Annotated in this window: 206 protein-coding genes, 5 pseudogenes and 1 riboswitch (2 of these 212 running past the window's edge); of the genes and pseudogenes, 97 read left to right on the forward strand and 114 right to left on the reverse strand. The window is 59.7% G+C overall.

Annotated elements, in window-relative coordinates:
• On the forward strand, nt 1–150 hold the 3' end of the coding sequence (locus RTCIAT899_RS28935; RefSeq protein WP_015343395.1) for an ornithine cyclodeaminase. 900 nt of this gene lie to the left of the window's left edge; the window shows 150 of its 1,050 coding nt (coding positions 901–1,050); its start codon lies beyond the left edge, outside the window; the stop codon is at nt 148–150.
• 320 nt (nt 151–470) lie between these two features.
• On the forward strand, nt 471–2,267 hold the full coding sequence (locus tag RTCIAT899_RS28940) for a PAS domain-containing sensor histidine kinase (RefSeq protein WP_041678242.1): 1,797 nt from the start codon (nt 471–473) through the stop codon (nt 2,265–2,267).
• Between the two features lie 29 nt (nt 2,268–2,296).
• On the opposite strand, the gene RTCIAT899_RS28945 is transcribed toward RTCIAT899_RS28940, so the two are convergent.
• On the reverse strand, nt 2,297–2,761 hold the full coding sequence (locus RTCIAT899_RS28945) for an Lrp/AsnC family transcriptional regulator (protein ID WP_015343397.1): 465 nt from the start codon (nt 2,759–2,761) through the stop codon (nt 2,297–2,299).
• A gap of 125 nt (nt 2,762–2,886) precedes the next feature.
• On the opposite strand from RTCIAT899_RS28945, the gene alr reads away from it, so the two are divergent.
• Nucleotides 2,887–4,020: an alanine racemase gene (gene alr / locus RTCIAT899_RS28950; RefSeq protein ID WP_041678243.1), complete on the forward strand. Its 1,134-nt coding sequence runs from the start codon at nt 2,887–2,889 to the stop codon at nt 4,018–4,020.
• Nucleotides 4,021–4,051: 31 nt separating this feature from the next.
• Entirely contained in the window at nt 4,052–5,302 is a 1,251-nt protein-coding gene (locus tag RTCIAT899_RS28955) for a D-amino acid dehydrogenase (RefSeq protein WP_015343399.1), read from the forward strand.
• A 60-nt stretch (nt 5,303–5,362) separates the two neighbouring features.
• Here RTCIAT899_RS28955 and RTCIAT899_RS28960 read toward each other — a convergent pair whose 3' ends face one another.
• Nucleotides 5,363–6,559 (reverse strand): MFS transporter, encoded by a 1,197-nt coding sequence (locus tag RTCIAT899_RS28960; RefSeq protein ID WP_015343400.1) that lies wholly within the window; start codon nt 6,557–6,559, stop codon nt 5,363–5,365.
• Between the two features lie 119 nt (nt 6,560–6,678).
• Here RTCIAT899_RS28960 and RTCIAT899_RS28965 point away from each other — a divergent pair, with 119 nt between their 5' ends.
• The 6 genes from RTCIAT899_RS28965 to RTCIAT899_RS28990 all read left to right on the forward strand — a co-directional run bounded on the left by RTCIAT899_RS28965 (nt 6,679) and on the right by RTCIAT899_RS28990 (nt 11,971).
• A complete protein-coding gene (locus RTCIAT899_RS28965; RefSeq protein WP_015343401.1) occupies nt 6,679–7,515 on the forward strand; it encodes an AraC family transcriptional regulator in 837 nt (278 codons plus the stop codon).
• A 63-nt stretch (nt 7,516–7,578) separates the two neighbouring features.
• Nucleotides 7,579–8,355, forward strand: coding sequence for a precorrin-6A synthase (deacetylating) (cobF, locus tag RTCIAT899_RS28970; RefSeq protein ID WP_041678462.1), 777 nt, complete (start codon nt 7,579–7,581; stop codon nt 8,353–8,355).
• Between the two features lie 58 nt (nt 8,356–8,413).
• Nucleotides 8,414–9,841, forward strand: coding sequence for a precorrin-3B synthase (gene cobG / locus RTCIAT899_RS28975; RefSeq protein ID WP_135488215.1), 1,428 nt, complete (start codon nt 8,414–8,416; stop codon nt 9,839–9,841).
• 2 nt (nt 9,842–9,843) lie between these two features.
• Entirely contained in the window at nt 9,844–10,476 is a 633-nt protein-coding gene (locus RTCIAT899_RS28980; RefSeq protein ID WP_015343404.1) for a precorrin-8X methylmutase, read from the forward strand.
• Nucleotides 10,473–11,210: a precorrin-2 C(20)-methyltransferase gene (locus RTCIAT899_RS28985; RefSeq protein WP_015343405.1), complete on the forward strand. Its 738-nt coding sequence runs from the start codon at nt 10,473–10,475 to the stop codon at nt 11,208–11,210. Before RTCIAT899_RS28980 ends, RTCIAT899_RS28985 begins: the two co-directional genes overlap by 4 nt.
• Complete coding sequence (locus tag RTCIAT899_RS28990) at nt 11,207–11,971, forward strand: precorrin-3B C(17)-methyltransferase (protein ID WP_015343406.1); 765 nt, start codon at nt 11,207–11,209, stop codon at nt 11,969–11,971. Before RTCIAT899_RS28985 ends, RTCIAT899_RS28990 begins: the two co-directional genes overlap by 4 nt.
• Here RTCIAT899_RS28990 and RTCIAT899_RS28995 read toward each other — a convergent pair.
• The gene (locus RTCIAT899_RS28995) at nt 11,935–12,705 is read right to left on the reverse strand and encodes a cobalt-precorrin-6A reductase (protein WP_015343407.1); all 771 of its coding nucleotides are present in this window, start codon (nt 12,703–12,705) and stop codon (nt 11,935–11,937) included. The two genes, RTCIAT899_RS28990 and RTCIAT899_RS28995, sit on opposite strands and share 37 nt — an antisense overlap.
• Between RTCIAT899_RS28995 and RTCIAT899_RS29000 the strand changes: the two genes are divergently transcribed.
• The 3 genes from RTCIAT899_RS29000 to nikR all read left to right on the forward strand — a co-directional run bounded on the left by RTCIAT899_RS29000 (nt 12,689) and on the right by nikR (nt 15,223).
• Nucleotides 12,689–13,930, forward strand: coding sequence for a bifunctional cobalt-precorrin-7 (C(5))-methyltransferase/cobalt-precorrin-6B (C(15))-methyltransferase (locus RTCIAT899_RS29000; RefSeq protein ID WP_041678244.1), 1,242 nt, complete (start codon nt 12,689–12,691; stop codon nt 13,928–13,930). The two genes, RTCIAT899_RS28995 and RTCIAT899_RS29000, sit on opposite strands and share 17 nt — an antisense overlap.
• 19 nt (nt 13,931–13,949) lie before the next feature.
• Nucleotides 13,950–14,708: a precorrin-4 C(11)-methyltransferase gene (cobM, locus tag RTCIAT899_RS29005; protein WP_015343409.1), complete on the forward strand. Its 759-nt coding sequence runs from the start codon at nt 13,950–13,952 to the stop codon at nt 14,706–14,708.
• 77 nt (nt 14,709–14,785) lie between these two features.
• Nucleotides 14,786–15,223 carry a nickel-responsive transcriptional regulator NikR gene (gene nikR / locus RTCIAT899_RS29010; protein ID WP_015343410.1) on the forward strand — a complete coding sequence of 146 codons (438 nt, stop codon included), beginning with the start codon at nt 14,786–14,788 and terminating at the stop codon, nt 15,221–15,223.
• A 45-nt stretch (nt 15,224–15,268) separates the two neighbouring features.
• Here nikR and RTCIAT899_RS29015 read toward each other — a convergent pair whose 3' ends face one another.
• Both RTCIAT899_RS29015 and RTCIAT899_RS29020 read right to left on the reverse strand, forming a co-directional pair.
• Nucleotides 15,269–16,081 (reverse strand): TIM barrel protein, encoded by an 813-nt coding sequence (locus tag RTCIAT899_RS29015; RefSeq protein WP_015343411.1) that lies wholly within the window; start codon nt 16,079–16,081, stop codon nt 15,269–15,271.
• A gap of 160 nt (nt 16,082–16,241) precedes the next feature.
• Nucleotides 16,242–17,051, reverse strand: coding sequence for a substrate-binding domain-containing protein (locus RTCIAT899_RS29020; protein WP_041678464.1), 810 nt, complete (start codon nt 17,049–17,051; stop codon nt 16,242–16,244).
• Between the two features lie 102 nt (nt 17,052–17,153).
• Here RTCIAT899_RS29020 and istA point away from each other — a divergent pair.
• Nucleotides 17,154–18,722, forward strand: a pseudogene (gene istA, locus RTCIAT899_RS29025) (IS21 family transposase).
• Complete coding sequence (gene istB, locus RTCIAT899_RS29030; RefSeq protein WP_015341886.1) at nt 18,655–19,389, forward strand: IS21-like element helper ATPase IstB; 735 nt, start codon at nt 18,655–18,657, stop codon at nt 19,387–19,389. Before istA ends, istB begins: the two are co-directional and overlap by 68 nt.
• A 133-nt stretch (nt 19,390–19,522) precedes the next feature.
• Here the strand turns inward: istB and RTCIAT899_RS29035 are convergent.
• Nucleotides 19,523–19,771: pseudogene (locus RTCIAT899_RS29035) on the reverse strand (LacI family DNA-binding transcriptional regulator); the annotation flags it as partial.
• Nucleotides 19,772–19,921: 150 nt separating this feature from the next.
• On the opposite strand from RTCIAT899_RS29035, the gene RTCIAT899_RS29040 reads away from it, so the two are divergent.
• The 5 genes from RTCIAT899_RS29040 (at nt 19,922) to RTCIAT899_RS29060 (ending at nt 24,242) form a co-directional block, all read left to right on the forward strand.
• Nucleotides 19,922–21,010, forward strand: a complete 1,089-nt coding sequence (locus tag RTCIAT899_RS29040; RefSeq protein WP_015343412.1) for a fatty acid desaturase family protein — start codon at nt 19,922–19,924, stop codon at nt 21,008–21,010.
• 25 nt (nt 21,011–21,035) lie between these two features.
• Nucleotides 21,036–21,347, forward strand: a complete 312-nt coding sequence (locus tag RTCIAT899_RS29045) for a MocE family 2Fe-2S type ferredoxin (protein WP_015343413.1) — start codon at nt 21,036–21,038, stop codon at nt 21,345–21,347.
• Nucleotides 21,348–21,357: 10 nt separating this feature from the next.
• On the forward strand, nt 21,358–22,584 hold the full coding sequence (locus tag RTCIAT899_RS29050; protein ID WP_015343414.1) for an NAD(P)/FAD-dependent oxidoreductase: 1,227 nt from the start codon (nt 21,358–21,360) through the stop codon (nt 22,582–22,584).
• Between the two features lie 71 nt (nt 22,585–22,655).
• The gene (locus RTCIAT899_RS29055; protein WP_015343415.1) at nt 22,656–23,216 is read left to right on the forward strand and encodes an NADPH-dependent FMN reductase; all 561 of its coding nucleotides are present in this window, start codon (nt 22,656–22,658) and stop codon (nt 23,214–23,216) included.
• Nucleotides 23,217–23,345: 129 nt separating this feature from the next.
• A complete protein-coding gene (locus RTCIAT899_RS29060; protein ID WP_015343416.1) occupies nt 23,346–24,242 on the forward strand; it encodes a DMT family transporter in 897 nt (298 codons plus the stop codon).
• On the opposite strand, the gene RTCIAT899_RS29065 is transcribed toward RTCIAT899_RS29060, so the two are convergent.
• From RTCIAT899_RS29065 to exoK, 7 genes are all read right to left on the reverse strand, one after another.
• Nucleotides 24,239–26,581: a polysaccharide biosynthesis tyrosine autokinase gene (locus RTCIAT899_RS29065; RefSeq protein WP_041678465.1), complete on the reverse strand. Its 2,343-nt coding sequence runs from the start codon at nt 26,579–26,581 to the stop codon at nt 24,239–24,241. The two genes, RTCIAT899_RS29060 and RTCIAT899_RS29065, sit on opposite strands and share 4 nt — an antisense overlap.
• An 83-nt stretch (nt 26,582–26,664) precedes the next feature.
• Nucleotides 26,665–27,570 carry a UTP--glucose-1-phosphate uridylyltransferase GalU gene (gene galU / locus RTCIAT899_RS29070; RefSeq protein WP_015343418.1) on the reverse strand — a complete coding sequence of 302 codons (906 nt, stop codon included), beginning with the start codon at nt 27,568–27,570 and terminating at the stop codon, nt 26,665–26,667.
• A 4-nt stretch (nt 27,571–27,574) separates the two neighbouring features.
• A complete protein-coding gene (locus RTCIAT899_RS29075; protein WP_015343419.1) occupies nt 27,575–28,597 on the reverse strand; it encodes a glycosyltransferase family 2 protein in 1,023 nt (340 codons plus the stop codon).
• On the reverse strand, nt 28,594–29,532 hold the full coding sequence (locus RTCIAT899_RS29080; RefSeq protein WP_015343420.1) for a glycosyltransferase family 2 protein: 939 nt from the start codon (nt 29,530–29,532) through the stop codon (nt 28,594–28,596). Before RTCIAT899_RS29080 ends, RTCIAT899_RS29075 begins: the two co-directional genes overlap by 4 nt.
• Entirely contained in the window at nt 29,529–30,503 is a 975-nt protein-coding gene (locus RTCIAT899_RS29085) for a glycosyltransferase family 2 protein (RefSeq protein WP_015343421.1), read from the reverse strand. Before RTCIAT899_RS29085 ends, RTCIAT899_RS29080 begins: the two co-directional genes overlap by 4 nt.
• Before the next feature lie 20 nt (nt 30,504–30,523).
• Nucleotides 30,524–31,732, reverse strand: coding sequence for a hypothetical protein (locus RTCIAT899_RS29090; RefSeq protein WP_015343422.1), 1,209 nt, complete (start codon nt 31,730–31,732; stop codon nt 30,524–30,526).
• A 104-nt stretch (nt 31,733–31,836) separates the two neighbouring features.
• Nucleotides 31,837–32,640, reverse strand: a complete 804-nt coding sequence (exoK, locus tag RTCIAT899_RS29095; RefSeq protein WP_015343423.1) for an endo-1,3-1,4-beta-glycanase ExoK — start codon at nt 32,638–32,640, stop codon at nt 31,837–31,839.
• 874 nt (nt 32,641–33,514) lie between these two features.
• On the opposite strand from exoK, the gene RTCIAT899_RS29100 reads away from it, so the two are divergent.
• Both RTCIAT899_RS29100 and RTCIAT899_RS29105 read left to right on the forward strand, forming a co-directional pair.
• Complete coding sequence (locus tag RTCIAT899_RS29100) at nt 33,515–34,474, forward strand: glycosyltransferase family 2 protein (RefSeq protein WP_015343425.1); 960 nt, start codon at nt 33,515–33,517, stop codon at nt 34,472–34,474.
• Between the two features lie 86 nt (nt 34,475–34,560).
• A complete protein-coding gene (locus tag RTCIAT899_RS29105) occupies nt 34,561–35,505 on the forward strand; it encodes a polysaccharide pyruvyl transferase family protein (RefSeq protein WP_015343426.1) in 945 nt (314 codons plus the stop codon).
• Between the two features lie 12 nt (nt 35,506–35,517).
• Here RTCIAT899_RS29105 and RTCIAT899_RS29110 read toward each other — a convergent pair whose 3' ends face one another.
• Together RTCIAT899_RS29110 and RTCIAT899_RS29115 are read right to left on the reverse strand one after the other, a co-directional pair.
• Entirely contained in the window at nt 35,518–36,528 is a 1,011-nt protein-coding gene (locus RTCIAT899_RS29110; protein WP_015343427.1) for a glycosyltransferase family 2 protein, read from the reverse strand.
• Between the two features lie 91 nt (nt 36,529–36,619).
• On the reverse strand, nt 36,620–36,910 hold the full coding sequence (locus RTCIAT899_RS29115; protein WP_015343428.1) for an exopolysaccharide production repressor protein: 291 nt from the start codon (nt 36,908–36,910) through the stop codon (nt 36,620–36,622).
• Nucleotides 36,911–37,640: 730 nt separating this feature from the next.
• On the opposite strand from RTCIAT899_RS29115, the gene RTCIAT899_RS29120 reads away from it, so the two are divergent.
• The 4 genes from RTCIAT899_RS29120 to RTCIAT899_RS29135 all read left to right on the forward strand — a co-directional run bounded on the left by RTCIAT899_RS29120 (nt 37,641) and on the right by RTCIAT899_RS29135 (nt 41,977).
• Nucleotides 37,641–38,321: a sugar transferase gene (locus RTCIAT899_RS29120; RefSeq protein WP_041678247.1), complete on the forward strand. Its 681-nt coding sequence runs from the start codon at nt 37,641–37,643 to the stop codon at nt 38,319–38,321.
• An 82-nt stretch (nt 38,322–38,403) separates the two neighbouring features.
• A complete protein-coding gene (locus RTCIAT899_RS29125) occupies nt 38,404–39,678 on the forward strand; it encodes a polysaccharide biosynthesis/export family protein (protein ID WP_015343430.1) in 1,275 nt (424 codons plus the stop codon).
• A gap of 8 nt (nt 39,679–39,686) precedes the next feature.
• Nucleotides 39,687–40,979 carry an O-antigen ligase family protein gene (locus RTCIAT899_RS29130; RefSeq protein ID WP_015343431.1) on the forward strand — a complete coding sequence of 431 codons (1,293 nt, stop codon included), beginning with the start codon at nt 39,687–39,689 and terminating at the stop codon, nt 40,977–40,979.
• Nucleotides 40,976–41,977: an acyltransferase family protein gene (locus RTCIAT899_RS29135; RefSeq protein ID WP_015343432.1), complete on the forward strand. Its 1,002-nt coding sequence runs from the start codon at nt 40,976–40,978 to the stop codon at nt 41,975–41,977. Before RTCIAT899_RS29130 ends, RTCIAT899_RS29135 begins: the two co-directional genes overlap by 4 nt.
• Nucleotides 41,978–42,186: 209 nt before the next feature.
• Here RTCIAT899_RS29135 and RTCIAT899_RS29140 read toward each other — a convergent pair whose 3' ends face one another.
• The 4 genes from RTCIAT899_RS29140 to RTCIAT899_RS29155 form a co-directional block, all read right to left on the reverse strand.
• Nucleotides 42,187–43,158, reverse strand: a complete 972-nt coding sequence (locus RTCIAT899_RS29140) for an ABC transporter permease (RefSeq protein ID WP_015343433.1) — start codon at nt 43,156–43,158, stop codon at nt 42,187–42,189.
• Nucleotides 43,159–43,189: 31 nt separating this feature from the next.
• Entirely contained in the window at nt 43,190–44,740 is a 1,551-nt protein-coding gene (locus tag RTCIAT899_RS29145) for a sugar ABC transporter ATP-binding protein (RefSeq protein ID WP_015343434.1), read from the reverse strand.
• Between the two features lie 94 nt (nt 44,741–44,834).
• Nucleotides 44,835–45,824, reverse strand: coding sequence for an ABC transporter substrate-binding protein (locus tag RTCIAT899_RS29150; RefSeq protein ID WP_015343435.1), 990 nt, complete (start codon nt 45,822–45,824; stop codon nt 44,835–44,837).
• Between the two features lie 178 nt (nt 45,825–46,002).
• Nucleotides 46,003–47,022: an aldo/keto reductase gene (locus tag RTCIAT899_RS29155; protein ID WP_015343436.1), complete on the reverse strand. Its 1,020-nt coding sequence runs from the start codon at nt 47,020–47,022 to the stop codon at nt 46,003–46,005.
• A 246-nt stretch (nt 47,023–47,268) separates the two neighbouring features.
• On the opposite strand from RTCIAT899_RS29155, the gene RTCIAT899_RS29160 reads away from it, so the two are divergent.
• Nucleotides 47,269–48,180, forward strand: a complete 912-nt coding sequence (locus RTCIAT899_RS29160) for a GntR family transcriptional regulator (protein ID WP_015343437.1) — start codon at nt 47,269–47,271, stop codon at nt 48,178–48,180.
• Between the two features lie 21 nt (nt 48,181–48,201).
• On the opposite strand, the gene RTCIAT899_RS29165 is transcribed toward RTCIAT899_RS29160, so the two are convergent.
• Both RTCIAT899_RS29165 and RTCIAT899_RS29170 read right to left on the reverse strand, forming a co-directional pair.
• On the reverse strand, nt 48,202–50,445 hold the full coding sequence (locus tag RTCIAT899_RS29165; RefSeq protein WP_015343438.1) for a glycoside hydrolase family 2 protein: 2,244 nt from the start codon (nt 50,443–50,445) through the stop codon (nt 48,202–48,204).
• Nucleotides 50,446–50,642: 197 nt separating this feature from the next.
• The gene (locus RTCIAT899_RS29170) at nt 50,643–51,545 is read right to left on the reverse strand and encodes a helix-turn-helix transcriptional regulator (RefSeq protein WP_015343439.1); all 903 of its coding nucleotides are present in this window, start codon (nt 51,543–51,545) and stop codon (nt 50,643–50,645) included.
• Nucleotides 51,546–51,755: 210 nt separating this feature from the next.
• Here RTCIAT899_RS29170 and melA (RTCIAT899_RS29175) point away from each other — a divergent pair, with 210 nt between their 5' ends.
• The 7 genes from melA (RTCIAT899_RS29175) to RTCIAT899_RS29205 all read left to right on the forward strand — a co-directional run bounded on the left by melA (RTCIAT899_RS29175) (nt 51,756) and on the right by RTCIAT899_RS29205 (nt 62,130).
• Nucleotides 51,756–53,222, forward strand: coding sequence for an alpha-glucosidase/alpha-galactosidase (gene melA, locus RTCIAT899_RS29175; RefSeq protein ID WP_041678466.1), 1,467 nt, complete (start codon nt 51,756–51,758; stop codon nt 53,220–53,222).
• A gap of 133 nt (nt 53,223–53,355) precedes the next feature.
• Nucleotides 53,356–55,443, forward strand: a complete 2,088-nt coding sequence (locus RTCIAT899_RS29180) for an ABC transporter substrate-binding protein (RefSeq protein WP_015343441.1) — start codon at nt 53,356–53,358, stop codon at nt 55,441–55,443.
• Nucleotides 55,444–55,601: 158 nt separating this feature from the next.
• The gene (locus RTCIAT899_RS29185) at nt 55,602–56,612 is read left to right on the forward strand and encodes an ABC transporter permease (RefSeq protein ID WP_015343442.1); all 1,011 of its coding nucleotides are present in this window, start codon (nt 55,602–55,604) and stop codon (nt 56,610–56,612) included.
• A complete protein-coding gene (locus RTCIAT899_RS29190) occupies nt 56,612–57,739 on the forward strand; it encodes an ABC transporter permease (RefSeq protein WP_015343443.1) in 1,128 nt (375 codons plus the stop codon). Before RTCIAT899_RS29185 ends, RTCIAT899_RS29190 begins: the two co-directional genes overlap by 1 nt.
• A gap of 11 nt (nt 57,740–57,750) precedes the next feature.
• Entirely contained in the window at nt 57,751–59,421 is a 1,671-nt protein-coding gene (locus RTCIAT899_RS29195) for an ABC transporter ATP-binding protein (protein WP_015343444.1), read from the forward strand.
• 18 nt (nt 59,422–59,439) lie between these two features.
• A complete protein-coding gene (melA, locus tag RTCIAT899_RS29200) occupies nt 59,440–60,810 on the forward strand; it encodes an alpha-glucosidase/alpha-galactosidase (protein ID WP_015343445.1) in 1,371 nt (456 codons plus the stop codon).
• Between the two features lie 177 nt (nt 60,811–60,987).
• Nucleotides 60,988–62,130: a fumarylacetoacetate hydrolase family protein gene (locus tag RTCIAT899_RS29205; protein WP_015343446.1), complete on the forward strand. Its 1,143-nt coding sequence runs from the start codon at nt 60,988–60,990 to the stop codon at nt 62,128–62,130.
• Nucleotides 62,131–62,253: 123 nt separating this feature from the next.
• Here RTCIAT899_RS29205 and RTCIAT899_RS29210 read toward each other — a convergent pair whose 3' ends face one another.
• The 11 genes from RTCIAT899_RS29210 to RTCIAT899_RS29260 form a co-directional block, all read right to left on the reverse strand.
• Nucleotides 62,254–62,730, reverse strand: coding sequence for a cyclic nucleotide-binding domain-containing protein (locus RTCIAT899_RS29210; protein ID WP_015343447.1), 477 nt, complete (start codon nt 62,728–62,730; stop codon nt 62,254–62,256).
• Nucleotides 62,731–62,783: 53 nt separating this feature from the next.
• Entirely contained in the window at nt 62,784–65,498 is a 2,715-nt protein-coding gene (locus RTCIAT899_RS29215) for an ABC transporter ATP-binding protein (RefSeq protein ID WP_015343448.1), read from the reverse strand.
• Nucleotides 65,499–65,735: 237 nt separating this feature from the next.
• Nucleotides 65,736–66,896: a glycosyltransferase family protein gene (locus tag RTCIAT899_RS29220; protein ID WP_051043354.1), complete on the reverse strand. Its 1,161-nt coding sequence runs from the start codon at nt 66,894–66,896 to the stop codon at nt 65,736–65,738.
• Nucleotides 66,878–68,143: a glycosyltransferase family 4 protein gene (locus tag RTCIAT899_RS29225; protein WP_184462074.1), complete on the reverse strand. Its 1,266-nt coding sequence runs from the start codon at nt 68,141–68,143 to the stop codon at nt 66,878–66,880. Before RTCIAT899_RS29225 ends, RTCIAT899_RS29220 begins: the two co-directional genes overlap by 19 nt.
• Nucleotides 68,144–68,154: 11 nt before the next feature.
• The gene (locus tag RTCIAT899_RS29230) at nt 68,155–69,369 is read right to left on the reverse strand and encodes a glycosyltransferase family protein (protein WP_041678249.1); all 1,215 of its coding nucleotides are present in this window, start codon (nt 69,367–69,369) and stop codon (nt 68,155–68,157) included.
• Nucleotides 69,370–69,469: 100 nt separating this feature from the next.
• Nucleotides 69,470–70,645: an ABC transporter permease gene (locus tag RTCIAT899_RS29235; RefSeq protein WP_015343452.1), complete on the reverse strand. Its 1,176-nt coding sequence runs from the start codon at nt 70,643–70,645 to the stop codon at nt 69,470–69,472.
• On the reverse strand, nt 70,642–71,640 hold the full coding sequence (locus tag RTCIAT899_RS29240) for an ABC transporter permease (protein ID WP_015343453.1): 999 nt from the start codon (nt 71,638–71,640) through the stop codon (nt 70,642–70,644). Before RTCIAT899_RS29240 ends, RTCIAT899_RS29235 begins: the two co-directional genes overlap by 4 nt.
• Nucleotides 71,633–73,555 (reverse strand): ABC transporter substrate-binding protein, encoded by a 1,923-nt coding sequence (locus RTCIAT899_RS29245; protein WP_015343454.1) that lies wholly within the window; start codon nt 73,553–73,555, stop codon nt 71,633–71,635. Before RTCIAT899_RS29245 ends, RTCIAT899_RS29240 begins: the two co-directional genes overlap by 8 nt.
• A complete protein-coding gene (locus tag RTCIAT899_RS29250) occupies nt 73,552–75,459 on the reverse strand; it encodes an ABC transporter ATP-binding protein (RefSeq protein WP_015343455.1) in 1,908 nt (635 codons plus the stop codon). Before RTCIAT899_RS29250 ends, RTCIAT899_RS29245 begins: the two co-directional genes overlap by 4 nt.
• Nucleotides 75,460–75,619: 160 nt before the next feature.
• Nucleotides 75,620–76,957, reverse strand: a complete 1,338-nt coding sequence (locus RTCIAT899_RS29255; protein ID WP_015343456.1) for an adenylate/guanylate cyclase domain-containing protein — start codon at nt 76,955–76,957, stop codon at nt 75,620–75,622.
• 351 nt (nt 76,958–77,308) lie between these two features.
• Nucleotides 77,309–78,484, reverse strand: coding sequence for a DUF3095 domain-containing protein (locus tag RTCIAT899_RS29260; protein ID WP_015343457.1), 1,176 nt, complete (start codon nt 78,482–78,484; stop codon nt 77,309–77,311).
• Between the two features lie 142 nt (nt 78,485–78,626).
• On the opposite strand from RTCIAT899_RS29260, the gene RTCIAT899_RS29265 reads away from it, so the two are divergent.
• On the forward strand, nt 78,627–79,106 hold the full coding sequence (locus tag RTCIAT899_RS29265; RefSeq protein ID WP_015343458.1) for a class I SAM-dependent methyltransferase: 480 nt from the start codon (nt 78,627–78,629) through the stop codon (nt 79,104–79,106).
• Nucleotides 79,107–79,108: 2 nt separating this feature from the next.
• Here RTCIAT899_RS29265 and RTCIAT899_RS29270 read toward each other — a convergent pair whose 3' ends face one another.
• The gene (locus RTCIAT899_RS29270) at nt 79,109–79,987 is read right to left on the reverse strand and encodes an FkbM family methyltransferase (protein ID WP_041678467.1); all 879 of its coding nucleotides are present in this window, start codon (nt 79,985–79,987) and stop codon (nt 79,109–79,111) included.
• 72 nt (nt 79,988–80,059) lie between these two features.
• A complete protein-coding gene (locus RTCIAT899_RS29275; RefSeq protein ID WP_041678250.1) occupies nt 80,060–81,784 on the reverse strand; it encodes an adenylate/guanylate cyclase domain-containing protein in 1,725 nt (574 codons plus the stop codon).
• Nucleotides 81,785–82,088: 304 nt separating this feature from the next.
• On the opposite strand from RTCIAT899_RS29275, the gene RTCIAT899_RS29280 reads away from it, so the two are divergent.
• Nucleotides 82,089–83,186 (forward strand): glycosyltransferase family 4 protein, encoded by a 1,098-nt coding sequence (locus RTCIAT899_RS29280; RefSeq protein WP_015343461.1) that lies wholly within the window; start codon nt 82,089–82,091, stop codon nt 83,184–83,186.
• Nucleotides 83,176–83,922: a polysaccharide deacetylase family protein gene (locus RTCIAT899_RS29285; RefSeq protein ID WP_015343462.1), complete on the forward strand. Its 747-nt coding sequence runs from the start codon at nt 83,176–83,178 to the stop codon at nt 83,920–83,922. The genes RTCIAT899_RS29280 and RTCIAT899_RS29285 overlap by 11 nt, the downstream gene beginning before the upstream one ends.
• A 14-nt stretch (nt 83,923–83,936) precedes the next feature.
• On the opposite strand, the gene RTCIAT899_RS29290 is transcribed toward RTCIAT899_RS29285, so the two are convergent.
• The 15 genes from RTCIAT899_RS29290 to pcaD all read right to left on the reverse strand — a co-directional run bounded on the left by RTCIAT899_RS29290 (nt 83,937) and on the right by pcaD (nt 98,871).
• Nucleotides 83,937–84,374 (reverse strand): VOC family protein, encoded by a 438-nt coding sequence (locus RTCIAT899_RS29290; RefSeq protein ID WP_015343463.1) that lies wholly within the window; start codon nt 84,372–84,374, stop codon nt 83,937–83,939.
• Between the two features lie 79 nt (nt 84,375–84,453).
• Nucleotides 84,454–85,284: an MBL fold metallo-hydrolase gene (locus tag RTCIAT899_RS29295; RefSeq protein ID WP_015343464.1), complete on the reverse strand. Its 831-nt coding sequence runs from the start codon at nt 85,282–85,284 to the stop codon at nt 84,454–84,456.
• 302 nt (nt 85,285–85,586) lie between these two features.
• Complete coding sequence (locus tag RTCIAT899_RS29300) at nt 85,587–86,114, reverse strand: winged helix DNA-binding protein (RefSeq protein ID WP_015343465.1); 528 nt, start codon at nt 86,112–86,114, stop codon at nt 85,587–85,589.
• A gap of 84 nt (nt 86,115–86,198) precedes the next feature.
• The gene (locus RTCIAT899_RS29305) at nt 86,199–89,825 is read right to left on the reverse strand and encodes a hydantoinase B/oxoprolinase family protein (protein WP_051043408.1); all 3,627 of its coding nucleotides are present in this window, start codon (nt 89,823–89,825) and stop codon (nt 86,199–86,201) included.
• Nucleotides 89,826–89,962: 137 nt separating this feature from the next.
• Complete coding sequence (locus RTCIAT899_RS29310) at nt 89,963–90,355, reverse strand: GFA family protein (protein WP_015343467.1); 393 nt, start codon at nt 90,353–90,355, stop codon at nt 89,963–89,965.
• A 137-nt stretch (nt 90,356–90,492) separates the two neighbouring features.
• Nucleotides 90,493–91,209: an ABC transporter ATP-binding protein gene (locus tag RTCIAT899_RS29315; RefSeq protein ID WP_015343468.1), complete on the reverse strand. Its 717-nt coding sequence runs from the start codon at nt 91,207–91,209 to the stop codon at nt 90,493–90,495.
• Nucleotides 91,190–91,954, reverse strand: coding sequence for an ABC transporter ATP-binding protein (locus RTCIAT899_RS29320; protein WP_015343469.1), 765 nt, complete (start codon nt 91,952–91,954; stop codon nt 91,190–91,192). Before RTCIAT899_RS29320 ends, RTCIAT899_RS29315 begins: the two co-directional genes overlap by 20 nt.
• Nucleotides 91,951–92,955 (reverse strand): branched-chain amino acid ABC transporter permease, encoded by a 1,005-nt coding sequence (locus tag RTCIAT899_RS29325; RefSeq protein WP_015343470.1) that lies wholly within the window; start codon nt 92,953–92,955, stop codon nt 91,951–91,953. Before RTCIAT899_RS29325 ends, RTCIAT899_RS29320 begins: the two co-directional genes overlap by 4 nt.
• 1 nt (nt 92,956) lies before the next feature.
• On the reverse strand, nt 92,957–93,820 hold the full coding sequence (locus tag RTCIAT899_RS29330) for a branched-chain amino acid ABC transporter permease (RefSeq protein WP_015343471.1): 864 nt from the start codon (nt 93,818–93,820) through the stop codon (nt 92,957–92,959).
• A 91-nt stretch (nt 93,821–93,911) separates the two neighbouring features.
• A complete protein-coding gene (locus tag RTCIAT899_RS29335; protein WP_015343472.1) occupies nt 93,912–95,084 on the reverse strand; it encodes an ABC transporter substrate-binding protein in 1,173 nt (390 codons plus the stop codon).
• 144 nt (nt 95,085–95,228) lie between these two features.
• A complete protein-coding gene (locus RTCIAT899_RS29340) occupies nt 95,229–96,281 on the reverse strand; it encodes a 3-carboxy-cis,cis-muconate cycloisomerase (RefSeq protein WP_015343473.1) in 1,053 nt (350 codons plus the stop codon).
• Between the two features lie 3 nt (nt 96,282–96,284).
• On the reverse strand, nt 96,285–96,899 hold the full coding sequence (pcaG, locus tag RTCIAT899_RS29345; protein WP_015343474.1) for a protocatechuate 3,4-dioxygenase subunit alpha: 615 nt from the start codon (nt 96,897–96,899) through the stop codon (nt 96,285–96,287).
• On the reverse strand, nt 96,899–97,648 hold the full coding sequence (gene pcaH, locus RTCIAT899_RS29350) for a protocatechuate 3,4-dioxygenase subunit beta (RefSeq protein ID WP_015343475.1): 750 nt from the start codon (nt 97,646–97,648) through the stop codon (nt 96,899–96,901). Before pcaH ends, pcaG begins: the two co-directional genes overlap by 1 nt.
• Nucleotides 97,649–97,660: 12 nt before the next feature.
• Complete coding sequence (pcaC, locus tag RTCIAT899_RS29355; protein WP_015343476.1) at nt 97,661–98,065, reverse strand: 4-carboxymuconolactone decarboxylase; 405 nt, start codon at nt 98,063–98,065, stop codon at nt 97,661–97,663.
• Entirely contained in the window at nt 98,065–98,871 is an 807-nt protein-coding gene (pcaD, locus tag RTCIAT899_RS29360) for a 3-oxoadipate enol-lactonase (RefSeq protein WP_015343477.1), read from the reverse strand. Before pcaD ends, pcaC begins: the two co-directional genes overlap by 1 nt.
• Before the next feature lie 94 nt (nt 98,872–98,965).
• On the opposite strand from pcaD, the gene pcaQ reads away from it, so the two are divergent.
• Complete coding sequence (pcaQ, locus tag RTCIAT899_RS29365) at nt 98,966–99,892, forward strand: pca operon transcription factor PcaQ (RefSeq protein ID WP_015343478.1); 927 nt, start codon at nt 98,966–98,968, stop codon at nt 99,890–99,892.
• 250 nt (nt 99,893–100,142) lie between these two features.
• On the opposite strand, the gene RTCIAT899_RS29370 is transcribed toward pcaQ, so the two are convergent.
• Nucleotides 100,143–100,862 (reverse strand): transcriptional regulator, encoded by a 720-nt coding sequence (locus RTCIAT899_RS29370; RefSeq protein WP_015343479.1) that lies wholly within the window; start codon nt 100,860–100,862, stop codon nt 100,143–100,145.
• A gap of 90 nt (nt 100,863–100,952) precedes the next feature.
• On the opposite strand from RTCIAT899_RS29370, the gene RTCIAT899_RS29375 reads away from it, so the two are divergent.
• A complete protein-coding gene (locus RTCIAT899_RS29375; protein WP_015343480.1) occupies nt 100,953–102,029 on the forward strand; it encodes an alpha/beta hydrolase family protein in 1,077 nt (358 codons plus the stop codon).
• 9 nt (nt 102,030–102,038) lie between these two features.
• Here the strand turns inward: RTCIAT899_RS29375 and pobA are convergent, their stop codons facing one another.
• Entirely contained in the window at nt 102,039–103,211 is a 1,173-nt protein-coding gene (pobA, locus tag RTCIAT899_RS29380; protein ID WP_015343481.1) for a 4-hydroxybenzoate 3-monooxygenase, read from the reverse strand.
• Between the two features lie 113 nt (nt 103,212–103,324).
• On the opposite strand from pobA, the gene RTCIAT899_RS29385 reads away from it, so the two are divergent.
• Nucleotides 103,325–104,212, forward strand: coding sequence for a helix-turn-helix domain-containing protein (locus RTCIAT899_RS29385; RefSeq protein WP_015343482.1), 888 nt, complete (start codon nt 103,325–103,327; stop codon nt 104,210–104,212).
• A gap of 3 nt (nt 104,213–104,215) precedes the next feature.
• Here RTCIAT899_RS29385 and RTCIAT899_RS29390 read toward each other — a convergent pair whose 3' ends face one another.
• Nucleotides 104,216–104,971 (reverse strand): IclR family transcriptional regulator, encoded by a 756-nt coding sequence (locus tag RTCIAT899_RS29390; protein ID WP_015343483.1) that lies wholly within the window; start codon nt 104,969–104,971, stop codon nt 104,216–104,218.
• A gap of 145 nt (nt 104,972–105,116) precedes the next feature.
• On the opposite strand from RTCIAT899_RS29390, the gene RTCIAT899_RS29395 reads away from it, so the two are divergent.
• The 5 genes from RTCIAT899_RS29395 to RTCIAT899_RS29415 all read left to right on the forward strand — a co-directional run bounded on the left by RTCIAT899_RS29395 (nt 105,117) and on the right by RTCIAT899_RS29415 (nt 111,611).
• Entirely contained in the window at nt 105,117–105,824 is a 708-nt protein-coding gene (locus tag RTCIAT899_RS29395) for a 3-oxoacid CoA-transferase subunit A (protein WP_015343484.1), read from the forward strand.
• The gene (locus RTCIAT899_RS29400; RefSeq protein ID WP_015343485.1) at nt 105,821–106,510 is read left to right on the forward strand and encodes a CoA transferase subunit B; all 690 of its coding nucleotides are present in this window, start codon (nt 105,821–105,823) and stop codon (nt 106,508–106,510) included. Before RTCIAT899_RS29395 ends, RTCIAT899_RS29400 begins: the two co-directional genes overlap by 4 nt.
• A 93-nt stretch (nt 106,511–106,603) precedes the next feature.
• Nucleotides 106,604–107,809, forward strand: a complete 1,206-nt coding sequence (gene pcaF, locus RTCIAT899_RS29405; protein ID WP_015343486.1) for a 3-oxoadipyl-CoA thiolase — start codon at nt 106,604–106,606, stop codon at nt 107,807–107,809.
• 151 nt (nt 107,810–107,960) lie between these two features.
• Nucleotides 107,961–110,291 (forward strand): cation:proton antiporter domain-containing protein, encoded by a 2,331-nt coding sequence (locus RTCIAT899_RS29410; RefSeq protein WP_015343487.1) that lies wholly within the window; start codon nt 107,961–107,963, stop codon nt 110,289–110,291.
• Between the two features lie 120 nt (nt 110,292–110,411).
• Nucleotides 110,412–111,611 (forward strand): MFS transporter, encoded by a 1,200-nt coding sequence (locus tag RTCIAT899_RS29415; protein ID WP_015343488.1) that lies wholly within the window; start codon nt 110,412–110,414, stop codon nt 111,609–111,611.
• Between the two features lie 21 nt (nt 111,612–111,632).
• Here RTCIAT899_RS29415 and RTCIAT899_RS29420 read toward each other — a convergent pair whose 3' ends face one another.
• Nucleotides 111,633–112,019, reverse strand: coding sequence for an ester cyclase (locus RTCIAT899_RS29420; RefSeq protein ID WP_015343489.1), 387 nt, complete (start codon nt 112,017–112,019; stop codon nt 111,633–111,635).
• 34 nt (nt 112,020–112,053) lie between these two features.
• Nucleotides 112,054–114,054 carry a putative bifunctional diguanylate cyclase/phosphodiesterase gene (locus RTCIAT899_RS29425; protein WP_015343490.1) on the reverse strand — a complete coding sequence of 667 codons (2,001 nt, stop codon included), beginning with the start codon at nt 114,052–114,054 and terminating at the stop codon, nt 112,054–112,056.
• A gap of 196 nt (nt 114,055–114,250) precedes the next feature.
• Between RTCIAT899_RS29425 and RTCIAT899_RS29430 the strand changes: the two genes are divergently transcribed.
• Nucleotides 114,251–115,282, forward strand: coding sequence for a class I SAM-dependent methyltransferase (locus RTCIAT899_RS29430; RefSeq protein WP_015343491.1), 1,032 nt, complete (start codon nt 114,251–114,253; stop codon nt 115,280–115,282).
• A gap of 23 nt (nt 115,283–115,305) precedes the next feature.
• Here the strand turns inward: RTCIAT899_RS29430 and RTCIAT899_RS29435 are convergent, their stop codons facing one another.
• From RTCIAT899_RS29435 to RTCIAT899_RS29460, 6 genes are all read right to left on the reverse strand, one after another.
• Nucleotides 115,306–115,926: a DedA family protein gene (locus RTCIAT899_RS29435; protein WP_015343492.1), complete on the reverse strand. Its 621-nt coding sequence runs from the start codon at nt 115,924–115,926 to the stop codon at nt 115,306–115,308.
• A complete protein-coding gene (locus tag RTCIAT899_RS29440) occupies nt 115,923–116,513 on the reverse strand; it encodes a class I SAM-dependent methyltransferase (RefSeq protein WP_041678251.1) in 591 nt (196 codons plus the stop codon). The genes RTCIAT899_RS29435 and RTCIAT899_RS29440 overlap by 4 nt, the downstream gene beginning before the upstream one ends.
• A 96-nt stretch (nt 116,514–116,609) precedes the next feature.
• Complete coding sequence (locus RTCIAT899_RS29445; protein ID WP_015343494.1) at nt 116,610–117,965, reverse strand: sensor histidine kinase; 1,356 nt, start codon at nt 117,963–117,965, stop codon at nt 116,610–116,612.
• Nucleotides 117,962–118,636, reverse strand: a complete 675-nt coding sequence (locus tag RTCIAT899_RS29450) for a response regulator transcription factor (RefSeq protein WP_041678252.1) — start codon at nt 118,634–118,636, stop codon at nt 117,962–117,964. The genes RTCIAT899_RS29445 and RTCIAT899_RS29450 overlap by 4 nt, the downstream gene beginning before the upstream one ends.
• 355 nt (nt 118,637–118,991) lie before the next feature.
• Nucleotides 118,992–119,234 (reverse strand): hypothetical protein, encoded by a 243-nt coding sequence (locus tag RTCIAT899_RS29455; protein WP_015343496.1) that lies wholly within the window; start codon nt 119,232–119,234, stop codon nt 118,992–118,994.
• A gap of 431 nt (nt 119,235–119,665) precedes the next feature.
• Nucleotides 119,666–121,225: a B12-binding domain-containing radical SAM protein gene (locus RTCIAT899_RS29460; protein WP_015343497.1), complete on the reverse strand. Its 1,560-nt coding sequence runs from the start codon at nt 121,223–121,225 to the stop codon at nt 119,666–119,668.
• A 355-nt stretch (nt 121,226–121,580) separates the two neighbouring features.
• On the opposite strand from RTCIAT899_RS29460, the gene RTCIAT899_RS29470 reads away from it, so the two are divergent.
• On the forward strand, nt 121,581–122,780 hold the full coding sequence (locus RTCIAT899_RS29470; protein WP_041678471.1) for an MFS transporter: 1,200 nt from the start codon (nt 121,581–121,583) through the stop codon (nt 122,778–122,780).
• A 370-nt stretch (nt 122,781–123,150) separates the two neighbouring features.
• A complete protein-coding gene (locus RTCIAT899_RS29475; protein WP_015343499.1) occupies nt 123,151–125,034 on the forward strand; it encodes an MFS transporter in 1,884 nt (627 codons plus the stop codon).
• Nucleotides 125,035–125,114: 80 nt separating this feature from the next.
• Here RTCIAT899_RS29475 and RTCIAT899_RS33605 read toward each other — a convergent pair whose 3' ends face one another.
• On the reverse strand, nt 125,115–125,264 hold the full coding sequence (locus RTCIAT899_RS33605) for a hypothetical protein (protein ID WP_154660813.1): 150 nt from the start codon (nt 125,262–125,264) through the stop codon (nt 125,115–125,117).
• A 335-nt stretch (nt 125,265–125,599) separates the two neighbouring features.
• On the opposite strand from RTCIAT899_RS33605, the gene RTCIAT899_RS29480 reads away from it, so the two are divergent.
• From RTCIAT899_RS29480 to RTCIAT899_RS29495, 4 genes are all read left to right on the forward strand, one after another.
• Nucleotides 125,600–127,075, forward strand: coding sequence for a sugar ABC transporter ATP-binding protein (locus RTCIAT899_RS29480; protein WP_015343500.1), 1,476 nt, complete (start codon nt 125,600–125,602; stop codon nt 127,073–127,075).
• Nucleotides 127,075–128,109 carry an ABC transporter permease gene (locus tag RTCIAT899_RS29485; RefSeq protein WP_015343501.1) on the forward strand — a complete coding sequence of 345 codons (1,035 nt, stop codon included), beginning with the start codon at nt 127,075–127,077 and terminating at the stop codon, nt 128,107–128,109. Before RTCIAT899_RS29480 ends, RTCIAT899_RS29485 begins: the two co-directional genes overlap by 1 nt.
• Nucleotides 128,110–128,149: 40 nt before the next feature.
• Nucleotides 128,150–129,193, forward strand: coding sequence for a substrate-binding domain-containing protein (locus tag RTCIAT899_RS29490; RefSeq protein ID WP_015343502.1), 1,044 nt, complete (start codon nt 128,150–128,152; stop codon nt 129,191–129,193).
• Between the two features lie 74 nt (nt 129,194–129,267).
• Complete coding sequence (locus RTCIAT899_RS29495; RefSeq protein WP_015343503.1) at nt 129,268–130,521, forward strand: LVIVD repeat-containing protein; 1,254 nt, start codon at nt 129,268–129,270, stop codon at nt 130,519–130,521.
• Nucleotides 130,522–130,584: 63 nt separating this feature from the next.
• On the opposite strand, the gene mgrA is transcribed toward RTCIAT899_RS29495, so the two are convergent.
• The 4 genes from mgrA to RTCIAT899_RS29515 all read right to left on the reverse strand — a co-directional run bounded on the left by mgrA (nt 130,585) and on the right by RTCIAT899_RS29515 (nt 135,664).
• Nucleotides 130,585–131,628: an L-glyceraldehyde 3-phosphate reductase gene (gene mgrA / locus RTCIAT899_RS29500; RefSeq protein WP_015343504.1), complete on the reverse strand. Its 1,044-nt coding sequence runs from the start codon at nt 131,626–131,628 to the stop codon at nt 130,585–130,587.
• Nucleotides 131,629–131,922: 294 nt separating this feature from the next.
• Nucleotides 131,923–134,211: a xanthine dehydrogenase family protein molybdopterin-binding subunit gene (locus RTCIAT899_RS29505; RefSeq protein ID WP_015343505.1), complete on the reverse strand. Its 2,289-nt coding sequence runs from the start codon at nt 134,209–134,211 to the stop codon at nt 131,923–131,925.
• Entirely contained in the window at nt 134,208–135,191 is a 984-nt protein-coding gene (locus RTCIAT899_RS29510) for an FAD binding domain-containing protein (RefSeq protein ID WP_041678472.1), read from the reverse strand. The genes RTCIAT899_RS29505 and RTCIAT899_RS29510 overlap by 4 nt, the downstream gene beginning before the upstream one ends.
• A complete protein-coding gene (locus tag RTCIAT899_RS29515) occupies nt 135,191–135,664 on the reverse strand; it encodes a (2Fe-2S)-binding protein (RefSeq protein ID WP_015343507.1) in 474 nt (157 codons plus the stop codon). Before RTCIAT899_RS29515 ends, RTCIAT899_RS29510 begins: the two co-directional genes overlap by 1 nt.
• Before the next feature lie 533 nt (nt 135,665–136,197).
• Here RTCIAT899_RS29515 and RTCIAT899_RS29520 point away from each other — a divergent pair.
• Nucleotides 136,198–136,545: an NIPSNAP family protein gene (locus RTCIAT899_RS29520; RefSeq protein WP_015343508.1), complete on the forward strand. Its 348-nt coding sequence runs from the start codon at nt 136,198–136,200 to the stop codon at nt 136,543–136,545.
• Nucleotides 136,546–136,635: 90 nt separating this feature from the next.
• On the opposite strand, the gene RTCIAT899_RS29525 is transcribed toward RTCIAT899_RS29520, so the two are convergent.
• A complete protein-coding gene (locus tag RTCIAT899_RS29525) occupies nt 136,636–136,839 on the reverse strand; it encodes a hypothetical protein (RefSeq protein WP_041678473.1) in 204 nt (67 codons plus the stop codon).
• Nucleotides 136,840–137,172: 333 nt separating this feature from the next.
• On the opposite strand from RTCIAT899_RS29525, the gene RTCIAT899_RS29530 reads away from it, so the two are divergent.
• The 4 genes from RTCIAT899_RS29530 to RTCIAT899_RS29545 all read left to right on the forward strand — a co-directional run bounded on the left by RTCIAT899_RS29530 (nt 137,173) and on the right by RTCIAT899_RS29545 (nt 142,367).
• Nucleotides 137,173–137,892 carry a CDP-diacylglycerol diphosphatase gene (locus tag RTCIAT899_RS29530; protein WP_015343510.1) on the forward strand — a complete coding sequence of 240 codons (720 nt, stop codon included), beginning with the start codon at nt 137,173–137,175 and terminating at the stop codon, nt 137,890–137,892.
• 277 nt (nt 137,893–138,169) lie between these two features.
• Nucleotides 138,170–138,631: a (2Fe-2S)-binding protein gene (locus RTCIAT899_RS29535; protein ID WP_015343511.1), complete on the forward strand. Its 462-nt coding sequence runs from the start codon at nt 138,170–138,172 to the stop codon at nt 138,629–138,631.
• Nucleotides 138,628–140,892 carry a xanthine dehydrogenase family protein molybdopterin-binding subunit gene (locus RTCIAT899_RS29540; protein ID WP_015343512.1) on the forward strand — a complete coding sequence of 755 codons (2,265 nt, stop codon included), beginning with the start codon at nt 138,628–138,630 and terminating at the stop codon, nt 140,890–140,892. The genes RTCIAT899_RS29535 and RTCIAT899_RS29540 overlap by 4 nt, the downstream gene beginning before the upstream one ends.
• A gap of 125 nt (nt 140,893–141,017) precedes the next feature.
• Nucleotides 141,018–142,367, forward strand: coding sequence for a c-type cytochrome (locus RTCIAT899_RS29545; RefSeq protein ID WP_015343513.1), 1,350 nt, complete (start codon nt 141,018–141,020; stop codon nt 142,365–142,367).
• 103 nt (nt 142,368–142,470) lie between these two features.
• Here RTCIAT899_RS29545 and RTCIAT899_RS29550 read toward each other — a convergent pair whose 3' ends face one another.
• The 4 genes from RTCIAT899_RS29550 to RTCIAT899_RS29565 all read right to left on the reverse strand — a co-directional run bounded on the left by RTCIAT899_RS29550 (nt 142,471) and on the right by RTCIAT899_RS29565 (nt 145,777).
• The gene (locus tag RTCIAT899_RS29550; RefSeq protein ID WP_015343514.1) at nt 142,471–143,658 is read right to left on the reverse strand and encodes an arabinose transporter; all 1,188 of its coding nucleotides are present in this window, start codon (nt 143,656–143,658) and stop codon (nt 142,471–142,473) included.
• Nucleotides 143,659–143,871: 213 nt separating this feature from the next.
• Entirely contained in the window at nt 143,872–144,501 is a 630-nt protein-coding gene (locus RTCIAT899_RS29555) for a ParB-like protein (RefSeq protein WP_015343515.1), read from the reverse strand.
• Nucleotides 144,502–144,652: 151 nt separating this feature from the next.
• Nucleotides 144,653–144,898 (reverse strand): hypothetical protein, encoded by a 246-nt coding sequence (locus tag RTCIAT899_RS29560; protein ID WP_041678254.1) that lies wholly within the window; start codon nt 144,896–144,898, stop codon nt 144,653–144,655.
• A 117-nt stretch (nt 144,899–145,015) separates the two neighbouring features.
• Nucleotides 145,016–145,777: a phosphatase PAP2 family protein gene (locus tag RTCIAT899_RS29565; protein WP_015343516.1), complete on the reverse strand. Its 762-nt coding sequence runs from the start codon at nt 145,775–145,777 to the stop codon at nt 145,016–145,018.
• 203 nt (nt 145,778–145,980) lie between these two features.
• On the opposite strand from RTCIAT899_RS29565, the gene RTCIAT899_RS29570 reads away from it, so the two are divergent.
• Together RTCIAT899_RS29570 and RTCIAT899_RS29575 are read left to right on the forward strand one after the other, a co-directional pair.
• Nucleotides 145,981–146,673 (forward strand): response regulator, encoded by a 693-nt coding sequence (locus tag RTCIAT899_RS29570; protein ID WP_015343517.1) that lies wholly within the window; start codon nt 145,981–145,983, stop codon nt 146,671–146,673.
• The gene (locus tag RTCIAT899_RS29575) at nt 146,670–147,899 is read left to right on the forward strand and encodes an ATP-binding protein (protein ID WP_015343518.1); all 1,230 of its coding nucleotides are present in this window, start codon (nt 146,670–146,672) and stop codon (nt 147,897–147,899) included. The genes RTCIAT899_RS29570 and RTCIAT899_RS29575 overlap by 4 nt, the downstream gene beginning before the upstream one ends.
• A 91-nt stretch (nt 147,900–147,990) precedes the next feature.
• Here RTCIAT899_RS29575 and RTCIAT899_RS29580 read toward each other — a convergent pair.
• The 3 genes from RTCIAT899_RS29580 to RTCIAT899_RS29595 all read right to left on the reverse strand — a co-directional run bounded on the left by RTCIAT899_RS29580 (nt 147,991) and on the right by RTCIAT899_RS29595 (nt 150,889).
• Nucleotides 147,991–148,751 (reverse strand): IS5 family transposase gene (locus RTCIAT899_RS29580; RefSeq protein WP_085999169.1). Its coding sequence is split into 2 segments (ribosomal slippage): nt 147,991–148,424 and nt 148,424–148,751, totalling 762 coding nucleotides; the frame shifts between segments, so codons are not numbered across the junction.
• A 197-nt stretch (nt 148,752–148,948) separates the two neighbouring features.
• Nucleotides 148,949–150,106 (reverse strand): patatin-like phospholipase family protein, encoded by a 1,158-nt coding sequence (locus RTCIAT899_RS29590; protein WP_015343519.1) that lies wholly within the window; start codon nt 150,104–150,106, stop codon nt 148,949–148,951.
• 36 nt (nt 150,107–150,142) lie between these two features.
• Nucleotides 150,143–150,889, reverse strand: coding sequence for an acetoacetate decarboxylase (locus RTCIAT899_RS29595; protein WP_015343520.1), 747 nt, complete (start codon nt 150,887–150,889; stop codon nt 150,143–150,145).
• Between the two features lie 203 nt (nt 150,890–151,092).
• Here RTCIAT899_RS29595 and RTCIAT899_RS29600 point away from each other — a divergent pair, with 203 nt between their 5' ends.
• Both RTCIAT899_RS29600 and ppk2 read left to right on the forward strand, forming a co-directional pair.
• Nucleotides 151,093–151,881, forward strand: a complete 789-nt coding sequence (locus RTCIAT899_RS29600) for a 3-hydroxybutyrate dehydrogenase (protein ID WP_015343521.1) — start codon at nt 151,093–151,095, stop codon at nt 151,879–151,881.
• A 96-nt stretch (nt 151,882–151,977) separates the two neighbouring features.
• Entirely contained in the window at nt 151,978–152,892 is a 915-nt protein-coding gene (gene ppk2 / locus RTCIAT899_RS29605; protein ID WP_015343522.1) for a polyphosphate kinase 2, read from the forward strand.
• Between the two features lie 102 nt (nt 152,893–152,994).
• Here the strand turns inward: ppk2 and RTCIAT899_RS29610 are convergent, their stop codons facing one another.
• Both RTCIAT899_RS29610 and RTCIAT899_RS32935 read right to left on the reverse strand, forming a co-directional pair.
• The gene (locus RTCIAT899_RS29610; RefSeq protein WP_015343523.1) at nt 152,995–153,774 is read right to left on the reverse strand and encodes a class I SAM-dependent methyltransferase; all 780 of its coding nucleotides are present in this window, start codon (nt 153,772–153,774) and stop codon (nt 152,995–152,997) included.
• Nucleotides 153,775–154,018: 244 nt separating this feature from the next.
• Nucleotides 154,019–155,388, reverse strand: a protein-coding gene (locus tag RTCIAT899_RS32935) for an IS3 family transposase (RefSeq protein WP_376766910.1) whose coding sequence is annotated in 2 segments (ribosomal slippage) — nt 154,019–154,911 and nt 154,911–155,388 — 1,371 coding nt in all. Because the reading frame shifts where the segments join, the coding sequence is not laid out codon by codon here.
• A 167-nt stretch (nt 155,389–155,555) separates the two neighbouring features.
• On the opposite strand from RTCIAT899_RS32935, the gene RTCIAT899_RS29625 reads away from it, so the two are divergent.
• On the forward strand, nt 155,556–156,839 hold the full coding sequence (locus RTCIAT899_RS29625; RefSeq protein ID WP_015343524.1) for a cystathionine gamma-synthase family protein: 1,284 nt from the start codon (nt 155,556–155,558) through the stop codon (nt 156,837–156,839).
• 88 nt (nt 156,840–156,927) lie between these two features.
• Here the strand turns inward: RTCIAT899_RS29625 and RTCIAT899_RS29630 are convergent, their stop codons facing one another.
• From RTCIAT899_RS29630 to RTCIAT899_RS29650, 5 genes are all read right to left on the reverse strand, one after another.
• Complete coding sequence (locus RTCIAT899_RS29630) at nt 156,928–159,132, reverse strand: DUF1217 domain-containing protein (RefSeq protein ID WP_015343525.1); 2,205 nt, start codon at nt 159,130–159,132, stop codon at nt 156,928–156,930.
• A 146-nt stretch (nt 159,133–159,278) separates the two neighbouring features.
• Nucleotides 159,279–160,556 carry an ABC transporter permease gene (locus tag RTCIAT899_RS29635; protein WP_015343526.1) on the reverse strand — a complete coding sequence of 426 codons (1,278 nt, stop codon included), beginning with the start codon at nt 160,554–160,556 and terminating at the stop codon, nt 159,279–159,281.
• Nucleotides 160,553–161,239, reverse strand: a complete 687-nt coding sequence (locus tag RTCIAT899_RS29640; protein WP_015343527.1) for an ABC transporter ATP-binding protein — start codon at nt 161,237–161,239, stop codon at nt 160,553–160,555. The genes RTCIAT899_RS29635 and RTCIAT899_RS29640 overlap by 4 nt, the downstream gene beginning before the upstream one ends.
• A gap of 5 nt (nt 161,240–161,244) precedes the next feature.
• Nucleotides 161,245–161,709 carry a hypothetical protein gene (locus RTCIAT899_RS29645; RefSeq protein WP_015343528.1) on the reverse strand — a complete coding sequence of 155 codons (465 nt, stop codon included), beginning with the start codon at nt 161,707–161,709 and terminating at the stop codon, nt 161,245–161,247.
• Between the two features lie 73 nt (nt 161,710–161,782).
• Nucleotides 161,783–163,537 carry an alkaline phosphatase gene (locus RTCIAT899_RS29650; RefSeq protein WP_041678255.1) on the reverse strand — a complete coding sequence of 585 codons (1,755 nt, stop codon included), beginning with the start codon at nt 163,535–163,537 and terminating at the stop codon, nt 161,783–161,785.
• Nucleotides 163,538–163,837: 300 nt separating this feature from the next.
• On the opposite strand from RTCIAT899_RS29650, the gene RTCIAT899_RS29655 reads away from it, so the two are divergent.
• From RTCIAT899_RS29655 to RTCIAT899_RS34545, 10 genes and pseudogenes are all read left to right on the forward strand, one after another.
• Nucleotides 163,838–164,317: an Lrp/AsnC family transcriptional regulator gene (locus RTCIAT899_RS29655; protein ID WP_015343530.1), complete on the forward strand. Its 480-nt coding sequence runs from the start codon at nt 163,838–163,840 to the stop codon at nt 164,315–164,317.
• Between the two features lie 139 nt (nt 164,318–164,456).
• Complete coding sequence (locus RTCIAT899_RS29660; RefSeq protein WP_015343531.1) at nt 164,457–165,182, forward strand: SAM-dependent methyltransferase; 726 nt, start codon at nt 164,457–164,459, stop codon at nt 165,180–165,182.
• A 162-nt stretch (nt 165,183–165,344) separates the two neighbouring features.
• Nucleotides 165,345–166,328, forward strand: coding sequence for a TerC family protein (locus RTCIAT899_RS29665; RefSeq protein WP_041678256.1), 984 nt, complete (start codon nt 165,345–165,347; stop codon nt 166,326–166,328).
• A gap of 70 nt (nt 166,329–166,398) precedes the next feature.
• Nucleotides 166,399–166,710, forward strand: a complete 312-nt coding sequence (locus tag RTCIAT899_RS29670; RefSeq protein WP_015343533.1) for a hypothetical protein — start codon at nt 166,399–166,401, stop codon at nt 166,708–166,710.
• A gap of 36 nt (nt 166,711–166,746) precedes the next feature.
• Nucleotides 166,747–167,376, forward strand: coding sequence for an exopolysaccharide biosynthesis protein (locus RTCIAT899_RS29675; RefSeq protein ID WP_015343534.1), 630 nt, complete (start codon nt 166,747–166,749; stop codon nt 167,374–167,376).
• Nucleotides 167,377–167,484: 108 nt separating this feature from the next.
• Nucleotides 167,485–168,201 carry a hypothetical protein gene (locus tag RTCIAT899_RS29680; protein ID WP_015343535.1) on the forward strand — a complete coding sequence of 239 codons (717 nt, stop codon included), beginning with the start codon at nt 167,485–167,487 and terminating at the stop codon, nt 168,199–168,201.
• Between the two features lie 161 nt (nt 168,202–168,362).
• Nucleotides 168,363–169,661: a flagellar hook protein FlgE gene (locus RTCIAT899_RS29685; protein ID WP_015343536.1), complete on the forward strand. Its 1,299-nt coding sequence runs from the start codon at nt 168,363–168,365 to the stop codon at nt 169,659–169,661.
• 382 nt (nt 169,662–170,043) lie between these two features.
• Nucleotides 170,044–171,051, forward strand: a complete 1,008-nt coding sequence (locus RTCIAT899_RS29690; protein WP_015343537.1) for a hypothetical protein — start codon at nt 170,044–170,046, stop codon at nt 171,049–171,051.
• Nucleotides 171,052–171,178: 127 nt separating this feature from the next.
• The gene (locus tag RTCIAT899_RS29695) at nt 171,179–172,126 is read left to right on the forward strand and encodes a magnesium transporter CorA family protein (RefSeq protein WP_161624416.1); all 948 of its coding nucleotides are present in this window, start codon (nt 171,179–171,181) and stop codon (nt 172,124–172,126) included.
• A gap of 2 nt (nt 172,127–172,128) precedes the next feature.
• Nucleotides 172,129–172,257, forward strand: a pseudogene (locus RTCIAT899_RS34545) (histidine/lysine/arginine/ornithine ABC transporter ATP-binding protein); the annotation flags it as partial.
• Between the two features lie 169 nt (nt 172,258–172,426).
• Here RTCIAT899_RS34545 and RTCIAT899_RS29700 read toward each other — a convergent pair.
• The 4 genes from RTCIAT899_RS29700 to RTCIAT899_RS29715 form a co-directional block, all read right to left on the reverse strand.
• Nucleotides 172,427–172,840, reverse strand: a complete 414-nt coding sequence (locus RTCIAT899_RS29700; protein WP_015343539.1) for a hypothetical protein — start codon at nt 172,838–172,840, stop codon at nt 172,427–172,429.
• A gap of 172 nt (nt 172,841–173,012) precedes the next feature.
• Nucleotides 173,013–173,411, reverse strand: a complete 399-nt coding sequence (gene csgH, locus RTCIAT899_RS29705) for a curli-like amyloid fiber formation chaperone CsgH (protein WP_015343540.1) — start codon at nt 173,409–173,411, stop codon at nt 173,013–173,015.
• A gap of 69 nt (nt 173,412–173,480) precedes the next feature.
• The gene (locus RTCIAT899_RS29710; protein WP_015343541.1) at nt 173,481–173,918 is read right to left on the reverse strand and encodes a curlin associated; all 438 of its coding nucleotides are present in this window, start codon (nt 173,916–173,918) and stop codon (nt 173,481–173,483) included.
• A gap of 262 nt (nt 173,919–174,180) precedes the next feature.
• On the reverse strand, nt 174,181–174,933 hold the full coding sequence (locus RTCIAT899_RS29715) for an SDR family NAD(P)-dependent oxidoreductase (RefSeq protein WP_015343542.1): 753 nt from the start codon (nt 174,931–174,933) through the stop codon (nt 174,181–174,183).
• Between the two features lie 110 nt (nt 174,934–175,043).
• Between RTCIAT899_RS29715 and RTCIAT899_RS29720 the strand changes: the two genes are divergently transcribed.
• The 8 genes from RTCIAT899_RS29720 (at nt 175,044) to atzF (ending at nt 185,890) form a co-directional block, all read left to right on the forward strand.
• Entirely contained in the window at nt 175,044–175,943 is a 900-nt protein-coding gene (locus RTCIAT899_RS29720) for a LysR substrate-binding domain-containing protein (protein WP_015343543.1), read from the forward strand.
• A 159-nt stretch (nt 175,944–176,102) separates the two neighbouring features.
• Nucleotides 176,103–176,216, forward strand: a riboswitch (guanidine-I (ykkC/yxkD leader).
• 74 nt (nt 176,217–176,290) lie between these two features.
• Complete coding sequence (locus RTCIAT899_RS29725) at nt 176,291–177,364, forward strand: putative urea ABC transporter substrate-binding protein (RefSeq protein WP_015343544.1); 1,074 nt, start codon at nt 176,291–176,293, stop codon at nt 177,362–177,364.
• A 53-nt stretch (nt 177,365–177,417) separates the two neighbouring features.
• Complete coding sequence (locus tag RTCIAT899_RS29730) at nt 177,418–178,236, forward strand: ABC transporter permease (RefSeq protein WP_015343545.1); 819 nt, start codon at nt 177,418–177,420, stop codon at nt 178,234–178,236.
• Nucleotides 178,233–179,054 carry an ABC transporter ATP-binding protein gene (locus RTCIAT899_RS29735; RefSeq protein ID WP_015343546.1) on the forward strand — a complete coding sequence of 274 codons (822 nt, stop codon included), beginning with the start codon at nt 178,233–178,235 and terminating at the stop codon, nt 179,052–179,054. Before RTCIAT899_RS29730 ends, RTCIAT899_RS29735 begins: the two co-directional genes overlap by 4 nt.
• Nucleotides 179,055–179,056: 2 nt before the next feature.
• Nucleotides 179,057–179,875, forward strand: coding sequence for an urea amidolyase associated protein UAAP1 (locus RTCIAT899_RS29740; protein WP_015343547.1), 819 nt, complete (start codon nt 179,057–179,059; stop codon nt 179,873–179,875).
• Nucleotides 179,876–179,890: 15 nt separating this feature from the next.
• A complete protein-coding gene (locus tag RTCIAT899_RS29745; protein ID WP_015343548.1) occupies nt 179,891–180,541 on the forward strand; it encodes an urea amidolyase associated protein UAAP2 in 651 nt (216 codons plus the stop codon).
• 1 nt (nt 180,542) lies between these two features.
• A complete protein-coding gene (uca, locus tag RTCIAT899_RS29750) occupies nt 180,543–184,079 on the forward strand; it encodes an urea carboxylase (RefSeq protein WP_015343549.1) in 3,537 nt (1,178 codons plus the stop codon).
• Complete coding sequence (gene atzF, locus RTCIAT899_RS29755) at nt 184,079–185,890, forward strand: allophanate hydrolase (protein WP_015343550.1); 1,812 nt, start codon at nt 184,079–184,081, stop codon at nt 185,888–185,890. The genes uca and atzF overlap by 1 nt, the downstream gene beginning before the upstream one ends.
• 222 nt (nt 185,891–186,112) lie before the next feature.
• Here the strand turns inward: atzF and RTCIAT899_RS29760 are convergent, their stop codons facing one another.
• The 4 genes from RTCIAT899_RS29760 to RTCIAT899_RS29775 form a co-directional block, all read right to left on the reverse strand.
• Nucleotides 186,113–186,904, reverse strand: a complete 792-nt coding sequence (locus tag RTCIAT899_RS29760) for an amino acid ABC transporter ATP-binding protein (protein ID WP_015343551.1) — start codon at nt 186,902–186,904, stop codon at nt 186,113–186,115.
• Nucleotides 186,901–187,569: an amino acid ABC transporter permease gene (locus RTCIAT899_RS29765; RefSeq protein ID WP_015343552.1), complete on the reverse strand. Its 669-nt coding sequence runs from the start codon at nt 187,567–187,569 to the stop codon at nt 186,901–186,903. The genes RTCIAT899_RS29760 and RTCIAT899_RS29765 overlap by 4 nt, the downstream gene beginning before the upstream one ends.
• Nucleotides 187,566–188,207, reverse strand: a complete 642-nt coding sequence (locus tag RTCIAT899_RS29770) for an amino acid ABC transporter permease (protein WP_015343553.1) — start codon at nt 188,205–188,207, stop codon at nt 187,566–187,568. The genes RTCIAT899_RS29765 and RTCIAT899_RS29770 overlap by 4 nt, the downstream gene beginning before the upstream one ends.
• A gap of 97 nt (nt 188,208–188,304) precedes the next feature.
• Nucleotides 188,305–189,132: a transporter substrate-binding domain-containing protein gene (locus RTCIAT899_RS29775; RefSeq protein ID WP_015343554.1), complete on the reverse strand. Its 828-nt coding sequence runs from the start codon at nt 189,130–189,132 to the stop codon at nt 188,305–188,307.
• Nucleotides 189,133–189,362: 230 nt separating this feature from the next.
• Here RTCIAT899_RS29775 and RTCIAT899_RS29780 point away from each other — a divergent pair, with 230 nt between their 5' ends.
• The 4 genes from RTCIAT899_RS29780 to RTCIAT899_RS29795 all read left to right on the forward strand — a co-directional run bounded on the left by RTCIAT899_RS29780 (nt 189,363) and on the right by RTCIAT899_RS29795 (nt 193,033).
• Nucleotides 189,363–190,106: a UTRA domain-containing protein gene (locus RTCIAT899_RS29780; RefSeq protein WP_041678475.1), complete on the forward strand. Its 744-nt coding sequence runs from the start codon at nt 189,363–189,365 to the stop codon at nt 190,104–190,106.
• Entirely contained in the window at nt 190,103–191,044 is a 942-nt protein-coding gene (locus RTCIAT899_RS29785) for a LysR family transcriptional regulator (protein ID WP_015343556.1), read from the forward strand. Before RTCIAT899_RS29780 ends, RTCIAT899_RS29785 begins: the two co-directional genes overlap by 4 nt.
• Nucleotides 191,045–191,156: 112 nt before the next feature.
• Nucleotides 191,157–192,497 carry an LLM class flavin-dependent oxidoreductase gene (locus RTCIAT899_RS29790; protein WP_015343557.1) on the forward strand — a complete coding sequence of 447 codons (1,341 nt, stop codon included), beginning with the start codon at nt 191,157–191,159 and terminating at the stop codon, nt 192,495–192,497.
• An 11-nt stretch (nt 192,498–192,508) separates the two neighbouring features.
• A complete protein-coding gene (locus RTCIAT899_RS29795; RefSeq protein ID WP_015343558.1) occupies nt 192,509–193,033 on the forward strand; it encodes a flavin reductase family protein in 525 nt (174 codons plus the stop codon).
• On the opposite strand, the gene RTCIAT899_RS29800 is transcribed toward RTCIAT899_RS29795, so the two are convergent.
• Nucleotides 193,025–194,188, reverse strand: coding sequence for an aminotransferase (locus RTCIAT899_RS29800; protein ID WP_015343559.1), 1,164 nt, complete (start codon nt 194,186–194,188; stop codon nt 193,025–193,027). The two genes, RTCIAT899_RS29795 and RTCIAT899_RS29800, sit on opposite strands and share 9 nt — an antisense overlap.
• Nucleotides 194,189–194,284: 96 nt before the next feature.
• Here RTCIAT899_RS29800 and speB point away from each other — a divergent pair, with 96 nt between their 5' ends.
• Together speB and RTCIAT899_RS29810 are read left to right on the forward strand one after the other, a co-directional pair.
• A complete protein-coding gene (speB, locus tag RTCIAT899_RS29805) occupies nt 194,285–195,340 on the forward strand; it encodes an agmatinase (protein WP_015343560.1) in 1,056 nt (351 codons plus the stop codon).
• 153 nt (nt 195,341–195,493) lie between these two features.
• Nucleotides 195,494–195,790, forward strand: a complete 297-nt coding sequence (locus RTCIAT899_RS29810; RefSeq protein WP_015343561.1) for a hypothetical protein — start codon at nt 195,494–195,496, stop codon at nt 195,788–195,790.
• 32 nt (nt 195,791–195,822) lie between these two features.
• Here the strand turns inward: RTCIAT899_RS29810 and RTCIAT899_RS29815 are convergent, their stop codons facing one another.
• Nucleotides 195,823–196,197 (reverse strand): VOC family protein, encoded by a 375-nt coding sequence (locus RTCIAT899_RS29815; RefSeq protein ID WP_015343562.1) that lies wholly within the window; start codon nt 196,195–196,197, stop codon nt 195,823–195,825.
• A 107-nt stretch (nt 196,198–196,304) separates the two neighbouring features.
• Nucleotides 196,305–197,225: a LysR family transcriptional regulator gene (locus RTCIAT899_RS29820; protein WP_015343563.1), complete on the reverse strand. Its 921-nt coding sequence runs from the start codon at nt 197,223–197,225 to the stop codon at nt 196,305–196,307.
• A 154-nt stretch (nt 197,226–197,379) separates the two neighbouring features.
• Here RTCIAT899_RS29820 and RTCIAT899_RS29825 point away from each other — a divergent pair, with 154 nt between their 5' ends.
• Both RTCIAT899_RS29825 and RTCIAT899_RS29830 read left to right on the forward strand, forming a co-directional pair.
• The gene (locus tag RTCIAT899_RS29825) at nt 197,380–198,228 is read left to right on the forward strand and encodes an alpha/beta fold hydrolase (RefSeq protein ID WP_015343564.1); all 849 of its coding nucleotides are present in this window, start codon (nt 197,380–197,382) and stop codon (nt 198,226–198,228) included.
• 209 nt (nt 198,229–198,437) lie between these two features.
• On the forward strand, nt 198,438–199,547 hold the full coding sequence (locus RTCIAT899_RS29830) for an acyltransferase family protein (RefSeq protein WP_015343565.1): 1,110 nt from the start codon (nt 198,438–198,440) through the stop codon (nt 199,545–199,547).
• Nucleotides 199,548–199,672: 125 nt separating this feature from the next.
• Here the strand turns inward: RTCIAT899_RS29830 and RTCIAT899_RS29835 are convergent, their stop codons facing one another.
• Both RTCIAT899_RS29835 and RTCIAT899_RS29840 read right to left on the reverse strand, forming a co-directional pair.
• Nucleotides 199,673–200,047 carry a response regulator gene (locus RTCIAT899_RS29835; protein ID WP_015343566.1) on the reverse strand — a complete coding sequence of 125 codons (375 nt, stop codon included), beginning with the start codon at nt 200,045–200,047 and terminating at the stop codon, nt 199,673–199,675.
• Nucleotides 200,044–201,030: a sensor histidine kinase gene (locus RTCIAT899_RS29840; RefSeq protein WP_015343567.1), complete on the reverse strand. Its 987-nt coding sequence runs from the start codon at nt 201,028–201,030 to the stop codon at nt 200,044–200,046. Before RTCIAT899_RS29840 ends, RTCIAT899_RS29835 begins: the two co-directional genes overlap by 4 nt.
• Nucleotides 201,031–201,358: 328 nt before the next feature.
• On the opposite strand from RTCIAT899_RS29840, the pseudogene RTCIAT899_RS34690 reads away from it, so the two are divergent.
• Nucleotides 201,359–201,673: pseudogene (locus tag RTCIAT899_RS34690) on the forward strand (4Fe-4S dicluster domain-containing protein); the annotation flags it as partial.
• Here the strand turns inward: RTCIAT899_RS34690 and RTCIAT899_RS29845 are convergent.
• The 7 genes from RTCIAT899_RS29845 to RTCIAT899_RS29875 form a co-directional block, all read right to left on the reverse strand.
• On the reverse strand, nt 201,554–202,549 hold the full coding sequence (locus RTCIAT899_RS29845; protein ID WP_015343569.1) for an aldo/keto reductase: 996 nt from the start codon (nt 202,547–202,549) through the stop codon (nt 201,554–201,556). The pseudogene RTCIAT899_RS34690 and the gene RTCIAT899_RS29845 sit on opposite strands and share 120 nt — an antisense overlap.
• A gap of 180 nt (nt 202,550–202,729) precedes the next feature.
• Nucleotides 202,730–203,629, reverse strand: coding sequence for a carbohydrate ABC transporter permease (locus RTCIAT899_RS29850; RefSeq protein ID WP_015343570.1), 900 nt, complete (start codon nt 203,627–203,629; stop codon nt 202,730–202,732).
• 15 nt (nt 203,630–203,644) lie between these two features.
• Nucleotides 203,645–204,580 (reverse strand): carbohydrate ABC transporter permease, encoded by a 936-nt coding sequence (locus tag RTCIAT899_RS29855; protein ID WP_041678257.1) that lies wholly within the window; start codon nt 204,578–204,580, stop codon nt 203,645–203,647.
• Nucleotides 204,581–204,646: 66 nt separating this feature from the next.
• Complete coding sequence (locus RTCIAT899_RS29860) at nt 204,647–205,960, reverse strand: ABC transporter substrate-binding protein (RefSeq protein ID WP_015343572.1); 1,314 nt, start codon at nt 205,958–205,960, stop codon at nt 204,647–204,649.
• A 153-nt stretch (nt 205,961–206,113) separates the two neighbouring features.
• The gene (locus tag RTCIAT899_RS29865; RefSeq protein ID WP_015343573.1) at nt 206,114–207,181 is read right to left on the reverse strand and encodes an ABC transporter ATP-binding protein; all 1,068 of its coding nucleotides are present in this window, start codon (nt 207,179–207,181) and stop codon (nt 206,114–206,116) included.
• 168 nt (nt 207,182–207,349) lie between these two features.
• Entirely contained in the window at nt 207,350–208,093 is a 744-nt protein-coding gene (locus tag RTCIAT899_RS29870; protein WP_015343574.1) for a FadR/GntR family transcriptional regulator, read from the reverse strand.
• A gap of 161 nt (nt 208,094–208,254) precedes the next feature.
• The gene (locus RTCIAT899_RS29875; RefSeq protein WP_015343575.1) at nt 208,255–209,418 is read right to left on the reverse strand and encodes a GGDEF domain-containing protein; all 1,164 of its coding nucleotides are present in this window, start codon (nt 209,416–209,418) and stop codon (nt 208,255–208,257) included.
• A gap of 187 nt (nt 209,419–209,605) precedes the next feature.
• Here RTCIAT899_RS29875 and RTCIAT899_RS33410 point away from each other — a divergent pair.
• Nucleotides 209,606–209,730 (forward strand): annotated as a pseudogene (locus RTCIAT899_RS33410) (transporter substrate-binding domain-containing protein); the annotation flags it as partial.
• A gap of 75 nt (nt 209,731–209,805) precedes the next feature.
• On the opposite strand, the gene RTCIAT899_RS29880 reads toward RTCIAT899_RS33410, so the two are convergent.
• From RTCIAT899_RS29880 to RTCIAT899_RS29925, 10 genes are read right to left on the reverse strand one after another with little or no spacing between them, the layout of a single operon-like run.
• Complete coding sequence (locus RTCIAT899_RS29880) at nt 209,806–210,840, reverse strand: Gfo/Idh/MocA family protein (RefSeq protein WP_015343577.1); 1,035 nt, start codon at nt 210,838–210,840, stop codon at nt 209,806–209,808.
• 5 nt (nt 210,841–210,845) lie between these two features.
• Nucleotides 210,846–211,295: a type II 3-dehydroquinate dehydratase gene (gene aroQ, locus RTCIAT899_RS29885; RefSeq protein WP_015343578.1), complete on the reverse strand. Its 450-nt coding sequence runs from the start codon at nt 211,293–211,295 to the stop codon at nt 210,846–210,848.
• A 30-nt stretch (nt 211,296–211,325) separates the two neighbouring features.
• Nucleotides 211,326–211,694: a 5-carboxymethyl-2-hydroxymuconate Delta-isomerase gene (locus RTCIAT899_RS29890; protein ID WP_015343579.1), complete on the reverse strand. Its 369-nt coding sequence runs from the start codon at nt 211,692–211,694 to the stop codon at nt 211,326–211,328.
• 15 nt (nt 211,695–211,709) lie between these two features.
• Nucleotides 211,710–212,570: a shikimate dehydrogenase gene (locus tag RTCIAT899_RS29895; protein ID WP_015343580.1), complete on the reverse strand. Its 861-nt coding sequence runs from the start codon at nt 212,568–212,570 to the stop codon at nt 211,710–211,712.
• Between the two features lie 12 nt (nt 212,571–212,582).
• Nucleotides 212,583–213,356, reverse strand: coding sequence for an amino acid ABC transporter ATP-binding protein (locus RTCIAT899_RS29900; RefSeq protein WP_051043356.1), 774 nt, complete (start codon nt 213,354–213,356; stop codon nt 212,583–212,585).
• Between the two features lie 7 nt (nt 213,357–213,363).
• On the reverse strand, nt 213,364–214,188 hold the full coding sequence (locus tag RTCIAT899_RS29905) for a transporter substrate-binding domain-containing protein (RefSeq protein WP_015343582.1): 825 nt from the start codon (nt 214,186–214,188) through the stop codon (nt 213,364–213,366).
• A gap of 44 nt (nt 214,189–214,232) precedes the next feature.
• Entirely contained in the window at nt 214,233–214,883 is a 651-nt protein-coding gene (locus RTCIAT899_RS29910; protein WP_015343583.1) for an amino acid ABC transporter permease, read from the reverse strand.
• Between the two features lie 9 nt (nt 214,884–214,892).
• A complete protein-coding gene (locus RTCIAT899_RS29915; protein WP_015343584.1) occupies nt 214,893–215,561 on the reverse strand; it encodes an amino acid ABC transporter permease in 669 nt (222 codons plus the stop codon).
• Between the two features lie 49 nt (nt 215,562–215,610).
• Entirely contained in the window at nt 215,611–216,432 is an 822-nt protein-coding gene (locus RTCIAT899_RS29920; RefSeq protein WP_015343585.1) for a sugar phosphate isomerase/epimerase family protein, read from the reverse strand.
• Complete coding sequence (locus tag RTCIAT899_RS29925; protein WP_015343586.1) at nt 216,432–217,169, reverse strand: GntR family transcriptional regulator; 738 nt, start codon at nt 217,167–217,169, stop codon at nt 216,432–216,434. The genes RTCIAT899_RS29920 and RTCIAT899_RS29925 overlap by 1 nt, the downstream gene beginning before the upstream one ends.
• 252 nt (nt 217,170–217,421) lie before the next feature.
• Between RTCIAT899_RS29925 and RTCIAT899_RS29930 the strand changes: the two genes are divergently transcribed.
• From RTCIAT899_RS29930 to RTCIAT899_RS29945, 4 genes are all read left to right on the forward strand, one after another.
• Complete coding sequence (locus RTCIAT899_RS29930) at nt 217,422–218,315, forward strand: dioxygenase family protein (RefSeq protein WP_015343587.1); 894 nt, start codon at nt 217,422–217,424, stop codon at nt 218,313–218,315.
• Between the two features lie 20 nt (nt 218,316–218,335).
• Nucleotides 218,336–219,118 carry a 2-oxo-hept-4-ene-1,7-dioate hydratase gene (hpaH, locus tag RTCIAT899_RS29935; RefSeq protein WP_015343588.1) on the forward strand — a complete coding sequence of 261 codons (783 nt, stop codon included), beginning with the start codon at nt 218,336–218,338 and terminating at the stop codon, nt 219,116–219,118.
• 7 nt (nt 219,119–219,125) lie between these two features.
• A complete protein-coding gene (hpaI, locus tag RTCIAT899_RS29940; RefSeq protein ID WP_015343589.1) occupies nt 219,126–219,890 on the forward strand; it encodes a 4-hydroxy-2-oxoheptanedioate aldolase in 765 nt (254 codons plus the stop codon).
• A 61-nt stretch (nt 219,891–219,951) separates the two neighbouring features.
• Nucleotides 219,952–220,650 (forward strand): transporter substrate-binding domain-containing protein, encoded by a 699-nt coding sequence (locus RTCIAT899_RS29945; RefSeq protein ID WP_015343590.1) that lies wholly within the window; start codon nt 219,952–219,954, stop codon nt 220,648–220,650.
• 42 nt (nt 220,651–220,692) lie between these two features.
• Here RTCIAT899_RS29945 and RTCIAT899_RS29950 read toward each other — a convergent pair whose 3' ends face one another.
• A complete protein-coding gene (locus tag RTCIAT899_RS29950; RefSeq protein ID WP_015343591.1) occupies nt 220,693–221,718 on the reverse strand; it encodes a questin oxidase family protein in 1,026 nt (341 codons plus the stop codon).
• Nucleotides 221,715–223,193: a SidA/IucD/PvdA family monooxygenase gene (locus tag RTCIAT899_RS29955; RefSeq protein WP_015343592.1), complete on the reverse strand. Its 1,479-nt coding sequence runs from the start codon at nt 223,191–223,193 to the stop codon at nt 221,715–221,717. Before RTCIAT899_RS29955 ends, RTCIAT899_RS29950 begins: the two co-directional genes overlap by 4 nt.
• A gap of 235 nt (nt 223,194–223,428) precedes the next feature.
• On the opposite strand from RTCIAT899_RS29955, the gene RTCIAT899_RS29960 reads away from it, so the two are divergent.
• The 3 genes from RTCIAT899_RS29960 (at nt 223,429) to RTCIAT899_RS29970 (ending at nt 226,636) form a co-directional block, all read left to right on the forward strand.
• Nucleotides 223,429–224,703, forward strand: coding sequence for an ABC transporter substrate-binding protein (locus tag RTCIAT899_RS29960; RefSeq protein WP_376766868.1), 1,275 nt, complete (start codon nt 223,429–223,431; stop codon nt 224,701–224,703).
• A gap of 170 nt (nt 224,704–224,873) precedes the next feature.
• A complete protein-coding gene (locus tag RTCIAT899_RS29965) occupies nt 224,874–225,818 on the forward strand; it encodes a carbohydrate ABC transporter permease (RefSeq protein ID WP_015343594.1) in 945 nt (314 codons plus the stop codon).
• Nucleotides 225,819–225,829: 11 nt separating this feature from the next.
• A complete protein-coding gene (locus RTCIAT899_RS29970) occupies nt 225,830–226,636 on the forward strand; it encodes a carbohydrate ABC transporter permease (RefSeq protein ID WP_015343595.1) in 807 nt (268 codons plus the stop codon).
• A gap of 120 nt (nt 226,637–226,756) precedes the next feature.
• Here RTCIAT899_RS29970 and RTCIAT899_RS29975 read toward each other — a convergent pair whose 3' ends face one another.
• Together RTCIAT899_RS29975 and RTCIAT899_RS29980 are read right to left on the reverse strand one after the other, a co-directional pair.
• A complete protein-coding gene (locus RTCIAT899_RS29975) occupies nt 226,757–227,371 on the reverse strand; it encodes an HAD family hydrolase (protein ID WP_015343596.1) in 615 nt (204 codons plus the stop codon).
• Nucleotides 227,368–228,640 carry the 3' portion of an FGGY-family carbohydrate kinase gene (locus tag RTCIAT899_RS29980; protein ID WP_015343597.1) on the reverse strand. 215 nt of this gene lie beyond the right edge of the window, so the window shows 1,273 of its 1,488 coding nt (coding positions 216–1,488); its start codon lies off the right edge, out of view — the gene reads right to left on this strand; its stop codon occupies nt 227,368–227,370. The genes RTCIAT899_RS29975 and RTCIAT899_RS29980 overlap by 4 nt, the downstream gene beginning before the upstream one ends.

The following is a 228,640-nucleotide window of genomic DNA, read 5'->3' on the forward strand; positions in this document are numbered from 1 at the left end:
GACAGCGTCGGCTTCGCGATCGAGGATTTTTCCGCTCTGCGCTATGTCCGCGAAAAGCTGGCCGGCACGGACTATTTCCAAAAGCTCGACATCATCGCCGATCCAGACGATCCGCGCGACCTCTTCGGCATGCTGCTGCGGGCAGCCTGAGACAACTCACGGAAAGAGCGCGAAAATGATCTGATCTCCCTCCGCGATGCGAGGGGGAATCTCATCATGGGATATCGGATCAATACAATCCGCTCTCATCGTCAACTGCTTAAAGTTGGCGGAAGAGCTGGCAAGCGGACAATCACTTATGTGACTTGAAATACATCGAAATCAGCGGTTTTCTTTCTGCACTTCGTAGCGGAGTATATGCTATGAATTCGCAAGCATCGGGGAGACCCGGCAATTCTTGCGAACTCCAGTCGCTAACGAGAGGATGCATTCTGAACATCGTGCCCGAACTGGTAAGACAAACGAACGAGATGGCTGATCTTATCTCCGGCTTCGATTGGGCAGCCACTAGTCTTGGGCCTAGGTCGGAATGGCCCGCATGCCTTACAGCTGCCGTCGATATCATGCTCCCCGCCCAAGCTCAGATCGTTATGTTCTGGGGCGAGGACTTCATTGCACTTTACAACGACGCCTATGCGCCGACGATAGGTGACAAGCATCCTCGCGCACTCGGCCGGCCTGCGCGAGAAAACTGGGCCGAACTCTGGAGCGACCTCGAACCGCTCCTTCGCTCCGTCCTTCATGATGGCAACGCGATCGTTGCCAAGGACCGGCCTTTCTACATCGAGCGCTACGGCTATCCCGAAACGGTTTACTTCGACATTTCCTATTCGCCCGTCCGTGATGCGGACGGCAGCGCACTGGGTGTCTTCTGCATCGTCAACGAAACCACGGAACGGGTTCGAACGGAGCGGGCGTTGCGTGAAAGCGAAGAGCTGTTTCGCGCCGTCATCTCGCAATCGGCGACAGGGTTTGCCCAATGCGAACTCGATGGCCGTTTCGTCCTGGTGAACGAGCGCTTCTGCGAGATTGTCGGCTATTCGGAACGCGAACTCCTCGGCATGCGGACCTATGACATTACCTATCCGGACGATCTGCATGAGAATACCCGCCTGTTCGAAATGATGATGACGACGGGAGAAAGCTTCGAGATCGAAAAGCGCTTTATTCGCAAGGATGGCAGCCTCGTCTGGGTTGCAAACTCCGTTTCCGGTTTGAAAGACAGCTCGGGACGCATCCAGCGGACCGCCGCGATCGTCACCGATATCAGTGAACGCAAGCGTGCACAGGAGGTAGAGCGGCAATTGGCGGCGATTGTCGCCTCATCGGACGACGCCATCCTCAGCATCGATCTCAACATGATCATCACAAGCTGGAATAGCGGCGCGGAAAGGCTTTATGGACAATCGGCCGAAGAGGCCATCGGCCGGTCCGTGATGATGCTCGTTCCGGAGGACCGCAGTGACGAGGAGCCGGCGATTCTGGCGCGGATCCGTTCGGGCCAAAAGGTAGAGCCTTACGAAACCAAGCGGCGCAACAAGAACGGCGAGCTTGTCGATGTTCTCCTTAGCGTTTCGCCGATCTATGACGTCTATGGCCGGATCGTGGGGGCATCGAAGACCGCCCATGACATCAGCGCCAAGAAGGAGGCCGAGCGCCTGCAGACCGTGCTGGTCGGCGAGCTCAATCACCGTGTCAAGAATGTGCTCGCAACCGTCATGGCCATTGCACGCCAGACATTGGGAAGAGATGACGTCGACAAGACATCCGTCGAGACCTTCGAGGCAAGGCTCTCCTCAATGGCGCGTGCTCACGATTTGCTGATCCATGGCAAATGGGAGCAAGCCGAATTGACTGAAATCATAGCCCAGGCATTGTCGCCCTATCCGAAAGACCGGTTCGAAATCTCCGGCCCTGCCATCAAGCTTGCGCCGCGGGCCGTTGTCTCCATATCGCTCGCGCTGCATGAGCTTGCAACGAATGCGGCCAAATATGGCGCGCTTTCAGTGCCTGATGGACGCATTGCCATTACTTGGTCGCTGGAAAGCGGCGGGGCCGAACGCCTCAAGTTGCGGTGGCAGGAAGCAGGAGGACCAACCGTAACACCTCCGACCCGCAGGGGTTTCGGCTCCCGCCTGATAGAAAGTCTGCTGGCGGCAGAATTGAACGGCAAGGTCCAAATCAGCTACGAACCAAGCGGCTTGATCTGCGAAGTGGATGCTGCAGCCGGCATCGGCTGGGATCAGGATCGCGGAACGGCGGAATAAGGTCTTTCCCGCACCGAGCCGACATCGGCTCAACGCAGCCCCTTCGGCCGCGTCGCAAGCACGTTGCGGATCGAGAAGCTCGAATGGATTCGCAGCACTCCCGGCATGGTCGACAGGATATCCTTATGGATACGTTCGAAGTCGCCGGGATTGGCGACTTCGACACGCAGCAGATAGTCGGAGCCGCCCGTCATCAAAAAGCATTCCTTGATCTCGGGATGTTTGCGCACCGCCGCCTCGAAACGATCGAGATGCTCTTCCGTCTGCCGCTCGAGCGTGATGTTGATGATGACGGCGATCGATGCCTCCGCCTGCGATGTGTCCACCAGCGCCGTGTAACCGCGGATTACCCCGGCCTGCTCCATCAATTTGATGCGCCGCAGGCAGGCCGATGGCGATAGTCCCACTTCGCTTGCCAGCTTCGCGTTGCTGACACGGGCATCAAGTCGAAGCAGGCGGAGAATATTGCGGTCGATGGCATCGAGAGCGGCCATGTGGAATCTTTCAAAAATTCGCAGATCATTTCAATATCTTTGCAATTACACAATAATCAATCACTGTTTGGCGAGCAATTTCACGATCCTTTCAATAATCTGCCGTTGAAGAAGCGAGGGCGGACATGGACGGCGGTATTGTGGATTCTCGGGCGCCAAAGTTGGCGATGGATAGTGGAGCATGTGGCTATCTGACGGTCGATCTGGCCGCACTATCCCGGAATTACGATAAGTTATCCGCCATCGTTGCGCCGGCAAAAACAGCTGCCGTCGTCAAGGCCGATTCCTATGGGCTCGGTGCCAATCAAGTCTCGAAAACGCTCTACGGGCGCGGGTGCCGGCATTTTTTCGTCGCCCATTTCATCGAGGCACTGCGGCTGCGGCCGCAACTCGCTGGCGATGCGGCGATTTTTGTCCTGAACGGCCTGTTGCCCGGCAACGAGGCTACCTGCGCCGATGGCGGCATCGTGCCTGTCATCAATTCGCTCGATCAGTTGCAGCAATGGTCGCAGACGGCACGCTCTCTTCAGCGCAGGCTGCCGGCGGTTCTGCAATTCGATACCGGCATGTCGCGCCTTGGCATTCCACCGGAAGATCGTGGCGTGGTTGCAACTCACCTGCAGACATCCGACGACATCGATATCCTGTTCATCATGAGCCACCTTGCCTCCGCAGATGAGGTCGGCAACGAACAAAACGCCGACCAGCTTGCCGAAATGCGCCGTGTCGCAGCGGAGTTTCCGCAGTACGATGTTTCGTTCGCAAACTCCGGCGGTATCTTTCTTGGCGGAGATTTCCATGGCGTACTGGCGCGCCCCGGGATTGCCCTCTATGGCGGCGCTCCGACCGGTGGCGTTGCCAACCCCATGGAGGCCGTCGTTCGGCTCGATGTCGCAGTCGTACAGACACGAACCGTTTTGGAAGGCGCTCGGGTCGGCTATGGCGGCGTGCATGTGACGAAGGGCCGGACCCGACTCGCGACGATCGCCGCCGGCTATGCCGATGGCCTGCCGCGCAGCCTCAGCGATCGCGGCGCGGTCTATTACAACGGCGTTCGCCTGCCGATCGTCGGCCGCGTCTCGATGGACAGCGCGACAATCGATATCAGCGCCTTACCTGAAGGCGCGCTCTCTTTCGGTAGCATGGTGGAAGTTCTTGGAGATCATCAGACCGTGGATGATCTTGCGCGCGACGCCGGCTTGATTTCCTACGAAATCCTGACCAGTCTCGGCCATCGCTTCCACCGTCAATATCGCTGACCTTCCCATCTCTCAAGTCTCTGAGGACATCATGAAAGTCGTCGTTCTGGGTGCCGGCATCATCGGCGTGACGTCAGCCTATCAGCTTGCCAAGGCGGGCCACGAAGTCACGGTCATCGACCGGCAGCAGGGACCGGCGCTGGAGACGAGCTTTGCCAATGCCGGCGAAGTCTCTTTCGGCTACTGCTCGCCCTGGGCGGCCCCCGGCATTCCGATGAAGGCGATCAAGTGGCTGTTCATGCACCATGCGCCCCTCATCCTGCGCCCGAAGGTCGATGGCGCCATGCTCTCGTGGCTCGTCAAGATGCTGTCGAACTGCACGTCGGAACGCTACGCGATCAACAAGAGCCGCATGCTGCGCCTTGCCGATTATAGCCGCATTTCGCTCGCTGAGCTTCGTGAAGAGACGGGTATTGCCTATGACGAACGCATGCAGGGCACGCTGCAGCTTTTCCGCACGCAAGCGCAGCTCGATGCATCGGCCAAGGACGTCAAGGCCCTGGCAGCCGACGGCATTCCGTATGAGGTGCTCGATCCCGATGGCTGTATTCGCGTCGAACCAGCGCTCCGGCATGTCCGCGGCAAGATCGTCGGTGGCCTGCTGACGCCGAAGGACGAGACCGGCGACTGCTTTAAATTCACCAATGCACTTGCGGCAAAGGCGATCGAACTCGGCGTCCGGTTCCTGTACGGCACGACGATCAGAGGGCTCGACGTCCCGGGCGGGCAGGTGCATGCCGTCATGACCGATCATGGCCGCGTGGACGCGGATGCGATCGTCGTCGCGCTCGGCAGCTATTCGCCGCTTTTGCTGAAGCCGCTCGGCATCAGCCTGTCCGTCTATCCGGTCAAGGGTTACTCGCTGACGATCCCGATCACCGATGCCTCGCGCGCACCGGAATCGACCGTCATGGACGAAACCTACAAGATCGCCATCACCCGGCTTGGCGATCGCATCCGAGTCGGCGGAATGGCCGAGATTTCCGGCTATACCAACGATCTCGGCCTTGCCCGGCGCCAGACGCTCGAGCATTCCGTGACCGATCTCTTCCCCGGCGGCGATGTTGCAAAGGCATCCTTCTGGTCGGGCCTGCGGCCGATGACGCCGGATGGCACACCAGTCATCGGACCGACGAAGATCAAGGGGCTTTACCTCAATACCGGACACGGCACGCTCGGATGGACCATGAGTTCAGGCTCGGCGCGCGTCATCAGCGATCTCGTCAGTGGCCGCAAGCCTGATATCGACGCTACCGATCTCGCCATCAGCCGCTACGCCTGACAAGCGGCTTGCGCATAAGTGCTTCAGAAAAGAGGCGGACTGCTTGCCCGCCGATTTCGATCAATGCCGTGAAATTCGTGGCAGGAAGATCGTGAATAATCCCAACAACGGCAGATACGAGCAGAGCGTATAAACGAAGGGGATGCCATGCGTGTCGGCAAAATCTCCGAGCGCCGCAGCCCCGAGTCCACCCGCACCGAAGGCGAAGCCGAAGAAGATGCCGCCGATCAGCCCGACGCGGCCGGGGATGAGTTCTTGCGCAAAGACCACGATCGCCGGAAAGGCAGAGGCAAGCACAAGACCGATGACGACGGTCAGGACACAGGTCCAGAACAGGTTCGCATAGGGCATCAACAGCGCAAAGGGGATGACGCCGAGGATCGAGAACCAGATCACGAAACGCGCACCCAAACGATCGCCCACCGGCCCGCCCATGATCGTGCCGACGGCGACCGAACCGAGGAAGAGGAACAGCATCAGCTGCGCATCGCGGACATCGAGATGAAACTTGTCGATGACGTAGAAGGTGAAATAGCTGGATATGCTCGCCATGTAGACATTCTTTGTCGCGGTCAGCAGGATGAGGATGGCAAGCGCCCACATCGCCTTGCTGCGTGCGATTGGCAAGGCCCGGCTCGGTGCAGGACGGGCCGACTGCTGGCGGCGATGGTTGATGAACCAGTTGCCGACCCAGCTCAGAACGATGAACCCGATCACCGCGAGCACCGAAAGCCAGGCCACGCTCTTTTGGCCGTTCTGCAGGACGAAGAAAGCGGCAATCAGCGGCCCGATTGCCGAACCGGCATTGCCGCCGAGCTGGAATAGCGACTGCGCCAGACCATGGCGTCCCCCCGACGCCAGCCGGGCGACGCGCGAAGCCTCCGGATGGAAGACGGCCGAACCGAAGCCGATCAAGCTTGCAGCGATCAGGAGAACGCCGAAACTGCCGGCATAGCCAAGCAGCAGTAAGCCTGCAAAGGTGCTTACCATGCCCACAGGCAGCGAATAGGGCATCGGCCATTTGTCAGTGACGATACCGACCACCGGCTGCAGCAGCGATGCGGTGATCTGGAACATCATCGTCAGCAGGCCGATCTGCACGAAATCGAGCGCATAATTCTCTCTGAACATCGGGTAGAGCGATGTCAAAAGCGACTGCATCGTGTCGTTCAGCAGATGGCACGTGCTGACGGCCATGACGACCGACATCGTCGTCTTTTGATATCGGGCCTGCGTGCCCAAGACTTCCGCAACCATCGGGGTAATCCTTCCTGTGCCGGCAGATTTGCCAAGCATATGACTTGATCCGCCTTTAGCACGGCTTGCGTGTGTCCTTCTTTCGTGTTCTGGTCCAATAGTTTCTCGATTGGGCCAAAATGGAAAAGCTTTCGAAACAGTTGCTGGCAACCCTCGCCGACGATCATGTGCAGAACATGCGCTGGATGGAGGATTCGCCCGCGGATATCCTCGTCCATAGCGCCGAGCCGCCGCAGGGCTATACCGTTCCGTGGCACCGCCACCGCCGCACGCAACTGCTGTGCATCTTCGCCGGCGTCGCGCTCATCATGACGGCGCGCGGCCGCTGGATGGTGCCGCCCGGTCATGCCCTTTTCATTCCCGTCGGGCTGGAACATTCGATCGAGATCCTGAGCGACGTCAGCATGAAATCCGTTTACGTGACGCCGCGCAGCCAGCCGCCGAAGGATGAGGCCCCGCGCGTCGTCGAAGTGACGGAGCTCGCCCGCAGCTTGCTATTGGAGGCCATTCGGCTGCGGGAGGCGCCGGTCACTCATCGAAAGGCAAGGCTGGTCCTGTCTCTTCTCGTCGAGGAGATCGCGACGCTGCCGGAACGGCCCCTCGGCCTTCCCTTCCCGTCCGACCGTCGGATGGCCGCGCTCTGCCGCGACTATCTGTCCACTCCATCGCCCAACGCCAGATTGGACGATTGGGCCGAGAAGCTTTCAGTAAGCCGTCGCACCTTCACCCGACAGTTCCGCAAGGAAACCGGCATCAGCTTCACCACATGGCGGCAGCAGGCGAGCGTCTTTGCCTGCCTGCCGCAGCTCGCCGAGGGTCAGCCCGTCACCAATGTCGCGCTCGAAGCGGGCTACGAGAGCGTGGCCGCCTTCACTACGATGTTCCGCCGCATGCTCGGCACCTCGCCGCGCAGCTATATGGCCAGCCGCTGGACGTTTGAGCGGCAATCGGCTTGAACGTCTGCTCTTGAAATGGCCGAGCGCTTCCGGCAAACAGCGCTGAAGAGCGAGGGCAAGCATATGCGGCATATTCACATCGTCGGTATCGGCACGGGAAATCCCGAACATCTGACCGTGCAGGCGATCAATGCGCTGAACGCGGCCAATATCATCCTCATTCCCAGCAAAGGCGCGGCCAAGACGGAACTTGCCGATGTCAGGCGCGAGATCTGCGAGCGCTATGTCACCAATCCGGCCACGCGTTTCGTTGGTTATGACGTGCCCTCGCGCCAGACAGCAGACCGCAGCTATGTACAGAGCGTCGACGAGTGGCATGACGCGATTTCCGCGACCTATGAACGACTGTTTCTGGAACACCTGACGGAAAGAGAGAGTGCAGCCTTTCTCGTCTGGGGCGATCCGGGCCTTTACGACAGCACGCTGCGTATCCTCCAGCGTGTCGTCGCTCGCGGTAAGATCGCTCTCGACTACAGCGTTGTTCCCGGCATTACCAGCATCCAGGCGCTGACAGCAAGCCATCGCATCCCACTTAACCTCGTCGGCAAGCCGGTGCAGATCACGACGGGCCGGCGGCTGGCCGAGAGCTTTCCGGGCATTGCCGAAACGGCGGTCGTCATGCTCGACGGCGAGCAGGCCTTCAGCAAGATCGACGACCCCGATGCCTATATCTATTGGGGAGCCTATCTCGGCAGCAAGGATGAGATCACGATCGCCGGCAGGCTGGCCGACGTTTCCGAGCGCATTCTCGCGACCCGCGCCGAAGCCCGCGCCAGGCACGGATGGATCATGGATATCTACCTCATGCGCAAGGGGCAGGATTTCGACGATCTCGAATAAAGTGCCGAATACCAAATCGTTTGCCCGCCGATCCGGTTTGTGCAAGGAAATGTCCCTTATGAAGGGCAGTTTTATGGTTGCGGCCGACACGCAGACAATAGAGGACCAGGCGTGCTTCTCTGAGAGGGGAGCCGCCGAGGATGGCGTTGCGTCGCCCCAGCCCTCCATGGTTCGCGGTGCCTGCCCCTCGCTGAGCGCGCCGATGCAGACGGGCGACGGCTTGCTCGTACGCCTGAGGCCATCAACGCCGGGCCTCACCGTCGCTCAAGTGCGCGCGCTGGCCGAGGCTGCTCAAAGGCATGGGAACGGTCTGATCGAGATCACGGCACGGGGCAATCTTCAGCTGCGCGGCATGACGCCGCAAAGCATGCCGGGATTGGCCGCCGATATCGACCGCGCCGGCATCGTGCCGGAGAGCGGCGTTGCGATCGAAGTCCCGCCGCTCAGCGATGTCGATCCGTCGGAGATCGCCGATGCGCGTGGGCTCACTCAACGGCTACGAAACGCCATCCATTCCCTAAATCCCAAGCCAGCGCTCGCTGCCAAGCTCGCCATCATCGTCGACGGCGGCGGCCGGGTGATCCTCGATGAAATTTCCGCGGATATCCGTTTGAAGGCGATCAACGCTGTAGATGGCAGTCAACTGTGGGAGCTTGCGATCGCCGGAACGGCGGTGACGGCCACGCCGCTTGCCGTTTTGCCGGACGAACAGGCGATTGCCGGTGTCATCACGCTGCTGAAAACCTTGGCCGCAATCGGCCCCCGCGCCCGTGGCCGCGATCTGGACGCCGCCGTACTGCAAGCACAATTTCCCGCCTCTCCCAACCTCCCCCTCCGTGGAACCATCCAGCCTGCCCCTCCTGTGGGCGTCATCCCGCTCGATGACGAACATTCCGCGCTCGGGTTGCGCCCTGCCTTCGGTCAAATCCACGCCCAGGATCTCATCCGCTTTCTTGGACTGGCCGAGGCGGCGGGCGTTCGTGAAATCCGGACGGGACCGGAACACAGCCTGTTGCTGCTCGGCCTTCCGCGTTATCGGGTCGAAAGCATGCAGCCTGCAGCAGCTGATTGCGGCTTTCAGACGCGCGCTGACGATCCGGCCAACTATGCAATCCCGTGCTCCGGCGCCGGCGCATGCGCCTCCGCGCACTATTCAACAAGGCAAGCAGCCGCCGATCTCATCAACTTAGGCCCCGAACTGCTTGACGGCTCGCTCAAAGTACATCTGTCCGGCTGCACGAAAGGTTGCGCCCATCCGTCTCCGGCAATGCTCACCATTGTCGGGGCTGCAACGGGCTATGCTATTGTCGTAAATGGGTCATCATCAGCGGAGCCCGTGGCCTACATCCACAAGGAAGGCCTGAAATCGGCGCTGGCTGCGCTCGGCAAACTGGTACGGAACAACAAAGCTGCTGGCGAATCGGCACAGCAGTGTCTTAAACGGCTCGGCCGGGACGCAATCGCGACGGCTTTACGACAGGGATAGAAATGCCTGACTATGACTATATCCGCGAGGGAGATGCGATCTATGAACGCTCCTTCGCGATCATCCGCAGCGAAGCCGATCTCCAGCGTTTTCCCGAAGCCGAGGCCGATGTCGCCGTCCGCATGATCCATGCCTGCGGACTGGTGGAAGCCGCAGAGCATTTTCTCTTCTCTCCCGATTTCGTCGCATCCGCCCGCAAGGCGCTGACTGACGGCGCGCCGATTTTCTGCGACGCGGAGATGGTCGCCCGCGGCGTGACCCGCGCCCGCCTGCCCGCCGCCAACGAAGTGATCTGCACCTTGCAGGATCCGCGCACGGCTGAGATCGCCAAGACCATCGGCAATACGCGCTCGGCTGCCGCCATGCATCTATGGGCCGAGCGGCTTGCCGGCTCGGTCGTCGCCATCGGCAATGCGCCGACCGCCCTCTTCCACCTTCTGGAAATGCTGCGCGATGGTGCGCCGAAGCCAGCGGCCATCATCGGCATGCCCGTCGGCTTCGTCGGCGCGGCAGAATCGAAGGATGCGCTGGCCGAGAATTCCTACGGCGTTCCCTTTGCCATCGTGCGCGGCCGGCTTGGCGGCAGTGCCATGACGGCAGCCGCCCTTAACGCTTTGGCGAGGCCGGGCCTATGAGCGCGCCTTCAATCGGAAGCCTGATTGGCGTCGGCACTGGCCCCGGCGATCCGGAACTGCTGACTGTCAAGGCCGTCAAAGCCTTGGAGCGTGCCGATGTCGTCGCATACTTTGCCAAACAGGGCAGAGGTGGCAACGGAAAGGCCATTGTCCGCGACCTGCTGAAAGCGGATGTGACGCTGCTGCCGCTCTACTATCCCGTCACGACGGAGATCGATAAGGACAAACCGGACTATATCGATCAGATCACCGCTTTCTATGACGTTTCTGCCGAGATGGTGGCGGCACATCTGCGGGAAGGAAAGACGGTTGCCGTGCTCAGCGAAGGCGACCCGCTGTTTTACGGTTCCTACATGCACCTGCATGTGCGCCTTGCCGATCGCTTCCCCACAGAGGTCATTCCGGGCGTGACGGCCATGTCCGGCTGCTGGTCGCTCGCCGGCTTGCCGATGGTGCAGGGAGACGACGTTCTCTCCGTGCTGCCGGGAACGATGGCGGAGGCTGAGCTCACTCGCCGCCTGGGCGATACGCAGGCCGCCGTCATCATGAAGGTCGGCCGCAATCTGCCAAAAATCCGCCGCGCGCTCGATGCCGCCGGCCGGCTGGAGGAGGCGATCTATGTCGAGCGCGGCACGATGACGAACGGCGCCATGACGCCGCTCGCCAGCCGCGACGATGCCGAGGCGCCCTATTTCTCCCTCGTGCTGGTTCCTGGCTGGGAAAGCAGACCATGAGCGGGCGTCTCTATGTCATCGGTACCGGCCCCGGCAAGCCTGAGCAGACGACGCCGGAGGCGCTGGCTGCGGTCGCGGACGCTCATGAATTTTACGGTTACGGTCCTTATCTCGACCGCCTCACCCTGCGCGACGACCAGATCCGTCAGGCATCAGACAATCGCGAGGAATTGGATCGCGCCAAGGTGGCGCTGCAGCGTACGTCAGCCGGCATCAATGTCTGCGTCGTCTCTGGCGGCGATCCCGGCGTCTTTGCCATGGCGGCTGCCGTTTGCGAGGCGATCGATGACGGTCCGGCAGAATGGCGGACAGTAGAGCTTATCGTCGTGCCCGGCATCACCGCCATGCTTGCAGTCGCTGCGCGCATTGGCGCCCCTCTCGGGCACGATTTTTGCGCCATCTCGCTATCGGACAATCTGAAACCCTGGCCGCTGATCGAGAGTCGTCTCCGCGCCGTCGCCGAGGCGGGCTTCGTGATCGCACTCTACAATCCGATCAGCAAGGCTCGCCCCTGGCAACTCGGCAAGGCCTTCGAGATCCTGCGCGCTGTACTGCCCGATGCAACACCTGTTATCTTCGGCCGGGCAGCCGGCCGCCCCGACGAGCGCATGATGGTGGCTCGGCTCGCAGATGCGGAGGCGTCACAAGCTGACATGGCGACCTGCGTCATCATCGGCTCGGCCGAAACGCGCATCATCGCCCGCGAAGGCCGTCCGGATCTGGTCTATACGCCGCGTTTCATCAAAGAAGAGGCGAAATGATCGATCCAACCGAGCGCAGCCTCCACCGTTTCGACCACCGGCAGACCGGCGGCCTCAGCGCGCTCGACCATGATCACCTTGATGCCAAGCTGCCTTGCGGCCTCGATCTTCCCATAGGTCGCGTCACCACCACTGTTTTTGGCGACGACCACCTCGATCTGGTGCTGTCGCAGCATCTGCAGCTCGTCCTCCAGGCGAAACGGACCCCGGCTATGAATGTAGCTGACGTGCGGAACCGTCAGCGGCGGTTCGACGGGATCGACGCTGCGGACCCAATAATGGTGCTGCGGCGCGGCGTTCGCCTGATGCGCCTCCTGCCGGCCGGTCGCGAGGAAAACGCGCAAGGGCGCCTCGCCGAGGGCGGCGATAGCCTGCGAGACGCTGTGCACGGAAAGCCAATCATCGCCTTCGACCGGCACCCACGCCGGACGGCGCAGCGCGAGAGCGGACACATGGCATTGAGCAGCAGCCGCTGCGGCATTGGCCGAGATGCGGGCTGCGAAGGGGTGTGTGGCATCGATCAACAGGTCGATCTTTTCGTCGCGGATATAGCGGGCAAGCCCCTCGGCGCCGCCGAAACCGCCGCTGCGTACCGGAACGGGCTGCGGTGCCGGATCGGTGGTTCGGCCGGCAAGCGACAGGACGAGCTCGAGATCCGCTCGGGAGGCAAGGGCCGTTGCCAGCGCACGGGCCTCCGTCGTACCGCCGAGGATCAGAATGCGGGCCTTGCCCATGGCTGAGACACCTTCAATTCAACGCTGGCTCACTCTTATCGGCATCGGCGAAGACGGTCCAGCCGGTCTCGGCGACGAAGCCAAGCGGCTGATCGCCTCATCGCCGGTCGTCTTCGGCGGGACGCGCCATATCGAGTTGATGAGCTCGCTGATATCAGGCGAAACGCAAGCATGGCTTTCGCCATTCGAAAAATCCGTCGAGGCGGTGCTTGCCCGGCGCGGCAAGCCGACGGTGGTTCTCGCGTCAGGCGATCCCTTCTTCTACGGTGTCGGCGCGACACTTTCGCGGAGCATTCCGGCCGCTGAAATGACCGTCATTCCGGCGCCCTCCTCCTTCAGCCTTGCCGCTTCGCGCCTCGGCTGGCCTTTGCAGGAGACGACGGTTCTCTCGCTGCACGGACGGCCGCTCGATCTGATCCGACCGCATCTGCATGCCGGCCGCAAGATCCTGGCGCTGACATCCGACGACAAAGGCCCTGCCGATTTGGCGGCCCTGCTGCAAAGTTCCGGCTTCGGCCCATCCGAGCTTACGGTTCTGGAAGCGCTAGGCGGCCCGCATGAAAAGATCTCTCGGCAGAGCGCGGCCGATTTTTCCCTATCCGGCATCAGCGATCTGAATATCTGCGCAGTCGAGGTCAAGGCGGAAGCCGGCGCGCGGATTTTGCCGCTGAGTACGGGCCTCCCCGACGAGCTTTTCGAACATGACGGCCAGATCACCAAGCGGGAGATCCGTGCGATAACGCTATCGGCGCTGGCGCCACGTTCTGGTGAGCTGCTCTGGGATATCGGCGCCGGCTCCGGTTCGATCGGCATCGAATGGATGCTGGCCGATCCCTCACTGCGCGCCATTGCCATCGAGGCATCGCCCGAGCGTACGGCGCGCATCCGTCGCAATGCTGGCAATTTCGGCGTGCCGGGCCTGGTGATTGTCGAAGGCATGGCACCGGCTGCGCTTGCTGGCCTCGCCGCACCCGATGCGATCTTCATTGGCGGCGGCGGCAGCGATGCCGGCGTGCTGGAGGCCGCCATCGACCGATTGAAAAGCGGCGGCAGGCTGGTCGCCAATGCCGTCACGACGGAAATGGAAGCGCTTCTGCTGGCCGAGCAGGCACGCCGCGGCGGCTCCCTGATCCGCATCGATATTGCGCGCGCCGCACCTGTCGGCCGCATGACCGGCTGGCGGCCGGCCATGCCGGTGACGCAATGGTCGTGGACCAAGTCATAATGATGAATGAGGTAGAGCGATGACAGTGCATTTCATTGGCGCAGGCCCCGGAGCCGCCGACCTGATCACGGTGCGCGGCCGGGATCTGATCGGCAAATGCCCGGTCTGCCTCTATGCCGGCTCGATCGTTTCGCCGGAACTGCTGCAATATTGCCCGCCCGGCGCCCGCATCATCGACACCGCGCCGATGTCGCTTGACGAGATCGAGGCGGAATATCTGAAAGCGGGCAAAGCGGGCGAGGATGTCGCGCGCCTGCATTCCGGCGATCTCTCGGTCTGGAGCGCTGTCGCCGAGCAGATCCGCAGGCTCGAGCAGCATGGCATCGACTACACGCTGACCCCAGGCGTTCCCGCTTTCGCAGCCGCCGCTTCTGCGCTCGGACGCGAGCTGACCATCCCGGCGGTAGCTCAAAGTCTCGTCCTGACCCGCGTGTCCGGCCGCGCCTCACCCATGCCGAACAATGAGACGCTGGCGAAATTCGGCGCGACCGGCGCCACGCTCGCGATCCATCTGGCAATCCATGCGCTCCAAGAAGTCGTCGAAGATCTGACGCCGCTATACGGGCCCGATTGCCCGGTTGCGATCGTCGTCAAGGCTTCCTGGCCCGATGAACGGATCATTCGGGGTACGCTTGCCACGATTGAAGCGAAAGTGGCCGCCGATCCGATCGAGCGCACCGCCCTGATCTTCGTCGGTCCGTCACTTGGCGCCAGCGATTTCCGCGAAAGCTCGCTCTACGACCCGACCTATCAGCGCCGTTTTCGCGGCCGGCAATAGCGCGGCACCGTTGCAAATCCGCTCGAAATTTCCTCTAGTCGATCGCGGCAAGCCACGGGGCAAAAGAGGATCGGAATATGCAGCGGATTACCATTACCATCGACGACGATCTTCTGGAGACGATTGACCAGATCAGCGCACAGCGCGGCTATGCTAGCCGCTCGGAAACCTTGCGCGATCTCGTTCGCGACGCCGTTACGCGCGCGCAGCCGACCGTGGATGGCGAAGCCAGATGCTACGCCGCCCTCGCCTATGTCTATGAACATGAAACCCGCGACCTATCGCGCCGGCTGACGACGGCGCAACACCATCACCACGATCTCTCAGTCTCGACGCTTCACGTTCACATCGATGGGCACGATTGCCTCGAAGTCTCCGTGCTGAAGGGCAAGACGGACGACATCAGGGCATTTGCCGACAGCGTGGTGACGCAGCGCGGCGTGCGCTTCGGAAACCTGCACATCATCCCATCGGACGACGGCGCGAAGCACTCCGAAACGCATTCGCATGACTGAGGGGGCGCATGATTGAACGGGCACACGAGTTGCCGGGCTACTCGGTCAAAGCCGACCGGCGATATAAGCCATGCTTTCCTTGAGAGCCGTAACTGGTTCCTTCAGAGCATGCACCGCCGGGGCAAAAGGTTCGAAAGACACCGGTCCGGCATAACCAGCAGACAGCAATGCCCGGAGCTGACCGACATTATCGAGACGATCCCTCGCATCGACAAGAAGACGATGCGGATCGCGCATGTCCCCAACGGAAACATCGGGATCGCTGACGCCGGAAATATGCACGAGACCCGTCAGTTCGGGGAAGATTGCGGTCTCACCGGCGAGGTAATGATGGAAAGTATCGTGCACGAGGAGGAAGGTGGATCTCGCGCCGAGTTCCTCGATCGCGGCGGCCGCCTCGCTCTTCAGCTGCAGCGAGCAGATCTCGAAGCCGAGCGGCTCTACCAGGCCGATAACGCCGGCCGCTTCCAGCATCGGCTTCAGGGCTGACAGCGCCTTGCGGAGATTGGCATGCCGTGCCTCCGGCTCGCGGCCGCTGCCGTCGTTGACCGGAACGAGGACGAGCGCCCTGGCGCCGCAATCGCGCGCGTAATCGATCAGCGCCGCCGCTTCCCGGGCACGCTCGTCGTTCCACTCATTGAAACGCTGCAGAGCGTTGATCGAGATGATCGTCAGCCCATGCCGCGCCGCGAGCTCCTTGACGGCCGCTGCCGGCGTACCATCCAGGATCGCGTTCCCGGCAAGGTCATTGCGGATTTCGACGCTGTCGATGCCGAGCTCTTTTGCGGCGGCAAAGAACGATTCAAGCCTCAATGACGGCGCGCACATATGATTGAGCGCAAAACGAATGGAACTCATGATAGGCACTCCTCCTCAAGGCGTCCGGCAGCAAGAGACATTCCAGATCCGCTGCGCCTGCTTTGCGAAGAACTAGCGACATTCCTGTCCTTCTTCCATCGGCGTCAGCCATCATTCCTGATAGAATTCTTGAGATAATGCTAGAATTACATCATTCTTGTCAGATGTTTTCCGAGAGGAAGATTTCAAATGGCAGGAAGCTTTGGCCCGGAACGGCAACGTCATCGCTCTCGACGGACTTGATCATCAGGCTCATCAGTTCCTTGCAAAGTGCCGGCAGCGGTGTGCCGATCGCCATGGCTACGACATCATCGGCAAGCGCTGCCCTCGATTCCGGCGTCAACTCGTTGACGACGGCGATCAGCTTGCCGGATAAACGCTCCTCCCGAATGGCGGAAATTGCTCCCTCCATGCCGCCACCACAGACATAGAAGCCGATGAGATCGGGATGCTTCTGCAGGAGATCGAGCGTCGCCTCGTGGGTAATCTCGGGCGTGTCGAGATTGATGAGCGTATCCAGCACCTCGAATTCCGGGGCATTTTCGCGAAAATAAGAGCGAAAGCCGATTTCGCGCAGCTCATGGCCGAGGAAGCGGTGGCTGCCGACAAAACAGGCGACCTTCCCCGGACGCCGTGCGGAGCGTGCAATGATCCAGGCGGCCGTGCGTCCGACCTTGCGGTTATCGACACCGATATAGCCCTGGCGCGCCGTGGTGGAGAAATCTGACAGGAGCGAAAAGACCGGAATGCCTTTTTCCTTCAACTCCTCGATTGCGGCGGTGACCGCCGGATAATCCGGTGCGACGAGGGCGACGGCCTGACTGCGTGACGCCACCGTCTTCAGTTTCTCGACGATCGCCGTCGGGGTCGAGGCGGTTACGAAGTCGACCTGTGCGTTAATGCGCGCGGTCGTGACTGCCTGCGCCGCCGCCGCAATCTCCCTGGCAAAAGCCTGATTGTGATTAGGCATGGAATAAGGACCCCGCATTTGGGGTGATCGGCATCCAAACGGGACCCCCATTTGCGATGGGGTTACAACAGCCTCCGGTTTAATCGGAGGCTTTTTATTTGGATGCTTGTTGTGGAGACAATTCTGAAGATACGGCGACTTTCCCGCGTGCAGGGCAAGTCGATTAAGGCGATCTGCCGGGAGCTTGGTATATCGCGCAAGGTGGTGCGGAAGGTTCTGCGCAGCGATGAGACGGAGTTCAAATACGAGCGGGCCCGCCAACCTCAGCCGAAGCTCGGTCCTTGGCGCAATCAGCTCGATGGAATGCTGTTTGCCAATGAGGCCAAATCCTCTCGGGAACGGCTGACGCTGATCCGGCTGTTCGAGGATTTGCGCGAACTCGGCTACCAGGGCGGTTACGACACCGTCCGGCGCTATGCCCGAACCTGGGCGAAGGAGCGCGGCTCGGTGACGGCGGAAGCCTATGTGCCGCTCTATTATGCGCCGGGCGAGGCTTACCAGTTTGACTGGAGCCACGAGATCGTCGTGCTGAATGGCGTGACGACGACGGTGAAGGTGGCGCATGTCCGGCTCTGCCATAGCCGGATGATGTATGTGAGAGCCTATCCGCGCGAGACGCAGGAGATGGTCTTCGATGCCCATGACCGGGCGTTCGCGTTCTTCGGCGGGGCCTGCACGCGCGGCATTTATGATAATATGAAGACCGCGGTGGAAACGGTCTTCGTCGGCAAGCAACGGCAATACAATCGCCGCTTCCTGCAGATGTGCAGCCACTACCTGATCGAGCCGGTGGCCTGCACTCCGGCGTCAGGATGGGAGAAAGGCCAGGTCGAGAACCAGGTCAATCTGGTGCGGGAACGCTTCTTCACCCCCCGACTGCGCTTCAAATCCTACGACGAGCTGAATGGCTGGCTGCTGGACAAATGCATCAGCTACGCCCGCGCCCATAAGCATGTCGACCAGACAGAGCGCACGATCTGGGAGGTGTTCGAAACGGAGAAGCCGCATCTAGTCAGTTATCCCGGTCCGTTCGATGGCTTCCATGCTGTGCAGGCCTCGATCGGCAAGACCTGCCTCGTGCGCTTCGATAACAACAAATATTCTGTGCTGTCGACCTCGGTCGGTCGCCCGGCCGAGATACATGCCTATGCCGACCGCATCATCATCCGTCAGGACGGCGTCGAGATAGGCCGGCACGACCGCAGCTACGGCCGCGGCGAGACGGTCTATAATCCATGGCATTATGTGCCGGTCCTGACTCGAAAGCCGGGAGCATTGCGCAATGGTGCGCCGTTCCACGATTGGGTTTTGCCTGCCGCCATGGAGAAAGTGCGACGCCGGCTGAAGGGCATGCATGACGGCGACCGGCAGATGGTGTCGATCCTCGAATGTGTCGGTCTGGACGGGCTCCCTGCCGTCGAGGCGGCCTGCCAGGAGGCGCTCGATCAGGGCGTGTTCTCGGCCGCCGTCATCATCAACATTCTGGCCCGCAAGCGTGACCCGCAGCCGGCTGCCATCCTTTCCATTCCCGATGCGCTTCGCCTGACTCATGAGCCTCTGGCCGATTGCGCCCGTTACGACAGCCTCAGGAGGGCAAGCTGATATGGAACGACCCCAAATCCTCGACATGATGGGCACGCTGAAGCTGTTCGGCATGCGCAGCGCCTATGACGAGATCATGGCCTCCGGCATAAAGCGCCAGCACGAACCGCCGCGCATCGTGGGCGACCTACTGCAGTCAGAGATCGCCGAGAAGCAGTCTCGCTCCATCAAATACCAGATCGCTGTTGCCAAGCTGCCGCTGGCCAAAGACATCGACGACTTCGACTTTACCGACACACCGGTCAATGAAGGGCTGGTGCGCCAGCTCGCGACCGGAGCCTTCCTTGCCGAGCAGCACAACATCGTTCTGGTCGGCGGGACCGGCACAGGAAAGTCCCACCTGTCCATCGCGCTTGCTCGTGCTCTGATCCGCAACGGAGCACGCGGGCGCTTCTTCAATGTCGTTGACCTTGTCAATCGGCTTGAGACAGAGGCACGTGGCGGAAAGCAAGGGCGGCTGGCCGACTTCATCACCAGGCTCGACTTCGTCATCATGGACGAGCTCGGCTACCTCCCATTCGCCCAGGCCGGCGGGCAGCTCCTCTTCCATCTGATCAGCAGGCTCTACGAGCGGACCTCAATCATCGTCACGACGAACCTGGCGTTCGGCGAGTGGCCGGCCGTGTTCGGCGACGCCAAGATGACCGCCGCTCTGCTCGACAGACTCACTCATCATTGCGAGATCGTTGAGACCGGAAATGAATCCTGGCGCTTCAAAAACCGCTCTCAAAGCTAAAGCCGAAAAGACAAACAATCCGCGCCCGCAGGCCCCTGCGCTAAATGGAATGCTCCGGGCCTACGCGCGCTGACCCTATGCAACCAGAGGCAGGGGTCCCTTTTGGGAGCCGATAAGGGGTCCCGTTACAACGCCGATTGACAGCCTGATAGAAGGCCTGAACCGGCTTCTGCAGGACGAAGCCCAACCGATATTGCGGCAAGTCCTCGAAGACGCGCTGACGCAGGAGGCCCACGGCGTGATAGCCGATTTCCTGGGCCGCCTCATAGACGCGGCGTGCCGTTTCCTCCCGTACGCGATGGCGCCCATTCAGCACACGATCGATCGTCGCGACACTGACGCCGGACGCTTTGGCAAGATCCGCTATGGTGGGGCGACGCATGGCTACTCCTGAGATATGTCATCATTCATGACGTCAGATTTTGATATGTTTTGATAGATTCCATCATTCATGCATTGAGGCAAGCGAAAAGTCGATCTATCGTTTTCGGCATCGAGGGCGGTGCGCTGTTGCACATCGCGGGAGGCAGGAATGACGACGATAATCAGGCGTGACTATGATCTGCTCGGCGAAAGCGGCAGGCTGGCCGTAGAAACGGGGCTTGCGGCCGCCGAATGGTATCATACAGATGTGCCGCGCAAGGACATGAAAGCGCTGATGCAGCGCTCGGATGCGCCTGCGATCCGCGACACCATCATCTGGCTCGGCAGCATGGCCGTCTTCGCAGCACTTGGTGTCTACTTCTGGGGCTCCTGGATCTGTGTCCCCTTCTTTCTGGCCTATGGCGTGCTCTACGGCTCTGCCTCCGACAGCCGCTGGCATGAATGCGGTCATGGCACGGCGTTCAAGACACGCTGGATGAACGACGCGGTCTATCAGATCGCCTGCTTCATGATCATGCGCAATCCGGTCACCTGGCGCTGGAGCCATGCACGCCACCACACCGATACCGTCATTGTCGGCCGCGATCCGGAAATCGCCGTCATGCGGCCGCCGGATCTTCTTCGCCTCGTCCTCAATTTTTTCGGCATCCTCGATGCCTGGTACGCGATGGTCGACATGCTGCGCAATGCGGCCGGCTTCGTCAGCGCTGCGGAAAAGAGCTTCATTCCAGAGATGGAACAGCCGAAGGCGATCCGCATCGCCCGCATCTGGCTGGCCATCTATATCGCTACCGTTGCGAGCGCGATCGCCATGGGCTCGATCCTGCCGCTGATGCTGATCGGCCTTCCCCGGCTCTATGGCGCCTGGCATCACGTCCTGACCGGCCTGCTGCAGCATGGCGGCCTTGCCGACAATGTCGTCGACCACCGGCTGAACAGCCGTACCGTCATGATGAATCCGATCAGCCGCTTCATCTACTGGAACATGAACTACCATGTCGAACACCACATGTTCCCGATGGTGCCGTACCACGCGCTGCCGAAGCTGCACGCGATGATCAAGCACGATCTGCCGGCACCGAACCCATCCATATGGTCCGGCTATCGCGAGATGATCCCGGCATTCCTGCGGCAATTGCGCAACGAGGATTATTTCCTGAAGCGCGAGCTGCCGCCGACGGCACGGCCCTATCGCGGGGAGTTCCATGGCGAACTTCCGGCTGCGGCTGCCCAATAAACCGGACATGGAAAGGGAGGAAAACATGAGCAACTGGATCGAAGTCTGCGCCGCCGATGCGATCGACGAAGAGGATGTCATCCGCTTCGACCATGACGGACGAACCTTCGCCGTCTATCGCAGCCCCGAGGACGATTATTTCGCCACCGACGGCCTGTGCACCCATGAGAAGATCCATCTCGCCGACGGGCTGGTCATGGACAACATCATCGAATGTCCGAAGCATAATGGCCGCTTCGACTACCGCACTGGCGAAGCCAAGGGCGCGCCGGTCTGCGTCAACTTGCAGACCTATCCGGTTAAGGTCGAAAACGGCATCGTCTTCATCGGGCTCTGAGGAGGCAAGCGTGGCTCATTTCGTCATTATCGGAGCCGGAGAATGTGGTGCCCGCGCCGCCTTCGCGCTCCGGGAAAAGGGATTTGGCGGCGATATCACCCTCATCGGCACCGAGCCGCTAGCGCCGTACGAACGCCCGCCACTGTCAAAAGCAGGGACGGATCAAGCGCCGGAGCCGAAATTCATCGCCACATTGGAGCGTTACCCGGAGCAATCGATCGATCTGAAGCTCGGCACCACGGTGATCGCGCTCGATCCCGCGACGAAGACCGTCAAGCTCTCGGATGAACAGACGCTCACGTATGACAAGCTTCTGCTTGCAACCGGAGCCGCGGCGCGAGGGTTTCCAGGCGTTGACAGCACATCGCTGCGCATCCGCGTGCTGCGCACCCATGCCGATGCGGTGGCTTTGCATGCAGCCCTTCATCCCGGACGGCACATTGCCGTCGTCGGTGGCGGTTTCATCGGCCTTGAGCTGGCGGCAACGGCGCGTATCCGCGGTGCCGACGTCACCGTCATCGAAGGCCTGCCGCGCGTCCTGAAGCGCGGCGTGCCCGAAGAGATCGCTGAAGCGATTACCGAACGCCATCGCCAGGAAGGCGTGGATATTCGTTGCGGCCAGACCATCGAAGCCTTGCAGGAAGAAACCGATAAGGTGGTTGTTCGTCTGGCAGGCGGCGAAGTCATCTCCGCGGACCTGCTGCTCGTCGGCATCGGCGCGCTGCCGAATGTCGCGCTGGCCGCAGAAGCGGGGCTCGCGATCGACAATGGTATTGCCGTCAACGAGCGGCTGGAGACCTCCCATACAGATATCTTTGCGGCAGGCGATTGCTGCTCGTTTCCGCTGTCACTTTATGGCGGAAGACGCGTTCGCCTCGAATCCTGGCGCAATGCACAGGAGCAGGCCAATCTGGCCGCCGCCAACATGCTGGGCGAAAGTGCGGAAATGTCCGCCGTCCCATGGTTCTGGTCCGATCAATATGATTTTACGCTGCAGATCGCAGGGCTGGCGGATGACGCGGTCACTCATGTGCGGCGCGACCTCGATGACGAGGCGTTCATTCTCTTCCATCTCGGCGCGGACGGAAGGCTGCTTGCCGCCAGCGGCATCGGGCGCGGCAATGCCATCGCGCGCGACATCCGTCTTGCCGAAATGCTGATCGCGACCCGCGCGCATCCGGATCACGCCGCCCTGGCGGCAAGCTCCGTCAAGCTGAAGTCGCTGCTTGCCGCATAATATCGCCGTTGGGCCTTGACGCAGCAGGCCGAAGCATAAATGTCTTCCCCCCACGGCAAATGGAGGAAGCAATGAAAATACTCGGCATATCAGGCAGCCTGCGCAAAGGCTCCTTCAACACGGCTCTGCTCCATGCCGCCGTCGAACTTGCACCAAACGGTGTCGAACTGATCGCGCGCACCATCCATGGCGTGCCGCTCTATGACGCCGATCTCGAAGCCGCGGACGGCATTCCGGAAAAGGTGCGGGAGCTCAAGGAGCTGGCCATCTCGGCCGACGGGCTGATCCTGTTCACACCGGAATACAACAATTCGCTTCCTGGCGTTTTCAAGAACGCCATCGACTGGATGAGTCGCCCCTCCACTGACATCGCGCAGGTCTTCGGCGGCAAACCGATCGCGGTTCTAGGCGCGTCGCCGGGCAATTTCGGCACCATTCTCAGCCAGAATGCCTGGTTGACGGTCTTGCGTACGCTCGGCGCCGAAGCATGGTTTGGCGGCCGGTTGATGGTGTCGCGCGCCGGCAGCGTCTTCGATGCAGACGGGGCGATCGTCGATGAGAAGGTGAAACACAATCTCTCGGCTTTCCTCGAAGGCTTCACCGCTTTCGTCGCAGATCGTGGCAAAGGCTGATCAACGGCTTTCCGGTTGAACCGAAGGCAAACCGGAAGTCTATGATTGGGCCTAGGAATAGCCTAATGTGAATCGAGGCGCCGAACCCGGCGTCTCCGGGGCCTTGCACATTCTCTTCCTTCGATAATCATGAAATCCAATAGTACCGGTTACGTCTTCACGCTGTTGGCAATCAGCATATTCGCCATACAGGACGGCATTTCCAAGCACCTTGTCAGCGCCTACCCGCCGCTTCTGGTGGCGATGATCCGCTATTGGGCTTTCATGCTCTTCGCCGTCGCCATGGCCTCGCGCGCGCCAGGCGGATTGCAGCGGAACGTCAGGACCAAGCAGCCTGTCCTGCAGATTGCCCGCGGCCTGCTGCTTGCCGCACAGATCGTCGTCGCGATCTCGTCCTTCGTCATCGTCGGTCTTGCCCATACGCAAGCGATCTTTTCATCCGGACCGCTGATGGTGGCCCTGCTGTCCATACCGATCCTTGGCGAGAAGGTCGGCTGGCGGCGATGGCTGGCAATTTGCTTTGGCTTCGTCGGCGTGCTGCTGATCCTGAAGCCGGAGAGCGGCGTCTTCGATGCGCGTTTCCTGGTGCCGCTTTTCGGTGCGCTGCTCTTTTCGCTCTATGTCGTGCTGACGCGCTATGTCAGCCGCGAGGATGGCGCCATGACCAGCTTTTTCTATACGGGTGTGGTGGGTGCCGTCGCCATGACCTGCATCGGGCCGTTCTTTTGGACGCCGCTTGCGCCGCATGACTGGGTCTTCATGGGCATTCTCTGCCTGACAGGCGTGTCGAGCCATTATTTCCTCATCCGCGCCTACGATATGCTCGACGCGGTGGTGATTCAGCCCCTGACCTATCTGCAGCTCGTCTTTTCCGCCCTTATAGGTGTCATGATATTCGGCGAAAAGCTGAGCGCGCCCATGATTGTGGGCGCGCTCATCGTCGTTGCGGCGGGCATATTCACCATCTGGCGGGAACATGCGCTGGCGAGAGCCCGGCTCAAGACCGCCAAGGCATCGGTAGGCTAGGCATCCACCTCGGCACGCGGCTGCGCCTCGGTGTAATAGCTCACATATTTCTGCCGGTAACGCTCGGTTCCGCCGAAATCGCTGTAGCGCGGCAGTTCCGACATGTCGGTCTTGTTGAGAATGACGCCCAGAATGCGCGAGTTGATCTGCGGCTCCTGTTCCAGCACATGGCGCACCAGATTGGTCGGGGTCGCACCCCATTCGGTCACCAGCAGGAAGGCATCGACCTGCGGCGCAAAGGCCTTCGCGTCGATGACGGGACCGAGCGGAGCAAGGTCGACGATGATATAGTCGAACATCTTGCGCGCATTCTCCATCAGATGCTGCATGCCCTGAGAGGATAGAAGCTCGCTGGTGTGCAGCAATTGATCGCGCACCACGACCGGCAGGATCGCAAGTTTGGTGCGCGGGTCAACCTTCACGGCATTCGTCCAGGGCACTTCGCCAAGCACGGCTTCGATCAGGCCCGCATGCGGCTGCGACTTCAGCGTCCGGCTGAGGCCCGGATTGCGCAAGTCGGCGTCGATCAACAGCGTACGTTTGCCGCTGCTGGCAAGCAGCGCTGCGAAATTGGCTGCGGTCGTCGACTTGCCCTCACCGGGGAGTGCCGAGACGACGCCGATGACGCGGTCGGCGCGCCCCTGCAGCATCACGTCGCTTGCGAGTTTCGCGTTTCTCAGGGTCTCGGCAAAGATCGAGCGCGGCGCTTCAACGGATATGCGCATCATGCGCTCGAAAGCGACGCCGTTTTCTCCCTCTTCCGCCGTCGCCGGCTCCGGTCCTGCACCGGCCCTGCGTGACTTCTTCTTGTTCTTGCCCTGCTGGCCGAGCAGCGGCAGATAGCCGAGGAACTTCAATCCGAGAGCAGCCCGCACATCGGCTTCGACGCGGAAGAAGCGATCGCGGAACTCCTGGAATGCGGCGACACCGCAGCCGACCATCAGGCCGAGAATGATCGAGAGCGCCATGACGAGCGTCTTCTTCGGACTGGACGGCGCAGTCGGCACGCCGGCGAGTGATATGACGCGGGCCTTGGCGATGGGGAACGAGCGCTGTTGGGTGGCCTGTTCGAAGCGGCCAAGATAGGATTCATAGAGCGTCTTCAGCGCCGATGCCTTCTGGTTCAGCTCATTCAGATGAACCAGCGACTTGTTGGCTTCGGAATTCTTGCCGACGACCTTGTCGATGCTTTCGCGCAGCGATTCCGCCCGCGACTGCGCGACATCAAGCTCGTTCTTGTAGCTGGCAGTGAGCTGCTGAAGGACCTGATAAATCTGCCGGGTGATGTCCTGCCGCTCGGCCTTGAGCGCTACGGCCTGCGGATGGGTGGCACCGAAGTTCTGCGTGACGTCCTGCTCGCGCTTTTCGACGGCGAGGTAGCGCGTCTTCAGATCCTGCAGCACCGAATTATCCGTCGTGTTTGACGAGATGGTCGCATTCTTGACGGCGTTGTCGGGGCCCTGGTCGATGATCGATTTATATTGATTGTAGCGAGCGGCGGCGCTGGCCGTATCGGCTTGCGCGATGATCAACTGCTTGTTCAGGTCGGAAATCTGCTGTTCCGACATCAGTTCGCCGCCGGTCGAGGTCAGGCCATTATCGGCCTTGTATTTCTCGACTTCGAGCGAAGCCTCCTGCGCGCGCTGGCGCAGATCGTTCAAGCGCTCCTGCAACCAGACGGAGGCACGTTCCGTCGCGTCGAAATTGGCGTTCAGCTGGTCGGTCAGATAAGCGTCGGCATAGGCACGCGTGATCTTGGCAGCCAGAAGCTTGTCCGTCGAGCTGAAGGAGACGGCAACGACCGAGCTTCGTGTGACGCGCTCGACCTTCAGATTGTCCTGCAGAACGGCAGCAACCTTCTGACGCTGGGCCTCGCGCTGCTGCTCAGGTGTCATCGGCGGCCGGCCGGGCGTGAAGACGCTGACGATCAGGCCGATGCCGGATTTGAGCAACGCCGCCGGAGACGCGGGTGGGTTGAGCAATGTGTTATTGTCCGCAAGGCCGGCAGTATCGACCACGCGCAGCGCCATCTCATTTGATTTGAGGATTTCGACCGCACTGGCAATCTCCATGTCCGCCTGCTGGCTGCTTGCCGCCGGCGGCTGATCCTCGGCATATTTCGTCATGCTTTCGTCGAGCAATATCTGCGTCATCGAGGTATAGCTCGCAGTGGCCGTCAACAAATAGACGACGGCCAGGATGACAAAGGCGGCCATGGCGAAAATGATGGTGCGGATGCGCCGGACCACGACGGCCATCAGCCGATCGAGATCGATAAAGCTATCCTGCGACTCCGCTTGCGGGAGAGCGCTGTGGAAAGTGAAGTTCTTCTGATGCATGGCGACCACCTTGTCGGAGAAGCCCGAATGAACAATTGCCATGGCCTGCGGCCTTCCCGGCCGCAGGCCACAATGTGACAGGCTTAAGCGGCGGTCATCTGCGCTTCGTGCGAGACGACCAGGTTGCGGATCGAGTCATAGACCAAACCGCCGATATCGGCGCGAGCGAGCGCGAAGGCAACGTTCGCTTCGATGAAGCCGTGCTTCGACCCGCAATCGAACGTACGCCCATTATAGACCTGGGCATGGAAGTATTGCGTCTCGGACAGGCGCAGCATGCCGTCGGTCAGCTGGATCTCGTTACCGGCACCGCGCTCCTGGCGGGCCAGAATATCGAAGATTTCGGGCTGCAGAATATAACGGCCATTGAGGTAAAAGTTTGAAGGCGCCTCGGACGGATGAGGCTTCTCGACCATTTTGGTCACGGCAAAGCCATGGCGCACGGACTCGCCCTTGCCGATAATGCCGTATTTCGACGTCTCTTCCGGGGCGCATTCCTCGACGGCGACGATGTTGCCGCCGGTCTCGTTGTAGAGATCCATCAGGCCGGCCATGCAGCCACGCATACCGTAGCAGAGCATATCAGGCAAAAGCAGCGCAAAAGGCTCGTCGCCGATCAGGTCACGAGCACACCAGACGGCGTGGCCGAGGCCAAGCGGCGCCTGCTGCCGGGTGAAGCTTACCGAGCCCGGACGCGGCAGAAGACGTTCCAACTCGCTGACCTGCTGGCTCTTGCCGGCCCGCTGCAGCGAGGAGATCAGCTCCGGCGTATCATCGAAATGATCTTCGATCGCCGACTTGTTGCGGCTGGTGACGAAGACGATGTGCTCGATGCCGGCCTCGATGGCTTCGTCAACGGCATATTGGACGACGGGACGATCAACGATCGTCAGCATTTCCTTCGGCATCGCCTTGGTGGCGGGCAGGAAGCGCGTTCCGTTGCCGGCAACCGGGATCACTGCTTTTCTCACACGACGTTTGGGGTCCATGGCTCTATCCTTTGTTAGAGTGAGGGCCTGCGCCCATATTGGGCAGAGGGGAGGAAAGTTGAGAGGGCGTCGGCTGGCGGCTGCTCCGCAGCGACGCGGCCAACCGACGAAAACGGGCAAAGACCGGCATGCTGAGATGACGTACGGCCCTCGGGTTGAGGCATGCGATCTTGAGCAACTCCTGCAGTTCGCGCTGCTTGATGCTGTCGACCAATTTAAGAAAAGCGATGACTTCCTTCAGATTGCGCGTGCGCCGCCGTTGTGCGGCAAGGGCAGCGGCGCCGAAGTGATGTTCGGCGAAGAACTTGGCGTCGGCGGCAAGCATGGCCTCGACATGGTCCTGCCGGAGAACACGCGAGATCGACCCCTCGCGGATGTAATAGAGATAACCCACGCTCGGCTCGACGACGCAGACGCCGCCGCGAGCGAGAGCCGAAGCGAGGAAAATATAATCCTCGCCGATCCGCAGGGTCTCCTCGAAGCGCAGGCGATGTTTCTCGATGAAGACACGCTCGAAGACCGGCTTCATATAGCCGAAATTGTGCTCCGACTGGAAAATCATGTTCGAGGCGATGAACTTAGCCAACGTCAGTATCGGCATGCGCGCGAGCATCGGCTCGGGAAACATCGGCAGTATCGTGCCGACGTCTTCGCGGATCACGTCGAGATTGTCGACCGCGATCTGTGCCTCGGCTTTTTCCGCTCTGGCGATCAGACGGGCCATCCGATCCGGACGTAGGGCATCATCGGAATCGAGCACGGCCACCCAGCGGCCTCGGGCCGCGTCGAGCCCGGCATTGCGGGCAGCGCCCGGACCGCCATTGCGGGCCATGGCAACTAGACGCACACGCGGATCGGGATGGTTGCCGGCAATCTCACGCGTATTGTCCGTCGAGCAATCGTCGACCACGATCACTTCCATACTGACGGCGCCTTGCGCCAGCGCGCTGTCGATGGCTCGCTCGAGCGTTTCCTCGGCGTTATAGGCAGCAATGACGAAGCTGACATCGGGGATGAAATCCGTCATTGCGGTGCCTTCTCCAGATTTCCGTATTGTTCGATTTCGCGGACTCCGAAGAGGCCGCTGACCACGCCGGCATGCATGATGCCGCGCAGACCGTAGCGATGCCGCTTGATGGGCGATGCAAAGAGCAGCGCTGCGGCAACAAAGCAATAAGCGGATTTCGAGGCCGCCAGTGCAATCGCTCGCCAGCGCCCGAGGCCGCCTGCGGTCTCCAGCAGCATGCGGCCATGGGTCTGGCCCATGCGATACCGGCGCTTCGAGAGCCAGGAGACCGTCGCCCTCCCTTCCGGGACGGGTTCATAGACCAGCGCATCCGCCGCATAGGCGATCCTGCCGCCGGCCTTATGCATATGAGCGAAGAATTCGGTGTCCTCGCCGCCGCTGCGTCCGAGCGCGATATTGAAGCGCCGGCCTGCAAGCGAAGGCGCGCCGCGGCGCAGCAATACATTGCAGGTGTAGCCGGTCAGGATTTCCCCGGCGACCCAGACGGGCAAAGTCGAATGAAAATCGCCGCGCCGCATCCACCCTGGAGCTATATTCCCGTAGAGAGCCTGAACGGGGCCAAGAACGGCGTCGGCGCCGGTCGTGTCGGCCATGATGAGCAATTCGCTCAGCCAGTCTTCCGAGGCGGTCTCGTCGTCATCGATGAAGGCGAGAAAATCGCCGCTTGCGTGATCCAGGCAGGCGTTGCGGGCAATCGAGATGTTTGATGCGGGGCAATGGACATAGACGATCTCGAACGGAACGGCCGAACGCATGACGTCGACGCGGTCCCGCGCACTCGGCGTCACATCGTTGTCGGCAACGATGATCCGGACGACGGCGCCTGTGGGGATGCTCAGGACGGCAAGCGACAGCAGCGTCTGATCGAGCTCTGGCCGCCTATAGGTGCAGACCGCAATGTCGATCTTTATCGGGCGCCGATGAGCCTGTGTCATGACGCCACCCTGCGATTGCGGAAGCTCAGGACTTCCATCCAGAACCCCATCGACCAGGCGAAATGCATGACCATCGCGGAAATGGCCGCCAGCGGCCCATAGGGGTTCTTATGTCCGAGAGCGATCCAGAAGCCATAGGCGATACAGGCGACAGCCCAGAGGCCGACCGGGATAACCGCGATCCAGTTGAGGACGGCAAGGAAAGCGCCGATGAAGATCGGCACGACCGCAAGCGGCAGCATCTGGCGCAGGCTCGGCATGCTGCGATGCTTGAGTATATTGCGCGCCCGGCCACGACCGTAACCCAGATATTGCCTGAAGAGCGTCGGAATGCTGGCGCGCGGATAGTAGGTCATGGCGGTCTTGTCGGTTAGCCAGATCCGATACCCTGCCTTGTTCAGCCGATAATCCAGCTCCGCATCCTCGTTATGGCTGAAGCTTTCGTCATAACCGCCGACGGCGCGGAAGGCGGCAACGCGCATCAGCGCATGATGCCCGTGCTCCGCCCAATCACCCTTGGCACCTTCGCGATGTTTGGAGCCGCCATTGCCGAGCTTGGAGTTCTGGGCGACGGCTGTTGCCTTCTGGAAGGCACTGAAGCCCATGGTGCGCATGGCGACGACAACGGAATCGGCACCCGTCGCGCCAGCCTCCTGAACCAGTGTCTGGCAGTAATCATCCGGATAGTCGCCATGGGCGTCGATGCGGATGAAATACTCATGATCGTCACCGAAAGTCTCGATGGCGAGATTGATCGCCGCGCTCTGCAGCCGCTTTGGATTGTCGAGCAGAAGAACGCGCGGATCTTTCTCGGCTATATGGCGCACGATCTCGCGCGTGCGATCGGTGCTGCCGCCATCAGCCACCACGATCTTCGCATCGAGTTCGTCGAGAGCCCGCCCGAGCTTGTCGATCAGCGGCTCGATATGCCTTTCCTCGTTGAGGCAAGGAATAACGATTACGCAACGCATATCCCCTGAACTTCCGGTCATCATTGCAATCCACCTCTATTGCGATGCAGTTGTGGGAGGGCCTGTATCTCGGCCATCTGCTCATTGGCGCGCGTCAGCGATGCCAGCCGCTGCACCAGCAGCTGACAGTCGGCGCGATCCATCATCCATTGCTTATGATCCTGGGATGCCACGGCCTCGAAAGCGGCGAGATAGCGTTTTACGTCCATCTCACCCAAAAGCGCCGTCAGATGTTCGGCGTCGGCCCGGTCAAGCGCGAGCCCGATCTTTCGGCTGGCAAGAAATCTTGCCGTCTCCGTATCCTTGATCGAGATCGGCACGGCACCGTAAAGACCGCCTTCATAGAGGCGGTTCGGCAGCAGCCAGCTGGAATTCAATCCCTCTTCGAAAAAGTCGATCGCCCAGGAAAACTGGACCTCGCCGTAGATCGCCGCGAGATCCTCAGGGTTCTTGTAGGCGCCGGCAAAATGCATGAAGGGTGCATCGCGGACGGTGCGGTCGAAGTCGTCGAATTCGGAATGGGCCGGACGCCCCCGCAGAACGATCTCGAAACGGCCTTCCATCCGGCGCGAGAATTGGTCGAGCAGCGCCAAGGATTTGCGGCAGCGAAGGGCGCCGAACCAGCCAATCTTCCAAGGCTTGCCCGCAGCCGGCGGCCTTGCGGCCGATGCGATGACGCGCGCCGCGGGCTCAAGCGCCAGCACCTTGTTTTCAAGCAGCATGACCGGCACTTGCAGCCCGGAGCGGGGACGGAAATAGCGCTCGATGAAGGCGGGCGAACTGGTCACCAGCAACGATGCCTGCGAGCCGAAATGACGCTCGGCACTGCGGAGCGCGCTGCCCACCACATCATCGCGCAACAGCAGCCTATGAATATCGAGGCATTCGTAGACAATCGGTACATCGCCGCCGAAGACGGATTTGGCGCGGTTGGCGAGCGCCAGCATTTCGAGATTGCGGCCGATGATGATGTCCGGTCTTGCGATGGAGCGCAGCGCGCTGCGCAGTCTCGCCGCCGATCTGGCCACTGCCGCGATCCGCTGGGCAAACTGGGCATCCCGCGTCTTGCCGAGCTCGATCGGCTCGACGCCGCTAATGGCAGCCAGCGCATTGTCATCGCGCCGGAAACCCGCAAGCGTTACGAGCGCCCCGCCGGCCTGCAGCATCAGCACCCGCCTGCGCACAGCCGGATCGGCAAGGTCATGTACGAAGTACAGTATATGCAGCATCAAAATTTCCGCTTTTGCGCCCGGCCGGAACCGGGCACTTGGTGTGGTTGGTGTTGCATGGCGGCGTTGCCACTGGCCGCGCGCGATGGCGCGGCCAGCCGTGTTCAATCGAGCTTGCAGGTGATCGATTCCGGAAAGAGGCACTTCTCTCCTGGAACGGTGAAGGCGACGCGCTTGATCTCCATGGTCGCCGGCTCGCCGCTATAGGCGAACTTGCCCATCCAGCCACTGAGCGTATCGGTGCCCCAGAGGCTGAAGAAGATCTTCTGCGGGTTCGTCGGTATTTTCGAAGGATCGGTAACTTCCTGGACGAGCTTGCCGTTCACATAGTAGCGCAGGCGATCCTTTTCCCAGACAAAGGCATAATCGTTGAAACCCTTGTCGGCACCGCCTGGAACCGGCGCCAGCTTTTCGTTGCCGCCCTTGGCGGAAATATACTGATTGACCTGAACCTGACCGGAATTCTTGCCGAGCACCTCGAAATCGATCTCGTCATGCGGCTTCTTGTCGGTCGGGCCGATATAGGTGAAGAAGGCAGAGTTCAGACCAGGCCCGGTAGCGGTGCGGTAGCGCGCCTCGTAGGTGCCGTAGCCATAGCGTTTCGTCGTCTGGATTTCGCCGCAGGCATAGTTGCGCTCACCGGTCTTGGACTGGACGAACTGCAGTTGCAGCGCTCCATCCTTGATGCCCACCTGCTTGCGCGCCCAGGTGCAATTCTGATGTGGCCCGTTGTTCCAGCCATCGGAAACATACCAACGACTGGTGTCCAAATGCTCGAAATTGTCGACGAAGGAACCGCCCGTTGGCTGATCATCCTGCGCGGATGCGGCCTGCGGCATCAGGAAGGCGCTCATGAGAGCGATTGAAACAAGACCAAGCCTGTACATGCAGCTTTTCGATGTCGTCATCGTATCACCCTTGCTTACGCAGGACACACCTACAGGGAACAAAGTGTCGCGCAGCAGTCCCCGCAAACAATCGAAAAAACCATAGGCCCGGTTGAACGGCCAGGTATGGGGCTCGAATGATATGGGGGCAGAAACTGTGCCCGGGAGCAATATGCTACGCATGAGGTTTATCCGCGAAGACACGTTGGCAGTCACATTCACGATGTCTGTCACCCCTTCTTCGGGCTGCATCCCCCCTCGCAGCCATTTCCAACACAGCAGAACTCGCAAGGATAACCTAGGGCACTCTTCGGAAAGGGAATATGGCAGCGCAGCAAAAATGAGCAAAAAACGATATGTCGCCTCGCACAGAAAACATGGTTTTGTCCTGCGTAAAGGGGTGAAAAATCGATTTAGATGCAAGAAAACGCAGTTACGAAAGGCACTTAACCGCTCACCCGAGGCCTCGCTTTGCGCTCCGATCGAGCGTTCCCGACCTTTCCATATTTTCCGCTGAAGGTGAAGATTTTTTGCAGCGCAGCATGAGCTGGCATGCAAAGCGTGACCAAAATGCGACAAAGCTTCAATCAGAATGAGAAAACCGATTCATATCACTCTGCCAATGGCTGCATTAGCGTAGGATCCTGGCGCGCCATGTGTTATAATGGCTCATCGGCGGATAGCCTTGGCCGTTAGCGTGCTGGGATGAAAGTTTCAGAAAATCTCGCCTCTCATCATTGCTCGACATCGATTGGACGCTACCTGTTGGCGTCACAACGACTTCCGCTATGGCTCATCTGCCGGAAAATTGCGGCGAATGTCGTTGGAAAAGCCAATAATCATGCCCTAAGACATGAACCGCAAGCCCTTGAACTAAAACCGTAAAGGCGGGAAAATGGCGTCTATCACGATTGTTATTCCGTTCTATCAGAAGCAAGCCGGCGTTCTGCAGCGCGCTTTGAAATCGATCTCCCGACAGACATTTCAGGATTTCGATATCATCGTCGTCGACGATCAATCGCCGCTTTCGGCGGAAAGCGAGCTACAATCGCTGAGCAACGAGGAAAGAAAACGCATCCGTGTCATCCGTCAGGCCAATGCCGGTCCTGGCGGGGCGCGCAACACCGGCCTTAACAGCGTGCCGGCCGAGAGCCGGTTTGTAGCCTTTTTGGACTCCGATGACGAATGGGCGCCCGAACATCTTAGCAATGCCTTCGGAACGCTGACCCATTACAACGCCGACTGCTACTGGGACTCCATCGATGGGGGCAAGGAGTTCTATTACCATTTCAGCATCGCCGAGCTTGGGAAATCGACCGATACGGTGCGCTTGTCGGATAGGCCAGCCGTCGTCGAAATCCCCAATATCGCCAGTGTCATGCTGCAGGACTGGAGTTTCCTGCACATGTCCTGCATGGTGATCGGGCGGCCGCTTTTCGAAAAGATCCGCTTCGAGCCGTCCCTGCGACTGGCGGCAGAGGACGTTTTGTTTTTCTGCGACTGCGTTCTCGCCGCCAAGCGGGTCCTGCTTTGCGAGAATGCCGGAGCGCTGCGCGGCGAAGGCGTTAACATCTTTCACAGCATCGACAATGATTCCCCGCAATTCCTGCGCCAGCAATTCAACACATGGACGGCGCTCAACACGCTGGAGCAGAGATTTTCGCGCCGGCCGCAGGATGTCGAATCCATCCGTCTCTATAAGAACCGCGCCCGCCAGCAGGCGCTCTGGAGCCAGGCGCGGCAGGTGCGGCGGCGGCGCCTGCCGCAATTTGGACTGCTGGCAAAATGGGCCTTGCGCGATCCTGGAATTTTACAAAGCGCCATGCAGCTTGCCGTGGGCAAACTAGCGCCCTAGATTTTGCGGTGCAGCATGGGCTGCGCATGCCGCATCGAAGAGCCACGGCATGACCCGCTATAGTCTGGATCAGCAAGGAGTCCTGCATGAAGCCGTTCCACTGGGAATCCACCCATGGCAATTTCGGTGACGATCTCAATCTCTGGCTCTGGGATTTCCTACTTCCCGGCCTGCGCGATGTTCGAGAGGAAACATTGCTGGTCGGCGTAGGAACTGTCCTCAACACGGAGATCCTGCCTGACAAGGGGCACAAGCTCGTTATCGGCAGTGGTTTCGGCTACGGTTCTCTTCCGGACATGCGCGATACCTCGCAATGGGATGTCCGCAGCGTGCGTGGGCCACTGACGGCGCAAAAGGCTGGTCTGCCCACCGAAATGGGCATCGTCGATCCTGCCGTGCTGGTGACGGAAATGCCGGAATTCCAGGCAATTTCGAAAAACGGCAAGCGCACCTTCATTCCGCATTGGGAATCGGCTGCCGCAGGCCTCTGGCCTGAAATCTGCAAGACTGTCGGTCTTTCCTATCTCGATCCGCGCGGCGAGGCGAAGGCCGTCATCCGCGAGATTGCCGCCTCCGAGTTGATCGTGGCGGAATCGATGCATGGCGCCATCCTTGCCGATGCCTTCCGTGTTCCGTGGATTGCCGTCAGCTCCTCGCGTTCCATCAACAGTTTCAAATGGAACGACTGGGCTCTCTCACTCGGCGTCACCTACCAGCCGAAACATATCCCCGTTTCCACCCGCGCCGAGGCGATCGCCAAAGGGGCCAAATTCTGGGGTGTCGGCTTCGAGCGCAACAAGCAGGCGGCAGCCGAGCTCGAAAAGCAACGCTATGGGGAAAACGTCATGCTTGCCGATCCCGAGCAGACCACTCTGCGCGTCATGGCAAAGCAGGCGCTGGCCGTACCTTCGGCTCTGGCTCTGTGGCAGGCGAGCAAGGCAAAGCCGCAGCTGAGCAAGGATAGCGCGCTGGCAGCCTGCAAGGAGCGCCTCCTCAACGTAATCGAAGGCGTGCGTCGCGATTATCTCTAAGCCGCGATACCGCTATTCCGGAGCGGCCTGCAGCAGATAGCGCAGGCCGTTTGCACCGGGATGGGCAATGGTGGTGGTGTTCCGCCTGCGGAAACGCTCGGTCTTATCCGCCAGAATGCCGCCGGCAATAGCCGGGACGGCGAAGGGATGCGATAACGCATAGGCGGCCGCCGACAACAGCCCGGACTGTGCTTTGATATCGAGGAAATGCCGCAACTCGTAACGATCGCGAATATGCTGTTCGTGACGACGGATCACGGCTGCGTCCGCTGAAGAAAGCCCACCCTTGGCAAGAATGGTCCGGTCAGCCTCATAAAGACGGCGCAAATCCTCGGTCCTGTGCCGGCCGCTCAGGGAATCGCTGCGCACGACCGCGCCATACCCGCAGCTATGGATGATCTTGTAACGGGCCTGCTTGGCCAGCGCGCGGACATAGAGATCGTAATCTTCCCCGAGACGCAGAGCCTCGTTGTAGCGCAGGCCATGCGCATCCAGAAAGGAACGTCGCATCAAGGGCTTCAGGAAGCCGATCTCGCCGCGACGCACGCCGCGCTTGGAAATATTGCCCTCGACGAAAGCAGCAAGATCGAGAAAACGCGGTTTCGCGTCGAAATGATCGAGCCTTGCATGCGCATCAGGCACGGTATCGGCACTGACGAAAGCGATGTTGTCGGCAACGAAATCCCAGTCGTCAGCGGCAAGGAGCGCTGCGAAGCGACCTGGAAAGAAAAAATCATCGGCATCGAGGATACCGATCAACGGCGCCCTGGATATCTCGATTGCGTGATTTCGCGCTGCGGCAGGGCCGCGGTTTTTTTCGAATTCCCGGATAGTCAGTCGGCCGCTGCCGTCATCGGCTTTGGCGGCGGCGATAGCCGTTCCATCCGTCGAGCCGTCATCGATGACGACGACTTCGGCGACCTCGGCCTCCCGGAGAGCTGAGGCAACGGCAAGCCCAATGGTTTCGCTGGCATTCTTCGCGGCAATGATTACGCAGACGCTTTTTTCTGCAGGGTCGGTCACATCGGCCTCCAAGGGTTCAGACGGAGACTTAGGACATGGCCACGATCCGGCAACCGCCGAGCTTCAAAAGATCTGATCGTTTCCCCGAAGTTCAGGGGTTGAAGGGCTCGGACCGCTTTAAACTGGATGCGGACAGACCGGCGACCTTGCTGTCTTCCTGAATCGATGCAGGGCCCTTGTCTTCGTTCAACAGGGCCTCATGCGCTTTGCGCTCTTTCCAGACGAGGTAAAGCACGCCCAGGAAATAGCCGATCTGCAGAAGGACGGCACAGATAGCCGTTTCGATCAGCGTGGTCGAAAGCGAGTTCGTCAGGAAATATGTTGCGATGGCAAATACGATCAGCGTGCCTAGCATGCTGATGAAAACGCGGGGCGCGTACATAATCTTACCCCGCCCGTTCGGCCGTTAAATAAAAAGCGATCAAGGTCTTTCCTCCCTTATCAGACCTAAGACTTAAATATATTTTATGATTCATTGAGATTCAACCAAGTTACCAAGATCCGTTGCGATTTGAGACGATCCTAGCGCCGAGCCTGTTAAAACTAAGCCTCGATTATAATTACAATTGAATTTGTTCATCTTTCTCTTTGCAATTATATGGCGACGCATCTGCGCAATACAATTTCCGAGAAGCTTGCGGCTGCTCATGCCCGAGAGGTTTTGTCGGCAATTCAATCAACTTTTATTACAAAGTCCTGAGGAATGCACCGTCAGTATGTGCATTGCAAAATATTGCTGCACCGCAATATATCTATGGAAGAAAGCTGTACGGCCTAAAGCTGAAAGGAAACCGAGCAGAGGCTATCGAAGTCAAAGATAATGAACAGCTTAGCGTTCCTTGGCTATAATATCCTTAGAAAGGGTCGACTAAGAGACGACAGAGCTGTCGAGAGCGGCATTATACGCAAGATGATACAGTACAATTCATCTACTACTGATCACTGAACAAAACCAATCCACCATGGGTGCGGTAAATTTATACCACCATGCCATATCGCTACAAAAGTTTGGCTTAAAAAGTCTCAGTCCCAACCTACACTCCGGCCATCGCGGCTCTAGTTACGCGTCCGAGAATTTCCGACCAATCGTCAACATGAATGGAGTTTTCTCTATGAAATCTGCGACGAGATCGGCCACATCGGCTTTTTTCAGCGCTGCGGAAAGCGACGTCTTTCCGCCCACTGGTGGAGTACTGAAACGCATTTTCGACGTTTCTACCGCTATGACCGCCTTGGTTCTCATCAGCCCGCTCTTTCTGCTGCTGATGCTGCTGGTAAAACTTTCAGACCCCGGTCCCGTCTTCTACGGCCACCGCCGTATCGGCCATAATGGCAAGACCTTCCGTTGCCTGAAGTTCCGTACCATGGTCGTCAATGGCGACAAGGTGCTGCATTCTTACCTGCAGGCCAATCCGAAAGCGTTGGAGGAGTGGCGTGCAACGCGCAAGCTGCAGAACGATCCTCGCGTCACCACCGTTGGCTCTGTCCTGCGCAAGCTCAGCCTTGACGAGCTGCCGCAGTTGATCAACATCATCCGCGGCGAGATGAGCGTCGTCGGGCCGCGCCCGGTGGTGGAAGACGAGCTCGAGCGCTACGAGACCGCGGCGATCTATTATCTGCAGTCCCGTCCGGGCTTGACCGGTCTTTGGCAGGTGAGCGGCCGCAACGACGTTTCCTACGAAAGCCGCGTCGCCTTCGACACGCATTATGTAAAGAACTGGTCGCTCAGCAGCGACATGGTGATCATCGCCAAAACCATTCCTGCAGTCTGCCTTTCGCGCGGCAGCTATTGATGACGACTGGCATACCGCGGGATCGTCCTGCGGTTTTCCCGCGTCCTGCGGGATTGTCTACAGGTAACAGGGAAGATCCTGCATGATTGAATTCCGGCCTTCGACGAGGCTTCTACGTGTCAATTCATCGCTGCGCTGCGCAGCTATCATTGCTCTCAGCCTTGGCGCAGCTACCGCTCCGGCGCTAGCCGAAAACCTTGCCGGATATCATCTAGGCGTCATGGACAAGCTGCATGTGCGCGTTGCCGAGTGGCAGACGGCCGAAGGCACCATTCGCGACTGGTCGATGGTTTCGGGCGACTACACCGTCGGCCCTTCGGGCTCGATCTCGGTTCCCTTCATCGGGGATATGCCGGCCATCGGCAAGACGACGGATCAGATCGCCGAGGCTATCGGTCTCGGCCTGCAGAAGCAATTTGGCCTGCGTGACCGTCCTTCCGCTTCGGTCGAAATGTCACAGTTCCGGCCGATCTACCTTTCCGGAGAGGTCCAGAATCCCGGTGAATATCCGTTCGCGCCCAACCTGACCGTGCTCAAGGCTACAAGCCTCGGCGGCGGCATGCGCCGATCCGATGCCGGACAGCGCTTTGCGCGCGATTTCATCAATGCCAAGGGTGACGCGGTCGTCTATATGGCGGAGCGTAGCCGCCTGTTGATGCGCAAGGCGCGCCTGATGGCCGAATTGGCCGGCAAGGACGATATCGACGTCCCCACCGAGCTCAAGCAGCTGCCGCACATGGCGGATCTGCTCGCGAGCGAGAAGGCGCTGATGGATACGCGTGCCAAGCGCATGACGACGCAGCTGCAGTCCCTGGAAGATCTGAAGACGCTTCTGCAAAACGAAGTCGAGGCGCTTTCGAAGAAGAACGACACGCAGAGCCGTCAGCTTGATCTGGCCAAGGCCGACCGCGACAAGGTCGAAAGTCTGGCCGAACGCGGGCTGGAGCTTGCCTCCCGCCGAATCTCCGCCGAACAACGCGCCTCCGATCTGGAAGCCACACTCCTCGATACGGAAACCGCCGCGCTGAAAGCCAAGCAGGATATCAACAAGGCCAATCAGGACGAAATTACCCTGCGCAACGACTGGCAGAGTTCGCTGGCCCGGGACATGCAGGATACCGACACGCAGCTGGAAACGCTGCAGCTCAAACTGTCGACCAGCCAGTCCCTCATGCAGGAAGCCGTCGCTCAATCGGCCGATGCCGGCAATCTCGACCCAAGCGGCCCCGGGGTGAGCATCTCCTACACCATCATTCGTGACGACAACGGGCAATCGAAGGAAATACAGGCCCAGGAAAACACGCAGGTATTGCCCGGCGATCTGATCAAGGTCAGCACCGGGCTTGCCATTCGATAGGAAAATCGATGCGGATAGCCAAATCGATCTTTGTCCGTCCGGGCAGCAACGCCACCTACGGCACGGTGGCGATTACCCTGTCCTTGTTCGTTTTTGCCTACTCCTCCCGCTTCGGTCAGCCCTCGATCCTGCTCTACTACGCGCTATGGTTTCCGCTTGTCATGATGGACTACCGGAACGTACTTGGCAGCTATCACAGGCAGCTCTGGCTTTTTGCCTTTGGCTTCTTCACCTTTCTGTCGATCTTCTGGTCGGTCGTCCCCCCGACGACGGCAAGGGCGTCCATCCAGTATATGACGCATATCTTCTGCGCTCTGGTCGCCATGCGCACGCTCGATATCCGCACGCTGACACGCGGCGCGATCGCCGGCACCGGCATCGTGCTCATCTATTCCATGTTGTTCGGCTACTATGCCTATGATCCCATAGACGGAACCTACAGTTTCGTCGGCGCCTTCGATTCCAAGAACCAGCTCGGCTTCTATGCTTCACTCGGCATCTATTTCGCCTTTGCCGCCGTCTTCGTTCTGGGTGAGCGGCGGATCTGGATGATCGGTGCTGGAATTGCCGGCCTGTTATCGGCCTATTGCCTGCATGCTTCGGCATCGGCAACATCGGTTCTGACGACGATGTTGGTCGTGCTCTTGTGCATGAGCCTGCGTATTATCCTATATTTGTCACCCAAACAGCGCAAAAGGCTGTTTGTGACGGTAGCCGTGGCCGGGGTCATCCTTGCGGTCGCGGGCGTCTACCTCGGTGCGGTCGATCTCATCCTCGGCGTCTTCGGCAAGGATTCCACGCTCACCGGGCGCACATACCTCTGGCAACAGGGCATCGCGACGGCGCAGCAGAATCTCTTCTTCGGCGTCGGCTACCAGGCGTACTGGGTCCAGGGCTTTTCTGAGCCCGAACGGCTGTGGGAGGAATTTTTCATTGCATCGCGCGCGGGCTTCCATTTCCACAACACCTATATCGAGACGATGGTCGAGACCGGGCTCATTGGTGTGTTCCTGCTCGCCTCGATCCTGCTGACGGCTGTGATCGGCCATATCAGCCGCTTTCTGAGCGACGTCAGAAACGACGAATCCTATTTGCTTCTGGGTGTTGCGACGCTTTTGCTGATCCGGTCTTTCGTGGAGATCGATATTCTGAATCCGTACCATGTCGGTTCCTTCCTGTTTTATTTCACGGCAGGAAAGCTTTCCATGCGAACACGCATGCCTGCGAAGGCGCCCCCGCACATGGGCGAGCAGATGCCATTCGCGCCGCCGGTCAATTGGGAGCCGCGAACGGGCCAATGAAGACGCTTTACGGCATCCAATATCTGCGTGCTCTTGCTGCTCTTGCGGTCGTGCTGTTTCATGCAGCCGAGCGCAGCGGTGGGCATTTCCGCATCGGCGCTGCCGGCGTCGACGTCTTCTTCGTCATCAGCGGCTTCATCATGTGGACCATGAGCGAGCGCCGTCCCGTGACGCCGCTGCGTTTCGTGCTCGACCGGCTGCAGCGCATCGCGCCATCCTACTGGATCGTGACCATCATCATGATCGCCGGCGCCATGGTGGGACTGTTTCCGAACATGAAGCTGACGGCGAGCCATATATTGGGTTCGCTGCTGTTCATTCCCGTCAGGTCGCCCAGCAATGGCGAGATATGGCCGGTGCTGGTGCAGGGCTGGACGCTGAATTTCGAGATGTTCTTCTATGTCATCTTTGCGGCCTGCCTGCTTCTGCCGCAGCGCCTGCGGCTCGGTAGCTTGATCGGCATCTTTGCCGCTTTCGTCGCGATCGGCGCTCTCATCCATCCGCAATCGCCGATGCTTGCCACCTATGTGAGACCGATTATTCTGGAATTCGTGGCAGGCGCAGTGCTTGCCCGGTTCTGGTTGAAAGGACATGTTCCAGGCATTGGCGTTGGCCTCGCGCTGGTGATCGTATCGATCGCCGGTTTTGCCGCCATCGAGCTGCTTGGTCTCGACTTCAACGAGATGACGTGCGGTCCGCTTGCGGTCGCGCTGGTCCTTGGCACGGTCTCCATTGAGCGCAGCGGCAAGCTGCCATCCGTCCCTCCCCTCACCTATCTCGGCAACGCGTCCTATTCGATCTATCTCTGGCATACGCTCGCGATCTCGGTGATCGTCAAGCTGCTGTCGTCGCTACAGATACCGTCAGACGCCGTTACCTTCGTCAGCGTCATCTTCGGCACGCTCCTCGGCGTTGTCGCCTATGAAGCCGTCGAAAAGCCGTTGCGCAATCTGCTGAAGGGCCTGAGCTGGCGGAGATCCCGGCCCTCGCCGGCCTGAGACCTGACGGGGTTGCGTTTCTCGCTTTCATACCTGCTGGAGATCATCATTCATCGCCCTTACGTGCCGCTTGCGTTCGGGACTGTATGGGCTCTGGTCGGCACCACCTTTTGGGCAATCGTCCGACCCGATCGTGAGACCTTTGTTTCGCACAGCAATCGGGCGGGGTAGCCCGCCCGATTTGGCTGCATCGCGTATCAATTACACTGCTAAGCGCGGCGGCGGCGCAGCTGATCGAAATAAACGATGACGATGATCAGGACGCCGGTGATGATGCGCTGCCAGAAGGAGTTGAGGTTCAGCAGGTTGGCGCCGTTATTGATGGTCGCCAGGATGAAGGCGCCGATCAAAGGGCCGTAGACCGTCCCGACGGCGCCGAACAGGCTGGTGCCGCCGATCACCGAGGAGGCAATCGCCTGCAGCTCCCAGCCATCGGCCTGGGTGGCATTGCCGATGGCGATGCGCGAGGCGAGCAGAATGCCGACGAATGCGGCACAGGTTCCCGACAGGATATAGGCGAGATAGATCATCCAGTTGACGTTGACGCCGGACAGGCGTGCCGCCTCGCGGTTTGAGCCGACGGCGAAGAGATAACGGCCCCAGCGGCTCAGATGCAGGAAGATGACAGCCGGAATCGCCACCAGGATCACCATCCAGAACAGGCTCGGGATGCCCAGGAAATCGGACACCGCGAAATTGCTGAAATCGTCATTGACGATGTTGATCGTCGAGCCGTTGGTAATCAGCAGCCCTATGCCGCGAAGCGAGGTCAGCGTTGCCAGCGTGATGATGAAGGGCGGCAGGCCCATGCGCACGATGCCGAACCCGTGAAATGCGCCGATCAGAACCCCGAACAACAAGGTGATAAGGATGGCGGCCCACACCGGGAAGCCCGCCTGCAGCAGCCAGGCGATGATGACGGTGCAGAAGCCGACGATCGCGCCGACCGAAAGATCGATGCCCGCCGTGATGATGACAAAGGTCTGGCCGAGCGCAAGAATGGCCGTCATCGAGCCCTGACGCATCAGGTTGGTGATGTTGAGCGGCGTCCAGAACTTGTCGGTCCAGAATCCGAGAACAACCCAGAGCGCCAGAAGCAGCAGGATCAGCGTCAGGCTGAAAAGGATGTTCATCTTGCGCCGCGGCGCTACGGTCGGGCCTTCTGTCGTATTCGCGGCCATTTTCTTCTCCCTCATTACACTTGTTTATCGTTTAGACGCCAATCGCTTCGCCAAGGACTTCCTCGTGCGTTGCCGCATGGAAATCATGGCTGGCAACCAGCTGGCCGCTACGGAAGACGTGCAGGCGATCGGCCAGCTCATAGACTTCCGGCAGATAAGACGAGATCACGATGATGCCGGCGCCATCACGAAGCAGCTTGGCAAACAGGCGATAGATCTCGGCCTTGGTTCCGACATCGACGCCGACGGTCGGCTCGTCGAAGATGAAGAGCTTCGCGCCGTGGCTCAGCCATTTGCCGATGACGACCTTCTGCTGGTTACCACCGGACATGGCGGAGACCAGAACCCGTCGGCTCGGCGTCTTGATGCTGAGATCGCGGATCTGCTTGTCTGCATTGGCCGCTTCGCTCTTGTTGTTGATGATCGGGCCATGGCTCAGCCGCCCGAACACGGGCAAATTGATGTTGAGGCCGATCGGCAGGTTGAGACAAAGCCCCTGATCGCGGCGGCTTTCGGGCGCCAACGCGATGCCGAGATCCATCGCGTCGCGTTCGTTGCGGATATCGACCTTGCGCCCCTGCCAGTAGATTTCGCCTGCAGAAAGCGGCTGGCGCCCGTAAAGACCGAGCGCGAATTCGCTGCGGCCGGCACCGATCAGTCCGTAAAGGCCGACGATCTCGCCGGCACGAACGCTGAGCGAAACATTCTCGAAACCGGGGCCGGAAAGCCCGCGCGTCTCAAGGATGGTATCGCCGATCGGGATCTCCTCCTTATGGTAGATCTGCTCGATGGAACGATTGATCATCAGCTTGATCAGCTCGTCCTCGTTGGTTTCGGCGATCGCGCGGGTGCCGACATGCGTGCCGTCGCGCAGGACGGAGACACGGTCAGCGAGTTCGAACACCTCTTCCATGCGATGGCTGATATAGACGATCGTCACGCCCTCGCCCTGAAGCCGGCGGATCAGCTTGAACAGCTGCGCCGATTCCTGGCGGGTGAGATAGGCGGTCGGTTCGTCGAAAATCAGAAACTGCGTGCCGCGCATCGCGGCTCTTGCCGTTGCCACCAGCTGCTGCTGGCCGATCGTGAGCGAGCTCAAGAGTTCGCCGGCCGGCAATCCGAAGCCAAGATCGTCGAGAACGGTCTGCGCCATCGCAACCATCTGCTTCTTGCGCATCAGGCCGAAGCGATTGACTTCATCGCCGAGAAAAAGATTGGCCGCGACCGTCAGGTGCGGACAAAGCACCACTTCCTGGTGAACCGCGTTGATGCCGCGGGCGATCGCCTCGTTCGGCGTTGCGAGCGCAACCGGATGGCCACACCAGAAAATCTCGCCCGCCGTTCTCGTGATAACGCCGGTCAGGAGCTTGATGAGCGTCGATTTTCCGGCACCGTTTTCGCCGACGATCGCGTGAATCTCTCCCGCCAGAAACGTTATCGTTGCCGGCTTCAGCGCCTCGACAAAGCCATAGCGCTTCTGCAGGCCCTTAAGTTCAAGGATGGGCGAACCGGCCGGAATGCGATTTGCTTCCGTTTTGACGGTGTCGTCGCGCCGATGGCTGATTTCTTCCAGGTTCGTCATGAGGTCTCCTCGCTCTCGCATCGCCACACGGCCACCTTGGGAAAGCGACCAGACGAAAAAGCCGCGCCCGATTTTACGGGCGCGGCCCTTAAACTTACTTGATCTTCGGGTTCAACAGGGCGTCGATCTTCGGTTCGCTCATATTCGCCTTGGTGACGAGATTGGCGCCAGTATCGACATTGGCAGCGACCTTTTCCTTCTTGGAGGCTGCGAGCGCCGTCTTGATGCCCTCATAACCCATGCGATAGGGATCCTGCACCACCAGGCCGGCAAGAACGCCCGACTTCAGGAAGCCGACGGTCTTGTCGTCACTGTCGAAGCCGATGACCTTGATCTTGTCACCAAGCTTGTTTTCAGCGATCGCCTGGCCAACACCCTGCGCCATGATCAGGTTGGAGGCGAAGACGCCGACCAGTTTCGGATTGGCGGTGATCAGGTCGGTCATGATGTTGAGGCCGGTGGTTGCCTGGCCGTCAGCATACTTATCGGCAACGACCTTGAGGCCCGGATACTTGCTCTTGACCTCTTCCAGGAAACCCTGGCGACGCTGGTCGAGAGAGCCAACACCCGGAAGGCTGGTGATGATGGCGATTTCACCCTCTTCCTTGCCGGTAACTCCCTTGACAGCGGCGGCAAGACCGTCAGCTGCGATACGTCCGCCCTGAACGTTGTCGGTGGTCAGGAACGAGATGAAGGACTTGGAATCGGCACCAGAGTCGATACCGACGACCGGTACGGACTTGGCGGCTTCATCCACAGGCTTGCCGAGCGCCTTGAACTCGGTCGGCGAAATGACGACCGCGGCCGGCTTGCCGGCAACGGCATTTTCGAGAATGCTGATCTGTCCGTTGATGTCGGATTCCGATTGAGCTCCGAGTTCCGGCACCTTCACGCCGAGATCCTTGCCTGCCTGGCGAGCGCCGGCAAGAACGATCTGCCAGTAGAAGGATGTCGTATCCTTGACGATGATCGGAATGGTCACCTCGGCAGCAAAGGACTGCACGGGCATCGCCATGGCGATGACGGCAGCGCCGGCGAGGCCGGCAAAGCTGCGGCGGGACAGAAGTGACTTGGCAATTTTCATCTGCTTCTCCTCTCAAAGCGTTCTGTTCTCCTGCACACCGGCCGCTGAACGCTTGCGGCTCGGTGTCGTAACGCCTTGTGGCATCACGCTTCGCGTGGCGGACCAGCCACCAACGCCAAAACAGGCTTTCCTCCTCTACGAAACCGCCTCTCCGGTCGGCTCGATAGCTCTCAATTTGCTAGACCCTTACGGCCTCGTCTCCCAAAGGAGGCGCGACCACAGTCAACCCTTCGAATTCCTCATACAGGCGGCCGGGAAGCCTCGGCTCCATCAACTGCATGTTGCGAACAAGGCTTTCCGGCTTTGCCGTACCGATCAGAACCGAGGCCACGCTGGGACTGCGCAGCGGGAACTGAAGCGCCGGCTGAGCAAGCGGCAGACCATGCCTGCGGGTAATCTCTTCCATCGCTCCGACCTTGGCCAAAATATCCGGCGTCGCCGGCAGATAGTCGAAATGCGCGCCAGGCACCGGCCCGGTCGCCAGAATGCCGGAATTGAAGACGCCGCCCACGACCAGCGATGTCCCCTTCTTCTCGCAAAGCGGCAGCAGCTCGGCAACGGCTGAACGATCCAGCAGCGTGTAACGGCCGGCAATCAGGATGCAATCGATATCGGCCGCATGCATCACATCCAGGCAGACAGGTATCTCATTGACCCCGAGGCCGTAAGCCTTGATCGCGCCGGACGACTTCAACTCCTCAAGAGCTTTCAGCCCGGAGCCTAGAAGCTGGCCGAGATAGTGCTCATTGAGCGCTTTGCCATGGGTATAGCCGCCGATATCGTGGACATAGAGAATATCGATGCGGTTAAGGCCGAGACGGGCATAGCTGAACTCCACCGAGCGCATGATACCGTCATAGGAATAGTCATAATCGGCATCGAAAGGCAGGGGATCGACATAGCCGTAATTCGGCACCTTGTCGGTCGGCACCGGTCGCATCAGGCGACCGACCTTCGTTGACAAAACATAGCTGTCTTCAGGCTGATCACGCAGAAAATCGCCGACGCGGCGCTCGCCGAGGCCGAAGCCATACCAGGGCGCAACGTCGAAATAGCGGATACCGCTGTCCCAGGCTGCCTGCAGGGTCGCCATCGCCTGGTCGCGGGGGCAGGCGCGGTAGAGGCCGCCCAGCGCCGCAGCGCCAAAGCTGATCTCCGTGACCTTAAGGCCCGTCCTGCCGATCGTTCTCGTCTGCATCACCTCTCCCTTGTGATGGCGGTCATTTCAATTTCGGTGGCGTTGACGGAAGCTCTCGACATCCATCGCCATTGATTTTGTTTTTTATCTACAATAAACATTTTGGTGTCAACGAGGAAATCATGGGGACCGTCGCGGGAGGCGACGGAAACTGCGGTTTCGACAGAACTCCTGCAATTGACTGCCATCGGAACATGGTTCAGACAGCGCCGCCGGCAAAGAGCGGCGACGAGACGTGAGGGGGAAATGGCAAGGCAAAACACGCTCTTCAAGGAAGCCTATAATCGTTATGTAGCCCGCTTGAAGCTCGATACCGAACTGCCGAGCGAGCCTGAAATCGCAGCTGAACTTGGCGTCAGCCGCAGCACGGCGCGGGCGATCCTCATGCGTCTAAGCGACGCTGGCATCATTCTGTGGAACAAGCGGCAGAAGACAGTGCTGCGCCTGCCGACTCAGGCCGATTTCTTCCCCAAGGAAGAAACTGATTCCCTTCACAATATCATCGAGCGCAGCTTCATGACGCGCATCATGTCCGACGAAGCCCAGCCAGGCATGCAGATCAACGAGCTGGAACTGGCGCGCGAAATCGGCACCGGCACCTCCGTCGTTCGTGAATTCCTTATCCGTTTCAGCCGCTTCGGCCTGATCGAAAAGCGGCCGAATAGCCACTGGATTCTCAAGGGCTTCACCAGCGAATTCGCCCTCGAACTTGCCGATGTGCGCGAAATGTTTGAGCTGCACTCCGCCGCCGAGTTCGGTCGCCTGCCCGCAACTCATCGCGCCTGGGAGGATCTCAAGGCGATCGAGCAGGAGCATCACGCCCTTCTCAAGGATATTGACGCGCATTACCGCGATTTCTCACGCCTCGACGAAAAATTCCACCTGCTCATCCATCGCGCCTCGAAAAACCGCTTCATCACCGAGTTCTACGACGTCATCGCCATCATTTTTCACTATCACTATCAGTGGAACAAGGCTTTCGCACGCGAGCGCAACGCGCGCGCCGTGGCGGAGCATCTCGACTATATCGAAGCGCTGCAATCGCGCGACCAGCAAAGGATCGATGCTGCCTGCCGTCGGCATCTCGCATCGGCACGGCAGACGCTGCTGCAGTCGATCCCACAAGGCGCAGGTGAAATTGCCGGCTCCGCTGCCTGACGGCAGGGAACCGGCAGCTCGTTATTCCGCAGTAAGGCTTACACTTTGGCTGGCAAAGCGCGGAGATGAGACTTCGAGCTTGATCGCACCGGCTTCTCCGGTTGCCTGCAACCAGAAACCCGTGGTCCCGCCCTGGAATGCCACCGTTTCCGGCCCGATGACCTTCGCCGGGCCTTCAACCTTGATCGAGATGGTTTCATTGAGGAAAGGAAGCCGCGAGCCCGCCTGATCGAGCGCCCGCACGATGACGCGCACGGTATCGCGCTCGCCTGCCCGCAGGGTTTCGGCATCGGCCTCGACCTGCAGCGATGTCGGCAGCGGATTGGCGACCATGCGCAGCTCCGCGATCGACTTGCCGCCGATATAGCCGGTGAAATGCACGTCCTCCCACTCCATCCCCCAGACGCCGAGCTCGTCCGGCGTGAAGGAACGGTGATCGAAGACGATTGGAGGATGCGGCAGGTGCGGGAAGGTCTCCCGGTCCGGGCCGAGACGCTTGGTCAACGAACCGTAACGCAGCTCGACCTCGTCGCAATTGGTCAGCACGATCAGCGGCAGGGCACCACCGATATTGCGCTCGCCGCGCGCCCAGATCGTGACCGGCTTCATGACGACCTCTTCGGAGGGCTCGCACTGGCTGGCATAGACATAGGCGGCGAATTTCGGCTCGCGGAACATGTCCATGACGCCGTGATAGCAGATACGGTCGCCCGAGCCGAAATCACTATGGGTATTATAGTCGAACATGCACCATCCGATCGCGCCTGAGATCGATGGATCGCCGTAGGCGGCATTCAGAACTTCCAGATGCCGGCGCACATGCTCGGCCTGGCGCTGCTCCTGATCGTAGATTTTCGTCGGATACATATGGCCGCCGAATTCGGTGATCAGATAGGGCACATCCTTGGAAAGGCCGGTATTTTCCTGCTGCGGCCTCAGCGGCGTGCGCGGCCGGTTGGCGCCAGGCAGTTCCTCGTTGCCGAGGATGAAATCATTCATCGTATAGACGTCCTCGAGCATTTCGCTCTCGGTGATGTAACGCACGCCGCCGGTCTGGCGTGTCGGATCGAGCTCGCGCGCCAGACGATTCGTCTCCGCATAGAAATCATGCGAATCCTGGGATTCGTTGATGCGTACGCCCCAGATGACGATCGAGGGGTGGTTCCAGTCGCGCTCGATCATGCGGCGCACGTTGCGGATCGATTCCTGCTGCCATTCCTTATCACCGATATGCTGCCAGCCTGGGATTTCTTCGAAGACGAGAAGGCCGATGCGATCGCAATGATCGAGGAACCATTTGGACTGCGGATAATGCGAAGTGCGCACGATATTGCATTTCAGTGTGCGCTTCATGATTTCGGCATCGCGCTCCTGGGCGGAACGGCCCATGGCATAGCCCACATAGGGGAAGGCCTGATGGCGGTTGAGGCCGCGCAGCTTCAGCTTCTTGCCATTCAGCAGGAAACCTTCCGCGGTGAAGCTTGCCGTACGAAAACCAAAAGTCGCGGCGTGACGGTCCGCTCCGTGTTCGCTCACAAGCTCCACGTCAGCCGAGTAGAGAACGGGATTGTCGAGCTCCCAGAGCGAAAGGCCGGAAAGGCCGGCAAAGCTGAGCTTTACGCTTTCGCCCGACGTGTCAGCCTGGCCGGAAGCGATGGCTGCGCCGTCTACAGATCGCAAAGTAACCGTCACCGTACCTTTGAAAGCAAGATTTTGCGAATTGGAGATATCGCAGCGCACCGTCGCGGATTTGCGGTCGGAAAGGACATCCGTCGTCTCGACCTTGATGTTGGCGATGGAGACGGGCGCGGCAACCTTCAGCCAGACATCGCGATAGATTCCGGCGTAGGTGAGATAATCGATCCGGCCGCCGAAAGGCGGTATCTGCGGGTTCTCGCTGCCGTCGATCTTGACCGTGATCAGGTTCTCACCCTTATGCAGGCGGCCGGTCAGGCGTGCCTCGAACGGCGTATAGCCATCCTTGTGGGCAACGATTTCCTCACCGTTCAGATAGACGACGGCATCGGCCATGGCCGCATCGAAGATCAGCGATACTTCGCGGCTTGCGAAGTCCTCATCCCAGTTGACGATTTTCTGATAGGTGAAGGCGCGTTGATAGGATTTCTCGTCGAAATAGTTGAAAGGCAGTTCGACCGCCGTATGCGGCAGCGTAACACTCCGTCCTTCCTGCGGGCGACCGGCATCCTCGGGCGAAAACCCTTCATGAAACGTCCAGGATTCATTGAAGGCGACAACAGAACGCATATTCAATCCTATCGATTAAGCCCGTCGCATCGGATGACGAACAGATGTTGCTGGGAAGTCAGGCGCGCGGCGAGGCAGGCGGCACGCCGCGGGGCGATATCTATACAGGCCCGCCGCCGTTGCGCAATGCGACCAGTTGGCGGATTTCGATTTTCAAGGCACGCGAGCGATAGCAAGGATGCCGACCTATCACGAATCTATCGGCTCCGCGCGTTCTTCGTCTCCTCGACCGGACTGCGCACGGCGGCATACATGCCTGTCGTGCGGAACTCCGTAGGATTGATGCCGTAGATGCGGCGAAATACCTTGGAGAAATAATTGGCATCGTCGAAGCCCGACATGATCGCGACCTCCTTGACGGGAATGAAGGCAGCCTTCGTCAGCAGCTTCGCCGCGCGCTGCATCCGTTGTTGCAGCACGAATTCCGCCGGCGGCACGCCTTCGCTCTCGGCGAAGACGCGCGAAAAATGCGCGCGGCTGAGACCGCCCACCTTCGCAAGCTCTTCGACCGGCAGCGGCTTGTCGAGATTGGCATTGATGTGGTCGATGACAATCTGCATGACGGAGCGGTCGGCAGCAAAGGCATGCGAGCCGAAGACGTCGTCATAGAGCGCCATGGCGGCTTCATAGGCGATCGCGGAAGCCGAAGCCGGCGTCGCGGCGCCCTTGACGAGCCGAAGGCTGCAATCGGCAAGATGATCGATGGTCGCCTGCTGCAGCTTCAACACCGGACCGGCTGCGGCAAGAATCAACCGATGGATGCGCAGCGCTTCCTCGCCGTTCATGGAAATCCAGAAATATTCCCAGCGCTCTCCCTTCTCCAGCCAATAGCGATGATTATGCGGCACGAGAACGAGCAGCGTATCACCGGCATTGACGCGATAATTACGGCTTTCATAGCGCAGGCGACCCGTGCCGCTGATCGTGTGCTGCAGCACGGTGAACGGTGTGAGGCCGCGCCGTCGTCCATCCCAATCATAGGGTTCGTCGTCGCGGATTTCGTATCCCGCACTGGTCGGCATGGCGTGCAATCGGTGGCGTCCACGCGGCAGGGAAACCGTCCGCATGACCTGTCCGTTATCGATCAATTCTCGCAGCACAAAATTACCCTCAAAAGCATAATAGTTCTCTGTTCGCCTCGGTGATTATAGGCATAATCCCGCCAGAAAACAGCGCATGCTCGCCGGCGAGGAACGGCGATCGGAGGAAAAATCACGATTTCGGCCAGTTTCGCAATCGTTGCGATCATGGACCAAAATGCTGTCGATTTCCCTGCCGCTGCTTATTCGATCGACTTGAAGGTGAGGATCATGAGTTTCAAAATCGCTATTATCGGCGCCGGCAGCGTCGGCTTCACGAAAAAGCTGTTCACCGACATTCTCTGCGTGCCGGAATTCCGCGACGTCGAATTCGCATTGACCGACGTAAGTGAGCACAATCTGACGATGATCAAGGCGATCCTCGATCGCATCGTCGAAGCCAACAAGCTGCCAACACGTGTCACGGCCACGACGGATCGCCGCGCGGCACTGTCAGGCGCACGCTATATCATCAGCTGCGTGCGCGTCGGCGGCCTCGAAGCCTATGCCGAAGATATCCGCATCCCGCTGAAATACGGCATCGATCAATGTGTCGGCGATACGATCTGCGCCGGCGGCATTCTCTACGGCCAGCGCAACATCCCGGTCATTCTCGATTTCTGCAAGGATATCCGTGAAGTCGCCGAAACCGGCGCCAAGTTCCTCAACTACGCCAACCCGATGGCGATGAACACCTGGGCGGCGATCGAATACGGCAAGGTCGACACGATCGGCCTTTGCCACGGCGTCCAGCATGGTGCCGAACAGATCGCCGAAGCGCTCGGCGCCAAGGATAAGCGCGAACTCGATTATATCTGTTCGGGCATCAACCACCAGACCTGGTTCGTCGATCTGCGCCTTAACGGCCGCAAGATCGGCAAGGATGAGTTGATCGCCGCCTTCGAGGCGCACCCGGTCTATTCGCAGCAGGAAAAGCTGCGTATCGATGTTCTCAAGCGTTTCGGCGTCTATTCGACCGAGAGCAACGGACACCTGTCGGAATACCTGCCCTGGTATCGCAAGCGTCCCGACGAGATCAACAAGTGGATCGACATGTCGGACTGGATCCATGGCGAGACAGGCGGCTATCTGCGTCATTCCACCGAAACACGCAACTGGTTCGAGACGGAATTCCAGCAGATCCTCGACAGCGCTTCGCAACCGATCGACCCGGCACGCCGCTCCAACGAGCATGCCAGCCATATTCTCGAGGCGCTGGAAACCAATCGCGTCTATCGCGGCCATTTCAACGTCAAGAACAATGGCGTCATCACCAATCTGCCCGCCGATGCCATCATCGAGTCACCCGGCTTCGTCGATCGCTTCGGCATCAACATGGTGGCGGGAATTACTCTGCCGGAGGCATGTGCAGCGACCTGCATATCCTCGATCAACGTTCAGCGCATGTCGGTCCATGCCGCCATCAGCGGCGATATAGACCTCTTGAAGCTTGCCGTCCTGCATGATCCGCTGGTCGGTGCCGTCGCCACACCGGAGGAGGTTTGGCAGATGGTCGACGAAATGGTCGTCGCGGAAGCGCGCTGGCTGCCGCAATATGCCCATGCGGTTGATGGCGCGAAGGAGCGCCTGTCGCAGGGCAAGGTCAAGACACGCGACTGGAAGGGTGCGGCGAGCCGCAACGTTCGCTCGATCGAGGAGTTGCGGGCAGAAAAGGCCGCGTTGAAGCAGGCGGGCTGACGAACAGCAGATCGGAAGACAAGGGCTGCGGCGGCAGAGGGGTGATATCCCGCCGCAGCCGGCCGTCTTCCGTTTTACGGGAGGAACGCGACGCCTCGAACGGAACGCTCGCGATATTGGGAGAGAGAACAAGATGAGACATTTTCGACCGATCGGCCTTCTCGCCGCATTGACGATTGCCACATCCGCGATCGCCATCAGCGCCTATGCAGCCGAGCCGACAGTGCCGCCCGTTCCGCCGGTTTTCCCGGCTGAAGGCAAGATCAAATATGTCGAGCGCAACTCCATCCTGGAGTTCAAGGCGCTGCCGGAATATCACGAGCCCGCCTGGGTCACGGACAAGTTCGTCACGACCGGCAAGCTGCCGCCCGTCAAGGATCGCCTGCCGAAAGAGCCGCTGGTCTTCAAGACCGGCAACATGCCCGACGGCATCGGCGTCTACGGCGACACGATGCGCCATGTTATCGGCGGCAGGCCGGAAGGCTGGAACTACGGCGCCGGGCAAACCCAAGGCTGGGGCGGCATCGACATCGCCCTTTCGGAGTGCCTGACGCGCACGGCTCCCCTGTTCCAGGTGGAAGCAAAGGATACCGAACCGCTACCGAACCTTGCCAAGGGCTGGGAATGGTCGTCCGACGGCCATAAGCTCACCATGCATCTGATCGAAGGCGCGAAATGGTCCGACGGCGTGCCCTTCAACGCCGATGACATCATGTTCTACTGGGAAGACGAGGTCATCGACCCGAACGTCTCGCCGCTTGGCGGCGGCGCATCGCCGGAAGCTTTCGGCGAAGGAACGACCCTGAAGAAGATCGACGACTACACCGTCGAATGGACCTTCAAGGACGCCTTTCCGAAGCAATATCTCTATACGATGGCCTATCCGAATTTCTGCCCAGGCCCGTCGCATATCCTGAAGCCGCAGCACCCGAAATATTCCAAGAACACCTACGATCAGTTCAAGAATGCTTTCCCGCCGGAATACATGAACATTCCGGTCATGGGTGCCTGGGTGCCGGTCGAATATCGCCCTGACGATATCATCGTCCTGCGTCGCAATCCCTACTACTGGAAGGTCGACGAGAAGGGTAATCAGCTGCCCTACCTCAATGAGCTGCACTACAAGCTCTCGACCTGGGCGGATCGCGACGTGCAGGCGGTTGCCGGTTCCGGCGACATTTCGAACCTGGAGCAGCCGGAAAATTTCGTCGCTTCACTGAAGCGCGCGGCACAGCCCGATGCGCCGGCTCGTCTTGCCTTCGGCCCTCGCCTCATCGGCTATAACCTGCAGATGAATTTCTCCGCCAATGGCTGGGGCAACCCCGATCCGCGTGCTCAGGCCGTTCGCGACCTGAACCGCAATGAGGATTTCCGCAAGGCTGTTACGATAGCGCTGGACCGCAAGGCCCTCGGCGAGTCACTGGTCAAGGGGCCTTTCACAGCGATCTATCCGGGCGGCCTTTCCTCCGGCAGCAGCTTCTACGATCGCAATTCCACCGTCTACTACCCGTTCGATCTTACCGCGGCCAAGGCGGAGCTCGCGAAGGCTGGTCTGAAGGATACCGACGGCGACGGCATCGTAAACTTCCCGGCGGGCGTCAACGGCGGCAAGGATGTCGAGATTACCCTACTGGTCAGCAACGACTACACCACCGACAAGAGCCTCGCCGAAGGCGTCGTTGGCCAGATGGAGAAGCTCGGGCTGCGCGTCATCATCAACGCGCTCGACGGGCCCAAGCGTGACGATGCCAATTATGGCGGCCGTTTCGATTGGATGGTTCGGCGTAACACCACGGAGCTCGCCTCGGTCGTCCAGAATACGGAGCAGCTCGCACCTGTCGGCCCGCGCACGAGCTGGAACCATCGTGCGGGTGCGGATGGCACGGTCGATCTCATGCCCTTCGAAAAGGACATGGTGGATGTCGTCAACAAATTCACGACATCGAAGGACAACGACGAACGCGTGGCTTTGATGAAGCAGTTCCAGAAGATCTCGACGGGACACCTCTACAATATCGGCCTGACCGAGTATCCGGGTGCGCTGATCATCAACAAGCGCTTCTCCAACGTTCCTGCGGGCACGCCGATCTTCCTGTTCAACTGGGCAGAGGACTCGATCATCCGCGAGCGCCTTTGGGTCGCGGCTGACAAGCAGGGTAAGTACGAACTCTTCCCGCAAGAGCTTCCGGGTGCTCCTGGCAGCGCCGGTCCGATCAAGTAAGGTCGCATGAAATACCCATGGCAGCCGGTATGATGCCGGTTGCCATGGGGCTTGAAACATCCAGCGATCAGCTGTCGCCGGGATAGAATTGAACCGCTGGCGTATATCCTCCCGATGGGACGAGACCGCCGACAGCATCAAGAGAAGCGAACCGTTCTATGTTACGATTCCTGCTCGTGCGAATAGCCTCCGCCATTCCCGTGCTCTTCATCCTGAGCGTGGTGACCTTTGCGATCATTCAGGCACCGCCTGGCGACTATGCCGACTACATACGCTCGCAATTGATGAACCAGGGCGGTGCATCCTTCGCACAAGCCGACGAACAGGCTCAAATTTACCGCCGCGAACATGGGCTCGACAAGCCGCTGGTCGTTCAATACGTCAACTGGATCGGCGGTATCGTCACCAGGGGCGATTTCGGCTACAGCATGTTCTACAACAAGCCCGTCGCCGATGTCGTTGGAGAGCGCCTGCCGCGGACCTTGGCTCTCGCGCTGGTCTGCCACATCTTCGCATCCGTTCTCGGCATCGGCTTCGGCATATGGGCAGCGACGCGGCAATATAGCTGGATCGACAGCCTCCTGTCGGGCATTTCCTTTTTGGGCATGACGGTGCCGCGCTTCCTGATGGCGCTGATCATCGTCTACCTTCTCGTCTTCCAGCTCAATGTCTCGGAGATCGGCAGCTTCTTCTCGCCGCAATATGGCGGCGCGCCCTGGTCCTGGGCCAAGTTCGTCGATCTGGTCAGGCATGTCTGGCCTGTCGTTGCGATCGCGACGTTCGGCGGCCTTGCCTACAATATGCGCGTGATGCGCGGCAATCTTCTCGACACGCTGAATGCTCAATATGTGGAGACCGCGCGGGCGAAAGGCCTTTCCGGCGGCGCCGTCGTCATGCGCCATGCGGTGCCGAACGCGCTGCATCCGCTCGTCATGTATCAGGGCGTCGTCCTGCCCTACATGCTGACCGGCGAGATCGAGACTGCCATCATCTTCACTCTGCCGACCGTCGGCCCGGCCATTGTCGGCTCGATGGCGATCGGCGACGTCTATGTGACGGCGACCTTCATGATGGTGCTTTCGGCCACCCTCATCATCGGCAATATCATCGCCGATATGCTGCTTGCGCTGCTCGATCCGCGTGTCCGTCAACAGGGAGGAATACACTGATGCTCGCCTTCAGCAACTCCCCGCCATCGCCGGAAGAAAAGATCCAGCACAAAAGCGGCAATGAAAGCTATATCGCACTGGTCTGGCGGCGCCTGAAGCGCTCCTGGACGGGCATGAGCGGTCTCGTTCTCGTCATCCTGCTGCTGCTGATGGCGATCTTTGCCGAATTCGTCGCGCCGCTCGATCCGAAGGCGACCGATACCGGCTTTGCGCCGCCACAGATCATCAGTTTCCATGACAAGGATGGCAACTTCGTCTTTCTGCCCCGCGTCTACGCGCTTGCCGAGACGACGGATCTCGATCCGGTCACCTTCCAGCCGATCGTCGGGCCTGACTATGACAACCCGCGCCTGCTTGGCTTCTTCGTCAAGGGCGATCCCTATTATCTGTTTGGCCTGATCCCCGGCAACCGCCATCTCTTCGGCGCGATCGACGGCGGTCCGGTTCATTTCCTCGGCACTGACAAGTTCGGGCGGGATGTGTTGTCGCGCGCCATCTATGGCTCGCGCATCTCGCTGATGATCGCCTTGACCGTGGTTTCCATCGTCACCATCGTCGGCACGACGATCGGCATGATCTCCGGTTATTTCGGTGGTGCGGTGGACGCCTGGATCCAGCGCTTCGTCGAGGTCGTGCTGGCTTTCCCGCAAGTGCCGCTCTATCTGGCACTGACCTCCCTGATCCCGGTGACTGCGCCTACGAACGTCTTCCTGGCCTTCGTCATCATCGTCATGTCGGCGCTCGGCTGGGCGCAGATGTCCCGCGAAGTTCGCGGCAAGACGCTGGCTCTGGCGCGGATCGAGTATGTTCGCGCCGCTATGGCGGTCGGAGCAACCGACTGGCGCATCATCCTGCAGCATATCCTGCCGAACGTCATGAGCCATGTCATCGTCGCGGTGACACTTGCAATCCCGAGCGTGGTTCTGCTGGAATCCTTCCTCGGCTTTCTGGGTTTTGCCGTCAAGCCGCCACTGATCTCATGGGGTCTGATGCTGCAGGATACCTCGACCTATTCGGTCATCGGCTCCTATCCCTGGATCCTCTCGCCCGTTGCCTTCGTTCTCGTCACCGTCTTCGCCTTCAATGCGCTCGGCGACGGCCTGCGCGATGCAATCGACCCCTATTGAGGAGAACGGATATGGCTCTCGCACTCGTCAATCCCTATGCTCCCGACACCAGGCACGATGCCGGCGAAAAGACCACCTCGCCCGTCATCGACGCCCGCAACATTGCCGTCAAGTTCAAGGTCGAGGACGGCATGGTCGATGCCGTCAAGGATATCACCTTCCAGCTTTATCGCGGAGAAACCATCGCGATCGTCGGCGAATCCGGCTCCGGAAAATCGGTAACGGCCCGCACTGTCATGGGTCTCCTGACCAAGCGTGCGGTGGTTTCAGACAAAGCCGCCGTTCATTACGACGGTAAGAACGTGCTGAAATTTTCGGAGAAGGCGCGGCGGCAGCTGCGCGGCGACCGCATCTCGATGATTTTCCAGGAGCCGATGAGCTCGCTCAACCCGATCTACACGATCGGCAGTCAGATCATCGAAGCGATACGGGTGCACCGCAAAGTCAGCCGCCGCGATGCCGAAAAGCGGGCGCTCGATCTTCTGAAACAGGTGCAGATCCCCGATCCGGAAGCGCGGCTGAAACAATATCCGCACCAGCTCTCGGGTGGACAGCGGCAACGCGTGATGATCGCCATGGCGCTCGCCAACGATCCGGACGTGCTGATCGCCGACGAGCCGACCACGGCGCTCGACGTCACGGTGCAGGCGCAGATCCTCAATCTCATCCGCGACCTGCAGAAACAGCTCGGCATGGCGGTCATCCTGATTACCCACGACCTGACCGTGGTGCGTCAGTTCTCCGATTATGTCTATGTGATGCAGCATGGCGAGATGCGTGAGCATAATACGACCGAAGCGCTCTTCGCCAATCCGCAGCATCCCTACACGCGGCATCTGCTGACTTCGGAGCCGCGTGGGCATGCAAAACCGCTGCCGCCGAATTGCGACACGGTGCTCGAAGGCAAGTCTGTCAAGGTAGCCTTCATGCTCCGGCACGGCAGCTTCTTCAAGCCCGACATGCGAGAGCTCGTCGCCGTCGGCGGGCTCAATCTTCAGCTACGCCGCCACGAGACGCTTGGCCTTGTCGGTGAATCCGGCTCGGGCAAGACCACCTTCGGCCAGGCGCTGCTGCGCTTGATCGATACCGATGGCGGCGAGATTTTCTTCGACGGGCAGCCGATCCACGGCCGGTCGCGCGCTCAAATGCGCCCCTTGCGCTCGCGCATGCAGATCGTCTTTCAGGATCCTTTCTCGTCGCTCAATCCGCGCATGACCATCGGCCAGATCATTTGCGAGGGGCTGATTGTCAACAACCTCGGCGCCAACAAGGCCGAGCGCCTGGAGCGCGTCAAGGAAGCGCTCGTCAGCGCCGGCATGCCGGCCAATATTCTCTCGCGCTTCCCGCACGAGTTTTCCGGCGGCCAGCGCCAGCGCATCGCGATTGCCCGCGCCATCGCGCTCGAGCCGGAATTCATTCTGCTCGACGAGCCGACTTCGGCCCTCGATCTTTCCGTCCAGGCCCAGATCATCGACCTCCTGCGCAAGCTGCAGGACGAGCGGGGTCTGAGCTATCTCTTCATTTCCCACGACCTCAAGGTCGTCCGCGCCCTTTGCCATCGCGTGATCGTCATGCAGCACGGCAAGATCATGGAGGAAGGGCCGGTCGAAGAAATCCTATCGCATCCCAAGACGGCTTACACCGAACGCCTTGTCAGAGCGGCGTTCGAGGTGGCTTCATAGCATTCAGGAGATTTTGACATGACAGGCACTCCCAAGATCACCTTCATCGGAGCCGGCTCGACCGTTTTCATGAAGAATATCATCGGCGACGTCTTGCAGCGCCCTGCCCTGGCAGGAGCCAGGATCGCGCTGATGGACATCAATCCGCAGCGGCTGGATGAAAGCGCCATCGTTGCCCGCAAGCTTGCCTCGACGCTTGGCGCTCCGGCCACGGTCGAGACCTTCACCGACCAGCGCAAGGCGCTTGACGGCGCACATTTCGTCGTCGTCGCCTTCCAGATTGGCGGCTACGAGCCCTGCACGGTCACCGATTTCGAGGTTCCGAAGAAATATGGCCTGCGCCAGACGATCGCCGACACGCTCGGCGTCGGCGGCATCATGCGCGGCCTGCGCACGGTTCCGCATCTTTGGAAGATTTGCGAGGACATGCTCGCCGTCTGCCCGAATGCGATCATGCTGCAATATGTGAACCCGATGGCGATCAACACCTGGGCGATCGGCGAGAAGTACCCAACGATCAAGCAGGTCGGCCTTTGCCACTCCGTGCAGGGCACGGCCATGGAGCTGGCTCACGATCTCGATATTCCCTATGACGAGATCCGCTACCGCTCGGCCGGCATCAACCATATGGCCTTCTATCTCGAATTCGAGCATCGCCAGGCCGACGGTTCCTATCGCAATCTCTATCCGGATCTCGTGCGCGCCTATCGCGAAGGACGAGCGCCGAAGCCCGGCTGGAACCCGCGCTGCCCGAACAAGGTTCGCTATGAAATGCTGACCCGCCTTGGCTATTTCGTCACCGAAAGCTCCGAGCATTTCGCCGAATACACGCCCTACTTCATCAAGGAGGGCCGCGAGGACCTGATCGAGAAGTTCGGCATTCCGCTCGACGAATATCCGAAGCGCTGCATCGAGCAGGTAGCGCGCTGGAAAAACCAGGCGGAGGAATATCGCTCGGCCGAGAAGATCGAGGTCAAGCAGTCGAAGGAGTATGCCTCTTCGATCATCAATTCGGTCTGGACCGGCGAACCCTCGGTCATCTACGGCAATGTCCGCAACAACGGCTGCATCACCTCGCTGCCGTTCAATTGCGCAGCCGAAGTCGCCTGCCTGGTCGACGCCTCCGGTATCCAGCCGACCTATGTCGGCGACCTGCCGCCACAGCTGACGGCCTTGATCCGCACGAATATCAACGTGCAGGAACTGACGGTAAAGGCTCTGATGACAGAGAACCGCGAGCACATCTATCACGCTGCGATGATGGACCCGCATACGGCAGCAGAACTCGATCTCGATCAGATCTGGTCCCTCGTCGACGAACTGCTAGCAGCTCATGGCGACTGGCTGCCGGAATGGGCACGCGGCACTCGCAAGGTTCAGGCCGCCTGAAGCCACTCTCCCGGCTTGCGGCCCAAAGGCCTCGCGGTGTTGCCGCGGGGCCTTCCATTTTTACCGCACCGGAGAAAATGAAAATCCAAAACGCGGGCGAATATCGCCTCGATAACCCATGGCAAAGCACCCTCGCCTGGGTTAGAAAACACACGCAGTTTGGAGGAGACGAACGACATGGCGAGCTCAGACACATTCACCACCGGAACCTTTGTCGGCCGCATCTGGCGCCCGAATGTGGAAGGTCCTGCCCTCGTTATCGTTCGCGATGGCACGGTCTATGACATCACCTCGAAGGACGCGCCGACCATGCGCGACCTGCTGGAGAAGGACGATCCGGTCGCTTTCGTGCGCGCGCAAAAAGGCGAGGCCGTCGCAAAGCTCGACGATTTGCTGGCTGCCAAGGCTGATGCCGCATCCGTCCATCTCCTCGCACCTATCGATCTGCAGGCGATCAAGGCCTGCGGCGTGACCTTTGCCCGCTCGATGCTGGAGCGCGTCATCGAAGAGCGTGCAGCCGGCAATCCGGACCTTGCCGAAGCGATCCGCGGCAAGGTGACGGCGCTGATCGGCGACAGCCTGCGCAACTTGAAGGCCGGTTCGCCGGAAGCCGCCAAGGTCAAGGCAGCGCTGATCGAGGAAGGTGTCTGGTCGCAATATCTCGAAGTCGGCATTGGGCCGGATGCGGAAGTCTTTTCCAAATCGCAGGTCATGTCCTCCGTCGGGCAAGGTGCGGATGTCGGCCTGCATCCGATCTCCAAATGGAACAATCCCGAGCCGGAAATCGTGCTTGCCGTCGATAGCCAGGGCCATGTGAAGGGCGCCACCCTTGGCAACGACGTCAACCTGCGCGACGTCGAAGGCCGGTCTGCCTTGCTGCTCGGCAAGGCCAAGGACAACAACGCTTCCTGCTCGATCGGGCCTTTCATCCGCCTGTTCGACAAGACTTACTCTCTCGACGACGTTCGCAACGCCGATCTCGACCTCAAGGTCGAAGGCGAGGACGGCTATGTGCTACATGGCCGCTCGTCGATGAAGGAAATCAGCCGCGATCCGCTCGATCTCGTCTCGCAGACCATAGGACGCCATCATCAGTATCCCGACGGCTTCGTGCTGTTCATGGGAACGCTTTTCGCTCCCGTCGAGGATCGCGACACGCCCGGCCAAGGCTTCACTCATAAGGTCGGCGACATCGTCACCATCTCGAACGAAAAGCTCGGAGCGCTGCGCAACCGCGTGCTGCTATCGACCGAATGCCCGCCCTGGACTTTCGGCGCCTCGCATCTGATGCGCAATCTTGTCCGGCGTGGCTTGATCTGAGACGCCAGCTACCGAGCGCGAGACTGAAGGAGCCAGTTTCGCGTTCAACTCCACGGTACTAATGGATAAGCGATATTAAAGGGGCGTCTGCCTCTCAAAAGTCCGCCCACCTGCCCCTCAATCTCAATGGGTGGACATCGATTGCGGCTGGTTGAGGCGGCTACGGACTGCTGTCAGTTCCGAGGTCGTGTGGTTGAGGCGGTCTGCCAGCACGCGCATGATCTCGACGGCCATTTCCGGGAAATCGCTGAGCAGCTTCAGGAAATGCTCCTTGCTGATCTTCAACGCCTCCAGCCTGGAAGTCGCTTTCACCGTGGCTGTACGGGAGACATCGCAGAGGATGGCGATCTCGCCAACGATGGAATTGAGATCGACTTCGGCAACCTTGATCTCGCCGGCCGGGCTATCGACGAGAATATCAGCAGTCCCTGAAAGAACAACATAGGCCGCGTCGCCTTGATCGCCCTGATGAAACAGGGTTTGGCCAGCATTGTAGCTGACCCGATCGGACGTAAACGCCAAGAGTTTCAATTTTGCGGGTGCGATGCGCGAAAAAATCGGCACCCGCTTCAGCATTTCAACTTCGTCCTTCAGAAGCATGAGCTTCGATACCCCCAGTGTTCGGCCCCAGACGCCACTGTCGAGATAGGATATTACGATAACAGTTCTTTGAACATACCGTTTTTCTCTAAAAGATCGGTGGTAGAGCCGTTTTCGACGAGACTGCCGTGATCGAAAACCAGCACACGGTCGAACAATTCGGCAAAACTGGGATTGGAGAGAACCCAGATGATCGCCGGCGCATAGTCGCCGCTATGGAGTTCGCCCAGAATGGCCCTCGCGATCTGATCCTGGACGCGATGGTCGAGCGCCGGCAGTGGGCGATTGCAGATGATGTAATCGGCACGTTTCAAAAGGGCGCGACCGAGATTGAGTTTCTGGCGTTGTACGTTTGTCAGGCGCTTGCCGCCCGAGCCGACGTCGAAATCCAGCCCGATCGACAGAACGCCGTCATGCATGCCGAGACGCCCGAACACATCATACATGATCTGGTGGATGCGCTCCGGCGCATTCGCCTGCTGATGCGCGATACGGCCAAACAGCACGTTATCCATCAGGGTCGCCGACGCAGTGAAGCGCTCCGGATCGTAGCGCTCGATGACCTTGGCAAGATCGGCTGGAATATTCTCGTAGAACTTCGCGCGCGCCTGCACGATCTTTTCCATGAGCACCTGCGTCAGGAGACCGAAGCGGTGACGCGGTTCGATATAGGAGAAGCTCAGGCGGATGATGGCCGCACGCTCGTCGTCGGTAGCCGCCTCATAGCCCTTGCCGTTCAGCTTCTGCAGCAGCGCCTCATAGGTCGGGATGTCTTCCGCCGTCATGAAGGTCAACTGCTGGAAGAACGGATGGTCCGGCGGCAGGTCCGTGAAGAGTTCGACTGCGTTTTCGGCAATCTCCAGGCCCATATCGTACAAATCGGATACGAGACCCGTTTCGTCGAATATCTGCCGGAAATAGGGATGAGCCGCCAGTTTGCGATTGGTCATCTGCGGCCGCTTCAGCGTACCGAAAAGCAGATTTTCACCGACCGTCGCCTGCGGATTGTAAGCATCGAACTCGAAGGGAACCACGAGATCCTCGAGCTTTTCCTCCTCAAGCCGCGAGCGCAATGCCTGCCGCAGTTCTACGATGCGTGACGTCAGATCCTGGTGTGTGGCCGCATCGACATTCGAGCGCAAGGCCATGTCGAAAATATCCTGCGACATGGCGACGGCATCGAGCACCGGCCGGATTGCGGAATAGATATCATCCGGCCCCGTTGCACCGGCGGCGGCATAATCCACCCAATCGCTATTGAGATCGAATTCCGGATTGGCCGCACGACGCGCCTCGGCCATGCTCCATTTAAGCTTTGCCGCCTCATCCTCGCTATAGACGGGGGCAGCGAGCGGCGCATGCTTGAGACCATAGAGCAGATTGCTGCGCAAAGTGCCGTGAAAGAAGAATGTTTCGGAGGAGGCGTAGGCGATGCGTCGCCCGATGAGGGATTCCGGCAGTTCCAGAATATCGTGGCCGTCGATCGAGATGCGGCCGCTATCCGGCCAGGTCAGGCGACCGAATGCCTCTGCAAGATATTCGCCGCCCGCACCGCTCTCGCCAACGATCGCCACCCTTTCGCCGGGATGAATTTCAACCGAAACGTGATCCAGCACGCGCGCACCGCTGTCATCGACGATGGTGACGTTGGTTGCGACGAGAGAATGGGTTATGCGGGCCGCCGGTGCGGGCGAAACCGCCTGGATTTTCGGATCGATCAGATGGTCGACGCTGAACTGTTCGACCACCTGGTTGTATTTCACCTGAACGTCCTGACGCGACTGATCCCAGTCGATCAGCTCCTTCAGCGGCCCTGGCAGATCCTTGTAGGCATTGATGACGGCGACGAGCTGACCGATGTCCAGGCGACCCTGCAGCGCCAGGAAACCGCCAATCAGGTAGAACAGAAACGGCGTCACCTGAGCGAGAAAATTATTGATGAATTTGACCAGGAACTTCCACTGGTAGAGATCGTAGCGGATCGAGAAGATCAATCCGAGCCGGTGCGCAATATCGGCGCGCTCCAGGTTCGTCGTATCGTTGGCATGAATGGTGCCGATGCCATCGACGATTTCGCCGACGCGGCCGGAAAGCTCGCGTGCCGTCAGCTGCCGCTGGCGCCCGAGTTCCAGAAGCCGCTTGCGCATGCGCGGAATGACGATCGCCTGTACGGCGACAATTGCCGCGGCGATCATGCCGAGCCAGAAATTCTGCATGATGATGAAGACGAGCGCCGTCACCGCCTGACCGCCGAGAAGCGCCGGCTGCACGAAGGCATCGCCGGTGAAGCCGCCCATCGGCTCCACCTCATCCTTGATCATGGTTGCGATTTCGGCGGGCTTGACCCGCTTGAAATGGGACGGCGGAAACCGCAACACGCGGTCGATCAGCTCGAATCGGATACGGCGGAGCATGCGCTCGCCGAGCCGCCCCTTGTAGGTATTGATATAGAGCTTGAAGAGGCCATTGAGCACGACAAGCGCCAGAAATACCATGCTCAGTGCAACGAGCATCGACATGCGCGTCAGCTGCACACCCTGAAAAATTTCGACATGGCCGATGAGCGGCACATTGAAGGCGATGTGCATGAAGGTCTGCGTGTCGCCGGGATGTTCGAAACCCTTGCCCTGGATAGGCCCGTTGACGATCTGCTTCGGCAAGTCGAAGGACAGGAAGTACGGGATCATCGAGGCCGCGACGACGAGCAGTATCCAGATCTGCTCCAGCCGGGTATTCGACCAAATGTAGCGTGCTAGGCTTTTTTCCATTGCTTACTGCAGGCTTTCAAATTCAACGCCCAGCACCGGCGTGATGCCGGCACCAATGTTGCAGAGATGCGGGAAGGTTTCGTTACGGATACGTGGCCCCATATGTGAAAAGGGACGCCGCCCGGTTCTTCGTCCACGCTCCTCCCGATTCATCGATTTTTCGATTTATATCACAAGATTGCGGGAATCCAGGAAGATAAAACGACAGGATGTCTCCAATATCAGCCGCACAGGTGTCTACCTGCCATCACGCAGAATGGCAGATGTTCTGGCGGCACCGCCGAGATCTATATCCGGGTTGCCTGGCTTGGGGCGCGATAGCGCCGCCTTCACGGCGTCGACCAGCATATCCGTCGTCAATCCTGCCTCCGGCAGGGCCAAGGCCAGCCCCAATCTCTCCAGCCGTTCGGCCCTGACGGACTGCTCCGTCTCGCCGCCGGCGGTGAAAGGAACCAGAATGGCGCGGCAGCCGGCCACCAGAAGATCGCCGACCGTATTATAGCCTGCCTGCGAAATCGAAAGCTCGGCGCCACGCAAAAGGGAGGGAAAATCCTTACGGAAGCGAACGAGCTCGACATTGCCAGGCGCATCCATGGCGAGATCGGCGTAATCCTGCTCCGGCAGGTTCGGCCCGGCGATCAAGAGCCAGCGGCGATCTCTCGCCACGCGGCTTGCCGCTTCCAGCGAGGCGCGGATGAGGTCACGCCCGACAGCACCGCCGCCAGCCGAAACGACGATGTCGAAAGTTTCGACCGGTTCCGGCGGCAAAGCGGGTGCGACAAGACCGGTATAGATGATCTTGTCGGCGATTGCCTCGGTCAGGGGAAAGGTCTCCTCCAGCTGGACAAAATGCGGATCGCCGTGAACGAGCACGCCATCGAAATGATCACGCAGGAGGCCGACCGTCTCTTCGTCGCGCCCCGGTTTCTTCTGCTGCTGCAGAATATCGCGCACCGAGGTGTAGAGCCTCGGCTTCGGATCGGCTTTAGAAATGGCATCGAGCAGCGGCAGGAGCTCGAAACGCATCTGCCTGCGGCCGAAGGGAAAGGCCTCGATAACAACGACATCGGGTGCAGCCTGCCGGAACGCCTCGAGAAGCAGATCTCGCCGGCGGGACAGAAACTCTTCGCCGACCGGCTTGCCTGACTGATCGGCGAGGCCGGAAAAACCGGCGCTGCTGGCAACCACGGCCGGCAACGTCACCGAGGTGACATCCGCGCCGGGAAATCCGTTGACCGGCACGCCACCGGTGACCACCGTCACCTGGCAGCCGTCTTTCGCCAGCGCGCTGGCAATGCGGCTGGCCCGCGCCAGATGGCCAATACCGAGCAGATGCTGAACGTAGAAAAAGACCCGCAAGGGTTGGCTATGCGAGACCGTCACGCGGATTTCCGCCATTGATCTTCTTTCTGCCATTGCGCCTCGAACAGCCCGGTCAGCTGCCGGATGCTGGCGTGATAGTCGAAATGCTCGCGCACCCGCCTTTCGGCAGCCTCGCCCAGCCTGTGGCGCTGCGCCGGGTTGCGAATGGCGGATTCCAGCGCCACGGCAAGTGCCTGCGGGTCCTCCGGGGGAACGACGAGACCGTTCGTACCATTTTCGAGTAGTTCGGGGACGCCGGAAATATTGGTGGAGACGCAGACAAGACGCTGGCTCGAGGCCTCGACGAGCACGTTCGGCAGCCCGTCGCGATCGCCGTCGGCGGCCACCCGACAGGCGAGCGCGAAGATATCGGCCTGGCGATAATGGGCGAGCACCTCTTCCTGTGCCAGCGCGCCCTTCCAGGTGATGCGATCGGCAATCCCGAGCGTATCGGCTAAGGCTTTCAATTTCGTCAGACCGTCACCGCCGCCGATATGAGTGAAACGCCAGTTGAGGTCGCCGGGAAGCAGCGCCAGCGCCTTCAGCAGCACGTCGTATCCCTTCTTCTCGACTGCACGACCGACACTGAGAAGGAAAGCGGGATCGGAGGCGTCGCTGCCATCGCGGCCGGAATGTTCGCCAGCGAAAGGATCGAAGCGATCGAGATCCAGACCGTGATAGCTCAGATAGACCTTGTCATCCGCCCCGATCAAATCGCGCATATGCTCGAAACCGGTACGCGTGCAGGTCACAGTCCAGCGGGCGCGGCCGAGTTTTTCCGAAAGCTCCCAGTCGGGCGACGTCCAGATGTCCTTGGCATGCGCCGAACACGTCCAGGGGATACCGGTCATGATGCTGGCATAGGAGGTTACCGAGGCCGGCGTGTGGATAAAGTGCGCATGCAGCCATTCACCGCCGTCAGGCCATTCATGCGCCAGCACCAGGGCCTGACCGAAGCGCCGCACGCGGTTCGGTGTGATATCCCGTTTGAGATCGGCCCAGAACTGCTTCAGGAGCGGCTTGAACCCGGGCTTGCCGATGCCGGCAAAGAAGGCGCGAAGCACTCTCAGCGGTTCGTCGTGCAGATATTCCGGCAGATAGACCACGCGCGCCTTGATCTCGTCATGGACAGGATGGCGCTTCCTATCAGTGGGTTTGCGCATCGAGATCAGCGTCAGGTCGAAGCCAGCCTTCTCCAGGCCGAGCAGCTCTTGCGCAATGAAGGTTTCCGACAGGCGGGGATAGCCTTTCAGGACCACCAGTATTTTCTTCCGCATCGACAGGTTCCGGTGATCTACTCGGCAACGATCGATAGCGGCGTGTAGCGCTCGCGGTCATCGAACCATTCGCCGATGGTGTGCGAGATGTGCACGAGCCCCTCGAGGCGCATATTGCTGTTGCTCGCCGAGGGCGGCGCCCGGTTCGGCAGGCGCTTCAAGGCAGCTGCAAGCTGCTTCGGATCGGCCGATTCTTCCGGCAGCAGCATGTCGACGAGGCCGAGCTCGCTTGCCCGCTGCGCGCGGATGAGCTGCTCCTCGCGTGGCCGCGTGCGCGGAATGATCAGCGCCGGCTTGTCGAAGGACAGAATTTCGCAGTAGGTGTTGTAACCACCCATAGCCACGACCGCCTTGGCACCGGCAATCAGCTCTTCCATCTTGTTGTCGAACTCGATGACCTGCAGACAGTCGATCTTGCTGGCGCGCTCCAAAAGCTGGCTGCGCTCCTTGGCCGGCATATAGGGGCCAAGCACGATCAACGTCTTCTGCGTGAGAGAGCTGTCCTCCTCGAAAGCGGCGATGACGTCGCTCACGAGATCGGCGCCGTCGCCGCCGCCGCCTGTTGTCACCAGGATATAATCCTCGTCAGGCACATGTTCCGACTTCGTGCCCAGCGTGGAAACGCTGCGCTGTAGGAAGCCGACGAATTCCATCTTCCGGCGCACGCCGGAGGGGACATCGAGGCCGACGAGCGGATCGTGAAAATCCGGCGGGCCATAGACCCAGACGCGATCGTAGAATTGATCGATCTTCTGCAGGACGTTGTTCTTCTTCCATTCGGCTTCCAGCAGGTGTGGCGCATCCATCACGTCGCGCATGCCGAGAACGAGCGTGGTGCCGCGCGCCTTCAGATAGGTCAGCGTCTCCTCGACCTCGCCTTTCAGCCCCAACGGTTCCTTGTCGACAATGAAAACGTCGGGCTGGAAGGTTTCGGCCGTATGGCGAATGATCGACTGCCGCATCTTCAACGTTTCCTGCAGCGCGACATGGCTCGCCATAGACGTGTATTCACCGTCGCGCAGCTTGATGACGCTCGGCACTTTGACGAAATCGACACGGGCGCGGTAATCGAATGCCCCGGCGATCGTTGCGCCGGATATGATCAGCACGTTCAGGCCGCGATAGTCCTCAACAAGCGCATGGGCAATCGTTCTGCACCGCCTCAGATGGCCGAGACCGAACGTGTCATGGCTATACATGAGGATTCGAGCATCTTCTAAGCGCCGCTTCATAGGCAAAACCTCTGGGGGTGAAAGTTATACGCGGTATGTCGACAAAGGACATCCGCGGGCCGCTTCTCGAATTGCAATCCTGTCTTCGCCGTTCACCCTGCTATTTGTAGGGATCGGCGGCATCGCGCAAGCCGTCTCCTAAAAAGTTGAACGCCAGAATGATCAAAATCACCGGGATCATAGGAAAAAGGAGCCATGGATAGAAGGCGATGACGCTGACGCTCCTTGCCTCGGTCAGCAAAATACCCCAGCTCGTGATGGGCGGGCGAAGCCCCAATCCAAGGAAGCTAAGTGCGGTTTCGCCGAGAATCATGCTCGGAACGGAGATCGTTGCCGAAGCAATGAGATGCGACATGAAGCCCGGAACGAGGTGCCGGCCGATGATGCGCGGCGTGCTGGCGCCCATCAATTGCGCAGCGAGAACATAATCCTCCTCGCGCAGGGACAAAAGCTTCGAGCGCACGGCGCGCGCCAAACCGGTCCAGTCGAGAATGCCGAGAATGATGGTGATACCGAAATAGACGATGATCGGGCTCCAGCTCACGGGCATGATCGCCGCCAGCGCCATCCACAACGGCAGGCTCGGCAGCGATTGCAGCACCTCGATCACGCGCTGGACGAGGAGATCGAAGAGGCCGCCGTGATAGCCCGCCAGACCGCCGATGACGATGCCGAGCACGAAGCTGACCGAAATGCCGATCAGCCCGATGGTCAGGGATATGCGTGCGCCATAGATGATGCGCGACAGCACGTCACGGCCCAAACGATCCGTCCCAAGCAGGTACATTTGTCCGCCGACCGCAGGACAGACCAGATGGACGTTCGAATCCACCAGGCCCCAGAAGCGATAGGCATCGCCGCGACAGAAGAAGCGGATCGGCTGTACATCCGAGGGATTATCGATATAGACCCGGCGCAGCGTATCGATATCGAGCGTCATCTTGCGGCCGTACACGAACGGTCCGACAAACTCTCCGTTGTTGAAGAAATGCACCGCCTGCGGCGGCGAATGGATGTAGTCGACATTGCGGGTATGCAGCCCGTAGGGGGCGAGGAACTCGGCAATGACGATCATGCCATAGGCCAGCAGCAGGAAAATGCCTGACGCAAGCGCAAGCTTGTGCTTCTTGAACTTCCACCACATCAGCTTCTTTTGCGAAGCCATGTAATAGCGCTGCTGGCCGGCCGACATGGCCTCGAATTGATCCGGATCGAAATCCGCGCTCGAGACATAATGCTCCAGGGGGGCGCCGGGTTTTGGCAGGGATACGCTCACTTTGTGCTCCTGCCTTGCAAGCGGATGCGGGGGTCGAGAAAGCCAAGAGCGATGTCCGAGATCAGCACGCCGATGACGTTGAGGAAGGCGAGGAACATCAAGAACGAGCCGGCAAGATACATGTCCTGGCTCTGCAGCGCGCGGATCAACATCGGGCCGGTCGTCTCCAGCGACAGCACGATTGCCGTGATCTCGGCGCCCGAAATGATCGACGGCAGGATGGAGCCGATATCGGCAACGAAAAAGTTCAGCGCCATGCGCAGCGGATATTTCACCAGCGCCTTCAGGGGATGCAGCCCCTTGGCCCGCGCAGTGACGACATATTGCTTCTGCATCTCGTCGAGCAGATTGGCGCGGAGGCGGCGGATCATGCCGGCCGTTCCGGCCGTGCCGACGATGATGACCGGGATCCAAAGGTGCGACAGGATCGAACGCGCCTTTTCCCAGCTCATCGGTTGCGAAAGATACTTTTGATCCATCAGATGCCCGATCGACACGCCGAACCAGACATTGGCGAAATACATCAGGATCAGCGCCAGCATGAAATTCGGAATGGCAATACCGAGCAGACCGAGGAAAGTCAGGCCGTAATCGCCCCAGCTATATTGATGGGTTGCCGAATAGATGCCGATCGGAAAAGCGATCAGCCAGGTCAAAAGGATTGTTGTCATCGACACGAGGATTGTCAGCCAGAGCCGGTCGCCGACGACATCCGATACCGGCAGCTGATATTCGAAGGAATAGCCGAAATCGCCATGCAGCATGCCGCCAGCCCAGTGCAGGTATTGAAGCGGCAATGGCTGGTCGAGCCCGTATTCGTGGCGAAGATTCTCCATATCCTGGAGATTGGCGGTGTCTCCCTGAGCGCGCAGTTCGGCGATCTGGCTGTCGAAGAAGTCTCCCGGCGGCAGCTGGATGATGGTGAAGACCAACATGGAGATGATGACCAGGGTCGGGATCATCACGGCGGTGCGCCAGAGGATATATTTAAGCATTCCGGCGATCCTCCTTCATCCAGAAGGTGTCCGGCATATACACGCCGAGCAGGCAGGTCGGGTCGAAGCCGTACAACGCCTTTTCCGGTACATTCTGCATGCTGGCCGAATGCGCGATTGGCTGCAAAGTCGCGTTGACCAGACCGATGGAGAAGACTTGATCCGTGTAGACCTTCAGCATCTTGTGCCAGATTTCGGCACGCTCGAATGAGGAGGCTGCCTCTTCCCATTCGCCAAGCAGCTTGATCAGCTCGACGGCTTCCGGCACATCGGGAGCCACCCCTTGCGTCTGGCGCGACAGATAGTACATGCCCCAAAGCGGCCATTGCATCTGGTCGCTGGTCGTCGGCGCCAATTCGCCCGGGTTCATGTCGGCCGTCGCCACGCCATTATCGAGGCCGTACCATAACGACATCAAAATGCGGCCGCCCATGGCGCGACTGCGGAAAACATCACGTTGGGATACGCGGATGAAAAGCGCGATGCCAATCTTACGCCAGTGATCGGTCACCAATTCGAGCACGTCGGAATCGAGCGTACTTTCGCCCGGGGTCTCAACGGTAATCTCCATTCGCCGACCATCCGACAGCAAACGGACACCGTCTTCATCCCGCTTATCCAGGCCGACAGCATCCAACAGAGCGTTGGCCTGATCCGGATCGTGCTCGATCCAGGCGGAGGCATATTCAGGTTTGAAAAGCGGGCTGTCGGGCAACACCGTGTTGGCGCTTGCCGTGCCGAGGCCATAGAACACGGCCATGTTGATCTCGTGACGATCGATCGCAAGCGACAGCGCTCTGCGCACCCGAACATCGCGCAAGAGATCGCGCCAAACTGCATCGGCGCTATTCAGATTGGGGTACAGGGCAACGCGCGATCCGCGCGCCGCCTTCCAGAGATCGACCTTGATCTTGCTTGGATCGCGCCTCTCCGCCTCCTTCAGGAACGTATAGTCGTTGAAGTCTATGCCGGTCGCCTGAAGATCGCTTTCCCCCGCACCGGTTTTGGCAGCGATGATCGCCGAAGAACTGATGTTCAGGATCATGCGGTCGATATAGGGCAGCTGCCGCCCGTTCTCGTCAACGCGATGGAAATAGGGGTTGCGTTCGAATACGAATTGCTCGGCCGGCGGCGCCGTCGTGTTTTTCCATGGGTCGAGTACCGGCAATTTGGGATTTTCAGGCCGGTAGGAGCGGCCCATCTTGATATGCAGATCCTGCCATTTCTTCACGCGGCTTTCCTTCATCAGCGAGGAAAGCCGAATGTTGTCCTGGTATTTCTTGTGGAACTGCTTGAGATAATGTGCTGGCCCGGCGATGACGAGCGGCTGCGGGGCAGCCAGGATCGGCAGGAAATTCGGGTTGGGATCATCCCAGGAATAGCGCACCGTCAAGTCGTCGAGCAGCTCGAAACGCGGCAGGCTACCGTGCGGACGCAGCTCCAACGCACCTCCGCCGGGCGTTAGCTCCTTGTTGAGAATGACGTCTTCCCACCAATAACGGAAGTCGTGGGCCGTAAACGGCTCTCCGTCGGACCATTTATGGCCCTCGCGCAGCTTGAAGGTGAACACCATATCGTTGACGGTGGAAAAGGATTCGAGAATATCTGGCTGAAGCGTCAGCGTGCTGTCATAACCAACCAGGCGCGCGTAGCCATAGATGGTCATGAGGCGGATGTCGTTCTGGCTGCCGATGAGCGTGCGCACGGAGCCGCCGTAACGGCCCGCCACGCGGCCCATGGCCGCGACGTTGATGACACGGGGGAACTTCGGCAGGCGCTTGGCGAGGTGCGGCATCTGGCCGGCCCTCAGCCAATCGGCGAGGTATTCCGGCTCATTGTCGACATCGGCCGCCAGAACAGGCTGCGGCAAAACTGCGGAAGCCATCAGGCCAAGGAATGTACGCCGGCCGATCATTTGCGCAACTCCTGGGCATCGACACCCCGGCGCACGCGCACGAAATGTCCGCCGCCCAAATCCGCATAGGTAAGCTCCCCGTCGGCACCGTCCGAAAATTGCGGCCCCCATTTCTGCCGGGCAGCAGGGCCTTCGCTGTTCAGGGCGGAGAAATCCAGCTGTCGGTCGAGATCGGGAAACGGAACGGCGGCGAGCAGCGAACGCGTATAGGGATGGACGGGGGCGCGCAGAATGACCTCCCGCGGAGCGATTTCGACGATGCGTCCTCGCGCCATGACGGCTATGCGGTCGGCCATGTAATCCACCACTGCGAGATTATGCGAAATGAACAGATAGGTCAGGCCGAGCTCTTTCTGCAGATCCTTGAGAAGGTTCAGGATCTGCGCCTGAACCGACACATCGAGCGCCGAGACGGGCTCATCGAGGATTAGAAGCTTTGGTCCAAGCGCCAATGCGCGCGCAATTCCGATACGCTGCCGCTGGCCACCTGAAAAGCTGTGCGGATAGCGGCTCAGATAGTGCTTGTCGAGCCCGATCGCCTGCATCAGTGCCGTAACCTTCTCCTTGCGCTCGTCACTGTCGCCACGCCCATGGATTTCCAAGGGTTCGCTGAGGATGTTGCGGATGGTCATGCGCGGAGAAAGCGAAGAGACCGGATCCTGGAACACCATCTGAATCTTCGTGCGCAGATCCATCAATTCGTCGCCCTTGACGGCAAGCACATCGATCTTGCCGCTGCCGTCGTCGAAGCTGACGGAACCGCTATCGGCAGTGACACCCCGCATCAGTATCTTGCTGACGGTGGTCTTGCCGCAGCCGCTTTCCCCGACCAAGCCAAGACATTCGCCGCGGCGAATGTCGAAACTGACGTCATCGACCGCACGGAACTTCGTGCCATCGCGCCGCCCAAACAGTCCGCCGGCCTTCGAGGTATAGGTCTTGGTCAGATTGCGCACGCTGAGCAGGACATCGGGTGCTGCCCCCGCAGCCGGCACGCCGCTGCCGATAAGCTTCTTCTTGCCGGAAAAGGTGCCGAGATTGACCGGAACGTCCCGCAGGGACTTCAATCGCTCTCCCGGCTTCATATCGAAATGCGGCACCGCCGACATCAGCGCCTTCAGATAGCGATGCTGCGGCTGGCGAAAGATCGTCTCGACCGGGCCTGCTTCCATGATCTCGCCGTGATAGATGACCACGACTTCGTCGGCCATATTCGCGACCACGCCGAGATCATGGGTGATCAGCAGCATCGCCATGTTGAACGTCTGCTGGAGATTGCGCAGCAGGCCGAGGATCTGCGCCTGAATGGTGACATCCAACGCGGTCGTCGGCTCGTCGGCAATCAGGAGCGCCGGGTTGCAGATCAGCGCCATAGCGATCATTGCACGCTGGCGCATGCCCCCGGAAAGTTCGAAAGGATACATGTCGAAAGTTCGAACCGGGTCCTGAAAGCCGACGAGATGCAGCATCTCTTCCGTCTTTTCACGCTGCTCGGCTCTGCTGGTACCTGCGCTATGAATGCGTAGCGCTTCGCTGATCTGGTTGCCGACCGTATGCAACGGCGATAGCGAGGTCATCGGCTCCTGGAAGATCTTTGCCATGCGTGCGCCGCGCAGCGCGCGGATAGCGACCCCGTCACGCGGCAGCTGGAGAATATCGGTGGTCTTGCCGTCGAGCGGATCGGTGAAGAGAATCCGTCCGGTCGCCTTCGCCGCCGCCGGAAGAATGCCCATGATCGACTGGCTGATGATCGATTTGCCGGAACCGGATTCACCGACGAGCGCCGTGACCTTGCCCGGAAGCACCCTCAAGCCGGCATTTTTGACGACGCGCAGACTATCCCCGTAGAGGGAAAACGAGACGTCGAGGTTCTCGATACGCAGTAGATCAGTCCCTGACGCCATACATATTACTTCCCGCTCACATGACCTTTGTGGCCTTATGCGGCACACTAACGTAGGCCATAACGGGTGTCTAGCTGGTCAAAGCGATGCGGAGACTGTAAAAAAACTGTCGCCTTTCCAGTGATATATCGGCTTATGCTGAAGCGTAAGGCATGTGCCGTCACCGAGCGAGGTTTTCGACTTGAAGACGGCCCTCGAACTTCTTGGCATCCCTGTGCAAGAGAATAACCCGTTCGGCCTCGGAGAGGCTGTCGGCCGCCGTCTCCTGAAAGATCTCAAGCGCGCTGCTGGCTGCTGCCGCGGCCTTCGGAGAGACGACTGTGAAGCGCTGGCGCACGCCGCGCAGCTTTTCTTCTCCCAGCGTCCCCCATTCGCAATCGGTGTAACTCGAGAAAGCCTGGCTCGCGACGACCTCCGTCGAATATTTCTTGGTCAGCGACTGCAGCCTCTCGACCTCGTTGACCGCCGCGCCAAAGGCCGAAAAGGTCAGCCGGTCCTTCAATCCGACATTGCCGAACATGACGTTGCCGACATGCAGGCCGATCCCGTAGCGCACCTCGCTCAGATTACGCGACTGGCGATCGCTGTTGAGCGCGGCAACGCGGCGCTGCGCTTCGAAAACAGCCGACAGCGCGGCTTCGCACGCGACCTTGGACGGGTCCTTGTGCCGGCCGCACGGATAGACCGCCAGAAAACCGTCGCCGAGAAAGCTCAAGATCTCGCCGCCATTGCGGTTGAAAGGCGCAGCAATCGCATCGAAGAATTCGTTCAGCGTATCGATATAGGCTTGCCGCCCTTCCTTTTCGGCAAAAACTGTGGATTGCCGCATGTCGCCCATGACGAGCGCTGCCCGGATCGTCTCGCCATCGCCTCGGCGGATTTGACCGTTCAGCACGCGCTTCCCGGCATCGCCACCGAGATAGGTGGTCAGCATATTGTTGGCAAGCTTGCCGAGAACAGCCATCTTGGCGGCCATGGCGAGATGATTCTGCATGCGCATCAACGCGCCGATCATATCCTCGCTGAAACCACCGATGTTATCGGTGGACCAGGAGCCCATCATGCCCTGCATCGAACCGGCCCCGAATGTCTGCACGAAGGCCATATAGTCGGTCACCTTCTCCTTGCGCAGGTCCTCGAAGATCGGAAACTCGACCGCGCCGTCACTGTCGATCCGGCGACGCAGGTGCTGAAGATTGTTGGAGAGAAGATAATAATAGGGGCTGCGCATGAAGCGTTCCGGCTGTTCGTTCCCGTGCCGGTAGCCCTCGATCGTCAGACCGCCACCCCGACGCCAGGTAAAACCGAGCGCGTCATAGAGCGGATGAAGCATGGAAAAGGTCAGATGCACGCGCTTGAGCGGCATCCCGGTGGCCGCCATGCGTTCGCAGAAACCGCGAACGACCGTTTCCAGGTTCTCGCCCGTCAGGGCGGCCTGCGTCAGCCATTCCGCAACTTTATCGATAAGAATATCAGAGACACCCGAATTGATTGCCATTATTCCCGCGGCCCATCCTGCAATGCTTGATGCCTTCACCCGACCATGGCGCACCGTCGATTTCGTCGGCATCCGTATCCGGGACTTCCAGGCCATCGTCAAAGACTGAAAGAAGCATCATGCGACGGCACCAACACGTTCCATTGCCACCTTGGATCGTGCAGGCACCCAAAATATCGACTGTATTTCCTCACACCCCCGCACATGAAATGCGGCAAAAGGACAGCCGCCGCAACCGACGACTCTCGTTTTGTTCTCATTGAGATAAGGCGCATATTCGGCTGACACAATGGGCAAAAAGCAAATGGATCGATAAAATTGCGACTGCAGCCCTGCGCGCCGCAGATGAAATCATTCGCCCGCGGCAAGCGCGGGCGGCCGCTTTCCCCGCAACGCCATGGCCGCCATAGCATACCCCCCGCTCGCCCCATCGATGAAGTGCATATGGTCGCGCATGAGAGGCGTCGGAACGAAACAGGTCATCAGCGCACTGTCCTGCCGATGCAGACCGAAGCGACACACGCCTTCTGCCTCTGCCCGGCGTAAGCGTGCCTCGATACGTTCGAGATGTTCGGCATCGACATCGATGGTCATTTTCAGACCGTCATCGAACTTGCGGAAATCGGAATTCGCAGCGAGATCGCGCCGATAGGCCTTAGCATCGAAGAATGCTGCCCTCACGCGGAACTTGTCGAGGCTCCAGAGCAGGATAACTTGGGCGTCGATAAGAAGCTTGCGCCACCAGCGGTTGGCCGGAGCGGCAAGAGCCCGCGCTTCGATATCGACACCATCGAATCTCAATGCTGGCGTCGGGCCTTCGACCGGGACGGGGTGGCTGTCGCGGCTCTGCTCTGCAGAGATGGCGATGATATCGGCGACCAATTGCTGAAACTGTGGACCGTTTCCATCCTCGCCGGGGATAGCGATGATGGAGATGATCTCGCCATTTTGCGCCTTTATCGGATTCCAGCGGCAGGAAAGCCCTGTTAGATCGGGCTCCGCCTTTTCCGGCGGCGTTTCGACGATGAAGCGTCCTTCCTTCATCTGCCGTTCTGCCCAGCTCGTGCCGCCACCCGAAAACATGGCGTAGGAAACATGGTCGTTTGGGTTGAAACGCGCGACCTGCACGTCGAACCCCTCGTCGCGGATGGCGGTCATCGGCACCAAAGCGGTGCGGAGATCGAGCTGCAGCTCTTCCATCACCCAGCCCCGTACCGCTGAAAGCGCCTGCCGCGCCCGCGCCTCGCCGGAGGGCGGGACTGCCACCAATGCGCCATCCCCCCCGAAGGCGAAGGGATAATCACCTCGATCCAAAGCGTTCAGCACGGCGGAAATCACGCTGGCGCCGGCCATGTTGACCGACTTGTAGTGACCCGCGGCAATCGCCTTTGTCGAGCTGACGATGTCGGCGACCGCAATCAACCAGTCACCCGGCAGGGGCTGATAGTTGGCGCTGTCGGTCACACCCTCGAAACGGGTGAAACCCGAAAGCTTGTGGAAGAAATCATCGTTGGACGGCTCGGCCATGATATCCCCCTTCTGTGAGCACCGCGACAATCTATCCCTACAGCAAATGCGTCGAAAAGCCAGCGGGTGGTCGACGCCGCGATGCCCGCCATGCTAGGCCACGGCGGAAGAGGCATAGAACGCCAAGGATATTTCAAATACGATGAGCCGCCTGGATAGTTTCATTCGCCGCCTCAGTGCGCAGCGCGACATTCTCAACGCCGTTGCCGATGAGGTGAAAACGCTCGACGGCCCGGTGCTGGAGCTTGGCCTCGGCAACGGCCGCACCTTCGATCATCTGCGCGAACTCTTCCCCGATCATCGCATCGTCGCATTCGACCGGACGGTCAATGCCTATGGTCCTTCCATGCCGTCGGCCGAAAACCTTGTTCTCGGTGAGATCAAGGACACGGCGAGAACTTTCATTGGCGCCAACGCGTCGCTCGCCCATGCCGATATCGGCACCGGCTATGAAGACAAGGATGCGATAACATTGACCTGGCTGCCGGAAATCATGGCTGGCGTGCTGGCATCAGGCGGGCTTGCGGTCAGCGGCCTTCCCCTCGACCATCCGGATCTCGCTGTGCTGCCGCTGCCCTCGAGCGTCAAGGACGGGCGCTATTTCATCTATCGGCGCAGATAGGATCAGCGCAGAAACAGGACGTCGAACTGTTCGCCCGCCACCGGCAGTTCGACCACCTTCATGATCCGCTCGCCGCTTTCGAAGAAGGCGAGACATTCGCTATAGTGCCGAGCAAGATCGACAATGAAGTCTCTGGTCTGATCCTTGCCGTAGAAGGCCGGCGTGAATTCCATATAGAGCGGCACCTTGCGGGCCATCAGCGCGCCCATCGAACGGCAGGCAACCGGCTCATAGCCCTCGATGTCCATCCAGAGCAGCCCGATATCGGCGGGATCGACGCCTGCCTGCAGCAGAATATCGCCAACCGGACGGACGGGCACCGAGATCTTCTCGTCGGTCGGGCTTTGCCGCAGCGCGCTGCTTTTGCCATGGTTCTTGTGATTGAGATAGAAATCGAGCTGCCCCTCGCGATCGCCGGCAGCGCAATTGACCGCAGTCACCATTTCCTGCAGGCCATTATCGGCAATATTGACTGCCAGCAGGCGAAAATTGCGCGGGTCCGGCTCGACGCTGACGATGCGGTCATAGGCGCCGCTCAAGGCAAAATAGCAGGTCTGCGTGCCGATATTGCCGCCAAGTTCCAGGAGCGCCGATCTCTTGCGCAACAGGCCGTGCTCGCGCAGGACGCTCAGCAGGCGATCGACATGGTCGCGCTCGAAATGCCCTTTGCGAAAAACCTTGCGGCCGATGTAGTCGGCCGGCGAGAAACTGAGGACGTGATCGCCGCAATCGACCGTCATCGTCTTCACGCGGGGGCCGATCGCACTGACGAGGATATCCCGGCCGAGCCTGGTGTCGAACAGGCGCGTGGCGATCGCGTCCCGCTTGCGGCGAAAAGCTCGCTTCCAGTATTTTCTTGTGAGAATCTTGGCGTCAAACATGAGCGCCATCTCTACACCGGCGCCATTCCGTTGCAAACGGACAAGGGCGCCGCCGCCGCCACTCTCTGAAAATCAGGCAAAATGGGCGCTGGCCTCTTTCGAAACGATATAGACCCGCAACGGCTCGCCCCGGCCTCTGACGGCAATCTCGCGGCTTTCGGTGCCGGCGATATCGGCTTCCGAAAGCTGCGCCACCGGCTCCGAAAAGACCAGCGCGGCGTTGAATTCCTTGGCGACGCTTTCCAGACGGCTGGCGACATTGACGGTATCGCCGATCGCCGTCACGTTCTTGACGGTGCCGTATCCCATCGAGCCCACTACCGCGAGGCCGGTATGGATGCCGATGGCGATTTCGAGCGGGGCAGCCAGGTCATCAGCCAGCTCGGCACTGAGCTTGTCGATCTCGCGGATGATCGCGGCGGCCGCCTTCAGGGCCTGACGATTGGCCTCCTTCGGGGTTGCGCGAAGGCCGAAGAGTGCCATCGCGCCATCGCCGATGAACTTATCCATCCGGCCACCATTTTCTTCGATGATGCGGCCAACGATAGCAAAATAGCGGTTGAGCAGGAAAACGATGTCGAAGGGTAGCCGCGATTCCGTCAGCGAGGTGAAATGGCGTAGATCGCAGAAGAACACGACGATCTCCCGCTCGCGGCCGGGACTTGCGGCTTGCGTGTAGACCGGGATCGTCGCCTCGGCCATCGGCGTCAGCAATGGCACCACGCTGACATTGCCGGTCGGGCGCAGCTGGCAGGCAAGCCTGACATCCGGCGTGGCGCCGATACGATTCAAGGTCTTCTGCTCCAGCGGCTCGGGCGGTGGCAGGTTTTCGGCTCCCTCGATGATCTGCACGCGGCAGGTGGAGCATTGGCCCTTGCCTCCACAGACCGAATAATGCGGGATGCCGCCGAGACGGCTTGCCTCAAGCACGCTGAAGCCGCGCGGTGCATGCACGACCTCCCCGCCTGCATAACGAATGGCGACCTGATATTGCCGTTCTCGCAGTCTGCGATGCGCTCGGAAGGCAAAAAGAACGGCGATCGACAGACTGAAGGCGCCATAGAATCCGGCGCGGTAAGGCCACAAGTCTTCCGCCATCTTACCGCCGGGCGCCGAGCCTGTTTCGCCAAAGCTTCGGACGTCACTGTAATAGCCGCCTGGATAGCCGCGCTCATCCTCCTGGGCGACCTCATGCGCCACCGTCTTGCCCATTGCGGCAAAGCCGAGCAAAGCGAGAATCGGCAGGACAATGGCAAGCGACAGCATGACGGGCGCGATCGCCATATACCAGGGGCGGTAGCGCAGCCAGAAATGAACGCCAATGCATCCATGAAGCCAAACGATCAGGAGGACGAACGACTGGCGCATCCCATTGAACGGCGAAGTCACCCACAAGGTGCGCACGACCGCCTTATAGGTGTCGTGATAGCCGTAGACCTCATGAACGATGCGTGTCGCAACGATATGGTCGATCAGCAGGAGGGGCACCAGCAGACCGGTAACGATCTGAAAAGCCTCGCCGGCGGGCATGACGAGCGTCCTGCGCTTGTAGAGCATTCGCAGCACGAGCAGGATATGCAGGATCAGCGCCCCATAGAGCAGCACGGTTCCGACCGGATTGCGCCAAACCGCCATGAACCAATGTTGCGCATGTTCGGCCATGCCGAGCGAGATCAGGCCCAGGGAATGGTTGGCCAAATGCATGATGACGAAAGCAAAAACGATCAGACCCGAGCCGAGACGCAGCTTTCGCACGAGGCGATCGGTCATGATTGGCTTTCTTGCCTCTATGGTCATCAAACCCAATGTATATTGCCCGTTCACAACTGATCCGAAAACGGTTATCGCCTATTCATCGACAGCGCCGCGCGTCAAATATGACGCGCAAAGGTCGCTGTAGCACTTTTAACCTGCTGCATAGTTTTATCCTCAAATCGATTCCGATTTAAGGAATTATGCAGTAGCCGCAACGCCGCATGCTGTCGAGGATGCGGCTTTTCGAAGCAGGGACCTTATTGTCACGCAACCGGTCGGAATTCGGGCAATCCTTTCACGATTCGGGTTCCTGCCATCACTTAATCGTCAACCGTGCGACGACATCATGAAAATCGCCTTTTACGCTCCCCTGAAGTCGCCTACCCATACGGTCCCATCCGGCGACCGGCTGATGGCGCGCCAGATCATCGCAGCATTGAAGATGACGGGACATCAGGTCGAAGTCGCTTCCGAATTGCGCAGTTTCACGCCCACTCCGGAAGCCGGCCCACGCATGGAAATCGCCCGGCAGGCGAAAAGTGAGGGAGAACGATTGCTGGAGCAGTGGCGGGATACGGCGGCGCCCGATCTGTGGTTCACCTATCATCCCTATTACAAGACACCCGATCTCATCGGCCCGTTCGTCGCCAGGAGGCTTAATATCCCCTATGTCACGGCCGAGGCTTCCTACTCCCGCCGTCATGACGAGACCGGCTGGCACGAGAACCAGCGCCTTATTGCCGATGCGGTAAGGCTTGCCGCCGTCAATCTGTGCTTCACCGAGCGCGACCGGATGGGTTTGCTCGATGCAATTCCCGAGGGCTGTTACGAGCGCTTCCCGCCCTTCATCGATGCTGTGCCCTTTGCCCGCTCCTTCGCCGATCCGCGACGGCTGATTACGGTGGCGATGTTGCGCAGGGGCGACAAGTTCGACAGCTACGCCATGCTGGCAAGTGCGCTCGATCTCATCCGTGATCAGGATTGGACCCTGACCGTCATCGGCGATGGGCCGATGCGGGCCGAGGTCAGGTCGCTGTTCTCCGCATTTAGCGAAGACCGCATCATCTGGCGCGGAGAGCGCTCTACCGCAGAGATCGCGAAAGAGCTGGCAACCGCCGGTCTCTACGTCTGGCCAGGCTGCAACGAAGCCTATGGCCTCGCCTATCTCGAGGCGCAGGCAACGGGCCTGCCCGTCGTCGCGCAGGCAACGGCCGGTGTGCCTGAGGTGGTGATGGCGGGCATGACAGGACTTCTAACACAGGAAGGCGATATAGAGGCCTATGCCGGGGCTATCGCCGAGCTTTTGATCGACGCGAGCCGGCATCGGGCCATGGCAAACGCAGCCTATGACTTCGTGCATCAGGAGCGTTCGTTGACCGCCGCGTCGACGCGGTTGGAAACCATTCTTCGAAAATATCTGGGAGACACCTATTATGAGCGATAGAGCCGATTGGCAGCCCCTGCGCGACGAGCTGCAGCGATGGAACGCGGCCGGGCGAAAGGCGAAGCTATGGTTCCGCGACGACGACGCCATCGAGCCGACTCCTGCCCTCGACCGGCTTCTATCGCTTGCCAATCGTTTCAACGTGCCGATCGCGCTTGCGATCATTCCGCAACCGACGGGCAAGGCACTCGCCGAACGGCTGGCGGGCGAAAGCCGCGTCACCGCCACCGTGCATGGCTGGACCCACCAGAACTATACGCCTGACGACACCAAGAAGCAGGAACTCGGCCTGCACCGGCCGCAGGCGGTCGTGCTGGACGAGTTGCACCGCGGTTTCGATAAGCTCGAAGCTCTTTATGGCAAGCAGTTCGTACCGCTGCTGGTGCCGCCGTGGAACAGGATCGACGATGCGCTGCTGCCGCATCTCGCCCCCTTCGGCTATCGCGCCGTCTCCGTTTTCGGATTGGCAAAGCAGGCCCCGATCGGCTTGATCAACACGCATATCGATATCATGAGATGGCACGGGGTGCGTGGCGGTCTACCGCATACCGAAGTGATCGGACGTCTCGTTGAAGAGCTCCGGATCCGTTTCGACGGTCACGACGAACCGATCGGGGTGATGACGCACCATCTCGTCCATGACGATCTCGCCTGGGATTTCGTGGAGACACTGTTCGAGGAAACGGCCGACCATGCCGCCATTGAATGGCGGCCGGTCACCCATTTCATACACTAGCCGTCGCATTGCACTCAGCTGAGTTCTTGGGCGAGCCCGATGAGGAGCCCTTCAGGCCCGCGGATATAGCAGAGGCGATATGCGTTGCCATACTGGACGACTTCGCCGACGAGCTGCGCACCGCGCTTGCGGAGCCTTTCAAGCGTCTCGTCGATGTCGTCCACGGCAAACATGACCCGGAGATAGCCCAAAGCGTTGACCGGATCGTTCCGGTGATCCGCGACGACAGCCGGCGCGAGAAAGCGGGAAAGCTCGAGCCGGCTGTGCCCATCCGGCGTGCGCATCATGGCAATCTCGACGTGCTGATCGCCCAGCCCCGTGATACGTCCGGCCCACTCCCCCTCAATCGTCGCCTGCCCTTCGAGCTCAAGGCCAAGTTCGCGAAAGAAATCGATCGCGCCTGCCAGGTCTTCGACGACGATTCCGACATTGTCCATTCGCTTGACAGCCATGTCTCCAACCTCCCGGAAGCCGTTCCAGTCTACGGGGTGTAGCTCGGTCTAACGACGGACGCTTGCGGCCATACGTACCTCAGAGCTGCAGCGATTGTCCGTCAAAGGCGAAGAACGCTTCGGGGAAGCTCTTCTGCGCATCGCGCTGCATGTCATCCAGTTCGCGGTCAGTTCGGCCAGGCGCATGATGGAACATGGCAAGCCGCTTGGCGCCGGCCTTCTTGGCGAGCTTGATGCCCTCCTGCCATGTAGAATGGCCAAAACCGAGATATTTCTGCATCTCCGCTTCGAGATAGGTCGCATCGTAGATGGCAAGATCTGCATCCGCCATCAGCTCAAGCGCCGCCTCATCGAGTTTGCCTGCCACGTGCTCGGTGTCATAGACCATGGCAATCACCCGGCCCGCCCATTCTATGCGATAGCCGATACAGCCACCGGGATGGTTCAGCCTCGTCGTATGGATGACGATGCCCGGATGCGGCTTCAACGTATCGCCGGCGGCGAAATCGCGGAAATTCATCGTGGCACGACAGATGTCGGGTTCAACAGGAAACCATGGCGGCCGCATGAACTGACCGATCAACTGCCGCGTCGTCGTCTTGCCGGCCAGATGGCCCGACCAGAGATCGACGCTCACGCGCGGATCGTAGATCGCGTTGAAGAAAGGCAGCCCGATGATGTGGTCGTAGTGGGAGTGAGTGAAGAAGAGATCGATATCGCGGACCCCCTCCTTGGCAAGCGAGCCGGCCGCTTCGCGCAAACCCGTTCCGGCGTCGAATAAGATATGCCTGCCATCATGCCGTAACTCTATACACGACGTATTACCGCCGTACCGCTCAAATTCCGGTCCCGATACAGGGATGCTTCCCCGCACGCCCCAAAATTTCAGCTCAAAACTATCGTTGTTCATGGAAGTTTTTACACCATTCCCCTTTCGGTCAAAAAAAGCACACTTTTGCTATCGTGCGAAGCCAGCAATTTCTAAAAGTCGTGCAGTGGTAAAAACTGGATCTCATCGGTCGACCGACACAGATCGTTGAACGGATTGCCGCCAACGGATCGCACAGATCTAATATAGGTATGAAATGGCAAAATAGATAAGAGGCGGGAATTTGCGTGTGACGCCGGCGGCCCAAATTATATTAGCGCTCAATGAAAAGCGAATCTTGGGCAGAGCCAAGAAGATTTGGGAGAAACTTGCGCGCCTTTATTTTACAGCGTCGCGGCCGACCGTGCGGCCTGTTCGTAGTAGCCGGACAATGCCCTGAGATGCGAGGCGATATCGGAGAGGTCATCTTGCGAGAGACCCGATACCTTCGTCGCCTCGACAAGCAGCCGCTCGCGAATTTCGGTATAGCGCTTCAGCGCGTCCACGCCCTTGTCGGTGACCCGGATGGTCTTTTCCTTGCCGGCCTTACCACTTTTGACAAGGCCTGCCGCCTCGAGCTTCTTGATGGCGTAGTTGGCGACATGCGTGTCCTCGATGTCGAGGACGAGGCAGAGATCGGCGAGCGTTTTCGGCCGGTCGCGATGCCGCACCGAATGAATGATCAGGATTTCGATCGGCGAAAGGCCAGGCACGCCGGCCGCCGCCATGCAGCGCACCAGCCAACGATTGAAGGCATGCGAAAAGAGGATCGATCCGTATTCCAGCTCCGACAAGGCCGGAGAGCTGCCGCCGGCCAGATGGGCCGACGATACGATCAATTCGCGTCGCTTACTCTTTTCCTCGGACGTCACCTGAAAACTCCTTCGAACCGGATCAAGGCCCTGCAGATCGACAGGCCGAGCGGGCGATTGCCGCTCGGCCCGGGCATCACATGTCTATTCGTCCCGCTTTCCATAACCGCCGCCCGTAGGGGTGACGACCGTGAAGGCTTCGCCCGCCTCAAGCACGGTGTGCGCCGAGCCGATCAACTCTTCGATCGTGCCATCGTTGCGACGCACGTAATTGCGGCCGGTCTGTCCTGCCTCGCCGCCCTTGACGCCGAAGGGCGCCACACGCCGATGTCCGGACAGAATCGCGAATTCCAGCTTTTCGCGCGTGCGGATGGTGCGCTGCGTGCCGCTGCCGGCATTCCACTTGCCACGGCCGCCTGAATTCGGGCGAATGTGGAAATCCTCCAGCACGACCGGGAAGCGCGTCTCGAGGATTTCGGGATCCGTCAGGCGCGAATTCGTCATATGCGTATGGACGGCATCGGCGCCGTTGAAACCTGGCCCCGCCGGCGCCCCCGAGCAAATCGTCTCGTAGTACTGATAGACGTCGTTGCCGAAGGTCAGATTGTTCATCGTGCCTTGGGCTGCGGCAAGCGCCTCGACGGCGCCGAACAGGCAGTTGGTCACGGCCTGGCTGACCTCGACATTGCCGGCAACGACGGCGGCCGGATACTCCGGCGTCAGCATCGTGCCTTCGGGGATGATGATGCGGATTGGCCTCAGGCACCCCGCATTCATCGGAATATCGGCCTCGACGAGAACACGGAAAACATAGAGTACGGCGGCGCGCGTCACCGGCTGCGGCGCGTTGAAATTATCAGGGCGCTGCGCCGAGGTGCCGCTGAAATCGACCGTTGCCTCGCGCTTGTCCTTGTCGATCGAAATCTTGACGACGATCTTGCAGCCCTGATCCATCTCATAGCTGAACTCGCCATCCGACAGACGGTCGAGGACACGGCGCACGCTTTCCGCCGCATTGTCCTGAACATGCCCCATATAGGCATCGACGACATCTTCGCCGAAGTGCACGATCATCTTCTTCAGCTCGGCGACGCCCTTTTCGTTGGCGGCGACCTGGGCCTTGAGATCGTTGATGTTCTGCGCGAGTGTCCGCACCGGATAGCGCGCACCTGTCAGCAGCTTGGTAAGTTCTGCCTCACAGAACCGGCCGCGATCGAGCAGTTTGAAATTGTCGATATAGACGCCCTCCTCCTCGATATGCGTGGCGAGCGGCGACATCGATCCCGGCGAGATGCCGCCGATATCGGCATGATGGCCGCGGCTCGCGACCCAGAAACGGATCTTCTCACCCGCATCGTCGAAGACAGGGGTGCAAACCGTCAGGTCAGGCAGATGCGTGCCGCCATTATAGGGCGCATTGATCAGGAAGACGTCGCCCGGATGAATGACGGCGTTCTCGCGGATCGCGGTTGCGACGGATGCGTCCATGGAGCCCAGATGGACCGGCATATGCGGCGCGTTGGCAACCAGATTGCCTTCCGCATCGAAGACGGCACAGGAGAAATCCAGCCGTTCCTTGATATTGACGGAATAGGCCGTGTTCTGCAGCGTCATGCCCATCTGCTCGGCGATTGACATGAAGAGATTGTTGAATATCTCCAGCATGACGGGATCGGCCTTGGTGCCGATGGCATTGCGCTCCGGCAGCGCCTTGATGCGCTTGAGAACGATATGATCCCTGGCGGTCAGCTGTGCCTGCCAGCCGTCCTCGATGACGATCGTCTGGTTCGGTTCGATGATGATGGCCGGACCGGTCACGGTCTGGCCGGGCTTGATCGCCTGGCGCACCACGACGGCCGCATCGTGGCTTTCGCCATTCGAGTAGAAGGCGGTGCGCCTTGCGACCCCAGCTTCGCCTTCGGCTGTAGCGTCGAGCTCGATCGCGATGTCGGCAGCCGCGCCCCCGATCGTTTCGATCTCCACGGCTTCCACGACCAGCGGCTTGTCTTCGGCAACGAAGCCGAAGCGGCGCTTGTGCAGGGTCTCGAATTGGCTGCGCAGCCGCGCGGGATCATCGATGTCGGGGAAGGTCGTTTCGACGGCCAACAACGTATCGGTGCCGGCATAGCGGATATGCGCGCGCTGGACCGTCTTGATCTCAGTAGTTTCGACGCCCTGCGCTTCCAGCTCAGGCACGCATTCGCCGCGCAATTCGCTGCCAAGCACCGCAATGGCTGATGGTGCGGCATCATCAAGGGAAACGCCGAGCGCCTTCTGGCGCGTTGCGCGGATATCGGCAAGCCCCATGCCATAGGCTGATAGAAGGCCGGACATCGGATGCAGAAGGATGCTCTTCATCCCAAGCGCATCGGCAACCAGGCAGGCATGCTGGCCACCGGCGCCGCCAAAGCAATTCAGCGCATAACGCGTCACGTCATAGCCGCGCTGTACCGAGATCTTCTTGATCGCCTCGACCATATTGGCAACCGCGATACGGATGAAGCCGTCGGCGACATCTTCCGGGCTGCGACCATCGCCGATCTCGGCTGCGAGCGCTGCGAACTTGGCACGCACCGTCTCGACATCAAGCGGCTGATCCTGGTTGGGCCCGAAGATCGAGGGGAAGAATTCCGGCAGAAGCTTGCCGGCCATGACGTTGGCGTCGGTGACGGCCAGCGGGCCGCCGTTGCGGTAGCAAGCCGGGCCTGGAAAGGCGCCTGCGGAATCCGGACCGACGCGGAAGCGATCGCCATCGAAATGCAGGATCGAGCCACCGCCGGCCGCAACGGTATGGATGAGCATCATCGGCGCACGCACGCGCACGCCCGCCACTTCCGTCTCGAATGCGCGCTCATATTCACCATCGAAATGCGCCACATCCGTCGAGGTGCCGCCCATGTCGAAGCCGATGACATTAGCAAAGCCCGCCTGCTCGCCGGTCTTCGCAAGACCGACTACGCCGCCGGCCGGGCCGGAGAGGATTGCATCCTTGCCCTGAAACATATCGGCCGCCGTCAACCCGCCCGACGACATCATGAACATGACGCGCGCGCCGGTGCGCTCGACATCGAGCTCATCGCAGACCTGGCGGATATAGCGACCGAGCACCGGCGACAAATAGGCGTCGATGACAGCCGTATCGCCGCGGCCGACGAGCTTGATCAGCGGTGAGACCTCATGGCTTACCGAGACTTGTTCGAAGCCGATCGATCGTGCGATCCGGGCAACGGCGGCCTCATGCGCCGGAAATTTATAGGCATGCATGAAAACAATGGCGACGGAGCGATAACCCCTAGCAAGAAGGTCGCCCAGGGCAGCTTCTGCAGCCTTTTCATCCAGAGCCAATTCGACCGTGCCGTCGGCAAGCACCCTCTCCTCGATCTCGACGACATCATCGTATAGCGCTTCCGGCTTGACGATCTCAGTCGCGAAGATCTTCTTGCGTTCCTGGTAGCCAATGCGCAGCGCGTCCCGGAAACCTTTCGTCGTGACAAGCGCAAGGCGCTCGCCCTTGCGCTCGAGCAGCGCATTGGTGGCGACCGTCGTGCCCATGCGGACCTCGCCGATCGCGCCTTCAGGAACCGGCTCGCCCTTGCCGAGACCGAGATGCAGGCGGATGCCGTGAACGGCCGCATCACGATAGGCCTCGGGATTTTCCGAGAGAACCTTGCGGGCGTGGAGAGTGCCAGACGGATCGCGCCCGACGACGTCGGTAAAGGTGCCGCCGCGATCGATCCAGAAATCCCAACGACCCGAAATATTCTCCGACAAACCCGCCTCCAGCAGAATGATGCCAACAACGATGATAATATATCGATAAATCGTCAACGTTTTGTCGTCAACATGAATCGCCGATACCGGCGGTCGCGGACAGTTTTTGTCATCGCAACGCTTGCGACGAGCCCGACCTAATCCTCGAAGCGGCTGGTTCCCTCGCGATCTCCGCCGTATCGTCTCGCGAGCGGAAACGGCGGCAGCCAGGATTCGCGGCGGACGGTCCAGAGTTCGTAGGTGGGCCTTAGTTGATCAGGGGCATCGAGAGACCCGAGGTTCACTTCGATTTCGTCCGCACTTCGCGAGAAAACGGACGAGCCGCAGTGAGGGCAGAAAAACCGGCCGTCGTAGTCGCGTGTTTCGCCTTCGATCGTCACCGCATTCTCGGGAAAAATCGCGGAAGCGTGAAAAAGCGCACCGTGATGCTTGCGGCAGTCGAGACAATGACAAATGCCGACCCGATAGGGACGCCCCGACGCGACAATCCGCACCTTGCCGCATAAGCAGCCGCCGGTAAATCGGTCCATCTTGCACCTCCTCAAAAACAAGCAGGCGGAAAGTTTACGACAAACGGAACAGTCGCCGCAACGGCGGGCCGCTGGTGGAAGCATTGGGTTTCATTATAAGGCAATGCTCCATTGGAGCATTGCCGGGACTGGATGCGCTAATGCAATCCACCGACGCCGAGCAGACGCTCGACCGCACCATGATCCGCAGCTAGCGCCTCGGGCGTCCCCTTCCAGGCAAGCCGACCGCGCTCCAGAATGATAACATCGCTGGCAAAATCGAGCGCGCTCTGGATGCGCTGCTCGACGAGTAGGATCGTCATGTCGCCCGACTTAGCAAGCTTGGCGAAGGCCGCCATCAGCTCCTCGCAGATGACGGGCGCCAGCCCCTCCAGCGGCTCATCTAGCAGCAGGACGGAGGGGCGGCCGAGGATGGTGCGGGCCGTCGACAGCATCTGCTGCTCGCCGCCGGAAAGCTGGCTGCCTAAATTTTTGCGACGTTCCTTCAGGCGCGGGAACATATCATAGGCTTCCTGCAGGGCGGTCTTCGGCCGGCCCTTGAGCCCAACGGAGAGATTTTCCTCCACCGTCAGCGTCGGAAAAACGTCGCGCGTCTGCGGCACGTAGCCGAGGCCCTGATGGGCGCGGCGGGCGCTCGGCAGGCTGGCGATGTCGGCCGAACCCAGCCGAATGCGGCCATCATAGCGCCGAGTCTGCCCGGCGAGCGTGGCAAGCAGCGTGCTCTTGCCCATGCCGTTGCGGCCGAGCACGGCAAGCCGGCCGCCGGCCGGGACGGAAAAGGAAACCCCTTCCAGCACCCGCGTCGGCCCGTAGCCGGCCGACAGATTTTCCACTTCAAGCGGCGTGGCCGGCATTGGCGTAGCTCCCGAGATAGGCTTCGCGCACCCGCGCATTCTGCGTCACGTCTTTCGGCGAACCATCGAAGATGATCGTGCCGGCGGCCAGCACCACCACGCGCTTGGCGAAGCGGAAGACGAGGTCCATGTCATGCTCGATCATCAGCACGGCGAGATCTGCCGGCAGATCGGCCAGTGCCTGCTCGATGCGGCCGGTATCGCTCTGCGGCACGCCGGCGGCAGGCTCGTCGAGCAGCAGCACTTTCGGCTTCAGGGCCATGGCGACAGCAATTTCCAACAATCGCTGCTGGCCATAGGCGATCTCGCTGACCTTGCGATGCGCAAGCGCCGCGAGGCCGAGCGTGCCGAGCAGCTCCTCCGTTTCGGCCATGACATCGCGCATGGCGAGGAAATTGCCGAACATGCGACTGGAGCGACCCGTCCGCTGCAGCACGGCCATGCCGACATGCTCGGCCGGCGTCATGTCCTGAAACAGCCGCGTCACCTGGAAAGACCGCACCAGACCGCGACGGACCCGGCCGATGGCATCGATCCTGTTGACGTTCTGCCCGCCGATGCGGACCTCGCCGGAATCCACAGGCAGATTGCCTGTGACGAGGTTGACGAAGCTGGTCTTGCCGGCACCGTTCGGGCCGATCAGGGCGACGCGATCTCCGGGCGCCATCGACAGGCTGACATTGTTGGTCACCGTCAGGCCGCCGAAAGCTTTTTTCAGATTGCTGACCTCGAAAATCGCGCTCATACCCGCGCTTCCCTGCGACGGACGACATAGGCGGCGGCGGTGCCGTAGATGCCTTTGGGCGCGAAAAGAACCACGAGGATGAGAAGCGCGCCGACGATCGTCAGCCAATGGAAGGGATTGGCGGCGGAGACGTAATCCTCGAAGAGCATGAAGATCAGCGTGCCGACAAGAGCGCCGAACAGAGAACCTGTACCGCCGAGTACAAGCATGACAAGCGCCTCGGCCGATTGCGTGAAGGAGAGACTGTCGAGACCGACGACCTGCGTCGAGATCGCGGTCAAGGCGCCGCCGATGCCGGCAACGGCGCCGGAAATCATATACATCTTGATGAGAGCCACTTTCGGCGAGGCTCCCATGGCGCGGATGCGCAAGGGATCCTGGCGGATACCGCGGCAGAGCATGCCGAAGGGAGAACGGACGAGAAAGCGCAAAAGCACAAGCACGATCAGCAGCAGCGCCACGCCATAGAAGTAGGCCGTATGCCCATAAAGATCGAATTCGAAAACACCGAACAGCGGATCGGCTGAAATGCCCGACAATCCATCGCTGCCGCCTGTCCAGCTCGATGCCTTGTTGGCGAATTCGTGGAAAAGATAGACCAGCGCGATCGACAGCACGAGTTGCGGCAGCCCGTGCGCCCTCAAGATGACGACGCCGCAGATCAGGCCGGCGATAGCGCCGCCGACAATGCCGGCAAGCGTCATCAGCAGCGGATCGTTGATACCGTAATGGGCGGATGCGATGCCAGCGGCATAAGCTCCTGCGCCAAATAGCGCCGCATGACCAAGGGTCGCCACGCCGCAATAGCCAGTGACGAGATCGAGCGATAGCACGAGAAGCGCAATCGCAATCAGGCGGGTCAGGAGAGCGAGGTTGTCCGGAAACAGCAGGTAGCCGGCGGCAGCCACGACGATGATGATCACTACCGCGACCAGGTCCTGCCCGAATGTACGATGTCTGGTCACGGTCGGCGCGGCCTCTCTTTCAAGGGTCAAAGCCATGTTACTTCATTCTCCCTGCAAAGCCGCGCGGGAAGACGCAGACGATGGCGATGACGGCCAGATAGAAGAAGAATTCCCCATATTCCGGCATGAGGTAACGGCCAGTCGTGTCGATGCAGCCAAGGATGAGGCAGGCGAGCAGCGCACCCGAGATCGAGCCGGCGCCACCGACGGAAACGACGACGAGGAAGGTCACCATGTAGCGCAGAGCATAATAGGGCTCGACCGGCAGAAGCTCCGCACCCACGACGCCCCCGAAGGCGGCCAGCCCGACGGCAATCGCGAAGCTGACCGCATAGACCACTTCCGTCCTGACGCCGAGAGCGGCCGCCATCGCGGCGTTATCGACGGAAGCTCTGAGCTTCACGCCGAAGGAGGTCTTCTCGATCGTGTACCAAAGGGCCAGGGCGACGATGAGGCCGCAGACGATCGCGAAGATACGATGCGTGCCGATGGTGCGGAAGCCGAGATCGACGGAGCCTTGCAGGCTGCCCGGCAGGGGAACGGTCTTCAAGGTCGGGCCGAAGACGTAGTTGGCGATACCGATGATGCAAAAGGTGATGCCGATCGTCATCAACACCTGCGTCAACTCCGGCGCGCCATAGATACGGCGGTAAAGCAGCCGCTCGATCGGGATGGAGATGATGACGGTGCCCACCACCGCCAGCAATACCGCCGCTCCATAGCCAAGCCCCAGATCGCGCGCCGCATAGGAAGCGATATAGCCACCGATCATGGCAAAGGCGCCATGGGCCAGATTGACGACACGCATCAGCCCCATCGTGACCGAGAGGCCGATGGAGATGACGAACAGCACCATGCCGTAAGCGAGGGCATCGACTGCTATGCTGAGCACGGTTTGCATTGATATCGCTGATCCGGTTGTTGTAGCGCGGCTCCTGCCATCAAACGCCTGAACGAAAACTTCCGCTCAGGCGTTTGAAACTCAGGAGCGCTTACTTCGCGACAGCAAGGCCGGGATCGCCCTGCTTCTCGAAGGCCTGGATTTCCTTGTTGTAGTACTTGCCGTCATCGCCCTTGGCGACTTCGCGCAGATAGATGTTCTGGGTGATATGCCGGCTTTCCGGATCGATGGTAACAGGCCCGCGCGGGCTGACCCAGGACAGGCTCTTCACGGCATCGACGGCCTTCTGCGCATCCTGCTTGCCGCCGGTCGCCTCGATCATCTTGTAGATGACATGCATGCCGTCGAAAGCGCCGACGGCCGGGAAGGTCAGTTCGGCAGGATTGCCGATCGCCTTGCCGGCGGCTGCGACGAAAGCCTTGTTTTCGGGCGAGTCATGCGACACCGCATAGTGGAAGGTCGTCTGCATGCCGAGCGCCGCATCGCCAAGCGCCGGCAGATCGGATTCCTGCGTCAGGTCGCCGGGTGCAAATAGCTTGATGCCGGCGGACTTCAGGCCGTTTTCGTTGTATGCCTTGACGAAGCCGAGCGTCGTCGGGCCGGAGGGCAGGAAGGCGAAGACACCCTGCGCGCCGGAATCCTTGATGCGCTGCATGATCGGGCTGAAATCATTGGTCGAGAGCGGCATGCGGATCGCCTGCACCACTTCGCCGCCCTGCTTCTCGAAGCCGGCCTTGAAGGCATTTTCGGCATCGGCGCCGGGACCATAATCGCTGACGACGGAGATGACCTTCTTGACGCCGGCATCATAGGCGACCTTGGCGATCGGCGTCGAAGTCTGCCAGGTGGTGAAGGAGGTGCGGACCACGAACGGGCTCTTGGTGACGATTGCCGAGGTCGCGGCATTGAAGATCACCATCGGCACATTGGCCTGCTTCAGGATCGGCGTCACGGCCATCGCGTCCGGCGTGAAGTAGAAGCCGGCGAGATATTGGACATGCTCCTTGACGACCAGTTCCTGGGCCAGCGCCTTCGACTGGGCGGGATCGGCCTGCGGCACGTCGCGGTAGATCACCTCGATCTCGTCATTGCCGACCTTCTTGCCGTTGACCGCCATATAGGCGTCGATGCCCGCCTTGAAATTCTTGCCCTGCAGCGCGAACGGGCCTGAAAACGGACCTATGACACCGACCTTGATGGTATCGGCATAGGCAGCGCCGCCAAGAGCAACGGCCGCGATGGCGGCCAAGACAAACCGTTTCATTTTTCTCCTCCCGGCAGCCGTTTCTTATGCCGCCCTTGATCGTTCAAATTTCGATCACCGCCAATTTCTCACGGGAAATGGTGATGTAAAATGAAATAAAACCTTGCTTCCATATCAATCCAGTTATGAATAAGGACAAATATCTTACTGGACTGTCGTTCCCAAGCGCTTGACCGAACCGACCACTTGCAACGCGTGGCGCAGCGATGCGGCTGTTGCCACCACCATGGGCGGCAGCAGCAGCCATTCCAACGTCCAGGCAGCCCCCGAGCGCTCCTGCTCGTGTACGAGCGATTGGTGAATGCCCGAAAGCTGCACGGCATTGAACCGCGCAAGCATGACCAGCGTTTCAGCCGCGACCGGGTTTTGCTTGTGCGGCATGGCCGAGGAGCCGCCGCCGCCGGCAAGCTCTATCTCGTCGCCCACCTGCGCCAGAAGTGCAACATCCTGGCCGATCTTGCCGAGGCTGCCTGAGATCATCGATAAGAGCCCGGCAAGCTCAGCAATGCGCCCTCTTTGGCTTTGCCATTGCGGCTCGTCCGTCAGGCCAAGCGCCTGCGCCAGCGAACTCCTGATTTCGGCCGCCTTCGGCCCGAATTTCTCCAACGTGCCGGCCGCGCCGCCGAACTGCAGCGGAAAACTCTCCTGCGTCAGCCGGTCGCGATATTGATCGAGCGGATGCTGCCACGCCCGCAGCCGATCGGACACGGTGATCGCGATCGCGGCCTGCATTCTGGTACGGCCCATGAGCCTGTTCGATCCGAAACGCTCATCCAGCTTGGCGAGCGCGGAGGATACGGCAAAGAGGCGACTGCTCAGGATAAAGACCGCTGCCTTCAGCCGCAGCATTAGGCTGGTATCGATGACATCCTGACTGGTAGCGCCGAAGTGGACATGTTTGCCTGCATCCTCTCCGACCGCCTTGCGCAGCTGCCGAACAAGATCCGGCACGACCACGCCATCCGATGCCGTTGCCGTCTTCAGGCTCTGCAGATCGGGCTCGAAGCCGGTGCAGACCTCAGCGATATGCGCAGCCGCATCCTGTGGGATCAGCCCATGCTGCGCCTCGACCTCGGCAAGCGCTGCTTCGAAAGAGAGCATGACGCGGATATCGGCCTTGGCCGAGAAATAGGCCGCAATCTCCTCGTCACCGAGAAGGCCCGACAGAAAGGGATGATCGAAGGGAGAAACGCTCATGGCCTATATATCGAGGAAAACCGTTTCTTTGTCGCCCTGCAAATGGATGTCGAAGGTGTAGACGGAGCCTTCCTTCGCGGCAATCAGCGTTGCGAGGCGATCCCTGTGTTCGATACGCGCAAGCAAGGGATCCTCGGTGTTGGCTTCGGTCTCTTCCGGGAAATACATGCGCGTGTGCAGGCCGATATTGATGCCCCGCGCCACGATCCAGACAGTAATGTGCGGCGCTTGTCTGCGGCCGTCTTTGAAGGGAACGCGGCCGGGCTTGATCGTCCCGAAACGGAAAACGCCGTCGGTCGAATTGGTCGGGCAGCGGCCCCAGCCGGTAAAATTCGGATCGGCCGTGCCGCGCAGCTCCGACGGGCTGTTATAGAGCCCGGCGCTGTCGGCCTGCCAGATTTCGAGGACGGCATCCTTGACCGGTGCTCCCGCGCCATCGAGAACCCTGCCCGTCACGGTGATATGCTCGCCGAGCGTCTTGTCGTTGACCATGACGGAGCCGAGGTCGCTCTCGTAGACGCCGCTAACCTCGCTGTAATGCGGCGTCAGGCCGATATGGACGTAAGGCCCTGCCGTCTGCGACGGCGTTTCCTTGAGGTAACCGAGTTCCTGTACCATCAATTGCCCTCCAGCCGGTTTTCGAACAGGGTCGACCGGCGACCGCGCAGCACGATATCGAATTTATAGGCGCGGGCATCCATCGGGATCGTATTGCCCCAGTCGAGAGGTGCAATCAGCTGCTCGATCGCCTGTTTGTCAGGGATCGTGCCGACGATCGGACATTTCCAGATCATCGGGTCGCCCTCGAAATACATCTGCGTGATCAGCCGCTGCGCAAACCCATGGCCGAAGACGGAAAAATGAATATGCGCGGGGCGCCAGTCATTGACGCCGTTCGGCCAGGGATAGGCGCCGGGACGGATCGTACGGAAGGCGTAGCGCCCCTCATCATCGGTGATGGCGCGGCCGCACCCACCGAAATTCGGATCGATGGCGGCGAGATAGGTTTCCTTCTTGTGCCGATAGCGACCGCCGGCATTGGCCTGCCAGAACTCGAGCAGAACACCCGGCACCGGCCGGCCGCGTTCGTCGAGCACGCGGCCATGGACGATGATCCGCTCGCCGATGGCGCTCTCGCCCGGTTTGGCAAAATTATGGATCAGGTCGTTATCGAGCTCGTTCAATATGGAATGACCGAAGACCGGTCCGGTGATCTCCGAGATCGTGCCGTCGAGCGAGAGCAGCGCGCGCTTCGGCGAGCGCAGCACGGAGGTCTTGTAGCCGGGCGAAAATGCCGGCGGATGCCAGGCGCGGTCTCTCGCGAAAAAGGCGCCCGTCTCGGGCTTGCTGTTGCTTCTATCGGACATGTCTGCCTCGCTTCATGCCGCCTGTTCGGCGTCCATCTGTTCGAAAACCTGCTTGGCGATCTTGATCGCGTGGTTGGCGGCCGGTACGCCGGCATAGATCGCCACATGCAGAAGCGCCTCGCAGATGTCCTCGCGCGTTGCGCCGGTATTGCGCGTGGCGCGCACATGCATGGCCACTTCATCATCCTGACCGAGCGCCGCGAGCAGGGCAATCGTCACGATGGACCGTTCACGCAGGCTCAGCGTCGGGCGCGACCAGACATGCCCCCAGGCCGCTTCGGTGATCAGCTCCTGAAAAGGCTGATCGAACTCGGTCGACCCCTGCTGGGCGCGATCGACATGGCTGTCGCCGAGCACGGCGCGGCGTGTCGCCATGCCCTGCAGATAGCGCTCGGACGGCGCGGTGGGGTCATTCATCAGGCTTGTTCTCCACGCAGGACGACCTCGACGAAGGCACGGATGACTTCGGTCAAGGCCTCGGGTTGTTCGACGCAGGGAATATGGCCGGCGTCCTTGATCACTTCATAGCGCGCATTCGGAATGAGCTTCGCGGTCGACAGCACCAGCTCCGGCGGGGTGGAGCCATCCTGATCGCCGACGATGCAGATGGTGGGCACGGCGATCTTGGCCGCGGCTTCAGTCAAATCGGCATCGCGAAGGGCAGCACAAGTGGCGACGTAACCTGCGACCGGCTGGCGGATCAGCATATTGCAATAGCCGGCATAGGCGATGTTTTCCGGACGGCGGAAGGCGGGCGTGAACCAGCGCTCCATGATGGAATCGACGATGGATTCGATACCCTCAGCCTCGACCTGCGCAATGCGGGCATTCCAGCTGTCGGCCATACCGATCTTCGCAGCGGTATCGCAGAGGATCAACGCCCGCACCAGATCCGGACGCCGCTGATAGAGCGACTGCGCAATCAGCCCACCGACCGACAGGCCGCAGACAATGGCATTCTTGACCGAAAGGAAATCGAGCAGGCCGGCAAGGTCGGTCGCATGATCCTCGATGGAATAGGGCATCTGGCCAAGATCGGAGAGGCCATGGCCGCGCTTGTCATAGAGCACGATAGCGAGATCGCCGGCGAGCCGCACGATCACATCGCGCCAGATCCGGAAATCGGTTCCGAGCGAATTGGCAAAGACAAGAACCGGCTTGTCGGCGGGGCCGCCGATGATCTGATAATGGATCGTGACGTCGTTGATACGAGCAAACTGCACTGGAAATCTCCTAGGAGGTGAGATTGGATGTATAATCTGGTTAGGTAAAATGATATTTCTTTGCTCTACGATAACTCTCCGGTTATGAGTGAGCATGCTCGACGCACGCATCAAGTTCCGCCATCTGCAGACCTTTGTCGAGGTTGCGCGCCAGAAAAGCGTGATCAAGGCGGCTGGCCTGTTGAATATCAGCCAGCCGGCGGTGACGAAAACCATCCGCGAACTGGAAGAAGCGCTTGGGGTCGCCGTTTTCGAACGCGACGGGCGCGGCATCCGCATCTCCCGCTACGGCGAAGTCTTTCTCCGCCATGCCGGAGCAGCACTCACAGCACTTCGCCAGGGTCTCGATTCCGTCTCGCAGGAGCGCTCCGGCGAGGCGCCGCCGATCCGCGTCGGCGCGCTGCCGACGGTTTCGACACGGATCATGCCGCGGGCGATGGACCTGTTTCTGAAAGAGGAGACCTGGAGCCGCATCAAGATCGTTACCGGCGAGAACGCGGTACTGCTGGAGCAGTTGCGCGTCGGTGATCTCGATCTCGTCGTCGGGCGATTGGCGAGCCCCGACAAGATGACCGGCTTTTCCTTCGAGCACCTCTATTCCGAACAGGTGGTCTTCGCCGTCAGGGCCGGCCATCCGCTGCTGTCGGGCAAGCAGTCGCTGTTTTCCGATCTCAACCGATACACGATCCTGATGCCGACGCGCGGCTCGATCATCCGCCCCTTCGTAGAGAGCTTCCTGATCGCCAACGGCGCCGGCGGGTTGCCCAACCAGATCGAAACCGTCTCCGACTCCTTCGGCCGCGCCTTCGTGCGATCGAGCGATGCCATTTGGATCATCTCGGCCGGCGTCGTTGCCGGCGATGTCGATGACGGGCTGCTGGCGCTGCTGCCGATCGACACCAGCGAGACGAAAGGACCGGTCGGCTTGACCATGCGCACCGACGCCATCCCCACACTGCCCCTGTCGATCCTGATGCAGACGATCCGGGAAGCGGCAGGCGAGATTGCCAAAAAGCTCTAGGCTCACGACCTATTAAATTTCCCGCATGATCAGTGCGGGATTGATTCCATGACGGCGAACAGGAGTCGTCTTGAGCGATTTATCTTGGCTGATGCAGACGCGGATGAAGTACATTCGGCTGATAATCGGCGCGACGCATCTAACGTGGATTGACTGCACCGTTGCCGCAACTCCAGCCGGACTCGATTAGCCCATCCAGACCTCGTTCAACAGCTTTCGGCCCGAACGGCTGATCGGCAGCACCGTAGCGTCATTGACGCGGATGCCGCGCCGGCAGCTTCCCATCGACGCCTTTTCGGCGAGCCGGCGCGACACCCAATGCGAGCGATGGCACGCCAGCCTTCTCGCCGAGCGCCGCAATCGCGGCCACCAGATTTATCAGGATCAAGGCGTCGCCACGGTCGGTCCATACCCTGACGTAATGGTCCTCGGCGCTCAGGGCAAGGATGGCGGCGCTGCGCATTCCGAGCGGAAGCTTCGCGCGCAACGCTTGATCAGAATTCGAACGCGGCGGATGCTGCGCCTCGCATGCGGCGCTCTGTGTGCGGGATTGCCGGAGCAAGTTCCAGCCGAGGCTTCCGATAACGAGGTTGGACAGAAGCACCTGGGTGGTCAGCTCGGGATAGGTGACGTGCGAAAGCGCCCGAGGCGCCGATAAACCCAAGGCTTCGAGAACGATCAAGCCGCCAGCCGGAGCCGTGATGACACCAATCGCGAGCATCACCCAAAACGGCAATGCGCCGCCGAACCAAAATCGCCGAACGATTTCGCAGAGCGCAAAGACGATCGCACAGATGGCAATGGCGACCCCGACGAAATGCAACAGGCGAAGCGTAAGCGTCATGCTGACATAGGTGCCGAACGCACCCGTTACAGCGAACACCGTCGCGACGACCAGCGGGAGCAAGAGGACAACGGGACGGCGCCACCGAAGAGGCGCAGTCGCCGAGAAGATGCCGGGAATGGTCACTGGCGAATAAACCCCACCGTTCGCGAAATCGGGCTCGACCTGCTCGGCCGCCCCTACCTAACAGGATAGCGGCTCATAGGAGGTGCATCAATGCCATTCGCGATTTACAAGTGGCGCCGCTCGGCCGCCTTGCTGTTCTGCAGCACACCGATAATGGTGGGCCTGCTCTTCGGCGCAGCGAGAGCAGCCGAGGCAGGCTGGCGACCCTACGAGGTCCCGCCGTCCATCACGAACCCCGAGAAGATCCCGGTCGCTCTGTACTACCCGACACAGGCGCCTATGCGCTCGACCGTGGTGGGATCATTCACGGTCCGCGCGACCCTAATGGCCGCTCCGGAGGCAAAGACCAAAGGCCTCATCGTGATCAGCCACGGGACCGGCGGTTCGGAATTCGGCCAAAGCAGCTTGGCCGAGGCCCTCGCGCGGGATGGCTATTTGGTGGCGGCGTTGCGTCACCCGGGCGACAATTACCAAGACGGCTCGCTGTGGCAAAAGCCGCTGGGCGCCTACTTCACGGAGCGGCCCCGCCAGCTCTCGCGCCTGATCGACGCTCTGCTTGCGGACCCCGAATGGAAGGACCGCATTGCGACGGATGCCAACGGTCCCCGGATCGGCGCCGCCGGGCATTCGGCCGGCGGCTACACCGTGGCTGCCTTGGCGGGCGGCCGGGTCGATCTATCCCGGATCGGCACGCATTGCGCGAAGGAGGCCTCGGAGGACCCGATTACTTGCGGCATGATCCGGGACATTCGCCAAATGCAGGCGCCACTTGTGCTCGAATCGACCGTAGATCCGCGTATCCGCGCGATCGTCGCCATGGCACCCGTCGGCGTCATGTTCACGGAGCAGTCCCTGAAGGCCATCACCGTGCCGGCCCTGATCTATGCCGCGGAAAAGGACCGCTGGCTGCCGCCACGCTTTCACGCTGCATGGATCGGGCAGAACATTCCCGGAGCTGCCTATCGAGTCATCCCCAATGCCGGGCATTTCGCCTTCATGAACACCGCCAGCGTTCCGATACAGACATTGGATGGCGACATCAGCGACAACCCGCCCGGCTTCGATCGCACGGAATTTCTGAAGCAGCTTGGCGAAGAAATCCCGGCATTCTTCGATCGAACGCTCACGCTTGCACCGAATGGGATCAAGCGTGGCGTATCGCCCTAATTCTTTTGCCTAAAACGGCAGGCCGACATAGTTCTCTGCAAGCGCGGTCGATGCAGCGCGCGAATGCGTGAGATAGTCGAGCTCGGCTTCCTGGATCTTCTGGTCGAAATCATTTGTGTCGGGAAAGCGATGCATCATCGTCGTCATCCACCAGGAGAAGCGCACCGCCTTCCAGACGCGGGCGAGCGCGTGGGCGGAATAGACATCCAGCCCGGCATTCGAGCGGTCCTGATAATGTTCGGCTAGAGCCGAAAACAGGTAATGCACGTCGCTCGCCGCCAGATTGAGCCCTTTGGCACCGGTCGGCGGCACGATATGGGCGGCATCGCCGACGAGGAAGAGACGGCCCAAACGCATAGGTTCGGCCACGAAGGAGCGCAGCGGCGCGATCGATTTTTCGAAGGATGGCGCCGTGACCAGAGCCTCCGCATGGTGGGCGGGCAGCCGCCGCCGCAGCTCGTCCCAGAAGCGGTCGTCGCTCCAGCCCTCGACCTTCTCGTCGAGCGGACACTGAATGTAATAACGGCTGCGCGTCATCGACCGCATCGAGCATAGCGCGAAACCGCGCGGATGATTGGCATAGATAAGCTCGTGATTGACCGGCGTCACTTCGGCCAGCACGCCGAGCCAGCCGAAGGGATAGACTTTTTCGAAGCTGCGGACCGCCTTTTCCGGAACCGATTTGCGGCTGACGCCATGGAAGCCATCGCAGCCGGCGATGAAATCGCAATCGATGCGATGCGAAACGCCGTCCCTCTCATAGGTCAGATAGGGCGCGTCGCCATCGAAGCCGTGTGGCTGGACGTTGGCAGCGTCGTAGATGGTCGGAGCGCCGCTTTCCTCGCGACGAGCCATAAGATCCCGGGTCATTTCCGTCTGACCATAAATGACGACCCGCTTGCCCCCGGTGAGACCATGAAGGTCGATGCGATGATCGCGGCCGTCGAAGGCGAGCGAGAAGCCATCATGTGGCAAGCCCTCGGCATGCAAACGTTCGCTTGCCTTCGCCTGATCCAGCAACCGGACGGTACCTTCTTCAAGAACGCCGGCGCGCACGCGGCCGAGAATGTAATCCTTGCCGACACGATCGAGAATGACGTTGTCGATACCGGCCTCCGTCAGCAACTGGCCGAGCAGCAGCCCCGACGGCCCCGAACCGATAATGGCGACTTGAGCGCGCATCGTCTCCTCCCATGCGTCTATCTTGCTTCAAGTCTCCTCAGCGCGAGGCGGGTCCGCAATGGACATTTCGGTCATGAAATTGCACAAATCGAACATGGCTAGGGAGGAGTGCCATGACGAAGACTGTGCCGACCTATGAGCTCTATGGCGAAAGTACCGGCCGAAAGCCGGATTTCTGGCTGCATTGCGAGACGATTCCCTCCCGCAGCAGCCTTCACCACTGGGAAATCCGTGCGCACCGGCACGAGAGCTTCTTTCAAATCTTGTACATCGAAGCCGGTTCCGGCGACGCCATCTTTGACGGAATTCCCCATGCCATAACGCCACCCGCCGTCATTACCGTGCCGCCACACCTCAATCACGGCTTCCGGTTTTCGCGAGATATAGATGGCTTCGTCATCACTGTGTTGATCTCGCATCTGAAGGCATCCCCCGGCAATCGCAGCCGGCTGGGCGCATGGCTTGCCGGGCCGCATCTGACCTTGCTCGACACTCAAGACGAACACGCGGCGTATGTCGCCAAGACGCTAAAACGCCTGGGCGAAGAATTTGCCAGCCATCGCAACGGCCGCAACGATCTCCTTGATGCCTATCTGACCTCGGCCTTGCTGCTGACGGCACGGATCGCCCAACAGGCCGAGGAAGGATCGACCCCGAGCGATGAAAACGAGCGGCGGATGGAGATGCTGCAAGATCTCATCCAGCGCCACTTCCGCTCGCATAAGCCGGCCGCCTTCTATGCCGAAAATCTCGGCATCTCGCCGGCCCATCTCAGTCGCATCGTGCGCAGCCGGACGGGGCATGGCGCGCACGAACTCATTACACGCAAGCTGCTGGATGAGGCCAAGCGCGAACTGGTCTTCACCTTCGCCACTGTCCAGGAAATCAGCTATCGTCTCGGCTTTTCCGATCCCGCCTATTTCTCCCGCTTCTTCGTCAAGCAGACCGGCCAGACGCCTCGCGTCTGGCGGCTCGAGGAGCGGGAGAGGTTGGGAATGTGATGGTTACGGCAGCACCAGCCGCAGCGCCTTCTGCGTCTCCTGCAGCAACGGCAGAAACCGCTCCGCCATCTCCGCGGCGGCGACATATGCAGCCGGAGCACCGATATTGATTGCCGCCACGGTCTGGCCGCGATCATTTTCGATAGGCACGGCAATCGAGCAAAGACCTATTTCCAGTTCCTGGTCGATGACAGCATAGCCCTGTTCCCTCACCCGGCGGAACTCCGCCATCAACTCCTCCGGGTCTGTCTTGGTGTTCGGCGTGTTTGCCTTGAGGTCGGTTCGCCCAAGCACGGAGCGCGCCTCGCTTTCCGGCAAAGCAGCAAGCAGGACGCGGCCCATTGAAGCGCAGAAGGCCGGAAGGCGGCTGCCGGGCGTCAGATTGATCGACATCACCCGACGCTGCGAGGCGCGCGCGATATAGACGACCTCCGCACCGTCGAGCACCGAGGCTGACGCATTCTGCCCGGCGCGCTCGGCAAGCTGATCGAGATGCGGCTGGATGATGGTCGGCAGCGGCGTCGCGGCCAGATAGGCATGACCGAGCCTGAGGATCTTCGGCGTCAGCGTGAAGAATTTGCCATCATAGACGGCATAACCGAGCTCGGAGAGCGTCAGCAGCGAACGACGCACCGTGGCACGATCGAGGCCGGTCAGCTTCGATGCCTCGGCAATCGTCAGACGCTGCCGCGTCTCGCCGAAGGCTTCGATGACTTTCAATCCCTTGGCAAAGCCGCTGACGAAATCCGTTTCGCGCATAACGTCTCCGACCTCACATTTGTGCGATATATGAACAAAAATCAAATAACGCACAAATCGATTGCCGTCCAGCCCCTGCTGATCTATTCGAAAGGAAGAGGACGGGGCGCCTTGGTCCGCCCGCATGGCAAGTGGGAGTTTCCGCATGGATAAGACAATCGCGAGCACGGCGGCCGCCGTCTCGGACATCGGCGATGGTGCAACCGTCATGATCGGCGGCTTTGGTGGTTCCGGCGCGCCGATCGAACTCATCCATGCGCTGATCGATAAGGGCCCGAAGAACCTGACCATCATCAACAACAACGCCGGCAATGGGCGCATCGGCATCGCCGCAATGATCGATGCCGGCATGGTCAGGAAGATGATCTGCTCCTTCCCGCGTTCATCCGATCCGCGCGCCTTCACCGACCGTTATCTGGCGGGCGAAATCGAGCTGGAACTGGTGCCTCAAGGGACTCTTGCCGAACGCATCCGCGCCGGCGGCGCCGGCATTCCGGCTTTCTACACCCCGACCGCCTACGGCACGGAACTTGCCGACGGCAAGGTCATCGCGGAATTCGACGGACGCCACTATGTTCAGGAGCGCTGGCTCAAGGCCGATTTCGCCATTGTCAAGGCACATCTCGGCGATGTGCAGGGCAATCTCATCTACAACAAGGCCGGCCGCAATTTTAATCCGCTGATGTGCATGGCCGCGACGAGGACGATCGCACAGGTCTCGAAAATCGTTGCCGCTGGCGAGCTCGATCCCGAGCACATCGTTACCCCCGGCATCTTCGTCAACGGCGTCGTTGAGGTCGCCGATCCGCAGCAGGAAGAAAATCTCATTCGAGCCGGAGTGGCCTACGTATGACCATCGACACACGCGAAGACATCAAGCTCTCCAACGCCCAGATCGCCTGGCGTGCGGCTCAGGATATCGAAGATGGCGCCTATGTTAACCTCGGCATCGGCTTTCCGGAAATGGTTGCCCGCTACCAGCCTCCGGGCCGGCAGGCGATCTTCCATACCGAAAACGGCATCCTGAATTTCGGCGAGCCGCCTGCGGAAGGTGAGGAAGATTGGGATCTGATCAACGCCGGCAAGAAGGCCGTCACGCTGAAGCCCGGCGCCTCCTTCTTCCATCACGCCGATAGTTTCGCCATGGTGCGCGGCGGACATCTGGATGTCGCGATCCTCGGCGCCTATCAGGTGGCGCAAAATGGCGACCTCGCCAACTGGCGCGTCGGCTCGAAGGGCGTGCCTGCCGTCGGTGGCGCTATGGACCTAGTTCATGGCGCCAAGCAGGTTTTCGTCATCACCGAACATGTGACGAAGGACGGCAAGCCGAAACTGGTGGAGGCCTGCACCTTTCCTCTGACCGGCGTCGGCTGCATTACCCGCATCTATACGAGCCATGCGGTCATCGACATTGGCAAAGAAGGCTTCGTCGTCCGTGAAAAGCTCGCTGCGATGGCGATGGACGAACTGCAGGCGATGACCGGCGCGCCGCTCCATATCGATCGCCCCGTTGCCGACCTCGTCGTGCCGAAGCTCTGAAGCCGGTTGCCATCTTTCAGACTCGCGCGCGATGCTTTAAGCTTATAATATTTCGCAAGCCGCTTTTGCGCAACATGCCGTTGGGAGAAGACCATGACCGAAGCCTTCATCTGTGACTATATCCGCACGCCGATCGGCCGCTTTGGCGGATCGCTCTCCTCCGTCCGCGCCGATGATCTCGGTGCGGTGCCGCTGAAGGCGCTGATCGAGCGCAACGGCTCGGTCGATTGGGAGGCCATCGACGACGTGATCTATGGATGCGCCAACCAGGCGGGCGAGGACAATCGCAACGTCGCGCGCATGGCAAGCCTGCTGGCCGGCCTGCCGATTTCGGTGCCCGGCACGACGATCAACCGGCTTTGCGGCTCGGGCATGGATGCCGTCATCGCGGCTGCCCGCGCCATCCGCGCCGGCGAGGCTGATTTGATGATCGCCGGCGGCGTTGAGAGCATGTCGCGCGCGCCCTTCGTCATTCCCAAGGCCGAAAGCGCCTTTTCGCGCAATGCCGAGATCTACGACACCACCATCGGCTGGCGCTTCATCAATCCCGTGATGAAGAAGCAATATGGCGTCGACTCCATGCCGGAAACCGGTGAGAACGTCGCGGAAGACTACAAGGTCAGCCGCGAAGACCAGGACGCCTTTGCCGTCCGTTCGCAGGCAAAGGCAGCCGCGGCACAGGAAAACGGCAGGCTTGCCAAGGAAATCATCTCGGTGACGATCCCGCAGCGCAAGGGTGATCCTGTTATCGTCGGCAAGGACGAGCATCCGCGCGCAACCTCGATGGAAGCACTTGCCAAGCTCGGCACACCTTTCAAGAAGGAAGGCGGCACGGTGACGGCAGGTAACGCCTCCGGCGTCAACGATGGCGCGGCCGCGCTCATCATTGCGTCTGAAGCAGCAGCTAAAAAATATGGCCTTACGCCGATTGCCCGCATCCTTGGCGGGGCGGCCGCCGGTGTCCCTCCGCGTATCATGGGGATCGGCCCGGTTCCAGCTTCGCGCAAACTGATGGCCCGCCTCGGCATGCGCCAAGAGCAGTTCGACGTCATCGAATTGAACGAAGCCTTCGCCTCGCAAGGGCTTGCCGTGCTGCGCGAACTCGGCATTGCCGATGACGACGCGCGCGTCAACCGCAACGGCGGCGCCATCGCGCTCGGTCATCCGCTTGGCATGTCGGGTGCGCGCATCACCGGCACGGCTGCCCTGGAGCTCAAGGAAACCGGCGGACGCTATTCGCTTTCCACCATGTGCATCGGCGTCGGCCAGGGCATCGCCATCGCGCTGGAACGGGTCTGATCGTTCCGGCTTGCCCATGATCCGCCGCCGAATACGGCGGATTATGCCCGCTGCCGAGCGCCCGATATTAGCCTGCGGCGGCGGCAATCAGCGATAATCTGGAACGGCAAAGGCTTTGGCGCGTTTTCCCGCTGCTCAGTGGGATCAGTCCATGCCATCACGCCAGAATGTCTCGAAGCCATTTTCGTCAAACGCCGTTATCATTCTCATTACCATCACCCTGTTGCTGTCGATTGCGCAATCCGCCTTCGCTGCTGAGGGGCAGAAAGCCAGCCACCCTTCGGAAGGGCTGTTCCTGATTCAGATCGTTCTGCTTGTGGTCTCAGGCAGGCTGCTTGGCGAATTCATGGTGCGTATCGGCCAGCCATCGATCATGGGCCAGATCATCGCCGGCATCATTCTCGGTCCCTCCCTCTTCGGCCTGATCTTTCCGCATGCACAGGCGAGCCTTTTCCCTTCGGAAGGTGCGCAAAAGAGCATGACCGATGCGGTCGGCCAGCTCGGCATTCTCTTTCTTCTACTGCTTGCCGGCATGGAGACCGATCTCGGTCTTGCAAAACGCCTGCGCAAATCCGCGGCCGGCGTCTCGCTGACCGGCATTGTCATTCCGTTTGCTGCAGGTTTTGCGCTGGGCGAGCTCATCCCCGACGCCTTGCTTCCTGATCCTCAAAAGCGGTTGGTCACCTCCCTTTTTCTCGGCACTGCGCTTTCCATCTCCTCGGTGAAGATCGTCGCTTCCGTAGTGCGCGAGATGGACTTCATGCGCCGGAACGTCGGCCAACTGATCGTCGCCTCCGCCATCATCGACGATACGATCGGATGGGTCATCATTGCCATAACGTTCGGCCTTGCCGAAAAAGGCACGGTCGATCTCACGACGCTCGGGACCAGCGTCGTCGGCACATTGGCCTTCATGGCCGTCAGCTTCACCGTCGGCAGACGGGTGGTCTTCGAAATCATCCGCTGGACCAACGACAATTTCCGCAGCGACCTGCCCGTGCTCAGCGCCATCGTCGCAATCATGGGCACGATGGCGATCATCACCAATTTCATCGGTGTCCATACCGTGCTCGGCGCCTTCGTCTCCGGCATTCTGGTCGGTGAATCGCCGATTCTCACACGTCAGATCGATGTGCAGCTCCGCGCCTTGACGACGGCGCTCTTCATGCCCGTCTTCTTCGGACTGACGGGCCTGCAGACCGATCTCACCGTGCTGGCCGATCCCTCGATATTGCTGCTGACGGCTGCTGTCGTGATCATAGCGAGCGTCGGCAAGTTCGGCGGCGCTTTTGCCGCCGCCAGGTTCGGCGGCTATTCGGCATCGGAGGCCCTGGCGCTCGGCTGCGGCATGAATGCACGGGGATCGACGGAGGTGATCGTCGCGACTATAGGCTTGTCGGTCGGCGTGCTGGACGAAAAGCTCTTTTCCGTCATCGTCGCCATGGCCGTCATCACCACGATGGCGATGCCGCCGACGCTTCGGTGGGCGCTTGCCCGCCTGCCACTGCGCGAAGAAGAGCGCAATCGTCTGGAGCGCGAACAGTTCGAAAGCGAGAGCTTCCTCGGAAATTTTGAGCGCATCCTGCTGGCTGTCGACGGTTCACAAAGCAGCCGCCTGGCAACCTGGATAGCCGCTTTCTTCGCGGTGACGCGCAAGATGCCCGTCACGGTGATGGATGCGCGCGGAGCCGAGGAAACTCCAGACACGCCCGGTGCTATGGGAGCCTTGCATCCAGCGTCGCACGCCAAGGCAATCGCCGAAGATTTGCGCCAATACACCACCGATCTGCTTGCGTCGGCGCCACCGGGGCAGAACTTGGCTGGCGAAGGCGATATCCATGTGACAATCCGAGAAAAGAGCGACAAGCTCGAAACCGCACTCGAAGACGTGTCCGATACAGGCCACGATCTTCTCCTGGCGGGCATCGAACCCTCCATGGGAGACGATGGCCGCTTCGGCCCGTCGCTGCAGGTCATGACATCGTCGTTCCAGGGAACTCCGGCGATCATCACGGCACGCGGCCCGCTTCCGAAGCATCCGGGAGATCTGCGGATACTGCTTCCCGTCAGTGGCACCGAACGCTCCATCCGCGCCGCTGAATTCGGCCTCGCGATCGCAAAGGCGGCAAACGCCCATTGCGCGCTGTTGTTAATCGTCGAGCCGCGCCGCGCCAGCGCTATTCCGCGCATCAGCGACCGAGGCAATGACCATCGGGATATTTTGAATAAGGTCGACGCCATTGCAGATTATTATGGCGTGCAGGTTGAAAAAGTCGTGCAGCAAGGCCCCTCGCCGGAACTCTCGATCCTGCGGCATGCGCGCAGCGGCGGATATAATCTGATCGTGCTCGGCGTAAGTAAAAGAGCCAGTGGCAGCCTTTCCTACGGAAGCGTCGCCGACACGGTGCTGCAGACCGCCGACAGATCCTGCATTTTCATCGAAACCGATCTGGCCTCCTCCTCGCCGTCAATTCGCGAATAGGCCGACCATCAGCCGTGGGATGAATCAGGAGAATCAATGAAAGACATCAACGCTATTCATTTTTCCTAAGCTGCCTCCTAGTCCATATTGGCCGACAATATGATTTGACCGAGCGCACCGATGTCCGACCTTGCCCTTTCGCGTGACCACGAAGAAGCCGATACGCGGGAGGGATGGAAGGTTGTCGCCGCGACCCATGTGCTGACGGCCGTGACCTTCGGCGCCGCCTATTCCTTCTCCGCCACCTTGCCGGGGCTTGCTGCGGAGTTTAGCGCCTCTCGCGGCGAGATTGCCCTCGTCTTCTCCATCTCCGCATTCCTCTTCTATTCGCTCGGCGCGATTGCCGGGCCGCTCGCTGACAGATGGTCGTCGCGCAGCCTGGTTCTTCTGGGGCTTGCTGCCATGATCCTCGGCTATATCGGCGCTAGCCGCGCGGGATCGCTCGTGTCGCTCTATATCTGGTACGGCTTCGGCGTTGGCCTGGGGATCGGCCTCTCCTACGTTCCAGCCCTTGGCGCCGTACAATCCTGGTTTATCCGCAGACGCAGCCAGGCGTCCGGCGTCGCGACTGCCGGGATTGGCCTTGGTACCCTGGTGCTGCCCTTTGCGATCGGCCAAGCGCTGCCCTTCATGGGCTGGCGAGGCTGCTTCATCGCGCTTGCATGTCTATTTGCCGTGGTCGGATTGCCGGCCGCAATGCTCATCCGCAAAAGGCGTGACAATCCGGATCCATCCCGGAATCGAGCGGACAAGCATGCAAATGCTGCCATATGGCGGGACAGACGGTTCTATCTTTTCTATGCCGTGCTTGTTCTGTCGTCGTTTTGCACTTTCATTCCCTATGTCCATATCGTTGCAGCAGCCCAGGACATGGGTCTCTCGCTGCAAGACGGGACCACTCTTGTCGGCCTTATTGGCGTAGGCAACGTGGTCGGTCGCTTTTTCCTGGCCGGGCTCGGCGATCGCTTCGGCCGGCGCCGGCTATTGGCGTCTCTGACATTTGCCGTCGCCGCGTCCTTTGCTCTCTGGGCATCGGCATCAGGCATGATCCAGCTGGCATTGTTCGCACTGACGTTCGGCATGAGCTATGGCGGCTGCGTCGGCCTTTATCCCGCTGTGGCCGCCGATCTGTTCGGGACGCGCAATATCGGCGCCGTCATCGGATATCTCTATACGGCGGTCGGTATCGCAGCCTTGATCGGGCCGACGGCAGCCGGTTTTATTTTCGACCATACCGGCAGCTATTCCGGTCCGATTATCGCAAGCGGCCTCGCCGCTTTTGCGGCTGGTTTCATGGCACTGCGCCTTGGGCACGAATAGCACCATTGGTGGCGGTGATTGTCAGAGTTGGGCTGCGATGGCCGCCTTGTCGATGATTGACCAGACATGCCGAATTCGTCCATCCAGAAACTCATAAAAGACATTCTCAGCGAATTGGACCCTTCTGCCGTTCACCGCCATGCCGAACAACAGCCCCGTCGGTCTGCAATCAAATTGCAGGCGACATGCGACACGCGGCGGCTCGCAGATGAGCAGAGCGATATCGAAATGAAGATCGGGGATGGCGCGAAAATCACCTTCGAGCATTTGCCGATAGCCTGACAACCCCACATGGGCGCTATTATACCATACGTCTTCATGGACGAATTTGCGCAGATTCGGCCAATCCTGCCCGTTGAGACAGGCAATGTACCCTCGATAGATCTCGGAAAGGTCGGTGCTTGCCATTCTCATCACCCTCGGCTGGGTGACAGCCGGTTTCTCACGCAGTCGCCTGCAGACGCCGGTGGCCGGCATTCATCATTGCAATGGGATGCTTGAGCGCCGGTGCCGGTCGGCCGATATGGTATCCCTGAACGGCGTCGATGCCAAAGGATTTGACGAGATTGAGCTGCTCTTCGTCTTCCACGCCCTCGACCAGGATGCGGTGGCCACGATTGCGGACCAGGCCGATAATATCCTCGAGCAGAATCTTGGCGCCGTCGTTGTTTGCCGCATCATGCAGGAAGGATTTGTCGATCTTGACGGTTTCAAACTCCATCAGGCGAAGCCATGACAACCCGGCAAAGCCTGTGCCGAAATCATCCAGCCAGAATTTGATGCCGAGCTTCTTCAGATCCTGGATGCTGTCGAGCACATCCGGGCGTATTTCCATGTCGACGCCCTCGGTGATTTCGAACGCAACCCTATGACCCGAAACGCCCGTTTCCGCCAAAATAGCTGCGACCTGCGCGGCGAAACCCGGGGCGCGCAGCTGGATCGGGGAAACATTGATGCTGACGGTGTCGACAATATCGCGGGTGAGCAAATCGCAGCATGCTCTTCTGATTGCCCAGTAACCGAGCTCGATAATGGCGCCCGTGCGCTCCGCGACAGGAATAAAGACAGCCGGTGAAGAATTCGACCCATCAAGCAGCTGCAGACGCATCAGAGCCTCGTAAGCGCCGATCTCTCCGGTCCTGAGATATTGAATCGGTTGATAGACCAGCGAAACGAGATTTTGCTGAATGGCGATCTTCAGGATGGCCGCGATGTTTTCGCTCGCATCCCCGCCGGGCAGCTCGTTCGGGTCGAATATCCGTGCGCAATTGCGGCCGCTCGCCTTTGCGGAATAAAGAGCGCGGTCGGCCTCGTTGATCACATTCTCCAGTTTCGCACCGGCGACGTCTCTGGTAATCGTCGCTCCGACACTGACGGTGACATGCCGGAAACCGTCCAGACGCTGCGCGTGGACGATATCGAGAGCTTCGATCCCCTGGCAGATCGCCTCCGCCAGCGCCAGCGCATCCGAGCTGCTCTCCAGATCTAGAATGACGATGAATTCCTCGCCGCCGTAACGCCCGACCGTCGCCCCTAGTGGCGCGACGATATTCGACAGCGCGTTGGCTACCGTGACGAGACAGTGATCGCCCTCCTGATGGCCATAATAGTCATTGTACTTCTTGAAGAAGTCGACATCGACCAGAAGAATGGCAAAAGGAGCGCGCTTTTCGCGCCAACGATCCCAAAACTGCTTCAGCCTTATGTCAGCGGCTCTTCTATTTTCCATTCCAGTCAGGGAATCGGTAATGGAAAGCCGCAGAAGCGCCTCGCCGCGCTCCGTCGCCTGCTGCTGCTGCAATTCCGCTTCTCGCGCATTGAGGAAGACGTTGAAACGTTCCTTGTTCAATTTCCAGTTCACATAGGAGGTGAACACGAAGCAGCAGAGATAGAAGGTCGTAAAGGCCAGGCAATAGGCGGCGCTGTAGTGAAATTCCGTCAGCGACAGCAGGAAAAAGGCAAAGATCAGCCCCGACGAGGCAAGTGCAAGACCGAACTCGAGACTGAAGAACAGGTTAACGCCCATCATGAAGATGGCACCGAAGGCGGCATAATAAGAGAATGCCTCGGCATTGGTCGTCTGCAATGCCGGCAGCAGCCAGACGACATATCCAAGGACGACAGCTGCCGCACAGGTCGCCTCCAGCTCGCCGGCACGACGCTGGCGGGAAAACTGTGTTTCCAGCACCAGAAGCGAAAAACCGCCGATCAGGAACCGTGCGGGAATCGTCACATGCGAGACATCCGGAATGAAGACCAGATCCGTGATGAGGAATAGGACATAGACGGGCACGGCAAGCCACAGACCGCTGCGAGCCAGGGCGCGCCGCGCATCATTACTATAGGCTTTGTAGAGCACACGCAGCTCATCGGGACGATCCGTGCCCAGAGCAGCGCTCCGGCCAAGTTCGCTTCCTCCCGACAATTGACGCATGCTCATCATCACCCGAGTTAGCCGAGACTTCATGTCCACCGCGTTACCTTTGCGTCGCTCGAATGAACCAATCGCTCGCTTCACCACGGCGGCCAATTTGATCCGTTTGATAACGACAGCGTTGACGCAGCGACATTAACAAAACCATAGCGCTCAATTTTTATCTGAGATATGGTTTGCGGAGTGTTCACGGAATGATTTAAAATTGAAACAATTTCAAACCGCTCTAGATGGCTTCAGCCTCGTTACCTCCCAGTCCATCTCGGAACATACGAGATCGTCCGGTAACAACATTGCAACCGACCAAATAAAGGAGGGCGAGGCCGAACTCGCCCTCATTCTCTCCCTTACGCAGCAGGCGTTCGAAGCAAACGCGCCCGTTCCAGGCACCATGAAAGCCTTGACGGAGCGTCTGCAGGCGCTGAAAAACAAGACGACACCCCTGACCTGGGCGCATCTGGCCTCGGTGGCGCAGGGGCACCCGGTGTCGTCCTACCTGCTACAGGATCCTCTGACGCGATGGTCCTTCGAAAAGCCGCGCGGCTATAGCGGGGATGCCTATCTGCTGGATTTCATCTATGAACATCCAGCCGTTGCCGCACAGGTGGCGGAAGCTTCGGCGCTGGGCGCAGAAGTTTACGATTTCACCCGGCGTGCAGCATCCGCCGTCGCCGTGCGCGAAAGGCGTGAGATCCTGGCAGCCCATGTCGATGCGGTGGCGGAGGCGACGGATGGCGCCGAAGTCCTGGCAATCGCGGCCGGCCATCTTCGCGAAGCCGAGCTCTCCCAAGCTCTGCAGAGCGGCAGGCTCAAGCGCTGGGTCGCACTTGATCAGGATCCCGTCAGCGTCGGGACGGTGAGCTCGGCTTTCCATGGCAGCTGCATCGAAGCGATCAACGGCTCCGTTCGCACCATTTTGGGACGCGCGCAGAAGCTCGGCACGTTCGACTTCATCTATGCAGCCGGCCTTTACGATTATCTGGCCGAAAGCGTAGCCGTGCGTCTGACGGAGCGCTGCCTGCAGATGCTGAAGCCCGGCGGCAAGTTCCTGCTTGCAAACTTCGCCAAGGATATCGGTGTCGAAGGTTACATGGAAACCTTCATGAACTGGCCGCTGATCTGGCGAACGGATGAGGATGTCCAGTCGATCATCGACAAGGTCAAGCATCCGATCGCCGATGTTTCTCTGACACGCGGCGAAAACGGCGGCGTCATATACGCCGTTCTGACCGTATAGCCGACCGCAAGCGTGATAGCCGGCTAAGCCGCGCTGCGGCTTGGCCGGCAAAGTCGCAGCAGCGCAAGCACCAGAAGATTGACCAAGATGATTGCTGCGATAGCGGCAGGCGCTGCTGTATTCGGCGCCAATATCTGTTGACGCAACAAATAACCCGATACCAGAAACGGCGTATTCCAGATCAATGCGCCGCAGAATGTCGCGATGGCAAAGCCTGGCGCCGGCACGGCGAGCACGCCTGCCGGCAATGCCATATAGGCGCGAACGACAGGCACAAGCTGGCCGAAGAGCGTGGCCCGCATGGGGTGACCATGATAATTGCGCTTCAGGCGCAGATACCACTCTTCTTTAATCTCCAGACGCCGGGTCATTCTCAGCACGACGAGGTCGCCACGCTCAGGTCCCAGCCAACGGCCTATTCCATACCAGAACAGCGAGCCTGCCATTGAACCGGCAGCGGTAGCGGCTATCACTGCGGGCAAATCAACTGGGTGGGCGACACCCAGCATGCCGATCATCAAGAACAGGGCGATCGATGGTAGGATGGGGACAAGCTTCTCGATCGCGGAACATAGTGCAAGACCAAGCAGTCCCCATGCCGCCAGATCGGGCAGGATATCCAACAGATAGGAGGAGCCGCTCATGTGGCAGTAGCCGGAGAATTTATCGGCCTGCGGCGGACGATCTTGTAGACCCTGGCAGGCGGAAAGTTGCGAAGCACCTGGCCCTGCAGCGTTGCCTTGAAACCAAACCGGTCAAGCAGGCGGTGCGGTATCGGACAGCGCAGGCCATAGGTGAACTGATAGAGCGCCCCGCCCTCGCGCAGTCTCGCCGAGACCGCGGTCAAAATGGCAATGACCGTCTTCGGCGACATGTTGAGCAGCGGCAATCCGCTGATGGCACAGCCAAACTGCTCTCCTTCCGGCAGGCCGTAAGCATCAAGCCGTGCAGCATCGGCGCAGATGACACGGGCATCAGGAAACCGCTGGCGAAGCATGCTGGCAAAACTATCAGCGGATTCAATCAGCGTAATATCGCTTTCGCATATGCCGCGTGCGAGAAGGGCTCGTGTGAACACTCCCGTGCCCGGGCCAAGCTCGAGAACCGGTCCCGCCGAAGGACCGATTTCGCTTGTAATCAGATCGGCCAGCACCGGGCCGGAGGGGGCAATCGCTCCCACCATGCGCGGATTGGTCAGCAGAGTTCGCAGAAATAATGATGTGTTTGACATGTGTTCCCGCCAATACGGCCTCAGGAGATTCGCCTGCACGACAGGCTTTTCCTAGGGGGAGCCGATTGCGAGAACATTGCATCGGGAGCCGATAGGCTATTCGGCCATCGGAAAGCTTAATCTGAAGGCCGCGCCACCCGTCGGTCCATCGAGGACACAGACCTTTCCACCATGGAGCCTGGCAATTTCCTCGACGAGGTTCAGCCCGAGGCCGAACCCCTTAGTGCGTCCCTGGAGACGATGAAACGGCTCGAAGATACGGTCCCGTTCTTCCTCCGGGATACCGCTTCCTTCGTCGCTTACGGTGATGCCGGTGGCGCGAGCGACATTGACGGTGATCCTGCCACGGCGGCCACCATGCTGGATCGCGTTCTGTACGAGGTTGGTCACGGCCCGCTCGATGGCCATGCGATCGCCAAGGACTTCCACGGCCTCCTCGTCCTTGATGAAGCAGGGTTCATAATTGGCGGCGATCGCGAGCGGCGCTAGTTCTGAAACGACGTGTTCAGCGACCTCCACGAGATCAACCGAAACCGGCTCAAAGCGGTGATTGAGGCGCTGAAGATCGAGGAACTGCTCGGCAAGCGTCGCAAGGCGGACGGTATCTTCGAAGAGCCGCTCCTTCAAAGGGCCTGCCGGCAGGCCATCGAGACGTGCCTGCAGGATCGCAACCGGGGTCCGCCATTCATGGGCAAGATGGGAGAAAAGACGCTTCTGCCGCTCATAGCCTTCGTCCAGCCGCCTCAGCGCATCATTGACGGCTTCGACAAGCGGCAGGATTTCACGCGGGACATCGTCGACCGGCAGCCGCGTCCCCTGGCGATTGATATCGATCTGCCCGGCGCGGGCAACGGCGGAATCCAGCGAGGAAAAAGCGCGGCGAACCACGAGCGGTGCTGCAATCATCGTTGCGATCGCCGTGACGATCAACAGCGGCAGAAGGGCGCTGAAGAAGACGATGCCGACCGCACCAAGGATGCGGACCGTCGACACGGTACCGTCCACGCCCGTCAGAACCTGGATCTCGCCAGCCGGAGACGACACCCATTGCAGCCGGGCAGCGGGTACGGTGCTGCCACCGAGATTGCTGCCGAAACGGGCCTGTCCGATGCCGTCGAGCGCAGCGCCGAACGCTGCATAGGCCGGCGGCGCGTTTCCGCCCTTGATTGTGGCGCCGCTGCGATCGCGCACGACGAACCAGAGACCTGGCAGGTTCTCGCGCCGCGCCAAAAGCGCCGATGTTTCTGTCAGTACAAGGGCGCCATTCTGATCGCGGCCAATCGACCGAGAGATGGCATCGATGGTCTCGTCTTCCGGCTGAAGCGAGATAAAGCTGCCGGTCGCCCACAAGGCGGCGACGATGAGCATCGCAAGCAGCGACAGGAAAATCGCCTGCAGGAATGACAGGTGCGATACGAGACGCCATCGCAGGGAAGGCTGGCTTGCGCTCATGATTTCAGTCTCATCAGATAGCCGATGCCGCGAACGGGATGGATCTCCAGGCCGGACTCCACGGAGGCAAGCTTGCGACGAAGACGGGAGATATGCGCATCCAGCGTATTCGACTGGATATCTTCGCTGAATCCGTAAACGGCCTCTTCCAGAGCATGGCGCGGTACCGTGCGGCCAAGCCGGCGCGCAAGCGCCTCGAAGACCAGAACTTCCCGGCGCGGCAATTCGAGCCGCTCGCCCTCAATCAGGATATCGTGGCATCCGAAGTCATAGGACAGCCTGCCGAAATTCACCACCTCGGTCCGCAACTCGCCGGGGCGTCTCAGAATGGCGCGCAATCGCGCCAGCAGTTCTTCAATGGCAAATGGTTTGACGATGTAATCGTCGGCGCCGGTATCGAGACCACCGATGCGATCGCCGAGATCGCCGCGCGCCGTCAACACGATGACGGGCGTATCGATGCCGGCAGCCCTCAGCTTTGGAATGATCGACAAGCCATCTCCATCCGGAACCTGCCGGTCGAGAAGAATGGCATCATAAGGGAGATTTATCGCAGCCTCTTCGGCATCTGCCAGCATCGACACGTGATCGACGACGGCATCGCGAGCCCGCAATGCAGCGCTCAGCGCCGCAGCCATTTCCGGCTCGTCCTCTAGCAACAAGATCCGCAATGAACCATCCCCACAAATGGAACGACTGCATTGCATAAGCGGATTGCGGGAAGATTGCGACCCTCTCCTGGCGGCACATCATTATTCACTGGAGAATTCAAACCGATATGCTGCCGGCACGGGAAGATATCGGCCAGTTTCGGCTTTCGACGCCAGTCAGGTCGCAGGGGAAGGCATCGCCTCCCCCTGCGATATCCGCCGCGCGGCGGATAGGTAAGCTACAGCGGACGGAGTAGCGAGCCCACCATGCAAATGGTTTCCCGCCCGTCCCGATTTCGCTGCCGCACCGCCATTCTCGAACCAACAGAGATCGAGAAGGACGAGCCGTAAAGCGTCCATCTGCATCAAACCCACCTCATTTAAGGCGGCTCACATGCAACGCCAGCAAGCTGCGATAATCCAGCCCTTCCTCACGCTCGGGAAGGCCGATATCACGAAGCTGATAATTCGATAATCCGGATACCCCCTCATAGATCTGCCGCCGTTTCCAGGCGACAAACAACAGGGCGCGTGCAGTCCTCCAGACACCGAATTTCTGGTACAGTTCATCGATCGTTGCCGCCAAACTCTCGGCAACTATAAATTGTGAATGAGTCATCGTTTTTCCTGGCGCAATCACGCGACCAGGTCCTCTTGAAGCTTGACCGACTTCAGGAGCGGATGCGTCAACGACGCACCAAGTTATTCCCTGGGCAGGTCATATAGGTTTAATGGGAAAACGCCTAAGCGGCGACAGATAAAGCTTTTTAAAGCCTTAATTATAGAATCGTCGTGCAGTTGGTGCAGCGCACACCAAGGCCATCGACATCATTCCGCCGGAGACGTATGTAAACATATGTAGATTATGCATGTCACGCCTCCCTGTTCGATTTGCGGATGGGCGTATCATACGCGAGATTCGGAAATCGGCAACCCCACAATTTCGAATTGCAAATATCCGGCACGATATGTTGCATCAAAGCAACGGTGATGACGGTGTCAAATCGGCTGCAAAGCAGATCCGACGACGAGCAGAACTTTCAGAGCTCACTAGAACGAATTGACGATACCGCCGCCGGTGCGCATCTGCTGCACCATGATATGGGCATGGTAGTGCATGGCGCATTTGATGGCATAGATTTGCAGGATGACGGGAGAGCGCCGATGCCGCAGGAGATTGAAAAGCCGTGCACGGTAAGTGGCGCGCAAATCCGCCTCCTTCACCCGGCGCATCAGCCGGAGGAAAATCCCGACCGCCTCGAGGGCCCATGTCGTGTTGAGCGCCAGCAAACGCAGCGGATGGCGGCGCAGATGGCGTAAGCGGGTACTTTCCGGTTCGATACGCGCATCGATGTAAAGCGCATCCAGCCTATCGAAATAGGCGGCCGGCTCATGCAGATCGCTCAAGACCGAAAGATATCCGTCCCGCAAGGTTTCGCGCGAAAGCTTGAGCGGGATGACATTGGTGCCGTAGGCGGGCGGATCGTCATGATCGAGGCGCCCTTCCTTGGCGAGGCGTGTATAGAGCGGCGTCTTCGGGATCGCCGCCAGCATGCCGATCATGGCGTTGACGATGCGCGCATCCCTGATGAAGACCCGCTGCGCATCGAAAATGGTCGCATCGTCGCTGTCGAAGCCCAGAATCATGCCGCACCAGACTTCCATGCCGGTCTGCTGGATCGTGTGGATTTTCTCCAGCATCGTCCCGCCCTTGCGCAGGTTCTGCAGCTTCCTGGTTTCGCGCAACGCCTCCTCGTTCGGCGTCTCGATGCCGATGAAGACGGTGCGGATATTGGCATCGACCATCAGCTGCATCAGTTCGGCATCGTCAGCCAGATCAATCGACGCCTCCGTCAGGAACGTCATCGGGTAATGATGGCGCTCCTGCCAGGCGACGACATCACGCAACACTTCCTTGATCGCCTTCTTGTTGCCGATGAGATTGTCGTCGACGATAAAAGCCGTATCCATTCCGGACGCAAGCAGGGCCTCCATCTCGGCAATGATCTGTGTGCTGGTCTTGATGCGCGGCTTGCGGCCGAACACCACGATGATATCGCAGAAATCGCAGGTAAACGGACAGCCGCGCGAGAACTGGATGCTGCCAACAGCATATTCGTCCATCTTCAGGAGATCGAAGCGCGGCACGGGCACCTTGCTCATATCCGTCTTGTCAGCCTGTTCGTAGCGCCGGGCATGATGGCCTTCCTGCCATTCAGCCAGGAATTTGGGCCAGGTCTCTTCCGCCTCGCCGATGAAGGAGACATCGGCGAGGTTGCCGAAATAATCCTCCTTGACCGTAACCCAAGGTCCGCCGACGACGGTGAAACAGTTGCGCCGTTTGAGCTCGGTCAGGATTTCCGTCATACGAAAGCGCTGGACGATCATCCCCGTCAGCGCAACGATATCAGCCTTCTCGCACAGGCCGTAATCTATCGGCTCGATGTTCTCGTCCACCAGAGTGACGGTATGTTCGGCCGGCGTCAGCGCCGCCAGCAAAGGCAGGCAGGCCACCGGAAGGTTAGCTTTGACATCGAACAGCGGCAGAGCGTGCTCCATGCCCCAGTAGGAGGTTTCGAAACGCGGATTGATGATGACGATATGAGCCATTGAATGGTCCGCTCCATGATATGGATCTGGTTCGGTATTGCTTTGAGCCTGTATGTCATTTGCGGCTGCATGCGCCGGCCTTACGGCTGCGAAGCAGGGTTTTCCAGCATCGAGGCGGCTGTCTTAGCAGCCCTATATGAGCTCAGGATTAAATTCGGGATGCTGACGACGCCATTGCCTCCTGGCGATCTCGTCGGCAGGTACCCATAAACATGGTTTGCAATGCCGATAAAAATTTTTGCGGCGGCAATGTCGAAATCGTCCCGATGCAATCGTCTTTATTCCAGACAGCCGCGAAAGGAGATTATCCTATCTTTCGCGCCTTGAGCTGAACCGGATGAAGGGAGCTGCAAAAATGAGTTCGTCCTATCGTTGGGTGATCGTTGGCGCCGGTGCGCTGATGACCTGTGTTGCGCTCGGCGCGATGTTTTCCCTCGCGATCTTTCAGGTGCCGATTGCCGCCGATACAGGCTGGTCGCATGCCGGCATCGCCGCCGCCATGACGCTGAATTTCCTGACCATGGGCCTCGGCGCCTTTGCCTGGGGAGCCGCAAGCGATCGCTTCGGCATCCGCATCGTGGTGGTGATAGGCGCGCTGCTGCTTGGGCTGGCGCTTGTCCTGGCAAGCCGGGCGAGCTCGCTTCTGCAATTCCAGCTGACCTACGGCATTCTCGTCGGCCTTGCCGCCAGCGCCTTCTTCGCACCGATGATCGCGGCGACAACCGCCTGGTTCGACAAGGGCAGAGGTCTTGCGGTGTCCCTGGTCTCAGCCGGCATGGGCGTCGCGCCGATGACGGTGTCCCCTTTCGCCCGCTACCTGATTTCGGCTTACGATTGGCGTTTTGCCATGCTTGTCATCGGCGTCATGGCCTGGGTTCTGCTGATACCGGCGGCGCTCCTGGTGCGGCGAGCACCTGTTCTTGCCGAAGCTACCGGCTTGGGCGGGCAGAGGGAAGAACGGAGCCTGCCTCTCGGGCGGATCTTCCGCTCGCCGCAGTTCCTCGTGCTCGGCGCGACCTTCTTTGCCTGCTGTGCAGCCCATTCCGGACCGATCTTCCACATGGTCAGTTACGCCACCATCTGTGGTGTGGGGCCGATGGCGGCGGTCAGCATCTACAGTGTCGAGGGCCTTGCGGGTCTTGGCGGCCGTCTCCTTTACGGGACGCTGGCGGACAGGCTCGGTGTGAAACCGGTGCTGGTCGCCGGCCTCTTGGTGCAGGCGGCGGCACTTGCCACCTATCTGCTGGTCAGCGAACTCGGCGAATTCTATGCGCTGGCGGTCGTCTTCGGCAGCGCCTATGGCGGCGTGATGCCGCTTTATGCCGTGCTGGCGCGCGAATATTTCGGGCCGCGCGTCATCGGCACCGTCTTTGGAGCGGCATCGATGCTCTCAAGCATCGGCATGGCCGCCGGACCTCTGATCGGCGGCTGGATCTTCGATACCTTCGCCAATTATTCCTGGCTCTTCATCGGCTCGTCGATGGTGGGGCTGGGGGCGGCCGCGATCGCGCTTGCCTTTCCGCCAATGCGGCGCCTGCAGCTGCAGCCGGCTTGAAACAAGCCGAAGACGACCCGAATCCGCTTCTGTGAACCGTGCCGGGTGCGTCATATTTCGCCGCGCCCGGCAGCACTTTTCACGGCGGCAGGCCCCTGCCGTTAGGCTGGGCGATGACATATCCATATTTCTTGATACTTACACACAGATTTTCATAAGCAGCAGCGGTTGCAGCCATTGCAATTTTCAATTTTTGCCCAACACTCACATATGCATCAGGTGCGTGATCTCCTGGGGGAGGAAATCAGGAGAGCATCCACTGGCGCGACTTTCCGCGCCCATCGGCAGGAAGGTCCTGCGTAATGTCATTATGGGGGACATGACACGGGTCTTTTGACCATGTCCCTGGTGCAATTGGGAGGATTGATTTATGGCATCCACGTCCGTGGCCGAGACGACGAGTCGAGGCATGACCAGGGAAGAGAAGAAGGTCATCTTCGCCTCCTCCCTTGGAACCGTGTTCGAATGGTACGATTTCTATCTTTATGGGGCGCTAGTTGCCTTCATCGGAACGGCCTTCTTCAGCGACTATCCCGAAGCAACCCGCAATATCTTCGCCCTGCTCGCATTTGCCGCAGGCTTCCTCGTGCGGCCGTTCGGCGCGCTCGTCTTCGGGCGCATCGGCGATCTTGTCGGACGTAAATACACCTTCCTCGTCACGATCCTGATCATGGGCCTTTCGACCTTCCTGGTCGGCGTCCTTCCCGGCTCGGCGAGCTGGGGCATCATAGCACCGGTCATCCTCATCATCCTTCGCCTGCTGCAAGGCCTGGCGCTTGGCGGCGAATATGGCGGTGCGGCCACCTATGTTGCCGAACATGCACCCGACAACAAACGCGGCTATTACACGTCCTGGATCCAGACAACGGCGACACTCGGCTTGTTTCTGTCGCTGATCGTTGTCCTCGTTGTACAGAACGCCGTCGGCAAGGATGCCTTTGCCGCCTGGGGCTGGCGCATTCCCTTCCTTTTGTCCTGCGTTCTGCTTGCGATCTCCGTCTGGATCCGGCTGTCGCTTAGTGAATCGCCGGCATTCAAGAAGATGAAGGAAGAAGGCAAAGGCTCCAAGGCTCCGCTCTCCGAGGCCTTCGGTCAGTGGAAGAACGCCAAGATCGCCTTGATCGCGCTGCTCGGCCTTACCGCCGGTCAGGCAGTGGTTTGGTATGCCGGCCAATTCTATTCACTGTTCTTTCTGCAGAGCGTGCTGAAAGTTGACGGTCAATCGGTCAACATCATGATCGCCATCGCGCTTCTGATCGGCAGCGGCTTCTTCGTGGTCTTCGGCTGGCTGTCCGATAAGATCGGCCGCAAGCCGATCATCATGGCGGGCCTTGCGCTGGCGATCCTGACCTATTTCCCGCTGTTCAAGGCACTGACCCACGCCGCCAACCCCGCCCTGGCCCAAGCGGAGCAAACCATCCGGGCGACGGTGACGGCAGCTCCTGGCGATTGCACCTTCCAGTTCAATCCTGTGGGAACCGCCAAGTTCAATAGCTCGTGTGACATCGCCACCTCCTTCCTGGCAAAGTCTTCCGTGCCCTATACGATTGTCGACGGCCCAGCCGGGCAGCCGGCGACGGTCAAGGTCGGCGACGCGACCATCACCTCTTACGATGCAACGGCGGCAGGGGCCGGTGCAGCGGCAAAGAATGCGGCATTCACGCACGACATGAACCTTGTCTTGCAGAAGGCCGGCTTCCCGCTGGTGCGCGACCCTGCCAAGGTGCCGGACGCCAAGCTTGACGCCTTCATCGCCGCCAACCCTGAACTGGGGCTTGATGCGGCGACCGTGCGGGCGGGCGACAAGACAGTCACCCCGGTTGCAGATCTCGTCAAGGCGAAGCTTCTGACGGCGGATCAGGCCGGTGGCGCAACTGATATGCCGGTCTACACCATCCCCAAGGGTGGCGCCTTCAAGGTGGTTGCCGATCCCTCAGCCATCAACTGGCCGCTGACCATCCTGATCCTGACCATCCTCGTCATCTATGTGACGATGGTCTACGGCCCGATCGCCGCGATCCTGGTCGAGATGTTCCCGACCCGCATCCGCTATACCGGCATGTCGCTGCCCTATCATATCGGTAACGGTTGGTTCGGTGGCCTGCTGCCGGCAACGGTCTTCGCCATGAGCGCCGCCAAGGGCGATATCTATTATGGCCTCTGGTACCCGATCGCGATCGCTGCGATGACCCTTGTCATCGGCCTAATTTTCGTTCGCGAAACCAAGGGCGTCGATCTGAACAGCATCAAGTAATCGCATGAAAGCCCGGCGTTCACATACAGAACGCCGGGCCTTTTTCTTCGCCTCATCCATTTCTGATCGAAGCTCGAATCTCAGCTTCCGCAAAATGCGTGAAGCAGCACCAGAAGCGAAAAGAGGACCATCAGGCCCGCCAGAAAATGTTGCAGGATCGACCAGACGCGTTTGGTCGCAGCAAGACTTGGCCGCGTTGCGAGAGAAGCGAGATAGAGCACTGTATCCATGGAAACCCCTGGCGAATGTTTCCGCAGGCGCGACGTAAACACCTCGCTATCGCGGAAATTGCTGATATTTAATGGTTTTATATTGTCTACAAAAATAGTAGATTAAAGGAAGGGTTTTGCGGTTCCCTTGCAATTTCAGACAAATTAAACTCCCCGGAGACAGGCCTGAGCAAGGCTTACTCAGTCCCGCCGTCCACCTATCGAGGCTCGAATGGAGGCGAACCAAAGCGCAGAAAAAATTTATTCTATAGATTAAATAAACAAAGCAAGGCTTGTCCTTTTAATTGAATGCCAGTGGCTTACGAGTACCGCTGACAATCGGTGACCCCTTGCCCATGACCTTGCTGGATGCCCAAAATCTTTCTCTTGCCTTCGGCTCGACACAGGCTCTGGCTGGAGCGTCTCTGACCGTCGCCCGCGGCGAGGTCGTCGCGCTGATGGGGGCCAACGGCGCGGGCAAGTCGACGCTAGTCAAAATCCTGTCGGGCATTCATCGCGCCGATTCAGGTAGCATCCTATGGAACGGAGCGGATTATCGCCCCGAAAGCCCGGCCGAGGCAACGGCGCGGGGCATCGTTACGGTGCATCAGTCGACCGATGTCGTCGGGATCGCCGGCCTTTCGGTCGCTGATGCCCTGCTGCTCAACCAATATGTTGACGGACGCCAGCCCTTCTTTCTGTCGAAACGTTCAGTGCGGCGGAAAGCGGAAGCAATCCTATCGGAAGCCGGCTTCGACCTGCCACTCGACCGCGATTTTGGCGATCTGGGCACCGCCGACCGGCAGATGGTCGCCATAGCCCGCGCCCTTTCCAATCAAGCGCAGCTGCTGATCCTGGATGAGCCGACCGCAAGCCTTTCTGCACGCGAAACGGCCCGGCTTTACGATATCGTCCGCAGGCTGAGGGCCCGCGGCCTGGGCATTCTCTATATTTCGCACCGTACGGCAGATCTCGATGCGCTCGCCGATCGCGTTGATGTCCTGCGGGGCGGCCGCAATGTCGGTGCCTTCTCGCAGCCGATCGACTTCGACGTCGCCATCGAAACCATGATTGGCCGCTCCATGAAGGCGGCTCGCCCACATCGCCGTGAACAATTCGACCGGGCCATACTGGAACTTCAGGCTGTCCGGCTGCTTGCCGACAGCCCGCCGATCGATCTGAGGCTCCATGCCGGCGAGGTCGTCGCCATTACCGGCGTTCTCGGCGCCGGCAAGAGCCGGCTTCTGTCGACCCTTTTCGGCCTTGAGCGCTTTGCTTCCGGCACGGCACTCCTGGACGGCATTGCATTTCAGCCCCGCTCGCCCGCGGATGCAATCGCCCGCGGCGCCGTCATGGCCGCTGCTGACCGCCATCGTTCTTCTCTCATGCCATCGGACTGGCCGGGAGAGAGTATTGCGGCAACGATCAGCCTGCCGCATCTGAAACATTGGTACCCGTCGGGCTTCCTGTTTTCCGGGCGGGAAAGCCGCGAGGGAGAAAAGGCCATCCGGCGCCTCGGCATAAAGGCCCCCGGTCCTGAGGCATCTGTCTGGTCACTTTCCGGCGGCAATCAGCAAAAGGTCGTGCTCGCCCGCTGGGAGGCGGAGCCAAGCCGGCTCATGCTTCTCGACGAGCCCTTCCAGGGGGTCGATGTCGGCGCCCGCCAGGACATTATCGCGGCCATACGCGCCCACACCGACCGCGCCACCCTGATCGCGACATCCGATCCGGAAGAGGCGCTCGAAGTCGCTGATCGGGTGCTGTTGATGGAACATCATGGTCTCACAGACGTCGCGGCCGCAGGCGACCGACAGAACAAGGAATATGCCTGATGAGTGAAGGTACCGCAGAAATCCCCGAACAAGTCAGGCCAGTAAGCAATACGGTTTCACCGCAGGAATTCGTGCGGCGAGGAGCAGTATTTATTCTCCTCCTTGCCCTTGTCATCATCTTCAGCTTCGCCCAGCCGGCCTTCATCAACATCAACAATCTGATGAGCATCCTCCAGGCGGTTTCGGTGGTCGCCATTATCGGTGCCGGCGTCACGGTGACGCTCGCCATCGGCGGCTTCGATCTTTCCGTTGGCGCGGTGGCCGCCTCCAGTGTCATGGCCGCGAGCTACGCGATGATCGTATGGGGTCTCAACGCCTATGAAACCGTGCCGCTGGTGCTTGCCTTCGGCGCGATCGTCGGGCTTGCCAACGCCCTGCTGATCGTCAGGCTCAAGGTACCGGATCTGCTGGCGACGTTGGCCACCATGTTTCTCCTGACGGGGCTGCAGCTGATTCCGACGGCGGGGCGCTCGATCTCGGTCGGCTTGATCCTTCCCGACGGGACGACAGCGTCAGGCAGGGTCGACCCCGCCTTTTTAACGATCGGACGATCGAGCCTGTTCGGCATCATTCCCTTTCCCGTCATCCTCATGCTGATCGTCGCGCTCGCGCTCTATGTGCTGACCGAGCGTACGCGTCTTGGTCGCCTTCTCTACGCCACCGGCGGCAATGAAGCGGCGACACGGTTGGCAGGTGCCAATGTCGCCCGCCTGAAGACCTTTGCCTATGTGCTTTCGGGCACTCTCGCCTCGCTGGGCGGCATCATCGTTGCGGCCCGCGTCGGCCGTGGCGACGTTTCCTCCGGCGCCTCGCTGCTGATGGATTCCGTCGCAGCCTCGCTCATCGGCTTTGCCGTCCTCGGATTGCGCCGTCCGAACGTTCTCGGCACGACAATCGGCGCCGTCTTCGTCGGCGTGCTTCTGAACGGCCTGACGATGCTGAACGCACCCTATTACACCCAGGACTTTATCAAGGGTGCCGTTCTCGTCGGTGCGCTCGCACTGACCTATGGGATCAGCCGCGGCAAAGCATGATCCCACCATCCGTCCCAACTCAACACTCAATGGATTTTCAATGATCAAATTATTCAAAATCATCGCTTCCGCCGTTGTCGCCGGCTCGCTTTTCATGACCACGGCATCGGCGGCGGGACTTAGCGGCGCGCCCGCTCCTTTCGATAAAAGGCCCGTCAATATCGCCGTCATCAGCTTCCTTGGCAGCGGCGATTGGCTGCAGGCCTTCGAGGCCGGCGTCAAGCGGCAGGCCGATGCGCTCGGCGTCAACCTCACCGTCTCGCAGGCCCGCAACGACAACGATACGCAGCGCAATCTTGTCGAGCAGGCGATCAATCTCGGCGTCGACGGCATCATCATCAACAATGGCCGCCCCGAAGTCCTGAAGGATGTCGCACAGAAGGCGCTCGACAAGGGCATCAAGGTCGTCGCCTATGACGTCAACCTCGACAATCCGCAAATCCCGCAGATCGAACAGAGCGACAAGGATATGGCCAAGCTCGTGCTTGACCAGGCCGTGAAGGATAAGGGTGATGGCTTTACCGGTGGTGCCGTCTATGTCGCGGGCTTCGCGCCGCTCGACCGCCGCTATGCCGTGTGGAAGGATTTCATTGCCAAGCACAATCTCAAGGAAAAGGCCGTATGGGGCGTGGTCAATGACACCGTTCCCGCCTCCGTCGCCGATCAGACGAAGGCGGTGCTGCGCGCCAATCCGGATATTTCGGTGATCTTCACGCCATGGGATGAATTCGCCAAGGGCGCGAAGCTCGCCATCGACGAGCTTGGCCTTTCCGGTCAGGTGAAGATCTATGGCGTCGACACCTCGACCGCCGATATCCAGCTGATGGTCGAGCCGGACAGCGCCTGGGTCGCAACCGCGGCGACGAACGCTGCCGTCGTCGGGGAAGTTTCCGTTCGCGCCATTTCGCTCGCCATTGCCGGCCAGTCTCCGGGCCGCTCCGTTCTCCTGCAGCCGACGCTGATTACGCGTGACGATCTCATCAACAACAAGATCGGCACGATCGAAGAACTGCAGCAGAAATTCCCGGCCTTCCTGAAAAGCGATGCCGCGACGGCTGCCTGGATCCCGGCGGCCAAGAACTGAGATTTATCAGCCGCTTTCGCAGGGGCCGCCGTCAAAGGCGGCCCTCCTTACTCTGTTTATTCATGAGAAGACCCATGGCGTCGACCGACCTCCCCAAACCCGACTTTGCCCGCAACATGACACTGATCGGCCATAGCGATATCGGCGGCCGTGGCGATGGGCTGCAATTGATGGTTCATCGAGGCTACGCCTATGTTGCCCATCCCTGGTCTCAGGGCTTCTCGATCGTTGACGTTCGCGACCCGAAAAGCCCCAAGACGGTCAACTACGTGCCGGCGCCGGCCAATACCTGGAACATCCATCTGCAGACGCATGACGACCTGTTGCTGGTCATCAACGCGCTCGATCTCTTTGCCGACGTAGAAACCTTCACGGACGAGAAGGCCTACTACACGCAGTCCGTCGGCGAGACGGTCGCCTCCAGAAAGCGTGAGCGCGCCTGGACCGCCGGCATGAGCGTATTCGATATTTCCGTTCCCGACAGGCCGCGCAAAATCGGCCAACTGGATGTCGAAGGCGTCGGCTTTCACAGGCTATGGTATGTCGGCGGCCGCTATGCCTATGCCTCGGCGCTGCTCGACGGCTTTACCGACTATATCTTCGTCACCATCGACATGGCCGATCCAACCAGGCCCGAACTTGTCGGCCAATGGTGGCTCCCCGGCATGAACAGGGCGGCGGGAGAAACGCCTGATTGGGGCGACGGCAAGCGTTACGCCCTGCACCATGCACTCGTCCATGGCGACACCGCCTATGCCTGCTGGCGAGATGGCGGACTGACGCTCCTCGATATCAAGGATCATTCCGCCCCTCGGCTCATCAAGCACCATAACTGGTGCCCCCCCTATGGCGGCGGCACGCATTCTCCGCTGCCACTTCCCGGCCGCGGTCTTCTTGTCGTGGCGGATGAAGCCGTGCTGGACAATGAGGAAGACGGCCGGAAACATACCTGGATCTTCGACATCCGCGTACCCGAAAATCCGATCAGCATCTCGACTTTCCCCATCCCAACCGAAATCGACTACACGAAGAAGGGTGGTCATTTCGGCCCGCACAATCTGCATGAAAACCGGCCCGGCTCGTTCGTCTCCGAGACGCTGATCTTTGCGACTTGGCAGAATGCCGGTATCCGTGCCTTCGATATTTCCAACCCCTATCGTCCGGTCGAAACGGGCGCTCTCGTGCCCGCGGGACCGACTGTCATGACCGACCGCCGTCCCGGCCGGCCGAAAGTCATCCAGTCCGCCGACGTCTTTGTGGACGCCAGGGGTCTGATCTATGCGACGGATTACAATGCCGGACTTGAGATCATAGAATATGGCGGCTGACGCGCGAGCTTAGCTCCCGCAAAAGAGATCTGCCCGCTGGTTCGGGCAGATCCTTTAATCGTATCAGACGGCCTCGTCATGCGAGGGCTTTTCCCAAAGATTGATACCGCCTTCGACGGCATAACGATCGATCTCGGCGAGTTCCTCGGGGCTGAATGTGAGGTCGTTCAGGGCGGCCACGTTTTCCTCGACCTGACGCGCCGAGCTTGCACCGATCAAGGCCGACGTCACGCGCGGATCCCTAAGAACCCAGGCGATGGCAAGCTGGGCGAGCGACTGGCCGCGACGCTTGGCGATCTCGTTGAGCGCCCGGGCGCGATCGATGTTTTCCTCTTTCAAATGCTCCGGACGCAGGAAGTCGCCGCCCGGCCGGTTGACGCGGGCATCCTGCGGAACGCCGTTGAGATACTTGTCGGTGAGCAAGCCCTGGGCGAGCGGCGTGAAGGCGATGATACCGGCTCCGACTTCATCCGTCGCGGCAAGCAAATCCTTCTCGACCCAGCGATTGAAGAGATTATAGGCCGGCTGATTGATCAGAAGCGGCACCTGTCGCTCCCTCAGAAGCGCTGCGATTTCGCGCGTCTTGTTGCCGGAATAGGACGATACGCCGACATAAAGCGCCTTGCCCTGCCGGACCGCCTGAGCAAGCGCATCGGCCGTTTCTTCCAGAGGCGTCTCCGCATCGAAGCGATGGGAATAGAAGATATCGACATAATCGACGCCGAGCCGGGTGAGGCTCTGGTCAAGGCTGGAAAGCAGCGCCTTCTTCGATCCGCCGCCTCGGCCATAGGGACCCGGCCACATATCCCAGCCGGCCTTGGACGAGATGATGAGCTCGTCGCGATAAGCGGCCAGATCCTGTTTCAGGATATGACCGAAATTGATCTCGGCGCTTCCCGCCGGCGGGCCATAATTGTTGGCGAGATCGAAATGCGTGATGCCGAGATCGAACGCCTTGAAAATGATCGACCTTTGGACATCGAGGGGCGTCGTATCGCCGAAATTATGCCAGAGGCCAAAGGAGATGGCGGGCAATTTGAGGCCGCTTCGTCCGACGCGGCGAAAATGGGCCGAGTCATAGCGTTCCGGATCGGGGCGGTAGGTCATGATTTTTGTCTTTCTGTCGATCAAATTGGTGCGGGTAGCGATACGGGGCACAGAATGGCAGAGAGGCATTCGATGAGAAGCCAATCCATATTTTTTATCGACTAAAGAGGAGAAGTTTTTTCCAGCACAATGAGGTTGCTGACCGCGCGCCTCGAGAACCGCGCCGATCTCGTTTCGGCATTCTGGCGAACCGCACAAAAATCTGCGGTCGCTCGTTCTCCCCGCCGGAACTGGGGTAGCCTCGAAGCATTCGAGCCGCATGCTTTACGCAATGCGGCTCGAACCTCCCTGCCCTTAGAGCAGCTTCTCCAAGGTGATCGGCAGGTCGCGAACGCGCTTGCCCGTGGCATGGAATACGGCATTTGCAATCGCCGGCGCCACGCCGACGATGCCGACCTCGCCGACGCCTTTGCCGCCGAGCGCCGAGGCATCGAAATCCGGCACGCCGACGGAGATCACCTCGATATCCGGAATGTCGGAATTCGTCGGCACGAGGTAGTCGCCGACATTGTTGTTGACGGTTCGTCCGTTGCGCTGATCGATCAGGCCCTCTTCGAGAAGCGCCTGGCCGATGCCCATGATGATGCCGCCGCGCCACTGGCTTTCGACAAGCTTGGGATTGTAGAGGCGGCCGCAATCGAAGGCGGAGACCATGCGGGAGACACGCACCGTACCGAAATCCTCGTCGACCCGCACTTCAGCGAAATGGGCGCACCAGCTGTGCATGGAATAATCGCCCATGGTCGGCCCTTGAACTTTAGCCATGGTGGTCCAGGCCTGAAGCTGCTCCTGTGCGTTCGCACCGTCAGGCAGGGTATTGCGCCGGACCTCGATCTCCTCACGTTTCAGCGTGGACATCAGCTCGGCCAGCGTCAGCGACGGCGTCTCGCCGCGCGGTGCCACGATGCGCCCCTCGGCGAAATTCAGCGTGTTCGCGCCCGTCTCGCGGAAGGGCGAGTTGGCATCGCTGAGGGCAAGACCGATGAGTTCGTCGCGGGCCGCGACCGCTGCCTTATGGACGGCGCCCATGATCGATCCGGCCAGCATCGAGCCCCCAGCGATCGCCGAGCCCGGCAGGCGTGAATCGCCGAGATGGACTTCGACCTGATCGACCGGAATGCCGAAGACTTCCGCGGCACTCTGGGCAAGGATCGTATAGGTCCCCTGCCCCATGTCGATCGCGCCGCTGACGACCTCGACGCGGCCGTTCCCGAGGATGCGGATCATCGCTTCGCTCGGTGCCCGGATGACCGGGAAAGTGCCGCAGCCGATGCCCCAGCCGATCAGCGTCTTGCCATCGCGCATCGAGCGCGGCGCGTGGCTGCGCCGCGACCAGCCGAAGGCTTCCGCACCTTCCGTCAGCGCCTCGCGCAGCCGACGCGTCGACCACGGTTTGCCGGACTGATAGTCGTGATCGGCATAGTTCTTCAGCCGAAGCTCGAGCGGGTCCATGCCGAGCTTGTAGGCCAGTTCCTCGATCGCGCATTCGATGCCATAGGCGCTCGGATTCTTGCCGGGACCACGCAAGGCGCCAGGCGTGACGCTGTTGACCGGCACGACGTGGTGCTGCGAGGAGAAGTTCTCGACCTTGTAGAGAATCGATGTTGCCGCTCCCGTCTGCTCCGGCCAGTCCGCATCGAGCGAGGTTTCGCTGGCGCCGCGATGGACGATCGCCTGTAGGATGCCATCCTGCGTCGCGCCAAGCGCGATCTTCTGTCTGGTCCCTGCGCGTCCGCCGTAGCTCGTGAAATTCTGCGGGCGGGTGACCGCGAGTTTCACTGGTCGGCCGAGCTTTCTGGCGGCCGCGATGGCGACTGCGCCATAGGCGAGCGGCTGCCCCTTGGAGCCGAAACCACCGCCGATAAAGGGCGAGATGATGCGGACATTCTCATAGGGCATGTCGAACCATTCGGAATACATGCGCGCCATGCCGTGGGACCATTGGCTCGGCTCCCAGATGGTCAGCTGGTCGCCATCCCATTTCGCCGTCAGCCCGTGCGGCTCCATCGCCACGTGATATTCGCGCGGCGTCGAATATTCCGCCTCGATGCGCACCGGGGAAGCGGCGAGTGCAGCCTCGGCATTACCCCAGGCAACCGAGAGCGGCTCCATGAGCTTACCCTCGCCAGCATTCGGATCGTTGAGATCGGCGACGTGCTTACCCTCTTCATAGGTGATGAGCACCAGCCTGGCAGCCTCTGTCGCCAATTCGCGGCTTTCGGCAATGACGGCGGCAATCGACTGGCCGTTAAACTGCACTTCGCGCGGCAGCGGATAATACGGGCCGTCAGCAGGCTTGTTGCCGCCCCAATCAGCCGAAAGCTTGAGACCGAGATCGTCCTCCGGCGTCAGCACCATCAGCACGCCCGGGATCGCAAGTGCTGCCGAGGCATCGACCTTGATAACGCGGCCAGCCGGAATCGTGCTCTGGATGAGGACGGCATAGGCGAGGTTTTCGACCGGATATTCCAGGGCATAAGTCGCCGTGCCCGTCACCTTCATCTTGCCTTCGAAGCGCGACTGACGACCGCCGACCGTGCCGTCGGAAGCATCGCCATGTTTACGGGGTTCCATCATGGTCATGCGAGACCTCCCACTTTGAAAATGGCGCGGGCAATGACGCGCGGCGCAAGTTCTATCTTGTAACGGTTGCCGCCATGATCGACGGCACCCTCCATGGCCAGCCGGCTTGCTTTTTCGACGGCTTCCAAGGTGAGCGCCTTACCGATCAGCGCTTGCTCCACATTGCGTGCCCGCCAGGGCTTGGTGGCGACCCCGCCGATGGCAACGCGAATATCGCGGACCGTCCTGCCGTCGGCTTCAAGCTCCAGGCCGACTGCGGCACTTGCGGCAGCAAATTCATAGGACTGCCGATCGCGGATTTTGAGGTAGGTGGAGTTCCGGGCAGCGGCGGACGCAGGAATGGTGACAGCAGTGACAATCTCGCCGCGCTGCAGGACGGTTTCCTTGTCCGGCGTATCGCCCGGAAGGAGGAAGAAATCATCGACGGCAACTTTGCGGCTATCCGTCTCCACCACGGCATCGAATGCGACCAGAGCAATCGCCAGGTCGCCCGGATAGGAGGCGATACAGGCTTCGCTCGCTCCGAGCACGGCGTGATTGCGCGTGACGCCGCCGATCGCCGAACAGCCGGAACCGGGATGACGCTTGTTGCAGGCGGGAAAGGCGCCGGGATCGCGGAAATAGGAACAGCGCGTGCGCTGCAGGAGATTGCCCCCGATCGTCGCCATGTTGCGCAGCTGGGCAGAGGCCGCCAGAGACAAGGATTCGGAAACGGCCGGGAAAGCTGCGCGGACATCCCTGTGGTCGGCGACTTCGCTCATCCTGGCAAGCGCGCCGATCGTTGCACCATCGGCATTAACGGTGATGCCGCTCATGCCGGAGAGATGAGTAATGTCTATGACGGTATCGGGCTCGCCGACACCGCATTTGGCAAGATCGAGCAGTGTCGTTCCACCGGCGAGCAGCATGGCGCCGGCCTGTTGCGCCGCCTGGGCGGCTTCCGCTGTCGATGTGGCGCGCAGATAGGAGAAGTTTCGCATCATGCCACCTCCGCGGCCTGGCGCACCGCCGCAACGATGCTGTTATAGGCCCCGCACCGACAGAGATTGCCGGACATATATTCACGGATCTCCGCATCCGAGCCGGCATGCCCTTCGCGAATGCAGGCAACCGCCGACATGATCTGGCCCGGCGTGCAATAACCGCACTGGAAGGCGTCCTGCTCGATGAAAGCCGCCTGGACCGGATGCAGATCGCCGGCTTCGCCGGTGAGCCCCTCGATCGTCGTGATCTCGCGGCCTTCGGCCTGCGCGGCGAGCGTCAGACAGGATAGCACGCGCTTACCGTCGACATGGCAGGTGCAGGCGCCGCACTGTCCCTGATCGCAGCCCTTCTTGGTGCCGGTGAGGGAAAGATGCTCACGCAGCGCATCGAGCAGCGTCACACGTGGCTCGATATCGAGTTCGTGGCGCTGCCCGTTAATGTCGAGCGCGATATGGATGGTTCGTGTCATGATAAGCTCCTGCCATCGTCACGAAGATGAGACCTACGAAATCTAGTAGAAACTCTTCGTCGGTCTACCGGTTGCTGTGGGTTTCTTTCAGGAAGACGGGGCCGATGGGATTGTGCTGCCACGGTCGGCTCTCATCTGAATTAGGAAGCGGAGGACGCCACAAATAAACGGAGGCGCCTCCGTTTAAATTAATGCCTGGCTTGTTTTCGTCAAGCCCCGACAGATGGGCAAATCTTGAACCGATCGGAGGATGAGAAAGAGCCCCTGCTGCTTGTCCTGCGTCGCCCGCCACTGCATGCCGGCGGAATGAGGGAATCGATCAACGCCCCATTCTCGGTCCGTAAAATCACTTGAAAAATGAAGCCCGCTTCACTTATGCTCAAATCGAGCAATAATAGAGCGCGTCATCTAAAACGCCGTTTTGTTTCAGCGCCAGAAGCAATCACAACCCGCTGTTATCGCTCAACTGTTTTTAAGTCTGGCTCGTAGGGACATGCTCGGCCTGTTCTGAATTCACCCAAGGAGGATTTCTCATGATCCATGAAATGCGCATCTATACTTGCTTGCCCGGCAAGCTGCCCGCGCTCCAGGAGCGCTTCGAAACGGCGACACTGGCGATCTGGAGCCGGCTCGGCATCCGCCCCCTCGGTTTCTGGACGACGATGATCGGGCCTTCCAGCAACGACCTCATCTATTTCCTTGAATGGCAATCTTTAGAGGAGCGCCAGCGGAAATGGGCGGAATTCGTGGCTGATCCGGTCTGGAAGGAGGCTCTGGCAAAAAGCGAGACGTCAGGCCCGATCATCGCCAATATCGCCAGTTCGATCCTGCAGCCGACTGGATTCTTTCGCCCCTTTATCCCCGTCGAGGCCGATGGCTGAAAACTGATGGAAGATTGATGGGCCTGAGGTAAAAGCCGGGACATGCCCGGCTTTCAAAATCTTTTCGGCAGGCGTGCTTGCCGCTTCCTGTCAGCCGTTCTGATCGCTGCTATTGTCGGCAGCCGGTTCCTGTTCTTTTTCCTTCAGCACGTCCGTCAGCTTGCTGACGCCTTCGAAGCCGGCGACGGCGGCCGCGGCCTTCGTCAGAAAACCGGCATTCGGGTCGACAGCCTCAACGGCCTCGTCGGCAGCCACGGCACCTGCAACTTCTTCAATCAGCTTTCCGATACCCATTTCAAGCTCCTGATCGTTTTGTGTCAGCCGCAAATTGCGGCGATCGAGCGTTGCGAACACCTCGCAGCGGATGTTCAAAGGCCATCGCGAACGACCTCATCCCCTCCGGGTGCGAGACATGGATTTCCCCGGTTTCTGCCATTTAGGCAACCAAACTGAAAGCGGCCTTAGCCCGGGATGAAGCGAAGCTGATATCACGCAATCTCTACGGCACGCCTGCCCGCATTTGACACTTGCCGCCGTCAAGCCGTCACATCAGCCTAATAGGCCTGTGCTACGCCCTCCGGAATTTCGGACAATGCCAAACCGTTTGAACCTGGGAAATTTCCTGCAATGACATTCTCGCGTCGCGTCACGGCTCTTGCCGCATCCTTCCTCCCCTTCCTTTTCGCGCCGGCCTTCGCCGACTCCAACGTGCTCTGGAAGATCGTTCATGACAAGTGCGTGGTGCAGACGGCACCCTGCCTTTCGGTGAATACGGCCGGGCACTACGCGATGCTGAAGGATCTGCGGGGCGTTGCGCAAGTTCTGTTGATTCCGACCGACAAGATCACCGGCATGGAGAGCGCGGCACTCCTTGATCCTGCAACGCATAACTTCTTTGCCGATGCCTGGGCCGAGCGAGCCGATGTCGATGTCCGACTGCCGCATGCGCTCCCGCGCGACGGCCTCAGCCTGGCCGTCAACGCGCAGCAGGCGCGCTCGCAGAACCAGCTGCATATCCACGTCGATTGCCTGAGCGCCGATGCACGGGCAGCCCTCAAGGCCGATACCGACCAGATCGGCACCGACTGGGCACCCCTTCCCGATACCATCGCCGGCCACAAGTTCTTGGCGGTCCGGGTCAAGGGCGAGACACTGGGCGACTTCAATCCGTTCCTGGCGCTCGCCAAAACATTGAAGGACCCGGCGAAGGAAATGGGCGATCACAATCTCGTGGTTGTCGGCGCCAATTTCGCAGACGGCCCCGGTTTCATTGTCCTCACCGATGTCGCAGTGCCCGGCATGGGCGGCGAGGACGTGCAGGATCATAGTTGTGCGATTACGCATTAAAATCAACATATTATGGCTTAGTGCCGGAGCCGCATCGATCACCTCTTCGATCCGGCAGCCTCCCTTCGCGCGAGCGAAATGAGCCTGGAAACCGGATTTATGAATCCGGTTTCTAACGTCTATCGCATTTCACATACTAATCTTTTTGATGCGGTCGGTTCAGTGTTATAGTCCGGGTTGTGAGCCTGAGCTATGCATCATCCGTTCGTTGAGCATCCAGATCATCGAACAGCGCTGGCAATGAAGGTTCGCGATCGAAAGCCTCAGGAGGCGCCTCATGAATCTTCAAATCAATAGCCAATCCTACCAAGTCGATTCGGAGGGAGATACGCCGCTCCTCTGGATCATCCGCGATGAGCTGGGCATGACCGGCACGAAATATGGCTGCGGGCTGGCACAATGTGGTGCCTGTTCCGTTCTTGTCGATGGCGAAGTGGTGCGCTCCTGCGTAACGCCCCTCGACAGCGTCGCCGGCCGCCAGATTACGACGATCGAGGCGATCGAGGCGGACCCGGTTGGAAAGCGTGTTGTCGCCGCCTGGGTCAAGCATCAGGTTCCGCAATGCGGCTACTGCCAATCGGGACAAGTCGTGGCAGCGACCGCACTTCTCAAGCAGATACCCAATCCTTCCGATGACGAGATCGCTGCGGCGATGATCAATCTCTGTCGATGCGGGACTTACAATGCGATCAAGACGGCGGTCAAAGATCTCTCTTCCAAAGAAGGAGAAACGCTATGACCGAAACCAACCGCAATCTCGTTCCCGAAGATGAGTTTCCCACAGGATCCCCGGTCAATATCTCACGCCGGCACTTTCTCCTGACATCTGCGGGTGCAGCAGCAGGCGCTTTCGTCCTCGGCTTCGGCGTTCCGGTTGGCCGCGCGCGAGCCCAGCAGGCGGCAAGCCCAATGCCTCCAGGCACACGCGTTCCCGCCTTTCTCGAAATTCGCCCGGACAGCACCATCCGCTTCATGAGCCCCTTCGTCGAAGGCGGGCAAGGCGTCTTCACGGCGATGGCCCAGATCGTTGGCGAGGAACTCGATGCCGACCCGAAAACCTTCGTCGTCGAAAACGCGCCCACGGGCAGCGACTATCTGGTCGTGCATGGCCAGATGCGCATCACCGGCGGCAGCATGTCGGTGCGCACCAGCTATGAGACCATGCGCCGGCTCGGCGCGCTCGCCCGCAACATGATCCTGCAAGCCGCCGCCAAGCGCCTGGATGCGCCGATTACCGAACTGACCACAGAGCCGGGCCGCGTGATCCATGCCGCATCGGGGCGCAGCCTTGCCTACGGCGACATAGCGAGCGAAGCACTGGATCTGCCGGTTCCTGCCCCTGAGAGCGTGGCGCTTCGGGACCCAAACAAATTCCGCTGGATCGGCAAACCGGTTGAGCGGCTCGATATCCACGACAAGTCGACAGGCAAGGCAGTCTACGCCATCGATTGCAAGGTTGACGGCATGTTGCATGCCGCCGTCCAGCACGCTCCTCGCCTCGGCCTGACCATCGGCAAGATCCGCAACGAAGAGCAGCTCAAGGCAATGCCGGGTGTTCATTCCGTCCACAGCCTGCCCGGCGCTGTTGCAGTCGTCGCCGAACGCTGGTGGAATGCAAAGCGGGCAGCCGAGGCCGCCCAGGTCGATTGGCGCGATCCCGGCTCGGACGCCAATCCTGAGCTCCGCTATATGCCCGCCGATTTTTCAACCACGGCCTTCAACGACAAGCTCGCCAACGAACCGGGCAATGGCAAGGAAGCGGAGAATGTCGGCGATATCGCCAAGGCTTTCGACGGCGCCAAGACCGTCGTTTCCGCCACCTACAGGAGCCAGTATCTGCATCATGCGCAGCTGGAGCCGCCATCGACCCTGGCCCGCTTCAACCCCGATGGCAGTCTCGAACTCTGGATGCCCAACCAGGCGCCCGAGCAATTCCAGGCCGACATAGCCAAGCTGACCGGCCTCGATCCATCGAAGGTGATAATTCATAGCCCCATTCTGGGCGGCTTCTTCGGACGGCATTTCCTGTATCCATCGGCCAATCCCTATCCGCAGGCCATCCAGCTTGCAAAGGAAGTCGGGCGGCCGGTCAAGCTCATCTGGAGCCGCGAGGAGGAGTTTCTGCGTGATCCGATGCGTCCGATGGCGGCCGTGCGCTTCCGCGGCGCACTTGATGCCAACGGCATGCCGGTGGCACTCGAGGCCATCAGCGCTTGCGAGGGTCCGACGGAAGGCGTCTACGGTCATAAGGAGGATTCGCTGGATCCGACGGCCCTGGAGGGCCTTGCCGGTAAATCCTATGCAATCCCGAACTACCGCATCGCGCAGATCTACGTCAAAAACCCGACGACGCTCGCCTATTGGCGCTCTGTCGGCAATTCCATGAACGACTTCTTCTACGAGACGTTCCTGGACGAGCTGGCGGACAAGGGTGGGCAGGACCCCTATGAGCTGCGCCTCAAGCTGCTGCAAAAGAACGAGCGGCTGAGCAATCTCCTGAAAGCGGCCGGCGATCTCTCCGGCGGCTGGAAGCGGGGGCCTTTCACGGCAGACGACGGTTCGCGGCGCGCGCGCGGCGTGGCGATGGCCTCTCCGTTCGGTAGCCACACGGCTGCGATCGCCGAAGTGTCGATCCGCAACGGCCAGGTCGTCGTCCATGACGTCTGGGAAGCGATCGACCCCGGCAGCATCGTCAATCCGGCAATCATCGAAGCGCAGGTCAATTCGGCGACCGCACTCGGCATGTCGCAGGTGCTGATGGAGGAGGCCGTCTACAAGAACGGCGAGCCGGTGGCGCGCAATTACGACCTCTATCCGATCCTGCCGCCGGATCGCATGGCGCGCGTTCACGTCCGCATCGTCGAAAGCGGGGCGGAAATGGGCGGCATCGGCGAGCCGGGCCTGCCAGCCATCCCGCCGGCGGTCACCAATGCGGTGTCCACGCTGACAGGCAAGCGGATACGCAGCATGCCTCTCTCCAACTACACCTTTGAAAGCTGAGGCGCAGCACTCGCTGCGCCAGGCACATATCCGGCTCTCGTCCCAAGCGGATCCGAGAGCCGGCGTAGTTGGCTCCTTCAAAAGCCGAGTGCGAAACCCCGAAGCAAAGACATGAGGGCACCCTCTTGAAGAGATTTCTTCTGGTTCTTCTTTTGATTGTCGTGCTTGTGGCTGGCGCCGTCGCGTGGTTCGTAACCCGCAAGCCGGCATCTCCCTTTGATAATGTCGCCGTGGTCCAGATACCCTCGGAAGAGTTGCTGCAGCACGGCGAATATGTCGCGCGCCTGGGCGATTGCGTTGCTTGTCACAGCACGCCGAAGAGCGCACCCTTTGCCGGGGGGCTGCAGATGGGAACGCCGCTCGGCGCCATCTTCGCGACCAACATCACGCCGGACAAGGAAACCGGGATCGGCAATTATACGCTCGCCGACTTCGACCGTGCCGTCCGGCAGGGCATTGCACGCGACGGTCATCGCCTCTATCCGGCTATGCCCTATCCCTCCTATGTGAAGATGAGCGACGACGACATTCGTGCGCTCTATGCCTATTTCATGAATAGGGTCGAGCCTGTGAAGCAGGCGGACAAACCCTCCGACATAAAATGGCCGATGAACATGCGCTGGCCTCTGGCGCTCTGGAACGCGGTCTTCACCGAAGGCGGCACCTATCAGCCGAAAACGGCCGGTGATGACCAGTGGAACCGTGGCGCCTATCTCGTGCAGGGGCCTGGTCATTGCGGCAGCTGTCATACGCCGCGCGCAATCACCATGGCGGAAAAAGCGCTGGATGAGAGCAGCCCGCCCTATCTTTCCGGTGCTCTCCTCGACGGCTGGTATGCGCCGAGCCTGCGTGGCGACCCCAATACCGGCCTTGGCCGCTGGAGCGAGGACGATATCTATGCCTTCCTAAAGACCGGCAGGAATGGTCATGCCGTCGTCTTCGGCTCGATGGCGGATGCCTTCAACAATTCGACACAGTTCATGAGTGATGACGACCTGAAGGCGATAAGCCATTACCTGAAATCCCTGCCCGGCGATCCCGCCCGCGACGGCGCCCCCTGGCAATATGACGAAGGTACCGCCCAGAACGTATCGCTTTCCAACCGCGAGAAGATCCCGGGCGCCCAGACATTCGTCGCCAAATGTAGTTTCTGCCATGGTGTCGACGGACGCGGAAAGCAGCAATGGATTCCGCCGCTCGCCGGCTCTGCCGCTTCGCTTGCGAAGGAAAACGCTTCCCAGATCAATGTAACGCTGAACGGCTCCAGCCGCGTCGTGGCGAACGGCATTCCGGACGCCTATCGCATGCCGCCCTTCCGCCAGCAGCTTTCGGACCAACAGATTGCCGATGTCCTGACATTCGTGCGCTCATCCTGGGGAAATCATGGTGGAGCGGTTTCGGCAAACGATGTGAAGGCATTGCGCGAGCATACAGATCCCGCAAGCAGCAGCCCGATCATATTGCAGATGCGCTAGTTTCCCACCGCGGGCTGGCCGTTGCCGGCGACAAAGGAGGCACGGGCGCAACGTCGCGAAGAGCTTTATGCGGCCCCGCCAAATCGGAGGGGCCGCATATCATTCAGTTGAACGCGACGGTGCGTATTCTGCGGAGCGAGAGCGCAATCAACAGGCCGGCGATCGCAGCGGCAGTGCCCGCCAGGAAGACGCTGCCATAGCCGGCCCGGTCGGCCAAAAGGCCGGCAAATGGCCCGGTCAGCCCGTAGGCGAGATCCTGGAAGGCCGAGAAGCCGCCAAGCGCCGTGCCGCGCAGATGCGGCTCCACCTGCCGAACGACCTCGCGGCCCATGGAAGGATAAATCAGCGAGCATCCGAGACCGGTTAAAAAGGCACCCGCCAGGGCGAGCATGGGATCGGTGGCACTCCAGATCAGCAATTGGCCTACCGCTTCGACGGCCAGTGACCCGAGGGCGACCGGTAAGCCACCGATACGATCAGGCAGATGGCCGAAGAACACGCGCACCAGAACGAAGCCGACGCCGAAGGCGGTCAAGCCCAGCCCAGCGTAGTTCCATCCCTGGTCGAGGAAATAGAGCGTGAAGAAGGCGCCGATCGCGGCAAAGCCTATGCCCTGAAGGCATACGATCGCCCCATACAGCCAAACTCTGCTGACGACATTCCAAAATGGCGGGCGGGGCGCACCGGGATGCGGGGCAACGCCGGGAACCCGCCAGATCGCCACCAAGCCGAGGAATGGCAGGACAGCGCTGATCGCCATCGTCCCTGCAAAGCCGAACCGGCTGAACAACATCAGCCCGATCGGCCCGCCCACCGCAAGCGCTCCATAGATGGCAGCGCCAACCAGCGCCAGGACCCGGCCCGAACGCGCCGGGCCGACGAAACCAATGCCCCAGGCGATAATGCCGACGGCGACCAGACTTTCTCCCAGCCCCAGAGCCAAGCGTCCCAGAAGGAGGAGCAGGAAGGATGGCCATGGCATGTGCGTCAGCAGGCCGGCGACCGGAGCCGTCAAAGCGCCGGCGACATAGAATGCAAGCCCCTGTGCCACCGCGACCTTGGCGCCGCGATGGTCCGAGAGCCCACCGGCATAGCCGCGCGTGAGGATGGTCGCCAGAAAGGCAATGCCGACGCCAAGCCCCGCCCAGACATTGCCAAGCTGCAGTTGTCCGCTCACGTAAAGCGGTACGATCGGAAACGAGATGCCGATGCAAAGATAGGATATGAAGAGAATGGCGGCCAGCAGCATCAGCCGGCCGCGCGCCGGATCAGGTGTCGATTGAAAAGCCATGATAATCTCCAGGCTTTTCCTCGATCGGCGAAGGCACAAAAAAACGCACTCCGACCGACGAGGATCGTTGAGTGCGTTGCTTGACGTCAAACGCTTACGGCCAGCATGGCTGGCTGCATCTGCAATATGCGCTTGCTGAATCAGAGTCAATCCGGGCTCGCGAAGCTAAGCAGTCGGCCAACGAAGCTTCAGGCTTGCCGGATCGGTTCAGAGTTATTCGGCGACCGGACCGCACCAGCCGGGCAGGTAATCGGCATCCCTGTGCTTGGCAAGATCATGCGCCTTTTCCAGCGCGGCCTTGAAATTCTTCTCCAGATCTTTGCGCTTGATGCGGCGGCGCAAGAAATCAGCCCAGAGAAATTCGCTGAACGGCGTCGTGTCCTTGGCATAGCCGCCGACATGCCGCAGTTCGCCAGCCAAGGAGCGATAGGGATCGTCGATCAGATCCTTGATGCTCTTCGGGATGTCTTCATAGCCACGACGCTTCCCCTCTTCGTCAAAGGGATGCATCCAGTCATGACAGTCCATGACGAACCAGAAGGATTCCCGGTCAAGTCGCGAAAGATCGGCAACCGTCGTGACGAGAACATTCTTCACCCCTTCCTCATAGAGCGCGAGCGAAAGATGGTGATGATCGATGACATAGTATTGGCCGCGCGGTCCGCGAATGGTCGGCACCATGTGATTTCCGAGGAACTCACCGGCCTTGTCGCCCGCCGCTTCCGCCTTGAGGCGCCAAGCCTTGCGCTTAGCCTTGACCTCCCGCATGCCAACGGTGATCTGGGTGGGTCTCAATTCTTCGATGGGAACTGGATGCAGGATCGGTTCGCGCAGCGTAACCATTTGAAAGCTCTCCGCAAAGGCAGGACGATCCGAGCCTAGCATAACCGGCCGATCCGGCAAGGTCGGCGCTATATGCTCGTCGGCAAGCTGTATCGCCTGAAGGCGAACCTGCCGTGAGAAGCACAGCTCATGTTCGGAGATTGATCGCCTGTCATGCGGCTTTCTTGATCACCGTAAACTGCGAACGCCTGTAGAAGGCCAGCATTTCGCGCTCGAAACTCTCGACGGCAAGTAGGACCCACGGCTCGTAATGGTCTTTGCGGGACCGCATCCTGCGTCGGCCATCCATGTCGAGCATTCCCCATAACGCCCAATCTACCAACCCCATCCCATCACTCTCACCCTGACCAGGTCTTTCGCCGTCCGCCTTACCGGCCTCGATCGCGTTCGGCGGCATGGCGAACGCCAAATAGGTAAACGCTGATTGAAGGAAAGGTGAAGAAACGTTGTGTTAAGGTTTGTAACATCCGTTTGCTTGGAACTGTCGCATTGCGGAGACACCCTGGCGATAGGTTCATCTGAACATAAGGCGCGTGACGTAGCGATCGATGGCCCGCGAATTCGCGCCGATCCAGCGCCAGATCATGGCCATGGCGAATATGGTCAAAAGCCATCCGAGCATGACATCCGACAGGAAATGAGCACCGAAGATCACGCGGTTGAATGCCACGAACAGCGAGCATGGCACCATGATCGCCGCGGCAATCCATCTGTGCCGTGCAGGCACGAGAATCAACAGGGACAACGCCGCCGCAGCCGCGGCGGCTTCGCCGGAAGGAAAGGAACAATTGCGGCTGCACGCCCCCGAGAACTGCCATACCGGTGTAAAGTCCGCCGTGTCCCCGAATTCGATCAGGTCGCGGGGGCGTACACGTCCGATTGCGACTTTCAGCGTCTGCACGATCAACAGCGGCCCGGCGGCAAAGCTCAGAAGCACGAACAATGGCTTGTGGGGAGGGCAGAACCGCAGTCGCCGCGGCAGGAAGACATGCAGAACCACGGCGACAGCCATGGCGCCGAGAATATAGGGCTGGCTTTGACGAGCGATGTCCCTCACCGCTTTCAGCCAGGGATTCTCCGCCAGCCAGAAAACATGCCCATGGGCAAACAAGCGCGCGACCGCCAGATCGAGCTTCGGAAAAACCACAAAGACGAAGCTAGTCCAGACGATCAGCATGCCGATAACAGCCAATTCGCTATCCGCAGTTGCCTGCAGCTGACGCGGCCGCATTTGACCGGAGCCGGCGCTCCAAGAATTTGATGCAAATTTCCACATGCCATGTCTCCAGAGGCGGAACGGCGCCAAGCTGAAGCCCGATTGTCAAGAAATGGCGAAGATCGCATGAAGGCTCTGTTCAGAATCGGCCATCGGACGATCGGGAAACCGTTTGGAAATTGCGGAAGCGAGCTTAGTCCGCAATAGTAAGGTTCGGGCGACAAAGTCGAACGGAAAAACGGAAGAAGCACAGGGCGCTAGGGGTGGATAACAGTCTCGTTCTTATTGTCGAGGATGAACCGGCGATCGCGCAGATACTCGAGGGCTATCTGACGCGGGACGGCTTTCGCACGGTTCGCGCCGGCGATGGCGAAACCGCGCTGCAGCACCATGCGCTTTTGAAGCCGGATCTCGTGCTGCTGGACGTTCGTTTGCCAAAACTGGATGGCTTCGGCGTGCTCGGCCGCCTGCGCCAGGCCGGCTCGACGCCGGTCATCATGGTTACGGCCGTCGCGGACGACATCGACCGCCTGAGCGGGCTGCGCCTCGGTGCCGACGACTACATCGTCAAGCCGTTCAACCCGCAGGAAGTTGTCGCCCGCGTCAGAGCGGTCTTGCGCCGGACGCAGGGCGAGCGAGCAGAAGCCATCAAGCGCTTCGGCGCACTGGAGGTCGACTTCGGCAGCTATACCGTCTTCATCAACAAGGACGAGCGCCGTATTGCATTGCCGCTGACGCTCAGCGAATTCCGCATCCTCGCCTATATGATCCGCCATCCGACCCAGGCTTTCGCGCGTGCCGATATTCTCGATGCCTGCCTGCCGGAAAGCGATGCTCTGGTGCGGACCGTCGACACGCACATTTCCAATCTCAGGCGCAAACTGGAGGAAATGGGGCAGATCGGCTTCTTTCCTGCCGTGCGCGGCATCGGCTATCGCTTTTCGGACCCGAGATGAAGAAACCGAGATTTCCCAGCGCGCCGCTTGCCTCGCTTACGGCCGTCGTCATCACGATCATGCTGCTGCTCAGCGTCGGCCTGACCTATCTGGGGGTCAACTGGTACGCAACCTATCTGGAGCAGGGTATCAGCGATGCCCTGCCGCCGCGAGCCGCAACAGCCTACAAGATGCTGAGCGAAAACAAGATCCCCGATGGGGATTCGCTGAAGCTGCTTGTCGAACATCTTAATTCGCTGACGGAGCCGACGGATCTCAAGGTGCAGCTTTCCGTGCTCGTCTTCGGCCTCATGTCAGCGCTCCTCTGCGCCGTGATCGGCGTCTTCCTGGCGCGTCGGCTCACACATCCGCTCGAAGAGCTCACCTCTGCCGCCGAGGGCCTTAAATCAGGCGACTTCTCCGTCCGCGTCCCCGCCTCCTATCGAAGCGCCCGCGAAGTCGCGAGCCTTGTCGAAACCTTCAACGCTCTTGCGACCAGCCTGGAGACGATGGAGGAACGATTGCGTTTCAACAACATGGCGGTTGCACACGAGCTGCGCACGCCGTTGACCATCCTGCAAGGATCACTGCAAGGCATGCTAGACGGCGTATTTCCGATGGACCAGAAAATCATTTCCGATCTCCTCCTGCAGGTTGAAGGCCTGGCGCGGGTTGTCGAAGACCTGCGCACCCTGTCGCTCGCCATCGGCCAGAAGCTGGTGATCGAGCGCCAGCGCATCGACGCATCGCGATTGGTCGAGACTGTCATCGCCGCGGCAAAGCCCATGCTGGAAGCCCGCAGGTTTCAGGTGGAAACGGAGCTGAAACCCGCCTGGATTTCAGCCGACTCTCCCCGTATCCGCCAGGCTGTATTGGCGCTTTTCGAAAATGCGTGCCGCTACGCTGCAGAGGGCGGCTCGCTGCGATGCGAAACCGAACAGGTGGCGGACGATAGCGTCATCATCCGCGTTCTCGATCGCGGTCCCGGATTTCCGCTGGATATGGATGCCGTCGCCGTTAACCCGTTCTGGCGTGGCGACCCCTCGCGTTCGCGCGCAACGGGCGGCACCGGACTGGGGCTATCCGTGGTGCAAGCAATCGCGCTTGCCCATGGCGGGCATCTGGAATTCGCAAACCGGCCGGAAGGCGGCGCGATGGTGTCAATCCATTTGACGGACAGCACGCCGCGAGAAGCACATGGTTTCGATGAGCAGGAAACAGCCTCCCGCCAATGCGGGCTTTGTTGAGCAAAACCATCGCGGCCGAGCGGACCCTGAAAATCTCCCCGGACCGGCGCAATCGTCTGCGGTAGCGATCTAGGCTATGGTGACGATTTAACTATTTGAGCCAGATTGCAATTGCAGCGATGATGACGAACCCTCTGAAGTTGACGAGGAGTTTGTCGTATCGGGTAGCCACGCGACGGAATTGCTTGAGCTTTGCAAAGAAGCGCTCCACGAGGTTGCGTTCCTTGTAGAGGCCCCAATTGCAGGCATGCGGGCGTCGTCGCCCGGGTCGTGGTGGAATGACCGGAACAGCGCCGGCGTCCAGAATGGTGTCGTGGAAGTGTTCGGCATCATAGGCTCGGTCGGCGATGACGTGGCTGGGATTGAGGCCATGGAGCAATTCCTTGCCATAAATCACATCGCCACGGTGTCCCGGTGCAAGTACGAAGCGCACCGGTAGCCCCAAAGCATCCACGACGGCGTGGATCTTGGTGCCTAGCCCGCCGCGTGAGCGGCCAAGGCCCTGGGCGTCCGCTCCCCCCTTTTTCGCCGGGCGCCAGCGGCTTGAGGCTGGGCACGGATGGAGGTGGAATCGATCGAGACCCAGTCAAGGTCCGCTTCTCGCGCTAACGCCTCGAACAAACTTTCGAGGACACCCATCTCGATCCAGCGGTAATAGCGCCGCTTGACGGTCTGGTAGTTGCCATAACCTTCGGGTAAATCACGCCAACGTCCACCAGAGCGGGCCATCCAGACCAGCGCCTCGACGAACCGCCTGTTATTGGAGCGCGGACCACGACGCCCCTTGCGTCCTCCCGGCACAAACGGCTCGATCCGAGACCACTGTTCCGCACTGAGCCTATCGATATCCATGACCGACCTCCAAAAATCAGTCTTGAATCTGATTTGCTCCTCACTGGGAACCCCAAATCCTTAAATCGTCACCACAGCCTAGAGCATTTCCGCTTTTCTTCGAATCGCGAAAACGCTCAATCTTCTTGTTTTTACGCGGTTCCGGACGCAAAATCGCTTCGCACTTTTGCTGGAACTGCTCCAGCGCAACATTGGCCTCAGGCCGGATCTTCCCGGTGCAGATCGTGGATAGCGACGGCGTCGTCGGTAAACGGCGGTAACAGCCATTCGGTATGGCGCAGCGTCCGCTTCGTATCCTCGAGGCCCATATCCCAGTGCTCTCGCATCGAAGTGCCGGAAAACTCGTAATCCTTGGCGTGACCTTCGTAGTTCTTGTGCTGATAGATCAGATGTACAATGTTGACGACACCGGCATCCGAATAATCGGCAATCAGCTCTTCCTCTTCCGCAGTCAGCTGATCCCTAGGGACACGCTTCAGTGCACCCAGAAGCTTCATCTTCAGTCCGTGGATGCGCTTGAAATTATCGGTGTTCTGCCGCGTGCGGCTCGAATACATGATGTCTTTATGGCGTGAAAGGACATCCGGCATGCTGCGCGGCAGGACGCCGCGCGCGCTGAACAGATCCACCTGGAAGACGAGCGAGCTGCGGTCTTCTTCCTGATCGAGCAGATATTGCAGCGGCGTGTTGGAGACGATGCCGCCGTCCCAGTAATATTCGCCCTCGATGCGGATGGACGGGAGTGCCGGCGGCAGCGCGCCACTTGCCATGATGTGCTCGGGGCCGATGCGGATATTGTCGGTGTCGAAATAGACGAAGTTGCCGGTGCGGACATTCACCGCACCGACGCTGAAGCGCTTCTTGCCGTCGTTCAGCACATCGAAATCGATCAGCATCTCCAGCGTCTTCTTCAGCTCCGCCGAATCATAGAAGCTGGTCGCGCCTTCCGCGCCCGGCAACTCCAGCCAGGGATTGGGAAAGCGCGGCTTGAAGAAGCCGGGCTGGCCCATGGTCATCGTCATCCACGAGCTGGTGCGGTTACGGATATCGCGAAAGAAATCGCCTTCGGGCGTATAGGCCCAGATCTTGCGGCCGGAGATGATCTGCCAGAATTGCTCCAGACGCTGCAGCCGCCGGCCGGGCTCGTTGCCGGCGATGATCGCGGCATTGACCGCGCCGATCGAGACGCCGGAAAGCCAGGTCGGCTCGCATCCCGCTTCGGCAAGCGCCTCGTAGACACCGGCCTGATAGGCGCCGAGCGCGCCGCCCCCCTGGAAAACCAGGGCGACGCGATCATATTGAGCGGCAATTTCCGGAATAGTCGGGGCTGCGGCCTTGGTGTTTCGTTCAAGCACGATCCGTCTCCAGCATGAAGTAGCAATGAGATTTGGCTATCTGCGCTCTGCGAGATAGTCGTGAACGACTTCGCCGAGGCCGAGCGTCAGATCGGCCGTGAAATGAACGGCCGAAACCACTTCCAGCACAGGCAGCCGCGCCACGTCGGCCATGACATGCGGCCTGAGATCGAGGGCGGCCGGCGAAGTCCAGGCTTCCTTGATGGTGATATCGGTCAGATAGTAGCGCACAAGCTCGCAGATGCGCGGGGTGGCGTCGACATGCGGCACGATCTTGATCAGGAAATTGGGTTCCGAGAGAGCGGACAGAAGCGGTCCCTGGTCGATCGGCTTATGCTTGTAACCCATCGTTCCCGTGGCGCAAAGGACGCTGCCATAATGCAGCGTGCCGACGATGACCTCGCCCTCGTTGACGATCTTCGGGCTGGCAAGCTTCTTCGGAAAACCCCAGATCTCGCGGCCGCCGGTGATCGGCGCATCGTCATCCAGATACATGGAGTGGACATAGCCGCCCTTTTGTCCACGATAGGTCACCGGGATCACCTGTCCGGTCTCGGTATAATCGCCGAAACCGGTGGAATCGGGCATGCGGATGAATTCGTATTTCACCAGCGGCTCGTCGATTTCGAGCGGCGCGGGCACGACGGCCTCAAGCGCCTCGCGCGAGGTCCGGTAGGTGATGATGATGTATTCGCGATCAAAGAACCGATAGGGCCCTGGAGGATAGGAGGGATTGGTCAGCGGCATCGCATAGGCATGCTTCAGAATGTCTTCGACCTTCATCGTATCTTCCGTCGTTGGAGGAAATCGCCGGCACCGGAGCGAAAACTTGCACGGTTGCATGACAGAGAAGTGTCAGGGGACGAAAGCCCACGGCTCACTGCAAATTGCACTGTTATCAAAGCGACATATCGGGCTGGCAGTGTGCGCTCACGTGGAGCATTTCCCTTACCCAACCATGTCATAGAGATTGCAGGAGTAGCATCATGGGTTCGTTGACTTCGAAGAATGCGCTGGTCACCGGTTCGACGAGCGGTATCGGGCTTGCGATCGCCCGTGCCTTTGCCGCTGAAGGCGCGAATGTGACGATCAACGGTCTTGGCGATGCCGATGCAATCGAAAAGGAACGCGCGGCAATCGAAGCCGATTTCGGCGTGAAGTGCCGCTATTCAGGCGCCAATATGATGAATGGCGAGGAAGTGACATCCATGGTGCGCGAAGCCGAGGAAGCCTTCGGCAGCCTCGATATTCTCGTCAACAATGCCGGCATCCAGTTCGTTGCCCCGATCGAGGAATTTCCCGACGACAAGTGGGAAGCAATCATCCGCATCAACCTGCTTGCAGCCTTCTATGCCATCAAGGCTGCCATCCCCGGCATGAAGGCACGCAAATGGGGCCGCATCATCAACACGTCCTCGGCGCATGCCCTTGTCGCCTCGCCTTTCAAGTCTGCCTATGTTTCGGCCAAGCACGGCATTACCGGTCTCACCAAAACGATCGCACTGGAAGCCGCCCAGAACGGCGTGACCGTCAACTCCATCGCGCCCGGCTATGTCTGGACGCCGCTCGTCGAGAAGCAGATCCCCGAGACGATGAAGGCGCGCAATATGACGGAAGAGCAGGTCAAGCATGATGTGCTGCTCGCCGCCCAGCCGACGAAGGAATTCGTGACCGTCGATGAAGTCGCAGCCATCGCCGTCTTCCTTTGCGGCGATGCCGCCAAGCAGATTACCGGCACGACGCTTTCCGTCGATGGCGGCTGGACCGCAGAATAACACTAGAGCCACAGCCGGCACATGCTCGAGCAGCGTGCCGGCTCTCCGCAGCCCAGGATTGCGGAGACAAGATGAAAATAGCGCAGGAGGCACACTATGACCGATGAAACCCATGACCCGCTCAGCCGCATCAAGGATGAGATCGTCGACAGCTTTGACGAAGAGCTGGAGATGCAGCTTGAAGAGGATCGGCTGGACGAGTTGGTCGCAGAGGGCCTTATCGGCGAAGGCGAAGCGGCGCTCGATCGCCGCGTCTATTTCCGCGAACTCTTCCGCCTTCAGCACGAGCTGGTGCGCCTGCAGGACTGGGTGCAGTACAAGAAGCTGAAGGTCGTCGTACTGTTCGAGGGCCGAGATTCCGCCGGCAAGGGCGGCGCCATCAAGCGTGTCACCCAGCGCCTCAATCCGCGCGTCTGCCGCGTGGTCGCACTACCGGCTCCGACCGAGCGCGAGCGGCACCAGTGGTATTTCCAGCGCTACGCCGCCCACCTGCCGACGGCAGGCGAAATGGTGCTGTTCGATCGCAGCTGGTATAACCGCGCCGGCGTTGAACGCGTCATGGGCTTCTGCTCGCCGGAGGAATTGGAAGAATTCTTCCGCTCCGTGCCGGACTTCGAGCGCATGCTGGTTCGCTCCGGCATCATTCTCCTGAAATATTGGTTCTCGATCACCGACGAGGAGCAGGAATTCCGTTTCAACATGCGCATTCAGGACCCGCTGAAGCAGTGGAAGCTTTCACCGATGGACCTGCAGAGCCGCGTGCATTGGGAAGAATACACCAAGGCCAAGGAAGAGATGCTGGAGCGCACCCATATTCCGGAAGCGCCGTGGTGGGTCGTCCATGCCGTCGACAAGAAGAAAGCGCGCCTAAACTGCATCGCCCATCTTCTGGGCCAGATCCCCTACGAAAGTGTACCGAAGCCGGAGATCGTGCTGCCGGAACGCATGCGCAATGCAGACTATCACCGTACGCCGGTCCCACCGGAAATGTACGTGCCGGAAATTTATTGATCAAACCCGATGAGGGGTCCGCCTCTGGCGACCCCTCTGAAGAATTACTTGAAAAACGAAATCGCTCTCACTCCACCGCCAGCAAGCCGGGCCGGCTCAAGGTCAGGCCGGGCGATAAGCCCATTCGGATATGGCGCCCAAGCCCAGCCGCCGCAAGAGCTCATAAGCAACCCTCCGGTTGATGGGATCGTGCAGCCTGAGGACCTTCGAGCCAAGAAAATCCATTTCGGCATGCTCGAACGGCAGGAGATGTCGTGCCCTGCCAAGTGCGGCTCGGTAGAACTCATGAAAATCCCGGCGGCAGACGTAGGTCTTATACTTCGTCATGCAGAAGGCGGCAAAGGTATCGCTGTTTCTGCGCAGAAAATCCGAGACGCCGACCGTCACCTCCGGCCAAGCCGGATTGAAGGTGTCGTCGAAGGCAATGATGCCGTGATCGGCCAGTACGCTCTTCGCCAACCGGCTGTCGGCAACGATGTGGCGAAGCAAATGTCCTCCATCGATACTGAAAAAGCGGACCTGCCCAACCTTGTCGATGATGGCCTGCGGATCAAGCCCGGTGCTATCGCCTGTTATGACGAGGTCCTCATCAACGGGAATACCCAGTGATCTTCCGTTGTCGAGGAAGCGTTGATATTGCGCACCATCCGCTTCTATGTCGAAAAGATCGATCGCAAGCACATTGTCGTCGGGTGCACTGATCTTGCGCAGCAAAAAATAGGACCGCCCGTAATAAACGCCGATTTCGGCAAGGCCGCCGTAAAGTTTCTCCTGTCTTTGCTTTTCGATCAACGACAGGAAGACAAGCGCATCCGGTGGGTCGATGTAACCATCGATTTTCTGAAGATCGCGAAATACAAATTTTCGAACGCCCGATTTCAAATGTAAACCTCATTGGTTTTCTTCATGCATTTCGCCTCCGAGCCTGCTCATCGGTTAGGACCGGTCGATCAAGAAACGCCCCATTTCTGCTGGACCGCGACAGCAAAGCCGGAAGCTCTCGAAAATTGGGGTGGTACGGCGTCAAGGCGAGCATCTCTCACGGATATAGCGACCTTTCTGTCGTATTTTGGATAGCCATGCGCGCGTTGGATAGTTCTGAACTGACCCCGTAAAGTTGGACGGTTTATTGGCTTGGCTGATTTAAGGGCTGGGTCCTGTATTGAACAGGGCTCAGCCCTTTAAGCTTTAGCCTGATGCGATCGTTGTTGTAATATCGGATATAGTCCTCGACACCATCACGCAGGCTTTCGATGCTGTCGAAGTGGTTGGGATAAAAGAACTCGGATTTGAGGGTGGCGAAGAAGCTCTCCATGGCGGCATTGTCGAGGCAGTTGCCTTTGCGTGACATGCTTTGGGCGATGTTGCGGCTTTCAAGCATTTGGCCCCAGGCCGGCATCTGATATTGCCATCCCTGATCGGAATGCAGGATCGGCCTCTCGGCATTGCAGAGTTGGTCCAGGGCCTTGTCCAGCATGTTCTTGACCAACGAGAAGACAGGCCGCCTAGCCGTCTCGAAGGCAACGATCTCGCCGTTGTGGAGGTCCATGACCGGCGAGAGGAAGAGTTTTTGGCCGGCGATGTTGAACTCGGTGACGTCCGTCACCCATTTCTGATGCATACGCTCGGCGGTGAACTGCCGCTGAAGGAGGTCCGGGGCCACGCGTCCCGTCTGCCCCTTGTAGGAGCGATACTTCTTCGGCCGGACCAGGGACTTCAATCCCATCTCGATCATCAGACGCTGGACGGTCTTGTGATTGACCGTCTGCCCGAGGGTGCGGATCGCAGCCGTGACCCGACGATAGCCATAGCGCCCCTTATGGGCTTCGAAGATCGCTTTGATCCTGGTCTTCAGCGCTACATGCCGATCGGCCGGGGACGAGACCTTCTGCTGATAATAGAACGTGCTGCGGGCCAGGCCCGCAAGCTTCAGCAGACCGTCGAATGGATAGAGCGGCCTTAACGCCTGGACGGCTTGCGTCTTGTCGGCGCTTGTCGTGCCTGCGTTAAGGCTTCCAGTTTTTTTAGATAGGCATTCTCCATACGCAGATAGGCCAGCTCCGCCAGGAGTTCCTCGCGGCTCTTGGCCTCATCGCTCTGCGGGGCATCCGTCTTGTCGGACAGCACAGGTGGCTCGGGCATCGATCGGGGCCTTCCTCGACGACGTGGCATCAGGGCGTCAATACCACCGGCCTTATAGCGGCGCTCCCAATCCGGCAGGCAACTCTTATTGCGCAGGTTGAACAACGCCGCCGTCCGACGGTAAGAGAGCCCATCCTCCCACATCCGGCGCAGAACCGATAGCTTGAACTCAGCAGTGTAGTGGCCGAACTTCCTGACCAGACCGTCAACTCCATGCGCCGCGTGCATCGCAACCCATGTGCGCACCGTCGAATGCTCGATCCCAAAATACGCACTCACCTCCTGCAGGCTGCGCGCGCCGCCGCCATAAAACGCCACAACACTCTGCTTGAACGACGTGCTGTATTTCGACATGCAAAACCCCCGATGTTGGTGGTCCAACTTTCGGGGGTCAGTTCATTCCGACCCATATCGGGTTCAGAGCCGAAGCAGCATCGCAGATGATGACGAATAGCGAGCCGGCACTCTAAGTGATGTATAATGTGAGTCTAAAATTCACATCATCGGCCGAGGAGACCGTCATGACTGCGCCGCATCCGTCCAAAACGCATATCGGCAACCACCCCCTCCATCCCGAAACACAGATGCTGAATTACGGCTATGACCCTGAGCTCTCCGAGGGCGCGGTCAAGCCGCCTGTTTTCCTGACTTCCACCTTCGTCTTCAAATCTGCCGAGGACGGGCGCGATTTCTTCAATTATATCTCCGGCCGCACCGAGCCGCCGGCAGGCACTGGCGTTGGGCTCGTCTATTCACGCTTCAATCACCCCAACAGCGAAATCGTCGAGGATCGCCTTGCCGTCTATGAAAAGGCGGAAAACGGCGCACTGTTTTCCTCCGGCATGTCGGCGATCGCGACAACGCTTCTCACCTTCGCGCGCCCAGGCGATGCGATCCTGCATTCGCAGCCGCTCTATGGTGGCACGGAAACGCTGGTCGCCAAGACATTCCTCAATCTCGGTGTCGCGGCAGTCGGCTTCGCCGAGGGTGTCAACGAAGGCTCGGTGATGGCAGCTGCCGAGGAGGCCATGGCCAAAGGCCGTGTCTCGGTCATTCTCGTGGAAACGCCCGCTAACCCCACGAACAGCCTCGTCGATATCGCCGTGATCCGCCGCATTGCCGATGCAATCGGCAGAAAGCAGGGACACACGCCGATCATCGCCTGCGACAATACCCTGCTCGGCCCTGTCTTCCAGCGGCCGATCGAACATGGCGCGGATATTTCCCTCTACTCGCTGACCAAATATGTCGGCGGCCATTCCGATCTGATCGCCGGTGCCGCACTCGGCTCCAGAGCCATCATCAAACAGGTGAAGGCATTGCGTGGAGCGATCGGCACCCAGCTCGATCCGCATTCCTGCTGGATGCTCGGCCGATCGCTGGAAACGCTGCAGATCCGCATGGAGCGGGCAAACAGCAACGCACGGGCGGTTGCCGATTTCCTGCGGGACCATCCGAAGGTCGAGCAGATCCACTACCTGCCCTACATCGACCCCTCTTCGGCGACCGGTCGCACGTTCGCCGCCCAGTGCACCGGCGCGGGCTCCACCTTCTCCTTCGACATCAAGGGCGGCCAGCCGGCATCGTTCAAATTCCTGAACGCACTGCAGATCTTCAAGCTCGCCGTCAGCCTCGGCGGCACGGAATCGCTGGCCTCCCATCCTGCCACAACGACACATTCGGGCGTGCCTGTGGATGTACGCCACCGCATCGGTGTGCTGGAATCGACGATCCGCCTGTCGATCGGGATTGAACATCCCGATGATCTGATTGCCGATCTGGCGGCTGCCCTCGACGCCGCTTGACGAGACACGCAGATTTCTGCCGCGGGCGATCAGAAGATCGCCCCGCAAGCGAGGTGACGAAACGCTTGCGCGGAGCGCCTGGAACGCGCTATCGCGATTTGAGCTGGGCAATCGAGAGCATGAGGTCCGCGCTCATGCCGATCCCGGCACCGCGTGTGAGAATAGCGGAGGCTGCCGAGGCCGTACTCCCGCCATTTGCCGCGTCAAAAACGGCCGAGAAGCGCTTGAGCAGCTTGTCCACCTTCCCAGCATCGTGCAGATCCTTGACGGGAAATAGTTTTTCCAACATCGCCGCCTGGCGGGTCACATCCATGTTCGACATTGATGCGGGCAGCGAATAGGTCGTCTTGATCACATTGTAGAGCGCAGGATCCGACATGATATCGTAGACGGAATTGACCTGCGGCGCCTTGCGCTGGAAATAGAGGGCGAGGCGGACGCCTTCGTTGGAGTCGCCCTGTTGCGATTCCAGGGTCTGATGAAGATAGAGATCGTTGGTGGTAAGGCGTGCACCCTTGTTCTGTCCCGTCTCGATCTTGGCCGTCGTCAGATTTCCCTTGGCATCGAAGTTGAAGACGTTCACCATCGCCTTGAAGCGCTGGCCTGCCTGCGTATTCAAAAAGCCTTTTGCATCCTCGGGATCCGCCGTGAAGGCCTTCTTCAAGGTAGCCTTGTCGACGGACTTGGGATCGATATTGTTCGCAACGAGGATAAATTCCGTCAGCTTCTTGTCGGCCAGGAGATCGTCGACAGTCTTGATCTTGACGATCGACTTGCTGAAATCGGTCGCCGCATCCTTGGCATCCTTGACCGCCTTGTCCCGCATCTCGCCGGTCAGTCCGAAGGTCTTCGACTTGGAATAGGCTGAGATCAAGCTGTTGATCGAAGTCTGCGACAGCGCCGTGACAGGTGCCCGCAGATTGCCTTTGCTGTCAAAATTATATGCCTTGGCAAGCTCGACGAACCTGCTGTCTTTCAGCGAGTTGACATAGCTCTTGCTGTCATAGGGATCGCTTTCCAGGATCTTGCGCAGCTGATCTCTGGAGACCTCATTCTTGCCGATGCCAAAGGCGCGGAGCGCCATATCTTCCACGGTGGGAAGATCCTTGCTCTTTATGTCGTTGGCGGCAAAGAAGTCCGCGATCGTCTTTATCTCACCAACCGCGGTCTTGTAGTGTTTCTCGGCGTCTGTGAACAGAGCCTGCTTCGCACCCTTGGCCTCGGTCAGATATTTGGTCGAGATATCGTCGATGGCCTGCTGCGTCTGTGCCGGCTGACCGGCCGGCAGCGTTCCGTCGGATGCGAACTGGAAGTGCGCGACCATATCCGTCATTCCGGTCAATGCGGCATAGTCGGAATTCGTGAAGACTAGCTTGAACTGGACCGGCGTGAGCTTGGGATCGAGGTTGAATGCCGTCTTGATATAGGAAAACAGCCTGTTGTCGCCAGTGATCTCGCTGAGCGACTGAACTTTCGTGATTGCCTGGCGATAATAGTCGTCATTGCTGGTGGCCGCAGCCGGTGTCAGCAGGTTCGGGACCATGCTGTCATAGCGCGAGATCATGGCTTCCTTTTGCTGCGTTGTCTGGGCGGTCGCTCCGGAAAGCGTTCCATCCGCGTTGAAGCCGAACTGCGAGGCGATCAGCTTATATGTCGCCTGGACCGATACGGAAGAGAAGTTGCTCGCCGTGTTGACGAAGCTGTTGGGGTCGTTGACATCGCTGGTCAGAACCGACTTCAGGAACGTTTTCGATATATTGTCGGGGCTCAAGCCGTGCGCCCGCAGAATATAGTCCGTCATCCTGCTGCTGTTGACGATATCGTCGACATTAGACACCTTGTCGATCCAGGTATCGTAGAACTTACTTTCCTTCTTGGCCAAGGTGGTTTCATTGGCGAAGGATTGCTCATAGAGCCCGATCGTATCGGTCTTCTGAGAATCGCTTTGGGCGGATTGATTTTTCGACGTGCCGCCAAAATTGAAAGCGGCGGCAAATTGCCGATAGCGGCTGTCCGTCAGCTTGTTTGCAAAACTGCTCGTATTGCTGAGATCGCTCGTCAGAACCTTCTTCATAAAAGCTTTGGCGTAGGCCATATCCTCCAGGCCATAGGCTTTCATCGCATAGCTGTACAGCTTGTAGTCGTTCAGAAATTCGTCGACATTCTTAACCTTGCCGATATGCGTATCATAATATTGTTGATCGCTTTTGACCGTCGCCTGCTTGGCGATGCCCGCCAGCGTCGATGTCATGTCCTTTGTCGCGGACACATAGCCGAGATACGTCGAAATCATAGATCGCCCCCACAGCGCAATTCACCGGTATTCATCCCACAGGGACTATCGCAACCAGACCTTGCGCGGGGCTATGTCGGCAATCAAAACGCCACATAAGCCTACGGGAAAAGAACGGCCAACCGACGCGCTTTTGACCGCTGCCGTCAGGCACGCAGCGCCGCAGCGGGACTGGAGCGCAAGGCACTGACCGCCGGGACGGCGGAGATGATCGCCGCGACGGCCGCGAAACCTCCGACAAGCCATAGATCGTCAAAGACGATTCCAACCGGCAAATGCACCGCCGTCGAAGCCGCAAGTTTCGCGGAGATCGTCAGTGCCGCGAGATAGCCAAACGCGATGCCGAGCGCGATGCCGGCGGCAAACAGAATGAAGAGCTCACCCCAGACAAGCGTGACGATCGAGCGGACCGGTGTTCCGAGCGCCCGCAAGGCACCGATCTGCCGCCGCCTGGATCCGACATGCATGATGGTGACAAGCACGATGGCGGCAATGACGATCGCTTGCGTCCCGAGCGCGATCGCCAGAAGCAGACTGCGGGCATCGCCGAGCGTCGCGTAGAGTCTGGTCAACACCTCCGCGGGAAAGACGCCAAGGGTCGTGCCGGTGCGGTATTCCTGCCTGAGGCGATAGGCATCGGCAATCGTCTTCGGCTTGACGAGAACGGCGGGCACGCCGGGCGTCTGCGCGTCGAAATGCTCATCCAGCGGCGCATCAGCGTCGATATGCTCGTGTTCGTGGCCTTCATGACGATCTTGTTCCGGATTGGCCGCGCCGTGCGCATCTGCTTCATCGCCATCATGGTCGTGATGTTCCCCGCCATGCATGCCGTGCAACTGCCAGACCGCCCGGATCGGCACGAGGATCGCGCGGTCCCAAGCGGTTCCCGTCGGCGCCATGCGGCCTGTGATCTTGTAGGCGATGGCCGTATGGGTTTCACCGCCTGCCTCGGCCGTGCCGTGCATCGGCTTGACTTCCGCGCCGGTCGACAAGGCAACGTCAGAGCCGACAACCGCCTCGCCGAGGCGCGCGAACATCACACCTTCGGAAAGCGACGGCGAAAGGGACGAGATCAGGCGGGTGGTCGTGCCGACGATCGGATGCCCGTAGGCAGAATCGCCGAAGCCGACGGGTGCGGCCAATTCGACACGCGGATCACTGGCAAGGCGTGAAAGGACGGCGCCGTCCATCAGCGGCAGCGGCGCGGGCTGCAGAAAGACGGCGGAAAGCGCCAGCTGCGTCTCGCTGCCCGCGGCTCCGACAAGCAGATCGAATTTCTCGGCGGCGCGAGCGCTACCGAGACGGACGGCTCGCTCCTGCAAGGTCACCGTCACGCTCAAGGCGACCGACAGGGCAATCAGCACGACGACAGCCAGCGCCCCACTCCAGAAACGCCTGAGGTCGGCAAGGATGAAGGTTATCATTGCGCGGCCACCTCTTGGCTATCTTCCTCGATACGACCGCTCACCAGATTGATGCGGCGGCCGAGGCGCTCGGCGAGTGCAGCGTCATGCGTGACCACGATGAGCGTCGTCCCTTCTTCTGCCGACAATTGCAGCAGCAGCTCTGCAACCTCGTTACCTGCCTGGCGATCCAGGCTGGCGGTCGGCTCGTCGGCGACGATGACGCCCGGACGCGACAGCAGCGCGCGGGCAACGGCAACACGCTGCATTTCGCCGCGCGACAGGGTTTCAATCTTTTGCTGCGGTCGAGCGATACCGGTCACCGCCAGCAGATAAAGCGCTCGCTCCCGTTCGTTGACCGCAAGGCGCCGTGTCAACCTGATCGGCAACACGACGTTCTCGAAGGCGGACAGGCCGGGAAACAGATGAAAATCCTGCATGACGAGGCCGATATTGCGGGCGCGAAAGGCGTCGCGCCGGCCGGCGGAAAGGCGCGTGATTTCCGTTCCGCTCCAAGACACGCTGCCATCTCTGACGTCTTCCAGCCCGGTAATCGCATTGACGAAGGTGCTCTTGCCTGAGCCGGAGGCACCCGTGATCGCAAGCCGGCCGCCCGCTGGCAGATGGAAGCGGTCGACGGAGAGAACCGGTGCGGCAAGGCCGGGGAACTGCATCCTCAGGCCGGAAACATCGAGAGCGAGCATGAGGATCAGACAGTCCTGAACGAGGCGTCCCTGAGACGCAGCTGGCTGATAAAACCGGTTTCGGGATCGGTCCACGAACCGAACTCCAGCACGCCGCGCGCCATGATCGGCGCGTTGTACTGCACGAATGTCTGTTTGGACGAGAGATAGACGACCAGGATATTGTCGGGCCAGTCGGCATCGGAAGAGCAGAAGGGGCAAAGCGACATCGGGATTTCCGTGAGCACGAAGAAGGCCGCCTCCGCCTTCAAGGGCGGTGCCATGAAGCCATTGATGGCAACGTCCTTGCCGCTCAGTTGCTTCACCTTGTCGGAGAATTCGAGCCCGAGCGGACCGAAACTCTTGTAGAGCTCGCCGAAGCCTAGTTTCTCCGAGGCATTGGCACGTACCGCAATGCCCATGACAGGCAAGGCTGCGGCGGCCGCCAGAAAGTCTCGACGATTGATGGTGGCGATCTGGTGCTTCGACATCGCGTACCCTCATAAAATGGAGAAAACAGGCGGCTTCGACACCGCCTGCCCTATTCACATGGCCTGTCAGGACTTACATCTTTTCGGTGCCAAGCGCGAAAGTATCGGCCAGCACGCGGTAGACATCGCTCTGTTCCATGTAACCACGGAAGCCTTCGGCACCTGGACCTGCCGCCTGGAGCACGACATCGTCGACGGCGTGGACACCGCTGTCCTCGTCCTTCGGAAGGTTGCCCTGCACAAAGACGGCACCGGGCACATCCTTGTAGGCTTCATTGGCGACGTATTCCTTCTTCTCGTTTTGAACAGCCGGAACGAAAGGGCCGTCGAGCTTCGGACGGAAGGTTTCATAGTGGTCCGGGCCGTTATTGGCGGCCATGAACAGGCGACGCGAAACATCGACGCGGTCCGGATAGCCGTCGCCATCCTTGTCCTCATAGTTCGGGAAGCCGGCCGCCGCATAGGTGCCGACCTTCTCGCGCATTTCCGTGCCCGGCTTGTTATCGTCGACAGTGCCGATGATCGAGACGCCATGGGTATGGTCGCCGGTGACGACAACAAGCGTATCCGGGTTCTTGGCCTGGAACTCGCGGGCGACGGCAACGGCCTTGTCGAACTCGATCGTATCGACCAGAGCGCGATCCCAATCGAGCGGATGGCTCATCTTGTCGATGGAGGCACCCTCGACCATCAGGAAGAAGCCGTCCGGGTTCTTGGAAAGCTTGCCGAGCGCGACCTTGGTCATATCGACGAGGCCAGGCTGGTTCGGGAACTTGTCGACAGTGCCCTTCTTGAGGAACTCACGATCGAGCGCGACGTCTAGATTGCCGGTGTGGAACAGGCCGAGCAGCCTGTCCTGGTTAGAGCCGGCGGCAGCCGCCAATTCGTTCTTGTCGGTCGCAACGGCATAGCCGGCATCCTTGAAGAGCGCGATATAATCCTTGTCGTCCTTGCGCTTGGAACCGGGCACGCTTTTCGCCAGGAAATAGGCCGAGCCGCCGCCGAGCAGGACATCCGGCTTGACGTCATACATCATGCCGACGATATCGGCCTTGTCGCCACGCTTGCGGGTATGGGAGACGAGCGCTGCCGGCGTCGCATCCTCGACTTCGGCCGTGGTGACGATGCCAAGCGACTTCTTGCCGGTGCGGCGCAGGGCCTCGCCGATGGTTTCGACCTTGGGATCGTCGAGGCTTGCCGGCGTGCGGTCGGCATAGACGCCGAGGGCGTTCACGGCCGACTTGTGCCCGGTCATATAGGCCGACATGGTGTTGGCACTGTCGGTGGCAATCGCCGAGGTCGAGGACGTGCCGATGAAGGCAACCGGCGGGATGTCGTCCATGGCGAGGCGGCCATTGGCCTTGCCTTCGGTCATGCCCTTGGACATGAGGCGGGCGCCGGTGCGATGCGCAACCGAGAGACCATCGCCGAGCAGGAAGATGATGTTCTTGGCTTTCGGCGCCGCCGAAGTGCCATAAACATCCCAGTTGACGGATTTCTTCTCGTCGCCGGCCGAAACCTCGACCTTGTACTGGCCGGGCTTTGCGAGCTTGACGCCACGCAGGATCAGCGCAGATCCGAGAACCTTGTCCTCAGCACCCTTCTCCTCGGCGACGAAATCGGCCGCCTTGCCGAAAACCGCGTCGTAGCTTTCGCCGTTGACCGTGACTTTCACGTCTTCCGGCTTCACGACCTGGCTGAATTCCACTTTGAAATCGAACGGAGAGCCGGCGAGTACCGTTGCCCGGTCCAACGGATAGACTGTCGCTGCATGGGCTGCGCCGGACATTACGGTCGCAGACATCATGGCGAGAAGAAGTTTACGCATTTATACCCCCTGCGTTTGGTTGCTTCCCGCTCCCCACATATAAAAGCCAGATGACAATCATGTAAAAATGGGTCGACTTTCGGCAACCGCTAATTCCAAAACAGAAACAGATAAGCAATCCTGATTGTATGTGCCGCATCTAAAATGCTGCGCAATCACGCAAACGGTCCCGTCAATTCGTCGTCATCCGCAATCCATTACCATGCAAGCTATGCTGATCGCAGTGAGTGAAAACTTGCTATCTTAACCGCAAGGGCAAATATTACGCACGTTTCGTGAGGATTTTGAGGATTTTTCGCAATGGAAGAACAGCTCGATAAACTGGATCTGCGCCTGCTAGAGGAGCTTCAGAAAGACGGCAGACTGACGAACAACGAGCTGGGCGAACGCATCGCACTATCCCCTTCGCAATGCTCGCGCCGCCGCACACGGCTGGAGGCGGAGGGCTATATTCGCAGCTACCAGGCCAATCTCGACCGGCAGAGGTTGGGGCTGGATATGCTCGTGGTCATTTCTGTGACGCTTGCCACTCACAACAGGGACAACGCCCGCCGTTTTTCGCAGCTCATCAACGGTCTGCCCGAGGTGCTGGAAGCCTATGCTTTGACGGGCGAAATGGACTATCACCTGAAGGTCGCCACCCGCGGGCTTACCGATCTCTCCCGTTTCGTCAACGACGTGCTGCTTCCGCATGAATCGGTCCAGCACGTGAAGACGGCGATCGTCCTCGATACCCTCAAGACCTTTGAGGGATTTCCGGTTCATTTGCCGCACGGCTGATATGGCGAAGGCGCTTGGCGGTCACCACTACGCGGCTGTGCCCTGTCGAGCGTCAAGGGCAAGTTTTGAGGGGTTGCTTTCTGCGCATACAGCCTTTCCAATCATACCAAGACAATCTCCTTGGCGAGGATCGGCTTGCATGACCACGGATGTACAGACGCGGCATTTCGAAGAATTTGCCGAAGTCCTGCTCAGATGCAATCATCTGTATCATCCCAGCAACGATTCCATCGCCTTGCGCAATGCCGTCGAAAGCAGGCGCCAGATAGAGATATTCGACTATAGCCGCGCCGCCGATGCCTTTATGCGTGCATTCGGGATGCGCAACTCTCTGAAATGCCTGCAGGCGCTCACCAGCCTTCGAGCAACTGTTCACAAGTATAGAAGAGTATGTGACCTCGGCTGTGGCTCCGGCGCTTTCAGCCTTGCCTTTGCCTATCTCGCCGGCAATCCCGAGCTCCAGCTTCACGGTCTGGACATATCCGAACATCAGCTTTCTCTCGCCCGGGAACTGATATCGGCTGCCGGACTGCCTGGGCGTTTCCAGTTCGAGCAACGAAACCTGCCGGCACCGATCGGCTATCTTCCCGACCTGACGATCTCCTCCTACTGGTTTTGCGAAAATGAGCACGTTATCGCCGACGCGGAGCTTTTCAGCCTCATGGCGGGACGGGAGATGCTTGTTGTCGATTATGAGAAGATAATCGACCGCATCGCAACCTGTCTTCCAAAAGGATTCCACATCCTCGGGCGGCACAGCGGTCACGTCGAAATTCCCCCTGCCCTGGCGGATTTCGTCGCCCAGGAGAGAGCAAGCGTTTACGGCATTCACATCGGTCGCGCCACGGTTGAGACGGGCAAATGATGTTGCTGCTCTCCCGCAAAATGCGCGCAAGCCTCTTGAAAGGCAAACAATCGCTTCCCAGCTATTGGCCAACCCGCTGGTCCGGGCCCCTCTGGTGAGAGCCGTCGGCGCTCTTGCGATGTCGGACCGTTTCCGACACCGCGCCGACAGGGGTTCTCCGTCATGGAAACGTCTTTGCTCTTCGTCGAGTGGCTGGGAAAGCCGCTCTGGATGTGGATGAGCTTCCTGGCGCTCGTCATCGCCATCCTCTCTTTCGATCTTGGCGTCCTGCATAAGGAAAACAAGGAGATCGGCGTCGGCGAGAGCATCAAGCTCTCCGTGCTCTATATCACCCTTGGCATCGCTTTCGGCGGCTGGGTATGGTGGTATCTCGGCGCCGATTCCGGCCTTGCCTATATGACGGGCTTCGTCGTCGAAAAGACGCTGGCTCTCGACAACGTCTTCGTCATTGCCCTTATCTTCGCCTTCTTCGCCGTGCCCCGCCTCTATCAGCACCGCGTGCTCTTCTGGGGCATTCTCGGCGTCATCGTGCTGCGCGCGATCATGATCGGCGTCGGCGCGACATTGGTGGCCGAGTTCTCCTGGCTGCTCTATGTTTTCGCCGCCTTCCTCATCATCACCGGCATCAAGATGCTGGTCGTGAAGGATGCCGAGCCGGATGTCTCGAAGAACCCGCTCGTGCGCTTCATGCGCAGCCGCTTCAACGTCACCGAAAATCATCATGGCGAGCGCTTCTTCATCAAGCAGCCACATCCGCAGACCGGTAGGATGGTCTGGTTCATCACGCCGCTTTTCATGGCGCTCGTGCTGATCGAAGTGGCCGACGTGATTTTTGCCGTGGATTCGGTTCCCGCGATCTTCGCCATCACCACCGATCCGTTCATCGTCTACACGTCGAACATCTTCGCGATCCTCGGCCTGCGTGCACTCTACTTCGCACTCGCCGCCATGATTCACCGCTTCCAATATCTGAAGCCGGCGCTCGCCATCGTGCTCGTCTTCATCGGTTCGAAGATCTTCGTCGCCGATATGCTGGGTCTCGAAAAATTCCCCGCCGCCCTCTCGCTCGGCATCACCTTCGCCATCATTGCAAGCGGCGTCGGCTGGAGCCTGCTGAAGACGCGCGACAAGGCCGAAAGCGCCTGATGCCATGGGGTGCCCGCACTGCGTGGCACGTCCCTCCCCGCTTCGAACAGTTTTCTGACAAGGTGCAAATATGATCTCCAATCTCCTCGCAGCCCTTTTTGCAACTTTCGCCCTCGGTCCTCTGCAAGCCGAGATCGAGCGGCACGCCGTTGCCGCCGGTCAGCCGGCCGAGACCCTCAGGCAATCGCAGGCATGTCTTTCGTCCGAAGTCCCGGCGCTGGCGCGGCGCGCCTCCGAAGATACTTTCTGGACGATTTCCACCATCGTCGGCATCTCGACCGGCTGGAGCAGCCCTGCCGATCTGCTCGACAAAAGCAATCCGGACTGTGCGCCCGTCATCAAGCTCATCCGAGGAAAGGGGGAAGCTGCCGATGAAGCCTGAGGCTACACCTACATCAGCCACGTCCGGTGACGTCGGATGACGCAACAGACAGCCGGCACCACACAGCATGACGATACCGCATCGGCTCGGCTACGCGACCTGGCCAGGCTCGCCCATGAGCAAGGCGGTATTTCAGTGGGCGAAGTGCTCTGCGGCCTCGGGCATACGAGCACGGCCTTCACCATTCTCTTTCTCTCCCTGCCCGCCCTGATCCCGATACCGGGACCGTTCGGCGTCGTATTCGGCAGTGCGCTTGCCCTGGCGGCGGCGCAAATCGCGGTCGGTCGCCGGACCATATGGCTGCCAGCCTTCCTGAGCCGGCGCAGGCTTTCGCCGTCAATCGTGGAACTCACCGTGCGTTACAGCGCGCCGATCCTCGCCAGGATCGAGACGGTCGTCCGTCCCGGCCGGCTGGCCCTTTTTACGGGCGCCACCATGCAATGGCTGCTCTCGTTCCCGATCTTCCTGTTGGCGATCGCCATTGCGCTGCCGATCCCGCTCGGCAACTATATGCCGGTCTTTGCCCTCGTGGCGATCGCGGTCGCCCTGATGGCGCGGGATGGCCTGATGATCCTGGCGGCGCTATTCGTCTCCGCTCTGGCTTTTGTCGCCACGGCGGGTCTTGTTCGGATGGCCGTCACAGGTCTGAACGCAATCGGATCATAGACGCCCCTCCCCAATATTTCGGGTCTTGCCAATGGCGGAGGGCCTGCCATTTATGCCAACGACATATTTATCGGTCGTAAAATCAAATCCGCCGGAGGATTTCAGCGCATGCCATCAAAGCCCCCGTCATTCGTCCGTATGATCACTCTCGGCAGTTCCCTCGCTATTGCCCTTGGCGCGCAGACGGCGATCGCGCAGGAGATGGCTGGTGTTTCTCCGTGGCCCGACACGCCGACCTCGCGTCTGGAAGCGCTGGCAATCCTGCAGACACTGAATGCCGATCTCCTCAGCAATGCCAGCGCCACGCTGACGCTCGATCGCTGGTGCGCTGCGCATAAGCTTGCCCCGGAAGGTTCGAAAATCGTTGCACAGCGCGTGCGCGGCCAGGACAAGCCTGCCGGTGCTGAAATCCGGAAACTGCTGGCGGTCGGAGCTGACGAGCCTGTCGCCTATCGCCGCGTGCGCCTCGCATGCGGCGATCGCGTGCTGTCGGAGGCGGATAACTGGTATGTGCCGGCAAAGCTTACGGCAGATATGAACAAGGCCCTTGAAACGAGCGACGTCGCCTTCGGTCGTGCCGTTCAGGCCCTTAATTTCTCCCGCACGAATCTGTCGGCGAAGTTACTTTGGTCGCCTCTCCCGCAAGGATGGGATAGCGGCGCCGATCTGCCACCCTCCGCCGGCGCGCCTCTCGCCCTACCTCCGTTTCTTCTCGAACATCACGCCGTATTGAAGCTGCCGGACGGCACGCCGTTCAGTGCGCTCATCGAAAGCTATACCAGCCGCGTGCTGGACTTTCCTGCTCCGCATCTGCCCGCGCAATAGACGCGGCGCGCGACCTAACAACCCCACCGAAATTCAAAGCTCCGCCGTACGCCGATTATCGGAGCGGGGGAGCTTTTGTCGACTGTGCAACACAGGAAAAAGCCAGTTTCACGCAAGTCACTCTCGCTATCGTAGCAGCATCAGCAACGTGCGAGGAACCAATGAGCATCTTTGGTAGCATGAAAACGTCCGTTTCAGGCATGAACGCGCAAGCAAATAAGCTTAGCACCGTGTCGGACAACATCGCGAACGTCAACACAACGGCCTACAAGTCGGCAGACGCCAGCTTTTCATCATTGATCCTGCCTTCGGGCGGCGGCAGCTACAATTCCGGCAGTGTCGAGACGAATATCAGCTATTCGGTGACGCAGCAGGGCGACGCCATATCGACGAACTCCGGCACCGACCTGTCGATCAGAGGCGCCGGCTTCTTCGTCGTGCAGGGCGCCGACGGCAAGACTGTTCTGACACGTGCGGGTGACTTCAAACCGGACGCCAGTGGCAATCTCGTCAATTCCGCCGGCTACACGCTGATGGGCTACTCCTATGCATCCGGCGCGCCTGCCGTCGTCGTCAACGGTTTCGACGGCCTCGTGCCGATCAACGTCAACCAGAGCGGCCTTGCCAACTCTCCCTCGACCTCGGGCAGCTTTACCGGCAACCTGAATTCGGGTGCCAAGGTCGTCGTACCGAGCGCTACCGAGACGTTACCGGGCGCAAACCTGGCGACAACCACGACGGACACCCAGAAGAGCTCGGTGGTTGCCTACGACAAGCTCGGCAACACTGTCATGTATGACATCTATTATACCAAGACGCAGGCTGCCGACATCACCACAACACCGCCGAAGACGGATCAGTGGCAGGTCGCCGTCTACCGGAATGCCGATGCGGCGACGGGTAGCGGCTCATCCTTCCCCTATTCATCAGGTCCTGTAGCAACGAGCACGCTGACCTTCGATACAAACGGGAATATGACAAGCGGCGGCAGCTTTACGATCACCGACCCGAAGACTGCCGGGTCGATTGCGATGGACCTGACCAAGATGACGCAGAAAGCCTCGGCTTTCGCCTCCACCGGGTCTACCAACGGGCAGGCAGCGGCGCCCGTCACTGGCGTCACCATCGACAAGAACGGCGTCGTCTACGCCAACTATGCGAAAGGTGATCCGAAGGCGCTCTATCAGATTCCGCTTGCAACCGTCGCGAGCCCGGACAAGCTGACGCTCATGAGCGGCAACGTCTATCAGGCGAATGCCGACTCCGGCGTGACCGTCACCAGCTTCGCCAACAGCAACGGCCTCGGCTACATCCAGTCCAACTCGCTGGAAGCATCGAACGTCGACCTGGCCGGCCAGCTCACCGACATGATCCAGGCGCAGAAGAGCTACACGGCCAATTCCAAGGTGTTCCAGACGGGCTCAGACCTACTGGACGTGCTGGTCAACCTCCAGCGCTGAGTTTCGCCTCGACCAATCACAAGGGCCCTTCGGGGCCCTTTTCTATTTCGCCTTAATGCGGCCACGACCTGACGGTGTTACCCTGGCTATGTGCAATGTTTTCTTCGCATCATAGGGACCTGAGCTTCGCCATATTTGCGCCGCGATCGCTGAAGAATGCTGACACAAAACCGGCAGAGACAATGAATGGCAGGCACAGAATTTTCCTTGGCGCAGAGATTCCCGCGCCTGTTAGGCTCTCGTTCAGCAAAGCAGCGCACAAATATGATTTCTGGATTCGAACGCATGGCAGCCGGGCTTGTGGGGCAGGCTGGCTGTCAAAGTTGCTTTAGACGGCAGCGGTGTGTGCGGACCCAGGATATTTGATAGGAGAACCATTTCCGTGCGGTTGAGATATGCCCTTCGAAGCGTCGCCCAGATGCTCAGCCTTTGCTCCCTCGCCCTCGTCATCCCCGCCACATCGCAATCACTGGCAGCGACCCGGCAGCCGGATATTCCGGGGTGGCTCGGCGCCTATGTCGGCGCCGGCGACGGGCAGATTGCCCTGCCTGTCCTGCAGAGAGCCCGTGCGCTCTACATGCGGAAAGTGAGCGAAGGCACGGTCAGAAATCCCTGCTACTTCGCCATGGACGCCACCCGACCGAACACGCCGAATGACGGCAAGTCGGCAGGCCGCTTCTATATCGTCTGCGAGGCGACTCAGACCTTTCGTGTCGTCTCATCGGGCCATGGCAGCGGCCGCGATCTCAAAGGGGTTGCCGATTTCGGTAATGGCCGCATGTGTGCGAAGAACTTCGGCAACGCGATGGATTCCAACCTGACGACGGGCGGCTCCTATCTGACGGAAGAGACGAAGACGACCTTCAAGGGTTACTACAAGCTCTCGCAGGCGAAGGAGGTCGCCTATCTTCGCACCTTCCTCCAGTTTGACGGTGAGGGAGAAACCGCCAATGCGCGGCAGCGAGCCATCGGCGGACATGCAGCCGCCAAGGTCGCTGGCATTTGCATGAAGAAAGACCCGCAGAGCCCCTATGCCAACCGGGACGGATATGTTCCGCTCGGGAAGCTGGTCGAATATGCCGGCGGCCGCAGCGACGGCTGCACAAGCTGGTCAGCCTCGGATGCCAATCAGATCATCTCCATGGTGAAGGACAATCCGACGACGCTTTACATCTATCCCGAATCCTCGGACATCAAGGCGGTTGCCAAGGCCGTTGCGGCCGGACATCCCCCTGCTCAATCCGGATTGTACTGGAACGAATCCTGCCTGAAGGAAATCGGCACGCCCAAATTCTGGCCCAAGGAGACCCTCGAGCCGATCATCGTTCAGTATAAGAAGGACCATCCCGCACCGCCTGCCCGGCCGATCCCGATCTGCGATCAGCAGTGAGTCTCGTGAAGGCAAAGTCCGGAAATTCGACAAGCGACGGTCGGTCGTCGCCGCAGTCTTCAAACGAGGCGAGAGCTCCTCGCCACACTGCAGGGAGTGACCACGAGAGATGCTAAGTGTTTTCCCGGTGCCGCAAGCGGATAAAAAGGGCAAGCCGCAAGCGTTAGCAGACGCTATATGGATCGACCTCCTAAGCCCCACCGGCGCCGAGCTGAGGGAGGTGGAAGAAGCCGTTGGTGCTCCCCTCCCTTCCCTGGGCGCTCTCAGTGAAATCGAAACGTCGAGCCGGCTGAGAAATCAGCATGGCGTGCTCTATATGAGCACGCCATCGGCCGCCCGACATCCGGAGGGAGCCGACACAACCCCTCCTATCGGCTTCGTTTTATCTGCGCATCGCCTCGTCACAGTCCGGTTTATGACATTGCCGGCGGTGGACGCGGTTGCGGCCAGCTTTGCCGCACAGGATGCGCCGACATCGAGCCTTGAAGTGTTCACCCTGCTCTGCGAGGACATCGTCGACCGCGTCGCCGATGCCCTTGAGCATCTGGCAGGAGAGCTCAACGGCCTTTCAACGAGCGCCTTTCGCGCGGAGGATCCTCGCGGCCACCATGCAGCCCGTGCCAACAAGCTGCTGCGAGCACAATTACGCCAGGTGGGGCGTCTGGGAGACCGCCTCTCCGAGATTCGAGACGGTCTGCAGGGTCTCGGACGTGTTGTGACCTATACGGAACAGCAAGCCAAGAGCTGGTCGGAAGATCTCGAGCCGCGTCTGCTAGGGCTATGCCGAGATATCCACTCGCTCGTGGATTATGAAGAGCAACTTTCCAACAAAGTCCAGTTCGTGCTGGACGCTCTGGTCGGATTGATCGGCATCGCTCAGAACGACATATTCAAGGTTCTGACCATCGTGTCGATCGCGGGCATTCCCCCAACCCTTATTGCCGGCATCTACGGCATGAACTTCAAGAACATACCCGAATATGATTGGGCTTGGGGATATCAATATGGTTGGGCGGTCATCATATTGAGCACCGTCATCCCACTGGTTTGGTTCAAAGTAAAGGGCTGGTTTTGACGCAGCATGTCTCGAGCAAGGTGGTCTTTCCGCATGAGGGCGTCATAGAAGAAGAGGGCAAGCCGGCCGAGATGTTCACATCACCCAGATCGCTTCGGTTCCACCAATTTCTCGCTCAAGAACGCAGCTGACCAAAGGCCGCATCAAAGTCGCAGCAGCGTACCCGAAATGCCTTTCAATAGAATATCGACGGCTTGTTCGGCATAGGTGATCCAAGGGGAATACGCTTCGATGGGTCTCTGTTGCCAATAGAGCGATGACAGCGGATGTGCGTCACTCTTGGACGGTTTTTAAACTGCCTTACCAGCCATAGCTGAAGGTAGCGCCAATACCGTTATCCCCATCCTGCACCACGTTGGTTTCCGTATTTCGCCCGTATTGGAAAATGCCGTAGGCATTGTTATTGCCATTCTGCTGCAAGGTCGCCGAATGGCCATTGCCCCGTTGCTGGATCAAGCCGATGTTACCGCGGCCAGCCTGAGCGATGCCGGCCGCATTCCCCCGGCCCAGCTGCCGAATGTCGGCGCCCTTCAGATCGCGGTAGAGCGAATAGACCCGCAATCCGGTGGAGAAAATGTTGGCATCCTCGGCATTGTCAGGCGCGAGGTTGAACGAGATCCGGCCGCCAGCATAGGCTGGCGCGCCCAATGCCACCTGCCCCAGGGTCCCGGCAAGAAGGGTGACGGTAAGGATCTTAAACACGTTGCGGGTCATCCTGATCTCCATGTGTCGGCTGCCTTGGCCGATGATCAACTCTCGCATTTTGCGGCTGAACCAATTCGGAATTGCCCGTTCAGTTCTCGTTCAGTCATTTCAGGCTGATGAAAGACAAAAGGGCGCCGGAAGTCGGCGCCCTTTCAGGGAATTTGCGGGACCTGTAGGCCGATCAGTCGTCGCCGCTCTGCTTTATGCAGCTGAAACTCTTATTTCCGATCACGACATCCAGCGTCGCCTTGTATTCCGTTCCTTTGGAGTCGAGCGAAACGGAACTGAGGATTGCTGCCTGTCCCCCCTTGGCATCGAAATCGCCGCTTTGGTTGGTCGCGGAGCTGCCACCGTTTCCGGCTTTTTCGACATGGAAAGTATAGGTCCCGCCGACATGCTTGTCGGCGTGGACGAGCGCATCCAATCTCACCATACCTGCTCCAGGCGTTGCCTTGATTTCGCAAAGCTGCGCCCCGTCGGATTGATTGGCCGCAGTCATGGCCGCTACCGTGCCGACGGGAAGCAGGACCAATGCTAGAATCGCCATCAGGTGGCGCGGATATTTGACGTTATTTGCCATGGGTCATCCTCCTGACGGCCTGCTGTTGGTATCCTGGTATCTTTGTCGTTGCGCAGTCGTGTCCGTGCCTTAAGGGCATGCCTGGACGAAGGCCGCGACATTGCCGTTACCGCCCTGGCTGACATTGGCGCTGCAACCATGACCGACCTGTACGCCGGCCGCGATGTTGCCATTCCCGTCCTGGGTAAGGATGGTTGTATGGTTGGAGCCGAACTGACCGATGCCGGCTACGTTGCGGTTACCGTTCTGATAGGTGGCGCCATAGTTGTCGTTGCCTTCCTGACCGACCGCCGAGAGATTGTGACGACCATATTGATGGCCGATGATCCGGTTATAACCACCGTTCTGATAGGTTCTGATCCGGTTTCCGTATCCTTCCTGAGCACCGCCTGCGGAGTTCGACCAGCCATATTGTTCGATACGCACATCATTGGCCATGGCGGGGGCTGCGGCGGTGATGCCAACGAGAGCGGCGAGTGCGGTTGCAATGATAGACGTGCGGATCATGACTATGTCTCCTGAGGCGGATAGGACCGCGGTTGAACGTCTCTCTTCTAGAACCTGTCCTTGGAACGGAAGCTGAAGGCACCATTCAGACAGCGTTCATTCGCAGAAATCCGCGCCCGGATCGTCGAGGAGCGAGCGCGCCATGCTGTGGCAACGCCGCTCCAACGATCGTACTCAGGCATGTAAAACATCTTCAACGGGCCGGAGACTGATCAGGCATCGTTGCGATGTCTGACGTAGCCGTTCTCCTTGCGATCATGCCTTAGATCTGGGCTTGACCGCCGTCGATGAAGAGTTCGATGCCGTTTATGAAGGAGGCCTCTTCGGATGCCAGGAAGAGGACTGCCTTGGCGATCTCCTCGGGCTGCCCGATGCGGCCGGCGGGAATAAGGCTCGCGAGGTAGTTCTTCGTGTTCTCGGCGCTCTCACCATTGCCGAAGAGTTCATCGAGACCGGCTGTTTCGGTGACGCCGGGACTGACGGCATTGACGCGAATGTGGCGATCCTTGAGATCAAGGATCCAGTTGCGGGCGAAATTACGCACGGCGGCCTTGGTTGCCGAGTAGACGCTGAAGGCAGGCGTGCCGGAGATGCTCGTGATCGACGAGGTGAGGACGATCGAACCGCCATCGCGCAGGAGCGGCAGCGCCTTCTGAACGGTGAAGAGCGTGCCCTTCACGTTGGTGTCGAATGTCTTCTGATAGTGTTCTTCGGTAATCGCGCCGAGAGGCACCATCTCGCCGCCGCCGGCATTCGCAAAAACCACGTCGATGTGCGAATGCTCCTGCTGAACAGCATCATACAGGCGGTCGATATCGACAAGCTTGCCCATATCTGCCTGCACACCTTTGATACGGCCGCCGATCTGCCGAATGGCAGCATCGAGCGCTTCCCTGCGCCGGCCCGTGATGAAGACCGCAGCTCCTTCCTGGGAGAAAGCTTTTGCGGTGGCAAGGCCAATGCCGCTCGTGCCGCCGGTTACAATCACGACCTTGTTTTCGAATTTCCTGCTCACTGTCATACTCCTTTGCTGCGGCTCGTTGCCGTTGAGAAGAACATGCCAGCAGAACGATGCTGCAAATAGCAGGCAAATTTGATACTTATCGTTCCAAATGGAGAACGACGATGCGACCTGACCTCAACGATCTATTCTACTTTGCCGAGGTCGTCGCCCACGGCGGGTTCGCTGCCGCGGGACGAGCTCTGCGCGAGCCGAAGTCGAAGCTAAGCCGGCGGGTTGCGGGGCTGGAAGAGCGGCTCGGAGTACGGCTGATTGAAAGATCGAGCCGCCGCTTTCGGGTGACCGATATCGGCCAATCCTTCTATGAGCGCTGCAAGGCGATGCTGGCGGAAGCCGAGCGCGCCGAAGCCCTGGTGGCTGAAGCTCAATCGGAACCACATGGCCTGATCCGCATGAGCTGTCCGACAGGACTGGTCGAACCGATCTCCGCTCTTGTGATGCAATTTCTGGCACGGCATCCGAAGGTGCGCCTGCAACTCGTCGCGATCGATCGCCCGGTCAACCTCATCGAGGAACGGATCGATGTCGCGCTCCGGGTCCGAACATCGCTCGATGGCGATGCGTCGCTGACCATGAGGTCGCTCGGAAATTCGGTCCGAATTCTCGTCGCAAACCCACAGGTCGCCAGTCGCATCCGCAGCCTCGATGACCTGCCGACCCAACCGACGCTGTCGACGACGGATGACCAGAGTGAGGTCAATTGGTTTCTCGAGACGGAGGAGGGCCAGACGCATATGTTCCGCCATGAGCCGAGAATGGGCTGCGCCGACTTTACCGCCGTGAGGGCAGCCGCGCTTGCAGGGCTGGGCATCGCATTGTTGCCCGATCACACTTGCCGGCAGGCGCTCGATCAGGGCGAACTCGTGCGCGTATTGCCGAGCTGGCGCGGAGTGAAGGGATTGGTCCATATTGTGTTCACGACGCGCCGCGGTCTTCCGCCGGCCGTCCGCAGTTTCATCGATAGCCTCGCTGCCGGTTTTCCCAAGGATGCACTGGTACGCTAAGGCAATTCTCAGCCTTGTGCCAAGTCGAACGCACCTTTAAATCTGCACACTGTTCATGCAAATTTTTCTGTTGCTTAATTTTTCACCAGAATCGTGGCACCCTCTCAGCAACGAAATCAATAGGTTACGATCTGGCACGCCGCTTGCTTCATGTTTTGGTGAGTTGGTGGCTAGGGTTCCGGCGCTTCACATGGAGCGTGGCTGGTCCGAGAGCCACCACCGGCTGGGGGAGAAATCCCACCGGATGCACGGCGGGATAAAAGCCCGGGAGACCTCGTAAGCCAAGGGATTGGCGGCGCGATGGTCTTTGCCGATCCCTTTTTGACAAAAGCAAAAGGGGAATTTCAATGCAGACTTTTTCGAAAATCCTTTCCGTCACAGCCCTGTCCGTTTCGCTGGCCCTCGGGCTCGGTTCCGTCGCCAGTGCTGCGCCGAAGACCAGCTTCAAGGTCGCCTGGTCGATCTATGTCGGCTGGATGCCCTGGGGCTATGCGAGCGACCACGGCATCGTCAAGAAATGGGCCGACAAATACGGCATCAATATCGAGGTCACCCAGTTCAACGACTATGTCGAGTCGATGAACCAGTATACGGCCGGTGCCTTCGATGCAGTGACGCTGACCAACATGGACGGCCTGTCGATTCCAGCTGCCGGCGGTGTCGACACGACGGCCGTCATCGTCGGCGACTTCTCGAACGGCAATGACGCCGTCATCCTCAAGGACAAGACGAGCCTTGCCGACATCAAGGGCCAGAACGTCAACCTCGTCGAATATTCCGTTTCGCACTATCTGCTTGCCCGCGCCCTCGACAGCATCAAGCTCAGCGAACGCGACGTGAAGGTGGTCAACACCTCGGATGCCGATATGGTCGCAGCGTACAAGACGCCTGACGTCTCGGCCGTTGTCACCTGGAACCCGCTGGTTTCGACCATTCTCGAGGACCCCAGCGCCAAGAAAGTCTTCGACAGTTCGCAGGTCCCGGGCGAGATCATCGACCTGATGGTCGCCAACAGCAATGTGCTCAAGGACAACCCGAATTTCGGCAAGGCACTCGCCGGTATCTGGTATGAAACGGCCGCGCTGACGAAGGCCGACACGCCGGAGGGCAAGGCTGCCCGCGAGGCCATGGGCAAGGCATCGGGTACCGACCTCAAGGGCTTCGAGGCGCAGCTCGCCGCAACCCGGCTTTTCGACAAGCCCGCCGACGCGCTTTCCTTCACCGCCTCGCCGAACCTGCCGAAGACCATGGATCTGGTGCGCAACTTCCTCTTCCAGAAGGGGCTTCTCGGCAATGGCGCGCCTTCCGCCGATGTCATCGGCATCGAAATGCCCGACGGCAAGGTCCTCGGCGACGGCAACAACGTCAAGCTTCGCTTCACCGAAGCCTACATGAAGTCGGCCACCGACGGGTCGCTCTAAGCTTCCTTGAACGGCGGCGCGCCAGCGCCGCCAGCCTTTCCGCGGAGCCTTTCATGCGCTGGATCAATACCAAGCCAAGTCCCGGTGCGCAGCTTGCCTTGACGCTTTTGCCGTTTGCGCTGCTCATCATTGCCTATGCGATCGGCTCTGCCTCAAGGCTTGCCGAAAACGCCAATGACAAGCTGCTTCCGAATTTCGCCGGCTTTACCGACGCCATCAACCGCATGGCCTTCATCGCCGATCCGCGCACGGGAGATTACCTTCTGTGGTCCGATACCGGGGCAAGCCTCGTCCGGCTGCTCTCCGGCCTTGGCATCTCCACGGCGATCGCGCTTTGCCTGGGCATGCTGATCGGCATGCTGCCCTATTTAAGAGCGCTTCTTTCGCCCTTCGTCGCCGTCATTTCCATGGTCCCGCCGCTGGCATTGCTGCCCATCCTCTTCATCGTCATGGGCCTTGGGGAAACCTCCAAAATCGCCCTGATCGTCATCGGTGTCGCACCGACGATGGTCCGGGATCTGGCCCTGAAGGCGCTGGAACTGCCGCGCGAACAGATCGTCAAGGCCGAGACGCTTGGCGGCTCATCCTGGCAGATCGCCCTTCGTGTCGTGCTGCCGCAGATCCTGCCTCGGCTGATAACCTGCCTCAGGCTGCAGCTCGGCCCGGCCTGGCTTTTCCTGATCGCCGCCGAAGCGATCTCATCCGATTCCGGCCTCGGCTACCGCATCTTCCTCGTTCGCCGCTACCTTTCGATGGACGTGATCTTTCCCTATGTCGTCTGGATCACCCTGCTTGCTGTCGTTATGAACTACCTGCTCGATCGCATCCGCATTGCCGTCTTCCCCTGGTCCGAACTGGAGAAGCAGGCATGAGCGAACTCAAAATCGAGAAGGTCTGGAAGGAATATGGCGACCAGATCGTGCTTGAGGATGTCTCGCTGACGGTCGACTCGCGTGCCTTCGTCGCGCTCGTCGGGCCCTCCGGCTGCGGCAAGTCCACCTTTCTGCGTATGCTTTTGGGGCAAGAGCAGCCGACACGCGGGACGATCCTGCTTGATGGCGCGGCCCTGCCTGCGGAACCCGGCGCCGATCGCGGCGTGGTCTTCCAGCGCTATTCGGTCTTTCCGCATCTGACAGCACTCGGCAACGTGCTGCTCGGCAAGGAGCTCGCCGCTTCGCGCTACAAGGCGAGGTTGTTCGGCTCGGCACGCCGGAACGCCATTGAGGAGGCGCGCGGGCTTCTTGCGGAAGTCGGTCTTGCCGGCGCCGAGAACAAATATCCGGCCCAGCTTTCCGGCGGCATGCAGCAGCGCCTGGCGCTTGCCCAGGCGCTCATCATGCGGCCGAAAGTGCTGCTGCTCGACGAACCCTTCGGTGCGCTCGATCCGGGCATCCGTGCCGAAATCCATACGCTGATGAAGCGCCTCTGGCACGAGACGCAGATGACCGTGGTCATGGTGACCCATGACATGCGCGAGGCCTTCACGCTTGCGACCCGCGTCGTCGCCTTCGAGCGCCGCCGCGACCGGCCGGAGGAGAAGGAGCGCTACGGCGCCACCATTACCAAGGACATTTCCATTTGGCCGCCGCGCATTGCCGGCGCAGCCTCGATCTTTGGCCCCGACCGGGACGGCCCGGTCTCTTCCCTGGGGCACCGCCGGGACGACCTGGCACCATCGGGAGATATTTAGCCATGCAGCACCTCAGACGTTCGCCGGAAGAAATCGCCGCCAATCGAGCGCGGTATGAAGACCATCAAAGGAAGGGGCTGGAATTCGCGCCGAAGGCATTGCCGGCGCCAAGCCCGCTTCCCGCCCCGCCCATCGACCCGGCCCTTGTCCTCCACCGCGAGACGCTGCCCGGCGGCTGGTACTGGTCGACGCGTGTCAAGACGGGCGAGACGCTGCGCATCGCGCAGGAGCAGGGCTTTTCCGCCATATCGCTGATTGCCTGGAACGCGGCTGAGACGAGCGAGCGGCTGAACCTTGTCGATACGGTCAAGGTGCAATGGACGACGGCGCTGTCGAAGGGCCGCGTGATCTTTTCCGACATGGGCCGCGTCATGTTCTCGGTGACGGAAGATTCGTCCGGCGCCCATGATTGCCTGATGGGAGGCTCCACCGCCGCCTCCAACGAGGCAAAATATGGCCAAGGCCTGCGCAACAGCCGCGATAACTTCATCCTGCTCGCAACGAAAGCAGGCTTGGATCGGCGCGATATTCCCGCCGCCCTGACGCTTTTCGCGCCCATCCGGGTCGATGCGGACGGCAAGTTCGCGTGGAAGCCGGAACTACTGCACGATGGCGACTATATCCATCTTCGCGCCGAAATGGACATGATCGTCGGCTTTTCCAACTGCCCTCACCCGCTCGATCCAAACCCGCATTACGCGCCGAAACCAGTGACCGTGACCCGCATTGCCGCCCAGCCGATCGCTGAAGACGATCTATGCCGCACGGCCACCGCCGAAGCGGTGCGCGGCTTTGAAAACAATGCATTCGCCAATCTTTAAGCCGGGAGAACGATCATGAGCGATTTCATTCAGACCGCGCCGTCCCGCACGCTCGACAAGGCGGTGCAGGATCATTTCATTGCCGCCGAGGCGCCATTTTCGACGATCGTGCGCAAGGGCCAGACGCTGCGCATCGAGGATAGCTACGGCCAACAAGCGATCGACACGCTGTTCTACAATGCCGGGGATTATTCCGAGCGCTACTCCAACCAGGACACGATGCGCGAACAGGGCGCCGCCTATATCACCGCAGGCACCCGGATCATCTCCAACGAGGGGCGCGTCATGCTGACGATGACCGCCGACAGCTGCGGCCGTCATGACACATCGGCGGGCGCCTGCTCATGCGAGAGCAACACGGTGCGTTTCGGCCACGGCACGAAATATCTTCACGCCTGCCGAGACAATTTCGTGCTGGAAGTCTCAAAGCACGGCATGGGCAAGCGCGACGTCGTGCCCAACATCAATTTCTTCATGAACGTGCCGATCGAACCGTCAGGTGAGATGACGATCGTCGACGGTATCTCCGCTCCTGGCGACTATGTCGAGCTCAAGGCCGAAATGGACGTGCTCCTCGTCATCTCCAATTGCCCGCAGATCAACAATCCCTGCAACGGCTTCGACCCGACGCCGATCCGTGTCCTCGTATGGGACGGTGAGGCCTGAGATGTTCAAGAAAGTATTGATCGCCAATCGCGGCGAGATCGCGGTGCGGATCATCGGAACGCTGCGGCGCATGGGCATTGCCTCCGTGGCCGTCTATTCCGATGCAGACCGTTTCTCAAAGGCATCCCTGATGGCCGACGAAGCCGTCAGGCTCGGCTCGGCGCCGGCCTTGGAAAGCTATCTCAACATCGACGCCGTTATTGCCGCCTGCAAGGCGACCGGCGCCGAGGCGGTGCATCCCGGCTATGGCTTCTTGTCGGAAAACATCGGCTTTGCCGAACGGCTGGCAAAGGAAGGCATCGTCTTCATCGGACCGACGCCGGACAATATCGCCGCCTTCGGGCTCAAACACACGGCGCGCGAATTGGCGCGCACAAGCGGGGTGCCGCTGCTTCCGGGCAGCGACCTTGTCGAAACCAGCGAAGCGGCGCTTACTGCCGCTGCGGAGATTGGCTATCCGGTCATGCTGAAATCGACGGCCGGCGGTGGCGGCATCGGCATGCAGCTCTGCGACGATGCCATGAGCCTCAAGACCGCCTTCGACAGCGTGCAACGCACGGCAAAAGCAAGCTTTGGCGATGCCCGTGTCTATCTGGAGCGCTTCGTATCGAGAGCGCGGCATGTCGAGGTGCAGATTTTCGGCGATGGCAAAGGCCATGTGATCGCGCTTGGCGAGCGCGATTGCTCGTTGCAGCGCCGGAATCAGAAGGTGATCGAAGAAACGCCCGCGCCCGATCTTTCGCCTTCCGTGCGCCAACGTCTGCACGCAGCGGCGGTGGCACTCGGCACTTCAGCCCACTATCGGTCTGCCGGCACGGTCGAATTCATCTATGACCCCGCACGCGAGGAATTCTACTTCCTTGAAGTCAATACGAGGCTTCAGGTCGAACATCCGGTCACGGAGGCCGTCTACGGCATCGATCTCGTCGAGTGGATGATCCGCCAGGCGGCCGGCGAAGAGGTGATCACAGGAAATGACCGGCTTGTTCCCAAGGGTGCCGCGATCGAGGCGCGCATCTACGCGGAGATGCCGCATGCCGGCTTCCGCCCGAGTGCCGGCCTTTTGACCGAAGTTATCTTTCCGGAGGGCATGCGCGTCGACGGCTGGATCGAGACCGGCACTGAAGTAACACCCTATTACGATCCCATGCTTGCCAAGGTGATCGTTGCGGCCGAAGACCGGCCGGCCGCGATCGAGAAACTTAAAACCGCACTTGCGCAAAGCTCCATCTCCGGCATCGAAACCAATCTCGATTATCTGAAGGTGATCGCGGGATCGGAGCTGCTCGCCAGCGGCAAGGTGGCGACGACGGCGCTCAAGGATTTTCCCTTCGTGCCCGACGTCATCGAGGTGGTGGCGCCCGGGGCGCAATCGAGCATTCAAGAGCTTCCCGGCAGGCTGGGGCTCTGGCACGTCGGGGTGCCGCCGAGCGGGCCGATGGACGAGCGCTCGTTCCGCCAGGCAAACAGGCTGGTCGGCAATGCCGACGAGACCGCGGCCCTGGAGCTGACCGTCTCGGGACCGGTGCTCAAGATCTTCTCCGACGTGACGATCGCGCTTGCGGGCGCCCATATGCCGATGACCCTCGATGGCGTTCCATTACCCCATGGTGAGGCGGTCATCGCAAAAGCAGGGCAGACGCTTGCCATCGGCGCCATAGAAGGCCCGGGCCAGCGCTCCTATCTCGCCGTTGCCGGCGGTTTCGCCGCGCCGCTCATGCTCGGCTCCAGGGCAACCTTCGGCCTCGGCCGATTCGGAGGCCATGCGACCGGTACACTCCAGACCGGCCATGTGCTGCGACTGGCACGGACACGGCAGCCTCAGGCCAAGCCTGCGGACATGCCGGCAACCCTCACGCACACCTGGGAGGTCGGCGTCGTCTACGGGCCGCACGGCGCGCCGGACTTCTTTCTGGACGACGATATCGAAACGCTATTTTCGACCGAATACGAAGTGCACTTCAACAGCGCCCGCACGGGTGTTCGTCTGATCGGCCCTACGCCCAAATGGGCACGCAGCGACGGCGGCGAGGCTGGTCTTCACCCCTCCAACCTTCACGACAACGCCTATGCGATCGGCGCGATCGACTTCACAGGCGATATGCCGATCATTCTCGGTCCCGATGGACCGAGCCTCGGCGGCTTCGTATGCCCGGCCGTCCTTGCGCGTGACGAGCAATGGAAGATGGGCCAATTCAAGCCGGGGGACAAAATTCGTTTTCATCCGGTGGCGCGCAAGGACGACGCCATCGCCGGCCCAACGGTTCGCCGTGCGCCCGAAGAGACCGGATCGGCGATCGTCGGCGAGAGCCGGGACGGACCGGTGCCAGTCGTCTATCGCCGGCAGGGCGATGACAATCTGCTCATCGAATACGGGCCGATGACACTCGATATCGCGCTTCGCCTGCGCGTGCATCTGCTGATGCAGGCAATCGTCGAGGCGCGCCTGCCTGGGATCATCGACCTGACACCCGGCATCCGCTCGCTGCAGATCCACTATGACGGGACGACGCTGACCCGCAATCGTCTACTGGGTCTGCTGACGGAGATCGAGGCTACGCTGCCGGCAGCGCATGAGGTGAAAGTCCCAAGCCGCATCGTGCACCTGCCGCTCTCCTGGAACGATCCGCAGGCCGAGCTTGCTATGCGCAAATATCAGGAGCTCGTGCGCCCCAATGCGCCATGGTGCCCTTCTAACATCGAGTTCATCCGCCGCATCAACGGTCTGCCGGACGAGCAGGCGGTGCGCGACATCGTCTTCGATGCCAGCTATCTCGTGCTCGGCCTTGGCGATGTCTATCTCGGGGCTCCGGTCGCCACACCGGTCGATCCACGCCATCGGTTGGTGACCACCAAGTATAATCCGGCGCGCACCTGGACACCGGAAAACGCCGTCGGCATCGGCGGTGCCTATATGTGCATCTATGGCATGGAGGGACCGGGCGGCTACCAGCTCTTCGGCCGCACGATCCAGGTCTGGAACAGCTGGCGGCAAACGCCGGTCTTTGCCAAGGGCAAGCCGTGGCTTCTCAATTTCTTCGACCAGATCCGCTTCTTTCCCGTTACGCATGAGGAGCTCAATGAAGCGCGTGCGGCCTTCCCGCACGGCGGCTATCCGATCAAGATCGAGGAGACGGAATTCTCCTACGCTGCCTACGAGGCCGACCTCGCGCGCGAGGTCGCTGCAATCAGCGCCTTCAAGTCCAGGCAGCAGGCAGCCTTCGAGGCGGAACGGCAACGCTGGAAGGAGCTGGGGCTCGACAGCTTTTCCGTTGACGAAGAGGCAGGCTCTGCCCTTGCCGGAGATATACCGGAAGGTTGCTTCGGCATCGAAAGCGCCGTGCCCGGCAATGTCTGGAAGATACTCGTCGAGGAAGGCCAGCCAGTTGCAGCCGGCGATACTTTGGCCATCATCGAGTCGATGAAAATGGAAATCAACGTCACCGCCCATGCCGCGGGACGCGTCCGCGATCTCCGCGCCGCGCCGGGGCGCAACGTCAAGGCCGGCGACGTTCTCGTCATTCTGGAGGAAATCTGATGCTGCCCACTATCCTCGATCTAACCTCGTTGAAAGAGGCTTATGGAGCAGGTCTATCGCCGCTCGACCTCGTGGAGGAGATCATTACGAGATGCAAGGCATCGGACGATCCAGCAATCTTCATCACGCCGACATCTCCGGAGGCGTTGCGAGCTGCGGCGACGGAATTGCTGGCGACGGCACCGGAGCCCAATAGCCTGCCGCTCTGGGGCATACCTTTTGCAGTCAAGGACAATATCGATGTCGCAGGCCTGCCGACGACGGCCGCCTGCCCGGCCTTTGCCTATCATCCTGAGGAGGACGCGGCGGTGATAGCGCGTCTGAGGGCTGCCGGCGCCATCGTCATCGGCAAGACCAACCTCGATCAATTCGCAACGGGCCTCAACGGCACGCGCTCGCCCCATGGTGCACCCCGCTCCGTTTTCGATCGCGCCTATGTCTCCGGCGGTTCCAGTTCCGGTTCGGCCGTTGCCGTAGCCGCTGGTCTTGCCAGCTTCTCGCTCGGAACCGATACGGCTGGCTCCGGCCGGGTGCCGGCTGCTTTCAATAATCTCGTCGGCATAAAGCCGACGCCGGGCCTCGTTCCCAATGTCGGCGTAGTGCCGGCTTGCCGCAGCGTCGACGTCATAACGGTGTTCGCCGCAACCGTCGGTGATGGCATCGCCGTTCGCCGGATCATGGACGGCTATGACGCACGAGATCCGTTCTCAAGGGACGCAGCTCAAGCAAGCTTGCCGTCGGTGCGCCCTCGCGTCGGCGTGCTGGACGGAGCCGAGCGCGAATTCTATGGCAACAGCCAAGTCGAAGCCCTCTACAATGCCGCCATCGACAGGGCGAGATCGCTCGGCGCGGAGATAGTGCCTTTCGACTACACCCCTTTCCGGCAGGCCGCCGAACTGCTCTACAGCGGCCCCTGGGTTGCCGAGCGCCTGGCGGCGGTCAAGGATTTCCTCGCAAGCAATGCCGGCGATTTCGATCCAACGGTCAGAACCATCATCGAGGGCGCGAAAGGCTACGACGCGGTCGCCGCCTTCGAAGGCAAGTACAGGCTGGAGGCATTGCGGCAAAAGACGAAGGCGGAATGGGAGAAGGTCGATTTCCTCATGCTGCCGACATCCCCGACGACCTACACTGTCGAGGAAATGCAGGCCGATCCGATCGTCAGGAACAGCCATTTCGGCCGTTATACCAATTTCGCCAACCTGCTTGATTGCGCAGCGATCGCCATACCCGCAGGCTTCGACGGCGACGGCCATCTGCCTGCCGGTGTCATGCTCGTCGGGCCGGCCTTTACCGACGATGCTTTGGCGCCTTTCGCCGATGCCATGCATCGCGCGGCAAATAGTGGGATGGGCAAAGATCGCAAGGCGGCACTGCCGGACAGAAGCCGCGTGACACCCGAAGCCGCTGACGTCGTTCCGATCGTCGTTGTCGGCGCGCATCTGACCGGTATGCCGCTCAACCACGAGCTCATCGGAAAAGGCGGATACAGAATAAAGGCGGGCCGAACGGACGGCAGTTACCGGCTTTTCGCCCTGCCCGGGACAGTGCCGCCAAAGCCCGGTTTGGTGCGCGATCCAAACTTTGCCGGCAACGGTATCGAAGTCGAGGTATGGGCGTTACCGCCGGCCGCATTTGCCCACTTCGTCCAGAATATTCCCGCCCCGCTGGGGATCGGCAAGATCCTGCTTGAGGACGGCAGCCATGTTTCCGGATTCCTCTGTGAAGCCCATGCCACAGCCGGCGCCAGGGATATCACCGGGTTTGGCGGCTGGCGAAATTTCATTCGCGCCGCGAATGCCTCGGCTTAAAGGAGATGCGAGATGAGAGAGATACTCCTGCGGGCATTGCAGATCGTCCTTCATGGCCTGATCGCGAGAACCCAGGCAATTGGCAGCCATGCACAGCAAAGCAGCCTCGGAGACCAATAAATACTTTGTACGGGGCGGGTTCACCGATGCCGAAGGGAAAACGCCTACGAGTGAGTGTCGTCATACGAGATGATTGCACTCACTCCGGTCACCACATCAGCATCAGAGCAACATCGACGCACCACGGTCGAGATAGGTATCGAGGAATTGCTCGAGACGAGGATTTCTCGGCTTCTTGAACACTTCTTGGGGCGGCCCGCTAAACAGCACCTTGCCGTGATCGAGAAAGATGATCTGCTGGCCGACGGTCGCAGCGAAACCGATTTCGTGCGAAACGACAACCATCGTCATGCCTTCGGCTGCCAGGTCGCGCATGACGTTCAAGACCTCGCCGGTCAGTTCCGGATCGAGCGATGAGGTCGGCTCATCAAACAGCATGATCTTCGGCTTCAAAGCGAGGGCGCGGGCGATCGCCACGCGTTGCTGCTGGCCACCTGAAAGCTGTGATGGATAGTGCCCTGCTCTGGCTTCGAGCCCGACCTTGACGAGTTGCACCATGGCCGCATCCTCGGCTTGCTTTCGGTTCATCTTGTGAACCATCTTCAATGCCTCGCTGACATTGCCGAGCGCCGTCATATGCGGCCAAAGATTGAATTGCTGGAACACCATGCCGATCTGGGCGCGGATCGAACGATTGGTAGCTGCAGAGATACGTTCACGGCGCCCTTGAGAATCCTCGGCAAAGCCAAGGACCTCGCCGTTGATGGAGATCGTCCCGCGCGTCGCCTCTTCAAGAAAAGCCATGCATCGCAAGAGCGTGCTCTTGCCGGAACCGGATGGACCGATGAGGCAGGAGACCTGCCCCGGCTCGATAGCAAGATCGATGCCGTGAAGGACCGTCGTCTCTCCGAACGTCTTGACGAGATTCCTGACTTCTATAGCGGGGACGCTCATGCGTTGAAAAACCTGAATCTGGAAAGTTTCGTTTCGGCAAGGTTGCCAAGCCAGCCGGTGACTTCGACGAGCACCCAGTAGAAGAGCGCCAGGGCCGAAAGCGCCTCGACGAAGGCATATTGCTGCGATCCGATCGCACTGAGCGTCGCCGTCAATTCCGGTACGGTGATGATGGAGAGGACCGCCGTCTCCTTCATCAGGATGACGGTCATGTTCACGCAGGGCGGCAGCACCAGCATCGTCATCTCCGGCAGGAGAATGCGCCTGATGATCTGCCCGCGCGTCAAGCCGACGCATTCGCCAGCTTCGATATGGCCTTTCGGCACGGCCCGAAATCCGGAACGAAAGATTTCGCTGAAATAGGCTGCGCCATAGATCGAAATGCCGATCAGTCCGGCAGGCACTGGATCGAGCTCGAGGCCGATGAAAGGGCCGCCATAATAGACGAGGAAGATCTGGATAAGAAACGGCGTGCCGCGCAGCACCGCCACGATGGCACCCAGCACCTTGTCGACCAGTATGCCGCCATACTGCCGGGCCACCGCCATCAGGAAACCGATAATGGCTGCGGCAATGGTGCCTATAATCCAGATCATGATCGTTACGCCAGCACCGCTGAGGATGGCGGGCCACTGCCCGATCAGGACGTTGATGTCGAAGGTCATCGCGCTACCCCCGGCAATCTGCTTTCGATCAGGCCGCCAGCAAGCGCGACCACCCAGTTGATCACGAGATAGATAAGGCCGGCCGAGGCGAAGATCTGCAGTGGCAGGAAGGTGCTGCCGGCAAGATCCTGGGCCATACGGGTCAGTTCGACGATACCGACAACGGAGACCAGCGACGACGCCTTCAGAATAAGGATCGCCTCATTGACGAGAGCTGGAAAGGTTAGCCGCAGCGCGATCGGAACCTTGATGCGGCGAAAGATCTGGCGCGGCGTCAGGCCAACCATCTCCGCCGACTCAACAAGGCCAAGAGGCACGCTGGCAAAGCCGCCGCGCAGGTTCTCTGCCTGGTAGGCAGCCGTGCAGAGCGACAGGCCGATGATGGCGGCAACGATGCTTGGCACGTTGAGGCCGACGGCCGGGAGCAGATTGTAGATCAGCAGCAACTGCACCAGCAGCGGCACGCCGCGAAAAAAGCTGATGAAAAACTGGGCAGGTCGCACGAAAAGGCTACGCCCCGTCAGCAACATTCCCGAAATCAGGATCGCAATTGCAAAACCGATAAAGATCGACACAAAGCTGATCGTCACCGTGTAGATGGATGCCTGCACAAGCAATCCAAAGAGCTCGATGGACATTGTTGAGTATTCGCCCGCGTGGTGACCAGGAAGCTGAGATCTCGGCAGTCAGCCGTGCCCGACAACAAAGTGGGCACGACCGGTTTCCGAGGGCTGATCAGAATGCCGGGTCCTTGACGGCGTCAGGAGTATCGAAGCTTGCGCCGAACCATTTCTTCTGCAACGTCGCCATGCGGCCGTCAGCCTTGATCTTCAGCATGGCTGCATCGATGGCGTCCATCAACGGTGCATGATCGGCGTCCTTCAGGCCGATGAAGCCGAAATAGGACTTCTTGCCGAAGGGCGGCAGCACGACTTCGAACGTGCCTTCACGCTGTTTGGCGACGAACGCAATGTTCGGCAGCGAGTTGGCAACGCCGGCGATACGGCCAGCCGCAAGGTCGGCGTAGGATTCCGTAAAGGCTGGATATTCGCGGATATCGACCTTGGTCGGCAGGGTTTCGGAAAACTCCTTCAGCTGATCGAGCTGCGCTGTTGCCTTGCCGACGCCGATCTTCTTGCCGGCGATGTCTTCCGGCTTGCTGATCGTCTTGTCACCGGCCTTTTTCAGGATCGCGATGGTCGCTTCGGCCAAAGGCGGCGTGAAGCGATAGCGCTCCATGCGCTTCTTGGTGATCGTCGCCGGGCCAGCAACGACGTCGAACTTGCCGGCTTCAAGCGCTGGGAAAACGCCGTCCCATGGAAGCGTGACCCATTCGATCTTCACGCCCAACTCCTTGCCGATCTCATCGAAGAGGTCGACGTTCAAGCCGACATGCTTGCCTGCATCGATGAAATCGAACGGGGCGAAGGCTGTCTCGGTGCCGACCTTCAGGGTGCCGGCGGCCTTGACCGCGGCAAGCGTGTCAGCCGCATGGGCCGAAATCGTTGCGCCAAACAAAAGTGCGGCGCCAACCAATCCCTTCAGAAGCGAATTCTTCGTCATGTCTTTCTCTCCAGTTTTGTATCCTTCCTTCGGAAGGTTCAGGTTCCCCAAGCATTGTCCCGTCAGGCCGATTTCTATGACCTTTTTTGTCTATACAAATAGATACAGCCTCGCCTACACTGTCAAACACAAAACATAACGAACGCAAGAATTATGCCGTATGATGCCCGATGGATCTGGCAGAAGCGGTTTTCACGGACATTGAATTCATTGCCGGAGCAAGGCGAGCGTTGGTCCCAATTCATCAGAAAATTCTGAAGGATATCGAAAGCAGGATCGTGAGCGGCATCTGGCCGCCGGGGTACCGAATACCCGTCGAACATGAGCTGCTTAAAGAGTATCGATGCTCTCGGATGACCGTGAACAAGGCACTTTCGACCCTTGCTGAGCGTGGCATGATCATACGTCGTCGCAAGCTCGGCTCCTTTGTCGCTTCGCGGCAAATCGACCGCACGGTCATGGACATCCAGGACATCTCCACAGAAGCGGAGTTGGCGGGACACGAACATAGCCACACGATGCTGATGCGGAAAGTCGAAAGGCTCGATTCTGCCACTGCGATACGGCTTGGCGAAACCGTGGGGGCGGAAATCCTGCGGCTCCACTGCCTGCATGCGGTCGACGGCAAGGCGAATGCGCTTGAGCGGCGCATCATCATGCTGGACCTGGTGCCATCAGCAAGAACCGAGAGTTTCGCTTCGGTACCACCAGGCAAATGGTTGCTGGACATGGTGCCGTGGTCGAAAGCTCGGCATGTCATTCGAGCCGTCTCGGCCGATGCCGCGACGGCTCGTTTGCTTGAGACCGAACGCGGCGAAGCCTGCCTGACGCTCATTCGCCAGACATGGCAGAGCAGCCGCACGGTCACCTATGTCGAGTTCATCCATCCCGGCGATCGTTTCCAGTTTGCCGGCGACTTTTATCCGAATGAGAGAGCTGTTGCCGGTCAACAGTCGCAGGGAGGCGTCTCTTGAACGAGAAGCGGATCAGCAGGACAGTTCCGCTCAAAGGCTTGCAGGCTTTCGAAGCCGTCGGCCGTTGCGGCAGCGTGAGCGCCGCAGCCTTGGAGCTGAAGGTTTCGCCCGGAGCGATCAGTCAGCAGATCCGCAAGATCGAAAGCTTTCTCGGCGTCACCTTGCTCGAACGCAATGGTCGCACAGTGGAGCTCACCCAATGGGGACGGCTCTATCATCTGGAAATATCGAAAGGATTCGAACAATTCGCAGCCGCGGAACAGATCCTGGAACGGGCTCGCAACGAGAATGCCCTGGTTCTCAGCGCGCTATCTTCCGTCGTCAACAAATGGATCGGGCGCCGGATCTTCGACTGGCAGACCCTTCATCCCAATGCGCATGTCAGGATCGTCGGTCGCGACAAGGAACCGCGCATGGGCTTCGACGACATCGATTTCCGTATCAGCTACGGATCGGACGTACTGCAGCATGAACATTATACCGAGCTGTTTCGCGATTGGGTGGTTCCCGCCTGCTCGCCGGCCCTGATCAAGGGCAAAGCGCCTTCTGCGACGCAACTTCTTCAATATCCGCTCCTGCATGTCGAATGGGAGCGGCATTTCACGCCCTATCCAAGCTGGCTTGAATTCGCCGCGAAGACGGGAGCGGCACTCGAGGAAACCGCCGCCGGCCTTTCCTTTACCTTGTCGAGCAGCGCGATCGACGCTGCCGTCAACAAGCGCGGCATCGTTCTCGCACAGATGTCGATGATCGCAGATGAGCTGGAGGCGCAGACGCTCGTCATTCCCGTCGACATACGCATTCCCCTGCGCGAAAGCTACTTTCTCGCCTGGGACCGGGCCGCCTTGGAAAAACCGTACGGGCGCCAGTTTCGCGATTGGCTCGTCGCCATTTCCCGGCAGCAGGGCCTGATGTCGGCGCGCGGATCAACATTTTAGAAAAACTAAAACGGAACTCAGCTGCACGATATTGATGAAATTTTGCGCCTGGCGATAATTTTGCGCATCCGCCTCCAAAACGAGGGCGTGGCCGACATAAAGGGAGAATTCGATGGCACGGACCGACAAGATGAAACTCGGAACTTTCGTCTATACGTTCGGCTTTCATCCAGCCTCCTGGCTGCATCCGGCAAGCAATGTCAACGGCGCCAACGACTTCGCGCATCTGCTCGATGTCGCCAAACGATCCGAGGCGGCGAAATTCGATTTCATGTTCATGGCCGATTCTCCGGCAGCTGCCGTCGGCGATCCGAACGCACTCGCCCGTATTCCCACAAAGATGAATCGCTTCGAGCCCCTGTCGCTGCTCTCGGCACTCGCGGTCACGACCAACGATCTCGGTCTCGTGGCGACAGTCTCGACAAGCTACTATGAGCCCTACAATGTAGCCCGTCTGTTTGCCTCGATCGACCATCTGAGCAAGGGCCGCGCCTGCTGGAACGTCGTCACGTCAGACCATGACGAAACCGGCTACAACTTCAATCGCGAGGGGCTGGATCCGCACGCGCTGCGCTACGAGCGCGGCAACGAGTTCGTCGACGTCGTCTTTGGCCTTTGGGACAGCTTTGAGGAAGGCGCACTCCTTCTCAATCGCGAATCCGGCGTCTACTATGACAAGGACAAGCACCACACGCTCAACCACAAGGGCAAGCACTTTCAGGTTCGCGGCCCCCTCAATATCGCGCGAACGCCACAAGGCCGTCCTATCATCGCCCAGGCGGGCGGTTCTGAACCCGGAATGGATATGGCGGCACGCACCGCCGAGATCGTCTTCAGCCTCGCATCGAACATCGAGCGAAACCGGTCCTTCTACGACAATGTCAAAAGCCGGATGGCGGCCTATGGCCGCGATAGAGACGATCTGAAAATCATGCCGGGCATCGTTGTCAATGTCGGTGAAACCGAGGCCGAGGCAAAGGCGAAGGTGGACTATCTGATCGACAAGATGCATCCCGATGTCGGGCGGTTGATGCTCTCCGAATTCCTGGAAGCGGACCTGCGCGGCGTGGCTCTCGATGCGCCTTTCCCGATGGAGCGGCTGCCGGCGGCGCCAAAAGGATCGCGCGCGTTGTTCGACGAACTGGTCGATTTCGTCAAGAACGGGCACACGGTCGGCGAACTGATCCGGCACTATGCCGAGAAGCACACCGGCAATGGCATAACGGGCACGCCGACCCAGATCGCCGACTACATGGAAGAGTGGTTCGAGACGCGAGCCGCCGACGGCTTTATCCTGATGTTTCCGACCTTGCCGTCCAGCCTCGACGATTTCGTGCGGCTCGTCCTGCCGGAGCTTCGCCGCCGTGGACTGTTCCGCGAGGAATATGAAGGCAGGACCCTGCGCGAAAACCTCGGCATTTCAACGCCGGCAAACCGTTTTGCCAAGAGCTGAGGGCCGGTCCAATGGGTGACGAGGCTCTGATCAGCGATACGGAATTCAGACTATCGATGCGTCACCTGGCCGGTGCGGTCAGCGTGATAACGGTCGGTGACGGCCAAGACCGCACCGGCTTCACCGCAACATCGGTTTCCTCATTTTCGGCCGATCGGCCTTCCGTCATCGTCAGCATCAACAGGACCTCTTCCTCCTGGCCGGCGCTGCAGCGGTATGGCTGTTTCTGCGTCAACGTGCTTGCGGCCGACCAACAGCAGGTCGCGCAATCCTTTTCAGGTATCGACGGACGCAAGGGCGCCGACCGCTACGAGGGTGCCGGGTGGTATCGCCTCAAGACAGGTGCCGCCGCGCTTGAAAATGCCCTGACGGTCCTCGACTGCAAGCTCGAAACCGCATTCCATCACCATTCCCATGCCATTCTGATCGGGCATATCTGTGCGATGGAAATCCGGCAGGACATCGGACCGCTGCTCTACTGGCGAGGCGGCTATCATGACCTTCCGGCGGAGGTTGATGAGCGCTGTCTAGCGTAGACGATCCGGCAATAACCTGATCGAGGCAACATCGACATTGGCAAAGGCAAATCTAAGGTAGCGCTCCTGCCCCTCCCCGAAATATGCCCCGGGAATGCAGACCACGCCGCGTTCCCTCGCAAGTTCTTCGGCCACCTCGGACGACGATCGGCCCTCGAAAGGATGGCGAACAAAGGCGAAATAGGCGCCGATCGCTGCAATCTCCCAGCCAGCCAGCTCGGAAAACGTTCCCCTCATGGCATCGGCCCGGCGAGCAATTTCCAGCCGGTTGCCGGCACGCCAGTCGGCAAGGATAGGCAGAGCCGCCGCGACTGCGATCTGAGCCGAACGCGGGGCGCAGATCTGCATATTGTCCATGACCTTCGCGATCTCTGCGATGAGCCCAGGACCTGCCGTGACGGCACCGAGGCGATGACCGGGGATGCAGAAGGATTTCGAGAAACTGTAGAGAAGAACGAGCGTATCCTCCCAACCCGGCTCCGACAGCAGTGAGTGCGGCCGGCCGTAATCTTCGGCCAGGAAATCGCGGTAGGTTTCGTCAACGACCAGCCAGGCGCCATATTTTCGGCAGAGCCTGAAAAGCGCGTGAAGCAGCTCGGGCGGATAGACTGCTCCGGTGGGATTGTTGGGCGTAACGACGGCAAGCATCTTCACGCCGGCGGAAAGCGCGGCCTCTGCTGAACCAAGATCCGGAAGAAAGCCGGCTGCGGGATCGCAGTCGACCAGCATCCGCTCGATTCCCAGCATCGATAGCGTCGTGTCATGATTGAAATAAAAGGGATTGGTGAGCGCGACCGTATCGCCGGCGCCAGCAAGAGCAATCGCCGTGCACATGAACGCCTGATTGCAGCCGGCCGTGATATGGATATTGCCGGCAGATATCTCCGCGCCGTAGATTTCTACGACATGGGCGGCATAGGCCTGCCGCAGCAAAGGCTCGCCCTCGATCGGGCCGTATCCCGTCATCGCCTGTTGTGCAGCCGTCTCGCCAAGCAGACGCAGCATTTCAGGATGCGCTGGATAGCCGGGAACTGCCTGCGACAGATCAATGAGCGGACCCTTCAATCCCTTGTATTCGCGGCCCCAGGCAACGACGGAAGGGATGGGTGGAGGGGAGAGGCGGGCAACGAGCGAATTGGATTTTGCAGCGGTCATATCGATTTCTCTTTGATACCGATTGCTACAACGATACCAATTGCTTTCTCAACCTCTTTGTTGAGTGATACGGATCTCAAGCGGAGACGCATGCGCATGGTGTGGGACAAGATGCGGCTCGAACAGCTGCGCGCGGAATTTGCAGACAGCAAAGGCGGCGAGATATTCGACGAGAAGTTTCGCAAAGTCGCCGAGAAGATCATCTCCAAGAGCGGCACGAGACTGGCACCCTATGCCGGTGTGCCGACTTTCCTTAGCGCGCCCTACATGCAGGTCGCAGCCGACGAGCCTGATTTCGGCAATCTCCAGGTCGCGATCACGGGAATTCCGATGGATCTCGGCGTCACCAACCGCCCCGGCTCCCGCTTCGGACCGCGTGCCCTTCGCGCCATCGAAAGGATCGGTCCTTACAACCACGTTCTGGGAACAGCGCCCGTCTTCGATCTTCGCGTCGCCGACATTGGCGACGTGCCGTTCCAGAGCCGCTATAGGCTGGAGCTCAGTCACGACGACATCGAAAAGCGTATCGGCCAGATCGTCGACGCCGGCGTCGTGCCTCTCTCGGTCGGGGGTGACCACTCCATCACGCATCCCATCTTGAAGGCGGTCGGTCGGAAGGAACCGGTAGGCCTCATTCATATCGATGCTCACTGCGATACCAGCGGCGCCTTCGATCAGACGAAGTTTCATCATGGCGGACCGTTTCGCAACGCCGTGCTGGATGGCGTGCTTGATCCGACAAGGACGATCCAGATCGGCATCCGCGGTTCGGCGGAATATCTGTGGGAATTCTCCTATAAGTCGGGAATGACCGTGATCCACGCCGAGGACCTCAGCGGAATGGGGATGGAAGCCGTCATCGCCAAGGCCAAATCCATCGTCGGCGACGGCCCGACCTATCTCTCCTTCGACATCGACAGCCTCGATCCGAGCTTCGCCCCCGGCACGGGGACGCCGGAAGTCGGCGGATTGACGACGCGCGAAGTTCTTGAACTGATACGCGGACTGAAGGGCATCAATCTGATAGGTGGCGACGTCGTCGAAGTCGCTCCCCAATATGACGCGACGACCAACACCGCACATGCCGGAGCTCAAGTGCTCTTCGAGATACTGAGCCTCATGGTGTTCAGTCCGTCGATCGGCAACCGCTGAGCATTGTGTTCAGCGAAAGACAATTTCGCTGCATAGGCTGGGTTTTCATGGCGATACGGAACAGACAACAGTGTGCCGGCATCGATCTTCTTGGAACGCATGTCGAATTCTGTTGTCGCACGTCTTTGAGCCAGTGGACATTGGGGTGACGCAATGAGTGATACGTTGGTCTGCACCTCATGCGGATTGGACAAGACCGAATCGATCGTCCACGGAGGCTCATACATACTTCGATGCGCCGCTTGCGGCGAAGCAATGGTCGCAACGTCGTTCATGGCGATGCTCGATTCCGAACACGACTGGGCCGCCTTTGTCGATGCGGGTCCTGGAAAAGTCCCCCAACCGGAGGCGCTCGTCGCGCGTGGACCGCTTCGTGAGATATCGACGGCGATCAAGGTCTCGGCACGTGAGGGAACTCAGATACGCCTGATACTCGAAAGAAAGAATTGACCGTTATTGGGCCTACGCGGCCGTGACGGATTTCATTTCGTCGGCTGCGACCGCGCGGACAATTTATTGCCGTCAGGATCGCGAAGATATGCGACGAATGCTCCGTTCGGGCGCTCGGAGGGCGGACTTTCGATCGCCATGCCACCATGCGCGACACCGGCGGCATGCCACGCCAGAACATGGCCTGGGCTCGCGGCGGCTATACCGATAGTCCCGCCGTTAGCCGCGGTCGCAGGCTTGCCATCGATCGGTTTCGTGATCATCAGCCGACCACCCTCGTGGATATAGACCAGCCTGCCTCGCTCATCCATCTCGCCCGGATTACCACCCAATGCAGCGAATGTGGCGTCGTAGAAGCTTCTGGCTCGTTCCAAATCGTTGCTTCCGATCATGACATGAGTGAACATGCTTCATCTCCGGTAAATACCCAGTAAGTCTCATCCAATGCCACCCCAACCTCGCTACGGGCCAGCCGCAAAGTTCCCGATGGAGAGCGATCTCCTACTCATTCTGCTCATCTCGGCGATGAAGTCGAGGCCTTATCCGCAAATCGAGGATGCGTTTGGATGTAGTGCCAGAGCCGGTTGGCGACGGGTCCGTGCGGGCGGTCGCGGCGACGTGCCGCCACAAGGTCGATATCCATGCCCGGGAAATGCTGTCCCGTGATGGAGAGCAGACGTCCGTCACGCAACTCCTCCTCGATCATGAAGCGGGGCAGATGCCCCCAGGCCATGCCGCGAAGGACGATCTCCTTCTTCATCGTGTGATCGGCAACCGTGCATTGCGGTGCACCCTCGACCACGTAGAAACTGGGTTTTGCAATATCGCGCGCCGTGTCCCGGATGATACATTGGGTCAACCCACGCATTTGTTCGGGAGTGATCGATCGCGAGGGGGCGAATGGCAGGAATCCGGGAGCAACCACCGGCACGAAGGAGATCGCGCCGAGATCGATCCATTCGAGCCGCGGATCGGACTTATCGATCCAATGGAGGATCAGGTCGGCTTCGTCTTCTAAAAGCCGCTCGGATGGTCCGCCGATCGTCTCGAAATGCAGATCGAGCCGCGTGTTCGCACAGCCGGCGAAGAAGCCGCCGAGCAATTGCAGGCCATCATGCAGCGGGCAGGTGTCGCCAAGGATCACGCGCAGGTGCGTCTCCTCTCCCATCGTGAGCTGACGGGCATGCACCCTTAGCGCTTCCATTTCGCCGAGCAGGGCCTGCGCCTTGCGATGAAAGGAGCGACCAGCTTCGGTGAGATCTACCCGATAGCCGGTACGATCGAGGAGGGCGACGCCGAGATTGGCCTCAAGCTTGGCGATCGCTGCAAACACGGCCGTATGCGACCGGTTCAACACGGAGGCCGCCGCTTGAAAGCCGCCTTCGCGGACCACCGCGTCGAAACATTGAATTTCCTGGAGCGTGAATGGCTGCATTGTAGATTCTATTTACAATGACTTTCCAATCTTTTCAATTTTTTTGGAATGAAGAGAGAATTAGCGTCGAACTGTTCTCGACCCCGCCCCGCTTTCCGGAACCAGATTCTGGGGCAATGCGGCAGGTGCCAACAACAAGAGAAGGAGCATATCGATGACGATCAATTCCGCAGAACTCGCCACGCTCAATCCCGAAGAGCCGGCCGCCCTGTCGTTCTTCACCACCGGCGATGGCGTCCGGATCGCCTACAGGATCGATGGGCGGAACGACCGCCCAGCATTAATCCTTGCCAATTCCATTGCGACCACCCTACAGATGTGGGATCTCCAGATTCCCAAATTCGCCGAACACTTTCGGGTCATCCGCTATGATTACCGCGGCCATGGCGGCTCGGACGTGCCGGCTGGCGCCTATTCGGACGGAAGGCTCGGCCGCGACGTGCTGGAGCTGATGGACCGGCTCGGGATTGAGAGAGCGCATTTTCTTGGCCTGTCCCTTGGCGGCTGGGTTGGCCAATGGCTTGCCATCCACACACCGGAACGGATCGACCGTCTGATCCTCAGCAATACCTCTTCCTACCTCGGCCCCGCCGAAACCTTCGACAGGTCGATAGCCGCAACGCTTGCTGCGCCGGACATGAGGGAAGCCGCGGAGACCTTCCTCGGCAACTGGTTTCCGAAAGCGATGATCGCGGCGAACGGAGCGGTTGTTCGCCAGTTCCGAGAGATGTTACTGAACATATCGCGCAAGGGACTCGCCGGCCTGTTTGCCGCCGTGCGCGATGCCGACATGCGCCGTACCAGCGCCCTCATCCAGAGCCCGACGCTCGTAATCGCCGGCGAGTTCGACACGGTCACATCGCACGCCATGGGTGAAGCAATCGCCAGCACGATCCCAGGAGCAAGGCTGAAAACCTTTCCGGCCGTGCACTTCTCCAATATCGAGTTTGCGCAAGCCTTCAGCGAAGAGGTTGTGGCGTTTCTCAACCGGAAATCCGCTTGAAATACTGGTCGAGTCTGCACAGGCACCGCCTGCGAAACCTAGGCAGGCGGCGCTTGTCCAGGCCGAAAACTGCAGGCGAAGGACAAGGCGTCGCGGGTTGACACTCGCTCGATAGTGGCCTTCTTGTTCCGACTTTCGGTTGAGTGTAAGGATGGTGAAGCTTAGGATTGTCTTTACCACGGGGCTCGCCGAATGACTTGGACGTCGCTATGACGCAGGTGCCACATGTCACTTCCGCAGAGCGGATCGGCGTACTCGATGAACTCAGGTTCCTGGCTGCACTTGCGGTGGCGCTCTTTCACTTCGGGTTCCGAGGCAAAACGCTTGGTTTTACCGAGATGAATCTTCCAGACTGGATATCCGTGTTGAAATACGGATATCTGGGCGTGCAGATGTTCTTCGTGATAAGCGGTTTCGTCATCGCCTACTCGGCGGAAGGGCGGACACCGGGGCAATTTGCTATCGCGCGCTTTGCGCGAATTTATCCGATGTTCGTATTATGCATGACATTGACGTTCCTGATCGTCGCCATTTATGGCGCGCCGCAGATCGACGCGACCGTTACGCAATGGGCCGCCAATCTGCTCCTCCAGCCCGGACTGCTGGGGCAAGAGATCATGGACGGCTCCTATTGGTCGATCTCTTACGAGGTCGTGTTTTACGGCTGGGTTTTCGTTCTGATAAAACTGGGCGGTTTCAAGCCCCGGCTGTATCCGGCCATTGTTGTCGGCTGGCTGCTTGTTTCAATAATAGATCGTGCTTTCTTTGCCAATCCTTTGATGCGCCATCTCGCGCTGACCGACGAAAGCGGCTTTTTCTGTATCGGCTTGGTTTTTTATGCCGCGTTTCGCGAAGGCTACACGCTTCGCAATTTCGTTTTGCTTGTCTTATCCGCTGCGGTTGCCCTGTACCAATCCTTGGAAATGACCCAATGGAATCGCGAAAATTACGGTGTGGACTATAGCGATCTGGTTGCTGTCAGTTCCTGTCTTGCCATTGTGGCAATTGTCGCCTTGGCAATAAAGCGACAGCGTTCGCTTTTGCCTGGAGGCATGATGCTCGCGCTTGGCGGCATCAGCTATCCCTTTTATCTACTGCATCAGCACATCGGTTACGTAATCTTCAATAAGGTCGGAGCGACGGCTTCGCCGGAAACCGTTGTGACCATGACCGTACTGCTTCTGATATGCATTTCATACCTGCTTTGGCGCTTCTTCGATGAGCCGTCCCGACGGCTGACCAGGTCAGTTTTGACGCGGCTATTTGAGAATGGATTTTATCTACCTCGGCCGAAGAAAGATATTTCCGGAGCGGAATGAAGATTCGCCGTGCAACGAGACTGTCATGGCAGTCTCCTTCAAAGGGAACTTTCCGCGCTCGTCGGTTCCGCTGGGCGGCCCCTCAGAGCGCACAAAGCAATGCCCATCAACCTTACGGAAAGGCTTCAAAGCGATCGAACGACCTCCACAAGACGCGTCATATCGGTGGGTTTCCCGAGATTGGGCACCTTGGCGAAAACATCATGCCGGGCAAGTTCCGCCGGATCGCTCGCACTGGCGAGAACGAACGGCACGCCCCACGACCTTAAAAGGAGAGCGACGGGCGTGACCTTCTCGCCATTGAGATTGACATCCAGAACAGCAGCGTCCGGACGTTGGCTCTTCAACAATTCAAGGGCCTGATGGACGGAGTTTGCCGGACCCAAGACTTCAAATCCCCCTCTTGTCAAAACACTTTCCAGCTCCATCGCGATAAAGAACTCGTCTTCGACCACAAGAATGATCCTGCGCACGACCTTGCCTTTTTCAGGTTCACTCATAAGCGTTTCCAGGGGAGCTTGATAATGGCTGCCAAACCTTTTGGATCGAAGTTAAGTTCCACAGTTCCTCCAAGATGCCGGGAGGTACCTTCGATCAACTCGGTGCCGTACCCTCTTCGCTTCGGCGGCACGACCTCAGGGCCACCGGTTTCACGCCAATGGCATACCAAGTACAGCCGGCTCCTGGGTCCATCCTCCAATGACCATTGAACGTGCAATTTGCCGTCCGGAACGGATAATGCACCATATTTCAACGCGTTCGTTGCCAGCTCGTGGAACATCATGCTGACTGGCACGATCTCGGAACCCGGCACCTGCACCACCGGACCTTCGCATAGGAGACGATCCATGCCAGGCTCGCCGACCGATTGCCTCATCAGGGTTTTAAAATCGCTTGCTTCGTTAATGGCGGCGATCTCCTGGGCATGAAGCGTGACTTCGAGCCGCCCCAGGAAACGATCACGGTAATCAATGCCTGTGAGATCTTCAGCATCCATGTGCATCGCAAGCGACCGCACGATCGCGAACAGATTCCTCATACGGTGGCGGGTTTCGGAAACGATGAAATCCTTCTCGGCATCGTGGCGCTGCCTTTCCGTCACATCGTCGAAGAGAACAAGGATATGGGTGCTGTTGTCATCCGGATGCACGAGACGGCGCGCATCGACGAGGAAGGTGCGCCGGCCGATGGTTGGGAAGTCGTGGACCACTTCGTAGCCAATGACGGCTGCCGCTTTTGGTATAACCGCCGCGATCAGCTGTCGGAGTTCGGCAATATCCCACTGACCATTGCCGAGATCAAAGAAACTCTCCCCCAGAATATCATCGCGCTCGAGGCTGAAGGTTTTCAAGAATGCATTGTTTGCGGTTGAGACGCACAGGTTCTGATCAAGGACGATGATTGCCTGCGTCATCGTATCGACCACGCCTTGCGCCTGGACGTGCCCGCTCCTCAATAGACGGTACAGGTCTTCCAGCATCATTCCCGGCTCCTCTCCGCAGCATCCGAAGGACTTCCCAGGTTTCCTAATAGAAGTAATGGCGTGCTGAGCGCCGGCAAGGCGCGGGATCAGAGAATATTGTCAAAGCAATGAGCTGTCGTTCAGGGCCTTATCTCAGCAAGGGCGTCAATGAATGAGTAAAGATGCAGCTCTTTTCGCTAAGCTGCACTTTCGTCAACACATCAGGATTGAAGCCGAACACGACCTCACGGACATGGAACTATGCGTCCGCCGGCATTGGGGACACGGCGCTGTAGAAGAATACTGAGCACGAGGTCCTTGTCGGACCTTCGACACCCGCTGTCCGCCATGTCTCTATGAATGGGTGGGGAAGGATGGCAAGGCGACTTACGTCGCCAACGCCCAGAACCACGTCCGCTGCGAGACCTGCGATATCGAGGATACGAACCGGCACGTCAACCGGCTCCCCGCCGGATGGCGAAGGACAAGTTTTTGGGAGTATGTGATACCGACGATCCGCCTCTCGGCATATGTATGGACCGATCTACAGGCCGGCCAACGCTTGATCGATCGCCGCCATCACATCTGCTCGCAAGGGTCCCTTTGCCAGGGCACCGGCGTTTTCCTCGACTTGAGCAACTGTACGGAAGCCGGGAATTGGTAGCGTGCGGGGCGAACGCGCCAATAACCAGGCAAGCGCACCCTGCGTAAGCGTGCGTCCGTCCTCGGTCAGCAGATTACGGACCGCCTCCAGGCGAGCAGCAAATTCAGGCGCGATCCTGCCGTCTTTGAAGTAGACCATCCAGTCGAGGCTCGCACCGCGCACATCCTTCTCGCCGATAGCCTTGTCAGGCGTGAACTTGCCGCTAAGCAGCCCCATGGCAAGCGGACCGCGATTGATGGAAATCAAGCCGTTGCGCTCGATGACATCGATCATCGCCGGAACCGGCTCGAAGACATTCATCGTATGTTGAACCGAGACGAACCCTGCGCGATGCACATGACATGCCGCACGATCCGGGTGGTCAGTGCTCCAGCCGAAGGCATCAATCTTGCCTTCAGCCTTGAGCGTTTCGAGTGTCTCAAATACTTCGTCAGACGCTTCAAGCGGAAAATCGTTGAGATGGAACTGCAGCAGATCCAGACGATCGCGGCGCAGACGGCGCAACGATGTCTCGGCGGACCGCCGGATAAAGGCGGGATCGGAGAAAGCGCCTGTCGCTTGCTTGGTCTTCTCGTCCGTCGCGAAGCCGAATTTGGTGGCGATGATGATATCGTCTCGATTGCCGAGCGCCCTGCCGACCACCTCTTCAGAATGCCCAGCCCCGTAATTCGAGGCAGTGTCGAAGAAGCGAATGCCGAGATCCACCGCCCGGTCGATAGCACGGATCGATTCATCGTCATCGACTTCGCCCCAGCCGAGAGGCACGTCACCAGCGTAAAATGGTCCGCCGATTGCCCAGCATCCCATGCCAAGTCGTGGAATTTCCCGGTCATTCCAGAGCGTTATTGTGGTCACGCTATCGGCTTTGGTCAACATGTCATCCTCCACGATCATCCACCGTTGCAGGCAGACATAAGCAGAGATGCCTGAGTGATAAACAGCCAAATCTGCAGGGTGTTTTTCAGACATGAAAAGCAATTGGCTCGATCGGTCCGAGGGACGACACAACCAAGACGGAGTTGAAGCCAGAGAGCCCCGCGGCAGCCGTCGCATTCATCATTCTTTCACAGCACCGGTCATCGACGAAACGTAGTAGTCGACGAAGAAGGAGTAGAGAATGACGACCGGCAATGAACCGAATAATGCGCCGGCCATGAGCGACCCCCACTCGAAAACATCGCCGCGAACCAATTCCGTCAGAACACCGACCGGGATTGTTTTGTTTTCCGACGATTGAATGAAAGTGAGCGCGTAGATGAATTCGTTCCAGGACAGCGTAAAGGCGAAGATGCCGGCCGAGATCAGTCCGGGTACCGCCAGCGGCAGAATGATTTTGACAAGGATCTGCCAGCGGCTGGCGCCATCGACCAGCGCGCTTTCTTCCAGCTCGAAGGGTATCGACCTGAAATAGCCCATCAACAGCCAAGTGCAGAATGGAATGAGGAAGGTTGGATAGGTGAAGATGAGAGCAAGTCTGGAATCGTAAATTCCCAGCTTGAAGACGATGAAAGCCAAAGGAATAAACAGGATCGAAGGCGGAACGAGGTAGGCCAGAAAAATCAGCAGCCCGATCGAACGAGAGCCGGTAAAGCGCACGCGCTCGATTGCGTAGGCGCCAAAAATCGACGCCAGCAGCGACAGCGCCGTCGATCCCACCGCCACCAATATCGTATTCCAGAGCCAGCCCGGATAGGACGTCTCCAAGAACAGGTACTTGATGTGATCAAGCGTCGGCTCCACGACCCAGAAGGGGCTGTAGTTATTGTAGTCGGTCAGCTGCGCGTTCGGCTTGATGGCCGTTATGGCCATCCAGTAGAAGGGAAACAGAAGAACGAAGACAAAGACTGCCATCGGCAGATAGAGCATGACGATACGGCGAGGCAGGCGGTTCAGATAGCCCATGCCTTGGATGTCGTCGGTCAGAACGGCATTGGCCGTTTCGGTTTTGATGGTCATCGCGTTCTCCCAATCTCAGTCCTGTCCGCCCTGCTGCCATTTGCGGCGCTGCAGACCGAAGAAGCTGAACATGATGGCGGCAAGCAGGAAGGGGATCATTGCCACCGCGATTGCCGCACCCTCGCCGAGCTGACCGCCCGGGATGCCGCGCTGAAAGGAAAGTGTCGCCATCAGATGTGTCGCGTTGACCGGCCCGCCCTTGGTCAGCACATAGATCAACTGGAAATCCGTGAATGTGAACAGCACGGAGAACGTCATCACAACGGCGATGATCGGCGTCAACATCGGCAGCGTTACATACCGGAAGCGCTGCCAACTTGTGGCGCCATCAAGGGACGCCGCCTCCTGAAGCGAAGCGGGAATCGTCTGCAGGCCGGCAAGCAGCGAGATCGCGACGAAGGGAATGCCGCGCCAGACATTGGCGATGATCACCGAGATCCGTGCATTGGTCGGATCGCCAAGGAAATTGATCGGACTATGGATCAGGCCAATTTTCATCAGGGACCACGAGATAATGGAAAACTGGGAGTCGTAGATCCACCAGAATGCCAATCCCGAAAGTACCGTCGGCACGACCCAGGGCAGGAGCACGATTGCCCGGAAGAATGATTTGAACGGGAGGTGCTGATTGAGAAGCAGAGCCAACCAAAGGCCCAGCACGAATTTCAGGACGGAAGCTACGAAAGTGTAGAGCAAGGTATTGAAGACCGACAGCCAGAAGACGGAATCATTGGCCAGGTATTGATAATTCTCCAAGCCGATGAAACTGCCGGCGCGCCCGATCCGCGTGTCCGTGAAGCCAAGCCAGACCCCAAGTCCCAGTGGGTAGGTGAGAAAGCAAACCAGAAAGATGGCTGCCGGCAACATGAAGAGGAAGCCGAGCATATTGTTGTTCTGCATGAGCGATCTGATCGGGCCGCGCGTCGTATCGCCGGATGTCACGGTCGACATGGCATTATCTCCTGATGAACGGTCGCAGCATGCCGGCGCCGGCATGCTGCAGATCTTCTTGGGGGATCAAACCTTGTAGTAGCGGTTTGCCCGGCGCTCAGCTTCCTTCATCGCATCCTCCGGCGTCATCTGGGCGGTTACGGCGGCCGCGAACATGTCGACGAGCACGTAATCGGCCATCACACCTGCCGAAGCATAGCCGAGTGGGCCGGCATAGCCGTTCGGGCGCAGCGTTTCCGAGGCGCGTGCATAGGGTGCGTGAACGGGATCGGCGGTCCAGACGGGATTGTTGGCAAAGGCCTTCAACGGTTGGCAGCAATAGGCGCTCGATCCTTGGATCCAGGCGTTCATCTGGTCGCCTTCCATCATGAACTTGATATAGGCCTTGGCTGCTTCCGGATATTTGGTATGGCTGAAGAGAACCAGCGAGCTCGTCTGGTGCAGTTCGACACTCTTGCCGACCGGGCCGATCGGAAAGTTTGTGGTTCTGATATCGGCCGCGATTTCGGCAAGCTTCGGATCTTTTTTAGCTGCGTAATAGACCGAAACACCGTTTGCGATCAGCGATACCTGCCCGGCAAGGAAGGCCCGGTTGTTGTTGATGTCCTGCCAGCTCTCCGTGCCGGGGATGAAGGTTGCATAGAGGGCTTGCGCATAGTGGATAGCCGCCAGCGTTTCAGGGCTGTTGATGGTCACCTTGCCGCTTTCGTCCACCATCTTGCCGCCATGGCTCCAGAGCAGCCAATGGGCATAATTGTTGCCGTCACCGACCGCCTTGCCATGCGGGAAGCCGGCGGGCGTACCTTTGGCTTTCATCGCCTTGCAAAGCTCGAGGAATCCCGCGGTATCCTTGGGGAATTCGCTGAAACCGGCGGCCTTGACATGGCTGTCGCGATAAACGACGGCATTACCGATCGCCGTCAGCGGCATGGCGATGAACTTGTCGCCGCGAGTTGCATAACCGCGCACGCCGTCATACCAGCCGCCGTATTTGTTACCGAGATAGGTGGCGAGCTCCGTCAGGTCGATGAGTTTGTCAGGATATTGATGAGCATCGTCGAACCAGCACATCACCATGTCGGGACCGGAGCCGACATTGGCGGCGACGGCAGCCTTCGGTCGGATATCTTCCCAGCTTTCCTTGTCAACACGAACCTCGACGCCCGTCGCTTCGGTGAATTTCTTGGTATTGGCAAGCCAGGCATCCTCGTCTCCCTTGACGAAGGGTGTCCAGCGAAGCAGCCGGAGACTTGCGCCCTTTTCGGGCGTGTAGCCGGGTTCGGCTTGGGCGAAAGATGGGCGTATACCGAGTGGCCCAAGGCCGGCGATACCGGCGGCCGCCGCCGATGCGGCAAGAAAGTCACGTCTCTTGAATGGCATGATACTCCTCCTTTGAAAACGGGAGCAAATTCCCCCGGCGCCCACCTTCCCGTTTGGTGAACGACGACTATCGCATTCGAACCGGCCGAATGCTTCCGCATCGATGGGTGAGCAGGAAGACTCCTCTTCTTCCGGCTCCGCACCGAAGCGGCATCAAATCGTCAATCTCTGACCGCTTTCGGCGTCGAAGAGATGGACATGCGGCACATCGATGGAAATGCGCAGCGTATCGCCGGGTTTGGCATTGATCCTCTCCCGGAAGATGCAGTTGACATCGCTGCCGCCGAACCGGACCGTCATCTGCGTTTCATAGCCCGTCGGTTCGATCACGATGATTTCCGCGGGCAGCCCCTCGGCATCGAGCGTGATGTATTCCGGACGCAGCCCATAGACGAGGTCGCGCGCCCTGGCGCCAGCAGGCGGATTTGCGATGGGCAGGACAGTTCCGTCCGACGCGATGAACCGGCCATCGCTCTCCGCATCGAGGCGGCCTTTGATCATGTTCATTGCCGGCGAGCCGATAAAGCCCGCGACGAAAAGATTGGCAGGCGTGTCGTAGAGATCCAGCGGCTTTCCCACCTGCTCCACGACGCCATCATGCATGACCACGATCTTGTCGGCCATCGTCATAGCCTCGATCTGATCATGTGTGACGTAGACGGTCGTGGTGCCGAGACGTTGGTGCAACTCCTTGATTTCGGCGCGCATGGCGACCCTGAGCTTGGCGTCAAGATTGGAAAGCGGTTCGTCGAAGAGGAAGACCTGGGGATCGCGCACGATCGCGCGGCCCATGGCGACACGCTGGCGCTGACCGCCGGAAAGCTGGCGGGGATAGCGGTCGAGAAGTTTGGCCAGACCCAGGATTTCAGCCGCCTTCTTGACACGCTGATCCATGTCCGCTTTCGGCGCGCGTTTGAGCATCAGCGAGAAAGCCATGTTCTGGGCCACCGACATGTGCGGATAGAGCGCATAATTCTGAAACACCATGGCTATGTCGCGGTCGCCCGGCGCCATTCCATTGACCACGCGATTGCCGATACGGATCTCGCCGGCGGAAATATTCTCGAGCCCGGCAAGCATTCTGAGAAGCGTGGACTTTCCGCATCCGGACGGTCCGACGAGGATCACGAATTCCCCGTCCGCAATATCGATATTCACACCCTTGATAACCGGGAACGCCCCGAATGATTTCCTGACATCGACAAACTCGACACCTGCCATAAAAGCCCCTCCCAGAACCTTTCACTTGCTGACTTGCGGTCAGCCCTCCTCCGAGGCACGAACCGCCAGAATGCATTAATCCGACTTCGACGTCCTATCCCCCGCCGCCGACCGGCATCTTTATCTCTCTCACGTGCATCTCAGCCATATCTCCTCATACTGGCCAGATCAGACCGGATTGCCGCTCGCCAGTTGAACCTTGGTCGTGTCGTAAATACGTGTCAGATGATGCTCGAACGCCGCAACGACGGCGTCTTGGTCGTGGCGAGCGAGCGCCTCAAAGATCGCCAGATGATCGCTGTAGCTCGCCTCGACGGCACCCGGCTTGGCCATGGCATGGCGGCGGTAATTCATCATGTAAGTGTATAAATCGGTGACGAAGGCAGCGAGGAGCGGATTTCCGCAGGCCCGATAGATGGCCACGTGGAATTCACGGTCACAGATCAGGAAACGCATCGCATCGTCGCCCCCGAGACGCTGGGCCTCCAGCAGGGCCTGCAGCTTTGCCAGGGTAACGTCATCGATGCGATCGGCGGCGTCGCGAACAACCTTGAGTTCGATGTGAAGACGGGCAGCGTGGACGGATTCCAGATCGTAGCCGTCGATTGCATTGGGAGAGGCGATCGTCACCGTAATATGGCTGAGATCGACCTCGCAGACGCGGCTGCGGCTGCCATGCGAAACTTCGATGATCCCCTGAGCGGCGAGCGCCTGAATAGCGCCACGCACCGTTTCGCGGCTGACATGAAGAACGTTGGCCAATTCACGCTCTCCCGGCAGCTCGTCGCCCGGTCGCAACATGTTGGTGGCGATCAGGACCATCAGCTTCTCGGCGATGACATCACGCGCCGTTCGGCGGGCAAGACTCCGCGCGATATTCGGCACCTCGGTCAAGATCGGACTTTCGTCCATTGCGCCCCCCGGTCCACTGGTTGGTCCAGCAGATCAGTTAATTAAAGATCGTTGAGGAAATCCGTCAAGACAATTTCGTTGCCGCAACCGACAGCGCAGAGCGCTAGGTCTTGATTCCACAATTAACCCGATCAAAAAAGCGCTGCCACCTCGGTCTCGCGTTAAGCCAATCGTAGACGGCTTTGCGGAACTGCGTCGAGGTCAGCGTCGCATATGCGATTTCGTCCCGCAGCTTTTGCCAGATACAGTGCTCGGTCAGCCTCCCGACAAAGGCTCGCAAGTTCAGTCCCGTGGAAAGCTCTTGCAACCCCGCCACTTATCGTCACCGTAATCTCGGGACCAAGTGTAGGAAAGCGGAGTTCGGCCACGGTCTTGCGGATCCGCTCCGCATAAAATAGCGCGTCCCCCGCCTTTGCCGGAAGGAAGACGATAAACTCTTCACCCCCTTGGCGCGCTAGCAACGCCCCTTTCGGTAAGGTTGACTGCACCGCCTGCGCCATCGTTGAAAGAACCTCGTCGCCCGCTGCATGCCCCCAGCGATCGTTCAATTGCTTAAAATGATCTATGTCCAGAAAAAGAACCGCGTCTCCGGGATGTGGCTGGCTAGGCGCGTTTGCGTTAAAAAAGCGACGATTGTAGAGACCTGTGAGATGATCGCGGTCAGCAAGGTTTTTAATCTTGGCATGTTGACGCTCGCTGATGAAGATCACGATTGCAATCGCAAGCACGAACTTGGAAATGATCATCAGGAGGAAGCCGTTAGCCACATCGAGCACAGGAAAGGACCTGGTGGAGAATTCCAGCGCCATAACTAAAGAAAGCAGACTGGCGGCGGCAAGCAGTCCTACAATCAACCTGCGGATCGGCAGCGGCTCACGAAATGCATCCCGAAACACGACAACAGCAGTGGCAGCCATCGTCAAACAACCGAGAACCGTGAAAGTTGTCGCCCGGTAGGTGTTAGTCAGATGGAATGCTGTAATCAATCCAGCAGCCAAAGTTCCGATTGCCGGCAGGAATACAAGCCATGGGTTGATTTTACGATCGGGATCGCTGATCAGGACAAAGGCTGAGGCAAGAAGGCAATACCCCAGAACCGCAAGCACGATATTGACGAGACTTAGAAGGCCGTAAAGTGCTGGATAAAGCTCTGCATACCCCGCCAGTGTCGATCCCGCTGCAAGGACTATAAAGCTCGCTGCGAGAAGCCCAACCCCACGGCTTTCCGCCGAGGTGAGCCGCAAATAGCCCAAAGTCAAAGCGCCAGCAATATAGGACGTTTTCTGCAAGAAGAGGACAGTCGGAAGATCAAGTTCGTTGGTCATTCAGCACCAAAGGGTCATTCGTCAGCACCGCAATATCCAGTATTCTTGAATTTTTTGCGAATATCCCAAGAAGAGTGGAATCTTGTTCTATTTCTGAGAGCTCTCTCGAATTACAATTGATGTGACGCGCGATCTCGCGTCGGCCCTCGTCGGTTAGGCAGGGCGATCGCATATGAACTGACGCAGGTTCACTGGCCAGGAATTTTCCACCCTGCTGCCGTCGGTTGCCAATCGGCGCTTCGACATTGCTGTGGCGGTGATCGGAGCGACCGAGGCACGCAAGAGAAGGTCGATTTCTCTGATGGCTATCTCACTTACACGCCTTTTGCGGCGAGGAGCTTTTATGGAACAGCTATGCGTTTTCTCGCCGCTTGCCTTCACTGCTGGCTAGAGGACGATGCGTCCTCCCATAGCGGCCGAGCGCTTGACGGCCTCAATGACTTTCAATGTCTCCAAGCCTTCCCGGCCGCTGACAAAAGGAGCTTCCTCGCCCCGGATGACGCTGCAGAACTGACGGATCTGCATGACAAGCGGGTCCTCGTTTTCGAATGCGGCCCTGTCTTGCTCAAATGCCTCGGTCCAGCTTCGCTTCTCGGCATTGCTCCATATTTCCAGCGACGGCACGGCCAGCGATCCGTGTGTTCCGCCGATCATGTAGCAAATCTCCTGAGTTTTCGGATAAGCGGGATTTTCTCCCGTCGTCATCTCCCAACTCCATGGCGCGACAACGGAATCGGACACGGAAGCAGTACCGAGAACACCGCTTTTGAACTCGATGAGGATAACAGCGGTTTCCTCGACGGCATTGCCTCGCACAGCGTTGGATTCACGGGCCTGCACGGCGTTTATATCGCCGCAAAGGAAGCGGAGGTTGTCGATGTCGTGAATTAGGTTGAGGAAGACCGGCCCCGCTCCACGCTCTCGCCGCCAGGGGATGTCAAAGTATTCGTCCGGCTTGAACAGCCAGAACATCGCATTCACGATCAGGATCCGACCGAGCGTCCCGCTGTCGATAATCTCCTTCGCTTTCTGCATCATCGGATTATGCCGGCGGTGATGTCCCGTCAGCAGCGCCACGCCTTTGGCCTCGGCCATTTGCACAAGCTTCTCTCCGGCAGCGATATCGTCCGCGATCGGCTTTTCGATCAGCGCCGGGACGCCCGCCTCCACGGCTTCCAACCCATTTTGAACATGCACCTGGTTCGGCGTCGCGATGATGACTCCGTCGGGGCGCCCGGAAATCATCATGTCGGCAAAACTGGGGAACCATCTGACACCAGCCTCACTCGCGATCGCCTGGCCGACTGGCGTGGGATCCACAACTGCCACCAGCTCTGCGGCGGGCTCTTCCATCACGTGCTTGATGTGACGCTTGCCGATCAGCCCCGCCCCAAGGACTGCCAGCTTGACCCGGGTCGCCATCGCTATCAGTCCTTCTTCTCGGTCTTGAGCATGGTCGCAACTCTGCGGATGCCGAGTTGATAGCCTTCGGTACCGAGACCAGCGATGACGCCGTCGGCCCGGTGGGATACGAAGGAATGGTGGCGAAAACTCTCGCGCTTGTGGACGTTGGAGATGTGGATCTCGATGACGGGGCCTTCAAAAGTGTTCAGTGCGTCAAGGATAGCGAGCGAAGTGTGCGTGAACGCGGCCGGGTTGATGACAATGCCGGCGCCGTCCTCGCGTGCCTGGTGGATCCAGTCGATAATCTCGTATTCGCGGTTGCTTTGATGGAAACGGATCTCGTGCCCCAGCTCTGATGCCAACTTTCGGCAGTCCGCCTCGACGTCAGCCAATGTCTCGTGCCCGTAGATATGTGGTTGGCGCTTGCCGAGGAGGTTTAGGTTTGGTCCGTTGAGAACGTAGATGATGCTCATTGCATTTATCCTTGTTGGGCGTTGCCGGAATCAGGTGAAGGCTATGTCCTGAAACGCGAAGTTTGGGTCGGATTCGTAGAGATCTGCGCGAAGCCCGAGCCGGCCGGTTTCCAGTGCAGAAGCCGCGACGTCACGCGCGGCTTCGAGCACCGATTTCAGCAGCTCTCGTTTGACCTCTGCGGGGCGGCCTGGGGCCATGCGTACAATTATCTGCACGAAATGGTTGTCGGGATGCTCGTCCCCGACGCAGGAGACGGTGGCTTCTCTTGCAAACGTGCGCACCACGGTTGGCTTGACCAGCCCTCCGTCGCGGACCCGGCGATGAACAGCGCGGGTCAGCTCTTCGATGGCGACGCGTTCCGCTGCACCGCGGCTGTAGTCGATGATAATATGCGGCATGGAGTAGTCCCCCGATCAGGCTGTCACTCGGCACAGCTCGTCGAAATGGCGCGACATTCGTTCCGTGTCGGGCGACAGGCCTGTGAACAGCTCGAAGGCTGCGGCCGCCTGAAACACGGTCATTCCTCCGCCTGGGAGTGTTCGGCACCCCTGCTGCTTTGCCAACGCAAGGAGCTCGGTCACCAACGGCATATAGACAATATCCGCCACCCAGTGACGGTGCTGTATCCAATCGGGATCTATCGGAAGCCCCGGATGGCTCGGCATACCGGTCGGCGTGGCGTGGATCAGGCCATCTGCGCTGGCGAGCGCAGCACCGACGTCCCGCACCGACCTTGCAACCTCTCCTGAAAATCTCTCGTTGAGCTGGTCGGCGAGCGTGGAGGCGCGGCGCTCGTCCTGATCAAAGATCGAGAGCTTTTCTATGCCGAGTTTCACGGCAGCGTGCGCGACGGCCACCCCAGCGCCGCCAGCGCCAAGCAGAACAGCATGAGCCTTCGCGACGTCGGGCAAGCCGCGCTCGAAATTCCTGTAGAAGCCATACCAGTCGGTGTTGTGTCCGATCCGCTCGCCGTTGCGAAGCACGACCGTGTTTACGGCCCCAAGCATCTTAGCGTCCTCGGACAGGCGGGTCAGGTGAGGCAGCACGGTCTGTTTGCATGGATGGGTGATGTTGGTTCCGGCAAAGCCGCGACTTTCCAGTTCGCTCAAGAGATCTGGCAGCGCGGAAGCGGGCAATCCGCGCTCCGCCAGGTCCACGAGCTCGTACTCGTAATCAAGTCCCAGGTGGCGCCCTTCCGTTTCATGGAGCGCCGGCGACTTTGACATCTGGATGTCGGCGCCGATGAGGCCGACCAGAAATTTGTTGTTGTCCATGTCTCTGCCCGATCAGTGATGCGCAAGGATTTCGCCGAGAAATGCCTTCGTCCGTTCATGCGTGGGATTCTTGAAGAAGGTTTCTGGCTCCGCCTCCTCGATGATCTCTCCGGAAGCCATGAAGATGACCCTGTCAGCGACTTGCCGGGCGAAGCCCATTTCATGGGTCACGCAGATCATGGTCATGCCGTCTCTTGCGAGGCCGATCATGGTGTCGAGAACCTCTTTGACCATTTCAGGATCCAAGGCGGATGTGGGCTCGTCGAAAAGCATCGCTTTCGGCTCCATGCACAGGGCACGCGCGATGGCGACGCGCTGCTGCTGTCCGCCGCTGAGCTGTGCCGGATACTTTTCCGCCTGATCGAGGATACGGACGCGTTCGAGATATTTTCGCGCCAACTTCTCCGCGTCGGCACGGCTTGCCCCCCGCACTCTCATGGGTGCAAGCGCGCAGTTTTGCAGAACGGTCATGTGCGGGAACAGATTGAAGTTCTGGAAAACCATTCCGACTTCACGTCGAATGGCGTCGACCGCCTTGGCGGAGCCATCAAGCAGTTGACCTTCCACCACGATCTTGCCGCCCTGAATCAGTTCAAGAGCGTTGATACAGCGGATCAGGGTGGACTTGCCGGAACCGGACGGTCCACAAAGGACGATCTTCTCTCCCTTGCGAACCGACAGATTGATGTTCTTCAGGGCATGGAAGGCGCCGTACCATTTCTCCACTTTATCAAGGGATATCAAGGTCGACTGATCGTTGGGGGAATTGAGCACGGCGCCCTCCATTTATGCTTTACTTGACCGTAAACGGGATGTTGGGGATGGATTCAGGGAACTTGGGAAGATCGATTGCCATCCACTTCTTGGTGATGGCTGCGAGTTCACCATTGCCCTTGATCTTGTCGAGGAAGGCGTTGACGGTCTCGTTCCAGTCCTTCTCGCCAAGTCGCGTTCCCACGCCGTTGTAAGTCGTCAGGAAGTCGATCTTTCGTTCATATGTGCCCGCACTGGCTGCATCGAGCCTCTGCCCGTAGAACTGATTGCCGCCCACTGCCTTTACCTGTCCGGAGATCAGGGCCTGGATAGTGGCCGCGTCATCGTCGAAGCGGCGGACGGTGGCCTTCGATCCGACCGCGTCGGTTACGGCCTTGTCCTGCGAGCTGGACTTCGGCACGCCTATTTCCCAACCAGCCAAATCGGCCGGCGATTTCACGGCGTCGGCTTTGGCGGCATAAAGCGAAATCGTGTTGGCCGCATAAGGTTTGCTGTACTGGATCGCCTTGGCGCGCTCTTCCGTCATCGCCATCGTGGCGAAGAGAATATCGACCTTACCGGTCGTCAATGCGGGAATACGGTTCGCTACCGCGAGCGGTTGGAACTGAACTTTCACGCCGAGCTCCTTGGCGAACAGCGTCGCCACATCGGCATCGAAGCCGTCCTGTTTGCCGCTCGAGTTCACAAAGCCCCAAGGCGCGTTGTCGCCCTGAATGCCCACGACGAGCGTTCCCTTCGACTTGATCTCCTCAACAGATGCCGCAGTGGCTGCCGCAGCGCCAACGGCGGCGAAGGTAGCGGTCGCCAGCGCTAGACCGAGAAATTTCCGACGATTGGTATTCATTGCACTTTCCTCCTCTTGTGCTGTTTACTTCTCCCGAAGCAGGTTTAGCGGGCGGCTTTTGCCATCCGTTTCTCAAGGCCGCTTCCGACGTGGGAAAGAGGCCAGCAAATCATGAAGTAGATTATTCCGACGATCCCGAAGACGAGCAGCGGGCGGTAGGTCTGGTTCGATATGATCTGGCCAGCCCGGGTCAGCTCGATGAAGCCCACGATCGCAGCAAGCGACGTCCCCTTGATGAGCTGCACGAGAAAGCCGATGGTCGCAGGCATCGAAATCTTCAAAGCCTGTGGCAAAACCACGTCCTTCATTCGGGAGACGTAATGCAGGCCGAGAGCGTTCGCGGCTTCGGTCTGCCCTTTGGGAACGGCTTCAATCGAACCGCGCCATATCTCGCCGAGGAAGGCGCTTGCGTGGAGAGTGAACGCGATCGCGACAGCGACCCAGGCGTTGACGTCGATGCCAAGCAAGGCAACGCCGTAGTAGACGACAAAGAGCTGCATCAGGAGCGGCGTGCCCTGGAAGAGCGCGATATAGCCGGATGATGCAAGCCGGGCGAACTGATGCTTGGACGTGCGCGCAAGCGCGATCAAAATGCCGAACACGCCTCCGCCGATGAAACCGATAACCGCCAGCAATACGGTCCATTTTAGACCTTGCAGGATGAAGAACAGCTCATTTTCGCCGATGGGACCCATGAGCGCCTCCTATCGAGTCGGATAGTTGAAGTAAGAACGGGAGATCAGGGCGAAGATTCCCATCATCAGGCTTGAGATGACCAGGTAGATTGCGGTCACGGTGAAGTAGACTTCGAAGCTTCGGAACGTATCCGACTCGATGCGCTGTGCCGCGGAAGTCAGCTCATATGCGGCGATCGAGGTGCACACTGACGTGGTCAAGGTCAGCATCACGAACTGGCTCGTCAAAGAGGGGTAGATCGCTCGCAGTGCCGGCTTCAGAACGACGAGCCGGAAGACGTCGGCCTTGTGCAGCCCGAGCGCAAAACCGGCTTCGATCTGCCCCTTGCTGATGCTCTCAACGCCGCCGCGGATGATCTCGATAGCGTAGGCGCCTCCGTTGATCCCCAGCGCGATGATTGCGGTGACCGTCGGGTTCAGGCGGATGCCCATAAGCGGGAGGGCGAAGTAGATGAAGAAGATCTGCACCAGGAACGGCGTGTTGCGGACGACTTCGACGAACGCGATCACCGGAGCGCGAACCCACCTGGTCTTCGACGTTCTTGCTGCAACGCCCAGGATTCCGATCACGAGAGCGAGCAGCATCCCGGCGAAGGCGAGACCCAACGTTCCGAGCGAACCCCAAAACAATTCCGGGGCGCGGTCGAAGACCGCGCCGAAATCAAACCTGTAACCCATCTGCTGGCTTCCTCCCTTCGGCGCGGCTCTCGCCTCGCCGCCGCCGCGATCACTGACCCGGCTTAAATATTCGTAAGGCCCCTTCGAACAGGCGTTTCAAATGCTCCTCCGCGTCTGCCGAGCCTGAAAGAGGTACTTCGACCGAGACCGATGCTGCCCCGTTGACCATTGCGACCAGTTCGCCCAAGGGCAATTCGCCCTCGCCAGGGGCAAGACGCTTGCCTCGGGCCTCAGCGATCATGGCCTCCGCCGTGCTCGGAGCGGGTCCGATGACGTCGCACAACTGGACATGCTTGACCCTGTCGATCTCGTCGCGCAGCGACGTCAACGTTCCGCCGTTCCTGAAGAAATGAACTCCGTCAACGAGTGCGCCGGCATTGGACGCGCCACTCGATTTCAGGAGATCGACGCTGTCAGCGAAGGTTCTGACCGTCCGCCAACCCATGTTCTCGATATCGACTGCCAATCCGTAGCCGCTTGCAAGATCGCAGAATTCGGTGAAGTTCGACTGCAGCCTGTTCTGTTCCGGATCGTCGCCGCACACGCTTAGACGCTGGGCCCCGATATTGGCAGCCGCGGCCACTACGGGCTCCAGAGACGAGGCGTTGAAGGATGGGTCGATGACAAAGAACTCGATATCGAAAACCTCGAGCGCTTCGCCGCGCAATACGGCTTTCAGTTCTTCCGCTGCGCGGCGGCCTACCGGCAGTTCGTAGTACGGCGCTCCAGGAAATGCCGGATTCAGCCTCAGCCCAATTCTGGAAAAGCCCGCCCCCGCTGCAGCCTTCGCAAAATCGCTCGGCGTCAGGGTGATGGCAGAAAAGTGCGCTACGCCAATCTGTTGCTCTGATTTCGATCCAGGCGTCACCATCACACGATCCCTTTCGTCGCGAGATGATTTCGAAGGTTCGTCCCGGTGCGGTGGATGTGCTGTCGCAGTTTCTCGGTAGCGTATTCGATATCCCGCGCGACCGCTCCTTGCGCAATCTCGCTGTGCTCCTGCCCGACGTTCCGGTCGCCGGAAGTCCTGATGAGGAAGACCCTGCGGTATCGGTCATTCAAGTTCAGCAAGAGGCCGCAGAAATGCAGCAGAAGCGGTTTGCCGCAACCGGAAATGAGCGTGAGATGGAATTCCCGGTGAAGAGTCTCCCATTGCTCGAGCGTCTCGGGCCGCGAGGCATCTCGATCCGTGCGGTTCAGGCGATGGAGCGAGCGCATTATATTGCTCTCCCACTCGACATCGCCGATGCGCATGGATTCCCGCAGCGCGAAGACTTCGAGCTCTTCGCGGAGCGTCGTGATTTCTTCCAGATTCGCCAGCGAGATCGGAGCTACGCGATAGCCGCGATTGTCCTGAAATTCCACCAGGCCGTCGGAGATCAAACGGGCAAGCCCCTCCCTCAGAGGGCTTAAGCTGACGTTGAACGTGCGGCGCGCCTTGTCGAGATTGATCTTGCTGCCGGCCTCCAGCTCACCGGAAATGATCGCCTCGCGCAGACGCGACGCCAACTGGCTTCCGATGGTGTTCTTGCCATCATCGGAAAAACCCGCGGACGCCGTCTCCTCGTCTGTCATTGGCGCAGAGGCGCTGTCGTCGGCCGAGCTCATCCCCACTCCCTGACAATTCTGATCAACTGTCGATGATCGATATGATAAACGATTATTTATGTCAACGAGAAAGCGAAGAAGAGCCCATTTTGTAGCCAAAACTCGATCGCCACTAGGATTTAATATAATAAATTCAGTACTTTAATACAATATTGAGCAAATTTTCTTCCCGCCAACCGAAAAAGTCGTCGCAACATTCATTGACAAATAATCGATTATTTTTAATAGTCGGCGCCAGTGGGAGGTACCCTTATGGCCATAAAGACCGAAAGCGAGTTGACGCCTGCCGTTCTCGCGGTGATGAACAAAACCGAGGATCCACGTCTGCGAGAAATCCTCGTGGCGATGGTGAAGCATCTTCATGCATTCGTGCGGGAGGTGAGATTGTCCGAAGTCGAGTTCCGCGAGGCTACGGCGATACTCAACGAGATCGGACAACTGCAGACGGACAGCCACAACGAGTTTGTTCTCATGGCCGGATCTCTCGGCGTGTCCGCGCTGGTTTGCCTTTTGAACAACGGCGACGGTGGCCAGACGGAGACGTCGCAGTCTCTTCTCGGCCCGTTCTGGCGCCTGAACTCTCCCCGTGTCGAAAACGGCGGTACGATCATCCGCTCCGACACGCCAGGCACGCCGCTCTATGTCCGCGCCAGGGTGGTAGACCGGGACGGCAGGCCGATCGCGGGTGCCGAGGTCGATGTTTGGCATGCTTCTCCTGTTGGGCTCTATGAAAATCAGGACCCCGATCAGGCTGAGATGAACCTTCGGGGCAAGTTCACCACGGACGCCGACGGCCGCTTCTGGTTCAGTACCGTGAAGATGGTCGGATACCCGATCCCGGTCGATGGCGTCGCCGGCCGACTGCTAAAAGCGCAGGGACGTCACCCGTACCGACCAGCGCATCTTCACGCCCTGATCTTCAAGCAGGGATACAAGACGCTGATTTCCCAGGTCTTCGATCCAAGCGATCCCAATATCGATTCCGACGTTCAGTTTGGAGTGACGGCAGCCCTGACCGGCGACTTCGTCCGCCATGACGAACCGCATCCGTCCGAACCCGGCATTGAGAGGCCCTGGTTCTCGCTCGACTACACCTACGTCATGGAGCCCGGCGAGGCCGTGCTGCCGCGCCCGCCAATCAAATAACCAACGACAGAGCCGAACCGATGATCACAGAACAGGAACGCCGAGAGGCGGCCAACGCCCTTCTGAAGGCAGAAACCGACCGCAAGCCAATCGTTCAACCGAGCAGGACCTATCCCGGTCTGGAGCTTGAAGACGCCTACAAAATTCAAGCGCTCTGGGCGGAGGCTCGGACTGCTAGGGGTGCTCGGGTCGTAGGTCACAAGATCGGCCTTACGTCGCGCGCGATGCAGATGGCATCCAAGATGACCGAGCCCGACTATGGTGTCATCCTCGACGACGCCCTCTACAATGACGGAGCGCAGATCAAGGCCGACCTCTTTATCAAGCCCCGCCTCGAAGTCGAGCTCGCCTTCGTGATGGGCGAGGATCTCGAGGGGCCTGGTACCCGGATCTACGACGTGATGAGGGCGACTGAATTCGTAGTCCCGGCTCTCGAGATCATCGACTATCGCACCGAGGTTCCAAGAGCGATCACCGACACGATCGCCGACAATGCCGCTTTCGGGGCGATCGTTGTTGGCGGGCGCATCATTCGCCCAATGGACATCGACATCCGCTGGGTGGGCGCCACTCTCTCGAAGAACGGCATTATCGAGGAATCCGGTGTTTCTGCAGCGATCATGGGCCATCCGGCAGCCGGGATCGCCTGGTTGGTAAACAAGCTCCATGCGGTGGGCGGCGGTTTGAAAAAGGGGCAGATCGTGCTGGCCGGCTCTTTCACCCGCCCTGTGGACATAGCCCAGGGCGACGTGATCCAGGCAGACTACGGCCCCGTCGGCTCAATCGGCGTCTCATTCGCGTGAGGATCTAATGGAACTCCCCGTCAACAGCTTCAAGCGAAAACTCCAGGCCGGTCAAAGTCAGATCGGATTGTGGTGCGGCCTTCCGGGCAGCTATACAGCGGAAATCGTCGCACCGTCCGGTTTCGACTGGCTGCTTTTCGATACCGAACATTCTCCCAGCGACGTTCTTACTGTGCTTCCACAGTTGCAGGCGGTCGCGCCGTACGACGTCGCCGCCGTGGTTCGCCCGGCCTTTAACGACCCCGTATTGATCAAGCGTTTTCTGGATATCGGCGTCCAGACGCTTCTCATTCCATATGTGCAGAATGAACAGGAGGCGAAGGCGGCCGTGGCGGCGGCGCGTTACGCACCGCGAGGTATCCGCGGCGTATCCGCCCTCACCCGCGCCACCCGCTTCGGGCGCGTGCCGAACTACGCGCAGACCGCCGAACAGGAAATCTGCCTCTTGCTGCAGATCGAGACACGAGAGGCGCTCGATCGGCTTGAAGCCATTGCAGGGGTCGATGGAGTCGACGGGATCTTCATCGGTCCGGCAGACCTTGCAGCCAGCCTCGGTTATCCCGGCCAACCGGGACATCCCGAGGTAGTATCGGCAATCGAGAATGCGATCGAACGCTTGAAAGCCGTGGGTAAGCCTTCGGGCATCTTGACGCCTGACGAGAAGTTTGCGGCGCGCTGCATTGGGCAGGGAACGCTGTTTACCGCAGTTGGTGTCGATGTTGCTCTCCTTGCCAGAGGATCGGAAGCACTTGCGTCCATGTTTTCGCACTAGGGCCGGATGTCGTTCGAAAACCGCCTGCACTTTTCGGCATCACGCTCTAGGGAGACGTAGTATGTTCACTTTGGAGCAGGTCCGGTCGGAAATAGCGTCGGCTGGAACCATCAGGGCCGCCGTCAATATGTCGAACGCAGCATTGATCCGCTGGGACGAAACCGCAGGCGCCTTAGTGGGACTGAGCGCGGAAATTGCGGATAGGATCGCCCGCGAACTTGATCGGGGGCTTTCCCTCATACGATACGGATCCGCGGCGGATATTCTTTCCGCTGCGGACGGCGGCGAGTGGGACATCGCCTTCATCGCGTCAGACCCATCAAGAACCGATCGCTTCAGCTTCTCGCCCCCCTATATCTCAGTCGAAGCCACCTACCTGGTTCCGGTAACTTCACCCTACCGGACGGCGGACGAGCTGGATACCAATGGAATTCGCATCGCTTCCGCGCGTAGCGCCGCCTATACAAAACAGCTTGAGCGAACACTCAAGCGAGCGACGGTGCTGCATGTCGACAACCCGGCGGCGGCCGTCGGCTTTCTCGTCGACCAAGAATGCGACGCGGCGGCTGGACTGACCGAATTCCTCTTCAACGCCTCGGAGCGGATGGAAGGCTTCCGGGTGGTAGATGGAGTGTTTTCGCGAATTCCTCAGACGATCGCGGTGCACAAACGGGCCACCAATGCCTCGCTCTTCTTCGCGGACTTCGTGCGGCGGCTCGGTGGCGCGGATGCTGGGGAAGAAAAAAACGGAGTTCCGTGAAACCCGCCCTATGCATAAACCCTGCGCGGGCAGAGTTTACCTCTAGATCAGCCGAACGCGCCGTGCCGCCGCAACCCGATAAAGTGGATCACCCCAGACCAGTTGCTCCTGCAATGCCGAAAAGACCAGGCTAATATCGTGTTCGTCGTTGGAGGCCACGGCCGCGGCCCTTATCTCTGGCCAGTCCGGTACCTGCATCTCACGCATCGCCCGAAGCGTTTCGGCGGTCGGAAGCGCTGGGAAGCCGATTTTCGGAACGAGCGTGGCAATCACCTGCCAGAAGGCACGGTAAAGCGGCAGCGGCTCATCCAGATGCGCCGCGACCAACCGAGCCCAATGCAAGCCGGTAACGGCGTGAAGCGCCGAGAAATCCATGGTCGAGGCGAATAGGGCGAGCGCCGTCTCCGCCATGCGCTTCGGCGTCGCTTCATCAATGCGCAAACGATCGATCACCGGCGGAAAGTCCGGTAAGGCGGCGACTTCGCGTATATTATGCCAGAGAAGATCGGTCTCAGGCACATAGTCATGTACGCCGGCAACATTATTCATGGCAGCGAGAATGGCTGCCGGATCGTCAGTGTCGGGCTTTATTCCAGTCGGATCCGGCAAGGGCAGATAACAGGTCGCCCAGTATCCGAGCGCCGTTCCCGCTTCCTTCGTGTCGGCATTGAGCACCGCATAAGCCAGCCGCATCAGCGGGTGCAGCGCACTGCCGGCCACACCCTGGATCAACCGAGGCAAATAATGGCGGATCGCGGCATCGGTTCCGAGCCGTTCGACTTCGGCGATGAAATAGGCGCGATAATCGGATTCCCGCGTCCGGTCACCCAGCGCCGCATCCCAACGCGCACGCTCGATCGGAGCCACGAGCGGCGGCGCGGGAACAAGCTGGTTTGCCACGCGGTAAATCTCATACCATTCGTCGAGACGCTCAGGGGTCGCGCCCATGCGATCGAGTGCCACGAGGACCATCGGAGCGTGATTGGCCAACAGATAGGGAAATTCCACACTCTCACACCGGGTCTTCTCCAGAACTCGGCCAAGCGGAAACGCTGGTATGATTGTCATGATGACACTTCCTTCATGCCTTCAAGGTCTCCACCGTGGCCGCGCGGATCGAAATGATGCTCCCGATAGGCCGCAAGGTCACGGAGAAAATCGTCGGCCGCCTCGTGAAAGAGACTGCCCACGACCGCATCGACGATGCGCGGCAGGCCGTATTTCATGCCAGTCACACCGTTACTGATCGGGCCGAGGCTGGCAAGGGCCGAGCAGTTGAACAAATGGATTTGCGACAGCCATCCATGGGTCGCGGGATTCTTCGGCGTCAGTTCGAAGCCGCGCGCGAGATAGGGATGGGCCGCGATCTCGGGCGATGCCCCGCCAACCGGCGGCGCGAAGCGATCGGACCAGAAAGCCACATGCGGCGCGATGCTCTTCAATTCCGCGCGTTGGGTAAAATCGATCGTATAACCGGTACCAAGCAGAAGATGATCGGCGCTGAAAATGCCGCTGTCGCTTTCGATCACAACCCGCCCGGCATCCAATGTCACGGACCGCACCTTATGGCCCAGCGCCATGGCGAAACGCGGATTGGACACTGCACGATCGAACTGATCCTGTGTCGGCGGGATCTTGAAGCCATTGTAGAGCCGGATATAGCGCCATTTCTGTAGGTCCGACAGGTCACCGAAATGACCAAGGAAGCCCGGAAAATTGGTCCAGGCCAAGACTTCCGTCCGGCCGAAATTGCGCGAGCGGCCGATCATAACAACGCTTTTTGCGCCCTTTTCCAAAGCCGTTGCCGCCCAGTCGAAGCTGGAAGTCGCCGAACCCAGAATGGCGACATCCCGATCCTTGAGATGGTTATCGTCTGCAATCTCGGCACTATGGGTCCAATATTGCTTGGGCAAGCTACGAACGAAATCGGGGATCATAGGCGCGCCGCCGCCATCGATACCGGTGGCCAGCACAAGCCGCCGGCATTCGATCTGTTGCGTTTCACCATCCGCTTCAAGCACAAGCCGCAACCAGCCGTCGACTTGCGAGATCCCGGCAAGGCTCGTGCCGTTGGAGACATTCGGCTCCGTCATCGTGCGATACCAGCCAAGATAGGCCATCCAGTCTTGCCGCGACATCTTGTCGAGGCTTTCATAGGCGTCTGTGCCATGGACGGCTTCGTACCAGGCGCGCGGCGTCAGCGACGGCAGGCCATAATCCGGCCCGGCGAGATGTTTCGGCGAGCGCAGCGTCTTCATGCGCGCACAGCCAATCCAAGGCCCTTCCCGCCCCTCCCCGGCCCTGTCGATCACCTGAACGCCCACAACCCCGCGTCGTTTCAGGCCAAAGGCGATAGCAAGCCCCGACATGCCGGCCCCGCAGATCACGACATTATAGCGCGCCATAAAAGCAGGCCCCGGCTCCGGTGCCGGAGCCCATACCCGTCCGAGCGCCTCAGTCGTCTCCATTTCGCCGACGAGCCGCTTTTCAAGCGCTTCAAGTCGCGATGTGCTGAGGCCGCCGTTCATGTTCGATCCTGACACTTCTTTCTTCAACGCCGCCTCGGACTAAGCCCGGCACAAGTGCAAGCCTTTTAAGCAACCCGACGAATGCGCAAAAACGAGGCATACTGCACAGTGATCAAGCAAAATGTGCGCGATATTGTTCAATTTTGTTATATTCAGGCCATTGTTGCATTTTTGTCAAGTGCACTTGAGTGCGTTTTTGTTTGATGTATAGTGGCGATCAATCATGAAAAGGAGAACACTAATGACATTCATGAAGGGGAATTTTCAGAAGTTTACTACCGTTTGCATTATTGCCCTGACAGGGGGCATGGCGCAGGCTGCCGACAAGCCACTGGCCGGCGTCACTCTCAGTCTGGCATCCATGAACGACCAGTATTCGGCCGTGCTGGCGCAGATCGCGCCTGAGTTCAAGGAAGCGACCGGCGCAGAACTCAAGGTCGACATCATGGACTACGGCTCTCTGCTGACGAAGACCACCGCCGATTTCGTGGGGCACACCGCCGGTTATGATCTGATCACCATGGACATCGTCTGGGCAGGGCAGTTCGCCGCCAATGGCTATACGATCGATCTCAACGACCTGATGAAGCGCGACGCCAAGGAGCTGGATACCGCCGACATCTATCCCAAGCTCACGGAAGCGCTCGGCAATTACAAAGGCAAGCAGGTCGCCTATCCCTTTGCCGGCTATGCCAACGTCCTCGCCTATCGCAAGGATCTCTTCGACGCCGCCGGCTTGAAGGCGCCGGAAACGATGGAAGACCTGGTCGCGGCCGCCTATAAGCTGAGCGACCCGGCCAAGAAGCAGTATGGCTTTGTCGCCAACGGCCAGAAAGGCCCGGCGGTCGCCCAGGACTGGATGCAATATAACGCCGAAATGGGCGGCGCCATCCTCGACAAGGACGGCAAGCCGGCGCTCAATTCCGAAGCCAATATCAAGAGCCTGACTGTTTATCGCGACCTCTTCAAGAAGGCAGCCCCTCCCGGTGCCGCCGACTATGACTGGGGCGGCCGCGAGGAAAGCTTCCGCCAGGGCATCGCCGCCACGATGCAGACTTGGTCCGTCGGCGCGCCCGGCTATTACGATCCGAAGACATCCAAGATAGTCGGCAAGGTCGATGTCGCGCTCGCCCCGCGCGGCAAGGGTTTACCGAAGATCTACGGAATCGGCGGCTGGGGCATGGCCATCAATGCCGATGCGAAGGACAAGCAGAAAGAAGCCGCCTGGACCTTCATCAAGTGGGTCACCAGTCCGAAGATCCAGAAGGAGATGAACATGCTCGGCGCTGGCAGCTATATCCGCAAGAGCACGGTCGCGGACAAGGAACTGAACGCCAAGTATCCGTTCCTGCCCGTTCTCAACGAAGTCTTCGAGAACGGCGACGGCGACTACCGCCCACGCATTCCGGAATATCCGGAAATCCAGGACATGCTAGGCACGGCAGTCAACTCCGTCCTCGTCGGTACGGCCGAGCCCAAAGCCGCGCTTGATGCGGCGCAGGAAGCAGCCGCCAAGCTGTTCTAAGAACAGGCCCGCTTCACGAAAGACCGTGAAGCGGGCCTTTCATTTCGAGGGCGATGGTCGGGCCGGCTTTAGCGGCACGCTGAAGGCAAGATTCCGTTTGCGCACCGGCCCGTTTTCCTCTCAGATCGAAACGCGAAGCAATTGGCCATTCGGTGATGACGAATTACGCGATGAACCTGACCAGTTCCGTTGACAGCAAGGCGGCCACGCGCCTCCCCTCGGTCTCTTTCGCCATGCGACGAAAATTCTTCCTGTTTGCCATGGCGCTCCCCGCCGTCGCCTACGTGATTGCGCTCGGCGTCTTCCCGCTCGTAAAGGGCATCTGGTACAGCCTCTACGAATACAATCTCCTGAAGCCGGCGCGGACCCATTTCGTCGGCATCGACAATTACGTCAACCTGCTGGCAGACGCCGATTTTCGCGGCGCTATTGCCAATACGGTCATCTTCACCGTTTTTTCTGTCGCCATCGAACTCGTCTTCGGCTTTGTCATCGCGCTGGCGCTCTGGCGTGACGACCGGTTCAATCGCGCCTGCCTGACGTTGATCCTCGTTCCCGTCACCATTACGCCGCTGGTCGTCGGCCTCATCTTCAAGGGCTTGCTCCTCGCCGACTACGGCATGGTCGGCTACTATCTTGCCCAGTGGGGCATCACCGATCCGCGCGGCCTCTTCGCCACACCATCGACTGCGCTAGCCACGCTCATCTTCATCGACATCTGGGAATGGACGCCGCTCGTGGCGCTCATCCTACTGGCCGGCCTAAAGGCGCTGCCCGGCGATCTCCTGGAGGCCGCCGCCGTCGACGGAGCAACCGCCTGGCGCACTTTCCGCTCCATCACCTTGCCGCTCATGCTCCCCGCCGTCATGCTGGCGCTGACGCTACGCACCATCGACGCCTTCCGCGTCTTTGACAGCGTGTTCGTGACGACCGGCGGCGGACCGGGCAATTCCACCAACACGCTCATGGTCTATGCGGTAAAGGAGGGCCTGAGCTTCTTCAATATCGGCAAGGCATCGGCGATTTCCAACATCGCGCTTCTCTGCGTAGCGATCATCGCCGCCTGCTTCATCCTCATGATCCGCCATTTCGACAAGAAGGCCAACGGCCGATGACGACACGCTCCATGGTCTTTGATACGGCGCGCCGCGGTTTCCTGCTGCTTACTCTCGCCTTCTTCCTGCTGCCCTTCCTGTGGCTTGCGATGACCGCCTACAAACCGTCGAACGCAATCTTCTCCATTCCACCGCATCTCTTCTTCACGCCGACGCTGGACCAGTTCCGCAACGCGCTGCGTATCTTCGATGTCGGCAGCCTCGTCATTTCCAGTCTCCTGATTGCTGGCGGCTCGATGCTGCTTTCGCTAATACTCGGCGTTCCGGCCGGCTATGCGCTCGCCCGCTCGACACATCCTGCCGCCATGGGCGTTGCCTATTTCTTCATGACGATCCGCATGGTCCCCGCTGTCGCGGCGCTCATCCCGTTCTACCTGCTCATGCGCGATATCGGCCTCATCGGCAGCTGGTTCAGCGTCGTCCTGATCAATTGCGTGCTCAATACCGCCTTCGTGAGTTGGATGATGTTTTCCTACTTCCGTGGCCTGCCGAAGGAACTGGAAGAAGCGGCGCTGACGGATGGCTGCCGGCAGTTCGGTGCGTTCTGGAAAGTATCGCTGCCAGCGGTGCGCTCCGGCATCATCGCCTCTGCGCTTTTCTGCGTGCTCTTCTCGTGGAACGACTTCCTCTTCGCCATGTTCCTGACGCGGCTCGATTCCAAGCCGATCTCGGTGGCGTTGCTGTCGGCCTACGGCACAAAGGACATCACCTGGGGCACGCTCGGGGCGTTGGCGCATTTCTCGACCGTGCCGATCGTGCTCATCGTGCTCGTCCTCAACCGCTATTTCGTGCAGGGACTGACCAAAGGCATCAACTGAGCGGACAGACACCCGCGATTGAAAAGGCGGCACCTCGCGGAGCCGCCTTTCGTCATTTCGAACAAGTCAAACAAAACGAGCGGAGCGCTTCAGGCGATTTCGTTTTCACCGGAAACGCTCTTACGATGCACGAAGCCTACGCTCTTCAACGAGGTCGAGGATTGTCGAGAAGTCTGTGAAATCCGCGCCATAGCGAAGCACCAGCATGCCCGCCGCCCGCGCCGACGCCGCGCCCACGACGCTATCCTCGACAGCCAGCACGTGCGAAGCATCAAGGCCAAGACGCTCGCAGGCAAGCCGATAAGGCTCGGGATCAGGCTTGCCATGCACCACATCCTCGCGCCCAATCGCAAAGGCCATCGCACTGTCGAGCCCCATAGCCTTGAGATTGGCCTCGACGATGCGGCGAGACGAGTTGGAAACCGCGCATTGAACAAGCCCCGCCTCGGCGAGCGCAAGCACCGTCTCCGGCGCGCCCGCTATCGGCTGCAACTCGGCGGCCCGCTCAATATAGGCCTCGACAATCTCGGAGATCCAAGTATCGGGGCCAAGTCCGGGCGGATAGAGCGGTGCGAGCACCGTCCAGACATCACTCATTGCCACCCCGATGAAACGCGTATCATCGGCGGCAATGTTGACGCCATAGCGCTCCGAAATGGCCATCAGCGCCTTGTGGTGAACCGGTTCGCTGTCGATCAGCGTCCCGTCGACATCCCAGGCGATTGCCTTGATCATGGCTGGCCTCCACGCGCGAAGAAGGGTTTCAGCGACCGATAGAGATCGCAGTAGTCGGCATAGATCCGGTCGCCGGCGGCAACACCTTCGGGCGAAGGCTGAAGTACCGCGCCAAAACGCACGGAAGCCGCGGCATCGTCCCACACCGCAATACCGGAGCCTGCCGCCGCCACCCAGGCCGCGCCAATCGACGAGCCGAAAGCGTCGGACAAGACGTGGATCGGCTGGCCGCAGATATCGGCGACGATCTGCATCCAGACACGGCTTCGGCTTCCCCCGTCGGATGCGATCAGCCGCGTTGCGGGGCGCCCCGTTTCCGAAAGCACATCAAGATGATGGCGGAAGCCGCAGGCAATCGCCTCCAGCGCCGCGCGCCACATATGGCCGCGCGTGTGACCGAGACTGAGGCCTGTGATCGTACCGCGCGCCAACGGGTCATGAATCGGTGTCTTCTCGCCGAGAAAATAGGGCAGCGCGCGCACGCCGTCCGCGCCGGCAGGCACGGTCGCCGCTTCCTGGTCGAGCTGCTTTAAAACATCGTCGCCTTCCGAGCCGCCGATGAGGCCGGCAAGCCATCTGAGAAGCGAGCCTGAGGAAGCCATGCAGCCGTTCGGCGCATAAAGGCCGGGAACGAGATGGTAATCGAGGAAAAGCCGGCGGTCGGGCTCCGGCCGGCCGGCAATGGCGATGATGTCGCCTGCCCCACCAAATTTGAGGAGGACATCACCGGCCTGCGTCAGGCCGGCCGCTAGCGCAGAGGCGATATGGTCGGCGGCTCCACCGAAGACAGGCAGGCCTTCCGGCAGGCCAGTCAGTTCCGCCGCCTCCGCCGTCACCGCGCCGATGACCTCATGCGAGGCGACCAGCTCCGGCAGGACGCCGGAGCGAAGTCCCGACAGCGCCACGAGGTCGTCCGCAATCCGGTGATCGTCAAGATCGATGAAGCCCGCTTCAAGCGCCCAGTTGCGCTCGACCGTCAGGCGGCCGGTCAGGTGCATATTGATGAAATCATAGGAGCCGAAGACATGAGCGACCCGGCGATAGACATCCGGCTCATGCGCCCTCAGCCATTGCAGTTTCGGGGCAACCAATTGCTGGGTCAGGCCCTGGCCTGTGCGGCTGAGGAAACGCTCCTCGTTCAATGCCGCTTTCATGGCTTCGACTTCCGTCCCGCAACGCGCATCGCTTTGCTGGATGCTCGGGCGAAGCACGCGGCGTTCGTGATCGAGCAGCACCACAGCCGGCAGCATGCCGGTGACGCAGACACCG

Origin of the sequence: Rhizobium tropici CIAT 899 (genome assembly GCF_000330885.1) — a bacterium.
GTDB classification, from domain to species: Bacteria; Pseudomonadota; Alphaproteobacteria; order Rhizobiales; family Rhizobiaceae; genus Rhizobium; species Rhizobium tropici.

Bases quoted from the DNA above. Each gene is read 5' to 3' on its own strand.
- RTCIAT899_RS28940 (WP_041678242.1), top strand. From the start codon at position 471: ATGGCTGATCTTATCTCCGGCTTCGATTGGGCAGCCACTAGTCTTGGG.
- RTCIAT899_RS28945 (WP_015343397.1), bottom strand. From the start codon at position 2,761: ATGGCCGCTCTCGATGCCATCGACCGCAATATTCTCCGCCTGCTTCGA.
- alr (WP_041678243.1), top strand. From the start codon at position 2,887: ATGGACGGCGGTATTGTGGATTCTCGGGCGCCAAAGTTGGCGATGGAT.
- RTCIAT899_RS28955 (WP_015343399.1), top strand. From the start codon at position 4,052: ATGAAAGTCGTCGTTCTGGGTGCCGGCATCATCGGCGTGACGTCAGCC.
- RTCIAT899_RS28960 (WP_015343400.1), bottom strand. From the start codon at position 6,559: ATGGTTGCGGAAGTCTTGGGCACGCAGGCCCGATATCAAAAGACGACG.
- RTCIAT899_RS28965 (WP_015343401.1), top strand. From the start codon at position 6,679: ATGGAAAAGCTTTCGAAACAGTTGCTGGCAACCCTCGCCGACGATCAT.
- cobF (WP_041678462.1), top strand. From the start codon at position 7,579: ATGCGGCATATTCACATCGTCGGTATCGGCACGGGAAATCCCGAACAT.
- cobG (WP_135488215.1), top strand. From the start codon at position 8,414: ATGAAGGGCAGTTTTATGGTTGCGGCCGACACGCAGACAATAGAGGAC.
- RTCIAT899_RS28980 (WP_015343404.1), top strand. From the start codon at position 9,844: ATGCCTGACTATGACTATATCCGCGAGGGAGATGCGATCTATGAACGC.
- RTCIAT899_RS28985 (WP_015343405.1), top strand. From the start codon at position 10,473: ATGAGCGCGCCTTCAATCGGAAGCCTGATTGGCGTCGGCACTGGCCCC.
- RTCIAT899_RS28990 (WP_015343406.1), top strand. From the start codon at position 11,207: ATGAGCGGGCGTCTCTATGTCATCGGTACCGGCCCCGGCAAGCCTGAG.
- RTCIAT899_RS29000 (WP_041678244.1), top strand. From the start codon at position 12,689: ATGCGGGCCTTGCCCATGGCTGAGACACCTTCAATTCAACGCTGGCTC.
- RTCIAT899_RS28995 (WP_015343407.1), bottom strand. From the start codon at position 12,705: ATGGGCAAGGCCCGCATTCTGATCCTCGGCGGTACGACGGAGGCCCGT.
- cobM (WP_015343409.1), top strand. From the start codon at position 13,950: ATGACAGTGCATTTCATTGGCGCAGGCCCCGGAGCCGCCGACCTGATC.
- nikR (WP_015343410.1), top strand. From the start codon at position 14,786: ATGCAGCGGATTACCATTACCATCGACGACGATCTTCTGGAGACGATT.
- RTCIAT899_RS29015 (WP_015343411.1), bottom strand. From the start codon at position 16,081: ATGAGTTCCATTCGTTTTGCGCTCAATCATATGTGCGCGCCGTCATTG.
- RTCIAT899_RS29020 (WP_041678464.1), bottom strand. From the start codon at position 17,051: ATGCCTAATCACAATCAGGCTTTTGCCAGGGAGATTGCGGCGGCGGCG.
- istB (WP_015341886.1), top strand. From the start codon at position 18,655: ATGGAACGACCCCAAATCCTCGACATGATGGGCACGCTGAAGCTGTTC.
- RTCIAT899_RS29040 (WP_015343412.1), top strand. From the start codon at position 19,922: ATGACGACGATAATCAGGCGTGACTATGATCTGCTCGGCGAAAGCGGC.
- RTCIAT899_RS29045 (WP_015343413.1), top strand. From the start codon at position 21,036: ATGAGCAACTGGATCGAAGTCTGCGCCGCCGATGCGATCGACGAAGAG.
- RTCIAT899_RS29055 (WP_015343415.1), top strand. From the start codon at position 22,656: ATGAAAATACTCGGCATATCAGGCAGCCTGCGCAAAGGCTCCTTCAAC.
- RTCIAT899_RS29060 (WP_015343416.1), top strand. From the start codon at position 23,346: ATGAAATCCAATAGTACCGGTTACGTCTTCACGCTGTTGGCAATCAGC.
- RTCIAT899_RS29065 (WP_041678465.1), bottom strand. From the start codon at position 26,581: ATGCATCAGAAGAACTTCACTTTCCACAGCGCTCTCCCGCAAGCGGAG.
- galU (WP_015343418.1), bottom strand. From the start codon at position 27,570: ATGGACCCCAAACGTCGTGTGAGAAAAGCAGTGATCCCGGTTGCCGGC.
- RTCIAT899_RS29075 (WP_015343419.1), bottom strand. From the start codon at position 28,597: ATGACGGATTTCATCCCCGATGTCAGCTTCGTCATTGCTGCCTATAAC.
- RTCIAT899_RS29080 (WP_015343420.1), bottom strand. From the start codon at position 29,532: ATGACACAGGCTCATCGGCGCCCGATAAAGATCGACATTGCGGTCTGC.
- RTCIAT899_RS29085 (WP_015343421.1), bottom strand. From the start codon at position 30,503: ATGCGTTGCGTAATCGTTATTCCTTGCCTCAACGAGGAAAGGCATATC.
- RTCIAT899_RS29090 (WP_015343422.1), bottom strand. From the start codon at position 31,732: ATGCTGCATATACTGTACTTCGTACATGACCTTGCCGATCCGGCTGTG.
- exoK (WP_015343423.1), bottom strand. From the start codon at position 32,640: ATGACGACATCGAAAAGCTGCATGTACAGGCTTGGTCTTGTTTCAATC.
- RTCIAT899_RS29100 (WP_015343425.1), top strand. From the start codon at position 33,515: ATGGCGTCTATCACGATTGTTATTCCGTTCTATCAGAAGCAAGCCGGC.
- RTCIAT899_RS29105 (WP_015343426.1), top strand. From the start codon at position 34,561: ATGAAGCCGTTCCACTGGGAATCCACCCATGGCAATTTCGGTGACGAT.
- RTCIAT899_RS29115 (WP_015343428.1), bottom strand. From the start codon at position 36,910: ATGTACGCGCCCCGCGTTTTCATCAGCATGCTAGGCACGCTGATCGTA.
- RTCIAT899_RS29120 (WP_041678247.1), top strand. From the start codon at position 37,641: ATGAAATCTGCGACGAGATCGGCCACATCGGCTTTTTTCAGCGCTGCG.
- RTCIAT899_RS29125 (WP_015343430.1), top strand. From the start codon at position 38,404: ATGATTGAATTCCGGCCTTCGACGAGGCTTCTACGTGTCAATTCATCG.
- RTCIAT899_RS29130 (WP_015343431.1), top strand. From the start codon at position 39,687: ATGCGGATAGCCAAATCGATCTTTGTCCGTCCGGGCAGCAACGCCACC.
- RTCIAT899_RS29135 (WP_015343432.1), top strand. From the start codon at position 40,976: ATGAAGACGCTTTACGGCATCCAATATCTGCGTGCTCTTGCTGCTCTT.
- RTCIAT899_RS29140 (WP_015343433.1), bottom strand. From the start codon at position 43,158: ATGGCCGCGAATACGACAGAAGGCCCGACCGTAGCGCCGCGGCGCAAG.
- RTCIAT899_RS29145 (WP_015343434.1), bottom strand. From the start codon at position 44,740: ATGACGAACCTGGAAGAAATCAGCCATCGGCGCGACGACACCGTCAAA.
- RTCIAT899_RS29150 (WP_015343435.1), bottom strand. From the start codon at position 45,824: ATGAAAATTGCCAAGTCACTTCTGTCCCGCCGCAGCTTTGCCGGCCTC.
- RTCIAT899_RS29155 (WP_015343436.1), bottom strand. From the start codon at position 47,022: ATGCAGACGAGAACGATCGGCAGGACGGGCCTTAAGGTCACGGAGATC.
- RTCIAT899_RS29160 (WP_015343437.1), top strand. From the start codon at position 47,269: ATGGCAAGGCAAAACACGCTCTTCAAGGAAGCCTATAATCGTTATGTA.
- RTCIAT899_RS29165 (WP_015343438.1), bottom strand. From the start codon at position 50,445: ATGCGTTCTGTTGTCGCCTTCAATGAATCCTGGACGTTTCATGAAGGG.
- melA (WP_041678466.1), top strand. From the start codon at position 51,756: ATGAGTTTCAAAATCGCTATTATCGGCGCCGGCAGCGTCGGCTTCACG.
- RTCIAT899_RS29180 (WP_015343441.1), top strand. From the start codon at position 53,356: ATGAGACATTTTCGACCGATCGGCCTTCTCGCCGCATTGACGATTGCC.
- RTCIAT899_RS29185 (WP_015343442.1), top strand. From the start codon at position 55,602: ATGTTACGATTCCTGCTCGTGCGAATAGCCTCCGCCATTCCCGTGCTC.
- RTCIAT899_RS29190 (WP_015343443.1), top strand. From the start codon at position 56,612: ATGCTCGCCTTCAGCAACTCCCCGCCATCGCCGGAAGAAAAGATCCAG.
- RTCIAT899_RS29195 (WP_015343444.1), top strand. From the start codon at position 57,751: ATGGCTCTCGCACTCGTCAATCCCTATGCTCCCGACACCAGGCACGAT.
- melA (WP_015343445.1), top strand. From the start codon at position 59,440: ATGACAGGCACTCCCAAGATCACCTTCATCGGAGCCGGCTCGACCGTT.
- RTCIAT899_RS29205 (WP_015343446.1), top strand. From the start codon at position 60,988: ATGGCGAGCTCAGACACATTCACCACCGGAACCTTTGTCGGCCGCATC.
- RTCIAT899_RS29210 (WP_015343447.1), bottom strand. From the start codon at position 62,730: ATGCTTCTGAAGGACGAAGTTGAAATGCTGAAGCGGGTGCCGATTTTT.
- RTCIAT899_RS29215 (WP_015343448.1), bottom strand. From the start codon at position 65,498: ATGGAAAAAAGCCTAGCACGCTACATTTGGTCGAATACCCGGCTGGAG.
- RTCIAT899_RS29220 (WP_051043354.1), bottom strand. From the start codon at position 66,896: ATGGCGGAAATCCGCGTGACGGTCTCGCATAGCCAACCCTTGCGGGTC.
- RTCIAT899_RS29230 (WP_041678249.1), bottom strand. From the start codon at position 69,369: ATGAAGCGGCGCTTAGAAGATGCTCGAATCCTCATGTATAGCCATGAC.
- RTCIAT899_RS29240 (WP_015343453.1), bottom strand. From the start codon at position 71,640: ATGCTTAAATATATCCTCTGGCGCACCGCCGTGATGATCCCGACCCTG.
- RTCIAT899_RS29245 (WP_015343454.1), bottom strand. From the start codon at position 73,555: ATGATCGGCCGGCGTACATTCCTTGGCCTGATGGCTTCCGCAGTTTTG.
- RTCIAT899_RS29250 (WP_015343455.1), bottom strand. From the start codon at position 75,459: ATGGCGTCAGGGACTGATCTACTGCGTATCGAGAACCTCGACGTCTCG.
- RTCIAT899_RS29255 (WP_015343456.1), bottom strand. From the start codon at position 76,957: ATGGCAATCAATTCGGGTGTCTCTGATATTCTTATCGATAAAGTTGCG.
- RTCIAT899_RS29260 (WP_015343457.1), bottom strand. From the start codon at position 78,484: ATGGCCGAGCCGTCCAACGATGATTTCTTCCACAAGCTTTCGGGTTTC.
- RTCIAT899_RS29265 (WP_015343458.1), top strand. From the start codon at position 78,627: ATGAGCCGCCTGGATAGTTTCATTCGCCGCCTCAGTGCGCAGCGCGAC.
- RTCIAT899_RS29270 (WP_041678467.1), bottom strand. From the start codon at position 79,987: ATGTTTGACGCCAAGATTCTCACAAGAAAATACTGGAAGCGAGCTTTT.
- RTCIAT899_RS29275 (WP_041678250.1), bottom strand. From the start codon at position 81,784: ATGACCATAGAGGCAAGAAAGCCAATCATGACCGATCGCCTCGTGCGA.
- RTCIAT899_RS29280 (WP_015343461.1), top strand. From the start codon at position 82,089: ATGAAAATCGCCTTTTACGCTCCCCTGAAGTCGCCTACCCATACGGTC.
- RTCIAT899_RS29285 (WP_015343462.1), top strand. From the start codon at position 83,176: ATGAGCGATAGAGCCGATTGGCAGCCCCTGCGCGACGAGCTGCAGCGA.
- RTCIAT899_RS29290 (WP_015343463.1), bottom strand. From the start codon at position 84,374: ATGGCTGTCAAGCGAATGGACAATGTCGGAATCGTCGTCGAAGACCTG.
- RTCIAT899_RS29295 (WP_015343464.1), bottom strand. From the start codon at position 85,284: ATGAACAACGATAGTTTTGAGCTGAAATTTTGGGGCGTGCGGGGAAGC.
- RTCIAT899_RS29310 (WP_015343467.1), bottom strand. From the start codon at position 90,355: ATGGACCGATTTACCGGCGGCTGCTTATGCGGCAAGGTGCGGATTGTC.
- RTCIAT899_RS29315 (WP_015343468.1), bottom strand. From the start codon at position 91,209: ATGCCGGCCACGCCGCTTGAAGTGGAAAATCTGTCGGCCGGCTACGGG.
- RTCIAT899_RS29320 (WP_015343469.1), bottom strand. From the start codon at position 91,954: ATGAGCGCGATTTTCGAGGTCAGCAATCTGAAAAAAGCTTTCGGCGGC.
- RTCIAT899_RS29325 (WP_015343470.1), bottom strand. From the start codon at position 92,955: ATGGCTTTGACCCTTGAAAGAGAGGCCGCGCCGACCGTGACCAGACAT.
- RTCIAT899_RS29330 (WP_015343471.1), bottom strand. From the start codon at position 93,820: ATGCAAACCGTGCTCAGCATAGCAGTCGATGCCCTCGCTTACGGCATG.
- RTCIAT899_RS29335 (WP_015343472.1), bottom strand. From the start codon at position 95,084: ATGAAACGGTTTGTCTTGGCCGCCATCGCGGCCGTTGCTCTTGGCGGC.
- RTCIAT899_RS29340 (WP_015343473.1), bottom strand. From the start codon at position 96,281: ATGAGCGTTTCTCCCTTCGATCATCCCTTTCTGTCGGGCCTTCTCGGT.
- pcaG (WP_015343474.1), bottom strand. From the start codon at position 96,899: ATGGTACAGGAACTCGGTTACCTCAAGGAAACGCCGTCGCAGACGGCA.
- pcaH (WP_015343475.1), bottom strand. From the start codon at position 97,648: ATGTCCGATAGAAGCAACAGCAAGCCCGAGACGGGCGCCTTTTTCGCG.
- pcaC (WP_015343476.1), bottom strand. From the start codon at position 98,065: ATGAATGACCCCACCGCGCCGTCCGAGCGCTATCTGCAGGGCATGGCG.
- pcaQ (WP_015343478.1), top strand. From the start codon at position 98,966: ATGCTCGACGCACGCATCAAGTTCCGCCATCTGCAGACCTTTGTCGAG.
- RTCIAT899_RS29375 (WP_015343480.1), top strand. From the start codon at position 100,953: ATGCCATTCGCGATTTACAAGTGGCGCCGCTCGGCCGCCTTGCTGTTC.
- pobA (WP_015343481.1), bottom strand. From the start codon at position 103,211: ATGCGCGCTCAAGTCGCCATTATCGGTTCGGGGCCGTCGGGGCTGCTG.
- RTCIAT899_RS29385 (WP_015343482.1), top strand. From the start codon at position 103,325: ATGACGAAGACTGTGCCGACCTATGAGCTCTATGGCGAAAGTACCGGC.
- RTCIAT899_RS29390 (WP_015343483.1), bottom strand. From the start codon at position 104,971: ATGCGCGAAACGGATTTCGTCAGCGGCTTTGCCAAGGGATTGAAAGTC.
- RTCIAT899_RS29395 (WP_015343484.1), top strand. From the start codon at position 105,117: ATGGATAAGACAATCGCGAGCACGGCGGCCGCCGTCTCGGACATCGGC.
- RTCIAT899_RS29400 (WP_015343485.1), top strand. From the start codon at position 105,821: ATGACCATCGACACACGCGAAGACATCAAGCTCTCCAACGCCCAGATC.
- pcaF (WP_015343486.1), top strand. From the start codon at position 106,604: ATGACCGAAGCCTTCATCTGTGACTATATCCGCACGCCGATCGGCCGC.
- RTCIAT899_RS29410 (WP_015343487.1), top strand. From the start codon at position 107,961: ATGCCATCACGCCAGAATGTCTCGAAGCCATTTTCGTCAAACGCCGTT.
- RTCIAT899_RS29415 (WP_015343488.1), top strand. From the start codon at position 110,412: ATGTCCGACCTTGCCCTTTCGCGTGACCACGAAGAAGCCGATACGCGG.
- RTCIAT899_RS29420 (WP_015343489.1), bottom strand. From the start codon at position 112,019: ATGGCAAGCACCGACCTTTCCGAGATCTATCGAGGGTACATTGCCTGT.
- RTCIAT899_RS29425 (WP_015343490.1), bottom strand. From the start codon at position 114,054: ATGATGAGCATGCGTCAATTGTCGGGAGGAAGCGAACTTGGCCGGAGC.
- RTCIAT899_RS29435 (WP_015343492.1), bottom strand. From the start codon at position 115,926: ATGAGCGGCTCCTCCTATCTGTTGGATATCCTGCCCGATCTGGCGGCA.
- RTCIAT899_RS29440 (WP_041678251.1), bottom strand. From the start codon at position 116,513: ATGTCAAACACATCATTATTTCTGCGAACTCTGCTGACCAATCCGCGC.
- RTCIAT899_RS29445 (WP_015343494.1), bottom strand. From the start codon at position 117,965: ATGAGCGCAAGCCAGCCTTCCCTGCGATGGCGTCTCGTATCGCACCTG.
- RTCIAT899_RS29455 (WP_015343496.1), bottom strand. From the start codon at position 119,234: ATGACTCATTCACAATTTATAGTTGCCGAGAGTTTGGCGGCAACGATC.
- RTCIAT899_RS29460 (WP_015343497.1), bottom strand. From the start codon at position 121,225: ATGGCTCATATCGTCATCATCAATCCGCGTTTCGAAACCTCCTACTGG.
- RTCIAT899_RS29470 (WP_041678471.1), top strand. From the start codon at position 121,581: ATGAGTTCGTCCTATCGTTGGGTGATCGTTGGCGCCGGTGCGCTGATG.
- RTCIAT899_RS29475 (WP_015343499.1), top strand. From the start codon at position 123,151: ATGGCATCCACGTCCGTGGCCGAGACGACGAGTCGAGGCATGACCAGG.
- RTCIAT899_RS33605 (WP_154660813.1), bottom strand. From the start codon at position 125,264: ATGGATACAGTGCTCTATCTCGCTTCTCTCGCAACGCGGCCAAGTCTT.
- RTCIAT899_RS29480 (WP_015343500.1), top strand. From the start codon at position 125,600: ATGACCTTGCTGGATGCCCAAAATCTTTCTCTTGCCTTCGGCTCGACA.
- RTCIAT899_RS29485 (WP_015343501.1), top strand. From the start codon at position 127,075: ATGAGTGAAGGTACCGCAGAAATCCCCGAACAAGTCAGGCCAGTAAGC.
- RTCIAT899_RS29490 (WP_015343502.1), top strand. From the start codon at position 128,150: ATGATCAAATTATTCAAAATCATCGCTTCCGCCGTTGTCGCCGGCTCG.
- RTCIAT899_RS29495 (WP_015343503.1), top strand. From the start codon at position 129,268: ATGGCGTCGACCGACCTCCCCAAACCCGACTTTGCCCGCAACATGACA.
- mgrA (WP_015343504.1), bottom strand. From the start codon at position 131,628: ATGACCTACCGCCCCGATCCGGAACGCTATGACTCGGCCCATTTTCGC.
- RTCIAT899_RS29505 (WP_015343505.1), bottom strand. From the start codon at position 134,211: ATGACCATGATGGAACCCCGTAAACATGGCGATGCTTCCGACGGCACG.
- RTCIAT899_RS29510 (WP_041678472.1), bottom strand. From the start codon at position 135,191: ATGCGAAACTTCTCCTATCTGCGCGCCACATCGACAGCGGAAGCCGCC.
- RTCIAT899_RS29515 (WP_015343507.1), bottom strand. From the start codon at position 135,664: ATGACACGAACCATCCATATCGCGCTCGACATTAACGGGCAGCGCCAC.
- RTCIAT899_RS29520 (WP_015343508.1), top strand. From the start codon at position 136,198: ATGATCCATGAAATGCGCATCTATACTTGCTTGCCCGGCAAGCTGCCC.
- RTCIAT899_RS29525 (WP_041678473.1), bottom strand. From the start codon at position 136,839: ATGGGTATCGGAAAGCTGATTGAAGAAGTTGCAGGTGCCGTGGCTGCC.
- RTCIAT899_RS29530 (WP_015343510.1), top strand. From the start codon at position 137,173: ATGACATTCTCGCGTCGCGTCACGGCTCTTGCCGCATCCTTCCTCCCC.
- RTCIAT899_RS29535 (WP_015343511.1), top strand. From the start codon at position 138,170: ATGAATCTTCAAATCAATAGCCAATCCTACCAAGTCGATTCGGAGGGA.
- RTCIAT899_RS29540 (WP_015343512.1), top strand. From the start codon at position 138,628: ATGACCGAAACCAACCGCAATCTCGTTCCCGAAGATGAGTTTCCCACA.
- RTCIAT899_RS29550 (WP_015343514.1), bottom strand. From the start codon at position 143,658: ATGGCTTTTCAATCGACACCTGATCCGGCGCGCGGCCGGCTGATGCTG.
- RTCIAT899_RS29555 (WP_015343515.1), bottom strand. From the start codon at position 144,501: ATGGTTACGCTGCGCGAACCGATCCTGCATCCAGTTCCCATCGAAGAA.
- RTCIAT899_RS29560 (WP_041678254.1), bottom strand. From the start codon at position 144,898: ATGCCGCCGAACGCGATCGAGGCCGGTAAGGCGGACGGCGAAAGACCT.
- RTCIAT899_RS29565 (WP_015343516.1), bottom strand. From the start codon at position 145,777: ATGTGGAAATTTGCATCAAATTCTTGGAGCGCCGGCTCCGGTCAAATG.
- RTCIAT899_RS29575 (WP_015343518.1), top strand. From the start codon at position 146,670: ATGAAGAAACCGAGATTTCCCAGCGCGCCGCTTGCCTCGCTTACGGCC.
- RTCIAT899_RS29595 (WP_015343520.1), bottom strand. From the start codon at position 150,889: ATGAAGGTCGAAGACATTCTGAAGCATGCCTATGCGATGCCGCTGACC.
- RTCIAT899_RS29600 (WP_015343521.1), top strand. From the start codon at position 151,093: ATGGGTTCGTTGACTTCGAAGAATGCGCTGGTCACCGGTTCGACGAGC.
- ppk2 (WP_015343522.1), top strand. From the start codon at position 151,978: ATGACCGATGAAACCCATGACCCGCTCAGCCGCATCAAGGATGAGATC.
- RTCIAT899_RS29625 (WP_015343524.1), top strand. From the start codon at position 155,556: ATGACTGCGCCGCATCCGTCCAAAACGCATATCGGCAACCACCCCCTC.
- RTCIAT899_RS29630 (WP_015343525.1), bottom strand. From the start codon at position 159,132: ATGATTTCGACGTATCTCGGCTATGTGTCCGCGACAAAGGACATGACA.
- RTCIAT899_RS29635 (WP_015343526.1), bottom strand. From the start codon at position 160,556: ATGATAACCTTCATCCTTGCCGACCTCAGGCGTTTCTGGAGTGGGGCG.
- RTCIAT899_RS29640 (WP_015343527.1), bottom strand. From the start codon at position 161,239: ATGCTCGCTCTCGATGTTTCCGGCCTGAGGATGCAGTTCCCCGGCCTT.
- RTCIAT899_RS29645 (WP_015343528.1), bottom strand. From the start codon at position 161,709: ATGTCGAAGCACCAGATCGCCACCATCAATCGTCGAGACTTTCTGGCG.
- RTCIAT899_RS29650 (WP_041678255.1), bottom strand. From the start codon at position 163,537: ATGCGTAAACTTCTTCTCGCCATGATGTCTGCGACCGTAATGTCCGGC.
- RTCIAT899_RS29655 (WP_015343530.1), top strand. From the start codon at position 163,838: ATGGAAGAACAGCTCGATAAACTGGATCTGCGCCTGCTAGAGGAGCTT.
- RTCIAT899_RS29660 (WP_015343531.1), top strand. From the start codon at position 164,457: ATGACCACGGATGTACAGACGCGGCATTTCGAAGAATTTGCCGAAGTC.
- RTCIAT899_RS29665 (WP_041678256.1), top strand. From the start codon at position 165,345: ATGGAAACGTCTTTGCTCTTCGTCGAGTGGCTGGGAAAGCCGCTCTGG.
- RTCIAT899_RS29670 (WP_015343533.1), top strand. From the start codon at position 166,399: ATGATCTCCAATCTCCTCGCAGCCCTTTTTGCAACTTTCGCCCTCGGT.
- RTCIAT899_RS29675 (WP_015343534.1), top strand. From the start codon at position 166,747: ATGACGCAACAGACAGCCGGCACCACACAGCATGACGATACCGCATCG.
- RTCIAT899_RS29680 (WP_015343535.1), top strand. From the start codon at position 167,485: ATGCCATCAAAGCCCCCGTCATTCGTCCGTATGATCACTCTCGGCAGT.
- RTCIAT899_RS29685 (WP_015343536.1), top strand. From the start codon at position 168,363: ATGAGCATCTTTGGTAGCATGAAAACGTCCGTTTCAGGCATGAACGCG.
- RTCIAT899_RS29700 (WP_015343539.1), bottom strand. From the start codon at position 172,840: ATGACCCGCAACGTGTTTAAGATCCTTACCGTCACCCTTCTTGCCGGG.
- csgH (WP_015343540.1), bottom strand. From the start codon at position 173,411: ATGGCAAATAACGTCAAATATCCGCGCCACCTGATGGCGATTCTAGCA.
- RTCIAT899_RS29710 (WP_015343541.1), bottom strand. From the start codon at position 173,918: ATGATCCGCACGTCTATCATTGCAACCGCACTCGCCGCTCTCGTTGGC.
- RTCIAT899_RS29720 (WP_015343543.1), top strand. From the start codon at position 175,044: ATGCGACCTGACCTCAACGATCTATTCTACTTTGCCGAGGTCGTCGCC.
- RTCIAT899_RS29725 (WP_015343544.1), top strand. From the start codon at position 176,291: ATGCAGACTTTTTCGAAAATCCTTTCCGTCACAGCCCTGTCCGTTTCG.
- RTCIAT899_RS29730 (WP_015343545.1), top strand. From the start codon at position 177,418: ATGCGCTGGATCAATACCAAGCCAAGTCCCGGTGCGCAGCTTGCCTTG.
- RTCIAT899_RS29735 (WP_015343546.1), top strand. From the start codon at position 178,233: ATGAGCGAACTCAAAATCGAGAAGGTCTGGAAGGAATATGGCGACCAG.
- RTCIAT899_RS29740 (WP_015343547.1), top strand. From the start codon at position 179,057: ATGCAGCACCTCAGACGTTCGCCGGAAGAAATCGCCGCCAATCGAGCG.
- RTCIAT899_RS29745 (WP_015343548.1), top strand. From the start codon at position 179,891: ATGAGCGATTTCATTCAGACCGCGCCGTCCCGCACGCTCGACAAGGCG.
- uca (WP_015343549.1), top strand. From the start codon at position 180,543: ATGTTCAAGAAAGTATTGATCGCCAATCGCGGCGAGATCGCGGTGCGG.
- atzF (WP_015343550.1), top strand. From the start codon at position 184,079: ATGCTGCCCACTATCCTCGATCTAACCTCGTTGAAAGAGGCTTATGGA.
- RTCIAT899_RS29760 (WP_015343551.1), bottom strand. From the start codon at position 186,904: ATGAGCGTCCCCGCTATAGAAGTCAGGAATCTCGTCAAGACGTTCGGA.
- RTCIAT899_RS29765 (WP_015343552.1), bottom strand. From the start codon at position 187,569: ATGACCTTCGACATCAACGTCCTGATCGGGCAGTGGCCCGCCATCCTC.
- RTCIAT899_RS29770 (WP_015343553.1), bottom strand. From the start codon at position 188,207: ATGTCCATCGAGCTCTTTGGATTGCTTGTGCAGGCATCCATCTACACG.
- RTCIAT899_RS29775 (WP_015343554.1), bottom strand. From the start codon at position 189,132: ATGACGAAGAATTCGCTTCTGAAGGGATTGGTTGGCGCCGCACTTTTG.
- RTCIAT899_RS29790 (WP_015343557.1), top strand. From the start codon at position 191,157: ATGGCACGGACCGACAAGATGAAACTCGGAACTTTCGTCTATACGTTC.
- RTCIAT899_RS29795 (WP_015343558.1), top strand. From the start codon at position 192,509: ATGGGTGACGAGGCTCTGATCAGCGATACGGAATTCAGACTATCGATG.
- RTCIAT899_RS29800 (WP_015343559.1), bottom strand. From the start codon at position 194,188: ATGACCGCTGCAAAATCCAATTCGCTCGTTGCCCGCCTCTCCCCTCCA.
- speB (WP_015343560.1), top strand. From the start codon at position 194,285: ATGGTGTGGGACAAGATGCGGCTCGAACAGCTGCGCGCGGAATTTGCA.
- RTCIAT899_RS29810 (WP_015343561.1), top strand. From the start codon at position 195,494: ATGAGTGATACGTTGGTCTGCACCTCATGCGGATTGGACAAGACCGAA.
- RTCIAT899_RS29815 (WP_015343562.1), bottom strand. From the start codon at position 196,197: ATGTTCACTCATGTCATGATCGGAAGCAACGATTTGGAACGAGCCAGA.
- RTCIAT899_RS29820 (WP_015343563.1), bottom strand. From the start codon at position 197,225: ATGCAGCCATTCACGCTCCAGGAAATTCAATGTTTCGACGCGGTGGTC.
- RTCIAT899_RS29825 (WP_015343564.1), top strand. From the start codon at position 197,380: ATGACGATCAATTCCGCAGAACTCGCCACGCTCAATCCCGAAGAGCCG.
- RTCIAT899_RS29830 (WP_015343565.1), top strand. From the start codon at position 198,438: ATGACGCAGGTGCCACATGTCACTTCCGCAGAGCGGATCGGCGTACTC.
- RTCIAT899_RS29835 (WP_015343566.1), bottom strand. From the start codon at position 200,047: ATGAGTGAACCTGAAAAAGGCAAGGTCGTGCGCAGGATCATTCTTGTG.
- RTCIAT899_RS29840 (WP_015343567.1), bottom strand. From the start codon at position 201,030: ATGATGCTGGAAGACCTGTACCGTCTATTGAGGAGCGGGCACGTCCAG.
- RTCIAT899_RS29845 (WP_015343569.1), bottom strand. From the start codon at position 202,549: ATGTTGACCAAAGCCGATAGCGTGACCACAATAACGCTCTGGAATGAC.
- RTCIAT899_RS29850 (WP_015343570.1), bottom strand. From the start codon at position 203,629: ATGACCATCAAAACCGAAACGGCCAATGCCGTTCTGACCGACGACATC.
- RTCIAT899_RS29855 (WP_041678257.1), bottom strand. From the start codon at position 204,580: ATGTCGACCGTGACATCCGGCGATACGACGCGCGGCCCGATCAGATCG.
- RTCIAT899_RS29860 (WP_015343572.1), bottom strand. From the start codon at position 205,960: ATGCCATTCAAGAGACGTGACTTTCTTGCCGCATCGGCGGCGGCCGCC.
- RTCIAT899_RS29865 (WP_015343573.1), bottom strand. From the start codon at position 207,181: ATGGCAGGTGTCGAGTTTGTCGATGTCAGGAAATCATTCGGGGCGTTC.
- RTCIAT899_RS29870 (WP_015343574.1), bottom strand. From the start codon at position 208,093: ATGGACGAAAGTCCGATCTTGACCGAGGTGCCGAATATCGCGCGGAGT.
- RTCIAT899_RS29875 (WP_015343575.1), bottom strand. From the start codon at position 209,418: ATGACCAACGAACTTGATCTTCCGACTGTCCTCTTCTTGCAGAAAACG.
- RTCIAT899_RS29880 (WP_015343577.1), bottom strand. From the start codon at position 210,840: ATGGCGACCCGGGTCAAGCTGGCAGTCCTTGGGGCGGGGCTGATCGGC.
- aroQ (WP_015343578.1), bottom strand. From the start codon at position 211,295: ATGAGCATCATCTACGTTCTCAACGGACCAAACCTAAACCTCCTCGGC.
- RTCIAT899_RS29890 (WP_015343579.1), bottom strand. From the start codon at position 211,694: ATGCCGCATATTATCATCGACTACAGCCGCGGTGCAGCGGAACGCGTC.
- RTCIAT899_RS29895 (WP_015343580.1), bottom strand. From the start codon at position 212,570: ATGGACAACAACAAATTTCTGGTCGGCCTCATCGGCGCCGACATCCAG.
- RTCIAT899_RS29900 (WP_051043356.1), bottom strand. From the start codon at position 213,356: ATGGAGGGCGCCGTGCTCAATTCCCCCAACGATCAGTCGACCTTGATA.
- RTCIAT899_RS29905 (WP_015343582.1), bottom strand. From the start codon at position 214,188: ATGAATACCAATCGTCGGAAATTTCTCGGTCTAGCGCTGGCGACCGCT.
- RTCIAT899_RS29910 (WP_015343583.1), bottom strand. From the start codon at position 214,883: ATGGGTCCCATCGGCGAAAATGAGCTGTTCTTCATCCTGCAAGGTCTA.
- RTCIAT899_RS29915 (WP_015343584.1), bottom strand. From the start codon at position 215,561: ATGGGTTACAGGTTTGATTTCGGCGCGGTCTTCGACCGCGCCCCGGAA.
- RTCIAT899_RS29920 (WP_015343585.1), bottom strand. From the start codon at position 216,432: ATGGTGACGCCTGGATCGAAATCAGAGCAACAGATTGGCGTAGCGCAC.
- RTCIAT899_RS29925 (WP_015343586.1), bottom strand. From the start codon at position 217,169: ATGAGCTCGGCCGACGACAGCGCCTCTGCGCCAATGACAGACGAGGAG.
- RTCIAT899_RS29930 (WP_015343587.1), top strand. From the start codon at position 217,422: ATGGCCATAAAGACCGAAAGCGAGTTGACGCCTGCCGTTCTCGCGGTG.
- hpaH (WP_015343588.1), top strand. From the start codon at position 218,336: ATGATCACAGAACAGGAACGCCGAGAGGCGGCCAACGCCCTTCTGAAG.
- hpaI (WP_015343589.1), top strand. From the start codon at position 219,126: ATGGAACTCCCCGTCAACAGCTTCAAGCGAAAACTCCAGGCCGGTCAA.
- RTCIAT899_RS29945 (WP_015343590.1), top strand. From the start codon at position 219,952: ATGTTCACTTTGGAGCAGGTCCGGTCGGAAATAGCGTCGGCTGGAACC.
- RTCIAT899_RS29950 (WP_015343591.1), bottom strand. From the start codon at position 221,718: ATGACAATCATACCAGCGTTTCCGCTTGGCCGAGTTCTGGAGAAGACC.
- RTCIAT899_RS29960 (WP_376766868.1), top strand. From the start codon at position 223,429: ATGAAGGGGAATTTTCAGAAGTTTACTACCGTTTGCATTATTGCCCTG.
- RTCIAT899_RS29965 (WP_015343594.1), top strand. From the start codon at position 224,874: ATGAACCTGACCAGTTCCGTTGACAGCAAGGCGGCCACGCGCCTCCCC.
- RTCIAT899_RS29970 (WP_015343595.1), top strand. From the start codon at position 225,830: ATGGTCTTTGATACGGCGCGCCGCGGTTTCCTGCTGCTTACTCTCGCC.
- RTCIAT899_RS29975 (WP_015343596.1), bottom strand. From the start codon at position 227,371: ATGATCAAGGCAATCGCCTGGGATGTCGACGGGACGCTGATCGACAGC.